Below are 230,686 nucleotides of genomic sequence, written 5' to 3' on the forward strand. Positions count from 1 at the left end.
CCCTGGCGGGCCACTCTCCGCTGGTCAATGACGGCGAAGGTCTGGTGCTGCCAGAGCTGAAAGACATTCACAAGGTGTCGCGCGCTATCGCATTCGCGGTAGGTAAAATGGCGCAGCAGCAGGGCGTGGCGGTGAAAACCTCTGCCGACGCGCTGCAGCAGGCCATCGACGACAACTTCTGGAAGCCTGAATACCGCAGCTATCGTCGTACTTCGATTTAAAATGTGAGTGGGCCACTGGCCCACTTATTTTTTGCTAGGTTGCCAGCTTTTATCTATCCGCGGTTCACCGTAATGCTCCTGCCGATGACAGTTAGGGCAAAGGGCAATAGCATTGTCTACGTTGTCTTCCCCATTTTCTGATAGCGGAATAATGTGATGAACTTCTAAATAATATCTCCCATCCTTCGTGCGCTGAAATGGCGCCGGGGCATCACAACATTCACAATTATTTTGAGCTCTGAGGAGTACTTCGGCCACAACATCGGGATTACGATCGTAACGCCAGACGGAAACCTGTTTTTTCGCCGGATGCACAGACGCATTTTGCAGCCGCTTTCGTCTTTCCTCAGATTGTAGTTTTAACGCCTTGCTTACTTTGTCGTAAAAGTCGTTTTCATCGCGGCCAGGAATATCTTCGCTGTCCACTCGCTGTTGGTTAAGTTGTTCCTTGAGGATGGCAATAACCGTCGCGTCCAGAGGCTTCTGGAATGTCCTTCCTGTTTGAGCGAAGTGATTCATGAAGCGATCCCAACGGGATTCTTTGCCCGCTGGAGGCAGAACTTTGCTTAATTTGTGGCAATCAAGCGTAATAAAATCATCTAGCTTAGACACATCGCTCAACTGCACGCGATGGGGGTAAACGTTTCCCTCCTCGAAATCGATCCCTTCAATACGGTAAAGTCCGCAAAGCTGGTATCCCAAAGATTTATGAACATTTTGGATGACAAAGACAAAGTCACCTGTTTTTACATTACTCAGCTTTTTCTCACTACTTGCACTAACACCATATCCCTTGATGTAATCAAAATTGCTGGAATTAGATGCACTGTGATAGGCGTAATAATAGGCCATACGCTCAACCTCCTTTTGGTTTCATAATGAAGGGTATCGGCATAATGACAAAATTCTTAACGTGCAATCGTGTGACATTCGATTATACTTTCGACACACATTAACCCACTGAATATATAAGGAGGCTAATTATGCTGTATCGTGAAATTTTCAATGTTTCACATACATTTGGTGATCGCACCAGCTCAAGCGTTATCGGTATCGTGCTGCGATAACTTCTGCTTGAGCGAAGACACCAACCCCTGAAATCCCTTCTCTCGGGCTTACTGAGTTATCGTCAGCGATGTTTGACGAGGCATAAACATGCCTGTAACTCTTGGGTAAGCAACAATGAGCACTTTACTCACTGCACAATCTTTACGCGTTGATACGGCGTTTGGCACGCTCTTCGACTCACTCTCCTTTACGCTGAAAAAAGGCGACCGCATTGGCCTGCTGGGCGACAACGGCTGCGGCAAAAGTACGCTGCTGAAGGTGCTGGACGGCACAGATTCCCCTGCTGCCGGAACGGTAGCGTTGGCCGGGCACTGCCTGATGGCGCGCGTTGAGCAACATCTCCCAGACGCCATTTTCCCGCTGACCATGCTGGATGCCGTACTCGCACAGCTGCCTTTTGCTGAGCGCGACAGCCTGCGCTGGAAAGCCGAAACGCTGCTGGCAAGCATGGGCTTCACGCCGCAGGATATGATGCTGCAATCCGCAACGCTCAGCGGCGGGCAGCATACGCGTCTGCTGCTGGCACGAGCGTTGATCCACGATCCGGATCTGCTCCTGCTGGACGAACCGAGCAACCACCTCGATTTACCGACCCTGCTGTGGCTGGAACAATTCCTGCAGAACTGGCCCGGGAGCTTCGTGCTGGTCTCGCACGACAGACAGCTGCTGGATGCCGTCACCAACGGCAGCTGGATCCTGCGCGATAAGATGCTGCACTACTTTGCCCTTCCCTGCACGGCGGCACGCAAGGCGCTTGAAGCAAAAGATGAAAGCGACGCGCAGCGCCACAAGGCGGAGCAAAAGGAGATCGACCGCGTCACCGCCAGCGCGAAGCGGCTGGCGACTTGGGGAAAGGTCTACGACAACGAAGACCTTGCCCGCAAAGCCAAACAGATGGAAAAACAGGTCGAACGACTGAAGGAGAGCCAGACGGCGCTTACGGCAGGCAGTCAGTGGACGTTAACCCTGCGCGGCGACGCGCTGCGGGCAGACCGTCTGCTGGAGATGGAAAACCTCAGCGTCCCGCCTGCGCCCGGGCTACCGCCGCTGTTTAACATCGACATGGCGCGGCTGAAAAGCGGCGATCGCGTGGCGATTGTCGGTCGTAACGGCTGCGGCAAATCGTCGCTGATGAGGCTTATCTGGCAACAGTTTGCCGATAAGCCCGCAGACAGCGGGTTGAAAATCCATCCGCGCGTGTCGCCAGGCTATTACGACCAGACGCTTAATCAACTGTCGGACTCTGCCACGCTGCTTGACGCGCTGGAGCCGTTCGCACCGGATCCGCAGAACCGCAAAATGGCGCTGATAAGCGCGGGTTTCCCGTGGGCGCGTCACGGACAAACCGTCAGCACGCTCAGCGGCGGCGAGCGCTCTCGCCTGCTGTTCGTTGGCCTGACGCTTGCCCGCTATAGCCTGCTGATGCTGGATGAGCCGACCAACCACCTTGATATGGAAGGCAAAGCGGCGCTGGCAGAAACCCTTCAAGAGTTCGAAGGCGGCGTGCTGCTGGTCAGCCATGACCGTCAGTTAATCAGCCAAAGCTGCAACCGTTTCTGGCTGATTGAAGAGGGAACGCTGAGCGAATGGCACGATGCCGAAGCGGTGTTTGAGCGGATGCGTGAAAGCGCGGGTCTGGTGACACCCACCGCGCCTGTCATCGCCGATGAGACAGTTCAACCCTCGCCGTATGACGATCTGCTTGAACGGCTGGTCGCGCTGGAAACGCTGCTGGAAGACGATCTGGCGCGTAAGCCGAAGCATCAAAAGCTGCAGCTGCAGGCGCAATGGCGTAAAGAGATTGAGGAGATAGAAGCACAGCTGTGAGTCTGCGCCCGGCGAGCACCTCGCCGGGCCAGCATTTCCCCCCTTAATTATTAGAGGATCGCCGTATTCTTAATCTGAAATCGAATCAAATGATGACATTATGTTGCGGCAGCCTTGCATTACCAGGCTAATGTATTAATCCTTAAGGGGTATTACACCTGCTATGCAGATTCTTATCATGAACAAGGAGATACACATGAAGGCTGCTGTTGTCACACAGGACCACCAGGTCAACGTTACCGAAAAAACCTTACGCCCGCTAAAGCACGGGGAAGCCCTGCTGAAGATGGAGTGCTGTGGCGTATGCCATACCGACCTCCACGTGAAGAACGGCGATTTCGGCGATAAAACCGGGGTGATCCTGGGCCATGAAGGGATTGGCATCGTGAAGGAAATCGGCCCCGGCGTGAAATCACTGAAAGTTGGCGATCGTGCCAGCGTGGCGTGGTTTTTCGAAGGCTGCGGCCACTGCGAATATTGTAATACCGGCAACGAAACCCTGTGCCGCGACGTGAAAAACGCCGGTTACTCCGTTGACGGCGGCATGGCGGAAGAGTGCATCGTCACCGCTGACTACGCCGTAAAAGTGCCGGATGGTCTGGGATCCGCTGAAGCCAGCAGCATCACCTGTGCAGGTGTCACCACCTACAAAGCGGTGAAAGTGTCTGGAATCAAACCGGGCCAGTGGATTGCAATTTATGGTCTGGGCGGGCTGGGCAACCTCGCGCTGCAGTACGCCAAAAACGTCTTTAACGCCAAAGTCATCGCCCTTGACGTTAACGACGAACAGCTGAAGCTTGCGGCCAGCATGGGTGCAGATTTAACCATCAACTCCCGCAGCGAAGATGCCGCGAAAATTGTGCAGGAAAAAACGGGCGGCGCACATGCCGCAGTCGTTACTGCCGTCGCAAAAGCCGCATTCAACTCAGCCGTTGATGCCGTGCGTGCCGGTGGCCGCGTGGTCGCGGTTGGCCTGCCGCCGGAAGCGATGAGCCTCGATATTCCGCGTCTGGTGCTGGACGGCATTCAGGTGGTCGGTTCGCTGGTCGGCACCCGTCAGGATCTGCAGGAAGCCTTCCAGTTCGCCGCAGAGGGTAAGGTCGTGCCGAAAGTGACGATGCGTCCGCTTGAGGACATCAACGCCATCTTTAAAGAGATGGAACAGGGCCAGATCCGCGGCCGTATGGTGATCGACCTGCGTTCATAACCGATCATCTTTCATCACCGCTCCTCTCCGGGGCGGTTTTTTTATAGCCATTTTCCGGCAATCCTTATCTTAATTCCTTTGTTCCCTTGTTTTCCCCCGCGCCCGATGATGAATCCGACGCTAACAAGAAGATAACAAAGGAATTCACCATGCAAACCCCATTTCGTCTGCCGCTGCTGACGGCGCTGATGCTGGCGACAACAACAGCCTGGGCAGCAGAAGCGCCCGTCAAAGGCGGCACGCTGATCTATCTGGAGCAACAGGCGCACACTAACCTCTACCCGCCCGCCGGTGGCTTCTACCCGAACGGCGGCATTCTGAATCAAATCACCGACAAGCTGACGTGGCAGAACCCGAAAACGCTGCAGGTGGAACCCTGGGTGGCAGAAAGCTGGACCACCAACGCCGATAAAACCGAATATACCTTTAAAATTCGGCCCGGCATCACCTTCTCCGACGGCACGCCGCTGGACGCCAGCGCCGTGGCGAAAAATTTTGATACCTACGGTTTAGGCAATAAGGCGCAGCGCCTGCCGGTGTCAGAAGTGATCAACAACTACGATCGTAGCGAAGTCATCGACCCGCTGACCGTGAAGTTCTACTTCAAAAAACCATCGCCGGGGTTCCTGCAGGGCACTGCCACCATTGGCTCAGGTCTGGTCTCGCTCAGCACGCTGAAGCGCAACTTCGAAGAGCTGGGGGATGCCCGCCATATCGTTGGCTCTGGGCCGTTTGTGGTTAAAGACGAAAAACTCGGACGCGAAGTGACGCTGGAAGCCCGCAAAGACTACCAGTGGGGACCGAAAAGCCTGGCGCAACAGGGGCCAGCGAATCTCGACGGCATCAAGTTTATCGTCACCCAAGAGGACAGCGTGCGCGTCGGCGCTCTGCTGGCGGGTCAGGCCGACTTTATTCGCCAGGTGCAGGCGTATGACGAAAAGCAGGCTACCGATCAGGGCTATAAAATCTACGCAGCGCCTACGCGCGGGGTAAACGACAGCATCAGCTTCCGCCCGGATAACCCACTGGTTTCCGATATCCGCGTACGCCAGGCGCTGCTGCATGCCACCAATGCCAAACAGGTGGTCGAGACCCTCTTTTCGCCTAACTATCCACAGGCCAAATCGGTCATTGCCGATTCCGCCGCTGGCTTTGTCGATCTCAGCGACAAATTGACCTTTGACCCGGCAAAAGCCAACCGGCTGCTGGACGACGCGGGCTGGAAAGCAGGCGGCGACGGGATCCGCGCCAAAGACGGTCAACGTCTGGCATTGACGGTATATGAATCCCTGCCTCAGCCGCAAAACAAAGAGGTGCTGCAGCTGGTTGCCCAGCAGTGGCGACAGGTGGGCGTGGCGCTGAGCGTCAAAGCCGGTGATGCGGGCAGCCGCACGCTGGATAACCTTGACCCGCTCAAAACCCCGCTGACCGTCTCCGAAGTGGGCCGCGCCGATCCGGACGTGGTGAAAAGCATGTTCTACCCCGCTAACCGCGACGCGCTGCTGCAAAAAGGCGGCTCCAGCGACAAGGTCAAAAACTTCCGTGACGACAAGCTGAATGAACTGCTGGTGAACATTTCGGCTGAGGTCAATCCACAAAAACGCCTGCAGCTGACGGGAGACGCCCAGCGCTATCTTCTGGACAACGCCTACGTCATTCCGATTTTCGAGGAGCCGCAGGTCTTTGCCGGTGCGCCGTGGTTAAAAGGTGTGAATTTTGAAGCGGTTGGCCGCCCGTCGTTCTACGGCGCGTGGATTGAGAAACACTGAGGAGCTGACGATGCGCCACGCACTTCTTCAACGTCTTGGGCACGGCCTGCTGGTATTGTGGGCTGCCTTTACCCTTTCGTTCGTGTTGCTCCAGGTGCTGCCGGGTGACGCGGTGCTGATCAAATTTCAGAACCCGGATCTGGGACTAAGCCCGGCACAAATCGAGGAAATGCGCGTGGCGTACGGCGCGGACAGCCCGCTGTGGCAGCAATATTTTCACACGCTGCTTGCTATGCTGCACGGTGATTTCGGCTACTCCTTGCAGGCTGGCGTACCGGTTAGCGAGCTGATTGCCAGCAACCTGCCGGACACCCTGAGCCTCGCTCTGCCCGCGTTTGTGCTCGCGGTCCTGCTGGCGTTTGCGCTGGCCTTTGCCTCCCGCCTGCCGGGTCTGCGCTGGCTGAGTAATACCCTTCAGTCTCTGCCGGTCCTGTTTATCTCCTTACCCACGTTCTGGCTGGGGATTGCCCTCATCCAGCTCTTTTCTTTTCAGCTGCGGCTGATCCCGGTGATTAACCCGACGCCGCTGCAGGGGCTGATCCTGCCGATCGTCACCGTCGCCATCCCGATCTCCGCCCCTCTGGCGCAGATTCTGATGCGCAGTCTCGACCAGGTGGCGGCGCAGCCGTTTGTCGCCGTCGCCCGGGCCAAAGGGCTGAGCGAAACCGCCGTCCTGTGGCGTCACGTCACCGGTAACGCCCTGCTGCCGGTCCTGAACATTGCCGGGTTGCTGCTGGGCGAGCTGATTGCCGGGGCGCTGATCACCGAAACGGTTTTTGGCCGCAGCGGGCTGGGACAGCTGACCCAGCAGGCGGTGAATAACCAGGATATCGCCGTGCTTCAGGCCGTGGTGATGATTTCTGCGCTCGGTTTTGTGCTGATTAACCTGATGGTGGATCTGCTGATGCCGCTCTTCGATCCACGCCTGCAAACCGTTACCGGAGGTGCCTCATGAGTCTGGTCGATTACGCTGCCGCCGCGCGCAAACGCGTCCCGACGTGGCAAGGGCTGCAGTGGCAGCCGGGACTCTGGCTGGCCTGGGCGGTCATTATCGCCGCCGCGCTCGCCGCCGTTGCGCCGGGTCTGTTTACCCACTACAGCCCGATTGAAGGGATTGCCGGGGCTCAGCGTCTGGCTCCGCAGGCCGATCACTGGCTGGGTACCGATCAGCTTGGCCGCGACGTGTACGCCCGCATTGTTTACGGCGCATCGCATTCGCTGAGCGCCGCGCTGGCCGCCGTCACCATGGGGCTGCTGGTCGGCACCGGGCTGGGCGTGGTGGCCGGGGCGTTCGCCGGGCGCGTCGAATCTCTGCTGATGCGTTTTGTTGACGTATTGCTGTCAATTCCGTCCCTGCTGCTTTCCCTGACCGTGATCATCCTGCTCGGTTTTGGCACCGTCAACGCCGCCATCGCCGTGGGCGTCGCCTCGATTGCCAGCTTTGCTCGCCTGGCGCGCGGTGAAGTCGTGCGCATCCGTCACACGGACTACGTCGAAGCGGCGTACGGCAGCGGCGGAACGTTCTTCGCCGTGCTGTGGCGACACATTCTGCCCAACTCGTTAACCGCCGTCCTCGCCTTCGCCACGCTTCAGTTTGGTCAGGCTATCCTGGCGCTGTCCACGCTGAGCTTCCTCGGTTATGGCACTCCGCCCCCCATTCCGGAATGGGGTTTACTGATTGCCGAAGGCCGTAACTATCTCTCAACCGCCTGGTGGTTAACCACCTTCCCCGGTGTGGTGGTCATTGCCGTGGTGCTAGCCACCAACCGTATCAGCCAGCAGTTTAGCGGAGGTCGCTCATGACCGTTCTCTCAGTGGAAAATTTGACGATTAGCTACCGTACCGCGCGCCAGTGGCAAGAGGTGGTGCATAACGTCAGCTTTACCCTCAAGCGGGGGGAAATGCTGGCGTTTGTAGGCGAGTCAGGATCCGGTAAAACGAGCACTGCACAGGCGATCATGGGGTTGCTGGCTGACAACGCCCGGCGTGATGCGGGCAAAATCATCCTCAACGGCGAGGAGATAAGCCAGTGGTCCGCTAAACGTCTCGATACCCTTCGTGGCGCGCGGATTAGCCTCGTCCCGCAGGATCCGGGTAATTCCCTCAACCCGGTGAAAACCATCGGTGCGCAGGTGGGTGAAATAATTGAACTACACCAAAAAGTGCCCCACGCACAGCGTGATGAACAGGTGCTCGCCCTGCTGACTAAAGTGGGGTTGAGCCACCCCGAACAACGCATGAAACAGTATCCTCATCAGCTTTCCGGCGGCATGAAACAGCGCGTGTTGATTGCCATCGCCATTGCCCTGCGACCGGACGTGATTGTTGCCGACGAGCCGACCAGCGCGCTGGATGTGACGGTGCAAAAGCGCATTCTGGATCTGCTGGACGCCCTTCGCCGGGAGTCCGGTACCGCCGTACTGTTTGTAACGCATGACCTGGCGCTGGCCGCACAGCGTGCCGACAGGCTACTGGTGTTCCGCCACGGTGAAGTGCAGGAGCACGGCGCGACCGATGATATCGTCCGCGCCCCGCAGCATGCCTATACCCGCCAGCTGTTAAGCGATTTACAGGGCCAGCGTCTGACTATCGCGCCGGTCTCGGGACGTCCGCTGGCCTCGCCTGCTATTCGCGCGCTGTCCATCAGCAAGCAGTTCTCGTTGGGTAAAGGGCATCAGCTGCAGGCGCTGGACGACGTCAGTTTTGACGTCACGCGCGGCAGTACACACGCGTTAGTCGGCGAATCGGGCTCGGGCAAAACCACCCTTGCCCGCATTTTGCTCGGGTTTGAGCAGGCGGACAGCGGGCGGGTGATTATCGATGATATTGATGCCACCACCCTCAGCAGGGAGGCACGTCGACAGCTGCGTCAGAAGATCCAGTTCGTCTACCAAAACCCGTTTGCCTCGCTCGACCCGCATCAGACGCTGTTTGAGATTATTGAAGAGCCGTTAAAAAATTTCGCCCGTCTCAGTAAAGCGGAACGCAGGACCCGCGTGGAGACGGTTGCGCAGCGGGTGGCTCTGCCGCTCGACGTGCTGGGGCGTACGGCGCGGGAACTCTCCGGTGGCCAGCGCCAGCGCGTGGCCATTGCCCGGGCGCTCATCCTGGAGCCGACCCTTATCGTTCTGGATGAAGCCACCTCCGCGCTGGACGTTACCGTGCAGGCGCAAATTCTGGCGCTTCTCCAGCAGCTGCAGCAACAGCTTGGGCTGACCTATCTCTTTATCACACACGATCTGGCAACGGTTCGCCGCATAGCCCACACCGTCACCGTGCTGCAGGGCGGTAAAGTCATCGAGCATGGCGCCGTTGAGACGTTGTTCAACGCCCCACAGAACGACTATACCCGCGAACTGATCGACGCTATTCCCCATTTTTCACCCGCTACGGAGGAGTTCGCATGACGCGAAAACGCCTGGGCTTTTTCACACGCCTGCTTGACGACGCCACGCCAAAGGAGCGCTATCGACTGGCAACCGAACAGATCCGCCACGCCGAACGCCATGGCTTTGACAGCGCCTGGATTGCGCAGCATCACTTTCATGAAAACGAAGGCGGGCTGCCGTCGCCGCTGCTGTTTTTGGCACACGTTGCCGCGCATACCGAAACCATCCGCCTGGGTACGGCCATCATTACCCTGCCGATGGAAAACCCGCTCCGCGTCGCAGAAGATGCCGCCGTGCTCGATTTACTCGCCAATGGACGTCTTGAAGTCGGTTTTGGTTCCGGCGGCACGCCGACCTCTTTTCTGCCCTTTGGCCTGACGTTTGAAGAACGCGGCGCGGTCTTCGCTGACCATTTGCACGCGATCCAAAGCGCGTGGCGCGGGGATTCGCTGACCCATCCGGATAACCACCTTTATCCGCCTGCGCCACAGCTGGCCGACCGTATCTGGATTGCCACGTTCTCCGTCGACGGTGCCGTGCGCGCCGCGCGGGCCGGTCATGGGCTGATGCTGTCTCGTACCCAGCCTCGCCCCGCTGAACAGTTAGATTTGACGCTCGACCAAATCCAAAACCCAATTGTTGACGCCTATCTTGACGCGCTACCCGCCGGAATCGCGCCACGGATCCTGGCCTCACGTACGGCGTTCGTTGCCGACAGCGATGACTATGCGCTGAAGGTGGCGACACCGGGCTTAACCCGACAGGCGCAACAGCATCGCGCGGCGGGGCATAGGGTAATAGGTGACACTGTCACGGATTATCGCAGACAGTTCGATGCGCATATCGGGTCGCCGGAAACGGTACTGAACTCGCTTAAAGCGGACGGCATCCTGGCGCGCGCCACGGATATCTCATTCCAGGTGCATTCGGTAGAACCTTCGCACCGGGACACCCTACGATCGATTGAATTGATTGCAGAACACATCGCCCCCCACATTGTTTGAGGAGACACGTATGGCTTTAAGTCAGGATATTCTCGCCGAACTGGCGGAAATCGTGCCCGGTTCGCCGCTGTCAGAGGCGCGGGCCACGCGGGACGCCGCCACGCGCCACGCTCAGGGCAGTTATGAGATTTTATTCAGCCAGCAGGATGCAGCATTTGCGCTGGATGAACGCTTTGCCGTGGCGGCAAAGGTCGCAAAATGGCACAACGCAGAGGCGCTGGCGGCGCACTATGCCGGATTTGGGCTGGCCGATCCGACCTCCGGGCGCCTGACCGCTGCGCTGAACTTTGCCCGTCTGCTCACCTTCTCTCCTGTCGACGCCACACCCGGCGCATTACAGGCGCTTGTAAAGGCGGGATGGAGCAAAGACGGCATTGTCACCCTTGCTCAGCTGATTGCCTTCGTCAGTTTCCAGAGCCGACTCATTGCCGGGCTGCGTTTACTGAATGATAAACCCATTGCGGCCAGCGATACGCCCGTCGTTGCGGGGGCATGGCACACCAACGCAGCCACTGCCACGGGTAAAGCGGCCCCCGTCGCGTTCACCCAGCAAGAGCTGGGCTGGGAGCCATGGATTGCCGCTAAACCTCTGGCAGAATTTAACGATGATGAAGTGACCATTCTCGCCAAATTTGGCCATACGGAATCTGACTATTTCCGCCTGCTGGGTCGCAACCTGCCGGTTCTGGAACAGCGCACGTTAACGGATAAAGGGATTTTTTACACGCCGGGAGGATTACCGCGTGCTGAACGCGAACTGGCCGCGACGGTAGCCAGTAAAATCAACGGCTGCATTTACTGCGCATCTGTCCATGCGCGCAAAGCGAGCCAGCTGTCAAAGGACGACGGCGCGGTGGAAACCCTTCTGGCCGTCAGGCCGGGACGCGCCCTGAGCGAGGGGCAGTCTGCGCGCTGGCAGGCGGAAATCAACTATGCGGCGGCGCTGTCGGTCACGCCACCGGCCGCCACGCCGGGCCATCTGGCTGAGCTGGAAAAACAGAAACTGGATACGCTTGAACAGCTCGATCTGCTGCAATCCGCCGCGTTCTTTGCCTGGGCCAACCGTCTGATGTTGACCCTGGGCGAGCCCTGGCTTCCCTGAAAAAATCAGGCCAGCGCCCGCGCGTTGGCCTGACGCTTTTTGGCGCAGAGATGGCCATACATCAACAGCGAGGTCATCGCAGCGAAGGACAACAACGCCGCCGGTAGCGTGACATAGCTCCAGCTAAAGCCGAGCGTAATCATCATCCCACCAAAGTATGCCCCTACAGCGCTACCCAGATTAAAGGCCATCTGTCCGCCCGCCGCCCCGAGCATTTCACCCCCTTTCGCATTCTGCAGCAGAAGAATTTGCAGCGGTGCGGAAAGTGCAAACAGGCCTGCACAGCAGACAAAGCCCATCAACAGCGAGGCCGTTTTCAGTTCGCCAAAGGCGAAAAGCAGCAACAGTGAGGCGACAATGACCATGTCGGTGGTGGCCGCAATGCGCAACGGGCTAAACCGCCCCGAGAGTTTACCGCTCAGCAGATTGCCCAACACCATGCCGAGCCCCATCAGCATCATTATGACGGTCATCATGCCTTCGGAGAAACCCGATACATTGACCATAAACGGCTTAACGAAGCTGAACCACGCGAAGACGCCGGCGTTGCCAAACATGGTGGCGGCGAAAATCAGCCAGGGCTCCGGTTTCTTCAGAAAGTGGAACTGCGCGGTCAATTTGATCTCTGATTTATCGTGCAGAGTTGGCACCCACAGCAACACGGAGAGGATCACCAGCACATCAAAGGCAGCAATCAGGAAAAAGGTATAGCGCCAGCTGTACTCATGCCCCAGCCACGTCCCGAGCGGTACGCCGACAAGATTGGCTACGGTCATTCCGGCGATCATACCGGCCACCGCGACCGTGACTTTTCCCGGCGGCGCAATTTTGGAGAGGATTATCGCCCCTACGCCGAAAATCGCGCCGTGAGGGAATCCGGAAATTAAGCGGCCTGTCGCCAGCCCGACGTAAGAATGTGAAAGGCTGAATAGGGCATTCCCAATGACGCACATCGCCACCAGGAACAATAATGTTGATTTCAGAGAGAACCGGCTGGAAAACAGCGCCACAATCGGTGCGCCTATCACCACGCCGAAGGCGTAAAAGGAGATCATGTTCCCGGCAGAGGGAATCGAAATCCCGGTGTCCTTCGCCAGTTCCGTCAACACGCCCATCACGCCGAATTCGGCCATTCCCAGACCAAACGTACCAAGTGCCAACGAAAAAATTGTTTTTTTCATACCACGACCACGGGTTAACTATTCGCGACGGGCATTATCAAACAATCTGGTATGGTGAGCCAGTTCAAATCAATTGGCTGACAGGTTAATCCATTCATTCAGGTGAGACTGTGAATACCGTTAGCCTAAAACAACGATGCCAAGTCGCTCCATCAACTGGGAAACCTGATAGCTGTCCAGTTTGACGCCCTGCAAATCAATACCCCGCACGTCCAGATCACCCAGTTCTGAATTGGTCAGATCGCAGTGGGTAAAATTGGCCGCTCGCCAGTCAAAGGATGAGAACTCGCCCCCAGACAGATCCGAGCCGCTAAAGGTAGCGCCAAGTATCTGCGCGCCGTTCCAGCGGTTTTCCCACAGCTCGCATTTTTCCAGAACCACCTTCGAAAAATTGGCATAGCTCAGGTTGCTTTTTGTGATGTAAGCACAGCAAAACCAGGTACGGGTGGTGATCATGTTCATAAAACTGGCCCCGCGGAAATCGGCCCCTTGCGCCCTGCATTCACGGATTTCGATGCCTAATGCATTTGAATGCCTGAAATCCGCCATCGATAAATCGCAGCTTTTGAAAATAGCATCTTTAAGTTGCGCCCGATTAAAGTTACCGCCCTGCTGGCTTTCCCGGTCATAGAACTGACAGCCGATAAACTCCGAGCTGGTTAAATCCGTACCGGAAAAGTCGCAGTTACGAAAAATTGCATTCTCTATTTTCTCTCCGGTAAAACGGTTACGACCTATTTTTTCGCCTTCAAAAATCAATGCCATGGCACCACCCTGTTTATTTATACAGTCCTTCTCACCATTCTAACCCGTTACCTGATGAAGGGAAACACGCTTATCAGACACGTATGTCAAAAATTCCCGCGAAGGTTGCCGGCCAGCATTACACTTCAAAGTGTTAGTTCCTTCCAGGCACATCACCCGATTCGGAGATGAGGATTATCATGGGAAACGCAAAACAGAATAAAACGAAAGCAGTGACCGTGACCAAAGCCAGCGTAGACAGGGAGGTTAAACCCGCGCTGAAGACCAAAGAGTATGAACAAGAGCTTCGTCGCCTTCACGTGGAACTGGTTAAACTCCAGCAGTGGGTCGTCGCCAAAGGATTAAAGGTCTGTATTGTGTTTGAAGGACGCGACGGCGCCGGTAAAGGCGGCACCATCAAAGCAATCACCGAGCGCGTCAGCCCGCGCGTCTTCCGCGTTGTCGCGTTGCCCGCCCCCACCGATAAAGAGAAAAGCCAGCTCTACTTCCAGCGTTACGTGCCGCATCTGCCCTCTGCCGGTGAAATCGCCATCTTTGACCGCAGCTGGTATAACCGCGCGGGCGTCGAGCGCGTGATGGGGTTCTGTACCGAGGAGCAGGTGGAGAAATTTTTGGACGGCGCGCCGGTCATGGAAAAAGCGATGGTGGATGCCGGAATTATCCTGCTGAAATACTGGCTGGAAGTCACACCAAAAGAGCAGGAGCGCCGTCTGCGCGATCGCATTAACGATGGTCGTAAGATCTGGAAGCTGTCCCCGATGGACATTAAATCTTTCAACCTTTGGGACGAATACACTCTCGCCCGCGACGCGATGTTTAAAGCCACCGACACCGCCTGGGCACCGTGGTTTGTGGCGCGTTCAGAAGATAAAAAGCGCGTGCGGCTAAATATTATTTCGCACCTGCTTAAACAGATCCCCTATAAAGACATTCACGTCGAAAAGGTCGACTTGCCGAAGCGTAAAATTGGCAAGATAAAACCCACGAAATACCCGTTCCGGTATGTTGAAGAGCGGTTCTGATATTACTGGAAGACGGCTCGCAGAATGGAGATTACCAGGTTAAACAGTATTGTTTTTTGTTGGCTGCGGTTGATAATGACCGCACCAACAAAGGAGATACCGATGAAACACACAGCAAACCGCGCCCACTCCCGAGGCATAAAACCAACAGCCCCGTCGCGCCACACCGCGCCAGACTTCGTTGCCCCGCGACAGCCATCAGAAGCAGATCGTTCATTTATTCGGTCAATGAATGAGTTTGTAGAAAAACAGGGAACCATTACTGATGATGAGTTTTTTAGGGTGCTTTAATGCTGAGACAATTCAATGTTTACCGTAATACATCTACGGCAACCCGTGAAAAGCTTCCCTACTATATGCTCATTCAGGATGATTGTTATGACGATCTTGCCACGCGCGTAATTGTACCGCTTGCGAAGAATAATAAGTTACCGTTATAGCGGAGCCATCTGGCTCCCCGCATTAATATCGATTTTGAAACGTTTCTTATTTATTCACCAATGATAACAAACCTTAACAACGACAAAATTAACCCTAAAGACTTTGTTTGTAATTTACGCAACGCACGTCATGATGTTATAGCAGCAATTGATCGTTTATTGACTAACACATGATGCCAGCCGGTCAGACAGTTGTGCTGTCTGCGCAAGCGCAGCGCCGCCGGACAAAGCCGACGGCGCAGAGCGACTTACTTCATCCCTTCCGTACTTTCCTGTTTCGCTTCCAGACGTTCAACATCACGATACCAGCGCGGGTGGTGCTTCTGCGCCCAGCGGCGGCTCACCTTCCCTTCAACCATCCCTTTAATCGATCCTTTCACCCAGAACGCCATATACATATGGATCAGGATGGCGTGGATCAGAATGATGGCCGACGTGGCGTGGATGAGCAGCGCATAGCGAATCACCTGAATCGGGAAATACTGCGCAAAATAAGGACGCCAGATAATCACCCCTGTCACCAGCAGCACAAAAATCATGCTCATGATGGTCCAGAACATCATCTTCTGCCCGGCGTTGTATTTGCCCACCTTTGCGACTTTATGCTCGTTGCCTTTTAGGACTTCAACAATCCCTTTCACCCATGGGATGTCCTGCTTGTCCGGGATGTTGTGATGCACGAAACGCACGAACATAAACATCAGCACCACGAAGATCAGCACGCCAAAGAATGGGTGCAGAATTCGCCCCATCTGCGGCGTACCGAAGGTTTCGGTCAGCCACTGCAGTGTCGGGAAGAAGAACGAGATCCCGGATACCGCCACCAGGAAGAAGCAGATCACCACCGTCCAGTGACAGGCGCGGTCGATAAACTTCGTGCGCACAATCATTTTCGACTTACTCATGGTGTTCCTCCTCTTCGTCATCATCCACCTCTTTGTTTGGCCCGATCCCAATGTAGTGATAAATCAGCCCGGCAAAAGTGGCGATAAAGCCCGCCGCCGAGAGCGGTTTGAGAGCCCCTTTCCACAGGTTGATCGAGGTATCGATCGCCGGATCTTTCGGCAGATTGTGGTACAGCTCCGGCTGGTCGTTATGGTGCAGCACATACATCACGTGCGTACCGCCCACGCCCTGCGGGTTATAAACGCCTGCATTCTCGTACCCGCGCGCTTTCAACTTGTCCACCCGCTCCTGCGCCACGTCCAGCATCTCTTTCTTGGTGCCGAAGTGGATAGCGCCGGTGGGACAGGTCTTGACGCAGGCAGGCTCCTGCCCGACGCTGACGCGATCCACGCACAGGGTGCATTTGTATACCCGGTTATCCTCTTTATTGAGGCGCGGGATATTAAACGGACAGCCCGCAATGCAATACCCGCAGCCGATGCAGTTGTCCTGCTGGAAGTCGACGATCCCGTTGGCGTACTGAATAATCGCACCGGCAGACGGGCACGCCTTCAGGCAGCCCGGATCTTCGCAGTGCATACAGCCGTCTTTGCGGATCAGCCATTCCAGCCTGCCGTTCTGGTCGGTTTCGCTAAAACGCATCACCGTCCATGATTTGGCGCTCAGATCCGCCGGATTGTCGTAGACGCCAACGCAGTGCCCGACCTCATCGCGGATATCGTTCCACTCCGAACAGGCCACCTGGCAGGCTTTACAGCCCACGCAGGAGGAGACATCGATAAGCTTTGCAACCTCTGCCTTATAATCCCGCGCACGAGGCGCGGGCGTTATCGGGTTGGTCGCGGAGCGTTTGATAATGTCTTGTGTTTCCATCGCCATTGAATCGCTCCTTACGCTTTCTCGATGTTGACCAGAAACGCCTTGTACTCCGGCGTTTGCGAGTTGGAATCGCCGACGTTAGGCGTCAGGGTGTTGGCGATGTAGCCTTTCTGCGCCACGCCCTCAAAGCCCCAGTGCAGCGGAATACCCACGGTTTCCACCTGCTGACCGTGCACGTTCAGCGACTGCAGGCGGCGAGTAACCACGGCAACGGCACGAATAAAGCCGCGCTTGCTGCTGACCGTGACGCGATCGCCGTTGGCAATGCCTTTCGCCTTCGCCAGCGTTTCGCTGATCTCTACAAACTGTTCCGGCTGCGCGATAGCGTTAAGCCGCGCGTGCTTGGTCCAGGTATGGAAATGCTCAGTCAGGCGGTAGGTCGTTCCGACGTATGGGAATTTGTCCTTTTTGCCCAAGCGCAGCACGTCCTCTTCGTAAATACGCACCACCGGGCTGGAGACCACGTTCGGGTGCAGCGGGTTAGTCCCCAGCGGCGTTTCCATCGGCTCGTAGTGTTCCGGGAACGGCCCTTCCGCCAGCTTGTCGAGGGCGAACAGGCGTCCCAGCCCTTCCGGCTGCATGATAAATGGCCCGGTGTTGCTGCCCGGCGCGGCGGTGTTGTAGTCCGGGATATCGTTCCCCGCCCACTTCGCCCCGTTCCACTGGATCAGCATGCGCTTCGGATCCCACGGCTTGCCGTTGATGTCCGCAGACGCGCGGTTGTACAGCACGCGACGGTTCAGCGGCCACGCCCATGCCCAGCCCAACGTATTGCCCAGCCCGGACGGGTCGGCGTTATCGCGGTTGGCCATCTGGTTACCCTGCTCCGTCCAGCTGCCGGTGTAGATCCAGCAGGACGACGCCGTCGTGCCGTCATCGCGCAGCAGCGCGAAGCTGTTCAGCAGTTGACCTTTCTTCGCCACCAGGTTGCCGCTCGCGTCATAGAGATCCGCCAGCGCCACGCCGTTGTTCTCTTTGGCGACTTCCTCTGACTCAGGATGGTCAGGCTGCTTGTAGTCCCAGCCCATCTTCAGCAGCGGCTCCGCGCCTTTGCCACCTTCAGTGCGGTACATTTCGCGCAGGCGATGGTAAATCCCGGCGAGGATCTCACCGTCATTACGCGCTTCTCCCGGCGCATCCTGACCTTTCCAGTGCCACTGCAGCCAGCGGCCGGAGTTGGCAATAGAACCATCCTCTTCTGCAAAGCAGGTAGACGGCAGGCGGAACACTTCGGTCTGAATCGACGCCGGATCGACATCGTTTGATTCCCCGTGGTTCTGCCAGAAGGTGGAGGTCTCGGTCACCAGCGGATCGATAACCACCATGTACTTCAGCTTGCTCAGGCTGCGAACGACTTTGTTTTTGTCCGGGAAGGAGGCCACCGGGTTGAAGCCCTGGCAGATATAGCCCGTGACGTTGCCCTTATCCATCATGTTGAAATACTTGATGACGTCGTAGGCCTGGTCCCACTTCGGCAGCCACTCAAAGCCCCAGTCGTTCTCCTTCTGCGCGGCATCGCCGTAGAAGGATTTCATCAGGCTGACGTAGAACTTCGGATAGTTGCTCCAGTAGTTCACCTGATCCGGCAGCGTCGCATTAGGCGTATTCGCCGCCAGATAGGTCTGCAGATCGGCCTGCTTCTCAGACGGTAGCGTCAGGTAGCCTGGCAGGCTGGTCGACAGCAGGCCGAGGTCGGTCAGGCCCTGGATGTTGGAGTGACCGCGCAGCGCGTTCACGCCGCCACCGGCCATACCCATGTTGCCGAGCAGGAGCTGGATCATCGCCATGGTGCGGATGTTCTGCGCGCCAACGGTATGTTGCGTCCAGCCCAGCGCGTACAGGAACGTGGTGGTTCTGTCGGCGGCGCTGGTTGAGGCCAGCACTTCACACACCTTCAGGAAATCCGCTTTTGGCGTGCCGCAGATGTTTTCCACCACGTCAGGCGTATAGCGGGATACATGCTCTTTCAGCAGATTCCACACGCAGCGCGGGTGCGTTAGCGTTTCATCACGCATCGCGTAGCCGTTTTCATCGAACTGATAGTTCCAGGACGATTTATCGTACTGGCGTTTTTCGGCGTCATAGCCGCTAAACAGCCCGTCATCAAAGGCAAAATCATCCCGCACCAGCAGGTTCGCGTTGGTGTAGTGCTTAACGTATTCCGCGTTAATTTTGTTATTTTCGATCAGGTACAACAGCACGCCGGACAGGAACGTGATGTCCGTACCGGAGCGGATCGGCGCATAGATATCGGCCACCGATGCCGTACGCGTAAAACGCGGATCGACGACGATCAGCGTCGCATCGTTGTTGTTTTTTGCTTCCATCGCCCAGCGGAAACCCACAGGGTGTGCTTCAGCGGCGTTACCACCCATCACCACCACGACGTTAGCGTTTTTGATATCAACCCAGTGGTTGGTCATCGCACCGCGACCAAATGTTGGAGCAAGACTTGCTACCGTTGGTCCGTGTCAAACGCGCGCCTGGTTGTCTACCGCCAGCATGCCGAGAGAACGCACAAATTTTTGCGTCAGCATGCCGGTTTCATTACTCGCCGCAGATGCGCACAGCATCCCGGTGGAAAGCCAGCGGTTAACCGTTACGCCCTGCTCGTTCTTTTCAATAAAGTTGGCATCGCGGTCGGCTTTCATTAATTTGGCGATTCGGGAGAAGGCCTCATCCCAGGATATTCGCTGCCACTTGTCGGAACCCGGCGCGCGGTATTCCGGGTAGCGCAGGCGGTTTTCACTGTGAACGTAGTCCAGCAGCCCCGCCCCTTTCGGGCAAAGTGCGCCCCGGCTCACCGGATGATCCGGATCCCCTTCAATATGATAAATCGCTTCTCTGGCGTTCTTCGCGCCATCGCCCAGGCTATACATTAAAAGCCCACAACCTACGGAGCAGTATGTGCAGGTGTTACGGATCTCTTTCGCGCGCAGCAGCTTATAGTTGCGTGCCTGAGCCAGCGCCATTTTGGGAGCAAATCCCAGCATCGCGGCTGTTGTTCCGGCCATACCGCCCGCGCAGATTTTGAAAAATTGTCTGCGGCTGACGTCCATTGTTGTCCTCGTTATCTGATAAGACTTCGTGGCGCAAACTAACAGCAATGCCCCTGTTTTTTTTGCGTCAAATCAAGGTCATCTCCCTTCCCCCCCTAAATAGTCACCTTCGGTACGGTCAAATACCCCTTTTTGATTAACGGCTTAAGAGAATAATTCGCGACAGCGTCAGGATGAATGCGCTACATTTTCCCTCTGATTTTTATTGCAATGGCAACGACATGGACAGAAAAAGAGCAACGCTTATTGGGCTGGCGGCGATACTGTTATGGAGCACCATGGTCGGCCTTATTCGCAGCGTGAGCGAAGGGCTGGGGCCGGTAGGCGGCGCGGCGATGATATACACCCTCAGCGGATTACTGTGTCTGGTAACAGTAGGATTTCCTGATATCAGACGGTTTTCGCCCCGGTATCTTATTGCTGGCAGCGTTTTATTTGTCAGCTACGAAATATGCCTGGCGCTGTCGTTAGGCTATGCCGCCACGCGATCTCAGGCTATAGAAGTAGGCATGGTCAATTATCTCTGGCCAAGCCTGACGATTGTATTTGCGATTTTGTTCAACGGGCAGAAATCTAACGTGTGGGTGATCCCCGGGCTCGCGATCTCATTGCTCGGCGTCTGCTGGGTATTAGGCGGTGAACAGGGGTTACACGTTGATGAAATCATCCGCAATATCGTCTCCAGCCCGCTGAGTTATGCTCTGGCATTTGCCGGTGCCTTTATCTGGGCAGCCTACTGCACCGTCACCGCCAAATTTGCCAGAGGACAAAACGGGATCACCCTTTTCGTTTTGCTAACGGCGCTGAGTCTGTGGGTGAAATATGCGCTCAGCGATCAGCCGGAGATGGTGTTCAGCATCCCTGTGGTGGTGAAGCTCGTCATGTGCGGCATCGCGCTGGGGTTTGGCTATGCCGCATGGAATATTGGCATTCTCCACGGCAACGTCACCGTCCTGGCGGCGGTCTCCTATTTCACCCCGGTATTATCCGCCGCCCTGGCGGCCGTGCTGTTAAGTTCCCCGCTGTCGTTCTCTTTCTGGCAAGGTGCGCTGATGGTCTGCGCCGGTTCGCTCCTTTGCTGGTATGCGACACGCAAATAATTCCCCCGCGCCGGGAATATTTTCATCCCGGCAACATAATTAACATTAATTTAAAATGTGAGCCTGCTCAGAATATTTATCAGAATTAGAGTGAGCGGTTTAAATTCTGTTTATATTAGGCTCGTGACGAAAGCCTACCTCTTCTCATATTGACATAAACTGACAACGCAATGTGATTAGTTCGCTGCGTATATTAACGAACTATATAGCACAGAATGCAATAATACATTTCTGGGTATGTCAGGCGTCCCTTTATAAATTCGATGCAATGAAACCTTCATGTAACTGTTTTCATTGAACTTAACATTATCACCTCACACTTAAAAGATCGTTAATCACGAATATTTCCATCCTGTACTACAACATATAAAAACTATTTACTGCGTAATATTCATGGTGCGTAAATAGTCACTTTATGCGTGAATATTAATCAAATTCGCGGGTTTCACGGCAATTATTCCGATCAGGATCACACTAATTGAAATTATCTTTAATATTTTGAAACTTATTATTGAAAGCAGGCTACAAGATTTTTAAAAATAGTCTGCCATTGACGAACCGCCTCGTTTAGAAATCGTTCAAATTGGCTCAGGAAATACCTAAGAAAATTATAAGGAATGTTTAAGATGAAACTTAAATTAGTTGCAGTGGCAGTCACTTCTATGCTGGCAGCAGGCGTTGTAAACGCGGCTGAAGTTTTTAACAAAGACGGTAACAAACTGGATCTGTACGGCAAAGTAACAGGTCTGCACTATTTCTCTGATGACGCTGACAACGACGGCGACAAAACTTACGTTCGTCTGGGTTTTAAAGGCGAAACGCAGATTAACGACCAGCTGGCCGGTTACGGTCAGTGGGAATATGAGTTCAAGGGCAACCGCTCTGAAGCACAGGGCTCTGACGGTAACAAAACCCGTCTGGCGTTTGCCGGTCTGAAATTCAACGAATTCGGCTCTTTCGACTATGGTCGTAACTACGGTGTTGCTTACGACATCGGCGCGTGGACTGACGTTCTGCCAGAATTCGGTGGCGATACCTGGACCCAGACCGACGGCTTTATGACTGGCCGTACCACTGGCGTTGCAACCTACCGTAACACCGACTTCTTCGGTCTGGTTGACGGCCTGAACTTTGCGGCACAGTACCAGGGTAAAAACGACCGTGACGATATCACCGAGTCCAACGGTGACGGCTGGGGTCTGTCTTCCAGCTATGAGTTCGACGGCTTCGCTGCGGGCGCAGCCTATGCGAAATCCGACCGTACTGACCGTCAGGTTCGCGCCGCAAGCGATCTGAACGCCGGTGGCGAAAACGCAGAAGTCTGGGCAGCGGGCCTGAAGTACGATGCGAACAACATCTACCTGGCAACCACCTACTCTGAAACCCGTAACATGACCGCGTTCGGTAACGGTCACGTGGCGAACAAAGCGCAGAACTTCGAAGTGGTTGCACAGTACCAGTTCGACTTCGGCCTGCGTCCATCCATCGCTTACCTGAAATCCAAAGGTAAGGACATCGGTTCTTATGGCGATCAGGATCTGGTTGAATACATTGATGTTGGCGCGAGCTACTACTTCAACAAAAACATGTCTACCTACGTTGATTACAAAATCAACCTGCTGGACGACAACACGTTCACCAAAGATGCCAAAGTGTCTACCGACAACATCGTGGCTGTGGGTCTGACCTACCAGTTCTAAGATGTGTCAGTACGAAAAGGCCAGCCATTGTCGCTGGCCTTTTTTATTCCAGGCTCTGTTCACTGCCCGCCGCCCGGCGTAGCCAGTTTTGCAGCAGTTTCCCGTCTTCGGTCATGTCCGAGTCAGTGCGTACGCAGAGGTAGTAATCCCGCCCGTCGTCGATCGGCAAATCAAAGATCTTTACCAGTTCCCCGCTCTCAAGATACGGAGCAATGAGCGGCTCGCGCATCAGGGCACATCCCAGCCCGGCCTGTACGCCAGCCAGCGTCAGCAAGCCATCCTCAAACATCGGTCCACTGCGGCGCACGGGACGCTTCACCCCCTGCTGCATAAACCATTGCGGCCAGGTCGAGCGCTCCTCGTCATGCAGCAGCGGCATTTGCAGCAGCTGGTCGGGCGTATCGATATGGCCGTGAATACGTAAAAACGCGCGGCTGCACACCGGCACCATCTGGCCGGAGATCAGTTTTTCACTCTGATAGCCAGCCCACTGACCGTTACCAAAGCGAATCGACATATCGGATGCGTCGCTCAGGTAGTTACGGTGGTTGGCGTAGACGACGTTGATCTCCGTCTGCGGGTTGGCGCGCATAAAGGTCGGCAGACGTGGAATAAACCACCCCATACCAAACAGCGGGATCAGGCTGATGGTCACCTGACGCGTTTGCGCCTGTTCCACCAGGTGCTCCGTCGCCTGCCGAAGCACGTTGAACGCGGCGCGAATCGAGCGGTAGTAATCCCGCCCCTGCTGGCTCAGGATCAGCCTTCGCCCCTGTCGCTCCGTGAGTGGCATCTGCAGATAGGCCTCCAGCACCTTAAGCTGATGGCTCACGGCGGAGGGGGAGATATCCAGCTCCTGCGCGGCCAGGGTTACGCTTCCCAGCCTGGCAATGGCCTCAAATGCCCGCACGGCCCGAAGCGGCGGATCGTTTGCCAGACGGCTTTCGGCATAGGCTGACACGGCGGTCAACTGTTCTGTTTTATTCATATATTGATTTCTTTAGGCTTTTCACCCTGCTAATGGGTTTTGATATTTTCATGTAAATCATAAAGATAAAGCAATATCGGTTTATCATAAGAAATAATATATGTGTATTTTACAATTTTATTCATTTATTGGATGGTAGCCGCTGAAAGAGCAACTTGTCGGGTACGCACGTTGGATACACTGATACAACAACTGATCAACGGCGTGATGCTGGGAAGCATATACGCGCTGATCGCGCTGGGCTATACCATGGTGTATGGCATCTTGCGCATTATTAACTTCGCCCACGGCGATATTCTGATGGTCGGCGCGTTAACCACGCTTTCCGCCATTAACGTTCTGAACAACACCTTCCCGCATCTGCCGCTGCTGCTGCAGTTGGGCTTTGCGCTGCTGGTTGCCATGGCGGTCTGTGCTCTGCTGGCGATGGCTGTGGAACGCTTTGCCTACCGACGCCTGCGCAACGCGCCGCGTCTGGCACCGCTGATCTCCGGGATTGGCGTCTCGGTGCTGCTGCAAACCGTGGCGATGATTATCTGGACGCGCAATCCGCTGATGTTCCCGCAGATCCTGCCGATGGACCCGATCGCCGTCACGTCCGGCAGCGAAGCCCATCCCCCTGCGATTGTTACCGTCACCGGCATCGTGACCGTGGCGCTGGCGCTGACCGTCATGGTCGGACTCTGGCTGTTGGTCGAATACAGCCGCCTGGGGCGCGGCATGCGCGCCGTGGCGGAAAATCCGCGCGTCGCCATGCTGATGGGCGTGAACCCGAACGCGATAATTACCCTCACGTTTGCCATCGGCGGCATCTTTGCCGCGCTGGCAGGCGTGATGATGGCGAGCAACTATGGTAACGCCAGCTTCTCCATGGGCTTTCTGCCAGGGATTAAAGCGTTCACCGCCGCCGTGCTGGGCGGGATCGGCAATATTCGCGGCGCAATGATTGGCGGGATCCTGCTTGGCATCATAGAAGCACTCGGCGCGGGCTACCTGGGTGAACTGACCCACGGCGTGTTCGGCAGCAATTATCAGGATGTCTTTGCCTTCATCGTGCTGATTCTGGTGCTGGTCTTCCGTCCGGCAGGCCTGCTCGGCGAACGCGTGGCAAACAGAGCGTAAGGAACACTATGACAACCGTACAACTCCAAACGCCGACCGCGACGCGCACGTTCTGGTCCGGCATAACGCTGTTCTGCCTCGCGCTGCTGATTGCGCCCGTGGTCGCCAGCCAGATTGGCGGCAACTACTGGGTGCGGGTTATCGACTTTGCCCTGCTTTACATCATGCTGGCGCTGGGGCTTAACATCGTGGTCGGCTACACGGGCCTGCTGGACATGGGCTTTATCGCTTTTTACGCGGTCGGTGCCTATCTGGCCGCCCTGCTTGCCTCCCCGCACCTGTCAGAGGTATTCCCGATCCTCACCGTCTGGTTCCCGGAGGGGCTGCACACCTCCTGGCTGCTGATTATTCCCATAGCGGCTCTGGTTGCCGCGGTGTGCGGCATTATGCTTGGCGCACCCACGCTGAAGCTGCGCGGGGATTACCTGGCGATAGTGACCCTCGGCTTTGGCGAAATCATCCGCATCCTGATGCGTAACCTCGACCGTCCGGTGAACATCACCAACGGCGCAAAGGGCATTACCGGCGTCGATACCCTGAACCTGTTCGGCCTGAAGTTCAGCGGCGTATATCACTGGTTTGGCTTCAAAGTGCCCGCCCTGTGGCTGTGGTACTACCTGCTGATGCTGGTGATTGTGGCGATTGTGTTTGTCTGCCTGCGCCTGCAGCATTCGCGCATTGGTCGCGCCTGGCACGCCATTCGTGAAGATGAAGACGTGGCCCTCGCGATGGGCATCAACGTGCGCAACTACAAGCTGCTGGCCTTTGCCATGGGCGCCTCGTTTGGCGGCGTGGCGGGTGCCCTGTTCGGCGCGTTTCAGGGCTTTGTCTCACCGGAGTCGTTTACCTTGCAGGAATCCATTGCCGTACTGGCGATGGTCGTGCTGGGCGGTATAGGGCATATCCCCGGCGTGATCCTCGGCGCGGTGCTCCTGACGGCCCTGCCGGAGCTGCTGCGCAGCCAGGCCGCGCCCGTTCAGCAGGCGCTGTTTGGCACGGTGCTGGTCGACCCGGAAATTTTACGCCAGCTGTTCTACGGTCTGGCGCTGGTGCTGGTGATGCTGGTTCGTCCTTCAGGCATCTGGCCGGTGCGCCACAAGGAGGTGAAAGCATGAGCCTGTTAACTGTACGCAATATGTCCAAGCGCTTCGGCGGGCTGACCGCCGTGGATGACGTTTCGCTCACCGTGAATAAAGGCGAAATCTACGGCCTGATTGGCCCTAACGGCGCGGGCAAAACCACCTGTTTCAACCTGATTACCGGGCTGTATCCGGCGGACAGCGGTGAGTTCACCATTGCCGATAAGCCCTATTACCCGAAACAGATTGAAAAAGTCACCGCCGCCGGGATCGCCCGCACGTTTCAGAACGTCAGGCTGTTTAACGAGATGTCGGTACTGGAAAACGTCATGGTGGGCCGCCACGTGCGCACCCGCAACGGTTTATGGGCGGCGCTGAGCCGCAACGGGCGCGCCCGTAAAGAAGAAGCTGAAACGCGCGAGCAGGCGTGGCACTGGCTGGAATACACCGGCATTGCAAAGTTTGCCCACTATCGCGCCTGCGACCTGGCCTACGGGCATCAGCGACGTCTCGAAATTGCCCGGGCGCTGGCAACGGATCCGCTCCTGCTGGCGCTGGACGAACCCGCCGCCGGGATGAACGCGGCGGAGAAAGTGGCGCTCGGTGAACTGCTGACGCGTATTCGTGATGACGGCAGAACCCTGCTGATGATTGAACACGACGTCAAGCTGGTGATGGGCATCTGCGATCGCCTGACGGTGCTTGATTACGGCAAAACGCTCGCCAGCGGCACGCCGGAAAGCGTACGTCGCGACCCGGCAGTGATCGCCGCCTGGCTTGGAGGCAACGCCCATGTCTGAATTACTGAAGGTTGAACGTCTGGACGTGCATTATGGCGGTATTCAGGCCGTACGCGATGTCTCTTTTACCCTGCGCGAGGGCGAACAGGCTACGCTCATCGGCGCGAACGGCGCAGGAAAAAGCTCCACCGTCCGCGCCATCACCGGGCTAGAAAACTTTAGCGGCAGTATTGAATTCAACGGTAAAACGGTACGTAAGCACAGGCCCGAAACCCTGCTCCGGGACGGGTTGGTCATGGTCCCGGAAGGACGTGGGATCTTCGCCCGAATGACGGTACTGGAAAACCTGCAGATGGGTGCCTGGCTCAGGCGTGACACTGTCACCGTCAGGCAAGAGATGAATGACATTTTCGAGCGCTTCCCGCGCCTGGGGGAGCGCCAGCATCAGCTCGCTGGCCTGCTTTCCGGCGGTGAGCAACAGCTGCTGGCGCTTAACCGCGCCCTGCTCAGCCGCCCGCGTCTGCTGATCCTCGACGAACCGTCGATGGGCCTTGCCCCGAAGATGGTGGAGAACATTTTTGCCGTTATCGGCGGCCTGCGCGAACGCGGCGTCGCCCTCCTTCTGATCGAGCAAAACGCCAGGCTCGCGCTTGAAGTGACCGACAGCGCGTGGGTGATGGACAGCGGCAGCATTGTCCATCATGGCGAGTCGAAAGCGCTGCTCAATGACGACCAGATTGCACAGATTTACCTGGGCGAAATGCCCGTTTAACCACACCAGCCAACATCAGGGAAATATAATGAAAACAGTAAAAATCAGTGCGCTCAGCGCCGCTATTCTCCTCAGCGGTTTTGCCTCGACGGCCGCGTGGGCCGCTGGCAGCGAAACCGTGACCATCGGCCTGGCGGGCCCGCTCACCGGCCCGTCTGCCCGTATCGGTAAAGATCTCGAAAACGGTGCGCAGCTGGCCATTGACGACATCAACAAGCAGCACCCGACCATCGGCGGCAAAGCGGTGACCTTCAAGCTGCAGTCCGAAGACGATCAGTCTGACCCGCGCACCGCCGTTGCCGTGGCGCAACGTCTGGTGGACAGCGGCGTGGCGGGCGTAGTTGGCCACTGGAATACCGGCACCAGCATTCCGGCCGCGCGCGTTTATCACGATGCGGGCATCGCACAGGTGGCCCCGGTAGCGACCGGGCACGCCTATACCAAACAGGGCTTTGACACCAGCTTCCGCGTAATGGGCCATGACGATGACGGCGGACAGTTTGCCGGTCAGTACGCGGTCAATACGCTGAAAGCCAAACGCATTGCGGTGATCGACGACCGTACCGCCTTTGGTCAGGGTCTGGCGGACGAATTTATCAAATCGCTGGACGCTCAGGGCGTGAAGATTGTCGACCGTCAGTACGCTGACGACAAAACCGTGGACTTCAGCGCCGTGCTGACCGCCATTCGCAGCAAAAACGCCGATCTGATCTTCTTTGGCGGCGTTGACAGCCAGGCTGCACCGCTGGCGCGCCGTATCAAACAGTTGGGCATGAACGCCACGCTGATGGGCGCAGGCGGCTTTGTCAGCCAGACGTTCCTTCAGCTGGCGCAGAAGGAAGGCGAAGGCGTTGTCGCCCTCGAACCGGGCCTTCCGGTTGAGCAAATGCCGGGCGGTAAGGCGTTTGAGCAGGCCTACCAGGCGCGCTACCACACGCATATTGAACTGCACGCCCCGTTCGCCTATGACGCCACCCGCGTGCTGGTTGCGGCCATGGAAAAAGCCGACTCCGTCGATCCGACCGAGTATCTGCCTGCCCTGCGCGCCATCAGCTATTCGGGCGTGACCGGACAGATCGCGTTTGATAAAGAAGGCAACCTGAAATCACCGTCGTTCACGGTCTACAAAGTCGTTGACGGCAAGTGGCAGCCGCAGACCGTGCTGGGCGGCGCGAAAGACAAGTAACCGCAGTGAGGCAATGTGATGAGTGATAATAATGAGCTGGGCATTCTCGCCCGCCGCAAAATTGAAGCAGAAATTATTAAGCCAATCTATGAAATCCTGGTGCGGGAGATAGGGAAAACCCGCGCGCAGGCGGTCATTGGCGAGGCCATTGAGCAGGCCGCGATTGACGCAGGCAAAGCGTTTGCCAGCAAAGAGCCCGACGGTGCGGACGTAAAGAGCTTTATCGCCCTGCAGTACCTGTGGGAGAAAGATAATGCCCTTGAGATTAAGGTGATCGACGCCGACGACCAGCAGTACAACTACAACGTGACCCGCTGCCGCTACGCCGAGATGTACCACGAGATGGGGCTGGGTGAAATCGGTCACCTGCTTTCCTGTGCGCGCGATGAGAAATTTATTGTGGGCTACGCGCCGGACGTGGAGCTGACGCGCACCACCACCATCATGCAGGGCGGCTCGTGCTGTGACTTCCGCTACCGCATTAAAAAGGACACGGCATGATTCGGGTCAACGCTAAGCGTCTGTGGACAACGCTGGAGATGATGGCGCAGATCGGCGGCACGCCCGCCGGTGGCGTTACCCGTCTGGCCCTGAGCGAGGAGGATCGCATCGCGCGTAACCTGCTGCGCGACTGGGCGCTGGGGGCGGGCCTCACCTGCGACATCGACAGCATGGGCAATATGTTTATTCGCCGCGCGGGTACAAACCCGGCGCTTGCGCCGGTGATGACCGGCTCGCACGTCGATTCGCAACCCCTCGGCGGCAACTACGATGGTATCTACGGCGTGCTGGCCGGGCTTGAGCTGCTGCGGACGCTGAACGATAACAACGTACAAACCGAGCGCGACATTGTGCTGGTGAACTGGACCAACGAGGAAGGCGCGCGCTTTGCCCCGGCGATGCTCGCATCAGGCGTTTGGGCAGGCCAGCTTTCCGAAGATTTTGCCTACGCCCGGATGGACAGCAAGCGAGTAACGGTACGCGAGGCGCTTGAGGCGATCGGTTATCGCGGCGAAATCCCGGCCCGCGCTTTTCCGGTCCACGCCTGCTATGAACTGCACATTGAGCAGGGACCGATTCTGGAAGATGAATCCATCGATATCGGTCTGGTGCGTGCGGCCATGGGCCAGCGCTGGTTTACGATCGCACTGGAGGGTTTCGCCGCGCATGCGGGCACCACGCCTATGCACAGCCGACGCGATGCGTTAACCGCGTTTGCCGAGCTGGCGCTGAAGGTGGAAGAGATTGGCTATCGGCATGCGCCGGACGGTCGTGCGACGATCGGCATGGCGGAGGTCACGCCGAACTCGCGCAACGTGGTGCCGTCTCGCGTCGTGTGTAGCGTGGAGTTCCGCCATCCGGAGCAGGATGCGCTGGAAGCGATGGAGGTGGCGCTGCATCAGGCTGCGGAAAGCCTGGCCGCCCGTGGCGTGATGGCTAACGTCGAGCGCATTTTTGACTACGCGCCGATTGCGTTTAACGCGGCGTGTCTGGCCCGCACGGAACGCGCCGTGGCGGCGCTGGGCTACTCGTCTAAACCGATGGTTTCGGGTGCCGGGCATGACACCTGTTATGTCAGCAAAATCGCCCCGGCCAGCATGATCTTTATCCCCTGCGAGAAAGGCATCAGCCATAACGAAGCGGAAAGGATCCTGCCGGAGTGGTCAGAGAAAGGGGCAAATGTGCTGTTGCACAGCGTGTTGGCCGCCGCGCAGGAAACCTAAGCCATTACCGCGGCCTGATGCCCTCACCCTCTCCCACAGGTCTGAGGACGGCTCCCTCTCCCTTGAGGGAGAGGGCTGGGGTGAGGGGGAACATACGGCTCTGGTGGACATTCCGTTCACTTTATGTTCCTTGCTACTCTGTAAGGGCACAACCTGTGAACGTGCCAGGGTGGCTCAGTCGCCACCACCCTGGCGACCCAGGCTCCCGGCGGTAAATCGCCGCTTCGCGGTGCCCTCGGCTTATTCCTTCCGGCTTATCGGGGACGGGCGGAGGTAACATCCCTGTAAAGCCCGCCCTCTCGGCGCATCCATGCGCCTCGCCCCGGCCTGCAGGAAACGCCTCAGCGATTTACAGCCGGACCAGGGCGTCGCTGTAAGTCATTAATTATCCTGAAACAACATTCATCGCTTCCGGTTAAAAAATTACTGGGGATTCCTCAGCCCACAGGGAGAGGGGACAAACATGGCGGGTTTTACGGCTTCGGCACCTTCGCCAGGCTAAACCAAATCCCTGTCGCCAGGATCAGCAGCATCGCTCCCGCGCTGCCGAGCGCTACGCTGTGTGAGGTGATAAACGCCGTTTTCGCCGCCTCAATCACCGACTCCGCCAGTGACGGTGCCAGATCCTGCGCCACCTTCACCGCTTCACCGATAGATGACGAGGCTTTATCTGCAAGCGACGGGTTCAGCCCCTGCGGCAGCTCAATCGACGCCGAGAAGCTGCGGGTTAACAGCAGGCCGAAAATCGCGATCCCCAGCCCCGCGCCCAGCTCGTAGGACATGGTTTCAATCGCCCCTGCGGCAGCCGCTTTCTCTTTTGGCGCAGCGGCCATAATCGCAGAGGTCGAGGCCAGCAGCGCGCTGGCCGCGCTAAAGCCGAGCAGAACCATCAGGGCAGACGCCAGAAGCTGCTGAGTGCTGAAATCCAGCATCGACAGGCCGATAAAACTGACCGCGCTCAGCCCCATCCCCCCTGCCGCCACAAGACGCAGACCGAGACGTCCCACCAGTACACCCGCTATCGGGCCGCTAAACCCGCTGGCCACCATCAGCGGCAGCATAAACATGCCCGCCTCAAACGGCGTAAAGCCATGAACAAACTGCAGCTCCTGCGCCATCAGCAGTTCAAACCCCACCAGCGCGATCATCGCCGTCATCGCCATCACCACGCCGCTTAAAATGATGCGGTGGCAAAACAGGCGCATGTCGATCATCGGCACGCGGGCGCGCAGCTGAATGCGCACGAAAATAAACAGCATCACCGCGCCAGTCAGCAGCGTACAGGCCACCAGCCACGGCGACAGCACGCCTTTCAACGCGGTTTTAGCGCTGTAGACCAGCAGTAAAATCGCCACGATCAGCATGATCGCATGGCTAATGTTCAACGGCTGCTCAGGCCGCCCCTGCTGCCGGGGAACAAAGCGCGCCGCAAGCGTGACAACAATAAGCACGATTGGCACGTTGATCAAAAACACTGAACCCCAGTAGAAGTGTTCCAGCAACATACCGCCAATCAGCGGACCAAACGCCGCCCCGCCGGATCCCACGGCCGCCCAGACGCCGAGCGCGATGTTGCGATCCTTCGCGTCGACAAACAGCGTGCGGATCCCGGCAAGCGTGGCCGGAATTATCATCGCTGCGCCTATTGCCAGCGAGGCGCGCGCCGCAATCAGCCAGCCCGCAGAAGGCGCAAACGCCGCCGCCAGCGACGACAGGCCAAACAGCGTGCTGCCAATCATGAGCAATCGTTTAAAACCAATGCGGTCACCCAGCGCCCCCATCGGCAGTACCATTCCCGCCATCACCAGCGAGTAAATGTCGATGATCCACAGCAATTCATTGCCGCTCGCGCCCAGCGTCATGCTCAATGTTGGCGCCGCCACGTGCAGCACCGTCGCGTCGATCGCCACCGGGATATACACCAGCACGATAATCACTAACGCTAACCACTGACGAAACATAAATTTCCTTTTCTTTTAAAACATGGACACATGTCCAGGATGCGATCCTACGTAAAGTTGAACGCATGTCCAGCTTTTTGTTACACTCGTTTCGCCCCCATTGAGAGTGAGAAAAACATGCGTTATCTAAGCAAGGACGAGCGGCGTGAAGCCATCCTACAGGCCGCCATGCGCGTGGCCCTCGCCGAAGGACTGGCGGCCATGACGGTGCGCCGTATTGCCGCTGAAGCCAGCGTGGCGACAGGACAGGTTCACCACCACTTCACCTCCGGTGGAGAACTAAAGTCGCTGGCCTTTGTTCGCCTGATCCGCGAGCTGCTGGATGCCGACGCGTTGGACGAAAACGCCAGCTGGCGCGAGCGGCTGCATGCCATGCTCGGCAGCGATGACGGCAGGTTTGAACCCTACATTCGTCTGTGGCGTGAAGCCCAAATTCTGGCCATTCGGGATGCCGAAATAAAAGGCGCTTACGTACTGACAATGGAGATGTGGCACCAGGAGACCGTTGCCATTATTCGTGCCGGGGCGGACGCCAGCGAATTTACGCTGACTGACCGTGCAGAAAATATTGCCTGGCGTTTGATAGGGCTGGTGTGCGGGCTGGACGGCATTTACATATTAAATATGCCGGAGATGGACGACGCGGCCTTTAATAAGCATCTCGATAAACTCATTACGCTGGAATTGTTTTAATACCCCTTCCGGAGTATTAATTCCCGTGCGTTTTACAATTAGTAACACATTAAGCGACCCCTTAATCCCATTCTAATCTCAGGGGTTCGCTTTTTTATCTATCCTTTCAGATGTATCCCAAAACATCCAATAAACCCTAGTCCCCACTCTCATTTATCTTTTTGTTTTCACTTCGTTTTTCTCTCCATTATGGCAAGCAAGAGGGCGATATGTCACCACAAAGTGAAAAGAGTAACCCGCATCTTTTAAGTAACTGGAAACCTGAAAACGCGCAATTTTGGGAGAATAAAGGCAAACATATCGCGCAAAGAAATCTGTGGATCTCGGTGGCATGTTTACTGCTGGCCTTTTGCGTATGGATGCTGTTTAGCGCAATCGCGGTCAATCTCAATAAAGTCGGATTTAATTTCACCACCGATCAACTTTTTATGCTAACGGCATTACCTTCTCTCTCCGGCGCGATATTGCGCGTCCCCTATTCGTTTATGGTACCCATATTTGGCGGACGATACTGGACGGTATTGAGTACCGTCATCCTGATTATTCCCTGCGTCTGGCTGGGAATTGCCATTCAGACCACCGCGACGCCTTACTGGGTCTTTATCGTGATTGCCCTGCTCTGCGGCTTTGCTGGTGCCAACTTTGCCTCCAGCATGGGCAACATCAGCTTCTTCTTCCCCAAGGCAAAACAGGGCAGCGCGCTCGGCATTAACGGCGGGCTCGGCAACCTGGGCGTCAGCGTGATGCAGCTGGTCGCACCCTTGGTGATATTTCTGCCGATGTTCACTTTCCTCGGCGTTCACGGCGTGCCGCAGGAAGATGGCTCGACGATATGGCTGGCCAATGCAGCATGGATCTGGGCGCCGCTGCTGCTGCTGGCAACCCTTGCGGCTTTTTTTGGCATGAACGATATTGCCAGCTCTAAGGCTTCTATTGCCAGCCAGCTCCCGGTGCTGAAGCGCTTTCACCTCTGGCTGCTGAGCCTGCTCTATCTGGCGACCTTCGGCTCGTTTATCGGCTTCTCGGCGGGTTTTGCCATGCTGTCAAAAACTCAGTTTCCGGACGTCAACATCCTGCACCTCGCCTTCTTTGGCCCACTTATCGGTGCGCTGGCCCGTTCAGCGGGCGGGATGATCTCTGACAAACTGGGCGGCGTGCGGGTCACGCTGATTAACTTCGTCTTTATGGCCGTCTTTAGCGCCCTGATCTTCCTGACGCTGCCCGGCTCCGGCTCCGGCAGCTTTGTCGCGTTCTATCTGGTCTTTATGGGACTGTTCCTCACCGCCGGACTGGGCAGCGGATCCACCTTCCAGATGATCGCGATTATTTTCCGCCAAATCACTCTCGACCGCGTCAAAAAGCAGGGCGGCACGGACGAGCAGGCGCAGCACGAAGCGGTGACGGAGACCGCCGCCGCGCTGGGCTTTATCTCCGCTATCGGCGCCGTTGGCGGGTTCTTCATTCCCAAAGCCTTTGGCACCTCGCTGGCGATGACCGGATCGCCGGTCGGCGCCATGAAGGTGTTCCTCGTGTTTTACATCGTCTGCGTGCTTGTTACCTGGCTGGTGTATGGCCGCAAATCCGCAAAAAAAGAATAACTACACGTCCGAAGCAGGAGAAATGTCATGAGCAAACTGTTGGATCGCTTTCGTTATTTCAAAACAAAGGGGGACAGCTTCGCCAACGGGCACGGGCAGGTATACCACACCAACCGCGACTGGGAGGACAGCTACCGTCAGCGCTGGCAGTTCGACAAGATTGTGCGCTCCACCCACGGCGTAAACTGTACCGGCTCCTGCAGCTGGAAGATTTACGTCAAAAACGGCCTGGTGACCTGGGAAACCCAGCAGACCGACTATCCCCGCACCCGCCCTGACCTGCCCAACCACGAGCCGCGCGGCTGTCCGCGCGGGGCAAGCTACTCCTGGTATCTCTACAGCGCCAACCGCCTCAAATACCCGCTGGTGCGCCGCACGTTAATTGAGCTCTGGCGCGAGGCGCTGGCGCAGCATACCGATCCGGTGCTGGCCTGGGACGCCATCCAGAGCGATCCGCAAAAGGCGCAGAGCTACCGGCAGGCGCGCGGACACGGCGGATTTATCCGCTCGAACTGGAAAGAGCTAAACCAGCTGATCGCCGCCGCCAACGTCTGGACCATCAAAAATTATGGCCCGGACCGGGTGGCGGGTTTCTCCCCTATCCCGGCAATGTCGATGGTCTCCTACGCCGCCGGCACGCGCTATCTTTCCCTGCTGGGCGGCACCTGCCTGAGCTTCTATGACTGGTACTGCGACCTGCCTCCGGCTTCGCCGATGACCTGGGGCGAGCAGACCGACGTGCCTGAGTCCGCCGACTGGTACAACTCCAGCTATATTATTGCCTGGGGCTCGAACGTGCCGCAGACCCGTACCCCGGACGCCCACTTCTTCACCGAGGTGCGCTACAAAGGCACCAAAACCGTCGCCATCACGCCGGACTTCTCGGAGGTCGCGAAGCTGAGCGACCAGTGGCTGGCCCCCAAACAGGGCACCGACAGCGCCCTCGCCATGGCGATGGGCCACGTGATCCTCAAAGAGTTCCACCTCGATAACCCCAGCGACTACTTCCTCAACTACTGTCGCCGCTATACCGACATGCCGATGCTGGTGCTGCTCGACGAGCAGGAAGACGGTCGCGTGGTGCCGGGACGCATGCTGCGCGCCTCGGACCTTGTCGACGGGCTGGGTGAAGCCAATAACCCTGAATGGAAGACCGTCGCCTTTGACATTGCCGGGAACCTGGTGGTGCCAAACGGATCGATTGGTTTTCGCTGGGGAGAAAAAGGCAAATGGAACCTGGAGCCGCAGGCTGCGGGCCACGAAACCGAACTGACGCTTTCTTTGCTCGTTACCCACGACAGCGTTGCCGACGTCGCCTTCCCCTACTTTGGCGGCAACGAAAACCCGCATTTCCGCAGCGTGAAGCAGGAGCCGGTGCTGACGCGCCGCGTGCCGAGCAAAACCCTGACGCTCGCCGACGGCAGCGAGAAACGGGTGGTCAGCGTTTACGATCTGGTGCTGGCTAACTACGGTCTCGATCGCGGTCTGGAAGACAACAACGCAGCAGCACACTACGGTGAAATCAAAGCCTACACCCCGGCCTGGGGCGAACAGATTACCGGCGTCCCCGCTTATCTGATAGAAAAAATCGCCCGCGAGTTTGCCGATACGGCGCACAAAACGCACGGTCGCTCAATGATCATTCTGGGTGCCGGGGTGAACCACTGGTACCACATGGACATGAACTACCGGGGGATGATCAACATGCTGGTCTTCTGCGGCTGCGTCGGGCAGAGCGGCGGCGGCTGGTCACACTATGTCGGCCAGGAGAAGCTGCGCCCACAAACCGGCTGGCTGCCGCTGGCCTTCGCGCTGGACTGGAACCGTCCGCCGCGCCAGATGAACAGTACTTCCTTCTTTTACAACCACGCCAGCCAGTGGCGCTATGAGAAGCTGACCGCGCAGGAGCTGCTCTCTCCGCTGGCAGACGCCTCGAAATTCACCGGCCACCTGATCGACTTCAACGTCCGCGCCGAACGCATGGGCTGGCTGCCGTCGGCCCCGCAGCTCAACCTTAACCCGCTGCACATTAAAGCCCGCGCGGAGGCGGCGGGCATGACGCCGCAGGAGTACACCGTACAGGGGCTCAAATCCGGTGACGTGCGTTTCGCCTGCGAGCAGCCCGACAACGGTAAGAACCATCCCCGCAACCTGTTCGTCTGGCGCTCTAACCTGCTCGGCTCGTCCGGGAAAGGCCACGAGTACATGCTGAAATACCTGCTCGGCACCGAGAGCGGCATTCAGGGCGAGGATCTCGGCTCTACCGATGACGTGAAGCCCGAAGAGGTGGAGTGGCAGACCGCCGCCATCGAGGGCAAGCTCGACCTGCTGGTCACGCTCGACTTCCGCATGTCCAGCACCTGCCTATTCTCGGATATCGTCCTGCCCACCGCCACCTGGTATGAAAAAGACGACATGAATACTTCGGATATGCATCCGTTTATTCATCCGCTCTCGGCCGCCGTCGACCCGGCGTGGGAGTCCCGCAGCGACTGGGAGATCTACAAAGGCATCGCCAAAGTCTTCTCAGAGGTCTGCGTCGGGCATCTGGGCACCGAAACCGACGTGGTGCTGCAGCCGTTACAGCACGACTCCCCGGCGGAGCTGTCGCAGCCGTTTGATATTCAGGACTGGCGCAAAGGCGAATGCGATCTGATCCCCGGCAAAACCGCGCCGAACATTGCGGTCGTCGAGCGTAACTACCCGGAAACCTACGAACGCTTCACTTCTCTCGGTCCGCTAATGGATAAGCTCGGCAACGGCGGAAAAGGCATATCGTGGAACACGCAGAACGAGGTCGATTTCCTCGGTAAGCTGAACTACGTCAAGCTCGACGGCCCGGCGAAAGGCCGGCCGCGCATTGAAACCGCTATTGACGCCTCCGAGGTGATCCTCGCTCTGGCACCGGAAACCAACGGTCAGGTGGCGGTGAAAGCCTGGGAAGCGCTCGGCGAACTGACCGGGCGCGATCACACCCATCTGGCGCTGAACAAAGAAGACGAGAAGATCCGCTTCCGCGATATCCAGGCGCAGCCGCGCAAAATCATCTCCAGCCCGACCTGGTCCGGACTTGAGAGCGAGCATGTCTCCTACAACGCGGGCTACACCAACGTGCACGAGCTGATCCCGTGGCGTACCCTTTCCGGTCGTCAGCAGCTTTATCAGGACCACGCGTGGATGCGCGCCTTCGGAGAGAGTCTGGTGGCCTACCGTCCGCCGATTGATACCCGAAGCGTTACCCATATGCGCGAGATCCCGCCGAACGGCTTCCCGGAAAAAGCGCTGAACTTCCTGACGCCGCACCAGAAATGGGGCATCCACTCCACCTACAGCGAAAACCTGCTGATGCAAACCCTGTCGCGCGGCGGGCCGATTGTCTGGATCAGCGAAACCGACGCCCGCGAGCTGGGCATTGAGGACAACGACTGGATCGAAGCCTTCAACGCCAATGGCGCCCTCACCGCCCGCGCGGTGGTCAGCCAGCGCGTGCCGCCGGGCATGACCATGATGTACCACGCCCAGGAGCGCATCCTGAACATTCCGGGTTCAGAGGTGACCGGACGGCGCGGCGGGATCCACAACTCGGTGACCCGCGTTTGCCCTAAACCGACGCACATGATCGGCGGTTACGCGCAGCTGGCGTACAGCTTCAACTATTACGGCACCGTCGGCTCCAACCGCGACGAGTTCATCATGATCCGCAAAATGAAAAACATTAACTGGCTGGATGGCGAAGGTCGGGATCAGGTACAGGAGGCGAAAAAATGAAAATACGCTCACAGGTTGGCATGGTTCTGAACCTCGATAAATGCATTGGCTGCCACACCTGCTCGGTCACCTGTAAGAACGTCTGGACCGGGCGTGAAGGTATGGAATATGCGTGGTTTAACAACGTCGAAACCAAACCGGGGATCGGCTACCCGAAAAACTGGGAAGATCAGGATGAGTGGCAAGGCGGCTGGATCCGCGGCATTACCGGCAAGCTAACGCCGCGCCTCGGCGGCAAAATGGGCGTATTGTCGAAGATTTTCGCCAACCCCGTCCTGCCGCAGATTGACGATTACTATGAGCCCTTTACCTTTGACTATCAGGATCTCCACCGCGCCCCGGAGGGCGATCACCTCCCTACCGCCCGTCCGCGCTCGCTGATTGACGGCAAGCGGATGGATAAAATCGTCTGGGGGCCCAACTGGGAAGAGCTGCTGGGCGGCGAGTTCGAAAAACGCGCCCGCGACCGCAACTTCCAGAAGATCCAGAAAGAGATGTACGGCCAGTTTGAAAACACCTTCATGATGTACCTGCCGCGCCTGTGCGAGCACTGCCTGAACCCCAGCTGTGCCGCCACCTGCCCGAGCGGCGCGATTTACAAGCGTGAAGAGGACGGCATCGTGCTGATCGACCAGGATAAATGCCGCGGCTGGCGTCTGTGCATCAGCGGCTGTCCGTACAAGAAAATCTACTTCAACTGGAAAAGCGGCAAATCAGAAAAATGCATCTTCTGCTATCCGCGCATTGAATCCGGCCAGCCGACCGTCTGCTCGGAAACCTGCGTCGGGCGCATCCGCTACCTCGGCGTGCTGCTGTATGACGCGGACCGCATTGAAGAGGCGGCCAGCACCGAGCATGAAACCGATCTGTACGAGCGCCAGTGCGACGTGTTCCTGAATCCAAACGACCCGGCCGTGATTGAAGAAGCACTGAAACAGGGTATTCCGCAGAACGTGATTGACGCCGCCCAGCGCTCGCCGGTCTATAAAATGGCGATGGACTGGAAGCTGGCCCTGCCGCTACATCCGGAGTACCGCACCCTGCCGATGGTCTGGTACGTGCCGCCGCTGTCACCGATTCAGTCCTACGCTGATGCGGGCGGCCTGCCGCAGAGCGACGGTGTCCTGCCTGCCGTGGAAAGCCTGCGCATTCCGGTGCAGTATCTGGCGAACATGCTCAGCGCGGGCGATACCGGCCCGGTGCTGCGCGCCCTGAAGCGCATGATGGCGATGCGCCATTACAAACGTTCCCAGACCGTGGAAGGCGTGACCGATACCCGCGCCATTGAAGAAGTGGGCCTGACCGAAGCGCAGGTTGAAGAGATGTATCGTTATCTGGCCATTGCCAATTACGAAGATCGCTTCGTGATCCCGACCAGCCACCGTGAAATGGCGCGCGACGCCTTCCCGGAGAAAAACGGCTGCGGCTTCACCTTTGGCGACGGCTGCCACGGCTCCGATACCAAATTCAACCTCTTCAACAGCAGCCGCATCGACGCGATTAACATCACCGAGGTGCGCGAACACGGGGAGGGAGAATAATGCAAATCCTCAAGATCATCGCGCTGCTGATCGAATATCCCGATGAAACCCTGTGGGATAGCCGTGATGAAGCGTTTTCGTTGATTGAGCAGGACGCGCCCGCGCTGCTGCCGTTTACCCGGCAGCATCTGAACGCCCCGCTGCTGGATAAACAGGCCGAGTGGTGCGAGGTTTTTGAGCGCGGTCGCGCAACTTCGCTGCTCCTGTTCGAGCACGTTCACGCGGAGTCCCGCGATCGCGGTCAGGCGATGGTCGACCTGATGAGCCAGTACGAGAAAGCCGGGCTGCAGCTGGACTGCCGCGAGTTACCGGACTATCTGCCGCTCTACCTGGAATACCTCAGCATCGTCACCGACGATGAAGCGCGCGAAGGATTACAAAACGTTGCGCCGATCCTGGCGCTGATTGGGGGACGTCTGAAGCAGCGTGGCGTGGCGCATTACCAGCTGTTTGATGCCCTGCTGGCGCTGGCGGGTACGCGGCTTTCCAGCGACAGCGTGGCGAAACAGGTGTCCAGTGAAAAACGGGATGATTCCCGCCAGGCGCTGGACGCCGTATGGGAAGAGGAACAGGTCAAGTTTATCGAAGACAACGCCACATCGTGCGACAGCTCGCCGATGCAGCAATATCAACGACGCTTTAGCCAGGACGTCGCGCCGCAGTACGTGGACGTCAGCGCCGGAGGCCCAAAATGACACACTACCTGAACGTGTTTTTCTATGACATTTACCCCTACATCTGCGCCACCGTCTTTTTCCTCGGCAGCTGGTTGCGCTACGACTACGGGCAGTACACCTGGCGCGCCTCGTCGAGCCAGATGCTCAGCAAACGCGGCATGAACTGGGGCTCGAACCTGTTTCATATCGGGATCCTGGGGATTTTCTTCGGACACCTGTTCGGCATGTTAACCCCGCACTGGATGTACGCCTGGTTTTTACCCGTCGCGGTTAAACAGCAGCTGGCCATGGTGGCGGGTGGGGTTTGTGGCGTATTGACGCTGATTGGCGGTTCTATGCTGCTTTACCGCCGCCTGTTCAATCAGCGCGTGCGCGCCACGTCCACCACGCCGGATATCATCATCATGAGCATTTTGCTCATCCAGTGCATCCTGGGGCTGACCACCATCCCCTTCTCCGCACAATATCCTGACGGGAGTGAGATGATGAAGCTGGTCGGCTGGGCGCAGGGGATCGTGACGTTTAAGGGAGGCTCATCAGAAATGCTGAGCGGCGTGGCGCCGATCTTCCGCGTTCATCTGGTGCTGGGGATGACGATCTTCCTGATCTTCCCGTTCACCCGTCTGGTGCACGTGTGGAGCGCGCCGTTTGAGTATTTTACCCGTCGGTATCAGGTGGTGAGATCGCGCCGTTGATTTTGTCGGGTGGCGGCTACGCCTTACCCGACCTACGTTCAGGTTCCTCCTGGCCCGGTAAGGTGTAGCCGCCACCGGGCTATTTTCCGGCCTGAGGATGCGTATCAAAACCCGCCATCACGGCCGACAGCTCAGCCAGTGAAAATCCGTGTTTTGCATCGTCAACGCCCAGTCCAAAGCGTTCCTGCATCAGTCGGTAAAGCGCTTCAGCGTCCGGCAAATGGATCTGCTCTTCTACATGGCCATTTTGCCAGTGGGTAAAGTTGAAGTTAGTTAGCGTCAGCTTGCCGCCATCCGGCAGATGACGACACATCAGCAGATGGTGACGGAAATGCGACTGCGGCCAGTGCGCCGACCAGAAATTCCCCATCACGTAATCACTGAAATACTGCGTCGTCAGGTCAAAATGATACATCGACTGCCAGTGCTCGTGGTGGCGGAACTGCAGCACCCAGTCGTTACCCTCACTCAGCAGACGATACAGCCCGTGCGGCGTCTCTTGTTCTTCATTGGCAATCAAACGAATCGGCGCCGTCAACGTCTGGCCGCCAAACCCTACGTCGGCAATCCAACGTTCACCGTTAAGCTCCACCAGCAGCAGGCGATGCGTGCGCGGGGGCATTTGCGGCGGACTCGCTAACACCACGCGTCCCAGCACGCTACGCACCGTAAACCCGACCTCACGCAATACGCGTTCGAACAGGCCGTTTTGCTCAAAGCAATAGCCTCCGCGGCGAGCGGAGACCAGCTTGTCGACCAGATTCTGATCCTCAAGGTGGATCTCTCGCGGCAGAACGACATCAATATTTTCAAAAGGGATCGCACAGTTGTGGTGTAAATGCAGCGCGCGCAGCGTGTCGATATCAACAGCGGTTGGTTGCGTCCAGCCGATGCGAGCGAAATAGGCGGTCAGAAATGGGGACATTAATCAGTTTCCTTTGATTGCGATGTTTTGTTTATAAACTAATTTTATGCGCCCACTTTGATTTACGTGCTTTTTCGTCATACTCATCAAAGTAAATAAGGAGCCTCTATGAATCACTTTCGCCCTGTTGAATTACGTCATGCCAGCCGTCTGCTGAACCACGGTCCGACTGTGCTTATCACCAGTCGGGATGAAAGCCTCGACAGACGCAACGTGATGGCCGCCGCATGGTCAATGCCCGTTGAGTTTGAACCGCCGCGCATCGCGATCGTCGTGGATAAAAGTACCTGGTCACGTGAGCTGATTGAGCGCAGCGGGAAATTTGGCATCGTCATCCCCGGCGTGGCAGCGGCCAACTGGACATACGCGGTCGGTAGCGTCAGCGGGCGCGATGAAGACAAATTCAACTGCTATGGGATCCCGGTCGTTAACGGTCCTGAACTTGGCCTGCCGGTTATTGAAGAGAAATGTCTGGCGTGGATGGAGTGCCGGTTATTACCTGTAACTTCTGCGGCAGAAAAATATGACACCCTGTTTGGTGAAGTGGTTTCAGCGGCAGCAGACGAACGCGCGTTTGTCGCCGGACGCTGGCAGTTTGACGGGGATAAGCTGAATACGCTGCATCATCTTGGGGCCGGGACGTTTGTGGCGAGTGGGAAGATTGTGAAGGCGCCGGATTGATTTCGTAAATCATATCCTACTGAAATATAAATATTTTCCATGGCATTTTATGTTTACCACGGCGAAGTCAAACGGAGGATATTTCTGCAGTTGTTGCATTAGCAATGCTCACACTAAGAACCTATCCCAGAAGGGATTGTCAGCATGTCGTAACTGATAATTTCTGAAGGTGAAAAGATGACAGGCAGCAAATGGCGGATCAGCGATGAACTCTGGGAAAAATGGCACTGCTTATCCCCGAGCACAAACCCTGCCATCCACTCGGTACGCACCGGAAACGCGTTGATAACCGCGCTGCCATGGACGCCATATTCTTCGTCCTCAGGACCGGTTGCCAGTGGAACGCCCTGAACGCAACCGGGATATGTTCATCGAGTTCTGCACACCTGCGCTTTAAGGAATGGCGCGATGCTGGCGTTTTCGAGCGCTTCTGGCAGAACGGTTGGCTTGCCTGCGTGCATCTGGACAGCATTGACTGGTCCTGGCTGTCAATGGACGACTGTATGACCAAATCGCCGCTGTCAGGAACCAAAAAACAGGCCGCAACCCCACGGACAGAGGGAAACAAGGCGTAAAGTGCAGCCTGCTGACGGACGCCAGCGGGCTTCCTCTGTCTCTGGTTGTCGCAGCAGCGAACGCGCACGACATCAAACTGGTTGCGGATACGCTCGATGCCCTTCAGACGGGTCATCCGGGGCAAAAACTCAGACTCTGCCTGGACAAAGGTTACGATGCAGGCTGGCTGAAAACATATCTACAGAGCCGCCGCTACGAACTGCATATCCAGTCCCGTAAAGAAGAGTCAGACGCGAGTAAAAACACGGGCTTCAGAGCCCATCGCTGGGTTGTCTGGAGGACTCATAGCTGGATGAATCGCTTTCGCCGTGTCCTGACCCTATGGGAATTGAAGGCTTAAAATGACGAGTCCATGCTCCCTGTGGTCTTCTCGTCTGGAAATATCGGGCCAGGTTCATGTTATCAATATATTAACATATCAACATGTCAATTGATCGCGATGCTGTATTTATGTACAGTGCCCGTGCTTACTCATAAAGCAATAGCTTTTGATATTTATCACAATTTTATAGGATACAAAAAATGTCAGAAAATTTAATCAGCAATGGTGAGTTTGATAATGGTAACTCCCAGTGGGGTTTCACAAGCAATGGTTCGGGTGTCGCTACTGAAAATGAAACTGTTACTGTCATCAATAACTACTGCCGTATCACATCGACAGAAGCAATCTATCAGCAGATTAACCTTGAACCGGGTAAAAAGTACCTAATCAAAATTTACAGCAGAAGCCCTTTTTTAACTGGTACACTTTCTGTAATGACAGAAAATACTAATGATGTGTGGGGGGTTCCTGTTATCATTAATAAAAACAGAAGCAACACATGGCACGAAGAGCAATTTATTGTAGAAGCACAGGCCTCATGGGTATCACCACTTATGATCCATATCCGAGCAGAACAAAATCCTGAGCCGAGCTTCTATCTGGATGTTGATAAAATTGATTTAACTGAAACGATTTGAAACAGCACTAAGAGCCTATCTCAATAGGACTTTATTCCAGACAATAAGACCACAGGCAAAATGCAACATGGCCTCGTAATTTTCAGTCTTCTTTTCCCATCGTGTCAGAACCCGGCGAAAGCGATTCATCCAGCTATGAGTTCTTTCGACAACCCAGCGATGGGCTTTGAAGTCCGTGTTTTTACTGGCATCTGACTCTTCTTTACGGGACTGGATATGCGGCTCGTAGCGGCGGCTCTGCAGATATGTTTTCAGCCAGCCTGCATCGTAACCTTTGTCCAGGCAGAGTCTGAGTTTTTGCCCCGGACGACCCGTCTGAAGGGCATCGAGCGTATCCGCAACCAGTTTGATGTCGTGCGTGTTCGCTGCTGAGACAACCAGCGACAGAGGAAGCCCGCAGGCGTCCGTCAAAAGGCTGCGCTTTACGCCTTGTTTCCCTCTGTCAGTGGGGTTACGGCCTGTTTTTTTGTTCCTGACAGCGGCGATTTGGTGATACAGCCGTCCATTGACAGCCAGGACCAGTCAATGCTGTCCAGATGCCCGCAGGCAAGCAAACCGTTCTGCCAGAAGCGCTCGAAGACTCCGGCATCGCGCCATTCCTGAAAGCGCCGGTGTGCAGAACTCGATGAACATATCCCGGTGGCGTTCAGGGCGTTCCACTGGCAACCGGTCCTGAGGACGAAGAATATGGCGTCCATGGCAGCGCGGTTATCAACGCGTTTCCGGTGCGTACCGAGTGGATGGCAGGTTTTGTGCTCAGGGATAAGCGGTGCCATTTTTTCCCAAAGTTCATCGCTGATCCGCCATTTGCTGCCTGTCATCTTTTCACCTTCAGAAATTATCAGTTACGACATTCTGACAATCCCTTCTGGGATAGGTTCTAAGGAAATATCTATGTCATGGAATAAAAGGGAAGCCAAAACAGCCTCTATCCTGGGCCAACATATCGAAAGCTCCAACCCAAAATAACTATTTACAGGCACAACTAATATGAAAAAAGCCTTATTTATTTTACTTCTGGGCTCCTGCTCAGCGTTGGCGCACCAGAACGATCCCGTTCAACAGGCTGTTAATTTTAATAAATGGTATGTTAATCAAATTAGCAAGGATGCCTTTCCAATAACTGACAGCCGCGAGATCGATAAATTTGTCACTGCATCCACAATGAAAAAACTGCGTCATGCTCAGGATCCTAACTACGCTGATGATGACTTTTATGACGCGGATATTTTTTTAAAAGCGCAGGATATTGGCGATGACTGGCCCAGCAATGTAGCCGCAATTGCAGGTGACACAGATCCTGTATGCGTAAATGTATATATCGCATTTGGAAAAAAGCAGGAGCACATCGTCATTGACTGCATAGTCAAAGAAAATGGAGCCTGGAAAGTACAATCAGTCGCCAGGGTAGAATTTTCAAGAAACGTTACTGCTACAAAATGACTCAATCGATGAAAAGCCAGAGTGCTGATATTTAGAGATCTCTTGGGTCGTAAAAGCACATGGTAGTCTGACGACTACCATGTGACATGACCTAACTACTTCGCACGCCTTGAAATAATCTCTTCCGCAACATTCCGCGGCGCTTCTGCGAAATGATGGAACTCCATCGTATAGGTCGCGCGACCCTGTGACATCGAGCGCAGTGTGGTGGCATAGCCAAACATCTCTGCGAGCGGCACGTCGGCACGAATAATCTGGCTGCCGTACTGCTCTGCCATCCCCTGCACCATGCCGCGTCGGGAAGAGAGATCGCCCATGATGTTACCGGCGTACTCTTCCGGTGTTTCCACCTCCACGTGCATCACGGGCTCCAGGATGACCGGATCCGCTTTACGCGCGCCCTCTTTGAAGCCCAGGATCGCCGCCATACGGAAGGCCATCTCCGAGGAGTCGACGTCGTGATACGAACCAAACGTCAGGGTGGCTTTCACATCCACAACCGGATATCCCGCCAGCACCCCAGAGTTCATGGCCTCACGCAGTCCTTTCTCAACGGAAGGAATATACTCGCGCGGCACCACGCCGCCCTTGGTGGCATCTTCAAACTTAAAGCCGCTGCCCGGCTCTAACGGTTCAAGGCTGAGCACCACATGGCCGTACTGCCCTTTACCGCCGGACTGACGGACAAATTTGCCTTCGATGTCCTTCACCGCTTTACGCAGGGTTTCACGGTACGTTACCTGAGGACGACCAATATTTGCCTCCACGCCAAACTCACGCTTCATGCGGTCGACGATGATTTCCAGATGAAGCTCGCCCATCCCGGAGATAATCGTCTGGCCAGACTCCTCGTCGGTGTGGAGACGGAAAGACGGATCTTCCGCCGCCAGACGCTGCAGCGCGATACCCATTTTCTCCTGGTCGGCCTTGGTTTTCGGCTCGATCGCCAGAGAAATTACCGGGTCCGGGAACTCCATGCGTTCAAGCGTAATGACCGCATTAGGGTCGGTCAGCGTGTCACCGGTCGTGACATCTTTCAGACCCACGCAGGCCGCGATATCGCCCGCGCGCAGTTCGTCCACCTCGTGGCGATCGTTGGCATGCATCAGCACGATACGCCCGATGCGCTCTTTCTTTCCTTTTACCGGGTTATACACCGCGTCGCCTTTGCGCAGCACGCCGGAGTAGACGCGGATAAAGGTCAACTGCCCAACGTACGGGTCGCTCATCAGTTTGAATGCCAGCGCCGAGAACGGTTCGTCATCACTCGGATGACGTTCCGCGTGCTGCCCTTTTTCATCCACGCCATCAATGGCGGGGACGTCCAGCGGCGATGGCATCAGTTCGATCACGGCATCCAGCATGCGCTGCACACCTTTGTTTTTGAAGGCGCTGCCGCACAGCATCGGCTGGATTTCACCGGCAATGGTGCGAATACGCAACCCCTTGATGATTTCAGCTTCATCAAGATTGCCCGTTTCCAGGTACTTATCCATCAGTTCATCGCTTGCTTCCGCCGCCGCAGAGACCATTTTTTCGCGCCACTCTTGCGCGGTGCCGAGCAGATCGTCAGGGACCGGCGCATAGCTAAACGCCATGCCCTGGGTGGCATCGTCCCACAAAATGGTGCGCATCTTGATGAGATCCACCACGCCGGTGAAATGTTCTTCTGCGCCCACCGGGATCACAATCGGTACCGGATTGGCCTTCAGGCGTTCCTGCATCATCCGCACGACGCGGAAGAAATCGGCGCCCGGACGATCCATTTTGTTGACGAACGCAATGCGTGGAACCTTGTATTTGTTCGCCTGACGCCAGACGGTTTCCGACTGCGGCTGCACGCCGCCCACGGAGTCATACACCATCACGGCACCGTCGAGTACGCGCATGGAACGTTCCACCTCTATGGTGAAATCCACGTGCCCCGGAGTGTCGATGATGTTGATCCGGTGCGGCTCAAACCCCCGGTCCATACCCGACCAGAAGCAGCTGACCGCCGCGGAGGTAATGGTGATACCGCGCTCTTGCTCCTGCGCCATCCAGTCGGTGGTTGCCGCGCCATCGTGTACTTCACCCAGCTTGTGGCTCATCCCGGTATAAAACAGGATGCGCTCAGTGGTGGTTGTTTTACCGGCATCGATATGCGCGGAGATACCGATGTTGCGATAACGTTCGAGGGGGATGGGTCGGGGCATGATATTTCCTTAAGTCTTCAAGACTGTAGTGTGACGACCGGGATGGTCGTATATTCGTTCGTTTGCTATAATAGTCCTATTGTACGAGTATTATCGAACTATTTTTTAACGATTGACCTATTGTTGATATAGCTCAATCTGACATTTCACGCAGGAAAACCATGATCCCAAACCACCCCGAACCTGAACAAATACTCCTGGAAAACGTGCTGTTCGCCCTCGGTAACCCGCTCCGCCTCTCGATAATTCGCAGGCTGGCCGACGGCAGTGAACTGAGTTGCAATGCGCTACGCCCGGAGGATGTAGTGAAATCCACCATGACGCACCACTGGCGCGTACTGCGCGACAGCGGCGTTATCTGGCAGCGCCCGCAGGGGCGGGAAAATATGATTTCATTGCGAAGAGAGGATCTGGACGCCCGCTTTCCGGGGCTGATGGAGATACTTTTACAGGCGAAATCATAAGAACATGTGGGGTTTCCCCTGAAAAATGCCCCGTATAGATTTAAGGGGCATCACGTCAGCTAAGGGATTTATCTCACGTGCATACGATACTCAATCATCCCGCTTTTTTTCGCAATCCAGTCGTACAATCGTTGCCCGCGATAATTGGCTTCATGCGTATGCCAGTAAAGATGGGCGGCATGATGTTTCCTTGCTTCTTTCTGAACATATTCTATTAACTGTTTGCCAACGTGTTTGCCTCTGATGGTCTCACAGACATATAAATCTTCGAGGTAGCAGTAATCGCTCTCAGCCCAGGTCGAACGGTGAAAAAGATAATGCGCAAAACCCACTACGTCTCCATCACATCGCGCCACCACGCAGAATAGCGGTTCTACGGGGCTGAAAAATCGTTGCCAGGTTCGTTGAGTGACGGTCCCTGAGAGGTCGACATTATAAAATTCCTGGTATTTACCCCACAGTGGCATCCAGCTTTCAAAATCACGTTCTTTAACTGCCTCAACCGTCACGCTCGTATTGTTCAAATTGCCTCTTTCCTTATCCGTTATTCGTTTCAGGAAGAGTGTATTTGCTGAATGGCACGTTTTTCCCCGCCAATTTTTGCCATAAAGGCAGACCAATTTTTCATCCTGCTGTCTGCAATATTGCTTTAGAATCAAGAGACACAGAGGAAAAGTGGACAACGTAATGTTTAAGCACGCGCAGCTTGAAACGGTTAAAGCATGGATCATCGATCCTGCAAACGGTTCGCTACCGCTTCACGAAAGGATCCAGAGAGCGATACGGACACTGATACTGGAAGGGATCTTATCTAACGGTAAGGCCCTTCCTGCTTCACGTGCGCTGGCTATCTCACTGAGTGTTTCCCGGGATACGATTGAAGCAGCCTATTCCAGCCTGCATGCGGAAGGTTTTATTGAGCGGCAAACAGGCCGAGGAAGCTTTGTCTCTTCCAGCGCGCGTTTTTTAAAACCTCGCTCTCGACTGCGCCAGCCAACCGCTGAAACACGAAAAGCAAAACTCAGCGCCCGTGGAAAAGTCATCTATGAAAGCGGCGGGATCCGCGAATTTTCCTCGCCCCGCCCGCTGGCACCCGGTATTCCTGAAACCCGCATGTTTCCCATTCCAACCTGGGAACGTCTTCAGCGGCAGGTCCTGAAGGAGTTTCAGCACCAGGCGTTAGAGCAAAGTCCACCACAGGGTATGGAGCGCCTGCGGCGAGCAATCGCGGAATATGTCAATCTTGAGCGCGGAACACGGGCGAGTGCAGAACAGGTCATCATTCTGACAAGTTCTCAGCAGGCGCTTGCGCTCTGTTCCCACGTGCTGATGGACACCGGGGACTGCATTGTCATTGAAGATCCCACCTATCAGGGAGCACACAAAGCGTTCAACGCTGCAGGACTTCGCTGTATTCCGGTTCCTCTTGATGAAAAAGGCATCTCGGTTGACGGTCTTAATTCGCTGACCGAGCCTGCCAGAGCTATCTACCTTACGCCATCTCATCAGTACCCTACCGGGGTGACGCTCTCTCTTGACCGACGGCTGGCTGTCATTGACTGGGCAAATCGTCACTCGGCGTGGATCATTGAGGATGACTATGACAGTGAGTTTCACTACGAAGGAAAGCCTATGGCCTGTCTTCAGGGGCTGGATGCTTACCATCGGACAATTTATATCGGCACGTTCACTAAGTCCCTGTTCCCTGGGTTACGTATTGCTTACATGATCGTTCCCTCAGAGCTGACAGAGCCTCTTACCATGGCCAGGACATTAATGGATGGCCATACAGCCTCAATAACCCAATTGACGCTGGCTAAATTTTTGGAAGGTGGGCATTTTGGTGCCTACATTCGCAAGATGCGGAGCGTTTATGTTACTCGTCGCGACAAACTGGCTAGCCTGATGGAAGAGTATCTTTCTGATTATGTTGCGTGCATAGCGCCAGCGGGTGGAATGCAGATGCCTTGTCTCCTGAACCACGGTATATCTGAGAAAGAGATTGCCGCCGCCGCTCGTCGTGCGGGCGTTGATATATTAGGGCTTACCGGTTTATATGCAGGCCCCCCCGGCTCCACCGGTTTTTTGATGGGGTTTGCTGCCTACACGGAGAGGGAAATAGAAGACGCTGTAAAAAAACTGGCCGTAATTTTCCGTCATGTTTGATGCCGTCGACCGGTCAGCGGCGAATACTCATTCCGGGCGAGCAAGGCTATAAACAGGGATCCGTCGGCTGGTCTTTGTCAGCGTATCGAACACCTCGGTCTCAGACGTCACAATTCTCACGCCCATTTTCCGTAACCTCTGCACATCCGCCGCGATGCGCTGAATGCCAAACCAGAAAAGCCCGTCGAGCGCCGTCACGGACAGCCCGTTTTCCAGCGCCAGCTTGAGTCGTTCGCGGGGCGCTTTCACCTGCTGGGCGATTTGCCGGTAAGGAACTTCATTGCATCCTGTCGCGTCACTGCGCTGGATCCGCGTTTTCAGCTGATAGGTAAACTCGTCAGGTATTCCGTTGAGATCCTTTTTAAGGCTATAGACGCAGCCAAAACGCTTGCCGTTAAACAGAACATTTTTCTGACTAAGCTGCAGCTCGTTTCTGACGCCGTCTATCAGCTGTGGCGCACGGGTGAGGAGAAGCCTGAAGGGAAGCTCGAAGCTGGTCACATAATCCACATTTAGCAGCGCGAGGCGCAAGCGCTCCTCAGCACCGGATTTTTGCTCACGACACTCTTCCAGCACCTCTGCCCACTGGCGCGTCAGGCGTTCCGGCTCGGCGGCTTCGGTAAGGAGATATTTTTCAATCTGGTAATCGACTCGGGTGGTCATAGTGGTGTATCCGGTCGCTGTAGATGGGGTAATTCTATCCAGCGCGGCGACTTTTATAAAGGACTGAACCGCAACGGCATTCACAAAATGCCGTTGCGATTCAGTCTCCTGATATTTCGAATCAGTGCGCCATTATCCAGCCCATCAGCAGCGTGGCGAAAATCACCGTCGATGCGCCGCCGATACGGGTAGCGATCTGTGCGAACGGCATCAACGACATGCGGTTAGAGGCGGATAAAATCGCCACGTCCCCTGTCCCACCCAGCCCGCTGTGGCAGCAGGTAACGATAGCCGCTTCCACGGGATACATATTTAGACGCGATGCAACAAAATAGCCGCTCAGCGCCATTGCAATCACGATCGAACCGCACACCACAACGTAGCCCACCGAGAAGACCGCCACCACGCTCTCCAGCGGCACGTACAGCATACCCAGACCAATCATTAGCGGCCAGACCAGCGCAGCCGAGACAAACTTATAGCAACTGTGCGCCCCCTGTTCCATGGAACCGGGGATCACCCTGAAATACTTACACAGCACGGCGATGAGGATCATCAGCACCGGACCAGGGATGTGCACAAGTTTTTCAAACAGGCCACCGACGATGAAAAATGCGCACACCATGAGCAACCCGCCCCCCATCAGATGGAAATCCGTCTGCTGAACGCTTTGCGCCCCCGCAAACAGATTCTGATCGTCCTTGCTGCGGGTTAGCATGCCGTTTCCCGAAAGGGCAGGACGTTTCGTTCCCAGACGCGCCAGCGTACCGGCACAGATGATGGCGAAGATATTACCGACGACGGCAGCAGGTGCCAGCTGTGCGACGTAAACGTCAGGCGCTTGTCCGAGTATGGCCGAATACGCCAGCGACAGTGGCAAAATCCCCTCACCAATCCCGCCGCCAATAATCGGCACGATGATGAAGAAAAAGGTGTGGTAAGGCGTATAGCCAAACAGCGAGCCGACGATTAACCCGCTCATTACCGCCATCAGCGTCCCGACAACCAGCGGTACAAACATGCGGATCATCCCCTGGATAAGCAGCACCCGGTTCATCCCCAGAATGCTTCCCACCACCAGACAGGCAATGACGAAATAGAGCAGATTCGCCTCTTTCATCAGCAGGTGTACGGTATCCAGCGTCTGTTTTTCGAACACGCCAAAATAGACCAGGATGGATGGCACCATCAGGCAGAGAATGGCCGGACCACCGATGTCCTTCAACAGCGGGATCTGACGACCGATTTTGGCAAAGGCGAAACCGAGCGTCATGATCACCGCCAGTCCACCGATCATATTTTTCGGCAGCAGCCCCGCCCATGCGGACGTCGCCACGATGGTCGCAATGCCCACAAACAACATCAGTGGGACAGCGCCCACTTCGGCATTACTCAACCCTAACGTAAAACGCGAGGAGACCGGAGAAGTCGATACAGGATTATCTTTCATATAATCACCTGATTAGTAGGTTCGGATATAAAACCAGGAGTAAAAACCGATAACTCCCGTGTTCAAAAATATTCTTTATATTTAATAATTTTAAATCGCCATTGATAAAATGGTTCAGCATGAAATTAGCACGGGCATTCAGCCAGAAATGTGAAGGCCGCAATGATTTCTTTTTAAAAACTTAATTCATCTTTTTGTAAGTAAAGTTATCAATCACCACCCGTATTTTGAAATTAATAAAACCAGAAAGAGTGTGACCCTTATCACCACCGCCCTGATGTTTAACCGCTAGATTAGCGCTAAATAAAACATAAACGCGCTTAAGAACAGACCTGCTTCGCAAATCTTATTTAATCCGTTTTAACTATTTCAGGAGTCAACCATGTCTCGCAAAGAAGTGCTGTACACGCCCTATAACGGCGCTGTACTGCTGGAAAACCCATTACTGAATAAAGGCCTCGCGTTCATTAAAGAGGAACGTGATAATTTTAATCTGCACGGCTTATTACCGCATAATGTTGAAACCATTGAAGAGCAGACCGAACGCGCATGGGTACAATTCTGTCATTTCAAAAGTGATATTTCCCGCCACGTTTATCTGCGTAATATTCAGGACACCAATGAGACCCTGTTTTACAATCTGTTGCGGAAACATATGAAGGAGACGCTGCCGATCATATATACCCCAACGGTCGGTGAAGCCTGCGAACATTTCTCTACCATCTATCGTCGGGCGCGCGGGCTTTTTATTTCATGGCCTAATCGCCATCGCATCGATGAAATGCTGCAAAGTTTCTCGCGTAATGATATTCGCGTGATCGTGGTGACTGACGGAGAGCGTATTTTGGGCCTTGGCGACCAGGGGATCGGCGGAATGGGCATTCCGATTGGTAAATTGTCATTGTATACCGCGTGCGGTGGTATTCATCCGGCCTCAACGTTACCGATTATGCTGGATGTCGGCACCAATAATCAGCAACATCTGGACGACCCGCTGTATATGGGCTGGCGTCATCCACGCATCAGCGACGAGCAATACGCTGAATTTATGGATATGTTTATCAGTACCGTCAAAGCCCGCTGGCCAACTGTTTTACTGCAGTTCGAAGATTTTGCGCAAAAAAATGCGACCCGATTACTCCAGCGTTACCGCGACCAGCTGTGCTGCTTCAATGACGATATTCAGGGAACCGCTGCCGTCACGGCCGGCACGCTGATTGCTGCCGCCCATGCAGCCGGAACCCACATCCGCGATCAGCGCGTGGTCTTCCTCGGCAGCGGCTCTGCCGGATGCGGTATAGCCGAAAAAATCGTGGCGCTGATGGTCGACGACGGGCTAACCGAGGCCGAGGCCCGCAGCCGGATCTTTATGGTCGATCGTTTTGGCTTACTGACCGACGATATGACCAACCTGCTCGATTTCCAGAAAAACCTGCTTACGGCGCGGGAAGCCATTCGCGACTGGCAGGTGGAATCGTGCAATATTTCGCTGATGGAGGTGGTCAGAAATGCCCATCCAACCGTGATGATTGGCGTATCCGGTCAGCCGGGGCTGTTCAGCGAAGCGATAGTTAAAGAGATGCATCGCCACTGCCCGCGCCCTATTATTATGCCGCTCTCTAATCCAACATCACGCGCAGAGGCGCAACCTCAGGATCTGATCGAATGGACGCAGGGTAGCGCTCTGGTTGCGACGGGTAGCCCCTTCTCGCCGGTATTCTGGCAGAACGAACAGTACGACATAGCCCAGTGTAACAATGCCTACATTTTCCCCGGTCTGGGGCTGGGGATATTGGCCAGCAACGCGCGGCGGGTTACCGAAGAGATGTTGATGGTGGCGAGCCGTAGCCTGGCGGCGCAATCGCCGCTGGTCACCACTGAAAAAGGTGGATTACTCCCTCCCGTCGACCGCATTGATACCGTGTCGCGCAATATCGCGTTTGCGGTCGCCCGGGCAGCGATTGAGCAAGGCGTTGCGGCGGCAATGGATGACGAGACCTTGCTGGCGCAAATCGAAAAAACCTGGTGGCAGGCGGACTATGCGCCGTACCGCAGGTCGGCGCTGTAGTTTCCACGCCGGGTAGCGTTCCCGCCTGCCCGGCAAACCTTACATCGAATACCCAGGCTTCTTGATCAGCTCGTCCAGCTTCGGTCCGATCTCGGTATCCCAGACCTGCGCTTTCCAGTCGGCTTCCTGAACTTCATTCAGCGCCACCGAAATGGAGCGGTCTTTGCTGTTCAGATGGCGCGTAATCACCTCGGCGATATCCGCTGCCAGAGCGGATTTTTGTTCGTCATTCAGATCGCGGGGAAAACATTTGATATCAACGTGTGGCATGTGCAGGCTTCCTGTTGTGGGTGAGCGTTCCACGTTATCAGATAATCTCGTTTGCCTTTAACACCTTGTGCAGTTCCGGCAGCGCACAAACGGAATCGGCAATTGACGTCATATTTGGCGTATTGGCTGCAAACCAGTCGTGCCGTGGCCCCCATGTGCGCGCGACCGTAATATAGACGTCGAGCAGAGTAAGCTGCTCCCCCAGCGCAAAAGGAGACGCGGTAAGTTGGCTATCGAACCACAGATAGAGTGATTTCCGGTACTCAATGCAGTTTTTTTTCAGCTGCTCCGGCGCGTCGGGCACCCAGCGTTCCGGATAATCGGCATAGGTAAAGGTGGGATAGACGTTCGCCACAAACCAGATGAGCAAACGCTGAAACTGCTGGCGCTCGGCCTTGCCGACGGGCGGGGCAAGATCCGGGCAACGGTCAAGCACCATCAGGGCAATCGCCGCGGTTTCGGTCATGATGGCCCCATTTTCCAGCGCCAGCGTGGGTACCTGACACAGCGGGTTGAGCTTTTGCAGCAGCTCACGCTGTGGACCGAGCTGGTCAAACCCGTCCACGTTGATAAACTGATAAGGGATATCAGCCAGGGTTAGCATCACTTCACCGATCGCCGAGCCCCAGCCGGGTACGCCATAGAGTTTAATCATGTTGCCCCCTCAGGAATGAAAACCTAAGTGTAGAGCACCATTAGTAGGTTATCCCAGGCGGGTTCACCTCCGACTGCGCCACCGCTTCGCCCTGCTCACCCCAGCGCGCCAGCACCTTCTGGTACTCTCCCCGCTTAATCGCACCGTCCAGCGCGGCCTGAAGCGCGTACACCAGATCATTGCCTTTTTTGGTGGTGGTCGCGACATAGGCTTTTTTCGGCCCTAACCCCACAACGCGGGTTTTACCGGTGAGCGCCGCTTTGTAGGCTGAAACCGACTGAGGACCAAAGAACACATCGGCCCTGCCGGACTGGATATACAAATTGCCGGAGGCATCGTCGGTCAGATAGACCGGCAGCGCAGGCGTCCGCCCGGCCTTTTTGTTCTCCTCGTTCCAGCCAAGCAGAATGCGCTCCTGATTGGTACCCGAGCCGACAATCACCTTTTTCCCTGCCAGATCTTCCGCGCTTTTGATTGACTGGATCTCGCTGGTGGATTTCACCGAAAACGCCAGCGAATCGACGCGATAGGTGGCGAAATCAAACTTCTCTTTACGCTGTTCGGTCACCGCAATGTTCACCAGCGCCACGTCGTAGCGCCCGGAGCTGATCCCGAGCGGCCAGTCTTCCCACGCCGTCGGCACCAGCTTCAGCTTTAGTCCCAGACTGCCCGCCAGCAGACGAGCGATATCCGGATCGCTGCCGATGCGCGTGCGGTTATCGCTGGCCAGCAGCGCCAGCGGCGGGGAATTGAGAGCCGAAATGGCCACTGTCAGCGTACCCGGCTCAACGAATTTGTAGTTCGCGGGGATCTTCGCCACCGCCTGCGGATCGCGCGTGACCGGCAGCGGCTGCTCGTTGGCTTTCACATCAATGCTGGCGTGGCTAACCGTCGTGAAGATCAGCCCAGCCAGAAGTCCATATTTCATCTGCGCTCCTTACAGCACTTTAGAGAGAAACTGGCGCGTTCGCGCATGCGACGGACGGTTCAACACCTCGTCGCTACTGCCCTGCTCAACGATTTTCCCGTCAACCATAAACACCACCTGATCCGCGACTTCACGGGCAAAGCCGATCTCATGGGTGACGACCACCAGCGTGGTGCCGGACCGGGCGAGCTTTTTGATCACGTCCAGCACTTCGCCAACCAGCTCGGGGTCGAGCGCCGAGGTGGGCTCATCAAACAGCATCACGCGGGGGCGCAGCGCCAGCGCGCGGGCAATGGCGATGCGCTGCTGCTGTCCGCCGGAAAGATGGCGCGACCAGGCATCGGCTTTATCCCGCAGCCCAACCACGTCCAGCAGGCTGTACGCCCTTTCCACCGCCTCTTTTTTGCTGAGCTTTTTGTGCGCGATGGGCGCTTCAATCAGGTTTTCCAGCACCGTCAGATGCGGGAAGAGATTGAAGTTCTGGAACACATAGCCCACGTTGACGCGCTGTTTGAGGATCTCCTTCTCCTTCAGTTCGTAGAGCTTATCGCCCTGACGGCGATAGCCGATGTAATCCCCGTCAATCTGGATAAAGCCTTCGTCAACGCGCTCCAGGTGGTTAATGGTGCGCAGCAGGGTTGATTTGCCGGAGCCGGACGGCCCGAGGATCACCGTTACGGACCCGGGCGGGATCTCAAGCGAAACGTTGTCGAGCGCCTTATGGCGGCCAAAAAACTTGCTGACGCCGGTGATCGAAATATGTCCTTCAGGAGAGGCTTGCATGAACGGGCTCCTGTGCTGGCGTGGAGGTAACAGAACGGACGCGGCGAGTGGTGCGGTTCTGATTGACGGCGGAGCGGCGTTCGCTGCGTGCCAGAGCGCGCTCAACAACGTACTGAATTGCGGACAAGACGGTGGTAATGACCAGATACCAGGCGGCACCGACCATCAGCAGCGGGATCACCTCCTGCGTGCGGTTGTAGATCATTTGAATGGTATAGAACAGTTCCGGCATCGCCAGGACGTACACCATCGCCGTACCTTTGGCGAGACTGATGATTTCATTGAATCCCGACGGCAAGATGGTGCGCAGCGCCTGAGGCAGAATGATCCGCACCGTACGGCGCCAGGCCGGGAGACCCAGCGCGGCGGCCGCTTCATACTGACCGTGATCGACCCCAAGGAAGCCCCCGCGAATGATTTCGGCGGTATAGGCGCTCTGCACCAGCGTCAGCCCCACCACGGCGGTAGAGAACTGCCCCAGCACGTTGATGGTGTCGAAGCTGCCCCAGGTGATACCGGTGAACGGCACGCCCAGAGAGAGCGTGTCGTAGAGATAGGAGAAGTTGTAGAGAATGATCAGCACCACAATCAGCGGCAGCGACCGAAACAGCCAGATATAGCCCCACGCCAGGCTGTTCAGCAGCCATGACGAGGACAGTCTCGCCAGCGCCAGCAGGCCGCCCAACACCACGCTCAGCGCGGTGCCGATCAGGGTCAGCAGCAGGGTCTGCCCTACGCCTTCGAGGATCACCGGGTCAAAGAACCAGCGGGCGAATACCGCCCACTCCCAGCGCGGGTTAAAGGCCACCGACTGAATCACGACGGCCAGGACAAACAGCGCCACCGCGGCGCCGACGGCCCGCAGCGGATATCGCGCCGGGACCACCTTAATGGTTTCAACGTTGCTCATCGTCGTTCCTCATGCGGTTTTACTGAACGCTTCGCGTACCAGCGTTTTAGTGAAGCGCAGCCGACCGTCAAACGGCGGCTGGCTGTACTCTTCCGGATCCCGGTTCAGATCGAACTGCGCCTGGTAGCCCTGGCTGAGATAGAGCCTGACCGCCTCCGGCTGGCGAAAACCGGTTGTCAGATAGATTTGGCTATACCCTGCCAGTACCGCCCGGCGCTCAAGCTCCTGCACCACGCGCCCGGCAAGCCCCTGCTGACGCAGGGTTTTGTCCGTCCAGATGCGTTTGATTTCCGCGGTGCGTTCATCGAAAGGTTTGTACGCGCCGGTGGCGATAATCTTTCCGTCTCGCTCCAGTACGATAAACAGCCCCTGCGGCGCTAAATACCACTCGGTGAGTTCTACTTCCGCGTCTTTAGAGAAGTAGTCCCCATAACGGGCGGCGTATTCTCCGAACAGCCCCTCGATGATGGGCTGGAGCTCGGCATCTTCCGGCGAAACGTCACGAAATTGTTCGCTCATGCAGCCTCCTTAATCGCCCAGGCCAGCAGGGTTCACTTCGGACTGAGGAATGCGCTCAACCCCTTCCCCCCAGCGGTTCAGCACTTTATCGTAATCGCCGTTTTTGATGACGCCGTTCAGCGCGGTTTGCACCGGCTCAACCAGCCCGCTGCCTTTTTTCAGCGTCACCGCAATGTGTGCCGCCTTCGGCCAGCCGCCGTCGACGCTGCCCACCAGTTTAGTTTTCCCGTTCAGCGCCGCTTTCCAGGCGCCAATCACGTTCGGACCAAAATAGGCATCCGCGCGCCCGGACTGCAGCGCCAGCGTTTGTGCCGCATCGTCTTTGGTGTAGATCGGGGTAAAGGGTTTGAGCCCCTTCTTCAGGTTTTCGGCATTCCATGCGAGCAGGATGGCCTCCTGATTGGTGCCGGAGCCGACGATAATCCGCAGCCCGGCGATGTCTTCCGCCTTCTCAAGCGACGCGATCGGGCTGGTTGATTTCACGTAGAACCCGAGGGAATCTTTTCGGTAGGTGGCAAAATCAAATTTCTCTTTGCGTTCTTTGGTCACGGTGATGTTGCTGATGGCCGCATCGTATTTCCCGGACGCCACGCCCAGCGGCCAGTCTTCCCAGGAGGTCGGCACCACGTTCAGCTCCAGTCCCAGGCTGTCAGCGACCAGACGGGCGACGTCCACTTCACTCCCCAGCAGCGTTTTGTTGTCATCGGAAAATACCGTCAGCGGCGGTTGATTGAGGCCCGCTACCGCAACGGTAAATTTCCCCGGCACGGCGAAGCGATAATCTTTCGGCAGCTGAGCCACCGCATCGTTGTTTTTGGCGGTATTAACCGGCGTTTTATTGGCCTCGATGCTCACGCCGGTGCCGTTAATCTTCACATTCTCTGCCCAGACGGCAGGGGTAAAAGCCAGCGCAAGCGCCAGAATAAGCGATGTTTTCTGCATAGCGGGGTTCTCTTTTATTGTTGTGTGAATTGGTTTTTAGGTTCGTCTAAGCCAAGACTTTCGCGCAGCGTGGTGCCGGGATAGTCGGTCCGAAACAGTCCGCGCGCCTGTAAAACGGGCACCACCTGGTCAACAAAGCGCGGGAAGGTGTCCGGCGTACCGCCCTGAATGATGAATCCGTCCGCCGCATGGCCTTCGAACCAGGCCTGAAGCCCGTCAGCTACCTCTTCCGGCGTGCCGGAAAAGCGCGGGCGCGGTGATGCAGCTTCAAGGGCCACCTGACGCAGGGTTAAGTTACGCTCTGCGGCATTACGCTTAATTTCATCTGTGGTGCTGCGGAAGCTGTTTTTGCCTAAGTCACCGATATCCGGGAACGGCTCGTCGAGCGGATACTGGCTGAAATCGTGATGCTCAAAATAACGCCCGAGGTAGTTAAGGGCATCGTTAATCGACACCAGCGCCGCCGTGGTTTGATACTGGTTTTCCACGTCATCGGCGTCTTTACCCACAATGACGCTGACGCCCTGAAATATATGTAAATCAGACGCGCGGCGTCCGTTAATTTCCAGCTGCTGCTTCACGTCGCGGTAAAAGGCTTTTGCCTCATCGAGCGTTTCGTGATGCGTAAAAATGGCGTCGGCATGTTTCGCCGCCAGTTTTTTCCCGTCGTCCGACGCGCCCGCCTGAAAGACAATCGGTCGCCCTTGTGGCGTTCGACCAATATTCAGCGGACCGGCGACCTGGAAGAAATCACCGTGGTGGTCCAGGGTATGCAATTTTGCCGAATCAAAGAATTGGCCACTCTCTTTATTGCGCACAAAGGCGTCGCCCTCCCAGGAATCCCACAGCCCTTTCACGACGTCGAGATACTCGTCCGCAATGCGATAGCGCAGCGCATGCTCGGGGTGCTTTTCACGGGAAAAATTCTTCGCTGAGCCTTCCAGCGGCGAGGTCACCACGTTCCAGCCCGCGCGTCCGTTACTCAGGTGATCGAGGCTGGCAAACTGACGTGCCACGGTAAAAGGCTCGCTGTAGGAGGTGGATAAGGTTCCCACCAGGCCAAGGCGTGAGGTAATACTCGCCAGCGCGGATAATACCGTTAGCGGTTCAAAGCGATTTAAAAAATGCGGGATCGATTTTTCGTTAATATAGAGACCGTCGGCCACGAATAAGAAATCGAGTTTGCCCGCCTCCGCTTTTAGCGCCGTCTCTTTAACAAAATCAAAATTGATGCTGGCATCCGCGATTGCCGCAGGATGACGCCAGGCTGACATATTTCCGGATGCACCATGCAAAATGGTCCCCAGCCGCAGTTGACGATGTACAGACATATTCACCTCAAATAAATTAAACGTGTTGCAGGGCTTTTTCCGCAAGCTGTGCAAAATAGCGGGCAGCGGGTTCAATGAGGGCCTCATCCGGATTAAAGGACGGGTGATGTAAACCAAACGGGCTGTTGCTGCCAATGCTGACAAACGCGCCAGGAATAGACTGCAGATAGACCGCAAAATCCTCCCCGCCCATGTGCAGCTCCGCGTGCTGGGTTTCGTACCCTGACTCTCTGGCAACAGAGGTGGCGAAATCTGCCCAACGTTCGTCGTTCACCAGCGCGGTCGGTCCGGCATACCAGGTGATGTCGATCTGCGCACTGAAGGCGCTGGCAAACCCGGCGGCGATTTCACCGACGCGGGCCTTCACGTTTTGCTGCACTTCCGTGCGATGGGTGCGCAACGTGCCTTCCAGCTCCACGCTTTCCGGCAGGACGTTCCAGGTGTTGCCTCCGGCAATGCGCGTTACGCTCAACACCACCGAATCCAGCGTGTTAACGTTGCGGCTGGCAACGCTTTGCAGCGCCGTCACCAGCTGGCTCGCCAGCACAATGGCATCATTGCCTTCGTGTGGACGTGCGGCGTGCGCGCCCTTGCCGGTAATGCGGATCACGAAGCGGTCAACGTTGGCATAAAACGGCCCGCCGCGAGTGGCAAACTCGCCTACCGGCAGCCCCGGCTCGTTATGCATACCGAAGATGGCGCTCACGTCACGCAGGGCACCGGCCCGCACCATGCTTTTTGCACCGCCAAAGTTCTCTTCCGCAGGCTGGAACAGGATCCGCACCCGCCCGTCGAGCGACGCTTCACGCTCTTTCAGCTTCAGCGCCGCGCCGAGGATCACGCTGGTGTGGATGTCGTGTCCGCAGGCATGCATCACCCCCGCACGCTGCGAGCTAAACGGCACGCCGCTGCGCTCCTCTATTGGCAGCGCATCAATGTCTGCGCGCAGCGCAATCAGCTTATTACCCGTCCCGATTTCCGCCACAAGCCCGGTTGTCAGGTCATACGGCAGCGGCGTAATGCCAGCATTCGTCAGCCACTGGCGCAGGCGTGCAGTCGTTTCGACCTCCTGTCCGGAGAGCTCCGGGTTCTGGTGCAATTCACGACGCCAGGCAATCAGTTGTTCGCCAAAACTCATACGGTGACCTCCTTGTTGAGACGCGCTTCGCCAAGCAGACGCAGCGACGCGACGCGCGTTGTCCCCTCCGCGACCGGCGTGTCGATGATAAATTCGTCAATGCCCCACTGCTCGTGCAGGGCGTTCAGTTGTTCAAGCACCGAGTCAGCCGTGCCCGCCAGCAGGGACTGCGCCCGGCGGGCAATACGTACCGGCTCGCTGCCGGCCTGACGCGCAAAGGCGTAGGCCTGTTCTTCGCTGGCGACGGTCACGCGCTGGCCGTTTGCCAGCTCAACGCCCCATACTTCGACCTTCTGCGCCAGCGCGTCGGCCTGCTCCTGCGACTCCGCCACAATGGCCTGCACTGCAACAATCACATCGCGGGTGCTGTTCTGACGCCAGGTTGACACCACCTCTCGCAGCAGTTCCGGATCACCGTTCAGATGAGCGGCAAAAACAAAGTACCAGTCAAGTGATGCGGCGAGCAGCGCGCTTTCGGTACTGGCTCCCAGCAGGAACCCCTGCGCAGGCACCTGCGGCAGCGGCGTGGCGCGAACGGCCTCCTCCGCCGACTGATTTTCAGGGCGGATCCAGCCGTCCAGCTGCGTCAGCTGTTCAGCAAAGCTGCCTTTTTCCTGCGGATGTAAACCGAGCTGCAGTGCGCGGGTAGAGAGCGGGAGACCGCCGGGGGCTTTCCCGACGCCCAGATCCACGCGGCCCGGTGCCAGCGCGGCCAGAAGATTAAAGTTTTCTGCGACCTTATAGGGGCTGTAGTGCTGAAGCATGACGCCGCCCGACCCCACGCGAATGCGCGTTGTTTGCCCGAGGATCCAGGCAATCAGCAGTTCCGGCGAGGGGCTGGCGAGCTGAGGGGTGTTGTGGTGTTCGGCAATCCAGAAGCGGTGATAACCCAGCGTTTCCGCCTGCTGCGCCAGTGTTAAGGTACGTGCCAGCGCATCGGCGGCGGTTTCGTGTTCTGCGACGGGGCTTTTATCCAGAATGCTGATTCGCCATGACATGTTGCGTTCTCGTTTGACTTAACATGTCGTCATTATTAAAGGCGCGATTAACCTCTGAGAAACAATTAATTTACATTTAGTTTGCCGAAAATCAGATATGTAAACCCTGCTAACGGTGTGATTTAAGCGATGAAATCAGCGCCTCCGCCTCCTGCCGACGGGTGATGCGGACAAAACGAATGTGGGCATATTGCGGATTTTGCATATCGGCTTCGTAGCGTTCGCGATTGCTGCGCCAGGTTTTGAGGGTCCATATGATGATGGACTCCCGACTAAAAAACGAGCGGCGGAAGCTTTCACGGTTTCCGGTGCCGGGCCACAGTTCCTGCTGGTGCCATGCACGTTTAAACGCACGCGTCACCGCCTGCCAGAGCGTGCGGAGGAACCCGCAGTCCACCCACACCACTAGATCTACCTCGCGCCACTTCACGGGACGAGTGCGGTTGTAGTTACCGTCGAGCACCCAGCCGGGCGTGGCGGCCAGCGTCTCCGCCAGCGTTTTCAGCAGCACCTCGTCGGGCGTTCCCTGCCAGTCAGGACGCCAGTACAGCCTGTCCATCTCGATATACGGGAGTGACAATTCCGTTGCGATGCGCCGGGCAAGCGTGCTTTTACCACTCCCGCTGGTGCCGATAATATTGATTTTCACCGTTCCGCCTGACTATGCTGAAAAAAAGGATCGCATCATATCCCTTTCTTTTTGTCACCGAAACGCTCAATGGCTAATCATTCGGGTACTGCAGGTCACTCACTTTCTCCAGCCACTCAACCGGACTGCCGTTTACCGCTTCGGCGATGGCAATATGAGTCATCGCCGTTTGCGCACACGCGCCGTGCCAGTGCTTGACGCCCGGCGGGATCCACGCGATGTCGCCCTGGTTAAGCGGCTCCGCCTCCTTACCCCACTCCTGCAGCCAGCCGCGCCCCTGGGTGACAATCAGCGTTTGCCCAAGCGGATGAGTGTGCCAGGCGGTACGCGCGCCCGGCTCAAAGGTCACCGTGGCCCCGCCTACTTTTGCCGGTTCTGTCGCCTGGAACGGTGCATCAATGCGCACGGTGCCGGTGAACCAGGCGTCTGGCCCCTTAACTGACGGTAATGAACCGCTGCGGATAATTTTCATCATGTACTCCCCGTTGACTGTTGCGTTAACAGTAGCGCAAAGCCATCCGCAGCATTAGAGTGCATAATCAGAACGGAAACATGAACTGAATTCATAAATGAGGGCTAGCCGCCATGTTAAAAGACAATTTCAACGATCTGCTCTCGTTTATGGTCGTCACCCGCGAGCGCAGCTTTACACGAGCCGCGGCACAGCTGGGCGTCTCGCAGTCGGCACTGAGCCATGCGATGCGCAATCTTGAAGCCCGACTCGGCGTTCGCCTGTTAACCCGAACCACCCGTAGCGTGGCTCCTACCGAGGCCGGCGAGCAGCTTTTTATCCGCTTACGTCCCCACCTGATGGAGATCGAACAGGAGCTAACGGCGCTGCGCGATACGCGCGACAGGCCTGCGGGGAATATCCGTATTACCGCGGGTGAACATGCCATGGAGAGCGTACTTTGGCCGGTGTTGAAACCCTTTATGGCGCAATACCCGGATATTAACGTTGAAGTGACGGTGGATAACGGCCTGACCGATATTGTTGATGGGCGTTTCGACGCGGGCGTGCGCCTGGGTGAACAGGTGGCGAAAGATATGGTGGCGGTGAGGATCGCGCCGGACATGCGCATGGCCGTCGTCGCGTCCGAAGATTATCTGGAGCGCTTTGGCGTGCCGGAAACCCCGGAGCAGCTTGCGACGCACCGCTGCATCAATATGCGCCTGCCCACTCTTGGGGGATTATATGCCTGGGAATTTGAACGCGACGGGCGCGGTTTTAGCGTGCGAGTTGAAGGACAGCTTACGTTGAACAGCCTGCCGCAGCGTATCGATGCCGCCGAGAATGGTCTCGGTTTGGCCTACGTGCCGGAAACGTCGGTCAGCAAGGCCGTGTCAGAAGGACGGTTAGTTCAGGTCCTCGATGCCTGGTGTCCGACCTTTGAAGGATATCACCTTTATTATCCCAGTCGTCGCCAGCATGCGCACGCTTTCAAGCTGCTGCTGGATGCCCTGCGTCAGCCGTCAGCGATACCCACAGGTAATTATTAAGCAAACCTGATGATTAAAGCACCGCTTCAACGCGCGTTTTGTCTAAAAACTCGCCACGTTTCAGCGCGTTGTGATCCCCGTCTGCTCTGACCACACGATTTCCTTCGACGTGCATCACTTTCGGCACGGTTATATTTTGCGTCGCTTATCAATTGCGGGTAGGATGCCACGCCATGTTTCGCCTTATCCATACACAGAATGACTGGAAAGGCAGCATGTGTTTGCGCAGAAGCAATCGTTTGTATTGCGTTCTGCCAGGCAGGACTATCACGATAATGGTTCAGACAGGCAAACAGGTAACTCAATGAAAACAAGCAATAAAAGCGCAGCCGATCATCACGCTGCGAAACGTCGCTGGTTGAACTCCCACGAAGAGGGCTACCACAAAGCGATGGGCAACCGTCAGGTTCAAATGATCGCCATCGGCGGCGCTATCGGTACAGGTCTGTTTTTAGGTGCTGGCGCACGTCTGCAAATGGCGGGCCCTGCACTTGCACTGGTCTATCTGGTGTGCGGGATCTTCTCGTTCTTCATCCTTCGTGCCCTGGGCGAACTGGTACTGCACCGCCCGTCCAGCGGCAGTTTTGTCTCCTACGCTCGCGAGTTCCTCGGTGAAAAAGCCGCCTACGTGGCAGGCTGGATGTACTTCGTCAACTGGGCGATGACCGGTATCGTCGACATCACCGCCGTTGCGCTGTACATGCACTACTGGGGCGCGTTTGGCGATGTGCCGCAGTGGGTCTTTGCGCTCGGCGCGCTGGCGATTGTCGGCACCATGAACATGATCGGCGTGAAGTGGTTCGCCGAGATGGAGTTCTGGTTTGCGCTGGTAAAAGTGCTGGCCATCGTGGTGTTCCTGGTGGTCGGTACGGTGTTCCTCGGCAGCGGTAAACCGCTGGACGGCAATGCCACCGGCTTCCATCTGATAACCGATAACGGCGGCTTCTTCCCCCACGGCCTGCTGCCTGCGCTGGTGCTGGTTCAGGGCGTAGTGTTTGCTTTTGCTTCCATTGAGCTCGTCGGTACCGCGGCGGGTGAATGTAAAGACCCGCAGACGATGGTGCCAAAAGCCATCAACAGCGTGATCTGGCGTATCGGCCTGTTCTACGTCGGCTCCGTGGTGCTGCTGGTTCTGCTGCTGCCGTGGAACGCCTATCAGGCAGGTCAGAGTCCGTTCGTGACCTTCTTCTCTAAGCTGGGCGTCCCTTATGTGGGCAGCATCATGAACATCGTGGTACTGACCGCCGCGCTCTCCAGCCTGAACTCTGGCCTGTATTCCACTGGCCGTATTCTGCGCTCCATGTCGATGGGCGGTTCCGCGCCGAAGTTCATGTCGAAGATGAGCAAGCAGCAGGTTCCTTATGCGGGGATTCTGGCGACGCTGGTGGTTTACGTCTTTGGCGTGTTCCTGAACTATCTGGTGCCGTCCCGCGTATTTGAGATCGTTCTGAACGTGGCCGCGCTGGGGATCATCGCCTCCTGGGCCTTTATTGTGGTCTGCCAGATGCGTCTGCGCAAAGCGATCAAAGAAGGCAAAGCGGCTGATGTGAGCTTCAAGATGCCGGGCGCACCGGTGACATCCTGGCTCACTCTGCTGTTCCTGTTCAGCGTGCTGGTGCTGATGGCGTTTGACTACCCGAACGGTACTTACACCATCGCGACGATCCCGCTGCTGGCGGTTCTGCTGATTGCTGGCTGGTTCGGCGTGCGTAAGCGCGTTCACGAGATCCACAGCACCGCGCCGGTTCATCATGACGATGAAAAGCACGACGCACCGCTGGTAGAAGAAACCTCGCGTTAATAAAAAAGCCGGGTGGCGGCTTCGCCTTACCCGGCCTACATATCAAGAATTTGTAGGCCCGGTAAGCGCAGCGCCACCGGGCAATTCCCCCATCAGAGTGCAATACGAATCACGTCGTCAGGCTGGGTTGCTTCCTGCTGACGGGTCGATTTCTGTTTCACCGTCACATACAGCGTTTTACCATCGGCAGAGAGTGCCAGGCTGTTCGGGTAAACCGGCGTATCGAACGTTTTGGTCACCTTGTAGGTTTTCGCGTCAATCACGCTCACCTTGCCCGCTTCGCGGTGCGTCACGTAGACTTCATTGCGCGTTGGGTTAAACAGGACGGCCAGTGATTCAGGCGCGGCGATCTTCTCCATTACGCTGCCGTCTTTCAGGCTCACCACCAGCACTTCCGGCTGTTTTGAATCGGTCAGGAACGCGCGCTGACCGGCGGTGTCCAGGCTCAGGTTAAGGTAGAAATGCTCTTTACCGTCGTCCTGCACTTTTTTACGGCTGATGATTTTGTGGGTGGCCGTGTCAATCGCCAGCAGTTCGCCGTCCGCATTCGTGGTGTAGAGACGTTTCGCCTGCGCATCCAGCGCCAGGCCGGTGCTGTAGGTGCCGGTATTAGCAATAGTGTCCTTCAGCTTCAGGGTTGCGCCGTCCACGACCCAAATCACGCTCTCTTTGCCTACCCCGGTGATGTAAACGGTGTTGCTCGCGTCGTCCGCCACCAGCTGGCGCGGCTGCAACGGTTTGACCGTCTCGCTGCGTTTACGATCGTCGAGTACCAGACGCCCTTTCACGTCCCCCGTTTTGGCATCAATGGCCGTCACCGCACCGTTGATGGTGTTACCCAACCACAGCGTCTGGGTGGCGTTATTGAAGGTTGCCCCGAACGGTTTGAGATCGCTATGGATCGCTTGCGTCACGTCCAGCGTGACCGGGTCAAGGCGATAAACGACGCCGCCTTTATCGGTCTTACGGCTTTGTGATGTCGCCACCCACAGCGCGTTCTCCTGCTGGCTCAACGCCATCTCATAAGCCCCTTTGCCGACCGCTTTACGCAGCATCTCTTCTGCAGCATGAACCTGGAACGTACCGGCGAATAATAATGAGCCTAACAGCAGAGAACCGCGCAGGCGCGGCGAGCACAGATGACGTAAAGACATAACAATTCCTTTTTTGAAGAATAAGTGTACTGCTGACATCGCTTCCAACCGGCAGCGTCATCGCGCCGCCTTTATGATAATGAGAATAGTAATCATTAATTCTATAAATGTGGAGTTTTTCTTCCCTTCTCTCCTTTCATTAACGCAATGTGCGGTTATAGTTTTCAAAACATTTACAAAAGATTTAACATGTATGCACATGTTCCATTTGGTTCGTTTCTTCACCTTAACTGGTTTACTTCATGAAAATCATCACCGCCCGTAAGGCAACTCTCCCGCTGCTGCTGGTTCCTGTTATCCTGGCGCCCCTTGAGGCGATAGGCGCGGACGAGCAGACCATGATCGTCAGCGCCACGCCGCAGACCGTCTCTGAACTGGATACGCCCGCCGCGGTCAGCGTGGTCAATGGCGACGATATGCGTCAGGCAGCGCCACGGATTAACTTGTCTGAATCTCTCGGTAGCGTGCCGGGGCTGCAAATTCAGAACCGCCAGAACTATGCGCAGGATCTGCAGATTTCAATGCGTGGCTTTGGCGCCCGCTCTACCTTCGGCGTGCGCGGTATTCGGATGTACGTGGACGGTATTCCCGCCACCATGCCGGACGGACAGGGCCAGACCTCGAACATCGACCTCACCAGCGTGGATAGCGTTGAAGTGCTGCGCGGCCCCTTCTCTGCTCTTTACGGCAACGCTTCTGGTGGCGTGATTAACATTAATACGCAGACCGGCCAGCAGCCGCCGACCATTGAGGCCAGCAGCTATTACGGCAGTTACGGCACCTGGCGCTACGGCATGAAAGCCACCGGCGCGATGGGCGACGGTACGCATGCGGGCGATGTGGATTACACCGTTTCTACCACCCGCTTCACCACCCATGGCTATCGCGACCACAGCGGCGCGCGTAAGAACCTCGCCAACGCGAAGCTGGGCGTGCGTATTGATGACGTAAGCAAGCTGACGCTGATTTTCAACAGCGTGGACATGAAAGCCAACGATCCGGGCGGTCTTGACTATCAGGAATGGCGTGACAACCCGCGTCAGTCACCGCGCGGCGACCAGTACAACACCCGCAAAACCATCAAGCAGACCCAGGCCGGGCTGCGCTATGACCGTCAGCTGAGCGAGCAGGACGATCTCAGCGTGATGATGTACGCCGGTGAGCGTGAAATGACGCAGTATCAGTCCATTCCGTATCAGCCACAGTTGAGACCAACCCATTCCGGCGGCGTGATTGATATGCAGCGACACTATCAGGGCGTCGATACCCGCTGGACGCACCGGGGCGAGGTGCTGGTTCCGGTCACCTTTACTACCGGGCTGAACTACGAAAATCTGAGTGAAGATCGTCGCGGGTACGAGAACTTTGTCATGAACAACGGCGTGCCGGATTACGGTGTAAAAGGCGATAAGCGTCGTGACGAACGTAACCTGATGTGGAACCTTGACCCTTACCTGCAAACCAGCTGGCAGTTAACGCAAAAACTCTCTGTCGATGCGGGTGTGCGTTACAGCTCCGTCTGGTTTGATTCCAACGACCACTACGTTACGTCCGCCAACGGTGATGATAGCGGCGAGGCGAGCTACCATAAATGGCTCCCGGCGGGCTCGGTGAAATACGCCGTGACCGACGCGTGGAATCTCTATGCCGCCGCAGGACGTGGATTTGAAACGCCGACCATTAATGAACTCTCCTATCGTCCTGATAACCAGGGTGGGCTGAACATTGGCCTGAAGCCGTCCACCAACAACACCTATGAAGTGGGCAGCAAAACCCGTATCGGCAATGGCCTGCTGACGGCAGCGCTGTTCCGCACCGATACGGATGACGAGATTGTGGTGGATTCCAGCTCCGGAGGCCGAACCAGCTATAAAAATGCCGGTAAAACCCGTCGTCAGGGGGTGGAAGTTTCCCTCGACCAGCAGTTTGCGGAAAACTGGAAGCTGAAAATGGCGTGGACCTACCTTGATGCCACCTACCGTACCAACGTATGCGGGGATGATAACTGCAACGGCAACCGTATGCCGGGTATCGCCCGCAACATGGGCTTTGCATCGTTTGGCTGGCAGCCAGAAGAAGGCTGGTATGCAGGGACAGACGTGCGCTACATGAGCGACATCATGGCCGACGACGAAAACACGGCCAAAGCGCCGTCTTATACGGTTGTCGGACTCAATACCGGGTATAAATTCAACTACGGCAACTGGGGAATGGATCTCTTTGGTCGCGTCGATAACCTGTTCGATAAAGAGTACGCGGGCTCGGTGATTGTCAACGAGTCCAACGGGCGTTATTACGAACCTGCTCCGGGCCGCAACTACGGCGTAGGACTGTCGGTCTCTTATCGCTTCGAGTAAGGATACGCGACAACCCTCTTCTCTTTCTTATATTTTAACTCCTGTTGGCTAATTGCCAGCAGGAGTTATTCATCAAAAAAATAAATGGATGCGGTAAATAGTCGCGCGCTAAAATAATCTCTCAGTTGAAATATTGTCGCTGTAGCAGATCGTTTGCTTCATCAATCAGCTTATCTATTGCTTTCTTACTCCCTTCAACATCCCTTCTTTCCAGGGCAGCAAGTAAATCTGCGTAATGATAGGTTGACGCCCTGATATCATTCAGCTCCCGGTGGAGATAGTTAATACAGGGACCAATGCGCACCCACAGCTGCTCGATGAGCGCGCTGAGCGTCGGCATCTCCGCGTACTGATACAGCGTAAAGCGGAAAACACGGTTTGCGTATAACGCCTGCTGGACGTTGCCGTTAGACATGGCGTCATGAAAGGCTCCAGACAGCTTGTGCAGCGTTTCCAGCTTGCTCTCGGTCATGTGCTGACAGGCTGCCGCTACCGCCATTGGCTCCAGCTGTTTTCTGATGGCATTTATCTCGTTATAGCGATCTAACGTTACCTCCGGCACCAGGAAGGCCTGCGCCGGCGTGGCGTGCAGCGCCCCCGCCGATACCAGACGTAAAAGCGCCTCGCGAACCGGGGTGATACTGGTGCCTAATTTATCGGCGATCTCTTTCGTAATCAGTCGAGCGCCAGGTTTAAGTGAGCCTGTAATTAACGCCCCTTTTAAACTGATCTCAACTTGCATGGTTAGACTGACTCTTTGCGCTTTTTCTAAATGATCCAAATCAAGCATGTTCAATTCCTGTAGCTAATACTTAACGCTATTTTTAAGCGTCGCTTTTTATAACGACGCTGGTTCGATATATCCTGTATCGTCATGCCTGGTGGTGGGAAGTGCGTATAAACGCAAAAAAAAATACATACAATCTGTTTTTATCGCGCTCTGGCCTTCTATGCTGATGACGCTGGCGCGGTGCCGATATAATTAAAGACAATATATCGTATCTTCACAAATAAATATGGCGGGTTTCCCGCCATATTTTCGTTTATTTATTGTCCGCCGCAACGCGAATCACGACTTTGCCGAAGTTTTTGCCTTCAAGCAGCCCAATCAACGCTTCGGGTGCGTTTTCGAGTCCGTCAGTAACCTGTTCGCGATAGTGGATTTTACCTTCCTGTACCCAACGCCCCATCTCGTCCTGAAACTCTTTAATACGGTGTCCGTAGTCCTGGCCGATGATAAAGCCCTGCATGCGAATGCGTTTCTTCAGCAGGGTTGCCATCAACAGCGGCAAACGATCCGGGCCGTCCGGCAGGCGGGTTGCGTTGTAGCCGCTGACCAGCCCACATACCGGCACGCGCGCGGCGGTATTCAGTAGCGGCAGTACGGCATCAAAGACTTTCCCGCCAACGTTTTCATAATAAACATCTATTCCCTGCGGGCAGGCGGTTGCCAGCTGCGCGTCAAAATCCGCAGCATGGTGATCCAGGCACTGGTCGAATCCCAATACCTCGACAGCATGGCGGCATTTTTCAGCACCACCTGCGATACCGATAACCCGGCAGCCTTTAATCTTGCCAATTTGCCCAACCGTTGCCCCAACCGGCCCGGTCGCCGCAGCCACCACCAGCGTTTCACCGGCTTTTGGCTGACCGATATCCAGCAGGCCCATATAGGCGGTAAAGCCCGGCATCCCGAGCACGCCAAGCGCCCATGAAGGGTGCGAAGGGTTTTCTCCCAGCTTGACCAGGCCGCTGCCGTCCGAGAGTTCATACTCCTGCCAGCCGCTATAGCCCAGCACCCATTCACCCGGTTTGAAATCCGGGTGGTTCGACTGCTCAACCCGGCTTACCGTACCGCCCACCATTACCGCGCCAATCTCAACGGGCGGCGAATAGGAAGGCGCATCGCTCATGCGACCGCGCATATACGGGTCCAGCGAGAGCCACACTGTGCGTAATAGCACCTGTCCCTCTGCCAGAGCGGGCAGCGGCTGTTCTTCTAAACGGAAGTTATTCGCCACTGGCGCGCCGTGTGGGCGCGAGGCCAAAAGCCAGCGACGGTTTCGCGTGGAAGATTGACTCATAAATCACTCCTTTCTCGTGCAAATGTCTCTTGAGACTAGTCCCTTATCTGGCATGATGCTTTGACATTACGAGCCAGACTGATTGAGGCGGACAACCAGATAAATGCAGGCTTCATCGGTCTGATTAATAAACCGACAGTCATTGGGCGGCCCCAGTTCGAGACAATCTCCGGCCTTCATTTCATGCCGGGTATCCCCTTCCTGAAACACCAGCTCGCCAGACTGCAGCCAGATCAGCTGACGTGCCAGCGCGTAAGACGATGCGGGCATCGGCACATCGCTGCCGGGGGGAAGTTCCACCTGCACGAGATCGATAGGCAAATCGGTGCGCGGCGACACATGACGCCGCACGTAATGCGTTTGCGGATCGCGCCAGACCGGTTGATTCGCCAGGCGCAGGAGTTTGCCCTCCTGCATTTCCGCACGCGCGATTAACGTAGACATGCTAATGCCAAAAGCACCCGATAACCGGGCGAGCAGCGTCGCCGTAGGGCTACTGTCCCCACGCTCTATCTTATGGATCATCGCGCGCGATACGCCTGCCCGTTCGGCCAGCTCGCTCAGGGACCAGCCTCGCGACTCGCGTTCGATACGAATACGCGCGCTAATCCGTTGATTCATATTGTCTGTCATAGTATTCATCACGTCATACTATAGTGTATGAACAGTATTTCAATGGCAGTTTTTATAACAAAAAAATAGGGGTTATACCGTAGCCGTAAGACGGCACTTTTGTGTACTATTGTGACATCATTGTACCACTATAGTGAACAGCTCAGCCTGAGGGTTAATCATGATCGTTCGTCATGCCAGTAAAGAAGATTGCGCCGCTATCGGTGAAATATACAACCACGCGGTCCTGCATACGGCCGCCATCTGGAACGATAAAACGGTGGATACCGATAACCGAATCGCGTGGTTTGAAGCGCGCACGCTGGTGGGTTATCCCGTACTGGTCAGCGAAGACGATGGCGTGGTAACGGGATATGCCTCCTTCGGCGACTGGCGGGCGTTCGACGGTTTTCGCCACACCGTTGAGCACTCCGTCTACGTTCACCCGGACCACCAGGGTAGAGGAATCGGGCGGTTGTTGATGAAGGCATTGATTATTGAAGCGCGAAAAATTGGCAAACACGTCATGGTGGCGGGGATCGAAGCGCAAAACCATACCTCCATTCATCTTCATGAGACGCTGGGGTTTGTCACCACGGGACAGATGCCGCAGGTGGGGACCAAGTTTGGCCGCTGGCTGGATTTAACCTTCATGCAGCTGCAGCTTGACGATCGCAGCGAACCGGATGCACTCCCATGAATCAATCGCTCACGCTGGCGTTCCTGGTTGCCGCGGGTATTGGGCTGGTGGTGCAGAACACGCTGATGGTGCGCATCACCCAAAGCTCGTCCACCATTCTCATCGCCATGCTGTTGAACTCGCTGGTTGGCATTGTGCTGTTTGTCAGCATTTTGTTGATTAAGCAGGGGTTCACCGGCTTTCATGAACTGGCGTCAACGGTTCGCTGGTGGACATTGATCCCGGGCCTGCTGGGCTCGTTTTTTGTCTTTGCCAGCATTAGCGGGTATCAGAATGTGGGGGCGGCAACCACTATTGCTGTGCTGGTGGCAAGCCAGCTGATTGGTGGGCTGGTGCTGGACGTGCTGAGAAGCCACGGCATTCCACTGCGCGCGCTGATCGGCCCGGTATGCGGCGCGGTGATGCTGGTGGTGGGCGCCTGGCTGGTGGCCCGACGCCAGTTTTGAACGTTACAGTATGGTGCCGCCTTTAGTTAGCTGTTCCTCACGCGCATCCATCTCTTCTTTGTGCTGCTTACCGTGGTGTGAAATCGCGGTGCGCAGGCGCTGCTGCTGGGTATAGCGGTCTTCCCGGCTCAGCTCTGCATCATCGCTTAATTCAATCAGCAATTCGTTCATGTGGGTAATCACGCTCTCTTTGATGGCGGCATCCACACGGGCTGTTACGTCGTTTAAATGTGACATTGTCACTCCTTGTTATGTGCCCGGTGGCGCTACGCTTACCGGGCCTACGGGTGCCAAATGTAGGCCGGGTAAGGCGTAGCCGCCACCCGGCGATAAAACGCTTAGTTCAGCTTCGCTTTGGAGAAATCGCTGCCCATCAGGCTCACGCTGTAACCCGTCACGTTGCTTCGGGTCGCGTAGAAGGTTTTGCCGTTCGCGAGGGCAATCCACGGCGCCTGCTGGTAGAAAATCTCCTGCGCCTGGCCGTAGAGTTTCGCACGTTCGGCCGGGTTGCTGGTCAGCTTCGCTTTATTCACCAGAGCGTCATAACCCTTGTCGCACCAGCGTGCAGCGTTGGATCCGGTTTTGATGCTGTCACAGCCCAGCAGCACGTCGGCGAAGTTATCCGGGTCGCCGTTGTCGGACATCCAGCCAAACAGCGCGGAGTCGTGCTCGCCCTTACGCATGCCGGAGAGATACTCGCCCCACTCGTAAGAGACAATTTTCGCCTTCACGCCCACTTTCGCCCAGTCGGCCTGAATCATCTCAGCGATACGACGCGAGTTCGGATTATACGGACGCTGAACCGGCATTGACCACAGGGTCACTTCTGCGCCCTTCTCCAGTCCGGCCTGTTTCAGCAATGCTTTCGCTTTTTCAGGATCGTAGCTGTAATCCTTCAGATCTTTGTTGAAGCCCAGCATATTTGGCGGGATCGGCGATTTTGCCACCGTACCCGAACCCATAAACACCGCGTTCACGATCGCCTTTTTGTCGGTCGCATAGTTCAGCGCCTGACGCACCAGCACGTTATCGAACGGTTTTTTCTCGGTGTTGAACGCCAGATAGCCGACGTTAAGCGCGTCGATTGAATGCAGCGTCAGGTCTTTGTTTTTCTTGATGACGTCAAACTGAACCGGCGACGGCGCAGGGATAATCTGGCATTCGTTGGTCTGCAGTTTCGCCAGACGGGTTTCTACGTTTGGCGTGATAGAGAAGATCAGGTGTTTGGTCGGGACCGCGCCCTCCCAGTAGTTCGGGTTTGCGACGTAGCGGATAAGCGAGTCCACCTTATACTGCTGAAGCACGTAAGGCCCGGTGCCAATTGGCCACGTATCGACATTCTCAGGCGTGCCCTTTTTCAGCATCGCATCGGCATATTCGGCGGACAGGATAGAGGCAAAATCCATCCCCCAGTCGGCCAGAAACGCGGCGTTCGGTTCGCTAAGCGTAAACTGGACGTGATAATCATCGACCTTTTTCACGTGCTGAATCAGCTTATCCAGCCCCACGTCGTTAAAATATTCGTAATTGCCCTGCGAGACGTTGTGATACGGGTGCTTAGGGTCTTTCTGACGCAAGACCGAGAAAATAACGTCATCCGCGTTAAAGTCACGAGTCGGCTTGAAGAATTTATTACTGTTAAACTTCACCCCTTTGCGCAGGGTGAACGTATAGGTTTTGCCGTCCGGCGAAATGGTCCATGACTCCGCCAGCGACGGAACCGGGGTGTTCTTCACCGGGTCAAAATTGATCAGGCGGTTATACAGTACCTGAGAGCTGGCGACAAAAGACGGACCCGAACTGGCGATTTGCGGGTTAAACGACTCGGGTGAAGCCTCGGAGCAGTAAATAATGGTATCGGTGTTTGCCGCCCATGCGGCCCCTGCCGGTAAAAGCGTGCTCAACGCGAGAGCAAGCAGTGTTTTCCCTGTAGACATGGTTATAACCCTTTCAGTTTTATTATTGTGAACAGTAATAACAGCACAGCTGTTTTGACCTGACAAATAACGAAACACTATCAGGTTATTCTAAAGCAGAGTTTATTGCTGCTTTTCCAGTCAAGAAAAAAGGCGATTTGCCTTAAGTGCCATTATTCGTCAAGCACAACCGTCGCGATCAATGCCGTAAGAAATCGGCCCTTTTGGCGTCTCCTCAGCCGTTTGTTTGCGTCCCGGTTTCGTTAAAGTAACGGTGTGAAGAAGTCTATGGGACCAAATCGTGGCAAAAACACTTTTACGCAGCGGTAATCTGGATGATTTTCAGGCCGTTGGCGGCGGCGGACAGGCCGTTTTTGAATCAGCGTTGCAAATCCGTGAAGCGCTTCGGCTGCGCAAACAGCAGGCTATTGTCGACTGCCTGGCTATTCCTCAGGTGAACGATGGCGGCGATCGCGTTGACTGGTATTCCCCCGTTGACGGAACGGTATCCAGCTGGAAAGCCGCAGAGGAAGATGAACGTTACCGCGCCCTGCGCTACCTGGAAAACACCCTGGCCAGCGTGGAATCGCTGAGTAAAAAGTGTCTTCAGTCACCGAAAACCGCGCAACAGCTGTTTGGTTCCCTGCTGTCAAAAACCTTCCAGTTCCCCGGCGAAAACTTCCTTTATCTGGTCGATGGCAAACCGGTGATCTGCTTCTGGGGCTTCGTGAACCTTAACGAGAACGCCCGTGACGACGTGCTTGATTGCCTGAGGGAATCGCTGATCCCGGAACCTGCGCCCGTAGTCATTGACGATCCCGAGCCAGAGCCCGAACCTACGCCGGTGATTACCTTTGAACAAGCCGATGAGCCACTCGTGACGCCCGCGACCAGCGTGCGCATCACCGAGGACTCGCTGTACGAACCAGAACCGCCTCGCGTGATTGTGCCGCCTGTAGCAGAAGAACCGGTCCCCGAAATTGTGCCGAAAAAGCGCCGCGTCCCCCTGTGGTCATTGCCCGTCGCAGCGGTGATTGTTGCGGCAATCGCGACCCCATTACTCTGGCCAAAACAGGCCCCCTCTGCTGAACCTGTCGCCGTACCGGCAGCGCCTGTTGCCATTGCGCCAACACCCATTAAGCCGGTAGAACAGCTTGCCATGAACCTGCCTCTGCACCAGGCCGAAGTGCTGGAGCCGAAGGTACAAGCGCCCGTCGCAAAACCAGAGCCTGTCGTAATTGCCGCGATCCCGAAAGATGCCATGGTGATGGAGGCCAATCAGGTCAAAGCAGGCTCGACACGGTTCCTGAACGGAACCTGGCGCGCCCTTCTCGACGTGAAAGATCCGGTCACCGGCAAGCCGCCGTCATTGCGCTACCAAATACAGAATAATAAAGGCACCGCGCGCGTGGTTCACGGCGACAACATCGTTTGCCGCGTCGAGGTGTTCTCCGGGCTGCACAGCAACGGTGAGTTACTGATTAAAACACGCGGCAACGCCCGCTGCACGGACGGCTCACGCTATCCCATGCCTGAAGTCGCCTGCAAAGCAGGCACCAGCGATGTGGCGGAATGTAGCGCACGTTATGATGCCAACACCGTCGTTCCACTGACGTTCAAGAAAGCAGGTGCGTGATCCTATGCTGGTAACTCTTTGCGACTATAAACAGAGCGTCACGCTCATTGCTAACAGCGGCGTACAGTTCCTTGATTTTGGCCTGACCCCGCAGGACACCGCCAGCAATGGTCGTTTCGTGCGTAAAACGGCAAATGGCCCGCTGCTGCGCCTTGATTTCGACCTGGTGAACGGCCGTTACACGCTCCCGGCGAGCGGCGGCAGCCAGCCGGAGGTGGTGAAGCCGGAAAGCACCATTCCACTGCATCAGTCTCTGACGGTACTGGACGGTGTCTGGCTCCCGCTACCGTTCCTGCGCTTTAATCCTCCGCGCACCTTCGTTGATGGCCCGGACAACTGGGCTCGCGTGCAGGTGCGTAAACTGGATACCCCGGATGCGGCAGGCAATACGCATCGCGTGACCCTCGCGCTCGACAGCCAGATTGCAGAACACGCCACTTCCGCGCTGTCGCCTGTCGAAAACGACATTCTGAACGGCACCCGTTTCGCCCTCGCCTGGCGCGATGAAGAAGTGGAAAACTTCCTCGATCAGACCTGGATTGACGGCTGGCTGCGCGAAGCCTTTACCCAGTTTGCGGACGGCGTTGAAAAACGCTCTGAGCGCGAGTTGTACCAGGCAATGCGCAGCTTTGAATATCAGGCGCACTGGCTCAATCTCCTGTCGATGCTCGGCGAGCAGTTGACCGTGCCTGAAGTGAAATTTGTCACCCACACGCTCAGCACCCCTGCCATTCCGGTCGACCTGATCCTCGACGTGGGCAACACCCACACCTGCGGCGTCATTATTGAAGATCATGGCGATGCGAACGATGGGCTACGCCAGACCGCCGAGTTGCAGGTCCGCTCGCTAAGCGAACCACAGTTCCTGAATGAGCCGCTCTTCACCAGCCGCCTGGAGTTCTCCGAAGCGCGTTTCGGCAAGCAGCACTTCTCCGTGGAAAGCGGCCGTGAAGATGCCTTCGTCTGGCCGTCAATCGTGCGCGTGGGAGACGAAGCGCGCAAACTGGCGATGCAGCGCCTGGGTACCGAAGGTAACAGCGGTATCTCCAGCCCGCGTCGCTACCTGTGGGACGAAACCCCGGTGGTTCAGGACTGGCGCTTCAGCCAGATGAACAGCAAAACCCAGCGTGAACCGCTGGCGACCGCGTTCCCGCTGATGAACCTGATGAACGATGACGGTGAGCCGCTCTTCACCCTGCCTCAGGATGAACGTCTGCCGGTATTTTCCCCGCAGTACAGCCGCAGCACGTTAATGACCCATATGCTCTGTGAGCTGCTGGCACAGGCGCTGGGGCAGATCAACAGCGTCGCCACGCGCTTGCGCCTGGGCTTCCCGGCGTCTCCGCGTCAGCTGCGCACGCTCATTCTTACCCTGCCCTCGGCCATGCCGAAACAGGAGCGTGAGATTTTCCGTCGCCGCATGTTTGAAGCCATTGCTATCGTCTGGAAAGCGATGGGCTGGCACCCGCAGGATGAAGATTTTGCCAGCCGCAAACAGCAGGAAAAAAGCGTGGTGCCGGTACCTGAAATTCAGATGGAATGGGACGAAGCCAGCTGCGGCCAGCTGGTCTGGCTGTATAACGAAGCCATCTCCCATTTCGGCGGCCAGACGGAAGCGTTCTTCGCTTCCCTCGCCCGTCCGGATCGTGAGCCTGAACCGGGCGTTCAACCCGGGCGTTCACTGCGCGTGGCCTCCATTGATATTGGCGGCGGTACGACAGATATGGCGATTACGCACTATCAGTTAGACGACGGTTCCGGTAACAACGTCAAAATTACCCCGCAGCTGCTGTTCCGCGAAGGGTTTAAGGTCGCCGGAGACGACACGCTGCTGGACGTGATCCAGCGCTATGTGCTGCCTGCGCTGCAAACCCAGCTGCAGAAATCCGGGATTGCGGACGCTTCCCTGCTGATGGCGTCGCTGTTTGGCGATTCCGGACGCATTGACACGCAGGCCGTGCTGCGCCAGCAAACGGCGCTTCAGCTGTTTATGCCGATTGGACATGCGATCCTCGCCGCGTGGGAATCCAGCGACATTGACGATCCGCTGGCCGGACTGCATGCCACCTTCGGCGATCTCCTTGCGCAAAAACCGACGCGCAACGTCCTGAACTATCTGCAGCAGGCGATCGACCATGCGCTGCCCGCGGGGTCAGAAGCGTTCGATCTCTTTGCCGTTCCGCTGCACGTTAATTTCCGCGAGATGCAGGATGCGATGCTGGCCGGACAGTTCACGCTGGCGTCTCCCCTTCATGCGGTGTGCGAGGCCATTTCCCATTACAGCTGCGATATTTTGCTGATCACAGGCCGCCCGGGCTGCCTGCCGGGTGTCCAGGCGCTCATTCGCCACCTGCAGCCGGTGCCGGTCAACCGCATCGTCTGGCTGGATAAGTATCAGGTGCATGAATGGTATCCATTCAGCCAGCAGGGGCGTATCGGCAATCCTAAATCTACTGCCGCCGTCGGCGCGATGCTGTGCAGCCTGGCGCTGGATCTTCGCCTGCCGCGTTTTAACTTCAAGGCAGCCGACATTGGCGCATACTCGACGGTTCGCTACCTGGGCGTGCTGGATAACACCATCAATACCCTGCGCGAAGAGAACGTCTGGTACCAGGATATCGATCTCGATAAGCCGGGCGCGAAGCTGGATGCCCGTCTCCATTTCCCGCTACGCGGGAACGTCACGCTCGGCTTCCGTCAGCTTGCAAACGCCCGCTGGCCAGCGACGCCGCTGTATACCCTGAGCATTAACTCTGCTGAACTGGCAAAAGCCATTGCAGGCGACGGCGTGCTGAACGTTCGCCTGAAGCTGCGCGGCGGCAGCAAGCACGAAGGGCCGGAGTCCTTCGAGCTCAGCGACGCCTGGCTACAGGACGGCACGCCGGTTCCCCCGGACGCACTGACCTTTAAACTGAATACCCTGGCCGATCGCCGACACAGCGGCAGCCACTACTGGATTGACAGCGGGAGCGTATACCTGAAATGACTGTGACGACTGCCACCACTCAGGCCTTAATCGGGTGGATTAACGACACGCGCCTGCACGCTCCCATGCTGGATAACGATGCTGATGCCCTGCTGTCACGGGTCACGTCCGCCCAGGCGCGTGAGCAGGCCATTGACCGTGCCCTGCTGAGCCAGAGCAGCATCGGGCTGTACGGCCATTCTCAGGCGGCGAAATCGCATTTACTCACGTCATTGTGCGGCAGCGGCAATGGTCGTCTGAATGTGTCACCCGGCCAGCGCACGTTCGACTATTTTTCACATATCAATCCCGGCCATGCGGCAACGAATATGGCCATTCGCTTCACCCGCGAACAGCGGGAGATTGCCGATGAGGCGTTTCCGCTGCGTCTGCGACTGGTAACCGAAGCCGAACTGGTCCAGCTCTTTATTGCGCGCACCACCCTGCACCCGCAGATCCGCCCGGTGGATAAATCCGTGATTGAAGCGCGGCTTGAGAAGTGGCGCGCCTTGCGTCAACCGCAGGGCGTTCCGGGGATCACCGCGCAGGAGGTGGGTGCAATCGCCCGTTTCTGGCAGAGCACTGTTCCCGGTGGGAAACAGCAGATGGACGATGCCCTGTGGCACCAGTTCGCACTGCTGATCCCCTCGCTCGATCTCAGCACGCGTGCCAGCGTCTGGTCACTGCTGTGGGGAGAACAGCAGGAGTTAACCCAACAGTGGCTTAAGCTCGCCCACGTTCTGCATCAAACCAGCCATGCCACGCTGCTTGCGGCCCCCCTTAGCCTGCTGGTGGATAATTTTGGTCTGCCGAGTGAAGGTTTTCTGACTCACGGGGCGCTAACCGCGCCGGAGACGCAGGAAGCGCTGCTGCACCCGATCAGCGACGGTGACGTGCTAAATGCCATCAGCATTCCCGTTGATATCCTCGCCTTCCTTACCCGTGAGCTGGTGCTGCCGGTAGAGGGATGCGTATTTGATAACGTTGATATTATTGATATTCCTGCGCTGTCTGACGACGGAGCTTCGTTGATGACGCAGGCCAAATGCCTGTGGCTGCTGGAACATTATCGTCAACAGCTACAGCCCGATGTACTGGTCATCTGTAACGCCACCGCACATCATCAACAGACGGCAAAAGCTGCGCGAACCCTTCAGAACTGGGTCAAAGAGACGCAGCCTGCGGAAGAATCCGCTCTCCCGGGTCTCGTGTGGGCAATAACGCCGCACGACGCGCGTTTTACGACGAAACAGAATCTGGATGAAGCCGTCCAGCACCTGCTGGGCCAGCCGGGTCTGCGCTGGGGTACGCTGCAGGCGCTGGACAGCCACAGCATGCAGCGCATGATTGAGTGGCTTTCTCAGGCCACGCTGCCGTCACAGCGTCACAAGCGGCTCCATAAGCTAAAAACGCTTTTACAGTTGGATCTGGCGGCACTCATGCAACCTTATCTTGCCCCGGTCACTCAGGATGCAGGGGAAAGACGTTCTCAGGCCGAAAATATGGTGAGAATGCTGCAAAGCAGCGCCGCACGCCATGGTGAACTGCTTGAAGGGCTTTTACCGCCGCTCAAAGCCTTTGAAACGCTGCTGGCAGTCCAGCAACCGCGCGAGGAGCAGGTCAACGGCTTGTTCACCGACGTGATTGACCTGTTCGCGGAAAATACGCAGGAAAGCACCGGTACCGTTCAGACCAAAGATAAAGCACGCCTCGCGCACAAGGTGTGGATTAACCATCTGCGTCAATGGAGCCGCAACGATGCCGCCGCCGCCCGGTTAGGCCTTGAACCGGCGGTTTTACAGCAGGTTGCCGATGTACTCGTCGTCGCCAGTTATCGTCTGGATTTACCTCAGCAACTGCAGCGGATCGTTGAGACGGATAAAAGTAGCGCCGCGCAACTGCATGCGGTGATGGGCAATTTCATTGGCTGGCTGGGTTACGATAAAATGCCGGTTACTGGGCGTCCTGCAAGCCGCATCCGTAAAGGCAAGGCAATCTTTGTTACGCCCATCGTGAGCAGTGCCACCCCGCGTCTCGCGCGTCTGGGCGAGCAACCCGTCCATGCCGCAACGGCATATGTGTACGACTGGCTGGTTGCACTTTATAGCCGCGCGATAGAGAACATTGATTACCAACATCCGCATGATGTCCAGCCTGATGCGCGTCAGGCCTTACAGGCATTATTGCGCTGAACGCTGATTAACAATGTAGCCGCCTTTCCAGCCGGGTGGCGCTGCGCTTACCTGGCCTACATTCTTCACCGTTGTAGGCCCGTGCAAGCGTAGCGCCGCGCTCATCACTCCGTCATACACCCGGCTAGCGTCTGCGCCAGCGCAGAGGGATTTTCCCACGACATTGAGTGCCCCGCCGCAGGGATGATTTTCACCTCAACGCCCTTCTGCTTCAGATTCTCCACGTCGTCATCAGGCAGCGACAGCTCGCCGAAAATCAACGTAACCGGACAGGCAAGCGACAGAAATTGTGTTGCCCAGTCAGGCTCAACACCGTGCACGAGGCTCGACGCGCCCCGCCAGACGGCATAAGGAGCATTGCTTTTCAGGCAACCCGCCCACGCCGTCGTTTCCGCGCTCAGCATGGCGTCATAACCCTGCGTCAGAAACTGTTGCTCGGTTTGTGCGACAATTGACCGGCTGAACATTCCCCCACCCGCATGAAAATTGGGTTCTGAGACCATCAGTCCCTTCACGCGCGTTGCCAGCAGCCCCGCCGTTTCGATAGCAATGCTGCCGCCCATACTGTGGCCGTATAACCAGAAGGCATCCAGTTTAAGGTGATCAATCAGTTCCGCCACAACGTACGCCTGGTCGGTAGTTTTATAGCTGTAGTGCTCAGGCTTATCGCTGTAGCCGCTGCCGGGCAAATCGATGAGAATCGCTCTGCGCGCGCCAAACAGCGGGTCATGAACGACACGGGGATATTCATAGGAAGAGGCGCAGCCCAGCCCGTGAATGAACACCACGGGATCGCCGGTACCGGGCAAGTCATGCCAGCGCACGGTGCAACCGGCCTGCTGCGAGTAAAAACTGTTCATAAGCACTCCTTTTACGATGCACTGTGTATTTATACAGTTATCGTATCTGGAATGCCATGTTCATCGTTTAAAAATGGAAGCGTGCTTCAGAAAAGCGAGATCAGCAGCGCAACGGGAAAGCTCATTGGCCACGTTGAGCCCACCAGAAAAGCGCTGAGCAGGCGGATACGTTTGCGGTCTTTGGAGAGGAACCAGGTAATTAATGCGCAGAGGGAAGCCATGATTGCGTAAAAAACCAACATCTTTTGATACAACGTCATTCTGTATTCCAGAGCCGAAAAATAACCGCACGCAATATGCGTCATATGTTGATACAGATCAAGTTTTTTCGTTACAGAATAACCACTTAAAATTTATGGATAATAACAACTGAGTATCTTGCGTAACAAACAGGGAGAGCAGGCAATACTCCTTACCTATAACACGCATCTTAAATGCACTTTTTGACAAATCCTCTGTTTTTGAAAGGCGTCTAATAAAGGCAGACATTCATGGGAGGCAAAATGCTACGCATTCCGCAGAGTTGTATTCATACCCGCTCCACCCCTTTCTGGAATCGAGACACAGCCCCTGCAGGGATCTTTCAGCGTCATCTCGACACGGGTACCCGTCCGGGCGTTTATCCGCGCCTTTCCGTTATGCAAGGCGCCGTACGCTACTTAGGCTACGCCGATGAACTGACGCCCGAGCCTGACAGCACATTGATTATCAAGGCTGGGCACTTCGGTGTTTTTCCGCCGGAGAAATGGCATCACATCGAAGTCATGTCCGATGACACGCTCTTCAACATCGACTTTTTCGTCGAACCCGAGGTACTGAGGTCGCTTTAAGCGGCTTTTAGTTAAGAGGAAATCATTATGCTACGTATTCCTGAGAATTTTGTGCATACCCGCTCCACGCCCTTCTGGGATAAAGACTCGGCACCAAAAGCCCTTTTTAATCATCATAATACTAAAGCCAGCGTCTACGGCCGTTTGTCCGTGATGCAGGGCGCGGTGCGCTATTTTGGCTTCCCGGATGCAGACGCAACAGAACCGGATTTGGAACAGGTGATCGAGGCTGGTTCGTTTGGCATCTCACCGCCGGAAAAATGGCATCGCATTGAGCTGTTGACCGACGATACCTATTTCAATATCGACTTTTTTGCCGATCCTGACGTTACGCTTCAGGGCGCAGGTATCGGGAAAGTTGTTAATACACATAAGGAGTAACGTCGTGAGTAAAGCAACGTACACCGTGACCGTGACCAACAACAGCAACGGCGTCTCGGTGGATTATGAAACTGACGCACCAATGGAGTTGCTCATCCCCGACGTCGCCGCAGACGTGGTGAAAGATTTGGTGAATACCGTCCGCGCTTACGATACGGAAAATGAGCACGAGGTATGTGGCTGGTAAATAAAACGCCCGGCGATACTGGCCGCCGGGCATGGTTTTTAGTGTTTTATCATCACATGCCGGACAACCGTATAATCCTCAAGCCCGTAGACCGACATATCTTTGCCGTAGCCGGATAATTTCATGCCGCCGTGCGGCATTTCACTCACCAGCATAAAATGGGTATTCACCCAGGTGCAGCCATACTGCAGGCGCGCACTCAGGCGATGGGCGCGGCCCACGTCTTTGGTCCAGACCGACGACGCCAGGCCATATTGCGAATCGTTGGCCCAGGCAAGTACCTGCGCTTCGTCGTCAAATTCCGTCACGCTGACCACCGGACCAAACACCTCGCGTTGAACAATTGCATCTTCTTGCTTCGCCCCGGCCAGCAGGGTTGGCTGGAAGTAGTAGCCCGCCCCTTCGTGTTTACTCCCGCCGGTCACCACGCGGATATGGCTCAGCGCTTTTGCCTCGTCAACCGCGTTGCACACGCGTGACAGGTGTGCGGCAGAGCTGAGCGGGCCAAGTTCTGTCGACTCGTCCTCCGGCGCCCCCATTTTCAGGCTGGCGACGGCGGCCCCCAGCTTCTCAACCAGCGCGGCGTAAATGCCCTTCTGAGCATAGATACGGCAGGCGGCGGTGCAGTCTTGTCCGGCGTTGTAGAAACCGAACGTGCGCACGCCTTCCACCACGGCGTCCAGATCGGCATCGTCAAAAACAATCACCGGTGCTTTGCCGCCCAGCTCCATATGGGTGCGCTTAATTGAGGAAGCCGTGTGGCTGATAATATGCTCGCCCGTGGCAATCGACCCGGTGAGTGAGACCATGCGGACTTTTTCATGCCCGGTGAGCGGGTCGCCGACGGTTTTACCGCGACCAAAGAGAACGTTAAGTACGCCTGCCGGGAAGATGTCTCTGGCCAGCTCGGCCAACTTTAAGGCCGTCAACGGGGTGATTTCAGAAGGTTTGATCACCACGCAGTTGCCTGCCGCCAGCGCGGGAGCCAGCTTCCAGGCAGCCATCATCAGCGGGTAGTTCCACGGCGCAATGGACGCGACGACGCCGACCGGATCGCGGCGGATCATTGACGTATGCCCTTCAAGATACTCGCCGGCGGCCAGTCCATTCAGGCAGCGCGCCGCGCCCGCAAAGAAGCGAAACACATCGACCACCGCCGGGATTTCGTCCCCCAGCGCGCAGTGCAGAGGCTTTCCACAATTAAGGGATTCGAGCCGGGCGAACGCTTCAGCATGCGCTTCAATGGCATCAGCCAGCTTCAGCAAACACTCGGCGCGGGTTTTAGGCGTCGTTTGCCCCCATTCCCCGAATGCGCGATCCGCAGCCTGAACGGCCGCATCGACCTGCGCCGCTGACGCTTCAGCAATATCCAGCAGTACGTCGCCGGTGGCAGGGTTATAGACCGGCTGCGTTTCCCCTTCACCGGCCACCAGTTCACCATTAATCAGCAGTAGTTTTTGCATAGCATTGTCCTGTTGAAATCAATGTTATTTCCCGCTTTCGGCACCGTTTTCGCCGTCGCGGGTTAGCCACCAGGCTCCCAGAATGGGGATGGTTGTCACCAGCATCACCAGCAGTGCAACAACGTTGGTGACCGGTACGTCACGCGGACGACCGAGCTGGTTGAGCAACCACAGCGGTAACGTGCGCTCGTGTCCCGCCGTAAATGTCGTCACGATAATTTCGTCAAACGACAGCGCAAACGCCAGCATCCCTCCGGCCAGCAGCGCCGAGCCAAGGTTAGGCAGCACCACATAGCGAAAGGTTTGCCAGCCGTCTGCACCTAAATCCATCGACGCTTCCACCAGACTCCAGGACGTGCGCCGGAACCGGGCAATCACGTTGTTGAAAACCACCACCACGCAGAAGGTGGCGTGTCCTACAACGATGGTGAAAAATCCCGGCTCAAGGTTGATGGTTTTGAATGCCGTCAGCAGCGCCAGGCCGGTGATGATCCCCGGCAGGGCAATCGGCAACAGCAGCAGCAGAGAGATCGCGTTTTTACCAAAGAACTCGCTGCGCCACAGTGCCGCTGCAGCAAGCGTGCCAAGCACGAGTGCAATGCCGGTTGATAAGCTGGCAATTTTAAGTGACAACGTCACAGATTCAAGAATATCCCCACGCCCTGCCGCAACGCTGAACCACTTGAGCGTTAGCCCCTGCGGCGGGAAGCTGAAAGCCGCGTCCTCGGTATTGAACGCATAGGTCGCGATAATCAGCAGCGGGAAGTGGAGGAAGATAACCCCGCCCCACGCGGCCACTTTCAGGAACAACGGTGCGCGATCAGAGTGCATCGAATGCTCCCAGGCGTTTCACGAACGCCAGATAAAGCGAGATCAGCACAATCGGAACCAGCGTGAATGCGGCAGCCATGGGCATATTCCCAATGGCCCCCTGCTGGGCGTAGACCATGTTTCCGATGAAATATCCCGGCGGCCCCACCAGCTGCGGCACGATAAAATCCCCGAGCGTCAGCGAGAAGGTAAATATTGATCCTGCCGCAATCCCCGGAATAGCCAGCGGCAGAACCACGTAGCGGAAGGTTTGGCGCGGACGCGCGCCCAGATCGGCAGACGCCTGTAGCAGAGAAGCGGGTAACCTCTCCAGCGCCGCCTGCACGGGTAGGATCATAAACGGCAGCCAGATATAGACGAAGACCAGAAAGCGGCCCAGCCCTGATGTCGACAATGTGTTACCGCCAATCGCCGGAAGCGTAAGCAGAGAAATCAGGAGCGGCTCAAGCCCCAAATGGCTGAGAAACCACTGTGCCACCCCATCTTTCGCCAGCAGCAGCGTCCAGGCGTAAGCCTTAACGATATAACTCGCCCACATGGGTAGCATCACCGCGATGTAGAAAAAGGCTTTCCACTTACCGCGGGTATAACGCGCCATATACCACGCCATCGGAAACGCGAGGATCGCGCTGGCGACAGTGACCGCAAGAGCCATCACCAGCGTGCGCAAGATGATGTCGTAGTTTGCCGGGTTGAAAAGTGCCTGAATATTCGCAAAGGTGAGATCGGGCGTCACCGACATGGTGAAGTCGTCGAACGTATAGAAACCCTGCCACAGCAGCGTCAGAAGCGAACCCAAATAGACGATGCCAAACCACATCAGCGGCGCGAGAAGGAGCAAGAACAGGCCGAGCGACGGTTTACGCCAGAACAAGGCGGTAATACGGCTTAACCTACCGTGCGGCGCGGGCGTGGGTGAAACGCTCATGTCCATTTCACCTCTCCTCATGAAGCAACACCATGGCCTCGCGTGACCACGAGGCCAGCACCTGCTGTCCGGGCGCAATCCCTGCCGGGAGCGCGCCTCCGGTAAGGTTCGCCTGGCTGACCAGCAGTTTCGCACCGTCTGCAAGACGCAGTTCAAAACGCGTGGCCGCGCCCTGATACTGTACCGCCTGTACCACGCCCTGCACCTGAACGTCACCGCCCTCATTAAGACGAATATGTTCCGGGCGCAGCGAATACATCCCCTCCATCCCACAGACCTGGCGGGCCAATGCGGTATCAAAAACGTTAGAGGTGCCAACAAAACTGGCGACAAACGGCGTGCGAGGACGCATGTATAGTTCGCGCGGGGTGTCAACCTGCTCGATACGCCCGTTGTTGAAGACGGCCACCCGATCCGACATGGACAGGGCTTCTCCCTGATCGTGGGTGACGAAAATAAAGGTAATGCCCAGCTCCTGCTGAAGCTTTTTCAGCTCGAACTGCATTTGTTCGCGCAGTTTAAGGTCGAGAGCGCCTAGCGGTTCGTCCAGCAGCAGCACGCGGGGTTCGTTCACCAGCGCGCGGGCAATCGCCACGCGCTGACGCTGGCCGCCGGAGAGCTGTGAAGGCTTACGCGCGACGGCAAAACTCAGGCCGACCTTCTCCAGCGCCTGACCGGCCAGCGCGTAGCGTTTTTTCTTGTCGATACCTTTAACCATCAGCCCGTACGCTACGTTGTCGAGGATCGACATGTGCGGAAACAGCGCGTAATCCTGAAATACGGTGTTGACGTCGCGCTCCCAGGGAGGCAATTCGCTGGCTTCTTTACCGAAGATTTTTATCGCGCCGCCGCTCAGCTGTTCAAAACCGGCAATCAGGCGCAGGCAGGTCGTTTTGCCGGAGCCCGAAGGCCCCAGCATGGAGAAAAACTCCCCGTCACGAATGCCAATAGTCACCCCATCCACCGCTCGTACGTCGCCGTACAGACGGGAAACGTCATTAAACTCTACTGCGTACGTCATGTTCTGCTCCCGGACGTTCAACGACCGCCCATGATGGCAATGTAATCCTGCGTCCAGCGGCTGTAAGGGACAAATTTCCCCCCTTCCGCAATCGGCGTTTTCCAGAACATGATTTTTTCGAACTCGTTATAACCGTTGGTTTCGCAGCCTTTATCACCGAGCAGCGTGCTGGCTTTACAGCCTTCCGCGACCACCGGCAGCGAGCCAAACCAGGCCGCCAGATCGCCCTGAACTTTTGGCGTCAGCGACCAGTTCATCCATTTGTAGGCGCACATTGGGTGTTTTGCCTGCGCGTGCAGCATGGTGGTGTCCGCCCAGCCGGTCACCCCTTCTTTCGGGAAGACGGTGGCAACGGGCTGGTTCTCTGCCTTCAGGGCATTCGCCTGATATGGCCAGGCGCTGGAGGCCACCACGCCTTCATTTTTAAAGTCGCTCATCTGAACGGTGGTGTCATGCCAGTAGCGGTGGATAAGCGCGTGCTGATCGCGTAGCACCTTGAGCACAGCGGCGTACTGCTCTTCGGTGAGCTGGTACGGGTCTTTAATACCTAACTGCGGTTGAGTGGCTTTGACGAACAGCGCGGCATCGGCGATATAAATCGGGCCGTCGTACGCCTGCACGCGTCCCTGGTTGGTTTTACCGTCAGGCAAATTCTGTTTGGTGAATACCACGCTCCAGCTGTCCGGCGGCGTCGGGAAAGTTTTGGTGTTGTACATCAGCAGGTTTGGCCCCCACTGATACGGCGTGCCGTAGACTTTGCCGTCAACGTTAAACCATTCCCCTTTCACAATCCGTGCGTCGAGGGTTTTCCAGTTGGGGATGAGATCGGGGTTAATCGGCTGAACGCGTTTCCCCATGATCAGGCGCAGCGAGGCGTCACCGGAGGCCGTGACCAGGTCATATCCCCCTTTCGCCATCAGGCTGACCATCTCGTCGGATGTGGCCGCCGTTTTGACGTTAACGGTACACCCGGTCTCTTTTTCAAACTGGGTCACCCAGTCATAATTTTTATCCGTCTGACCGCGTTCGATGTACCCCGGCCAGGCAATAATATCCAGTCGTCCTTCCCCGTTACCGATGGCCTTCGGCGGTTCGGCGGCTTGCGCGGTCATGATTGTCATGCCAAGCGCATACAGGCTGCTGCGGGCAAAATTTTTGCTCATTAGATATACTCCAGTCGCAATGAAATTTAGCGGCAGCCTTGCCGTAAAAATATCTCCTTAATTAAACGTAGACCGCGCAAATGCGCCGCACCTTTCGGCTAAAGGAAATTTCATCAAGGTGTGACCGAGGGCGCATTCCCCGTTAACTGGATTATAGACAAGGAGTTAGCAGAGGAAGGGAGTATGCAGATTTCCTATGATGCGGCGCTGAGGGATATTCGCAGCGCCGTCATAAAGATAAGGAAGGATTATTTAAAAGCCGACTACGCGATTTATTCCAGCATCTCGCTAATTAATTTTCCCAACTGAATAACAGCCTGTTCTTCCCGTTCACCCCACGCCCAGGAGGTATTAAACCGGAAAAACGGTGTCCAGCTGTCTGACGTTGAAAACATCTTACCTGGCGCGATGCTGATGTGGTGGACTAACGCTTTCTCGCTCAGCAGCCCGGCATCCAGCTGCGCCGGAAGCTCCAGCCATAAAAAATAGCCGCTGTCGTTGTGATGGATTTTGACGCCAGCAGGCATATGGCGCAAAAGCGACTGCCACCCCTGCTGTTTGCGCTCGGCCAGCGTGCGTCGCAGGCGGCGAAGATGGGCGTCATACCGTTTTGTCGCCAGATAATCCACCAGCGCCAGCTGCATGGGTGAGCTGGTTGATAAGGTGCTCATGAGCTGCAGTTGCTGAATGCGGCGCGCATGCTTTCCCGCCGCGACCCATCCGATGCGAAAACCGGCCACCAGACATTTTGAAAATGAGGAGCAGTGCAGCGTCATGTCCTGCCTGTCCCAGGCCTTGGCCGGAAGCGGTTTTTCACGGCCAAAATAGAGTTCGCTGTAGACGTCGTCCTCAATCAGGGTGACGTTATGCTTCGTTAGCAGCGCCACCAGCAGCGCCTTTTTCTCCGCACTCAGCGTGAAGCCAAGCGGGTTTTGACTGTTGGTCATTAGCCAGCAGGCTTTTACCGGATAATCATTCAGGGCCTGTTCAAGGGCATTCAGGTCGATCCCCTCGCGCACGTCGGTCGCTATCGATAGCGCCTTCAGCTTCAGGCGTTCAAGCGCCTGGAGAGCACCATAAAAACAGGGATTTTCAACGATCACCCAGTCACCGGGTTCGGTGACGGCCTGCAGGCTAAGGTTCAGCGCCTCAAGCGCGCCTGCGGTAATGACAATCTCTTCAGGTGAGATGTTCATCCCCTGCTGCGCGTAGCGGCGGGCAATGGCGTGGCGTAGATCGACGTTACCCGGCGGCAGGTTTTCAATCACGCTCATCGCGGTGGCGGTTTTACTGACGTTCGCCAGCGAGCGGTTAAGCTGCTGAAGCGGAAAGAGCCGCGGATCGGGAAATGCGGAAGCAAACGGGACGACGGAGGGATCGCGGCTGGCCTGCAGCACGTCGAAGATATAGGTGTTGATGTCGACCACTTCATCGCGCATCACCTGAGCCGGAGGAGCAGGCTGTTGCGCAGTCGGGCGCGAGGCAACGTAATAGCCCGATTGCGGTCTGGCGACAATGCGCCCCTGGCTTTCCAGCATCTGATACGCGTGGCCCACGGTCATAAAACTCATGCCGCTGCTCGCCACCTGCTCTCGCAGCGAAGGCAGCTTATCGCCCGGCAGCCATACGCCAAGCTCAATCTGCGAGATAATTTGTTGCGCCAGACGCTGGTATTTTTTCATCAGATTCTCCTTATTGCCGACAGTGTATATCAGCAGGAGAAAAAGAGAAGATTTTGCTAACTGTTATGGAAAGCGTTGTTAATTACTTGCGGTACTCAGTGATATGGCTCTGGGCAGAACGTGCTGCGGCCAGGTGATCGAGCGTAACCATCGACGATTTGCAAAAAATGCATTTCGCGCCGTGAGGATTTTTCTCAGACACATCAAAAACTGAAGTACGGTACTGCGAGCCATGACAGCATGGGCAGCGAAAATGGATATAAGAAGTCATAGGATTCTCCTGTAAACGTAAAAACGTAAATTACTCATGAGCCGATCAGGCAATAATGGTTTTAAACAAAACTAATCGGAAAGTAGATAAAGACCCAAGAGAGGCTGCGGAGAGGCACAACGTGATGAGAACTGCTTTATAAAACTACGTCAGATATTTATTTGGACTCAAAACCAGAAGACCATTAACGCACGACGCAGACGACAAGGCAAGCGGTTTAATGCGGAAAATTCATAAAAAAATGGTTTTTATTCCGTCTTTGCACATTACGGATTCAAATATTGGGGTGGGCACCTCCTACACACCACAGCATAACCACATGAAATATAGATATTTTATATAACATCTTTTGCCTACCTCTCTCCCAAGCCAGGGCGTATTAAAAATAGGGTAAAGAACCTGATAGGTATCCTCATCACGTAGGAATTTCGTTCTAACTTTGCATAAAGGAACTAAGAATGAGTTGGAATAAAGACGTTGCTCTTTCACATCTTCGGTCACGCGCTCTCGGCCACTCGCATCACGAATGTGCGACATTTACGCGGGAAGCTATAGAAGCTGGCGGTATACGGCTGGAGAGAACACGAAACGCAAAAGACTATGGACCCTCTTTACTTCGCGCGGGGTTTCGTGAAGTTCCCTCGGGTTCTGTGTTGCGAAGTGGTGATGTCGCAGTGATCCAGCCTTACCCGGGAGGAAGCGCCAGCGGCCACATGACTATGTATGATGGAACACAATGGATTTCCGATTTCCGCCAGAGCAGTATGTATCCGGGGCCGGGTTATCGTGCTTCTCACCCGGCTTACAAAATCTACAGGATGAACTGATGCGAATCGCAATTGTATTATGCGCATGCTGGCTTTCTGCTTGCTCTGTTAAGCACGATAGTGGCGTGACGACCCGGGTGCGTTCATTCTATTCACTCTATCTCATGTCTTTGACCAGCAGCGAAAGAGAATTCTCGAACGCTGATCTGCGGGAGTATGTCTCTGCCGATACGCTCTCGAGAATTGAGCAAATAGAATCAATACCCGAGCAAGATTTGCTGGAGTCTGATTACTTCGCTTACGCACAAGATTATGATCCAGCATGGGTACCTGCGCTAACCGTCGGCCCCGCTACGACTTTCATGGGGGGTGAAGTTTTGCCCGTGTGGATTGGCGTAGAAAATGGAGAAAAAATAGAACTTGAGGTATTCGCCCGCTGGGAATCGGGCACATGGAAAATATACAGAGTCCGTGATGTCACCGATAACTACGAGCATCCGATATTTAATGCTGGAGCAATTGCCCGGGCGAGGTTGGCTGCTGAAAGTGGGCTTTAAGCACATCAGGTTATACGCAAGGCAAACTGTTATGGGTAATTAAGCCAGGTCTGTTTCTGCAACCCAGCGCTGGCGCGGCTTAGAATGGCATCGACATAATTACATCGCGGAGTTTTGCATGTTTGGTTTGGATGCTTTTCACCTTGCGCGGATACAGTTTGCCTTTACCGTATCCTTTCACATTATTTTCCCGGCAATCACCATCGGCCTGGCAAGCTATCTTGCTGTACTCGAAGGGCTGTGGCTCAAAACAAAAAATCCCGTCTGGCGCTCGCTGTACCATTTCTGGTCGAAGATCTTCGCCGTTAACTTTGGTATGGGTGTGGTCTCCGGGCTGGTCATGGCCTACCAGTTTGGCACTAACTGGAGTGGATTTTCACAGTTTGCGGGCAGTATTACCGGCCCGCTGCTGACCTATGAAGTGCTCACCGCTTTCTTCCTTGAGGCCGGTTTCCTTGGCGTGATGCTGTTTGGCTGGAACAAAGTCGGTCCGGGTCTGCACTTCTTTGCAACCTGTATGGTGGCGCTGGGGACGATTATATCGACCTTCTGGATCCTCTCCTCCAACAGCTGGATGCAGACCCCGCAAGGCTATGAGATCGTCAACGGTCAGGTCGTACCGGTAGACTGGTTTGCCGTGGTATTTAACCCCTCTTTCCCGTACCGCCTGCTGCATATGTCGATAGCCGCCTTCCTCAGTAGCGCGCTGTTTGTTGGTGCATCTGCCGCCTGGCACCTGCTGCGCGGTAACAGGACGCCTGCCATTCGCGCCATGTTCTCCATGGCATTATGGATGACCCTGATTGTGGCCCCCATACAGGCGATGGTGGGTGATATGCACGGGCTGAACACCTTAAAATACCAGCCCGCCAAAATTGCCGCCATTGAAGGCCACTGGGAAAACCCGCCGGGTGAACCGACGCCGCTGCTGCTGTTCGGCTGGCCGGACATGGAGCAGGAGCGCACCCGCTTTGGGCTGGCGATCCCGGCGCTGGGCAGCCTGATCCTGACCCACAGTCTGGAAAAACAGGTTCCCGCGCTCAAGGAGTTTCCGAAAGAAGACCGGCCAAACTCCACCATCGTCTTCTGGTCGTTCCGCATCATGGCAGGCCTGGGCATGTTGATGCTGCTGCTGGGAGTGGCTGCGGTCTGGCTGCGCTACAAAAAACGGCTGTATACCTCTCGTCCCTTCCTGTGGTTTGCCCTGTTTATGGGGCCATCCGGATTGATTGCCATCCTTGCCGGATGGGTTACCACGGAAGTGGGCCGCCAGCCGTGGGTGGTCTATGGACTGCAGCGCACGAAAGATGCGGTTTCCGCGCACGGCGATCTGCATATGAGCGTCAGCCTGCTGGCCTTCTTCGTGGTTTATACCTCGGTGTTTGGCGTGGGTTATAGCTATATGGTACGCCTGATCAAAAAAGGTCCTCAGCCTCATGAGTCATTTGCCACTGAAGCTGATGGTCGACCCGCTCGTCCCCTTTCCGCCGTTATCACTGAACGTAAGGAGAAGCCATAATGGGAATCGATCTCTCCCTTATCTGGTTTGTGATCATCGTATTCGCCACGTTAATGTACATCGTGATGGATGGATTTGATCTGGGAATTGGCATCCTGTTCCCCGCGACGCAGAACGGCGACGATCGCGATGTGATGGTCAACAGTGTTGCGCCGGTGTGGGACGGGAACGAAACCTGGCTGGTGCTTGGCGGCGCGGCCTTGTTTGGTGCCTTTCCGTTGGCTTACGCGGTCATCATCGACGCGCTGACCATTCCGCTGACATTAATGCTGATCGGACTTATTTTCCGGGGCGTGGCGTTTGAGTTTCGCTTCAAAGCCACACCGGTACACCGTCCGTTCTGGGATAAAGCCTTTATTGGCGGCTCGATTCTGGCAACGTTCACCCAGGGCGTGACGGTCGGCGCTGTGATTAACGGTTTCTCCGTTACCGGACGCGCGTACAGCGGCGGACCCTTTGACTGGTTCACTGCCTTTAACCTGTTCTGTGGCGCAGGTCTGGTCATCGCCTATGCCCTGTTAGGCTCAACATGGCTGGTGATGAAAAGCGAAAATGCCCTGCAACAGCGGATGCGTGAGGTTTCAAAAACGCTGTTAATCGTCCTTCTGCTATTCATTGCGGCAATCAGTATCTGGACGCCTTTGGCGCAACCGGCTATCGCCGCGCGCTGGTTTACGCTGCCGAATCTGTTTTATCTGCTGCCCGTCCCGGTGCTGGTGGCGATCCTGAGCCTGTGGCAGTGGCGAAGCCTGAAGGATCCTGATAGCCATAATCTGCCGTTTGTGCTGACGCTGGGGTTGATTTTCCTCGGATTCAGCGGTCTTGGGATCAGCATCTGGCCGCACATCATCCCGCCGTCTATCACCTTATGGCAGGCCGCTGCACCACCGCAGAGTCAGGGCTTTATGTTAGTGGGCGCACTATTGATCATTCCCATCATTCTGGTCTACACCTTCTGGAGCTACTACGTATTTCGCGGAAAAGTACAGCATGGGGAGGGTTATCACTGATGCAACAACCTGTCTGGAAACGTCTGATGTGGCTGGTCATCATCTGGGGCGGTAGCGTCCTGGCGCTGGCCGCCGTAAGTATGTTCTTCCGCATGCTGATGGCGGCGGCGGGATTTAAATCTCACTAACACCCTGTGCCGGGCACCGCACTGTTGCCCGGCCTCTTCTCGCACTTTCAGATAAACCCCATTAACTCGCGCGGGCGTATGGTTACACTTGGAATAGATTCACAGCATTGATATTTAGAGAAGAAAAATGAAAAAGCTCGTTGCAGTAACTTTTCTGAGCCTGGCCCTGGCGGGCTGCGTTAACCCGGGTAAAGCGTCCGTTCAGCCGGAGCAGCTTCAAAACCACCGTTTTGTGCTGGAAAACGTCGATGGTAAAGCCATCACCAAAACGGCAACGCAGCCTGAAATAAGCTTTAGCGCGCTGTCAGATATCAGCCTGATTAAAAACATCAATGTCTCAGGCGTGATGTGTAACAGCTATAACGGACAGGGGAAATTGTCCGAAGGCGCGCTCACCGTCAAAACGCTGGCGATGACCCGGAAACTGTGCACTGACCCACAGCTTAACGAACTGGATCAGGCCATCGGCGACGTGCTGCGCAAGGGCGCACAGGTCGACCTGACTGAAGACCAGTTAACGCTGGCGACAGCCGAAAAAACGCTGATGTTTAAACGCGTTGAGTAATCAGTAGTTACCGCAAGATCCCGCGGCAAGCGACTGTTCACTGCAGCGCTTGCCATTTGGCAACGCGCACATACCAATCGCAGACCCATCGAGCTGGCGAGCAACCGATAACGAACCCCCAATCATCGCGCAGTTGGCCTGGCCGGAACTTGACATCGCAGCCCTCATACCTGGCGTAACGTGCGCCGCCGTTGCCTGCTGAACAGGTTCACTACTACATGCCGACAACAATAACGCGGCACACCCTACCCAAAACGCTGAACGCATGTTCTCTCCCCCATGAATAATGACAAACCTATGCATAATAGGCACGCGGCGCCGCATCGTCGAGAGTGGATGTGCGTATTTATGCGCTCCGGAAACAATTTCTCGCAATTTTTCCGGCAAAAGTTTGATCTACTCATTGATGCCGGGAATATCGAGGACACAAAAGCGAAAATCGCAAAACCTGAGCTTTGCTAAAATAAAAGAATAATTATCAGGGCTTGTTGCCGTTATACAGGCCCCTCTTTTTGCGCAATGTAAGGGTGTCGTCTTATGCAAACTATTGACGGTAATGGTGCAGTCGCGTCAGTTGCGTTCCGTACCAGCGAAGTTATCGCCATCTACCCGATTACGCCAAGTTCCACGATGGCTGAACAGGCGGATGCCTGGGCCGGAAACGGGGTAAAAAACGTCTGGGGGGATGTCCCACGCGTGGTTGAAATGCAGTCCGAAGCGGGCGCGATTGCCGCGGTGCACGGTGCGCTTCAGACAGGCGCCTTGTCCACGTCGTTTACCTCCTCTCAGGGATTGCTGCTGATGATCCCGACGTTATACAAATTAGCCGGACAGTTGACGCCATTTGTGCTGCATGTCGCTGCCCGTACGGTCGCCACTCACGCCCTCTCCATCTTTGGCGATCACTCAGACGTGATGGCGGTCCGTCAAACGGGCTGCGCCATGCTGTGCGCCAGCAGCGTCCAGGAGGCACAGGACTTCGCGCTGATTTCGCATATCGCGACGCTGAAAAGCCGCGTGCCGTTTATTCATTTCTTTGATGGGTTCCGCACATCTCACGAAATCAACAAAATCGTTCCGCTGGCTGACGATACGATCCTCAATCTTCTGCCACAGGCTGAGATCGATGCGCACCGTGCTCGCGCCCTCAATCCGGAACATCCTGTGATTCGCGGAACCTCTGCAAACCCGGATACCTATTTCCAGTCTCGCGAAGCGACCAACCCGTGGTACGACGCGGTTTACGACCATGTTGAACAGGCGATGAATGCGTTCGCCACCGCCACCGGACGGGAGTACAAACCGTTCGAATATTATGGCCATCCGCAGGCGGAACGCGTAATTGTACTGATGGGCTCAGCCATCGGCACCTGTGAAGAAGTGGTGGATGAACTGCTGACGCGCGGCGAAAAGGTCGGCGTGCTGAAAGTACGGCTTTATCGTCCGTTCTCAGCTAAACATTTGCTCTCAGCGCTTCCGGAAAGCGCGCGATCCGTTGCCGTTCTTGACCGTACCAAAGAACCGGGTGCGCACGCGGAACCGCTCTATCTGGACGTGATGACGGCCCTGGCGGAAGCGTTTAATAGCGGCGAACGCGAAATGCTGCCGCGCGTTATTGGCGGGCGCTATGGCTTGTCATCCAAAGAGTTTGGCCCGGACTGCGTGCTGGCAGTCTTTAACGAACTGAATGCAGCGAAGCCAAAACCGCGCTTTACGGTCGGCATTTATGATGATGTGACTAACCTGTCCCTGTCGTTGCCGGAAAACACCCTGCCCTCGACCGCCAAACTCGAGGCGCTGTTCTATGGTCTGGGCAGCGACGGTAGTGTCTCAGCAACCAAAAACAACATCAAAATCATCGGCAATTCGACGCCGTGGTATGCCCAGGGCTATTTCGTCTATGACTCCAAAAAAGCGGGCGGGCTGACCGTTTCCCACCTGCGCGTCAGCGAACACCCTATTCGCTCGGCTTACCTTATTTCTCAGGCAGATTTTGTAGGCTGCCACCAGCTGCAGTTTATCGACAAATACCAGATGGCGGAGCGCCTGAAACCTGGCGGTATTTTCCTGATTAACACTCCGTACAGCGTTGATGAAGTCTGGGCGCGGCTGCCGCAGGAAGTGCAGGCGGTGCTGAACCAGAAAAAAGCCCGCCTCTTTGTGATTAACGCCGCCAAAATTGCCCGCGAATGTGGCCTGGCGGCACGTATCAACACCGTGATGCAGATGGCCTTCTTCCATCTGACCAACATCCTGCCGGGCGACAGTGCGCTAATAGAGCTGCAGGGTGCGATAGCCAAAAGCTACAGCAGTAAAGGCCAGGAGCTCGTCGAGCGCAACTGGCAGGCGCTGGCGCTGGCTCGCGAATCGCTGTTTGAGGTACCGCTGCAGCAGGTGAACGGAGCCAGCCCGAATCGTCCTCCGGTGGTGTCCGACGCGGCGCCGGATTTCGTGAAAACCGTAACGGCGGCGATGCTGGCCGGTCTGGGCGATGCCCTGCCCGTCTCGGCGCTGCCGCCGGACGGTACCTGGCCAATGGGCACCACCCGTTGGGAAAAACGCAACATCGCCGAAGCGATCCCGATCTGGAAAGAAGAGCTGTGTACGCAGTGCAACCACTGCGTGGCGGCCTGCCCTCACTCGGCCATCCGAGCCAAGGTGGTTTCTCCTGAAGAGATGGAAACCGCACCGGCCAGCCTGCACTCGCTGGATGTGAAATCACGCGACATGCGCGGACAGAAATACGTTCTGCAGGTCGCCCCTGAAGACTGTACCGGCTGTAACCTGTGCGTCGAAGTGTGCCCGGCGAAAGATCGTCAAAATCCGGACATCAAAGCCATCAATATGATGTCGCGTCTGGAACATGTTGAAGAGGAGAAAGTGAATTATGACTTCTTCCTGAACCTGCCGGAAATCGATCGCAGCAAGCTGGAACGTATTGATATTCGCACCTCACAGCTGATTACTCCGCTGTTCGAATACTCGGGTGCCTGCTCTGGCTGCGGAGAAACACCGTATATCAAACTGCTTACGCAGCTTTACGGCGACAGAATGCTGATCGCTAATGCCACCGGCTGTTCGTCTATTTACGGTGGTAACCTCCCTTCCACGCCATACACTACCGACGCTAACGGTCGCGGCCCGGCATGGGCAAACTCGCTGTTTGAAGATAACGCCGAGTTTGGTCTTGGCTTCCGTCTGACCGTCGATCAGCACCGCGCGCGCGTGATGCGTCTGCTGGAGCAGTTTGCCGATAAAATCCCTGCAGAACTGAATGATGCACTTCACTCGGAAGCCACGCCTGACGTACGGCGCGAGCAGGTCGCTGAACTGCGCAACGCGCTGCAGGGCGTTGAGGGTACGGAACAATTGTTGACGGATGCTGATGCGCTGGTTGAGAAATCTATCTGGCTGATCGGCGGCGACGGCTGGGCCTACGACATTGGCTTCGGCGGGCTTGACCATGTACTGAGTCTGACTGAAAACGTTAATATTCTGGTGCTCGATACGCAGTGTTATTCCAACACGGGCGGTCAGGCGTCTAAAGCGACACCGTTAGGCGCCGTCACCAAATTTGGTGAGCACGGCAAACGCAAAGCTCGTAAAGATCTCGGCGTCAGCATGATGATGTACGGCCACGTTTATGTCGCGCAGATTTCACTGGGTGCACAGCTTAATCAGACCGTGAAAGCGATTCAGGAAGCGGAAGCCTACCCTGGCCCATCGCTGATCATTGCCTACAGCCCTTGCGAGGAGCACGGCTATGATCTGGCTCTCAGCCACGATCAGATGCGTCAGCTCACAGCAACCGGCTTCTGGCCGCTGTACCGGTTCGACCCACGCCGTGCGGATGAAGGCAAACTGCCGCTGGCGCTGGATTCACGTCCGCCATCTGACGCTCTTGCCGAGACGCTTATGCAGGAGCAGCGCTTCCGCCGCCTCAACGCGCAACAGCCTGAAGTAGCAGAACAGCTCTGGAAAGATGCCGCCGCGGATCTGCAAAAACGCTATGACTTCCTGGCACAGATGGCCGGGAAGGCGGATAAATCAACCAGCGAATAACTCTACCCGCCCGGCTCGTCCGGGCATTTATTTGTCATAAAAAAAGCCCGATGTATTCACACCGGGCTAATCCAGAGAATCAGAGAAGACTATTTAGTTAACTAAATAATATTCACATCAATTATGGATGAAGAAATCTTAAAGGCATATAACGACGGCGATCTTACCTTTTCTCACGCGCAATTAATAATTTTAGTTTTGTATATTTCCGGTTAATACATTCATGAAATCTATCAAGATTTCAACGGTATTATTTAGTTGAGTATTTACTTAAAATGTAACAGATATAATTACGACTCCTCATTGGGAGTGATTTAGCATGAGACATCTTTCCTGTGTGGAAAGTTCATCTGGTAATTAAATAAAAATGATTGCAAAGGAATATCACTATGCAAAGAAAAGTACTGGCCCTCATGATTCCTGCGCTGTTAATGGCAGGCGCAGCACATGCAGCAGAAATTTATAATAAAGACGGCAACAAATTAGATCTGTACGGAAAAGTAGATGGTCTCCACTACTTCTCTGACGATGCGTCAAAAGATGGCGATCAAACCTATATGCGTCTGGGCTTTAAAGGCGAAACCCAAATCAACAACCTGATGACCGGCTACGCGCAGTGGGAATACAACGTTCAGGCAAACAACACCGAAGGGTCTGATAACCAGTCCTGGACGCGTCTGGCGTTCGCGGGTGTGAAAGTGGGTGATTACGGTTCATTCGATTATGGCCGTAACTACGGTGTGCTGTACGACGTGGAAGGCTGGACAGATATGCTGCCAGAATTCGGTGGCGACTCATACACCTCCGCCGATAACTTTATGACCGGCCGTGCAAACGGCGTGGCAACCTACCGTAATACCGATTTTTACGGCCTGGTGCAGGGTCTGAACTTTGCGCTGCAATACCAGGGCAAAAACGAATCCGGCAATAACAATCAGGAAGGGACCAACAACGGTCGCGATACGCGTCATGAGAACGGCGACGGTTTCGGTATTTCTACCACCTATGATTTCGGCATGGGCATCAGTGCAGGTGCGGCTTACGCCTCTTCTGACCGTACCAACGATCAGGTGACACGTACGACCGCAGGCGGCGATAAAGCAGATGCATGGACTGCTGGCCTGAAATACGATGCCAACAATATCTATCTGGCGGCAATGTATTCCGAAACCCGCAATATGACACCATACGGTGATAAAGAAATTAACGTGGCAAACAAAACGCAGAACTTTGAAGTCACCGCGCAATATCAGTTCGACTTTGGTCTGCGTCCGGCGATTTCTTACCTGCAGTCCAAAGGTAAAGATCTGGGCAACGGTCAGGGCGATCAGGACCTGGTTAAATATGCTGACGTAGGTGCCACCTACTATTTCAACAAAAACATGTCCACCTATGTTGATTATAAAATCAACCTGCTGGACGAAGACGACAGCTTCTACAAAAATAACGGCATCAGCACTGACGATGTTGTTGCATTAGGCCTGGTTTACCAGTTCTGATCCTACGAGCCCGCAGCTTTCTGCGGGCTCAAAACATCGCTATAAGCCTTTTCTGACCAGCTCAGCGGCTTTGACGAACACCTCGTCTTCAACGCCATCGCCCTTCTGTCTGCCGAGTCTAACCAGTTCGTCAACGATACTTTCACGGTTGATCGGCTTCTGCGCCGAAACCAGCCCAATAACGGCGGCCCCAATCGCCAGCCCAACCAATCCTGTTTGTTCTTTTTTGTTCTTCATGATCGCGCTCCCTTGTACAACAGAAAAGCGTAGCAGGAATACAGTAAAAAGCGTGTTTGTTACGCCAACCGCCGCTCATAACGCAGAGAAGTGATAAACCGCCGCCATCGCTGCGATGCTCAGGATGACACTTAGCATAAAGTAGGTTTTGAAAGGCTGCTTTTGCGTTTTATGGCGAAAAAGTTGTTGACCCAGAATGGCGCCAGGCCAACCCCCTGTCACCCCAAACGCCAGCAAAGTGGCTTCCGGGACTCTGCGCATGCCCTTTCGCGCCGCCATTTTATCCGCGCCATATATCACCATCGTCAGCACATTGATGAGCACGAACCACATGACAAGAGGATTCGAAGTAAAAAAGCTGCCAGTCGCAGCGGAAAACAGAAGCAGATAACAAAAACGATTGAGCGTCATAGCAGTGACCACGGGAATGTTGAGCGTATTCAGATGCCGCATTATACGCGATAACGTGAATGTATCAGGTTGATGCTATGTCAATTTCTGCCAACATTCCAATCCCCACCATCAAATTGATTTTCTTAACTATTTTTGTAAAATGCATATATCCTGAGAGACGAGTTATCTCCATCTGTTTAGTTTTGTAGTCCTCTAAGGTAGCATTACACAAAGAAGAACGTGAAAAATGCTGGATAAATGCACCAACCTGGCGAAAAGATAAAGGAATTCCAAAATGATTTATGATTGTTTTTTATACTACGATGAAGATATGCTGCTTGAACTTCGCCTCAATACGTTAAACGAAGTCATTGATAAGTTTGTGATTGTAGAATCAACTCACTCATTTACTGGAATTCCGAAGCCTCTCAATTTTAATATCGACAAATTCCCTGAATTTAAAGATAAAATCATTTACGTTGTTTACGATTCACTTCCTAAGCTGAAAAATGGCGTCGAAGGGGAATATGATGCCTGGGCTAACGAAGCAGCGACCAGAAACGCAACAATGCGCGGACTTCGTGATGCTAAGGACGACGATATTATTATCATCTCCGATGTCGATGAGATCTTCACCCCTGAAGCCATTAAGCAAATTAACCCGAAGAAATTATGTACGACCTTTCACATGAATTTCTTCAACTATCAATTTAACCTGCAAGTCTTTAATAAAGATGGCTCTCCGCGCCTGTGCACACTTCCGCGCGCGACAACGTTACGTAATCTTAGAGACCGTTTTGGCGGAAACGCGTTTGACTTTAGAAACGTTAAGTCCACTAAAATTTACAAAGACTTTTTGTCAAGACTGACATTCAAATATAGAAACAAGATTGTAAAAAATGCGGGTTGGCACTTCTCATGGGTTATGTCGCCTGAACGCATCTCAAAGAAGATGTCTACGATCTCTCATACTGAACACGATACGCCAGAATTCAATAATCCTGAACACATCATGAAAGTGATTACGAATGCAGAGGACATCTGGGGTCGAGACAGAAAATTAGTTAAGCAGGATCTTAAAAACCCTGAGTTTCCGGCTTACTTAGTCGATAATAAAGAGAAGTTTAAAGAGTTCATTATTTAATCAGCGGTTTTGACCAGATAATACCGGGTGCTTTTACTGTTTCTGTCCTACTATAAAGCACTCTCTTTTTCCCATAATCGCAGGAATCGATCTCGCCCTCTCTGTTGCCATCGCGGGAAGCCTACTACTCTTTATCAATCCAACACCGCTTTAAAACATGCTGGTATTCGCCGCCGGAATCCGTAACATACGCGGCATACTTTTGCCTGCTGGCTTTTATCTGCCAGCGCTAACCCGTCTTTCGACCCTGCTGGTTCCGAAGGTAGTAATAGATGCAACAAAATCAAGAAGTTAACAAAAAAGAACAATACAACCTGAACAAGCTGCAAAAGCGTTTGCGCCGTAACGTGGGCGAAGCCATTGCGGACTTCAACATGATTGAAGAAGGCGACCGCATCATGGTTTGTCTGTCAGGGGGTAAAGACAGCTACACCATGCTGGAGATCTTGCGTAATCTTCAGCAAAGCGCACCGGTGAATTTTTCCCTGGTGGCGGTGAATCTCGACCAGAAACAGCCAGGCTTCCCTGAGCACATTTTGCCAGAGTATCTTGAAAATCTGGGTGTTGAGTACAAAATCGTCGAAGAAAACACCTACGGCATTGTTAAAGAGAAGATCCCGGAAGGGAAAACAACCTGCTCGCTGTGCTCTCGCTTACGCCGCGGGATCCTCTACCGTACCGCGACGGAGCTAGGCGCGACCAAAATTGCGCTCGGACATCACCGCGACGATATCCTGCAAACGCTGTTCCTGAACATGTTCTACGGCGGCAAGATGAAAGGCATGCCACCTAAGCTAATGAGCGATGACGGCAAACACATTGTCATCCGCCCCCTCGCCTACTGCCGTGAAAAAGACATTGAGCGTTTTTCTCAGGCTAAAGGTTTTCCGATCATTCCATGTAATCTCTGCGGATCGCAGCCGAACCTGCAGCGTCAGGTGATTGGTGACATGCTGCGCGACTGGGACAAGCGTTATCCGGGTCGGATCGAAACCATGTTCAGCGCGATGCAGAACGTTGTCCCTTCCCATCTCGCGGATGTAGAGTTATTCGACTTCAAAGGCATAAACCACGAATCAGAAGTGGTTAACGGTGGCGATCTGGCGTTTGACCGGGAAGAGATCCCAATGCAGCCTGCGGGCTGGCAGCCGGAAGAAGATGACAGTCAGTTAGAAGAACTGCGTTTGAATGTGCTGGAAGTGAAATAAAACGAAGCGTCTCAGAGAGATATCTGAGACGCTTTTTTCCGTTACTTCAGCAGACGAACGCGGCAGGCTTTGCCTTTAATTTTACCGTTTTGCAGCTGCTTCCAGGCTTTATGCGCCACCGACTGGCGAACTGCCACGTAAACGTGCGCCGGATGAACCGCAATCTTTCCGATATCCGCCCCGTCCAGACCGATATCTCCGGTCAGCGCCCCTAACACATCACCCGGACGCATCTTGGCTTTTTTGCCGCCGTCGATACACAGCGTCGCCATTTCAGCCTCCAGCGGGACAATGCTGATATTGCCCGGGGCATTCACCCAGTTCAGTTTAATCTGCAGCATTTCAGAAAGGATATTGGCGCGCTGCGCCTCTTCCGGCGCACAGAAGCTGATGGCGAGACCGCTGTTGCCCGCGCGCGCGGTACGACCAATACGATGGACGTGTACCTCGGGATCCCAGGCCAGTTCAAAGTTAACCACCAGCTCGAGCGATTTAATGTCCAGACCGCGGGCGGCAACGTCGGTCGCGACTAAAACGCGCGCACTGCCGTTAGCAAAACGCACCAGCGTCTGATCGCGGTCGCGCTGCTCCAAATCCCCATGCAGCGACAGTGCGCTTTGACCTGCGGCATTCAGGGCATCGCAGACCGACTGACAATCCTTTTTAGTGTTGCAAAACACCACGCAGGACAAAGGCTGATGCTGGCTCAGCAGCTTTTGCAGCAGCGAGATTTTGCCATGCTGCGACGTTTCAAAGAACTGCTGTTCGATGGCGGGCAGAGCGTCAACGCTATCAATTTCAATGGTCAACGGATTCTTCTGCACACGACCACTGATTGCCGCGATGGCTTCAGGCCAGGTCGCGGAGAACAACAGCGTCTGACGATCCTGCGGCGCAAAGCGGATCACCTCATCAATGGCATCGCTAAAGCCCATGTCGAGCATACGATCGGCTTCATCCATCACCAGCGTCTGCAGGGCATCAAGCGAAACCGTCCCTTTTTGCAGGTGATCGAGCAGGCGTCCTGGCGTGGCAACAATAATGTGCGGCGCATGCTGCAGCGAATCACGCTGTGCGCCAAAAGGTTGCCCGCCACAGAGGGTTAAAATTTTGGTGTTCGGCAGAAAACGTGCCAGACGGCGCAACTCTCCGGCGACCTGGTCCGCCAGCTCGCGGGTCGGACACAGAATCAGCGACTGCGTCTGGAATAACGCCACATCAATATGCTGCAACAGCCCGAGACCAAATGCAGCCGTTTTCCCACTGCCGGTTTTTGCCTGCACGCGTACGTCACGGCCTTCCAGGATGGCCGGCAGCGCAGCCGCCTGTACAGGGGTCATAGTGAGGTATCCCAACTCGTTAAGGTTATCGAGTTGGGCAGCAGGCAGAACGTTCAGGGTAGAAAAAGCGGTCACAGTATTCTCTCGTGGTCATCTTCGCAGTCAGATGGCGCGTATCCTCGCAGATATCAGGGTTGGATGCGACATTTTAATCGGTTCTTCATCAGGCGGCGGGTCCGGCATAGGCTGAGGACGCGGGATGGGATCGGGCATCGGCGTTGGGTCGGTGGGTACCGGATCGGACTGGCGTGTATTCATGAATTGCAGCGCAAGTAGCATGCTCATCTCTTCCTCCAGGTTTTTTTGTTGACCCTTTTAGGGTAGTCGCTGGGGAACGGCAGGCAAAAAAAAGCCGACTATTAAGTCGGCGTCGTACGAATCAATTGTGCTATGCAGTAATTCAAAAAAGGAAGTAAGACAATATGGAGCGCAACGCCCATCGCTTGACGTTGCATTCACCTGCGGAAGTAATATTGCACCTTGCCGGGTCGATGTTTATTGACTTCGCTCAATTAAAATGTCGTTTTGAAGCAATCTACTGACCGAAAAAGCGCAAATTTACAACCATTTACTGCGATGCAACCACCATGCAACACCGCCAATCAAAACCACTAACATGACGCAAAAGGTCGTAAAACCATAGTGGTATTCTCCGCCGGGTATTCCGCCAAGATTGACGCCAAACAGCCCCGTCAGAAAAGTGCTGGGCAAAAAGACCATCGCCATGAGCGACATCGTATAAGTTCGTCTCGAGAGTGACTCCTGCATCACCTGGGCTATTTAGTCCGCCATTACCGCCGTTCGGGCAATACAGGAGTCGATCTCGTCCAGCCCTCTTCCGAGCCTGTCAGCAATGTCCTGCATTCTTCGACGCTGATCATCGTTCATCCAGCTCAGCCGCTCGCTGGCCAGTCGCGCGTACACATCGCGCTGTGGCGTCATGTAGCGACGCATGACGATCAGCTGTTTGCGCAAAAGCGCCAGAAAACCGCGTGGGGGGATCTGCTGATCGAGCAGATTGTCCTCCAGATCGATAATTTTATCGTGCAGCTCTTCGATAAACTCGCTGGCATGATCGGTCAGGGCATCGCAGACGTCCACCAGCCAGCTGCCGCAATCCGTCGGGCCCGTGCCCTCTTTCAGATCGTTAACCACGTCATCCAGCGCCAGCACCTTACGCTGCCGGGTGGAGACAATCATCCGCTCATCCATATAGAGGCGCATGGCAACCAGTTGGTCGGGACGTTCATCCGTGCTGCCATTAATGCAGCGCAGCGTAATTAATGTCCCCTCGCCCATTCTGCTGACGCGTGGCCTGAGGCTCTCTCCTGCGAGCGCATCACGCACGTTATTGGGTAAGAGCGGCGTCGATGCCAGCCACTGGGCACTGTCTGGATGGGTGTAGTTCAAATGCAGCCAGCAGGGATGTTCACTATCAATATCATCACTGTCTTCCAGCGGCCTCGCGCCACCACGGCCATCGAACACCCACGCAAAAACTGCGTCAGGCACGTTAATTTCGGACCCTTTAATGCTCTCCACAGCGCCTCCCGCTTTTCATCTTCACGGTGTCAGTCTAGCTTTCGTCCAGGCTTAAGCAATAGATATGTTCAGCATCGCGCTGAATGCGCTCAGGAATTGTACTTTTCGCATCAAAGAAAAAGCCTGGCAAGCCAGGCTTTTTATCAGAGGGAGGGGATCGGGGATCGTTGACGTCGCGCTGAGGGCTCATCCTCGAGATGTCGCTGGTCAAGCCGGAAATTACGCGTGCGGGTTTGCAGTTCAATCACCTGGTTACGCAGCACATCGGAGGATCCGTTGAGCTCCTCCACCATGGCGACATTGCTCTGCGTCACGCGTTCCAGTTCAGACAGCGCCTGCGTTATCTGCGAAATCCCCTTTTCCTGTTCTGACGTAGAGGCAGAAATATTGTCCATTAACCGGCTGACGTTGTTCGAGCCCGCCACGATATCCTGCATATTTCTCTCCGCTTGCGAGACAACGTTAACGCCCTGCGTCACGTTATTGCTGGTCACGTCAATCAGCAACTTGATGTTTTTCGCCGCTTCGGCGCTTCGGTGTGCGAGATTACGAACTTCACCCGCCACCACGGAAAATCCTTTGCCATGATCGCCCGCGCGCGCAGCCTCTACCGCCGCGTTAAGCGCCAGAATATTGGTCTGGAAAGCGATACCATCGATAAGGGAAATAATTTCCGTCATTTGCAGGGCACATTCGGTTATAGACTGCATGTTGTTAGCAACCTGCCCCATTAATTGTCCACCTTTTTGTGCCTGTAACGTCGCGGCATTCGCTTGCTCACTGGCTAAACGGGTATTGTCTGCATTGTTTCGGGTACTCGCTGCCATTTGTTCCATGCTGGCCGCCGTCTGGATCAATGACGCTGACTGCTGTTCGGTCTTTACCGACAGCTCTGCACTGCGGGACGAGAGTTGCTCCGCAAGCGTCATGGCCGTTTGTGAAGAGGATCTGATCTCGCTGACCAGCGTTGCGATGTTACTGGACAAGCTATTAATCCCTGGAATCAAACGTCCGGCGCAGTTGTTGCCAAATTCAGGGATAGAGACGCCAAGTTTGCCCGACGTCACTTCTTCAATACTTTTTTTCACAGTATTGATCGGCGTCACAAGATATTTTGTCATGTACGCCCAAAGTAAAAGCAGTGCAATGAGTTGTGCAGTATTCACGGCAATAAAAAGTGACACGCCATTAGCAAACAATGCAATCACTCCGTTATTAACCAAAAAGAGACATAAAAGGAAATAGACAATAAAAGTTCTGACACTAATATTTCTTAGCATACATTTTCCTACGACTTTATATTTTTATCGGCATTAAAATTTATAGCATTGCACGATAGCTTTGTCCTCACGATCTGCGCGAGTTTGTTGTTTCGCAGTTTGATTAGCATAATTTCACTTAAGAGAGAACAAAAGCGGGTTTTAGAGGAAATGCAATGCTCGCCATGCTGCCACTCTGGTTTATGCCACCCGTACGCGATACTCTGTTCTTACGCCACGCGATAGATATTCATACGTATTTAAGAGGCATTGCATTAAAAACGGGATACTGTTTAGTCGCACTTAAAAGAGTAATTTGCTTAATATATTTTATATTCTTTATTAATTGATAACTCCGTAACTTTTGGCGTGGGATGACATAATGCTCAACGTATCGTGGGACCCTGTTTTAATAGCCATTTCTTATTTGGTGGCGTTCATCGCCTCATTTGTGGCTTTAGACAGCGCGGGTAAAATCCCTCTTGCCGCCCGTAAGGCTGCACTGTTCTGGCGTGTGGCCGGTGGCGTAACCTTAGGTATCGGGATCTGGTCCATGCATTTCATCGGCATGCTGTCGATGAAAATGCCGATGATCATGAGCTACCACCTCTGGCTCACCGTCGGCTCACTGGGTATTGCCGTCGTTGCTTCTACGCTTGCCATTAATATCGCCGTTTCCGCAAAATCGCTTTCCCCTTTTCGACTGATACTCGCCACGCTGATCCTCAGCGCGGGTGTCGTTTCCATGCACTATGTCGGCATGGCCGCATTAATGCTGAAGGGCAGCATTATCTGGGACCGACGCATTGTCCTCTTATCGGTGCTGATTGCCGTCATCGCGTCCGGCGCGGCACTGTGGCTAGCCTTCCATTTACGAGAAAAGCGTAAAGGCGTGTACATCAACCGCCTTGCGGCTGCGCTAGTGATGGCTGCAGCCATTTGCGCCATGCATTACACCGGAATGAACGCCGCGCATTTCCACGAAATGGAAAACACATTACCGGGCGGTATCAGTGAACTGGGATTATCAATTTGGGTATCCGTCACCACATTATGTTTGCTCGGTGTGATGTTGATTATCTCGCTGATGGATTCACACAGGCGGACTAACAGGCTGACGGATAATTTGCGCCAGCTCAACAGACAGCTGGAGTTGCAGGCACGTTTTGATGTGCTTACCGGACTTGCCAATCGTCACCAGATGGACGTGCGGATGCAGGACTGCCTGCACAGCGCACTGCTGAGCAAAAAGCCGTTTGCGGTGATATTTTTCGATATTGACCATTTCAAACGGATTAATGATATCTGGGGTCATCACGTTGGCGATGAACTGCTGATAAACGTGGCTCATCGCGTGACTGCACGGTTAACACGCGAAATGACGCTGGCACGCCTGGGTGGTGATGCTTTCATTTTGCTGGCCCCAGAATGCGATGACGACAAGCTGAACGCGCTGCTTTCACCCCTGCTGGACGATATCCGCCGTCCACTTTCCCTTTGCGGGCATACGTTAACCATCACGCTCAGCGCAGGAGTAAGCCTCTATCCTCAACACGGTGAAACCCTGCATGAGCTAAAGCTTAAGGCCGATGCGGCGATGCATAACGTGAAAAAGCAAGGTCGTAACGGCTGGGCCATTTATCGCGCAGAGATGTCGACGACGGTTCCGGCTGAACCTGCCTTTTTGCAGGAGTTATCCCTGGCGCTGGAACGCGATCAATTTGAAATGTGGTATCAGCCAACCTGGCTGGCAGAAGAGAACACCATTCACGGGTTTGAGGCACTGCTACGCTGGCGTCACCCGGAACAAGGTGTTTTACTGCCCAGTCTCTTTTTACCGTCGCTGGAACAAACCGGGTTGATTATTCCCGTTGGTAACTGGGCGATTGAAGCGGCCTGTAAACAGCTGAGTTTCTGGACTGAACAGGGATTCAGTCAATGGACATTGTCATTCAACCTGTCGCCGATGCAATTTGAGCAGCAGGATATCTTTCAGGTTATCTCGTCCATGCTGCAAAAATATAACCTGGCCCCCTCCCGGTTGATCCTTGAAGTGACGGAAAGCACGGCGCTAAAAAACCTCGATCGCAGCATTGAATTGCTCACCGCGTTCAACCAGGCAGGGATTACCGTTTCGATAGATGATTTTGGTACGGGTTATTCGAATCTTCTCATGCTCAGCGTCTTACCGGCGAAAGAGCTGAAAATCGACAAAAGTTTTGTCAGTTCAATGCTTGAAAATGAGAAAAGCAGAAAGCTTGTGGAAACGATCATTACCATCGCCCGGACTCTGGAGATGAATGTCGTTGCAGAAGGAATTGAAACCGAAGCGCAGCGGGCAATGCTGGTGAGTCTGGGGTGTGATTATCTCCAGGGTTTCCTGTACTCCCGACCTTTACCTGCAGAACAGGTTCCGGGGCTGCTGCTGCAAAAAACGTCTGAAAGACAGATTATACCAATCGGTAAAATTCAGGCGGAATCCCCTTTTATTTCACAAAAAAACCACGCCTGATGTGATGAAGTAAGGTATGTTTCAAAGGAGCCCACGCGAGTCAATTCCGGCGTGATCGTCAGGTATACCGTGCCGATGTACAGGAATTCCCTATGTCGCAATATTGCTTCGATGCGCTGAATGTTATTAAAAACCCGGTGTGGCTGATTTCACCCGTCGCGGAAAATATTCTATTTGCCAATACTGCGGCGACTAAACTTATGGGTGATAAAACGTTGACCGAGATGCGCACTGGGATCTATTCCGCTAATGCGCAAACCGCTCTCTCAATGTATGTTCCCGAACTTAAAAGCGAACTGGATATCATCGAAATACTCACCGTCTGGCGTGACAATCAAGAGAGTACGCTGAGCTGTCGTCTGACGCTTACGCATCTGGCACCTTATGGTGATGTGATCGTGTTTGAGGGGATTTCGCAGCAGGCGCCTTCCGGCCTGAAAGCCAGCCGTTCAGCAACCTATCAGCGAAAAAAACAGGGATTCTACGCGCGTTTTTTTCTTACTAACAGCGCACCAATGTTGTTAATCGATACGGCACGTGATGGTCACATTGTTGACGCCAACCTGGCTGCACTTAATTTTTATGGCTACACCCATGAGGAAATGTGCCGTAAACATACCTGGGAAATCAACACGCTTGGGCGCGACATCTTGCCAATTATGACGGAGATCGCCAGCCTGCCCGGAGGACATAAACCGCTAAATTTTGTCCACCGACTGGCGGATGGTTCGACCCGACACGTACAGACATACGCCGGACCCATTGAGATCTATGGCGATAAGCTGATGTTGTGCATTATTCACGATATCACTGAACAAAAGCGGCTCGAGCAGGAGCTGGAACATGCAGCCCTGCGAGATTCAATGACCGGCCTGCTTAATCGCCGACAGTTTTACAACATCACAGAGCAAACCACGCTTTCTCACCTCCCGGCACAGCAGCAGTTTAGCCTGATGCTGGTAGATACTGACCATTTCAAAAACATCAATGACCTCTTCGGACATCTTAAGGGTGACGAGGTACTCATTTCGCTTTCACGCACGCTGGAAGCCTGCAGCCGTCCCGATGACTACGTTTTCCGCTGGGGTGGCGAAGAGTTCGTGCTCCTGCTGCCGCGAACCACGCTTGAAACCGCGATGCAGATAGCGGAAACCATTCGCGCCGCGGTAGCGCATATTACGATCCCTGGATTGCCTCGCTTCACCGTCAGCATCGGCGTTGCACGACACAACCAGGGCGAAAGCATTGATGACCTCTTCAAACGTGTCGATGATGCGCTCTACCGCGCCAAGAATGACGGTCGCAACAAAGTGCTGGCCGCATGAAGCTGGAGTTGTGAAGCAAGCCCCGTTAGAATCCCAGCCAGGGCTGAAACAGACTTCAGGTGGGTAATTGCTTAGATGGGAAAAACAGAAATACTCCTCACCTTAATTATTCTCTGCCTTATTATATTGGGTTTGTGGTTTATTTTTAGTGGTGAGATTTGGGTGCTGGTCGCCTATTTTGAAAATAGCCTCTATCCGACCATTGAAGCGCCGTAAGGCTCGTTTAAAGCCTTGCGCCAGTGATGTCTTACATTACAGTGCTCAATGTGCCGGGTACCCGGCTGGAATATTCAGGCCAGACAGTCCACTGCCAGGAAAAAATGATTTTCCGTCATAATGGCATTCTCTTTTACGCCCTGCTGTTGACGCCGGATAAACCAGCCTTCCTCCGGTGCCATGCTCAGGCAAAACACCTGGTTGATGCCGGGCGCATCAACCCGCATTGTCACACAGCCCCTCTCCGCGCTACGACAGAGTTGCTCCGGCATAATACTCACGCTGCGATCTCCGTTCACCAGCCGGATGGTGGTGATGTCATACCGGCATATGCCGCTGCTAAGGCTGTAACCAAGAGTACTCAGGTCATGAATATGCTTTGTCGACACAATGACCTCAATTCCACTTCCCTCAAACCACACACAAATCTGCTGTGCCAGCGCATCCATCCGCTGACGGAATGCCCTGATTTCACCCTCAGCTGATTCGTGATCGGGCGGGATACTGTCATTTTTCTGCTGTACTCTTTTGAAAAACCGGTCTCTGGCTGACACGTTGTCGTCCCTGTTAACATTTCACACGCTGTTGAGCCAGATTCAGCGTGAGATACGCTGACCGGCCATTATCTTTTTTTCTCAACCGCTCCATCGCCTTCTCTGCCTATTCCACTGTTTTCTGTTTCAGCGCTGCATAGCGGGTAATTAGCTGTTGAAGATGCTGTTCCGTCTGGCTCTGCAGCGCTGCAGGCCAGGACTGTTCTTGCGGTAACGCAGACAGCTGACGCAGCTGCTCCTCGACCGGCACAGCGCTGTTGAACGACTGCGACATGGCAAACACGGCCGATTTCAGCTCGCTGACCGTCATGTACCTCCCCTTCTGTTCATCAAGGGCATTCAGCCGCTTCGCCAGCTGCTCTAGCTGCGCCATTCCCTGATGCCAACCATTAAGACTGTCCTCAGGAAGAGCCGCGATCGCGATCTGTCGCTGCCATTGCTGCACCAGCGCTTTCGCCTGTTCTGGCCAAAGCATCAGCGCCTGCTTCAGAAGTTCATCACCATAACTGATGGCCCAGTCCGGTTTTAACTGCACAAGCCGCGTGAGCTGCTGCTGTGTCTGCCTGATGCCCGTAGCTGGCGAAGGAGAGGATTGACGGAAAAATCGGATTTGTTCATCCGAAAGCGCTGCGGGTAGCGGGGCAAGCGTTGCCGCAAACTGCATCTGTGCTGGGTCAGGCTTATGCATTATCTGCCATCCCAGGACCGTCGAGCCAGACAGTACCAGCATGCTCAGCATTCCGGCAATAAACGGCTTCCAGGGTTTTACGGGCGCTGGAGATTCCGTCTCCATTTGCACATGCGGCTGAGGATCAGGTTCAATAACGTACACCCGCTTCACTCGATCTGCCTGCGCAGGGGACACGGCCTCACCCGGGAGGCTCACGCCAGCGTTTTCGCTGTTTTCCAGCCGGACCGCTGCGTTATGGATCAGTATGCGCAGGTCATCAAGCTGGCTGGTATGCTTTAATTCCAAACGCTGTAACACGTCACCCAGCGCATTCAAATAAGCCTCTGCCTGGTACAGTTGGCTGAGGTCGGCATAGCTCAGCGTCAGGGTACGCATCACCTGCTGTAGCCGCTTACTGAGGGAACTGATAATTTCCATCCGGGCATGCATCGGCTGAGGCCATATGTTCCCCCACTGACGTGAAAGAAGCGCATCCATAATCGCCAGTCCTTCATTCATGCCGTACAAACCGGAGAGATGCGTGCGCGCAAGCGTATACCAGGCGGCGGTCTGCAGCTCCACCCCGTTGTGTTCAAAGAGCGAAAGGCAGAGCGTTTCCGCTTGCAGCCAGTTTACGTCCGGACGTGCTGGATGTGTCAGCTTGCTCATTTCATCGCGCAGGGATACATAATTGGCAAGCGTGCGCGGGTCACCGCCGGGTTTAAGGTGACGCTCAGGGAATGTTGTCATGTTGGTTTCAGCCAGAATAAAAACTAGATTGCGGAGCGGGCATCCAGATACTGCTGCTGTTTGAGGTGGTGAATGAGCACGCGCCCTTCGGGCATAAACTCGGTGCCGTACCGTACCAGGCCGATGCCTTTGAGTTCGGCGTCAATGGCATAGCGCAGCTCGCCGGGGACGTTCTGCTCCAGGAGTACAACGTTTATCTTTTTCAGGCGTGGCTCATACTTGAGCAGGACGGCAGACAATGTGCCCATAAGCTCATGGGCTGTGCCCGGCATGCCCTGCAGGATTTTCGTCATATCGGGCAACCCGTAATCCGGCAGATGTGCCAGCGTGCCGGCACGACAGTTTAGGACGCGCTGCATGTTATCAAGTACTGAAAGGATGACCTGATTTTGCTCACTAACCTGATTAAGATCGTGGTCGCCCGCAAAGTTGCCATAGAGCATTTCATACAGTGAAGGACGGGATAACTCATTCATCATTCACCGCCTGCAGGGTCAACCGGTTATTGCCCGCTTCGATGACGCGTGCCTTATCCGGATCAAGGTCGTCACGGCTAAGCACCACGCGCCAGGTGTTGTTTGCTTGGTCCGGCGACATAAACATCCCAGCCACCGCCACATACTGCGCATCTTTCTCCATTGGCATATCGACCATCACCGTTCCCCCCGGCTGCAGGCGGATATCTTTCTCAGCCACCAGGTCTGATTTAATGGCCTGACTGTCAGCTTTAAACAGTGACGGATAGTCTGTACTGTCAAAGGTCTTGCGGTCCTTCAACTGGTAAATACGCACCACAGTGGACAACGCCACCCCACCGGCGTTGTGGTTCACCGCCTCGCGGGCGCGAATGTCGAGGTGCAGGGTTTTCACCTGTTTATAAAAGATTGATTTGGTGACGGCCACGGTGCCGTCTGTCACTTTTTGCGTCAGCCCGCAGCCCGCCAGTATCAATGTGATACCTGCAACCAGCGCAGCCAGAGGAAATTTACCAGCGGTACTCGCCATCTTCATCGGTCTCCCTGCGGTGAATATTTTCCTGTACCCGCTCATAGCGGCCAAGATTGATGGTTATGATTTTGGGGTGCGTGAAGGTGTTCGCCCTATTCAGCGGCCGCATTACAGCAGTGCGGCCCAGCTGCACTGCACCTGTTTTGGGTTTCGTGCTCATCGTCGCGTCCGGCAGCAGACTGCGTTTGACACATAACTGCAGGCGGACATCGATCCGTGCCCCAAGATACACATGCAGCAGCGCCATTAAATCCGTGTGCAGTTCCCCACCCGGCAACCAGCCCTGCACTTCTGCCGGGTCGGTAGTGGTCAGACGTATAAGTACCTGGCTGTTCACATCGGTGGCATAGTTACCCATCACCGGACGGTTTGTCAGGGTGACAGGCTGGCGCACGCTCATGGTCAGGGGCTTCTTCAGCGGAACCCGGCGTTTGTCATGGTGCCATATTTTTACCTGCGTGCCGGGTGCCAGCAGTCGCACCAGTGATGCCATTCCTTCTGCAGTCCTCCCTGGCAGCATCATGACCGGCAGCAGCGCCAGAAAACGTGAGGCCGGCGTTGCGATACTGTCCGAACAGCCGTCAATCCCGAGCCCGGCCAGCCCCAGCAGATACTGCGAGGTTTTGTCCTTACCGCCTTCCTCAAAGGCTGCCGGATACGAATATTTCCGCCAGATGCGGTAGTACTGAGCAATCAGCCGGTGGTTGAAGATATCGAGGAAATCCGCAGTGGCTTCGTACCCTTCCCGCCGCTGGGTGATGTCATCGATATAGTGCGTCGGCAGCGGAGACTCCACGCCATAGAGCCCCATAAAGGTGATACGCACCCTCGGCGGCAGATGCGGGTGCTCCGGTGGTTCAATCTCTTTGATTTCGGAGGCCGGGAAGCCCATCCCCGGGAATGGCCGAAAACGCACCGGTTCATGACGCACCTGCCAGGTGCTGCCCGTAACCGGTTTGTCCGGCTGGCTCTGCTCCAGTAACTGGCAGAAGCGGTAAAAATTGATATATGGCAGCCGGTCACCCAGCCGCTCCATCAGCCGGGCAGGCGCGGACTGTGATTCTCTTTCCACCGGATGCATTTTCCTTCTGGCTGAACGATGAGGGTGAGCTGGTTGAACTGGTTCATGTCGGCGTAGAGGGCAAAGAACCGGTTGAGCATTTCGCCGAACAGATGAATATCGCCCTCCCCCGTAAACCCGTTGCTGTTGAGTGTCAATTCGATATCCAGGCCGCGCAGCAGGAAGCCCTGCTCAAAACGCTGAAGACGGTGATGCGCCACATGCTGTATCGCCTCCAGACGCCGGGTGTTCAGTTCATCTTCCTGCCAGTTGTAGAGCGCAAGCGTTCCGCGCAGTACTTCGGCGGTACTCATCATGTTCAGGAATCCGGAGCCCAGGTGGCTCAGCACCCGCCAGTGGAAACGGTCTTCTGCAGGCGGGTAGACCGGTAGCGTCGGCTTGCAGAGGTTGCGTACCGAAAGCTGTGTGCTGACCACCTGCTCACAGCAGTCCAGCAGCGTGCTCTGCAATGCCCGGCGTGGTAACTGACCGTTGGTGCCGGTGATTTGCAGCGACACGGCTTCACGCTCAAACAGGCGGTCATCTTCCCACTGATGTCCTCCCAGTATTAACCAGGTATCATACAACCCGGTCACACTGCGCTTCACGCGGGTGTGGTAGTAACGCGGTGGTGCCTGGCGGCGCATCATCCCGCCTTTATGGCGGAAGGAGCTGAACGGCACGTACTCCGCGTCGTTCGTCCGGTTTGAGCCAGTGACCGAATCCACGGAGTAAATCTCGGTGTGTCCGTCCTGCAGCCGTTTGGGACGCAGCAGGTACTCACTTTCAAGGCCCGTAACGGTGAGCGGGTCTGCCTCCAGCGTGAACAGATTAATGACCGGCACGCAGTGCAGACGAATGGCGTCACCGGTGACCGGCAGGTCAGTCGGCCACAGCGCGCTGAACACCACTTCAATGTCGAAGTACTCTGCCCCGGCAGGCGGCGTAATGCCGTCCAGGCCGTTGAGGTGGACAAACATAAACTTGTCGCGGAAGGTGAAGTACTCCAGCAGCAGTTGGTAGCCACTGAAAGCGGTATCCCCTTTCGGCCACAGCCCGTCTTCCTCGGCAAATCCTCCCGGCGAGAAGTACCCGTCAAGACGGATGCGGTCGGTCTGCCCGTGCAGACGCATGTACAGTGCCGCCTGGCGCTTCGTCAGCATCAGGTGCAGCTGACTGCTGACGGGTGCGTCCGCCCCGAGATACAGGCTCAGACGGCTGAGGTCAGTGTGTGACCAGTCGGCCTGGCTGCTGCAGGCCAGGCGCATCCGCAACAGCGAACGACCGTCAGGCTCGGTGGTCATGGTAACCGCTGAGACACTCAGGGGATTGAGCATTACATCCTGGGTTGTACGGTAACGACAAACCGTGTTCTTCGGCCCCACCGGGCGGGAGTACACCTCCAGCCCCGCAGGGACGACTTCGGCCATTTTTACGGTATTCGGCGCCGGTGTCAGCGCCACCACCGAAAGCGACGGAATGGTACGCAGATAATGCGGCCAGAGCATACTGACCAGCCCTTCGGTGAGTTCTGGCAGGTCGTCGTCAATCTTTTCGCGCAGTCGCCCCATCGAGAAAGCAAAGCCTTCAAACAGACGCTCGACATACGGATCCGGTGTACCAGCTTTATCCAGGTCGAGCATAGCTGCGCGATCGGGATGGGTCTGCGCGAACTCTTTTGCGGCTTCACGCAGGTAGCGCATTTCTGCATCGAAATAGCGCAGGGTTAAATCTTCCATAAAACACCTGTTTGATTAATGTCCGAATGGTGAAGGGCCATTAATGAGCTGAAGCAGACTTAATGATATCGGGAAAAAAACAATATCAGCAGAGAGTGCTAACGGGGTAACGACAATATTGGTCGCCAGATTTACGGGGTGAAAATCGGTTCCAGACTCTAGCGAATAAAACTGAATGCTGTACGTTCTACCCAAAGATTCAGTCTTATCAAAAGTATAATTAAGGCTCGCTTTGGGAATAATTACTCCCGTGATATATACATCCCGGGCATACCGGACACCGTTGCTCCGGAAGCCTGCATGCTGAACAGTATTTAACTCTTCTGTTGAAAGCATCCTGGAGGATTTATTGACGTCGACAGGTAGTGCATCGCTGAACTGAAGCACGCTGTCGCTGCCTGACGGTTTGTTTATCCGAAACTTAAGGGTGTTCTCTTCCCGACCTGATATCAGAGGAATTTTGCTTGCAAGTTTATTCAGGAACAAAAGTTCATCTGCCCCCTGGGTCAGAATGTATATATTTTTTTCACCGACAAAGGCAACACCTTCAGAGGGAACTTTAATAGTCGTTTTTTTGCTTCCCTGAACAGCAGAAAGAGCAAGGTTTTTATACTGAAAAACACCGGTTACACTATCCTTAATCTGAATATGCCTTTCTGTTTTTGGCTCGGCGACCTTATTCCCTCCCCACAGTAGTGCAGTACAACCTGAAAGCAAGAACATCACACCTAAACAAGTAAATATTCTAAGACGTTTCATTTTTTAATTTCCCTTGATTCTGATTTTTTTCCTGAAGGTATGACTCATTATCATCCGCAAAGCACGGCGGCACGGGCTGGATCGACGGCAATCAGCCCGGCAAGTAACTGGTCCATTAACGGTGTAAGGCGGGCCTTATCAGCCTCACTGCGACTGGCTTTCAGCCGCAGGAGTTTCAGATGACGGGCCTGTACCTCAAACAACAGCTCAGGCTCCAAGTTCGTAAGGGTGAGCTCACCGGCCCGCTCGCCCAGTTCCGCAAACAGATGCACCGCCAGGTCATTTTTACCGTACTGCTCCGCGATACGCCCCATCAGCAGGCGCAGCAGCCACTGCTGCCGTACGGTGGTGTTGCCGGGACGGGTCTGCAACCAGCCCAGTGCCGCATCCGGGCCTTCACTGTCGGCCAGTGCCACCGCTTCCGGCTCCAGCGCCAGAATGTCATCTTTACCGGCAGTTACCGAAGCTGATGGCGTGTCGTTGTCCCAACCGCCGACCGTATCCAGCACGCTCTGCTGGATCCAGTCCAGCGTCACGTCATCCGCAAATGGCGTGCCGTCACTGAAGGCCAGTGTTTCGAGCCCGGACAGACGGGTCAGCAGCCCTTTCAGGTCAGCCGTGATAATACCGGCCAGCGTGTCCTGACCGGATTTCGTCAGCGCCTGATGGATATACCACTGCAAATCCAGCCACAGGTGATTGGCACCACGGGAAAACGTGCTGTCCGCCGTTTCCAGCATTTCAGCCCAGTTCTGCTGCAGGTACAGGCGTTTGAGCAGTGCCCGCTGGTCTGCCCGTGGCGGCTCAATGCGTGTACGCCCCTGCGCATCCGGGGCCGGAATAGCCCGCAGAGTGTCGTGACGCAGGCTTTTCATCAGATGATGCGCTGACAGCCAGCCATCCGGCTGCTCGCGCAGGTATTCGGTGAGGGTGCGGGCCTGGGCCAGCAAATCCTGGCCGGAGGTGATCCGCCCGATTGCCGGGGCGTCGCTGTGGCTGGTCATGGCAAGTGTGTCGCTGGTATCGGCGTTCTGCGGTACCACCGCATCCACGCCCCCCGCTTTCTGCAGACGGCTTTCCAGCGCACCGTACAGCGCGTTAAGTTCCGGACGGGTTTCATCCGGCTCATTTTCGGTCAGTTGTGCTATCAGCAGCAGCGCCCCTGTGGTACGCATCGCATCGTTCCTGACCACTTCCGGGTACAGGGAGAGAGAATCCGTCATACGCGAACACGCCAGCCATTCCAGCGCCGCCTTACGACTGCGGTCACGCTGCGGGTGCAGCTGTGGTCCAAAGCGCTCCAGCAGACCGGCCAGCAGTTCAAGTCCTTCATCCAGTCCCTGCTCGCCTTCGCGGTGCAGCTTCGCCCAGCAGTAGTACGTCGCGACGCGAATGTCTTTCGCGGTGGTGGTCAGCAGTTTCTCCGCCAGCCGGCAGATGAGTTCGGTATCCGCGCCGGAGAGTTTGTTGACCTCTTCGCGCATTTGCTGGAAGTCATCGTCATAGCCCGGGTCTTCGCCAGCGGGCGATGAAACGGACAGCGGCTGCAGCCAGTTGTCCCACTGCGCCACGCGCTCACGGGTTGCCGCAAGCAGAGGTGCCTGCTCAGTCTGGCAGGCGCTGATTAAGGCATTTAGCGTGTTCATCAATATACGTCCTCTGTATCATTACCTGCACTGGCAACCTGGTCTGGCGATGTTGCACCGGTGGTGCTGAAGATGGTTTCCGGCAGACGGAAATTACGCAGTTTCAGCAGCGCCAGCGGTCCCTCGCCCGCCTCGGTACGAAGGGTGTAATTGAGCGTACGTCCGTCCTGCGCTTTCCAGCTCAGACTGTAACTGCTGTCCACGCCCGGGTAAGCACTGACCACAGCTTTATCAAGCAGACGTATCCAGCCCCAGGCGCCAGGGATATCGGCGTACTGACGGGTTCCTGCCTGCGTGCTTATCCAGCTCAGGTTCGCACCGGGTGCTTCGGTATCCGCAGGCCAGGCGAAGCGCTTCCATGCCGGCAACTGGTTCACATAAATCAGCTTCTGGCTGTCGATAACCATATCCGTCTGCATCACGCCACCAGCGGTACCCGGGCGCAGTTCAAAGTTCATCCCGGCATTGCCTTCTGTAAAGGCGACATCCGAGATATGGCTCAGGGTGTTAATGGCATTGAGGAATGCCGGGTTAAAGGCCAGCCCCTGCGAGTTGATGCAGTCCGGCACCCAGTGGTTGCCCTCTTTGTGCAGCACACCTTTGAGGCGGGTCTGCAGGAACTGGGCAATACGCCCGGAATCTGCATTGAGGTATTTAGCCAGCAGCGGCAGGGAGACATCACTGCTGGAATTATTAAACGGCCAGCGTCCACCGAAGGCACTGTTCCACTCAGCCACCACCGCCTGTCGCCACTGGGCATTGAGGCTGTCGGCCGCCGGAGTCAGTACCTGCTGCCAGGCCTGCTCCATCGGCTGAACAAACACGGTACGGCCAAAACCGCTCCACTCCTGTCCCAGACCTGCTGCAATCAGACTACCGTAGTCACGAGTTTCGGTCAGGTCCACGGCTTTGCCCTGGAATACAGTCTGGGCAATAGTCTGGGTCATTGCCTGCGGGTCGGCAGCATTGGTCACCTGCTGCAGGCGCAGACGCACCTGCGTCACCCGGGTCAGGTAGGATTGCAGGCTCAGTTCCTGTGCACCCGTGCGATTTTTTTCCATCAGCGCCAGCACCGGACCAAAGGTCGCATCCAGCGGACCGTGAACGCCGGCACTCTGGTCAATGACATCCTGACTATCACCGCCCAGCAAATTTTTCGCTGATTTCACCAGCGAATCCGAAATGGCTTCACCGGTCTGCCCGGTGCGCCCCTGCACATTCAGGGTGTTCATCAGCGCCACCAGTGGTGACTGACGCACATCGGCCATCAGGGTCAGCTGGTCAATGGAGTCTGACAGCGTGACGGCCTGATTCCAGTGCAGGCTATTGAGGAACTCAAGCCATGCCCCGCCGAAGTCGGCAAAGTAACGCTCCGTCAGGCGCTTTTTCAGCGCTTCCGGAGAGGTTTGATCCTGTTTATTCACCTGCCGCTTGCTGTCAGTCAGTACCCAGTCAAGCTCGTCCCGGCGCGCCTTCACCACCTTTTCGATGGCGGGCTGTACCGCCTGCTCCCAGGCCTGGCGGGTAAACATCCCCGGCACGATTTCGGTGGTTCTGAACAGGCGGGCGGCGTCAGTATCGCCGGTCATGTCTTCAAGGCGCATATCGACATACAGGTGCGCCACCTGAGAGAGCATTTTCTGGTACAGGGTCGATTCGCTGTTACGTACCCCCATCAGGCGAACCAGCAGGGAACGCGCCTGGCTGACCATGTTTTCATCGGCTCGCAGTTTCCACTCAGGATGTGTGACCAGTTGTGCGCCATAGAACGACAGCAGCGACGGGGCCATACCCTGCCAGATGCCATTTTTTACACCGTCACGCATTGGCCAGTCATTCAGCAATGCAGAGCTGAACCAGGCCGTGTCCATATGTTCCGGACGCGCCAGCATCAGGTAGAGCCTGAGTTGGTCATATGTGGTTCTGGCCATCTGCTCACGCAGCGGGCTGCCCGGTGGCAACGCATTAAAGGCACTCAGTTGTCCCTGCAGATGGTCAGCGGCGGCATCCCGCAACAGCGGCAGCGCGCTGTCCTGGTAACGCGGCCAGAGTGCCGCCAGCAGCGCATTGTTCTGGCTCAGCCCGGCCTGCTCGTACCATGGCACACCGTGCTCAGCGCGGTACTGCAGGCGAGCCAGCGTTTTTTGCAGTTCAGACAGCGCATGCAGGCGCTGAGCCAGGGGCTGATTCTGCCGGGCGGCAAGTGCGGCCTGGGCATTCGCACCGGCAATCTGGCTGCGGTTGGTGACATACGCAAGCCCCATCCACGCAGCCCAGCCCACCATCGACAAAGCGACAACCGACGCAAACACTTTGCGCCATGGAATACCCGGTTTGCGTGGACGCAGTCCGGCAGGAAGTGTCCGGACCGACTCAGGCAAAACATCCCAGCGTTTATCCATGCCCCAGTGGTGTGTCACGGCACGTTCAGCGCCGGCAGAAGGCTGACTGAACACCACACCGGCCAGTGGCAGCGGGCGGTACGGATTGAGCATCACCGCCAGCGGTGCGGTCACGCTTTCCGGCTCACGAATGAGCTGGTCGGCAAGCGTCAGCAGGAAGTTATGTTTCACTTCACCGCAGGTCTGCTGAAGACCCTGTGAAGTCAAATCTGGCGTCAGGGCGGACAGTTGCTCTGCCAGCCCTTCGGGGCGGCAGCCGGCAGGTAACAGACAACCGATAGCCTGAGTAATGCGCCCTTCCGGTATACCGGCGCGCGGATGCAGGGACCAGACAAAGAGAGGAAGTTTCCAGCCAAGCGCTTCCATCCGATCGCTGATGGCGTGGGACAGGGAATCCATGGTGCTTTCAGACGGTACCGGCAACGGCTGTCCCAGCCCTGGTGCTGAGAGCTGGTCAAAAGCCGAGGTGACCCACACCAGCCCGTCCACCGGGCGACTGCGCAGTTTGCGCAGCGCTGTAAGCCAGGCACTGTCTGCTGGCGTATTGAGATCACCGCCCCACAGCAAAAGTGTGCCGCGGTCTTCCTGCCAGAGCGGGCCTGTCAGGCCAGGGGTCAGCAGTTCTACCTCAGAGACGGTGCCAGTGATCAGCAGGATGCGTGTTTTACGGGCCCAGCGACGACCGTAGAGGTTACGCATGGCGTCACGGATTGTATCAACGGTGACATTGCGTGGTGCTGTCTGCTTGACACGATCTTCATCGGCCGGCAGGACACTTTTACGCGTCCCCTGAAAACGCGACCACTGTTGTTTAATCGCGAGACTCATGATTTTGCCATGGCGGACAAGCAAAAGAAGGATTATAGCTGCCACAGATCCCAGCAACTTTAGTCCATTGCTTGTCAGTCCGAACGCATCACCCTTTTTCCAGATGACCAATCCTATCGCAACAGCAATTAGTGTGGTAATGCTGAGGCGCCCCCAGTTACCACGCCACACTGAACTATCCTTCGCCATTCATCAGATTCCCTGTAGTTACGGTATTTACAAATCGCTGCTCTTTGTCACCCGAAAGCATCAGGCAATCTTCTTTTGTGAGCAGAGCTATATCACTGACGACGGCGGCCATAATCCACGGTGAGAAGGGACCACTTAGTCCGGCATATTTTTCCAGCCAGTGGCACTGCTGAGGTTTCCAGCTGCCTTCATATTGTTTTGCACTGGTCAGAAGAGCGGAAAAATCATCGCCCCACTCCATGCTGTCACCCACAATTGCACGCGCAGCAATAGCCTGTGACTGGGTCGAGAAAAAGGTATCGAGCTCTTTACTCAGCATTTGGGTTGATTCAATCGACATAGGCCGAAGCAGGCGAGCGTGATGCTTTAGCTGATACTTCGTTGCTACATCATCAGAGGTCAACATTAAAGCCGAGAGCGAATCACTGTACTCATTCCCTCCCTGAGTCTGGTGAACCAACAAAAGCTCAACATCCAGAATCGGGGCTTTAAGGCGTTCGCCCACCCAATCGAAGACCCGGCCTTTAAGAATCGTCAGTAACGGTACGGGATAGGCCATTCCAACTAACTGGAGCCAGCATGCTGTAAATTCTCTCTGCAATGTCTCATCAGGATCGTGTGAATCAGTCAGTAAGGTTGCGTGGAAAGGGAGGTCTGATAAGCGCTGTAATTCTGATATGTCCAGGCCCCCAATCAATGCTGAAAAAGTATCTTCGCCAGCAGGTAACGTTATTCTCCGAGAAAGAGAGCTACTCTGCTCGAGATCTTTGGGAGCCAGCAGAAATGTTGATGGTGTCAATTCATCAGGCAGAATAACCCGGCTATACAGAACCGCCAGATAACGCCCGGCCCAGGAAACCCATTGCTGCTGTGCATAGTCTGCCTCATCGGATTCAAACTGGTGACGATCCATTGCGTGGTTATACATCCAGCCGCGAATACAAATCGTCACGAACCAGATAAAAAGAGGGCTTCCGGCAACAATCCAGAGGTTAAATTTTTGCAATTCACCCAGAAACTGATTGGCGTGGAGTACAAAGAGCAACACTCCAGCAATAACAGCAACAAGGCCTGCAATCAGCCAGATGACCAGTGAAGGCTCATCAGGTTCTGCATCAATTGTGGCTTTCTGACGCTCCCAGCTCATAACTTATCCTACTGAACAATCCGGCGCACTGGAGATAACATGGCAGCCACATTCACATTTGCAGCCATCCACAACAACAGGCTTCCCATCTGAGATCCATTCCGGTGATCCTTCGATAATGGCATTAATACCATGACCTACAACAGGGCAATTAATTTCATCCCCAACAAGAGCCACTTTATTTCCGTTAACAGTCATGGTTGAAGATGCAGATATAACCTCACCGCCGTGAGTAGTTTTATCTCCTAGCAATACAAATCCTTTGGACATATGAGCTCCCAACAAAGTAAAATTTGTTTTCACTGATTAATTTTCGACACAGCGGAAACCGTACCCAGGACCTTCAGTTTCAGGCTTATTGCTTCCTCGCGTGATATCATACAGACCAAACATTGAGCCTAAGTAACCTCTTACTACTTTTTCAGTCCCATTAGCTGGCCCCTGAGGATCCCTTTCAGGTGAATGCTGGTAATAATCCTCAGCATACCAGTCATTAACCCAATCATGACCATTACCCATCATATCGAAGAGGCCTAGAGAATTCGGGGCAAAACTACCTACAGGGGCGAAATCAAAAGTGAAATTCTGTTTTTCATCAGGCCAGCTCACATTGTAATAATTATCTCCGTTTGCAAATTGGTTAAATTTACCTCCACTTCGCGCGGCATATTCCCATTGTGCCTCAGTAGGCAGGGTTATTTTTTTATTAGATATAGTCCCTATCCATTGGCAAAAATCAGATGCGTCTTTCCAATTTGCAACAGCTGGAAAATCGTCTCCTGTTGTTTTTTTGAACCGTTCACTCCTATCCTTTTCGGTAGCCCACAAGTAGTACTTGCTTTTACCCCTGCCCGCAAGTTCTAACCATTCATTAAATTCTCGCCAAGTAATACGCTTTGTTGACATCTTGAAATCTGAAAGCTCAACCCAGTGCAATGGTTTATTGTTCTGTTCAGGGCTAAATGGCAATTTTTCTCCTACCAAAGGACCAAAATCCCCCATCTGAAAGCGCCCACCTTTAACCACGACCATTGAATTAACAATATTGTTAGCAAATTTATGGTTATTCGCATCGCTTTTTGCATTATCGCACCCAGCAAGGGTGAATGCTGACAAGGATACAAGTGTCAGTACTTTATATTTTTTCATTACATTCATAACTCTTGCCCACCAACGATTACTCTAGTGCAACTTTGCATGAGCACTGGAGAAATTTCTTTTAATTTATGCATTTCACCCCCCTTAATTTCCTCTGTATCTGGTAAGCTGCCCCAAATATCCATAAGGTTTTTGGCATAATGGCTTGGAAGTATCTTTATTTCGGATGCATTAGGCACGATACGTGAAGAACCATAAACGCGCTCCTGTTCCCCCAGAGCAAGAAAATCTGCAACTCTCTGCTGGTTTGCTTGCCACGAGCCAACAGCTTTAAAATCCCTGGATAGATGCTGCATTACATTTTCGTACTCACGTTTGGATTGAACCCAACGCAAGCACAACAAAACGGCACGTTTTCTGGCGCTAAACATAACTAAGCCTTCACAGTCTGTCTGTGCATTCGAAGCCGGGCTGGCAAATTCATCCCAGAAATTATGTTCTATCAGGGATGCTATCGCCCCCCCTTTACTTTCAGGTGGGGAATATTTCAAGCAATCACCATTGGAGTTTATAATTCCCTGCATTAAGGCAACCCTCTTCTCTTTATCACCCCAATCATTTTCTAACTTCATTAATAGAAGTCCTGTTTCATTCTCCAGGTTATTCAATAAAGCATCACCACCATACATCGTCATTAATAAAGGTAATGCGCAAAATGCATAAAAATCACCTTTACGAATTACATTCTCAGAAAGTTTTATGTAGTCAGCATTCCGAAGCATATAGGTCAGGCATGGCATGAAATCGGTAATTATCGCCACACCATCAATATCAAAAGCAACACTTCCTTTTCCCCCTCCTCCCCAACACATTCCGCCTCTCGCCAGAACCTTGACTCTTCCATTTTCGTAACTGAACCGGAAAGAACCACTCCAACCCACTCCCATTTGAGCAGTAGCCCCCAATGCCACTTTTGCCAGTTGCGTATATTTTAAATCTTTTTTGTCAGGGTTAAGCCATTTAATAGCACCTGAAAGGTTCGCTGAGGCCTGGGCTCCGGCAAAGACGGTTAATTCTCCCGTGACTTCTGGATCCTCAACAACTTTGCTTATATCTATTTTTCGCTCTCCGGGAGCACCTGTATTGTCTGAAGACCCGGGAACTCCTTTTGCCCAGTTAATTTTCATCGATACGCCGAGTTCAACACCTAAACTTGCACCAACACTACCGGCCAAAGCCAGTTCAAAGTCAAAACGCAGCGTACCCAAATTACCGGTTCCCCCACCCATTTCTGGCTTCAGCGGGTAGGTCATCGTAATACCATGTATGTCAGGAAGCGACAGGGTTAATTTGCTTTTAGACTCAGCGAGAGCAAGACTTGCATAGGCACTTGCTTTTCCGCTGGCGACAGCTTCTTTTATAAATTTTTTACCCTGATTACGAAAATCCACTTCAAATGGGTTAAGTTCCTCTGTCAGGCCCGCACCATAAGTCCAGCGCATAAGCTGTGACTGAGAATCAAAGCCAAATCTATCCCCCTGGTATGGAGAATGTTTAAGGCTGTCATTCATATCTCTGGCCCACTGACCAAGAATGCCTGTATGCTGTTCTAATAATTCCTGTTCAACCTTCAACATTTTTGGCTTTATCTTACTTATCTGGGATTTAAGTTTATCATAATCAATCTTTTCCCGTGTTTTTGTGTTGCCTTCACTATCAGTATATGACTCAGAGACAACAAAGCTTTTATTTCCAGACTTTTTATCTCCATCCTCAAGCGGATAACGTCGCCATTTGCTGTCAATTTGATCTGAGCGGGCATAGATATAACGAATGCCTTTCATATTTCCGCGAACTTCAATTAACTCCATTAGCCCGACAGCACTTTTGCTGCTGTTGTCAAGAAGAGTGGCCTTCGGAAGTTCTTCTGTCGCTGAAAGCGTCGCCAATTTTACTTTCAGTTTCTTATTAAGATCATCAAGTCTCTGGGCTTCTTGTTGTATCTGAGTTTGGAGAGTCGGCTTTTCCCCAACCTGTCCCCAGTTTAATTTTGTGCACTGAGTTGTTAGATCATCTATGCGCATTTGCGTATCAACCTGATCACCTAACAATCTATTTAGCTCATTGCTTTCCTGCTCCAGCTTATCACCGTCAACAGCAAGAAATGTTCCACTATCAGCATGAAATATAATCGGGTGCCAGTAGCATGATTGGCTTTGATGCCATTCGCTTGCATCCCTGTTTTACCACTACCATGAACGGTTTCTGTCGTATTACTCATGGAGGCAACTCCTGTTAAATTTGTTCTGATATATTCGGGCTAATTATCCGAGTTCAACTTTTATCTTGTCTGATAATGCTGTGAATATTTCAGCGGTTTTGCCCTCAGAATCTGTTACCCCTGAATATACAACACCCTTACCAGTCGTAATCCGATAGCGAGTGTTTGGTGTGATCTGCCCAGTTTTATCATCGTGCGCCACGAAATACTCACTATACCCACCAGGAAAATCAGGTACGGAGGATGTAGCGCTGGCTGCACTCATTTTCTGCGCATTGGCGCATTTCCACAGGATATTACCTTCGCAGCCCAGAATAATATTCTTACCCTGCAACTGGATGAACGACCCATCCAGATTTTTCAGCACAACATCTTTCGCCGCCGTGATCTCAATTCGCCCTTCTGTACTGGTTACGGTCACATCCTTTTTGGCTATTGCATCAAGCGCATCATCCTGAGCCTGAATTTCTACTTTTCCCTTAGCCGCAAAGAGTTTCATTCCGGCCTTACGGGCCAACATACTCACGGCTTCACCTGCTGCTACGGTAAATCGTTTAAGTGCGCTAATGTCTGTATTCTGTTGCGACATGATCCCAACGCTGGCACTACCCGATGCCATACGAACCGCCTGCGGGCTGGTGATGCTGACTCCTTCAGGCGCATTTAGCACCATTCCTGGCTGGGCAAGGTCTATAAGAGCATCAGTCAACTTCACCTGGCTCTGTATATCAGCAGGAAGTGCTTGTGCCGTTTCAGCAGCATCAGATAAACTTCTGACAATACTCAGTGCATTCTCAAGCTGGGCTATCGCCTCCTGCATGGAAAGCATCTTGTCCCCGGCAAACGGCTGTTTATCTGCTGTGATAAATACACCAGCTCCGCCGCGAACGGCCACCCATTTATCAGTACGTAACTCCGCACCTTCCCCTCTAAGTACCCTGTCAGCATCCACATTGTGACCCAAATTAAGCTGCGTCTTACCGCCGTACTCTGTACTGAGCTTAACGTGTTCTTCTCCCCGCTTATCTTCCATCCGCAGCTTGTTCAGGCCAGCTGTTCGAATGACATTGCGCGTGCTGTTGACTTCCGTGACGTGGTCAACATGACGGGAATCGTGAAGGGCATGTGCAATATACGGACGATCCGGATCGCCCTCATGGAACGCAATGGCGACTTCAGTACCCTGTATCAGCGGGAAGTGGAAGCCGTACTTGTCGCCACCGTAAGGTTTGGCAAAACGCACCGGCATACTTTCCTGGCCCTGACGCTTATCATCGCGGTCAGCATCAAACTTCACCCGGTACATGCCCGATGCATCCTGCCAGGCGTAGATATCGTTATCTTTGGCGCTGGTCACGCGCGCCATCAGGGTACCGCTGACGACAGGGCGTTTTTTTGCGGCAGGGCGCCAGCAACGGTTCTCGTAGTACGGCATCGCTACCCATGCCACTTTTAGGGCATTCTTACGGCTGGCGTAGTAGCCAGTGCGAATAATAACAACACCGTTCTCCGTTTCACGGGGCAGTGTTGGTGGGATAGCCGTCTCGGTAATAGTCAGTACCTGCGCCGGGCCGAGGGTGTGGTCGGTGCTGCTGCCGGCCACCGTGGTTTGGGTAGACAGGAAGCGTTCATGCTCCAGACGCGCCCAGAAGTTACCGGTTTCCGCTGCTGGGGTAATTTTGTCGCCCCGCTCAAGATGGCGCGGACGATGGTGGTACACCTCACCATAGGTGATACCATCACCGTCGCCCCGGGTCATGTCTGCCGGAACAGACGTCAGTATGTTCTGTGCTTCGCGGTGGTTATAGTCGCTAGCCGTAACCGAACGTTCCACCACGTTATGCCAGACGTGCACATCCCACACCGAGTCCGCCGCATTGTCATTCGCACCGGAAGGACTGTTCAGTGGCAACTTTTTGCCAAATGTCCATGCACTCTGCTTGTCTGCGAAATGCACGACTTCGGTCTGGGTGTCGGGCTGCAGGGTGAAGAAGTAGAAAATCCCCACTTCGGCCAACAGACGCTCAATGAACGCGAGGTCGTTTTCCTTGTACTGGTTAATCTGTTCACGCTTCGGATAGTCGGTTTTGAGGGTGAACTCATACTCCCAGCCTTTCAGGCCATGCTCCTGTAATACTTCGGCGACGACTCCCGGTACCGATTTGTTGACGAAAAAGCGATGGGTGCGGAACTGATTCCTCAGTTGGGCCAGGAACGGCTCCAACACAATACAGTACTGTGCTTCATCAGCTGAACCACCCGTTCGCTCGAAGTGAGTCACCACCCCGTGAACCACCTTACGCTCCGTCAGGGAGAGCAGTTTGCCCGCGCCCATGGTCATGGTTGCCGGCTTTCTCAACATCTGGCGGGAATCAATGTTCTTGTCGGCGCTAGTGAAGTTGATGGTGTACCTGTACAGTACACTCATCGCCTCTGAGCCGCTGAAACTTTCCACGTCAATATTTGACGTACACGACGGAATATCCAGTTGGTAACGGTTTAGCGGGGTTTGGATTAAACTGCCCAGTGTATCTGTCAGGCTCACGATCTTTACTCCGTGTAATATTTCAGCATCCTGAATGACCAGTGATGGAAAGAGAGACAACGATATAAGGTTTAAATTATTTTATTTAGTTATCCCACCATATAGCCACGTTGCCTTTATGCTTGTTGGTGGAACGTTTCAAATACCTTTCTGATTGATTGTCAGGAGATGAATAAATCGTAGGGTTATTCATCATAAATGTATCTATAAGCGAAACGATATATATGATAACCTACAAAAAATTCTGCTATCGAAAACGCACCCCAAATATATCTAGAGTCGCCTGAAGATAAGAAAAAAAACCAAATAGAAAATGTAATACCAGAGACACCCAGCCCCATCCCCGCCCCGCGAATTAGGCGGGAAAGGATTACTAAAAAAATCACTTTGATTTTCATAAGCCTCCAAAAAAGTACTCGCACACCTTATCAAATTCGGCAGGGTTTCTGTCTCCGGCCTCACAAGCTGTTTCGAAAGGCTTAACGATATCTTCAACAACAAAATAAAGAAGATCCAGGTCACCAAGGCGTTGGAGTTTATTGTGCAAAATAGGATTTCTGTCTTCGAGGTCTCTTGATATATAAATTGCTCTGGATGTTTCAGCACCAATAGATAACAATAAACCAGCCAAACTTCCAGCAAAAAAGGCTGATACACCTCTGGATACTATTGCTTCGCCTAACTTCATACCCGTTAATTCAGTAAACGCCATTTTCCCCATGAACGAACCGGAAACATTTTTCACGATAGAAGATATTTTTTCGACGTGAATGCGTGAAATAAAATCTTCGAGAGAGGTCTTAATGACTTGCTCAATAACCTGATGATTAAATACGCCCTTTTTAACTAATCGCGCCAGCCTGAATTTATCATCCAGATTATCCCTACTATGCTCAGTATCAATGAAATCATACCCCAGATAGGCAAGACTGACTGGAAACGAAATAAAACCTTTTCCTATTGCACCCCAAAAACCAGAGCCATCGATATTAATAGCCACAAGCATATCACTGGCAATCTTTTTTGCGCTGTCCATAATTGTCACCCTTTAGATAAGCTTGTTAATCAAACTCCAGCCCTATGCCCTCTTCCTCGCTCCATCCCAGAGTCAGGGAAGCTGATTTCTGTTTCGCGGCCATGTGGGTCAGCAGTTGCTGACTCAGCACCGGCAGAATTTGTTGATTGAGCAGGCTGTCAACGTTGCGCGCGCCGGTATCCGGCAGCAGGCAGGCGGCGGTGAGCGCGTCGTACAGACTTTCTTCAATATCCGTTTTCATCCCGTAGTGCCGCGCCAGACGCTGACTCACCTGGTTCAGCTTCATTCCCACAATGGTACGCATCGCATCCCGGGTAAGCGGGCGGTAAATCACCGTCTGGAAACGGGCGAGTAAGGCTGGCTGGAAGTGGTCACGCAGCACCGGGCGCAGCAGTTCGTGCAGGTCCGGCTCTGTCGCCTCCGACTGTTCATCCAGCATCTGCATGATAAGGTCGCTGCCGAGGTTCGAGGTCATCAGAATCACCGTGTTGCGGAAGTCAATTTCCCGCCCCTCGCCGTCGCGCATAAAACCGCGATCAAACACCTGATAGAACAGGTTCATCACGTCCCGGTGCGCCTTTTCCACTTCATCGAGCAGCACCACGCTGTACGGACGCTTGCGCACGGCTTCAGTCAGAATACCGCCCTGACCGTAACCCACGTAACCCGGCGGGGAACCCTTGAGCTGGGAGACCGTATGCGGCTCCTGGTATTCAGAGAGGTTGATGGTAATCAGGGATTTCTCGCCGCCGAAAAACTCATCAGCAAGCGCCAGCGCCGTTTCAGTCTTGCCGGTGCCGCTCGGACCGGTCAGCAGGAACACGCCCTGCGGCCCGGCGGGAACACGCCCTGCGGACCGTTCTCCGGCGCAAGCCCGGTTTTACTGGCGCGCAGGCGCTGCGCGATGGCATTCAGCGCCGCATCCTGGCCCACCACGCGTTTACCGAGACTGGTTTCCAGGCTCAGCAGCTCCGTCTGCTCGTCCTTCATTAATGACGAGAGCGGCACACCGGTCCAGTCGGCAATCACCGTGGCGACGGTGTGCACGTCCACGTCCAGCCCCAGCAGCGGGTTATTCTGCTGCACGGCGGCAAGCTCTGTCTGCAGGCCGGCAATCTCCGCCTGACGGGAGATGTCCGCGCGGCAGGCGAGCAGGGCTTCCGTGAGTTTCAGCTCCTGGCCGTACTGCGTTTCCAGTGCGTCGAGTTCCACGATGATGTGGACTTCGTCCTGCTCAATGGCCGCCAGACGTTCACTGTGGGTGATGTTGCCCACCGCAATATCTTCCATCAGCGCCTGTTTTTCCATCGCCAGGGCCGTGAGCTGCGCCTTCATCCGGGTCAGCGGCTCCGGCACGGTGTCAAGACTCATGCGCACGCGGGCGGAAGCCGTGTCCAGCAGGTCCACCGCCTTGTCCGGCAACTGGCGACCTGTCAGGTAACGTCTGGACAGGGTGACCGCCGCCCTGACCGCCTCATCGGTAATGTGTACACCGTGGTGCTGCGCGTAGCGGGATTTCAGCCCCCGCAGCATCAGGCAGGCGGTGTCGTCGTCCGGCTCATCCACCTTCACCATCTGGAAGCGCCGCTCCAGTGCGGCGTCGCGCTCGAAGTACTGTTTGTATTCGCTCCAGGTCGTCGCGGCGATGGTTCTGAGTTCGCCACGCGCGAGCGCGGGTTTCAGCAGGTTGGCCGCATCGGCGCCGCCCGCCTGGTTGCCTGCGCCGATAATAGTGTGTGCCTCGTCAATAAACAGCAGCACCGGTAGCGGCGACTGCTGCACTGCCTCAATGATGTTTTTCAGGCGCTGTTCAAATTCGCCCTTCACGCCCGCGCCCGCCTGCAGCAGGCCAAGGTCAAGGGTGCGTACCGAGACCGGCTTCAGCGCATCCGGGACGTTGCCCTCCGCGATGCGCAGCGCCAGACCTTCCACCAGGGCGGTTTTACCCACGCCCGGCTCCCCCACCAGAATCGGGTTGTTCTTGCGGCGCCGCGAGAGAATATCCACCATCTGGCGGATTTCATTATCACGACCAAACACCGGGTCGATTTTACCCTCGCGGGCACGGGCGGTGACATCGAGGGTGAATTTATCCAGGGCGTTCTGCAGGGCCGGATTCAGTTCCCCCTCTTTCACTCCGGCATCAACCGGGCGGCCGACAAACGTCACCTCGCCGTCCTGCGCCAGCTCTTCTTCCTGCTGCACCTCCGGACACTCGTCCGACTGTGCATCCAGCAACCCGCGCAGACGCTCCAGCTGGCTCTGCCCCAGCGTCAGCAGCGGCCACAGGCCGTCGCAGCGCACCCGCGACGGTTTCTCCGCCAGGGCCATCAGCAGATGAATGCTGCGGATGTGTTCTTCCCCGGCAAGCGAGGCGCAGAGCCAGGCGTCCTGCATCAGGCTCTGAATACCGTCGGAGAGCTGCGGACGGCTGCGCACTGAACGGGGCAGCGTGCCGAGAAATGCCAGCAAATCCTGCCAGATGGCGTCCATATCCCATTCGTAACGCCGTGCCAGCACTGTCAGGTCGCCCTCGCCCTGCTCCAGCAGCTTCAGCAGCCAGTGCTCGGGCAGGATTTCGGCGTGGGCGCGGGTCTGGCACAGGGAAGCCGCGCCCTCCATGGCACGGGCGCAGTAAGGGTTCAAACGACGTAACAGGACGGCGGGATTTTCCATGAGACTCTCTCTTTATCAGTTCCGGGCACGCTACCGCCCCTCGCTGTTCACCAAAGCGCATCAGGTCAGGCAGGCAGATTGTGTTTTTCTTTGCTCAACACCTGTTTCTCAGGCGCTCAGCAAAGAAAAAAGCGGACAGAGAAGCTCTGCCCGCTTGCGACTTACGCAGTGGCGCGTTCGTTCCAGCTGTCGGAATGGATGATGTTGCCGTCCTTATAGGTCCAGGTGATTTTTTCGTAGCGCAGCTCAATCTGCTCGAGGTGGTTGTGCTTCTCGAACGCCGGATCCTTGATGTCGTGCATCTTCGGATTCACTTTCACCAGCTTCACGTTTTCCAGTTTGGTGTTGAAGTACTCCACTTCCTGGCCCGCGTCGTTGATTTTGTACCACTTGAACTCCGCAGACTTCAGGGTCTGGCCGGTGGTCACCGCCTTGTACAGGTACGGGCTGGAGGAGTCGATTTCCTTGGTGAACAGGAACGGCGTGTGGATACGCGTACCGGTCAGTTTGCCGGTGTTGTTGTCGGTCGGGATGTACAGGTTATGCTCCTGCGCCACCACCTCGATGCTGCCTTCACGGTCCTTCACGTCCACGGAACCTTTAATGTCCGCGCCGCCGTCGTCCTTCAGCCACAGATAAACAGGAATTGCCATGTTAATTACTCCATTTCATTTTTTGACGCGCCATCATCCGATGACGCGGGTGTGTTGCCCGGCAGCCGGCAGGCATTTGCCTGCGGCACCAGGCTGATTTCGACACGGCGGTTGAGCGCACGGCCCTCCGGGGTGTCGTTGGTGGCGACAGGACGGCTTTCACCGTAGCCCTGCACCGCAAAACAGCTCTCCGGCACGTCGCCGGTATCGCGCATCCAGTCGCGCACGGACTCCGCACGCTTAAGCGACAGCACCTGGTTGGACTGGTCATCGCCCGTGCTGTCGGTATGGCCTGCCACCACAATCAGCCAGCCGGGCTTTGCCTTAATCCCTACCAGCGAGTTCACCAGCAGCTTCACCGAGCCGAGTTTCAGGGCCCATTTGCCGGTGTCGAACAACGACATGCTGTCGAGACGAAGGGTTTTCGGCCCCTGAATGATTTTCTTAATGACCGGAGGAGGCGGTGGCGGTGGTGCCCAGTCACTGACTGCGGCCTCAACGGGCGGAATCAATCGCAGTCCCTGATACAGACCCATGCGATAACGCAGTGGCTCCCCACGACGCGCCCAGTCGTCCAGCAGTGCACCATCGGCCCGCAGGCGCTGCTGCGCACGCAGTTTCGGGGCAACAGGCTGCCCCGTCAGCTGGTGATATAACGCAAGGTGATCGCCAACATTACGAATGAGGCGCTGGTTGTTCACCCAGGACGCTAGCATGGCCAGCGCCAGGAAAATCCCGCCCAGTAATCCGGCATAACGCCAGAACACCATCCTGCGGCTCACGCCACGTCGGCGCGGCAACGCCGGCAGCAGTAGTTCAGGCAGCGGCAGTGGCTCTGTGCTCACAACGGCATCCGGTGGCAGCGCCGTCACGGAAGTGATGTGCTGTTGCCAGAGATTGCCCACGATACCAGTCACCGGCACCATGCACATACCCTGCACGCAGGGCGTCATCACTGGTAACTCTCCCCGCCGTACCGACAGCAGGTCATTCACCGCGCTGTTTTGCCAGGCAAGCAGACTGTCCAGCCACAGGACATGACTCAGACGCGAAAGACGCCCGTCAGTTCCGGTTTCCAGGATCCACTCCGTCAGTGACACATTGCCCTGACCGGACTGATACACCTGAATACCGCTTCGCGGGTTTATCGTGGTAAACCTGACGGGCTCAGCCTGCGCACAGACCACAGGAGGGGATATCCAGGTCACGGTCCACAGCGGGGGGAGTGTGCCAAATGCCGCACGGCACCGGACGACAGCACGCTGCCAGCCCCGAAGATGCTGGGTAAAATCATCACCGGAGATGTGTTGCTCAGGTACCACCGCCAGCATGACGGAGATTTGCGACACCAGGGCCGGGCGCACAAGGCTCAGGTGCTGTGCCAGGAGTGGCAGTTGTTCCGCATCCTTTACCCACAGATACCAGCCCTGCCGGGTTTCCCGGTGACAGGAGCCGGACACAAACAGCGGGCTGTTGTCGCCGCAGACGAGGATCACCGCCCCCTGAAAATCTTCCGGCGGCAGGTTTTCATCTACAATCTCGCGGACAGCGGTCGCCCGTGCCTGAGAAGCCCGGCGCTGGCACCAGAACATCACCCCGGAGACCAGAGCGACCAGCAGGCTGAGTGCCACACGGCTGCCCGTAGACAGTGGCCAGAATCCCAGAATGAGCCACAGCGCCAGTACGGCACCCAGGACAGTTAACAGACTTCGGTACGCATCCCGCATCGCTTACTCCGGCCTGACCGTCTGGCTTACCAGCTCGGTAAGCGAAGACGAGAGGAAGAACCAGAGCGCCGCCAGGGCGACAACGGCCATGATCCAGGCCAGCCAGTACTCGCGTCGACCGCTGCGCAGACGTGATGCCCGGGCAACAATAGGGGCATCCTGTGCCAGCGTGAAGGCCGGAACCCGTTCTGCAAGCGCGCGAATTGTATCTTCCCGACGCTCGTCATCCTGGGCGCGATACTGACCCACGAACCCCAGCTGCAGTGTTCGGTACATACAGGTCAGGACGGCGGCGTCAGGGGCAGTTTCCTTCAGCAAATCTCGGATCCTTTCCCACAGCTCCTCACCGGCATTTAGGGTACCAAAGAAGTGTGCCTGTAGCGGGTCACGGTGCCAGGTCAGATAGCCATCATCGGTGGTACCCCGGTTCATCACGCTCTCATCAAGCAGTGCACACAGGGCATACACCATATGGTCACAGCTGATGTCGCTGTAACCTGCCTCCGTGAGCGCAGCCTTCGCCTCCTGCACCAGACGGCAGGCCCGGCGATAGAGCCCTTCGCCGTCACGGACCTCCTGTCCGCCCCGCAGCTGGCTGGCCATCAGCCAGCCCGGGTAGAAAATGCGCTCAATTTGACTCATTTCTAATGTATTCATGTACGCAGCACCGCAAAGAGTTCAAGTTTCACATCCCCCAGTGAGCGCGGGGTATAGAAGGTGCAGCTTCCCGCTTCCAGCATCGCCCGTGCCGCCTCACTACTCAGATCCAGCGAGAAATACTGGTTCTCAAGGCGTAACGGGATAGCGGTCGGCACATGGGTCAGCGGCCTGATAACCATCCCGCTCAGGGCCACATTCACCACATCCGAAACATCATCAAAGCTGCCCGCTTTACACAGCTGCGGGAATTTCGTCTGAAGTTCATGGTTCGGCATGGAAGAGCGTACGGAAAGGTAGAAATCCGCCCCTTCGCGCAGGCGGGCATCGTGCAGGGCACCTTTCCAGATCTGATCCTGATGCTCCAGGTGGATACTCACCACCCTCGACGGCAGGCTGGCTTCCAGCAGTTTATCGAGCAGTGCCAGCAACGGCGGGAATACCCGCTCTGGTGCATCATGCTTGTAAGCAGGAATGTCCCCGGCGTCGTGTTCAAGTGAGAAAGTCAGCAGGCTGCCGGCCAGCCGGGTCAGTTCGCGGTACAGCAGTTCCGGGTGCCTGCCCGGTGTCTGCAGCAGTTCCGTCAGCACCGGCTCGGCGCTGTTCAGGGCATTGAGCAGCCAGAACAGGGAGACATCCGCGACCGCAAAATCGGCCATCCGTTCATTGCTTTCACGACGCATGGCCATCAGGCGACGGCGGCGGGCCTGCAGACGAACCAGCAGGTCACCCAGCTCGGTGGCAAGCCACGGGCTAGCAGCAACAGAAAGCATCGGCGGGATAAAGGCCGGGTCACGGCACCACTGCCCCTGTGCATTACGTACCAGACGGGCGACCGGGCAGGTCAGGTATGCTGTGTTTTCCTGGCCGGACAGACGCAGTGTCAGGGCATGACGCAGGATCGCGAGTTCCCCGCTTTCATGCCCGGCCAGTTCCTGCACCACCACACGTTCGGCTTTCCAGCGACGCGGGCGTTCACTGTCCTGCCCGTTATCGAGGTTGCCACCACTGGCGCTCAACAGCGGCAGCGCAGCAACCACTTCAACGGCTTCAGAGCCGTTTGCAGCGGATAAATCGCAGACCGGCGGAAGATTATCCGCCAGATCCGTATCAACTATCGTGCCATCCTGGAAACGCACGACCAGTCGGGTGGCATTCAGGCGCGAGAGCACCAGTGCAGCATCATCAAACTCTGCCGCAACCACGCCCCAGGGATGAGAAATACCCATCCCGGCGACCATGTCGGCAACGTGTTCATTCCAGCGGGCCTGCTGCTGAAACTGTTGCGGGGCCAGGAAAGCCCCGTCACTCCATAACGGACGATAAATTTTCATCCCTGCTCCCGCCTTACGCTTTCGCTTTCGGCATCTGGCTCACCAGCGACAGGTTCACGTCCATGCCTTCCACCTGGAAGTGCGGCACCGCAAACAGCTTCACGCGGAAGAAGCCCGGGTTGTCTTCGATGTCTTCCACCACCACTTTCGCGTCGCGAAGCGGGTGGGATGCCTGCAGCTCGTCGCCCGGATCGGTCATTTCAGTCACCAGACCACGCACCCAAGTGTTGAGTTCCAGCTCCAGCAGACGGCGATCCTTGGTGGTACCGATGTTTTCGCGCCGAATCAGCTTCAGGTAATGCGCAATGCGCGACAGCAGGAAGATGTACGGCAGACGCGCGTTGATACGGCTGTTGGCGGTGGCATCTGCGGTATCGTACAGCGCCGGTTTCTGGGCAGAGTTAGCCGAGAAGAAGCAGGCATAATCGCGGTTTTTGTAGTACGACAGCGGGATAAAGCCCAGGTTGGCGAATTCAAACTCGCGGGTTTCTGGGATCATCACTTCAGATGGGATTTTCACCTGGTTACCGGTGCCAAGGTCATACAGGTGGATCGGCAGATCTTTCACCGCACCACCAGCCTGCGGGCCACGGATCTGCACGCACCAGCCATTATTGATGAAGCTCTTCACCATGTTCGAGGCGAAGGAGAATGACGCGCTGGTCCACAAATACTTATCGTGATCAGGGCCTTTTACCTGCTCGACATAGTTGAAGCTGCGCACCGGCACGGTGTCCGGACCGTATGGCAGACGCCCTAACACGCGCGGCATCACCAGGCCGATATAGCGTGAGTCGTCGGTGTCACGGAAGGATTTCCACTTAATGTACTCAGCGCGATCGAAGTAGTTGCCGATATCTTTAATCGCTGCAACTTCTTCCATGGAGTCTTTCAGGAAGAATTTCGGGCCGACGGCACCGATAAACGGCATGTGTGCCGCGGCAGACACTTTAGAGATGTTGCGCAGCAGCGCCACGTCCTGCGGACTGGCATCGAATTCATAGGAGGAGATCACAGAGCCAATCGGCTCTCCGCCAGGGGTGTCATATTCGGCGGTATAGGTGTGCCAGTAGAGTCCGCTCTGGATCAGTTCCGGCGCGTCTTCGAAGTCCTGACGCAGGTCGTCTTTCGAGACGTCCAGAATTTCAGTCTTCACGTTCTGGCGGTAGTCAGTGCTGTCCACCAGCTGCTTCAGACCGCGCCACAGCGATTCCACCTTCTGGAACTCTTGATGGTGCATTACTGCGTCCAACTGGCGACTGATCTGGAAATCCAGCTCAGCGATGTGGTGGTCAATCAGCGTTTTGTCGAGTTTCTCAACCTGCTGACCGGACTTGCGGATGCAATCCATAAATACCTGCATCGCCGCCGTCAGGCGCTCGCCTGCCGGAGCGTCAGACAACGCGGCATCGTCGAGGAAGTCGTTAATATCACCCAGGCTTGAGGCCGGGGTCAGGTTGATTTTTTCAAACAGGGAGGCGTAAACGCTCTCTTTTTCCAATACGGTGGTCTGCCCCTGCGCGGAGGCGGTTTCAGAATTTACAGACATCAGCATATTCCCAGTTAATCCATTAAAAAATGCACGCCGCTTATTTCGGGGCCAGTGCACTCATTTCGTCGCGTAATTCCTGAGACAGCGCCGGGTCTTTGAGAATTTTCTCGAGTTCTTTTCTGAAAGTAGCGTTATCAAGGAGATTAGATTTCAGATCGCGTAATAAATTACGCATCGCCAGCATGGCACGGAGTTGAGGGATCTGACGGGCCACCTGTTCCGGTTCGAAATCTTTAATATCGGAGAAACTCAGCTTCACGTTCTCTTCCGAACCATCCCCTGCCAGCGTATTCTGCACACTAAGATTCACTTCCGGGTTAAATTCCGAAAGTACGCTATTAAAGTTATTTTTATTGACGTTAATTTTTTCTCTTTCAGATAATGAACGACTTTCTTTGCCATTACTGAAATCACCGACGGTGAGGAGTTTAAGCGGCAGTTCGACTTTCTTCTGTGCGCCACCCGTGTGCAGTGCCAACTTTAAATTTATGCGTGCCTTCGGCACCTCGTTCTGGAACGTATCGGCCATAGCGGTCCCTTTCCTTAAGGAATGTTTGTTGAAAATAACAACGTTTCTTTACAAATCCATAGTAGAACAAAACACCATTCAAGATCAACTAAACAGATCATAGATCTGACATAAGACTTTTATTAAGAATTTTCATCCATTAATGATTGGTGCATGACGCCATGGAAACAAAAACCATACATGGCATTAATTGTTTATTTATGGAAACATGGAATTAAAACCCACTAGCGATGAAAGCATCCTTTTTATATCAAAGAACACGCATGTTATTGATACAAATCAATGAATGAATACAGCAGTAGATACCCTCACGCTTGAGAAATTTCTGAATCCGCAAATAACAGCACGATGATTTTCTTAAAAATATCAGCAATAAAAAAGTCCAATACTGGACAAGAAACAATTCCGAGAACGTAATAAAAATATGTTTATCATTCGCGTCATGAATGTATTTTGCAGACGAAGACTTTTCCAAATAGTCATCGTACCTCAGATGCCTGATAGTAATATCTCGCAGGAGTCATCGTAAGGTCTATTCCATTTGAGGCACGACTGTCAACATAATAAGATTTCCCAGTCTTAATTACCGGGTACCATTCGTCGGATGTCGTTGCGGCGGGAGAGGGTCAAATAAAGAGACTGGCGCTGTAAGCGCGCCAGCCCAGGTTTAGCGGTAGTAGCCTTAGGCTAACAGGCACTGATTAGTGCTTCTCGATATACATCGTCCGGCTATAGGCTACGTCTTCGGGGTTATTAATCGGATAACCTTTCACCCACGGCTTGATCAAACGTCCATTGGTATACTGATAAATCGGGGCTATAGGGGCTTTCTCGGTCAGGATTTTTTCCGCCATGTTGTAATCTTCGTTACGCGCTTTCTCGGTGGTTTCAAGCGTCGCCTGGTTGATAATCTTGTCGTAAGCCGGGTCCTTGAAACGGGAAATATTGCCGCTGTGGGTTGAGGTCAGCAGCGAAAGGAACGTCGACGGCTCGTTGTAATCCCCTACCCACGACGCGCGGATCACATCAAAATTACCGGTGTTGCGGCTGTCAATGTAGGTTTTCCACTCCTGGTTTTGCAATTTGACATCCACACCCAGGTTTTTCTTCCACATTGATGCTACAGCGATGGCAATTTTCTGGTGGTTTTCTGACGTGTTATACAGCAGAGTGAGCTTCAGCGGACGCTGCGGACCGTAACCTGCCGCCTGCAGCAGAGTCCTTGCTTGTGCGTTTAACTCCTGCTGCGACATCTGCTCAAAAGGCGATGTCTCCGGCGTAAAACCTGCCGTGACGTCAGGAGTGAAGTGCCAGGCTGGTTTTTCACCTGTACCCAGTACTTTTTCCGCCATAATACGCCTGTCGATTGTCATGCTCAGCGCCAGGCGCACGCGGGCATCAGCCGTTGGGCCTTTCTGCGTGTTGAACGCATAGTAATAGGTGCCGAGCTGCGGCGGCGTATACACCTGCCCCGGAATATCCTTCAGCAGCTTCTGATACATATTTTTTGGGAACGACTCAGTGATATCAATATCGCCCGCCAGATAACGTTTTGTGGCTGCAGACTCCTGGTTAATGGGCACAAAAGTGACTTTTTTCAGCACCGTTTTGGCGTTATCCCAGTAGTGTTCATTCGGCTCCACCACCAGCTTCTCGTTGACCACACGATCTTTCAGCACATACGCACCGTTCCCCACAAGGCTGCCCGGACGCGTCCACTCTTTACCACTCTCAACATTGGCTTTCTGAACGGGATAAAACGCAAAGTTAGCCGTCAGGTTGCTGAACCAGGGCAGCGGCTTATCCAGTTGTACGCGCAACGTTTTGGCATCGACGGCCGTAACGCCAAGCGTATCAGGCGCGGCTTTACCATCGATAATCGCCTGCGCGTTGTTGATACCCGCCAGCGCCGCAAACCACGCGAACGGTGAGGTGGTTTTTGGGTCAACCAGACGCTGCCAGCTGTAGACAAAATCCTGCGCCGTCACGGGCGTGCCGTCAGACCAACGGGCGTTATCTCGCAGCGTGAAGGTCCAGACGCGGTTATCGTTGCTCTGCCAGCGCGTTGCCACGCCGGGGGTCAGTTCCCCTTTTTCATTCTGATTCACCAGACCTTCATAAAGGTCACGGATCACCTGAATTTCAGGCAAACCTACGGCCTTAGCCGGATCGAGCGAAGCCGGTTCGTCTTTAATGTGTCTCACCAGTTCCTGTTTTTGCGCCAGGGCAGTGCCCTGCGGCACATCAGCAGCGTACGAAAGTGAAGAAAGTCCGCACAGCCAGAGTGCAGTACAGAGACGCGAAACAGGATGCTTCATAAGATCCCCTTGATTGAATTCAGATAACCAGCAGATGCGTAATTATTTGTTTCACAAATGAGAAATGCAAATACCTTCATCCGGAAAGTTGATATCTGGCAATTTTCCGCTAACACGGAAACTATTTGATAAACAGCAAGTTTTGCACAACACTGCCAGTAGAGACATTTTTATCAGGATTTCGTATGACAATCACCCGACCAAGAGCGCAACGTGGTGCTTTTCCGCCTGGCGCTGAGCAATATGGCCGTTCTTTTTTTGGTGCATCTTTGATCTGGTTTCCTGCCCCGGAGGCCGATCGTAACAGCGGTCTGATCATTGCCGGTACGCACGGCGATGAGAATTCATCCATTGTCACGCTGTCGTGCGCGCTGAGAACGCTGACTCCCGAACTGCGGCGTCATCACGTGATTTTGACCGTCAATCCGGATGGCTGTCAGCTTGGATTGCGTGCTAATGCGAGGGGGATTGACTTAAACCGCAATTTTCCGGCTGCAAACTGGCGCGCCGGAGAGACGGTATATCGCTGGAACAGCTCCGCCGAAGAGCGCGATGTGGTCCTGCTGACGGGAGATACCCCCGGCTCGGAGCCGGAGACGCAGGCGTTATGCCAGCTCATTCATAAGATCCACCCGGCCTGGGTTGTCTCGTTCCACGATCCGCTGGCCTGTATCGAAGATCCGCGCCATACGGCGCTGGGTCAGTGGCTGGCTGAGGCATTTGCCCTTCCGCTTGTAACCAGCGTGGGTTACGAAACACCAGGCTCGTTCGGCAGTTGGTGCGCTGACCTGGGGCTGCATTGTATCACCGCAGAATTCCCGCCTATCTCGTCTGATGAAGCCAGCGAAAAGTATCTCAAGGCGATGACAGAGCTTCTGCGGTGGGAACCTCAGAGGTGAAGCACGCCCGTGGTAAAATTCAGGGCGGGTGAGACGTCAACCGCCAGCCATGTCGGGCCATCGAGATCGGCAAAACGCACTTGATTTGCCAGCGGCAGCGCAGCGCCAATCGCCCGGGATGTGCATAACATGCATCCCAGCATGAGGGTAAATCCCTGCTCATGCGCCGCTTTTGCCAGCGCAAGCGCTTCGGTTAATCCGCCCGTTTTGTCGAGCTTAATATTAACCATCTCATAGCGGCCTTTAAGGCTGTCCAGACTGTCGCGGGTGTGACAACTTTCATCTGCACAGACAGGAAGTGGATGAATGAAATTCGCCAGGGCGGCATCCTCATGCGCCGGTAAAGGCTGTTCGAGCATGGCAACGTCAAGATCGGCCAGCAGCTGACAGCGTGCGGCCAGTCCCTCGCTATGCCAGGATTCATTCGCATCCACAATCAGCGTTGCCTGCGGCACTGCCGAACGAATGGCAACCATCCGTTCACTGATTAATCGATCGTCGAGCTTAATCTTTAATAACGTCGCGCCGGAGTCGTAGAGCGCTTTTGCGCTGGCCGCCATCTGTTCTGGTTCACCAATAACGACCGTCTGCGCGGTCACCACCGCCCCCGGCAACGTAATCCCCAAGTGTGAAGGCAAGGTTGTCTGCTGCTGCGCGGCCTCCAGGCTCCACAACGCGCAGTCAATCGCGTTGCGCGCTGCACCGGCGGACAGTCGCTGTTGCAACGATTCGCGGCTAAGACCCGTTTGCAGATCGGGCACCAGGGTCATGATCTGGGCCATCACCGAAGCAAGGCTCTCGCCGTAGCGAGGATAAGGCGTGCATTCACCGACCCCCTTAATGCCGTCCTCCTCTATTTCGACCACCACGACGCAGGCTTCACTGCGGCTGCCGCGGGAGATCACAAACGGGGTATGCAATGGCCAGGCTTCTTCATAGACCTTTACGCTTCTCATCACTGACTCCTTGTAGCCCGGTAAGGCATAAAAATTGGTTTGCCGTGTTATCCGCGGATGGCATACACTAGCCACGACGTTAACTATATGTAAACAGGAAGATATCTATGTCACAACTCGTTCATTTCCAGGGCAACCCGGTCTCTGTTGCAGGTGCCATTCCGCAGGTGGGTAACAAGGCGCAGGCTTTTACGCTGGTGGCTAAAGATCTGTCTGACGTCACGTTGAGCCAGTTTGCTGGCAAGCGCAAAGTCCTGAACATTTTCCCAAGCATCGATACCGGCGTTTGTGCCGCATCCGTGCGTAAATTCAACCAACTGGCAACAGAAATGGACAACACCGTCGTGCTGTGCATTTCCGCTGACCTGCCGTTTGCCCAGTCTCGCTTCTGCGGCGCTGAAGGTCTGAGCAACGTCATCACCCTTTCTACCCTGCGCAGCCCTGATTTCCTGGAGAAATACGGCGTTGGCATTTCTGAAGGTGCCCTGAAAGGCCTGGCGGCACGTGCGGTTCTCGTCATCGACGAAAACGACAACGTTGTTTTCAGCGAACTGGTCAACGAAATCACCACCGAGCCGGATTACACCGCTGCGCTGGACGCCCTGAAAGCATAATGATTGCTTAGCATTCTATAAAGCTTAGCATTGTCCTGAAACCTCGCGTCGGCGGGGGGTTTTTTATTGCCTCACAAGCTGAATCGTTAAGGCATAAATGCTTTTACTTCACATTTTTCATGTAAACATTGCTTAGTAGACAAACAAACAGGAGAGTCAACTCTCATTTATCAGGTTAAAAAACCGTTATTTCCTTACCAGTGAACCGCATCACATTTCCCCTCCCCTCTAAACATTAGATTTGCTGACGTATTCAAATAATCGTTTCAGCAAAAAGGGATAAATATGAAAATTAAACTGGCGTTGACGGTGGTTGCAGTACTGATTTCGGGTCATGTCTCGGCAAAAACATGGGTGCTGACAAGCGCTGAAAGCGGTGTAGAAAAAGGAAACTGGCGAATTTCGAGTGATGAGCTGAACGCTAAAGGGCTAAACTTCAGCATTGAACAAAAAGTTCTCCACGGCGGTAAGCAGGAAGGCAGTAAAATCATTGTTATTAGCAGTAAAAATGGCCTGACAATAACGTTGAGTCCAACCCGTGGTATGAATTTACTGCGCGTTGAGGGTTTTGGGTCAAAACTGGGCTGGGACTCTCCGGTTAAAGAGGTCGTTAACCCGGCATTTATCAATCTGGAAAGTCGAAATGGACTCGGCTGGCTGGAAGGTTTCAACGAAATGATGGTTCGCTGCGGCTATGAGTGGACAGGCCACCCGGTAACAGCGGACGGGCAGATTTACACGCTGCACGGTAAGGCGGGGAATACGCCGGTATCTCAGGTTGAAGTCGAGGTTGCTGATGCTGCACCGCATGAAATCCGCATTCGCGGTCTGATTAAAGAGAGCACCTTCAAAAAAGCCGATCTGCAAACGATGACCGAACTGCGTTATGTTCCTGGAAGCAACCAGTTCAGCCTGCATGATGTTCTGACCAACCATGCTGACTACCCGCACGACTATCAAATCATCTACCACAGCAACTTTGGCACGCCGATCCTTGAAGAAGGCGCTCGCTTCCTGGCTCCGGCCGCCAGCGTGAGTCCATTTAACGATTACGCCAAAGCGGGTCTGAACGGCTGGCAAACCTATGCCGGTCCGACAAAAGGGTTTGATGAGATGGTCTTTAATATCACGCCGCTGGCTGACAAAGATCGCCAGACGCTGGCTGCGGTGGTCAACAAAGCGGGTGATAAAGGGGCATCAATTCAGTTTGATACTCGCCAGTTGCCGGTTCTGACGTTGTGGAAGAATACCGACACGTTGAAGCAAGGCTATGTCACGGGTATTGAACCCGGTACCAGCTACGCCTACCCGGTCACGATTGAACGCGAGCAGAAACGCGTTAAGCAGCTGGAACCTGGCGCAAGTACGCAGTTCGATCTCACCTATACCCTGCTTCATAACCAGGCTCAGGTGAAAGAGGTGGAGAACAGGATCGCGGCGATTCAGGGTGAGACAAAACCAGACCTCGTTGCCACCCCAATCGCGAAGGAATAAGTGATATTCAAAAGCCTCCCTCCGGAGGCTTTTGCTTTTATTCGTCGCCTTTCTTATGGTTCAGCCCATACTCACGCAGCTTATTCGCAATCGCGGTATGTGACACCCCAAGCCGCTTGGCCAGCTTGCGTGTGCTTGGATAGCTACGATACAGCTGCGTCAGCACAGAGCGCTCAAAACGACTGGTGATATCGTCGAGCGAGCCTTCCATCGCCTCTTCACCCACCGACACCGTCCCGGCATCGTAATCCGGCAACAGGATATCCTGAGGCCGCAGCTCGTATCCTTCCAGTTGAGTCAACGCGCGATACACGGCGTTCTTCAACTGACGAATATTCCCCGGCCAGCCGTAGCGCGTCAGCACTGTGCCCAGATCGGCAGAAAGCTTCGGACGCGGCACCCCCTGCTCATCCGCAAAACGGGCCACAAACAGCTCCGTCAGCGGGATGATGTCTTGCGGACAATCGCGCAGCGGCGGGATGTTAAGTGTCAGCACGTTCAGACGATAATAGAGATCTTCCCTGAACACCCCTTTTTGCACCAGCTCCACCAGGTTTTTCTGGGTGGCGCAAATGACGCGAACGTCGACGTGGACTTCATGGTCCTCACCCACGCGACGGAAAGTACCGTCGTTCAGGAAGCGCAGCAGCTTAGCCTGCATGCGCGCAGACATCTCGCCGATTTCGTCCAGCAGGACCGAACCGCCGTTGGCCTGTTCGAAGAATCCTTTTTTCCCTTCCGGCGCGTGGCCAAACAGTTCACTTTCAACGGCATCTTCAGGGATCGACGCGCAGTTCAGTGCCAGGTAAGGTTTTGCCGCCCGCGGGCTGGCCATATGTACGGCATGCGCGAGTAAATCTTTCCCGGTTCCCGTATCTCCCGTTATCAGCAAGGGTGCAGTCAAATTGGCAAGCTTACGTGCCTGATCGACCACATGGCGCATTTTCGGGCTGACGGCAATAATCTGGCTGAATGCGCCGACATCCTGGCTGGAAATGTTCTGCAGTTGACGTCCCATCCGGACGGTGGAGCGCAGCATAATCACGGCTCCCGTCAGGACACGACTGTCGTTTTCCCCTTTCAGGTAGACCGGCGTGATCTCCATCAGGAAATTTTGCCCGTTAATAACGACATGTTCGCTATGGGTGTTTTGCGGGTTACTGTCCAGCCAGCGCTGGAAATTAAAGCCGGGGATCAGCTGCGTAGCGTGATGATTGCTGAGTTTCTCCTGACTCTGTGCAAAAAGCTGGCAGCTCGCCAGATTCACGCGCTCAACTTTACTTTTCAAGTCGAGGGACAAGAAAGGTTCAGGCATGGCTTCCAGCAGCGCGCTCAGCGCCAGGTGCTCTCGCTCTGACGGCATCCATGGGATGGTACGGACATCCGTAACGCCAGCGATACGGCGGATTTCCCCCATCAGGCTACTGAAGGTGTTGAATTCAATTTCGGCAAAATTGAGGTAAATTCGCCCGACAGGATCGATCTCAATGCCACGTAAATCAATGCTACGTAAAACAAGAAGATCGAGTAACTCGCGGGTCAGACCGAGACGGTCCTCACAAAAGACTTCCAGACGCATGGGAAATTCACCGTTCTTAGCCATTAACGCTAAAATGATAAGTCAGATCACGGTATTCTGGAAGGTGGCTGTCAACAAATATTGACAGCCAGCACGAATAGTAAGCAAGGCCTTTACGGGGTCGGTTTTTTATTGAGCGTTTCTTTCAGTTGCCCAATGAGCTCACGACGGAAATCGCCCAGACGAGGTTTGTCACCATCGATCCAGGGCAGCGGACGGCATACCTCCATCGCTTTGATACCCAAACGAGCAGTCAGCAAACCGGCACCAATCCCCTGAGCAGCCCGTGCGGACAGACGCGCCGCCAGATCTTGTGACATCCAGTCCATCCCCACTTCACGAACCAGCTCGCTGGCACCGGCAAACGCGATATTCAGCAGCACCAGCTTGAACAGGCGCAGACGGCTGTAATAGCCCAGTTCGATGCCGTACAGATTTGCGATGCGGTTAATCAGACGCAGGTTACGCCAGGCGATAAATGCCATATCCACCAGCGCCAGCGGGCTGACGGCAATCATCAGCGTGGACTCCGCCGCCGAACGGCTGATTTCACGTCGCGCCTGCGCATCCAGCACCGGCTGCACCAGGTGGGAATAAAGCGTCACCACTTCGCGATCGTTCTGAGTCTCATGAATGGCGGCATACCAGCGCTGAAGCGCCGGGTGCGACTTGTCTATACCGGCCTGTGCGGCCAGTTTCTCACAAAAGTCCCGGCCCTTTCCCGTGCCGTGGCTGTGAAGCAGATCCCGGGCGATATCTCGCTCGTGCGCGCGCTGTCGTAAACGCCACAGACGCCGCCACTCGGTAGCAACCGACCCGACACCCGCCCCCACAATCAGCGCACCCGCAGCACATCCACCCAGCGCAACCCAGTCCTGGGTTTGCCAGGCGTTGATCGTCCACTGAACGCCTTGACCCACCACGCTTACGCCAAATAACGCCAGCCCGGCAGTGACCATCTTCCGCCACAGGCTACGTTTCGGGCGTAAGGCCGCTTCAACCACCGCTTCAGCCGGGCCGTCCTCGACGCTGGGTTCTTCAGTCAGCACTGGAGCAAAGTTATCAGCCTGCGCGCCGTTAAAGGTTTGCGCCGTTTTAAACGCCTCCTGATGCTCTTTCTCAAGCGTCCCGGTAAAGTCAATGCGCGGTTTTAACGGTTCCGTCATCGCAATTTATCTCCAATCAAAAATTCCAGAGCCGCATCCAGACGAATGTGCGGTAACGGCCGATCGACGCTCATGGTTTGTGGCCGGAAGGCTTCGAACTGGAAGCCCTGATTCTGCCAAAATGCCTGCCCAGGCAGACGAGCCGGTACCTCCCCCGGATAGACGGTCAATGGTTCACCGTCGCTGAGACGGTTGCCCCGCAGTGCAGGGATCTTTTCGCCATTAACGTCTATCAACCCGCTCTGTGTCGCCTGTACCGAGGCCAGCCCGAGGCAGTCCATACCGATCCCTTCAAACGCAGCGTTCTGCCAGGCATCCTGCACCAGCTGCTGCAGCAGCGAGACTAAATTGGCATGCTGATCGACCGTCACGTGGTCGGCCTTGGTGGCGGCAAAGAGCAGCTTATCGATCACCGGCGAGAACAGACGGCGGAACAGCGTGCGCTGTCCATAATGAAAACTTTGCATCAGTTGCGTCAGCGCAAGGCGCATATCGTTAAACGCCTGCGGTCCGCTGTTGAGCGGCTGAAGGCAGTCCACCAGCACGATCTGGCGGTCGAAACGTAAAAAATGATTTTTGTAGAAACCTTTGACCACTTTTTCGCAGTAGTAATTGTAGCGCTCGCGCAGCATCCCGGCGTTGGTGTGCTTGTCCGCTTGCGCCAGCTTTGATTCCCCGTAGGCATCCACATCCGGCCAGGGGAAGAACTGCAGTGCGGGAGCCCCCGCTAAGTCTCCCGGCAGAACAAAACGACCTGGCTGTATGAAATGCAGCCCTTCCTGTTTGCACTGATGCAGATACGTCGTCCAGGCCTCAGCAATCGTTGCCAGCCGGTTTTCATCCGCAGGGGCCAGGGGATCTAACCCCTCGCACAGCTGTCGCCATTTTGCCGACCACCCGGCACGTTGCCCCTGCAATAATCCCGTCATCTGGCGGGACCACGTCAGATAATCCTGGGCCAGCATCGGCAAATCAAGCAGCCACTCGCCAGGATAATCCACAATTTCCAGATAGAGCGTCGACGTATCCTTGAAGTGGCGCATGAGCGATTCACTGGAGCGAAAACGGAGCGCAAGGCGAATTTCACTCACGCCGCGCGTCGGCGTCGGCCATGTCGGCGGGTCGCCATAAAGCTGTGCCAGCCCTTCATCATAGGTAAAACGAGGAATGCCGAAGTCGCGCTGAGGCACGCGCTTAACGCCCAGCAAACGCTCTTCGCGCACGGCGCTTAGCAGCGGCAGGCGTGCCCCGGCGTGCAGATTCAGCAGTTGGTTCACCATCGCCGTGATGAACGCCGTTTTGCCGCTGCGGCTGAGTCCCGTCACCGCCAGACGCAGATGGCGATCAACACCGCGGTTCACCAGAGAGTTGAGTTCGTTTTTAAGTCGCTTCATCGCCGTCCTTCATTGCGTGGAAACCTGAAATGCATGGCTTCAGAATACAATAAATGGGGGCAGATCGTTGATTATCAATTCTTATTTATTGCTATTGCCGTTTTCTCTCCAGTAAGATGAACGGCATTGCTGTTTGTCTGGAGTGAGAGGTGTATGTCACCCACTATCTATGATATCGCCCGGGTTGCTGGCGTTTCAAAATCAACCGTGTCGCGCGTTCTGAATAAACAAACGAATATTTCTCCTGAAGCGCGTGACAAAGTGTTGAAGGCGATTGACGAATTAAATTATCAGCCCAACAAACTTGCCCGCGCCCTGACCTCTTCTGGCTTCGACGCCATTATGGTAATTTCAACGCGTTCAACCAAAACGACTGCCGGTAACCCTTTCTTCTCTGATGTTCTTCATACCATTACGGCAAAAGCTGAAGAAGAAGGTTTTGACGTTATTTTGCAGACCTCTAAAAGCAGTGAAGACGACCTGCTAAAATGCGTGAGCAAAATAAAGCAGAAAATGATTAAAGGGATCATTATGCTGAGTTCACCGGCTGATGAATCTTTTTTTACTACCCTGGATGCGTACGGCGTACCGGTAGTTGTCATTGGTAAAGTGGAAGGCGATTTTACGAATATTTACTCCGTCGACACGGATAATTTTCATGACAGCGCCACGCTAACAGATAATTTTATTAAAAACGGACGGCATAAAATTGCCTGCCTGCATGCGCCGCTTGATTATCATGTTTCTATCGATCGTCTTTCAGGCTATAAAGCCAGTCTGGAAAAGAATAACATTGCTATTAATCCAGACTGGATCATCGATGGCGGATATACACACGAGAGTGCACTTACTGCGGCCATTCAATTATTGTCCTCGACCACGCCGCCTGACGCGGTATTTGCGACTGACAGCATGAAATTACTTGGCCTTTATCGCGCGGCGGATGAGTTAAACCTGATGATCCCAGAGCAGGTTGTGGTTGCGGGATACAGCGATCCGATGCTGTCCCTCATTCTCACGCCTGCACCTGGAGGCTTTGATATTCCTACCCGCAAGCTGGGCGAAGAGAGTTGCGATCTTCTGTTTAAGCGTATCGCCGGTCATCCTGCGCCACAAAAGGTACTCGTTGATACCCATTTTTCACTTGCAGCCTCCCTACGGTAATACCAGGGGCGGTTAGCCCCTGGTATTGTGTCGATCAAAATGCGTAATTCACGCCAACGCCCGCATAGTGGAAGCGGTCGCTTTCACCTTCATCATGGTTTTCCCACTCATAGGCGTATTCCAGCGTCATGGATAAACCATTGTTGAAATCGTAAGCGTAGAGGAGACCGAGTCGGTTGAAATCGTGTCCTTCACGTTCAGGATCGTCCTGCCAGTCCCAGTTCGACCAGCGATCAAGCCCAAGGCGGGTATAAGGTGTTAGCGTCGTCTGGCCTAACGAAATGGGCAGATACGCACGAATTTCCTGCGTCGAAAACTCGCCGTTATTACGGGAACTGTCCATATTGAAACCGCGCTCTAAATAGTAATTCACTTTAGCCGCGAAGGTTTCGTTGATGGTCCAGGTAAAGCCCGTTTCGGTTTCGACACGACTGTCCGAATATCCGGTCTTTTCCAGGTCATTGGCAAACTGATACATGGCAAACCAGCCGCCAAAACGCCAGTCATCGGTTAATTTAATATCCCAGTCAGGCTGAATTTTATAACGCTGCATATTAGCGCTGCCGTCTTTCGCGCCCTTTTCATCTTTGAAGTGATATCCATAATTACGGAAGCCACCCGTCAGGCCGAGTGTGAAATCATCCGTTCCAATAAAGCGATAGCGTAATTCAAATTCAGGACGATCGAAATAGGTTCCGCGTGTCATGCTGCTGTAATCAACCGGCCCTTCCTGATACATCGCCATCGAAATTGTCCACGCATCCCAGGTGGCGTTAAACCAGACGGAGGGTTCATATAAACCATCTTTATCGTCGCCCTGACCTTCTACGTTTTCAATTTCATACATTGCACCGATATTAAACGCCCAGTGTTTTGCTGTTTCTTCGGCTTGCGCGCAGCTAACCCCTGCGCACAGCACGAGCGCAGCACTTCGTAGTAGAGTACTCATTAAAATATTCCTTTATAATTAACAAACAAAAAAACCGGAAATTTGCATTTCCGGCAAACACCTTTCTTATCTAATAGCTGCTTCAGTATCAGCGTCGAAGAAATGGCACTTATTCATGTCGAACTGAATACCGATAGTATCCCCTGCGGCATAATCATTTGCTGCTCCCGCCCGAACAACCAGTTCATGCCCGCCAACGGTGGCATAAAGCATAAACTCCGCACCCGTCAGCTCGGCTACACTCACTTTCGCGGCAATGTCTTCCCCCTGGCGCTGAAGCGTCAGAATATCTTCCGGTCGGATCCCAAACACCACGGCTTTACGCTGGTAGCCCGCAGCGTTGAGTGCCGCAAGCTTCTCTTCCGGGATTTCCAGACGCAGCGTTTCCGTCACAAAATAACGGTCGTCTACTGCCCCGCGAATGAAGTTCATGGCGGGCGAACCAATAAACCCGGCGACAAACATATTCGCGGGCTCGTTATATACCTGCTTCGGTGCCCCCACCTGCTGAATAAAGCCGTCCTTCAAAATCACGATACGGGTAGCCATCGTCATCGCTTCCGTCTGATCGTGAGTCACGTAAATCATCGTGGTATTGAGTTTCTGGTGCAGCTTGCTGATTTCAGCGCGCATCTGCACGCGAAGCTTGGCGTCGAGGTTAGAGAGCGGTTCGTCCATCAGGAAGACACCGGCTTCACGCACGATCGCCCTGCCTAATGCCACACGCTGCCGCTGGCCGCCGGACAACGCGCCAGGTTTACGCTTGAGATACTCACGTAAACCCAGGATTTGAGCCGCCCAGTTAACGCGCTCTTCGATAACCGCAGGCGCAATTTTTTGCATCTTCAGGCCAAACGCCATGTTGTCGTAGACCGTCATATGGGGATAGAGCGCATAGTTCTGGAAAACCATCGCGATGTCGCGAGACTTGGCGGGGACATCGTTCATGCAGACACCGTCTATCACCAGTTCACCGGCGCTGATTTCTTCCAGTCCGGCGATCATGCGCAGCGTCGTCGATTTACCGCAGCCAGACGGCCCGACGAAGACAATAAACTCCTTGTCCTCAATTTCGAGGTTGAAATCCTTCACCACGTGGACCTGGTTATCGTAGATTTTCTGAATGTGTTTCAGAGACAGTTGAGCCATTATTAATTCCTTATCAATGCCGTCCGGGACGCCCAGAAATCCGTCAGGCATTTCCAGGTCAGTTCCCGCGTTGAATGAAGTTGTAATCCCGCATGGTTCAGGCCAGGTCCAATCCCAACCGACAACATCCCTGCCGCATTGATCGCTTCAACGCCCGCCGCCGCATCTTCGATACCGATGGCCTCTTCAGGGCGGACATTCAACCCCGCGCAGGCAGCGAGGAAGATCTCCGGGTCAGGTTTTGAGCAGGTAATACGAGAAGCATCTGCACAAAAATCAAAAGCCTTATGAATACCCAACGCCTGTAATATGCCGGGGGCGTTGAGGGAAACGGAGGCAAGCCCAATTTTGATTTTCGCCCCGCGAATATCCGCCAGGACTTCGCGGATACCTGGAAGCAGCGAATCTTGCGTCAACGACGCCAGGGACTGGACATAGAGATCGTTTTTCTTCGCGGCAAGCGCGAGGCATTGCTTGTCGTCAAACGCCCCCTCTTTTCCACCGTGTCGCAGGATCCGCTGCAGGGAATCCATGCGGCTAATTCCCTTTAGCTGCTCGTTAAACGCCTCGTCGATGGTGATGCCAATCTCCAGTGCCACGCTACGCCAGGCCAGGAAATGCAGATGTGCGGTATCGGTGATCACGCCATCCAGATCAAATACAACTGCATTAAGCGTCATAGCGCCCCTCCGTGGTAGCGGTCCCAATAATAGGCGCAAGAAAATCCTTACGTGCAAAGATCTGCAGCCCCGAGACGTTAAGGGTTTTACCCCATAGCGTTAGCGTGACAGGTGCAGAGGATTCAACGGTCCACGCATCATGTTCAAAACAGAAACGCATTTGCGCGTTTCGCCACCGCAGCGGGAAGCTCAGTTTTCGCCAGTGGGCAGGCAATTTCGGCGCGAGATGAAGTTCCCCTTCCACAATCTGCACCCCGGCAAAACCCTGAATAACGCCCGACCAGATGGCACCGGTCGCGGCGGCGTGAATACCGTTATCGCTGCTGTGCGGATCGTCACCCAGGTCGATGGCGACACCGTCACGCCACAAGACATATGCCCCTTCAGTGTCGCCGCAACGCGCAGTCACGATCCCGTGAATGGCCTTGCTCAGCGACGAGTCATGGATGGTGCGTGGCTCGTAGAAAGCCAGGTTGGCAGCACACTGTTGCGGTGTAAACCTTTCCGGCAGCAGGTAGTTGAGCATCACCACATCGGCCTGTTTGAGGATCTGCATCTCATTCACTTCAGCGCGAGAGTAATCAAGCAGAATAGTTTGTTTACCCGCTTTTGCTTTATAGCGACTCAGATCGATAGCCGGTTTCGTCATGAAGGTGTCATCCTGAGGAAGGACACCTTCGGCATTCGCCTCCGGGAGCCATAAACGCGTCAGAAAACGGGTGGCATTTGCCAGGAAAACGGCATCGTCACGACCAAACATCGACATAAACTGGCGGGCACAGGCGACGTTATGCCAGGCCAGATAGTTGGTGTAAGCGTTGTTGTTAACGTGTTCGGTGTATTCATCCGGCCCGATCACATCATGGATTTCCAGACGACCGTTGGCTTCGACGGCACGTCCCATCCAGAACGTCGCCGTCTCCGTCAGTAACGTCAAACCTTCATTGCGCATAAAAGCGTCATCCCGTGTCGCCTGCCAGTAAGCGACAACGGCCCACGCGATATCCGCCACAATGTGGTGTTCGGCCAGTGCAGAGGCCACTTTCTGACGTGTGCCCGTACGAATGTTGATTGCCGCAAATTCCGGCGTCTCTTCCTGACCGCTCGCGGCGCTTTCCCACGGGAACAATGCGCCAGGCCAACCGTGACGACGCGCCTTTTCGCGTGCGCCGGAGAGGTTAAGCCAGCGATAGCGCAGCAGGTTGCGGGCAATCTGTGGACGGGAGAACAGATGGAAAGGCAGGAGGAAAATTTCGGTATCCCAGAAGATGTGACCTTTGTACCCTTCCCCGGTCAAGCCTTTGGCGGCGATACTGCTTCGCTCGTCATGCGCTGGCGTCATGGTTGTCAGATGCCAGACAGCATAATCAAGCGCCATCTGATCCTGTTTGTCCGTGGATGTCACGTCAACCCGCGCGTCACGCCAGACGTTCTCCCAGGCACGCGCGGAGTTCTCCAGCAGCGATGCGTAACCTTTTGCCGCACACACTTTGAGATCGGCCAGCGCATTGCGCGCATAAGTTTCCTGCGAGAGCGTTTTGTCCTTGCGGTGAGTGATCCACACCAGTTTTTCAAGTGTGACAGTGTCACCGGCAGGAAGCGTCAGCGAATGATGTGCCATTACGCGACGATTTTTCGCGCTAAAGCAGCTATCGCTGCTGTCCGACGACAGACGGCAGCTTGTAGAGATTACCACCTCTGCAGCGCGATCCTGGGTTTCATAGACACCCTGCAGGTAATGCTGGTCAAAGACTCTGACAGAAACTTCATCCAGATGCTGTCTGCCGCTGTTGGTTTGGGTCGCATCAATACCTGTTTTCAACACCACCTGGGATGCAGCATCCAGCGGCGTGATCGACAGTTGCATTGCCGCCAAAGGTAGTTGATCGAGTGACACAAAGCGACGGCTATCCAGACGATAGCGATTCCCATCGGGCGCGCGCCAGAGAACCGTGCGACGCAGTTCGCCGTTGGCAAAATCCAGCTCGCGCTGCCAGCTCAGGATATCCCCTGACAGGAGGGTAAAATTCACACCGTCCAGTTCAACCTCGATGCCTGTAATATCCGGCAGGTTGATCAGTTCATTGGTCTCGTTCCGACCTGCGCGATGATACAGCCCCGCCAGATACATTCCTCTGGTTTGCTGGGTATAGTCTTCCTCATGCGCAGCGCGAATGCCCATATAGCCATTGCCGCAGGCCATAACAGAAGCGAATTTGTTCAGGCTGTGTGGACAAAAGCCCGGGTCGGTTAATACAGACACGTTCAGCATAACGTCACGCTTTCCCCTGTTTCTGCTGATTCATAAAGCGCGGCAACAAGCTGCTGGATAACCAGCCCCTGCTCCGCATCAGCAATCATGACCGGCTCTCCCTGCACGTGACGAACAAAGGCGTCCATACTGCGCAAATGCCGTTGGTCATCAGCGTCTTCACGCTGCGTGAGGGTCTGTAATACCCCGGCCTCGTCAGTGTAAATATGTGCCGGGAACAGCGTTGCCCCGGCCTTTTCACCGCAGAATGAGACATTCATGATCGACTGCTCGCGAATATTCAGGGCAAACGAGGTATCCAGACGCAGGATGCCCCCGTTGCAGAATTCAATCGTGCCGAACAGCGCATCTTCGACCGTAAACTGAGCCGGATCCCACTCACCAAACTGGCCACTGTTTTTCCTGTTTCCCAGTCGCTGGAAGCTGTGCGCCGTGACCCGTTTTACCGCTGGGAACCCCAGGACATACATGGCGGCATCCAGCATATGAATGCCGATATCGATCAACGGTCCGCCGCCCTGCAACGATTTGTTCGTAAAGACGCCCCAGCCCGGCACGCCACATCGACGCAGCGCCTGCGCCGTCGTGAAGTAGATCTCGCCCAGGACGCCATTCAACACGGCCTCACGCAGCAATTGCGTATCGCGTGCAAACCGGTGGTGAAAATCATACGCCAGCACTTTTCCCGCCTTACGGGCAGCGGTACGCATCTGTTCGGCCTGCTGTGGCGTCATGGCGGGCGGCTTTTCACACATGACATGGCATCCGGCGTCGAGCGCCGCCATAACATGTTCAAAGTGAAACCGGTTAGGCGAACAAACGCTCACCACATCCGGTCTGACCGTCTCCAGCATGGTTCGCGTGTCCTGCCATGAAGACGGGATCCCATGACGTTCCGCAAACGCCTGTGCCTGTTCAGGGCGGCTGTCCATGACAGCCACCATCTGAATATCACTGCGCGTGGCGTAATACGAGGCATGAACTTTGTCCGCGACCTGTCCGGCACCAATGATGGCGACGCGCAGAGGCGAAGGTGTTGAAGCACTCATCACGCATGTCATCCTTAGCATTCACGCAAATAGGTGAGCGAATCCTGATAAGCCTGCGCAGGATTGTCAGCACGAACACGACACTCATACACCACGTAACCCTGATAATTGTCAGCACGCAGCCGATCGAACAGGCTGGCAAAATCGAGGCTGCCGCTGCCCGGCTGGTAGCGGTGGTTATCTGCAATGTGCACATGACCCAGCAGATCGCGGTTGTGGTGCAGCGCATCCGTTAGCGAATCTTCTTCAATGTTCATATGATAGAAATCACCGATGATCTGCACGTGTTTGAGCGCATTCTCTTCGATGTAACGACGCGCATCCGCCAGGGTGTTGATCATATGGTCCTGATAGCGGTTCAGCGGCTCCAGGTATACCGTCGTCCCGGTGCGTGCTGCCACTTCATCCAGCCAGCGCAGGGAGGCGCTGACTGCTTTGCGGTCACCGTCCAGGCTGCGTGGAGAGGTCATTGGCGGCAGACGGAAGGTAAACATCCCCCAGGCCGCAGGGACGATAATCCCCTTGCCGCCCACCTCTGCCAACGCTTCCAGAATACGTTCAATCTGCTGTAGTCCGTTCAGACGGCGCTCTTCGATGAAATCACCGAGCCAGCAATCGTATCCGCCGCACGCGGTTGTTACCGGCAGGCCGGTAGCTTTGATAGCGGCTTTTACTTCATCGAGGTTTTCCACCAGCAGGCGGCCATCAATTTCGTAGCCATCAAAACCCATCGCTTTGATGTACTCGAATTTTTCCATGATGTTGGTCGGGAAAAAGGCCTGGTTTTGTGTTGCGATTTTCATGATTTGCTGTCCTTAGCTTAAAAAGTGACGCCCATTTTGATGCTCAGTTCAGGGTGCTGATCGACATATTTCATGTAGCTCTCAGCGCTGGTGGTAAAGGTGACAACCGGGTCGATCAGATCCTCGCAATTGAGATAACCGTTCATCAGCAATTCCCAGCAGGTCTCTTCAATACGCTTGCGGCTCCAGCGCGGGTAATCCGGGTTCGGTTCACTGCAGGCGCGGGAGAAAACAATTTTCGCGTTGTTGAAATGCGCTTCGCGACCGAGGTTGAATCCTGCCGCAAACGGCTTGGCGAACGCCACGTAGGAGAGGGTTCCGCCGTAAGCGAGACCGCGCAGTGCAGATTGCAGCGCATCGGCAAAGCCACTGGTTTCGATAATCACATCCGCGCCCTGCTTACCGGTCAGCTTTTTGATTTCAAGACCGACATCAGTACCGATTGGGTTCAGGCAGTGGTCTGCGCCATGACGGCGAGCAATCTCACAGCGATGTTCGATAGGATCGACACCGATGACCACTGACGCGCCAGCTTTCTTCGCCAGCTGAATCGCGATCTGACCAATCGCCCCCAGCCCGACAACAACCACAAAATCACCTACACGGACATTGGCATCACGCACGCCACTCATGGCGAATTGCGCCGGATCGTAGCAAACGGCATTTTTCCAGGACGACCCCTGCGGCATTTTGCGCAGCTTGTAGTTGTTCACCGCGTTAACGATCACCGTCTCCTGCAGCGGACCGTAGCAGCAGACGCGATCGCCGATCTGGTATTCCGTCACGTCAGCCCCGCATTCGATAATGTCGCCGACGATCATGTTCCCCAGCTGGAATTTACCGAACTCAATACCGCGAGCCGCGCCCTCTTCACGTGGCGTGAACATCTGCCACTCGGCGTTGAACTCTTCATCGATAAACGGGCTTGCCGCGCGGAAATCCACCACTTCAGTGCCGTGTTTCGGCGCGCCAAAGCGGGCACGAATTTTCACTTCGTGAACGGCAACAGGACGATCTTCATATTCCACCAGCGCCGCCACGCGGGGCGCTGTCGCAACTAACTTTTTCATGACTGACTCCTTGTTAAAATTGGCCGCCTCAGCCCTTCACGCCACCGGCGGTCAAACCACTTTTAATAAAACGTTCAGACAGCGCGTACATGATGACCACAGGCAGTGCCGTCACCAGCGATGCCGCCATCATGCGACCCCAGATGTAATCTGGCGTGCTAAACAGGGTGTTGAGTCCTACCGGCAGGGTGAAATTGCTGGCGCTGGACAGGAAAATGGAGGCAAACAGATAGTCGTTCCATGCCACCATGAAGCAGTAGACAAACACCGACACCAGACCGGAAATCGCCAGCGGCACGGTGATGCGGAAGATGATTTGCAGACGGTTAAGACCGTCCATCATCGCGGCTTCTTCTATTTCGTCCGGAATGGTGTCGAAGTAGCTGCGCAGCATGAATACCGCGGTCGGCAACGTCTGGGTCACCATGGTGATAATCAGCGCCAGTTCGGTATCGTAGATCCCGAGCGCGGTGATGATTTTGAACAGCGGCACCACCAATAAAATCCCGGAGAACATGTAGACGGTGTAAAAACTCGCATTGATCGTCGTGCGTCCTTTAAAACGCAGTTTGGACAAGGCGTAAGCACCCAATGTACCGAGAAACACCGCAATCACTGATGAAGTCAGCGAGACCACCATGCTGTTGCGGAAGTAATCCACAAACGGGAAAATCAGTGGGTTAAAGATGTCGACGTAATGCTGCAACGTCCACTCCTGCGGCAGAATCGTCGGATGCAGTGAGATCGCCTCTTTGGCGCTTTTAAACGACGTCATCAGCATAACGAAGAACGGGAACAGCGTGATGATGAGGAACACCGCCAGCCCCAGATAAAAACCGATACGGCCCAGCACGCGTTTATTTGTTGCCATTGAGGTTTACCCTTTTTCTGGTCAGCAGAATGACGGCGAAGATGATCACGAACAGCACCACGGAGATAGCGGCGGCTTTACCCAGATCGTTGAAGGCAAAGGCCGTTTTATAGAGATAGACGCCCAAAATATCGACCTTCGTTGTCAGCAGATAGACATCCGCAAACATGTAGAACATCCAGATGGTTCGCAGCGTAACCACCGTTGCCAGAACCGGCATGATCGCGGGCAATGTGACAATGCGAAAACGCTGCCAGGCATTCGCGCCATCCATTTCAGCCGCTTCATATAACGACTTATCAATGGTCTGCAAAATGGCCAGAAACGAGATGAACGCATAGGGGAAATAGCGCCAGATGGCAAACAGCACCACCAGCACAAAACTGCTGCCGGGGTTGTCAAACCACAGCGGTGCCTGGTCATACAGATGCAGCAGGTCAACGCCCAGATAGTTCACAATGCCGTAGCCGTTGTTGAACATGTACTTCCAGGCAAACACCAGCGAAATTGACGGCGTAACGTAGGATAAAATCACCAGTGAACGGGCCGTTTTGCGCAGGCGAAATTCACGGTTAAAGAAGATGGCGACGGCCAGCCCAAGGCCCGTACTGCCCAAAACGACCAGCGCGGTGTACCAGAACGTCATCCACAGCGAGTGCCAGAACGCAGCATCGCTCAGAATACGGATGTAGTTATCCAGCCCAACAAACACGGCATCGATGCGCGGGTTGAGCGGCAAGCGTAAGAAACTGATTTCAATGTTGGAAATCATCGGCCAGGCCACCAGGCCCCCCAGCAAAATCAGGCTGGGGGCCAACAGCAGCATGGCGAAAGGCATATCTGAACGACCAGAAAACAACGTCTTCATAATTCCCTTCGCAAAGCGCTCCTATCGTTGTGAAATCAGGTCAGTCAGTCGCTTCTGGCTGTTGCTTAACGTTGCACTGAGATCTTGTTGACCTACCGTGACGTTATGCACCATAGAACTGATAATGCCGGAACCCGTGACATCGCCCATGCGGGTGAAGTTTTTGTCACCCACGGCACCAAACACCTGCACGTTCGGGAATTGGGCGATCAGCTCGTAAGGCAGTTGCCCAAACGCTTTAATCACATCGTTGTTTTTCCAGGTTTCCGTGCCCACAACCCGTTTGTTCACGGGCAACGCTGCACCAGGCGACATCATGACCCAGTCTGTTGCGTTCTGAGCCTGCTCCATCCAGGTGACAAATTTCTCTGCCGCTTTGGTTTCCTCTTCGGTTTGGCCTGTGGTGATCGTCAGTGATGTGATCATGCCGTAGACCGCAGAGGATTTTTCAGTCGGGACCACAAAGCCCAGGTTCGCGGGATTGCCGTCTTTGAAGACCGCCGGCAGGATGTAGGTGGAGTAAACGGCCATCGGCGCGGAGCCGTTCATAAAGGCGTCTTTGATCTCCATGACATCGTTTGATCCAGGCATGGTGGTTGCCGCCAGCGCTTTATAAAAGGCCAGCGCTTTCGTCATCTCTGGCGTATCAATCTCCACGTCACCTTTCGCATCAAAGACGTTTGCGCCTCCCGAAAGGGCGAACTGGGAGAATGCCTGTTCCGTCATCACACTTTCTGCCGTTGGCAACGCAATGCCGTAGTGTTTCTTGCCCGGATCGTTGAGTTTCTGACTGGCTTGCAGCAACTGCTCCCAGTTATGCGGCTCTTCAATGTCCGCAGCCGCCAGGATGTCTTTGTGGTACCAGACGCCGGACAGCCAGGCACTGACAGGAACGCCGGTCCACGCCGTGCCGTCTTCAGTACGAACCACGCGAAGAATGCCGTCGTAGAAGGTGTCTTCACCTACGGCTTTAATCGCTTCACCGATCGCGTCCCGATCCAGCAACTGCTCTTTGTCCATCACCTTTGCGTAGTCATGGCTGACTTCGATCACTTCCGGCAATGCGCCGGTACGGGCCAGAGTGATGACCTTGGTGTTGTAGGCATCCTCTTCCACCGGTACCTGTTTCACCGTGATGGTTGGGTTTTCCTTCTCGAATTTCTCAATCAGTTTCGTAATGACGGCCTGACGTTCCTGCTCCACCGACGAATGCATAAATTCAATGGTGACGTTCGATGGCTTGTCGTCCTTACATCCTGATATCAAGGCGCACGAAGCCAGTGCTGACATCAGCACAATTTTGGTCATCTTCATTTTTGAGGTCCTTTTTAGTTTTCTTTAATCCACATCACCTGCCATGGATTAAGGGTCAGAGTCGTACCGCTAATATTCTGTTTCGTAATCAGCTCCGTACCGGATATCCCTTCAGAATTCACGGTCTGAATATGTTGGCTAAAGTTAAAAAATGCCGTTATTCGCTCACCCTTTTCTGCCACGCGAATAATTTTAAGAATATGTTTTCCGGATGTTTCGAAAAATGCGTGACTATCCGGATGGAAAACCTGTTCCGTTCTGCGTATCGCAATCAACTCGCTTAACTGTTTAAATATTTTATGGCGAATGCCTGTTGTGTTTGAAAGTTTTGAATCAATCTCACCGGCAATGTATTTTTTGCGATTGATTGCGCGGTTATATCCAAGTCGCTCAACGCCTTCATAATCATTACGTGAGCCCAGCACACTTTGAATATAAATGGCAGGCACGCCAGGGAAACTCAATAAGACCGCATGCGCCAGAATAAATCGTGCAATACGTTCGTTATCAGCTGCATTTTTTGGGCTTAATGCGTCCAGATAGGTAACATTAATTTCATAGGGACTTCGCGTTCCGTCAGGGTTATTTTTCCAGTTAACCAGAGCCCCTTCCTCCTGAAGTTTTTCCACCAGCGAAAGGATGTCGGACTCAGGTAAAATCCCGCGTAACGGATTCAGGCCGATACCATCATGCGAAGCTAAAAAGTTGAACCAGGTGGTTTTCGTGGAAGGGAGTTCCAGCGATGAGGCCCACTGGCTCAGGGTGCGGACATCCTGACGATGGATGGCATGCAACACCAGCGGCGGTAAAGAGAACTGATACACCATCTGCGCTTCATTTTCGCCGTTGCCGAAATAAGAGATGTTGTCTTTATGCGGAACGTTTGTTTCGGTGATGATGACCGTTCCCGGTGCCACAGCCTCGGTAATCGCGCGGAATAGCTGGATGAGCTGGTGGGTTTGTTCCAGATGGATGCAATGTGTTCCGGGGATTTTCCACATAAAACCCACGGCATCGAGACGGATGTAATTCGCCCCTTCCATCAGGTAATGAAGCAGTACATCCACCATGGCAATTAACACGTCCGGCGAAGCAAAGTTCAGATCGATCTGGTCTTCGCTAAAGGTGGTCCACAGGTGGCGGACGCTGCCGTCATGAAGCGTAAAAGGCGTCAGAAGCGGTAACGCTCGCGGGCGCGTCACGGCGGATAAGTCTGTTTTCGGATCGACGGAGATAAAGAAATCTTCATAGCCAGGCGTTTGCTGTAAATAGTTTGCAAACCATTGGCTTTTTGCCGACATATGATTGCATACGTAATCAAACATCAGGCTGGCGGACTGTTTTAATTCAGCAATATCACTCCAGGTTCCGGTTTCTGGTGCCACTTCATGATAATCGATAACAGAAAAACCATCGTCAGAGGACCACGGATAAAAAGGCAGAAGATGGACATGAGAAAAGGAATGAGAAAGCCACTTATTATAAAAACGGGTAAACACCGGCAGCGCGTTCTCCCCTGCTGCCGAAAACTGATCGGCATAGGTAATGAGGACGACATCTTTTTCATCCCAGCCGGATTTACGTTTTTCCGTAATAAGAGAAGCGGCATTACCGATTTTTTCCAATAACACCTTGCGATGTCTATCAGTAAAGGTTTCCCCGTAAATAAGATCAATGAGTTTATTAATTTTCGCGTTCACTTTGTTTTCCATGGTAGCGGTCCCACGGATCGCAATCTACTCCCATGGAAAATATCTGTCAACGGACCAGGAAGCATAAAATGGCCCTGACAAAGCAGCGCAGAGCAGTAATGTGAGCTACAGCAAAGAAAGAATAAAAAGACAGAGATGCCAGGCAGAAACGCCGCTAGCCCTTCTCTCGGGTGAGAAAGGGCTAACGCAATCAGGAAGGGTCAGGAAAAGTATCGACGAGAAACGCGTTTTGCCAGTTTCTGCAGCATCGGTTCCAGCGCCACGGCAAGCAGCATTCTGACCGGTTTACGGGCAACAGATTTTATCGCCCAGCCCGCCACACCGGCCGGACCGTAACGCAACGCTGTCAGCAGGACCAGTTTACCTGCGATTTTCAGGCCGGGTTTTACCTTCTGACCGGCCTGTTGCCAGTTTTGTTTCATTAATGTTCTCTCTTAAAGCTGACGAAAACGGCTTCTCAGCGTAAAGGTATCAGAGGTGATATAGCGTTCCATTTCCCGCAGCCGCTTCTCCCCTTCAGCCAGTTGATCATCAACGGCGTTGAGCAGATCGCTGCTGGTCGGTGCGCCTTCCGCCGCCAGTTCACCGTCAGGCATGGGATCGAGCACAAACGACAGCACGATATAGGCCACCAGAGTAATAAAAGCCAGACCAAAGAAAATGGATAATACCGTCACCACACGCACCAGTTTCACCGGTACATCGAGATAATGGGCCAATCCAGCACAAACGCCGCGTACCATGCCCTGCTGCGGGATGCGCCACAATTTTTTGTTCAGGTTCAGTCCAGACATTAACGCTCCCTCCAGTTCGGATGTTCTGCATCCAGGATAGCTTCCAGCGCCTGAATGCGATCGCGCATCTTATTCGCCTGATCGGTAAGCTGCACAAGACGTTGTTGCTCACTCTGAGAAAGCTCTCCACGCGAAGAGCGGTTACTGTAGTGCAGCCATAACCAAATCGGCAGAACGAACAGCACGAAAATGGTCAGGGGAATTGCCAGAAAAAGCGCGCTCATGTGTACTCCTTGTTTTATGATGCGGCACGCTCAGGTGCCGCACGAATTATTACTGGTTGTCTTGCTTCATTTTGGCTTTCAACGCCGCCAGCTGCTCGCTGATTTCGTCGTCGGCTTTCAAATCGGCAAACTGCTGATCCAGCGTTTTCTGCTTACCGATACTGTGACTTTCCGCTTCCGCTTCCATGTGGTCGATACGGCGTTCGAAAGATTCGAAACGGGCCATCGCTTCGTCCAGCTTACCGCTGTCCAGCTGACGGCGAACGTCACGGGAAGAGCTTGCCGCCTGGTGGCGAAGCGTCAGCGCCTGTTGACGCGCTCGGGTTTCGCTGAGTTTATTCTCAAGCTCGCCGATCTCTTTCTTCATACGAGAGAGCGTGTCATCAACCAGCGTCACTTCGTGTTCGAGCGCGGTGACAACATCTGACAACTTCTGTTTTTCAATCAGCGCGGCACGAGCGAGGTCTTCTTTATCTTTACGTAACGCCAGTTCGGCTTTTTCCTGCCATTCGTTGAGCTGGGTGGTCGCCTGCTCAATGCGACGCGTGAGCTGCTTTTTCTCAGCCAGCGCACGAGCGGAGGTGGAACGCACTTCAACCAGCGTGTCTTCCATTTCCTGAATCATCAGGCGCACCAGCTTCTGCGGATCTTCCGCTTTCTCAAGCAGTGAGTTGATGTTGGCGTTCACGATGTCGGCAAAACGAGAAAAAATACCCATAATCAAATCCTCATATTTGTGTTATCGGGCGATGCCCTGCTACAGAGATAATACAAATCCCATGCCAACTTTTTATCTCATTGATATTATTAGATTTGATTGATATTTACACATTATGGCACTATCCTCACCTGGTGAATATCACTAAGGAGTGGTTAATTTCATCATGACCGGATACAAAGACAACTTACTGGGTGAAGCGAACAGTTTTCTTGAAGTGCTTGAACAGGTTTCGCGCCTGGCACCTCTCAATAAACCGGTGCTCATTATCGGCGAGCGCGGTACGGGTAAGGAACTGATAGCCAACCGTCTCCACTATTTATCCGGGCGCTGGGATGGGCCATTTATTTCCCTTAACTGCGCGGCGTTGAATGAGAATCTGCTCGACACTGAACTCTTTGGTCATGAAGCGGGCGCGTTTACCGGTGCACAAAAACGCCATCCCGGACGGTTCGAGCGTGCAGATGGCGGCACACTGTTCCTCGATGAACTGGCGACAGCCCCAATGCTGGTTCAGGAAAAGCTGCTGCGCGTCATTGAATATGGCGAGCTGGAGCGCGTCGGCGGAAGCCAGCCGCTGCAGGTTAACGTGCGTCTGGTCTGCGCGACCAACGCCAATCTGCCGGAAATGGTGGCGGAAGATAAATTTCGCGCAGACCTGCTCGACAGGCTGGCGTTTGACGTCGTACAACTGCCGCCGCTGCGTGAAAGGCGCAGCGACATCATGCTGCTGGCAGAGCAGTTTGCCATCCAGATGTGCCGTGAGCTGGGTCTGCCTCTTTTCCCCGGCTTCAGCGATTACGCCACAGAAACCCTGCTCGGCTACCCGTGGCCGGGGAATATTCGTGAACTGAAAAACGTGGTAGAGCGTTCGGTTTATCGCCACGGCAGCAGCGAAACCGAACTGGACAACATTATTCTCGACCCGTTTAAGCGCAACGCTCGGCCCGCTGTTGTGCCTGTCGATAACACTGACGCGCCGTCTCTGCCGCTCGATTTGCGTCAATTTCAGCATAAGCAGGAACAGCAGTTACTGGAACAGAGCCTCCAGCAGGCGAAATATAACCAGAAACAGGCGGCTGATTTGCTGGGTCTGACCTACCATCAATTAAGGGCATTGCTCAAAAAGCATCAAATGCGCTGACATTATCAGCACTTATCTGCAGACATTTTTACGAAGCAGGTGTAAGTGCGATACACTTTGCAGATCGAACCTAAAAACCTTAAAAATTATGCGTCTGGTTTTATCGTCCTTGTTGGCACTCGGTCTGTTCAGCAACCTGGCTGTTGCTGCGCCTGAGCGATCTGAGCTCCCTGATATTCGCGATAGCGGATTTGTCTATTGCGTCAGCGGGCAAGTTGATACCTTTAACCCGCAAAAAGCGGGTAGCGGCCTGATTGTCGATACGCTGGCAGCACAGCTGTACGATCGTCTGCTTGATGTTGATCCGTATACCTACCGCCTGGTGCCAGAGCTTGCTGAGAGCTGGGAAGTGCTGGATAACGGCGCAACCTACCGTTTCCATCTCCGCGATGATGTCGACTTCCAGCGCACGCCATGGTTTACCCCCACCCGCAAACTGAACGCGGATGACGTGGTGTTTACCTTCCAGCGCATCTTTGACCGTCACCATCCGTGGCATAACGTTAATGGCGGAAACTTCCCCTATTTCGACAGTCTGCAGTTTGCCGATACCGTCAAAAGCGTGCGCAAGCTGGATAACCGGACGGTGGAGTTCCGGCTGGTTCGCCCGGATGCCTCTTTTCTCTGGCATCTGGCAACACACTATGCGTCAGTGATGTCGGCAGAATACGCGGCTACGTTGACGAAAAAAGATCGCCAGGAACTGCTCGACCGCCAGCCTGTCGGCACGGGCCCGTTCCAGCTTGCAGAGTATCGTGCCGGGCAGTTTATTCGCCTGCAGCGTCACGAACATTTCTGGCGCGGCACGCCGCTGATGCCCCAGGTGGTTGTTGATCTGGGCTCTGGCGGTACAGGACGTCTTTCGAAGCTGTTAACCGGTGAGTGCGATGTGCTTGCCTGGCCAGCAGCCAGCCAGCTGACCATTCTGCGTGACGATCCGCGTCTGCGCCTGACATTGCGTCCGGGGATGAACATTGCCTATCTGGCGTTCAACACCGACAAACCGCCGCTGAACAATCCTGCCGTTCGCCACGCGCTGGCGTTAGCGATCAATAACCAGCGTCTGATGCAGTCGATTTACTACGGTACCGCAGAAACGGCGGCTTCTATTTTACCGAGAGCCTCCTGGGCCTACGACGGCGAAGCTAAAATTACGGAATACAATCCGGCGAAAGCGCGCGAACAGCTCAAGGCTCTGGGAGCGGAAAACCTGACGCTGCAACTCTGGGTGCCGACCAGTTCACAGGCGTGGAACCCAAGCCCGCTGAAAACAGCGGAACTGTTGCAGGCCGATATGGCGCAGGTGGGCGTTAAAGTGATCATCGTCCCTGTCGAAGGTCGTTTCCAGGAGGCTCGCCTGATGGATATGAACCATGATTTGACGCTGGCGGGCTGGTCTACCGACAGTAACGACCCGGACAGCTTCTTCCGCCCCTTGCTCAGCTGCGCCGCGATTAACTCGCAGACCAACTACGCGCACTGGTGTCATCGGGAATTTGATGCCGTGTTACAAAAAGCGCTCGCCTCACAGCAGCTTGCGTCGCGTATAGAAGCGTACGATGAAGCTCAGGATATTCTGGCTCGGGAACTCCCGGTGCTCCCGCTGGCCTCATCCCTGCGTTTGCAGGCCTATCGGTACGATATTAAAGGGCTGGTACTGAGTCCGTTTGGCAACGCCTCCTTCGCAGGGGTCACTCGTGAAAAAGAGCAAGAGGTGAAGAAACCATGATCATATTTACCTTGCGCCGTCTGCTGTTGCTGCTGGTTACGCTGTTCTTTTTGACCTTCGTGGGCTTTAGCCTGAGCTATTTCACGCCCCACGCCCCGCTTCAGGGATCGTCACTGTGGGATGCGTGGCTGTTCTGGTTTAACGGCGTACTGCACTGGGACTTCGGGGTTTCCAGCATTAACGGACAGCTGATTTCAGAACAGTTGAAAGAGGTTTTCCCGGCGACCATGGAGCTGTGCATCCTGGCGTTTGGCTTTGCTTTGATGGTGGGCATTCCCGTGGGGATGCTGGCGGGCATTTATCGCAATAAATGGCAGGATAAATTTATCAGCGCCATTGCCCTGCTCGGCTTCTCAATCCCGGTATTTTGGCTGGCGCTGCTGCTCACCCTCTTCTTCTCTCTGACGCTGGGCTGGCTGCCGGTTTCCGGGCGATTCGATCTGCTTTATACGGTTAAAACGGTGAGCGGGTTTGCCATCATCGATGCATGGCTTTCGGATTCGGTCTGGCGCGATGAGATGATCATGAGTGCGCTGCGTCATATGGTGCTGCCGGTTCTGACTTTAGCCGTTGCGCCTACCACCGAAGTGATCCGCCTGATGCGCATCAGCACCATTGAGGTGTTCGATCAAAACTACGTCAAAGCTGCCGCCACGCGCGGGCTGTCGCGTCTGACTATTCTGCGTCGCCATGTGCTGCACAATGCGCTGCCGCCGGTTATTCCCCGCCTGGGATTACAATTCTCTACCATGCTCACGCTGGCGATGATCACGGAGATGGTCTTTAGCTGGCCGGGTCTGGGGCGCTGGATGATCAACGCCATTCGCCAGCAGGATTACGCAGCGATCTCCGCCGGTGTGATGGTGATTGGCTCACTGGTGATTATTGTGAACGTTCTTTCCGATATTTTGGGTGCCATGGCCAACCCTCTGAAGCATAAGGAATGGTATGCCTTACGATAGCGTATACAGTGAAAAGCGCACGCCCGGTGCGCTACGTACCGTGTGGCGTAAATTCTATGGTGACACCACGGCAATGATCGGCCTTTACGGCTGCGCTGGCCTGGCCTTGCTGTGCGTGTTGGGTTCGTGGTTTGCACCGTATGGCATCGATCAGCAGTTCCTCGGCTATCAACTTTTGCCGCCTTCGTGGTCCCGCTATGGTGAAGTCTCCTTCTTCCTCGGGACTGACGATCTTGGACGTGACGTGTTAAGCCGTCTTCTGAGCGGCGCGGCCCCGACGGTGGGCGGTGCGTTTGTGGTGACGCTGGCGGCCACGATCTGCGGCCTGGCGCTGGGCATTTTTGCAGGCTCTACTCACGGCCTGCGTTCGGCGGTGCTGAACCACATTCTGGATACCCTGCTCTCTATTCCGTCTTTGCTGCTTGCCATTATTGTCGTGGCGTTCGCTGGGCCACATCTGTCACACGCGATGTTTGCCGTCTGGCTGGCGATCCTGCCGCGCCTGGTTCGCTCGGTATACAGCCTGGTGCATGACGAACTGGAAAAAGAGTACGTTGTCGCGGCCCGTCTGGACGGCGCGACCACGTTTAATATTTTGTGGTTTGCCGTATTGCCGAACATTGCTGCCGGACTGGTCACAGAGATCACCCGCGCCCTGTCGATGGCTATCCTGGACATCGCCGCGCTGGGTTTCCTCGACCTGGGGGCGCAACTGCCCTCCCCTGAATGGGGTGCAATGCTCGGTGATGCCCTGGAGCTTATCTATGTCGCACCCTGGACGGTCATGCTGCCAGGGGCGGCCATTATGGTGAGCGTACTGCTGGTCAACCTGCTGGGCGACGGCATTCGCCGTGCGATTAATGCGGGGGTGGAATAATGCCGTTACTTGATATCCGCAACCTGACCATCGAATTCAAGACCGGTGAAGGCTGGGTGAAGGCCGTGGACCGCATCAGCATCACGCTTGCTGAAGGCGAAATCCGCGGGCTGGTGGGAGAATCTGGCTCCGGTAAGAGCTTGATCGCCAAAGCCATCTGCGGCGTGGCGAAGGACAACTGGCGCGTCACCGCTGACCGCATGCGCTTTGATGATATCGACCTGCTGCGCCTCTCCCCTCGGGAACGCCGCAAGCTGGTGGGTCATAACGTATCGATGATTTTCCAGGAGCCGCAATCCTGTCTTGACCCGTCCGAGCGCGTGGGTAAACAGCTGATGCAGAACATCCCCGGCTGGACCTATAAAGGACGCTGGTGGCAGCGTTTTGGCTGGCGCAAGCGCCGTGCCATTGAGCTACTGCACCGTGTGGGGATTAAAGATCACAAAGACGCGATGCGCAGCTTCCCTTACGAACTGACCGACGGCGAATGTCAAAAAGTGATGATTGCCATCGCGCTGGCAAACCAGCCGCGCCTGCTGATTGCCGATGAACCCACAAACGCGATGGAGCCCACCACGCAGGCGCAAATTTTCCGCCTGCTGACGCGTCTTAATCAGAACAATAACACCACCATTTTGCTGATCAGCCATGACCTGCAGATGCTGAGCAAATGGGCGGATAAAATTGACGTGATGTATTGCGGTCAGACGGTCGAAACTGCCGTCAGTGAAGATCTGGTGAATACACCGCATCATCCATACACCCAGGCTCTGATCCGCGCGATACCGGATTTCGGTAGCGCGATGCCGCATAAAAGCCGTCTGAATACCTTGCCGGGTGCCATTCCCCTGCTGGAGTCGTTGCCTATTGGCTGCCGTCTGGGGCCACGTTGTCCCTACGCTCAGCGTAAATGCATTGAGACGCCGCGTCTCACAGGGGCGAAAAGCCACCTGTACGCCTGTCATTTCCCGCTGAACATGGAGAGAGAGTGAAATGGTCGAAACCTTACTGGAAGTTCGTAACCTGAGTAAGACCTTTCGCTACCGCACAGGGCTCTTTCATCGCCAGACCGTAGAGGCGGTTAAGCCGCTGAGCTTCACACTGCGCGAGAAACAGACGCTGGCGATCATTGGCGAGAACGGGTCCGGAAAATCCACGCTGGCGAAAATGCTGGCGGGCATGGTTGAGCCAACCGATGGCGAAGTGCTGATTGACGATCACCCGCTAAAATTTGGTGACTACTCTTTCCGCAGCCAGCGCATCCGCATGATCTTTCAGGATCCGTCTACTTCCCTCAATCCGCGCCAGCGAATTTCGCAGATCCTGGATTTCCCGCTGCGGTTGAATACCGACCTGGAGCCTGAAGCCCGGCGTAAACGCATCGTCGAAACGCTGCGTTTAGTTGGACTGCTTCCCGATCATGTGAGCTACTACCCGCACATGCTTGCACCGGGTCAGAAACAACGTCTGGGGCTGGCACGCGCGTTGATTCTGCGTCCAAAGGTGATTATTGCCGATGAAGCCCTTGCCTCGCTGGATATGTCGATGCGTTCGCAGTTAATTAACCTGATGCTGGAATTACAGGAAAAACAGGGTATCTCTTATATCTACGTGACCCAGCATCTTGGCATGATGAAACACATCAGCGACCAGGTCATGGTGATGCACCAGGGTGAAGTTGTCGAACGAGGAAGTACGGCTGATGTGCTGGCCTCTCCGCTGCACGATTTGACGAAACGGCTCATCGCCGGGCATTTCGGTGAAGCATTGACCGCCGATGCGTGGAGAAAAGATCGATAAGCACGAGATAGACGCCCCTGAGGCGGCACTGAACTAAATTACTCAGCTGAATTAAGGATTAAATAGTTTGCATACGCTATTTAATCCTTTGCTTTTTCGTCTCCACTCCTGCTCCATATTTCACACAAAATAAATCAATAGTTCCCCTCCAGAATACCCATAAATTACGGAGGAGAAGAAATGAATAACGCCACTTACGTTCTCAAATACACTGAATATCTAATAAGAAAATGCCGCTCTTTTTTAATCACAGATCTGCATTTCCATACTACCAGGCTTAAAAAAGCCTCAGGGAGAATCCCAGACATTCAATCACCCACTACGTTGAGTGAAAAAATATGTCATCGTCTGGTCTATGATCATAATAACCTCTACACGATGCTCGCCGATAAACTCGCCGTTCGGGCATACGTTTCCTCCAGAACAAAACGAGTGAAAACGGTGCCATTAATTGGCGTTTATTCCCGAGCGTCGCAGATTGATTTTTCAGTACTCCCTGACAAATTCGTCCTTAAGTGCAACCATGACAGCGGCAGCACAATAATATGTACAAACAAAGCGCAATTTAACTATAAGGAAGCGTGTAAAAAACTGAGCCTCGCGTTAAAGAAAAACTTGTACTACACCACGCGCGAATGGCAATACAAAAACATTACGCCGAGTATACTTTGCGAGCCGTTTGTCGATCTCTTCGATGATGCTGACAGGAATACAACGCCCGAAATGCTGAGGATCCATTGCTTTCATGGCGTTGCCCACTATGTAGAAGCGGATTTCACGGATGATAACGGCAAAGGGTTTATCAACGTTTATGACAGGCACTGGAACTTACAACCCTTCCGGATGGAATATCCAAATACTTCAGCAGATCCTGGCGAACCGGTCTTGTTCCGACAGGCGTTGTTGGCCTCTCAGGAGCTGGCGGATGGAATTGACTACTGCCGCGTTGACCTTATGCTAAAAAAAGATGAAATCTATTTCAGTGAAATAACCTTAAGCCCGAGACGCGGTAAACTGACGATTACCCCGCAGGAATGGGATGCTAAGTTAGGAAAAATATGGCATTTATCGCCGGCAGGCGTATTTGACCTGCCGCTGAAACTCACGCGTCGGACCAGGTGAGTTTAAATATCGAGTGGTTTTGCGTCGATAAGGTATAGGTAACATCGCCACCATGCGCCAGCATGATGGCTTTTACCACCGACAGGCCCAAACCACAGCCTTCCGGGTTCAAATGTCTGGCGCCATTATCGCGCTGAAAGGGCTGAAACAGGAAATCATGAAACTCCCTGGGGATGCCCGGTCCGCCGTCCTGAATAAGGATATAATTGCCTTTATCCGAAACGCCATTTTTCACGATGAGCGTGCGCGAGGTTGAATAATGTAAGGCATTGTCAAATAAAACGGTCAGACACTGATTGATGCGTAACGGATCGAATACGCATTGCTGCTCCCTCAGGTCTGTATTAACGGTAAATGCCTTACGGTTAAACTCGGGCATGAATGTATCGAGTGCATCCTGTATTGTTCCTTTTAGATCCATTCTGGACTGGCATAACGTGTATCCCGCTCCGCCACCCGAACTGATCACCCGGAGATCCTCAATCAGACGGGTTAACCCTTCCGTCTGTTTGAGAAGATTATTAAACAGTACCGGGTCTGGGGTAAAAACACCGTCAACCAACCCCTGAAGCCGTCCGCGTAAGATCGTGACCGGCGTTCTCAGCTCATGCGCAATAGCGGCATTCCAGGATTTCCGCTGAATATCCAGCGTCTGTAATTTTTCCGCCATTTCATTGAAATCCGTCACCAGGTGATTGATCTCACCAAGCCGGGAACTGGTACAAAATGCCCGGGCGTCCAAATCGCCCTGAGAAATCTTTTTCAGGCTGGACGCTACTGCGTTAAGCGGGGTGAGTATTCGCGATGAAAGTTTGACCGTGAAAAAGAGTGCAATAATCAGACTGATCGTTGTCGCGGTCCCAATCCATACCCAGTCCCACATCGTCATCTGCTCGTCATCGCCCGCAGCAGCGCCACCCGGGAGATGATCCAGAATAAAGGAGTAAAAAAACCAGGAGCCCAGTATGGCGATGGCAATGATCGTAAACGTCAGCAACAGCATATACGTTAAGATCTGACGGCTCAGGACAGACTCTTTGTTCATTTCTTTTCCCCAAGCCGGTAGCCCATGCCTCTGATGCTCTCCGGAACACCATACAGACCGGCAAGCTCCAGTTTTTTTCGCAACTTGCTCATATGGCTGTCGACCGTTCTGTCGAGCGTATCCCCTTCCGGCAGACACGCGTTGAGTAACTCTTCGCGGGAACAAACCTTTCGTGGATATCTCACCAGCCAGGTGAGTAATTTAAATTCGGTCGTCGTTAAAACCGGGGAGATAACCTCTTCGCCCACGGTGACTTCCACGTAAAAGTCATCCGGATAGACCGTAATAAATGACGTTCTGAGCGGCAGGGAACCCGCATGCTGAAGTGTGGGTTTCGTCCTGCGCAGCACCGCCTCAACCCGTGCGACAATTTCTGAAGGATTGAAGGGTTTGATCACGTAATCATCCGCGCCCAGTCTCAGCCCCATGAGTTTATCGACATCCTGATCGAGTGCGGAAACCATAATAACGGGGACAGAACTTTCCTGACGAAGCGTGGTAAGTACGCTCCAGCCGTCACATAGGGGCAGATGAATGTCCAGCAAGATGAGATCCGGCTTATGGAGGCGATTAAGCGTTATTGCCTGCTCGCCCTGGCTGGCTCTGAGCGTTTTCATTCCTGAACGCTCTAAGTAGCTCATCAGTATATCGGCGATTTCGTCTTCATCTTCAACAACAAGGATCAGCGTATTTTTGTGCATTTTATCTCCGCGGGTGAAATCCCTTTGAGCACGCTTACAGACATCTTTAGCACAATAAGACACAGTCTTCGGGAAAAAGTGCCGTGGTCACAAAATTTTCCGGGGTGGATTTCAATTCCCGGTTATTTCTCCACACAGCATACACATTCTGACAATAAAAACTCGACAATGCCTGTTCAAAATAGCTGTTCAGGCATATGCCGTCTTTTCATCGAACGTAACTAATTAATCCTGTCTCTTAAAGACATTCTGAAGTTGGCTGAGATAATGAACATGGAACTCTCTAAATATTTCCACCCTAAAAAAATCGGCATATATTCCCTGTTCCTGATGCTGTCCTGGGGATTATTATATATTTGGCTGGTGCTGATACACAGACTGGACGAAAAAGTCGCCTCGACGCTACCCTCCACCCCCATTATGTATGGCTGCATCGCACTGTCAGTGGTCTTTTTATCAATCCAAAACAAAGCTGGCGCGCTGACTGAACTTCTTGTCATCGCCTTCTGGTTAATGGTGATTTTTGTTTATCTCATTATTACGTTCACCGTGCTGTTAAATGCGATGCCCGACATCGAAGATCTGATCTTTTATTACGAGTGTTATTTGATTATTTTTTTTGGCGGAACTCCTCTGTACCTTATTATGAGAATGATTTGAATCTGAGCTCCACACATCCTCCACAAACCACCCATTTCCGCTAAACAGGCGCGCGGTAGACTCTCCACCTCATTTTTTTGCACAAAAATAATACACTCAAAAAGTCTGACACGACTTACCCATAATGATGAATCCTAATAATAATCTCCGTTCTTCGGAATCTGCCGGTGTGATGCACTCGCTTAAAAAACTCGCGATACGGCACCGGAAAAAACTGGTTGTCACTTTCTTGCTGGTGGTGGCCGAAAACGTGACGTTTTTACTTTATCCCGTTCTGGCAGGTATCGCGATAAATGCCATCCTCGCAGGTGAGACGCTTAACGCCGCGCTGTATGGCCTGATGGTACTTTGTATGTGGTTCATCGGCGCGGCCAGACGGAGCGTAGACACCCGCACGTTTGCACGCATTTATGCCGGACTTGCGGTATCCGTCGTCCTGGCACAGCGCAAATACCAGCTAAACCATTCGGCAATCGCCGCCAGAGTCACGCTCTCGCGCGAATATGTGGATTTCTTTGAAATGCACCTTCCCCTGCTGATTACATCGCTGAGTTCCCTTTTGGGTGCTGCAATCATGTTGCTATTTATTGAATGTTGGGCCGGCGTCATGTGCTTTGCGATTGTACTTATCCTGCTCGGATTTGTCTCCGGATATGCCCGTAAAAATGAATGGCTATTCATGCGCCTGAATAATCGGCTGGAAAAAGAAGTGGATTATGTTCATAAGGCGGGTACGTCCACCCTTCACCGACATTACTCCACGCTTGCGCGTTTACGTATCGCATTATCTGACCGCGAGGCGTGGGGTTATTTGTGGGTTGGCGTACTTGTTGCCGTGCTTTTTACGCTGACCATCGTCTGGATGACGCGCTCAACCGGCATCACCGCCGGACATATCTATTCCGTGATGACCTACATGTGGATGTTCGCGACGAGTCTGGATGACGCACCACAGCTTCTTGAGAAGTTTTCGCAGCTCAGGGACATCGGTAAACGCGTTTCCACTGATGATGAAATTCACGTAACGGGACGTTAATTTAATGCCTCATTTTTTTATTGAACGCCCCGTTTTTGCCTGGGTAGTGGCGCTTTTTATCGTTCTGGCGGGACTTCTGTCTATTCCCCGTTTACCGATTTCGCAGTATCCGGCGGTGGCACCGCCGGGAATCATTATTTCCGTCAGTTACCCGGGGGCCAGCCCCGATATCATGAATACGTCGGTGGTTTCGTTAATAGAACGCGAAATCTCTGGAGTCGATAACTTGCTCTATTTCGAATCATCCAGTGACACAACCGGTTCAGCATCAATTACCGTCACGTTTAAACCAGGCACGGACATCAAGCTGGCGCAGATGGACCTGCAGAATCAGATTAAGATCGTCGAGCCTCGTCTACCTCAGGCGGTAAGACAAAACGGCATTAACGTCGAGGCCGCTAATTCTGGCTTTTTAATGATGGTGGGGCTGAAATCCACGACAGGTCAATTTGAAGAAGCCGATTTAAGCGACTATTTTGCCAGAAACGTCAGTGACGAGCTTCGTCGCGTGCCCGGCGTAGGGAAAGTTCAGCTGTTTGGCGGCGAAAAAGCGCTGCGTATCTGGTTGGATCCCATGAAGCTCCACAGCTATGGGCTCTCGGTAAGTGATGTTCTTACCGCTGTTGGCCAGCAAAATGCCCTGGTTTCGCCCGGTAAAACGGGAGACGAGCCCGCATCTGAAGGGCAAGGGGTAACGTATCCCATCACCATAAAGGGACAGCTCTCCTCGGTCGAGGCGTTCAGGAATATCACCCTGAAAGCTGACGCATCCGGCGCCCGCCTGAAACTGTCCGACATTGCGCGGATTGAATCTGGCCTGCAAAGCTACGCCTTTGGTATCCGCGAAAATGGCGTGCCCGCAACGGCGGCGGCAATCCAGCTGTCGCCTGGCGCGAATGCAATGAGTACGGCTTCAGGCGTACGGGCGCGCATCGACGAGCTTTCCCGGGTGTTACCCGATGGAATGACGTTTACGATCCCTTTCGATACCGCGCCGTTTGTAAAACTTTCTATCATGAAAGTTGTTCAGACATTTGTGGAAGCGATGGTCCTCGTCTTCCTGGTTATGCTGCTGTTTCTGCACAAGATACGCTGTACGCTTATCCCGGCGATTGTTGCTCCCGTCGCACTTCTTGGCACCTTCACGGTGATGCTATTGAGCGGCTACTCCATCAATATTCTGACGATGTTCGGCATGGTGCTGGCGATAGGGATTATCGTGGATGATGCCATTGTGGTTGTAGAAAACGTTGAACGACTGATGGAGGAAAAAAGCCTGTCCCCGCGTGACGCCACGCGGCAAGCCATGCAGGAAATCACCCCGGCGATTATAGGCATCACGCTGGTGCTAACCGCGGTCTTTATCCCCATGGGGTTTGCTGAAGGATCCGTCGGGATTATCTACCGACAATTTTGTATTTCCATGGCGGTCTCCATACTGCTATCCGCGTTTCTTGCCCTGACGCTGACGCCTGCCCTGTGCGCAACGTTACTCAAGCCGCATAAGGCAGGAAAGAGCGGAGGTGGAAGATTCGCGGCCAAGTTTAACGCGCGCTTCCGTTCGCTCACGGCCTGTTACGAAGTCGGGCTGGGTGCTGTTCTGAAGCGAAGCGGACGTATGCTGTTCCTGTACGTTGCGCTTTGCGCTGCGCTGTTTTTGGGAATGTCTTCGTTACCGTCATCCTTTCTGCCGGACGAAGATCAAGGCTACTTTATGTCCTCAATCCAGCTGCCTTCTGATGCCACGATGCAGCGCACCCTCAACGTGGTTAAAAAGTTTGAAGAGGAAATTGCGGCCCGGCCGGATATTGAAAGCAACATAATGATCCTGGGGTTTGGGTTTTCAGGTTCGGGACCGAATTCGGCTATGGCCTTTACCACGCTGAAGGACTGGAAAAATCGGCAGGGCTCGACGGCTCAGGATGAAGCCGACCATATCCAGGCCAGCATGGCGAACGTGTCGGATGCCGTCACGATGAGCCTGCTCCCGCCGGCCATTTCGGATATGGGCACCTCCTCGGGGTTCACCTGGTACGTGCAGGACAGAGCAGGACTGGGCTACGAGGAGTTAAAGCGTGCTGCCGACGCGCTGGTCCTGCACGCTAATCAGCGCCCTGAACTGAGTGACGTCTACATAGACGGTCTGCCGGAAGGAACAAGCCTCGCGCTCCAGGTTGACAGAGAAAAGGCGGAAGCGATGGGCGTCTCATTTGATGAAATCAACCAGACGCTCTCCGTCACCCTGGGCTCAAATTACGTCAATGACTATACGAACAACGGCCGCGTTCAGCAGGTGATTATTCAGGCCGATGCGGCCTACCGAATGCAACCTGAGCAGATACTGACATTATCAGTGAAAAACCGGATGGGTCAGATGGTGCCGGTATCGACGTTTGCCACGCTTTCCTGGAACGTTGCGCCGCAGCAGTTGACGCGTTACCAGGGATATTCTGCTATTCGCATTACCGGAAATGCGGCCTCGGGAGAGTCCAGCGGCACCGCAATGAAGATTATGGAGAGTTTGTCCAGGGATTTACCTCAAGGCATGGCGGGCGAGTGGGCCGGGAGTTCATTACAGGAGCGAAAATCGGAGTCTCAGCTTCCGGGCCTTATCGTCCTGTCGATACTGGTCGTATTTATGGTACTCGCCGCCCTCTATGAGAGCTGGTCTATTCCTTTTGCGGTCATGCTGGTCGTTCCGCTGGGTCTCATCGGCGCGGTGATAGCGGTGTCTGTTGCCGGCATGACGAATGACGTTTTCTTCAAGGTCGGCCTGATTACGCTTATCGGCCTGTCAGCCAAGAACGCCATTCTGATTGTTGAATTTGCCAGGCAGCTCCATCGCCAGGGGCAGCCCCTGCTGGCGGCAACCATTCATGCCGCCAGCCAGCGCCTGCGCCCCATTCTGATGACCTCGTTAGCCTTTACTTTAGGGGTTGTTCCCTTGATGCTGGCCAGGGGGGCGAGCGACAGTACGCAGCATGCCATCGGTACCGGCGTATTTGGCGGCATGATCAGCGGTACGCTTCTCGCGATCTTCTTCGTACCCGTTTTCTTTATCGTCATTGCGCGTTTCGTCGACAACATCAGGAACGCGTGAATACCCTGGTGGGATCACGCTTCCTCTCTGGTTGGATGAGGCGAAGCTGTTGCCGGGTGATATACTGGACGAATGCTGAAATTTTGAGCCCCCGCGAGTCCGCGGTGCATTCTTCGGGGCAGGCGTCTTCGGAGAAGTGCGAGAAATATCGTGACACAAGGGGCTGTGAGTGGGCTATAATTTCGAGCTAATTTCGAATGATTTTGAAATACTGCCTGTAACGCTATGAATTACAAGGCAAAATTAGCAATGAATATAAGGATTAAAGCTATGGGTTTTCTTTCCGGTAAGCGCATTCTGGTGACTGGCGTTGCCAGCAAACTGTCCATCGCATACGGCATCGCACAGGCAATGCATCGCGAAGGCGCTGAGCTGGCGTTCACCTACCAGAACGACAAGCTGAAAGGCCGTGTTGAAGAGTTTGCCGCGCAGCTGGGTTCCAGCATCGTTCTGGAATGTGACGTTGCACAAGATGAAAGCATCGATGGCATGTTTGCTGAACTGGCAAAAACGTGGGACAAATTCGACGGTTTCGTTCACTCCATCGGCTTCGCACCTGGCGACCAGCTGGACGGCGACTACGTTAACGCGGTAACCCGTGATGGCTTCAAAATCGCGCACGACATCAGCTCCTACAGCTTCGTTGCGATGGCGAAATCTTGCCGTGCCATGCTGAACCCGGGCTCCGCCCTGCTGACGCTGTCCTACCTGGGCGCAGAGCGTGCTATCCCTAACTACAACGTGATGGGTCTGGCTAAAGCTTCTCTGGAAGCCAACGTACGCTACATGGCGAACGCAATGGGTCCTGAAGGCGTGCGCGTTAACGCCATCTCTGCAGGTCCTATCCGCACCCTGGCCGCTTCCGGTATTAAAGATTTCCGTAAAATGCTGGCACACTGCGAAGCGGTTACCCCGATTCGTCGTACTGTTACCATTGAAGATGTGGGTAACTCTGCAGCCTTCCTGTGCTCTGACCTTTCTGCGGGTATCTCCGGCGAAGTGGTTCACGTTGACGGCGGTTTCAACATCGCTGCAATGAACGAGCTGGAAATTAAATAAGTTTGTGACTCTCTTCCCGCCCGGGAAGAGAGTTTCTCTCCCCACTGCGGTGCTCTTCGTTATTCCCTTCTGTTATTTGTTATCACCTAACAATATTTTTCCCCTCATTCACCTTACGCCAGGATATTGATCGCCATTTTGAGATCAAGGAACGCCCATGGAACAACGCCGCTTTTCCGGCAAAGGCCACTGGTATCATGAAACCCAGTCCAACCACTCGCAAACGGATGTCCTGCCTTTGGTGCCCGAAGCCGCTAACGTCGACGATCGTTTTTTGCTCGATTTAGAACTCCCTGAAAAGATTGTCACCGCCTGCCATGGCTGGCTCGCTCCCGCCAGGGCCTTGTGCCACCTTCTGTTCCCGCTCAATATTGAGGTTAACCGACTACACACGCTTAGTGCGTACGACAGGCTCAGCACGGCGTTGACGGTCGCTCAGGCGTGTGGTGTTCAGCGACTCTGTAACCACTACGCTGCCCTGCTCGCCCCCCTCCCTGGTCCTGACTCCTCACGCGAAAGCAATCGCCGCCTGGCACAAATCACGCAATATGCCCGCCAACTTGCCAGCTCACCAGACGTCATTGACCACAAAGCGCAGCTACAGCTCGATGAAGTGGGCCTGACAACCTATGACATTGTGCTGATCAACCAGATTATCGGCTTTATTGGCTTTCAGGCGCGTGTTGTGGCGGTGTTTCAGGCGTTACTGGGGCATCCTGTACGCTGGTTGCCCGGACACCATATTCCGCCGCATTCCTTACCGGTGACTATTCGTGTCTGGCCCCCTGTACTGCCCGTCGTCGAACTGCGCTACGCGACCCCATTCCAGCTTGAGTCGCTTTCACGCTGGCAAGCAGAGCCGGAACTTCAGGCGCTCACGCCAGTGCTGAGCCACGAGCCTGCGCTACTCAACCTGACGGGCGAGATTCTGATCAATCACCGTCAAAGCGAGCCACAAACGCACGGGGCGCTAACTGCGGCAGTAGAGCTACTGACCCGTTCACCGGATCGTTTTAGCGCGGCACAATTCACGCCGCTGATTGATGCTGGGATCCCTGATATCCGCGCCATCAATCTGCTTACTCAAAGTGCATTTACCGGCTGGCTCGACCGCCTGCGAGTGGCGCTTGGCAAAGCGGAATAACCGTACTTTTTACCCAAAGAGCGCTTGCTGAAGCAGTAAGATTCGCGTAAAACTGTCAGCCGCTCAATGGCTACGAAAATAGAACATTATGTTTCAGGACAACCCGCTGCTAGCGCAGCTTAAACAGCAACTGCATTCCCAGACGCCGCGTGCAGAAGGGGTCGTAAAAGCCACGGAAAAGGGCTTTGGCTTCCTTGAAGTTGACGGGCAAAAGAGCTATTTCATCCCGCCTCCGCAGATGAAAAAAGTGATGCACGGCGATCGCGTCACAGCGGTTATTCATACGGAAAAGGAACGCGAATCCGCCGAGCCAGAAGAACTGATTGAACCCTTCCTGACTCGCTTCGTGGGCAAGATACACAGAAAAGATGACCGTCTTTCCATCGTGCCGGACCATCCCCTGCTGAAAGATGCTATTCAGTGCCGTGCGGCGCGTGGCGTTGAGCATGATTTTAAAGAGGGTGACTGGGCCGTTGCTGAAATGCGCCGCCACCCTCTCAAAGGCGACCGTGGTTTCTATGCTGAGCTGACGCAATTTATCACCTTCGGCGACGATCACTTCGTCCCGTGGTGGGTAACGCTGGCGCGTCACAATCTTGAAAAAGAGGCGCCAGACGGCGTCGCGACAGAAATGCAGGACGAAGGTCTGTCACGCCGTGACCTGACCGGTCTGGACTTTGTCACCATCGACAGTGCCAGCACCGAAGACATGGACGATGCGCTGTTTGCAGAAGAGACTGCGGATGGCAAAGTGCATCTGACCGTCGCGATTGCCGATCCTACCGCCTGGATTGTCGAAGGCAGCAAACTGGACGATATGGCAAAAGTGCGTTCGTTCACCAACTACCTGCCGGGCTTCAATATCCCGATGTTGCCGCGTGAACTCTCTGACGATCTCTGCTCGCTGCGACCGAATGAAGTGCGCCCGGTACTCGCCTGCCGCATGACTATCGCCGCCGACGGCACGATTGAAGACGATATCGAATTCTTTGCTGCGACCATCGAATCCAAAGCCAAGCTGGCCTATGACGACGTGTCCGACTGGCTGGAAAATACGGGCACCTGGCAACCTGAAAACGACGCCATTGCTGCGCAAATTCGACTGTTGCATCGCGTGTGTCTGAACCGCAGTGAATGGCGTAAAACCCATGCGCTGGTCTTCAAGGACCGTCCGGACTACCGTTTCGTGTTGGGTGAAAAAGGCGAAGTGCTGGATATCGTTGCTGAACCACGCCGCATCGCTAACCGTATTGTTGAAGAAGCCATGATCTCGGCCAACATTTGTGCCGCCCGCGTATTACGCGACAAGTTAGGCTTCGGCATCTATAACGTGCATACCGGGTTCGATCCGGCTAACACCGAGGCGCTGGCTGCCCTGCTGAAAACGCATGACGTGCATGTCGATCCTGAAGAAGTGCTGACGCTGCAAGGCTTCTGCAAACTTCGTCGCGAACTCGATGCGCAACCATCCGGTTTCCTCGACAGCCGTATTCGCCGCTTCCAGTCCTTTGCCGAAATCAGCATCGAACCGGGCCCACATTTCGGTCTGGGGCTTGAAGCCTATGCCACCTGGACCTCTCCGATTCGTAAGTACGGCGACATGGTAAACCATCGCCTGCTGAAAGCGATTATCAAAGGGGAATCGGTCGCGCGTCCTCAGGATGATTCCACCGTGCAAATGGCCGAGCGCCGCCGCCTGAACCGTATGGCTGAACGCGATGTCGGTGACTGGCTGTACGCGCGTTTCCTGAATGAGAAAGCAGGAACGGATGCCCGCTTCCCGGCGGAAATCATTGATATCAGCCGCGGCGGTATGCGCGTACGTCTGGTGGACAACGGTGCCGTTGCTTTCATTCCTGCGCCGTTCCTGCATGCTGTACGCGACGAGCTGGTCTGTAGCCAGGAAAACGGAACCGTGCAAATCAAAGGCGAAACGGTTTACAAAGTCACTGACGTGATTGATGTGAATATCGCTGAAGTTCGCATGGAAACACGCAGCATTATTGCGCGCCCGGTCGCCTGATAAGCTGCTAAATTGTCGACCCTTTCCTTCATGGATGGGTCGACAAACTCTTCTCTCATCACAAACCACAAAATCACTGACTATTTTCCGTCTCCTCCCGCCCAAAATCGCCATAATTATCTACATTAAAAGAATCCCTTCATATTCGGTTACGTGAATTTTTATACGCTGAGTATCCTTTTTAACCTGACTCGTTTTATTATTAGAAATCAGGGAAAAAACAATAAGTTCACTTCGGTTTTGCCGCTTTATCACAACGGAAAGTCGACAACAAATGAATGATTTGTGCGCTAATGAGCAGCTGCGGGAGAAAACAGGATGGACGATTTGGAGCAGAATTTGCTGTTTCGTTACATGGGAACCCACAGCCCCTGGTGGCGACTGACCGCTGACAGCAATGCTCTGCATCTCTCCACCAGTGAAAATGCCGATGTGACGCAAGTGATCGCGCTGAATGATGAACAGGCCGCGCTCATCCGCCAGTTAACCGTCATCACCTCCAGTATCTCGATGACCCTCTCTTTGTACGGTGAAGATGTTCCTGTCCATCTGGTCGGGCGCAAAATTACCCGAAACGAGTGGGGCCGGTACAGCCTCTGCCTGGCACGATACCCCTTCCGTTGCGCGCGATCTGGCGCAGGGCCTCTCTTTTGCCGAACAGGTTGTCTCAGAAGCCAATTCAGTAATCGTTATCCTGGACCAGAACGGCAATATCCAGCGCTTTAACCGCCTGAGTGAGGAGTACACCGGGCTGAAAGAGCACGAGGTGATCGGGCAAAACGTCTTCAAACTGTTTATGACCCGCAGCGAAGCCGCTGCCTCAAGACGTAATATCGCCGGTTTTTTTCGTAACGGCAGTTCCTATGAAGTTGAACGCTGGGTCAAGACCCGCAAAGGGCAGCGATTGTTTCTGTTCAGAAACAAATTTGTTCACAGCGGCAGCGGTAAAAATGAAATTTATCTCATCTGTTCCGGTACCGATATCACGGAGGAGCGGCGTGCTCAGGAACGCCTGCGCGTGCTGGCCAATACGGATACCATCACCGGACTGCCAAACCGAAACGCGATCCACGAGCTGATTTCCGATGCCATCGCCACCCGAGGAGACACTCAGATCGGCGTGGTCTATCTCGACCTGGATAATTTTAAAAAGGTTAACGATGCCTATGGGCACATGTTTGGCGACCAGTTATTGCAGGCCGTCGCCCTTGCCATTCTGAGTTGCCTGGATGAAGGTCAGGTGCTGGCGAGACTCGGCGGTGATGAGTTTATTGTGATGGCAACCGATACCTCGCAAGGCTCCCTTGAAGCCATGGCATCGCGTATTTTGAGCCGGTTACGGCAACCCTTCCGCATCGGCTTAATTGAAATTTACACCGGCTGCTCTCTGGGCATCGCCCTCGCCCCACAGCATGGTAACGACCGCGAGAGCGTCATTCGCAACGCGGATACCGCCATGTACACCGCGAAAGAGAACGGACGAGGCAAGTTCTGCGTTTTCTCTCCAGAGATGAACCAGCGCGTGTTCGAATATCTTTGGCTGGATACCAACCTGCGCAAAGCGCTGGATAATGACCAGCTCTTGATCCACTATCAGCCGAAAATGACCTGGCGCGGCGAAGTCAGAAGCTTGGAAGCGCTGGTGCGCTGGCAATCGCCAGAGCGCGGACTTATTCCTCCGCTGGAATTTATCTCTTACGCTGAGGAGTCCGGCTTGATTGTGCCGCTCGGTCGCTGGGTTATGCTGGACGTGGTGCGTCAGGTGGCTAAATGGCGCGATAAAGGCATTAACCTGCGGGTGGCGGTCAACGTATCAGCGCGTCAACTGGCAGACCAGACCATATTCAGTGACCTGAAACAGGCGCTGAAGGATCTGAATTTTGAATATTGCCCTATCGATGTTGAACTGACCGAGAGCTGTCTTATCGAAAACGAAGAGCTGGCCCTTTCGGTCATCCAGCAGTTCAGCCAGCTTGGAGCGCAAATTCATCTGGACGATTTCGGTACAGGCTATTCATCCCTGTCACAGCTGGCGCGTTTTCCTATCGATGCCATCAAGCTCGATCAGTCGTTTGTGCGGGATATCCATAAACAATCCATTTCGCAGTCGTTGGTCCGTGCTATTGTGGCCGTCGCTCAGGCACTGAATCTGCAGGTCATTGCGGAAGGCGTGGAGAGCGCAAAAGAAGACGCCTTTCTGACTAAGAACGGCGTCAACGAACGGCAAGGTTTTCTGTTTGCTAAGCCGATGCCCGCTGCCGTTTTCGAGCGATGGCTAAAGCGCTATCAGTCACGAAAGATGCGTTAACTGGCCTGGCGTAACCCCGCCGCCTGATGGCGGTTTTGCAGCATAACCAGACGTTCCATATAAGCGATATCTTTCGGTTCAAGGTAAAACGCGGCATCGACCCAGTCTTCTGTAATATCCATCAGTTCACTGCGTGGCAGCTGCAACACGCGGGTACGGGCGCGCAGCATTGCCCTTACGCCGTTCAGCTTCGGCTGCAGCGTGTCGATAAATGTTCGGACGGTGACGTAGCTTTGTCCCGGTTCAAACAGCACATCCACCAATCCGTGCTGTTCGTACCACTCAGCCGTATGGGATTCCCCTTTGTAAATGAGCTCCTCTGCCAGCTTCATGCCTGAGCGGCGTGCAACGAGCGAATAGCCCCCCATCCCGGGGAAAAGATTAAAGGCGATCTCCGGGAACCCTAACCGGGCATCGCGCTGAGCCAGGAGAAAATGGTGCGCCAGCGCAGCCTCGAAGCCGCCTCCTAAGGCGCTCCCTTCGACCATCGCCAGCGTAATTGCCCCGGTATCAAAACCCCGTGATGCGGCGTGTACGCAATCAACACAGGCACGCGCATATGCGCGTAATGCTTCCCGGCGCCCGTTTTGAATACAGTCTACGAAGAACTGCAAGTCCCCACCGGCGTTATACATATCGGGTACCAGCGATCCGGTAACCCAAAAATCGACCGCAAAACCGGACTGGCGAACCAGCCAGGAAAGATTCATGATCTCCTCTATTAATGCGTGGTTGAAGCAAGGGCGCGGTTGCGACCGCAACATCATCCAGACAGTGCGACGCTCCGCCTCATAATAGCCCGCCAGCTGAGTGAAACGTTCAGTATCGGTAAACAGTGTGCAGGTTGCTTGATTGATAACGGTCATAGTCTAATTCCTCTTAAAAAAAAGCGCCTTGCGCGCAGTTTTAGACTAATCCACTCATTAACCCCGCTGCATGAGAGGGAATAAAATTATCACTTTCATTTATGTACTTTAGTTATTGCATTTTTTCCCTTCTCTTTTGTTCCCATTTTCTGCATCATTGAAAATATTAACTTTTCGCTCCTGGGGTGAGATTATGTCTGACATTGATGCACTGGCTGTGGCACGACGTATTGATACGGTGCTGGATATCCTGGTAGCGGGTGATTATCACTCTGCGATCCGTAATCTTGAGATCCTGAAATCAGAGTTACTGGCTCACAAAGATTCCGATTCCGCGCCAGAAAGCGCTCAGCCAAAAGCCCCGTGGGAAGTTTGACTCCACCGTTTCCGACCTCGTTTTGCTTTTTAAATGGATGCTATGAATTCCCGACAACAAATCATTTTGCAGATGGTCATCGATCAGGGGCGCGTAAGCGTGGTCGATCTCGCGAAAACGACCGGCGTTTCTGAAGTCACAATCCGTCAGGATCTTAACCTTCTGGAAAAACAGAGCTACCTGCGTCGTGCGCATGGTTATGCCGTCCCGCTGGACAGTGAAGACGTTGAAACCCGCATGATGAACAATTATGCCCTCAAGCGAGAACTGGCAGAATTTGCTGCGTCCTTAGTGAACAATGGTGAAACGGTCTTTATTGAGAATGGCAGCAGTAACGCCCTTCTGGCACGTACCCTGGCCGATCAAAAAGACGTCACCATTATTACCGTCAGCAGCTATATTGCGCATCTGCTGAAAGAGACGCGCTGTGAGGTCATTCTGCTGGGCGGTATTTACCAGAAGAAAAGTGAAAGCATGGTGGGACCACTCACTCGCCAGTATGTCCAGCAGGTTCATTTCAGCAAAGCGTTCATTGGCATTGATGGCTGGCAACCTGACACCGGGTTCACCGGTCGGGATATGATGCGTTCTGACGTGGTTAATGCCGTGCTGGAAAAAGAGTGTGAAGCAATTGTCCTTACCGACAGTTCTAAATTCGGTTCTGTACATCCCTATATGATGGGCCCGATAAACCGATTTAGCCGCGTGATCACCGATGAACGGCTGAGTGATGAACATCGCCAGCAGCTTGAGCAGGACGGCCTGACCGTCGATATTGTGAGAAAACCTGCCTGACTCTCCTCTGCGCCTGAATAACGGGCGCAAATCCCCCCCCTCTCTCTGAGATGATTCCGAAGCCTGCTTTAAGAGTTTTTACCTGTTTAACCTGGGCTAAAGGGGTAAAATTATTATTAGCGATATAACAGGAAGTGACTATCACTTGCGTGATTACGTAACACCTGCGCGACTAGCTTTCATGGAAAACAGAATTTAAGTATGACTATTGTCTATACTTAAAGTGCACTTCTTTCCGTGAATCGATAATTCAGGAGAAAGTATTATGACCTTTACCAGCAAAAAAATCGCTGCCGCTGTTCTGGCAATTACAGTAGCTATGTCCCTGAGCGCCTGCTCTAACTGGTCTAAACGTGACCGTAACACCGCAATTGGTGCGGGTGCCGGTGCTCTTGGTGGTGCGGTATTAACGGATGGTAGTACGCTGGGTACATTAGGTGGTGCTGCTGTCGGCGGTATTATCGGTCACCAGGTGGGCAAATAATCACCATAACGGCTCTCACCGGTCTAATAATATATTCAGTATTTTTCAGGTCTGACTTACACACGTATAAAGAGCCACGGTTAACGCCGTGGCTCTTTTAATTTAGCCGCCCGCCAGTTTAACTTTCATTCCTTTGGCTTCGAGCAGCGTTTTAATTAAATCGCGTTTGTCGCCCTGAATTTCGATCACGCCATCTTTCACGGCACCGCCGCAACCGCATTTCTTTTTTAATTCTGCGGCCAGGTTAGCCAGCTCCGCATCATCCAGATCGATACCGGTAATCAGACACACGCCCTTGCCCTTGCGACCACTGGTCTGACGCTGGATGCGCACGATGCCATCACCTTTAGGACGTTCAGCTTTCTCTTTTGGCTCATCGATACGCCCGGTGCCGGTGGAGTAGACCAGGCGGCTGTTGGAATCGCTCATCAGGCACCCTTTTTCAATGACGCGTTGATCGCTTTTAGCGTCTGCGCCGGATCCGCAGATTGCGTAACGGGACGGCCGATCACCATATAATCCACACCTGCAGCCAATGCTTGCTCTGGCGTCATAATACGGCGCTGATCGCCAACCTCACTGCCCGCGGGACGAATACCCGGCGTGATAAGCTTAAATTGTTGGCCCAGTTCGGATTTGAAGCGCACCGCCTCCTGGGCTGAACAGACTACCCCATCGAGACCACAGTTTTGCGTTAGACGAGCCAGACGTTCAGCTTGCTCAGCGGGTGACAACGTCACGCCAAGATCGCGCAGGTCAGATTCATCCATGCTGGTCAGCACGGTGACCGCAATCAGGAGCGGTGCATCTTTGCCGAAGGGCACCAGCGCCTCGCGCGCGGCGGTCATCATACGCGCCCCACCCGATGCATGGACGTTGACCATCCACACACCAAGCTCGGCTGCAGCAGCGACGGCATGCGCAGTGGTGTTGGGAATATCATGGAATTTCAGGTCCAGGAAAACGTCAAACCCACGCTGCTGAAGATCGCGGACAATTTGCGGACCAAATAGCGTAAACATCTCTTTACCAACTTTCAGACGGCAATCTCGCGGATCGATACCATCAACAAAGGCCAGCGCGTTGTCGCGGTTATTGTAATCAAGCGCAACAACAACAGGAGAATCAGTGATTACGCGGGAAGCGGAGGAAGTAACAGACGTCATGACCAGCCCTTTTCGTCTATGGGCGCGCAGCGGCGCGGAACAGATAAACGGCCTGCATTCTACCTGCCAGCGGTGGAAAATGACAGAATCGATTTCCTTTCCTGCCTGACCGAAAAATTGCACGGTGCTGACTCAGTGACAAAAACTTTACAGTATGTTGTAACTAAAATGGGACGTTTTAAAAAATTACTGCCCGTCAAGACCACGAATCGGCTTGATGGTTGACCAAGCCCGGCACGAAGGACAGTGCCAGTACAGCGTGTAAGCGGTAAAACCGCACTTCTGGCAGCGGTAGCGCGGCTTACTGCGTACCTGCTCGCCGACCATATCGCGCAGCACCATCAGACTCTCTTTCGCACGCCCTTCTTCTGCGTCGTTCAGGTGGTAGTCCATCAGTTTATGGAATACCCGCATCGTCGGGTGGCGCTGCAGTTGGCGCGTAATATAAACCTGCGCGGTGTCGCTTCCCTCATACTGCTCAACAACGTCTGAGAGCATCAGTTCAGCGGTGGCGCCAGTATTTTCTTCCACGCAACGACGCAGGAATGCTACCCACTCATCCTGCTTGTCGAGCTGTTGATAGCAGGTTTGCAGCATTTCCAGCGTTTCACTGACCAACTCTTTATCCTGGTCGATAACCCGCAACAGGCTTTCAACGGCTTTGGCGTAGTCGCCATTCGCCATAAAGACGCGCCCCATCATGATGGAGATTCGCGCGCTGTTGCGATCCGCAGCGGCGCCTTTCTTCAGCAGTGCCATGGCTTTATCCATGTCGTCGTTGCCCATCTGCTGAAGCGCCAGTTCGCAATAGAAGTGAGCAATTTCTACGCGTTGCTTATCTTTGCCAAGCTTCACCAGACGTTCGGCTGTATCTATGGCTTTTTGCCATTCGCTGGTCGCCTGGTAAATCTGCAGTAACTGCTGGAGCGCACTGATACGGAAGTCGGTCTCATCAACCAGTTGGGTGAACATATCTTCGGCACGGTCGTACAGCCCCGCAGCCATGTAATCACGTCCCAGCTGTTGAACGGCCAGCAAGCGTTGATCGTAGGTTAACGACGCGCTTTCCATCAGCGTCTGGTGAATACGAATAGCGCGATCAACCTCACCGCGCGAGCGGAACAGGTTGCCCAGGGTGAGATGCGCTTCTACGGTGCCCGTATCCTCTTTCAACATATCAAGGAACAGATCAACCGCTTTATCCTGTTGATTGCTCAGGAGGAAGTTCACCCCCGCAACATAGTCGCGGGAGAGTCGGTTGGCCTCATCCTGTTTTGTTTGTTGCGCACTTCTGCGGCCCATATACCAGCCATAGGCTGCGGCTACAGGCAAAAGCAGAAACAACAACTCCAGCATATTCGATTATTCCTTGGCTACCGGCACACCAGAACTCTCCGGAATGTCAGTCGCGGGCGCAATTTGATGTTCAAGGCGTTTGATTTTACGTTCAGCGCGCACAAGCGAAACACGAACTTTAAGCCAGAAGAGACCGCACACCAGCCAGCCGATAATAAAACCGGCGGCAAACAGGACCGCAAGCAGGCTCGATACCCGGTACTCGCCCTGTGCAAGCAGATAGTTAAAGGTCACCTGCTGATCGTTTTGCGCACCTAAGGTGACGGAAATAACAAAAATCGCCAACACCAGTAAGAAAATGAGTAAATATTTCACATGACTTCCCGTTATGTGGTTCAAGCGAATAAAGTCTGTTCAACTCACCGCAATCAGCCTTATAAACTACCATTTTAGTGACGGGGGCGAAACGGAAAAAGTTGCGCGCCCGTCATGGATTTATGGGCAAAATACGGAAAATCAACCTTCAGACACCGCTTTGCTCGCGCTCGGCGATTTCTTCCTTCTCTTCCGGTGGCGGCGTCAGTGGCCCACAGAATCGTTCGGCAAGCCAGGTGGCTAACGTTACCAGCAGCCAGGAAATCAGCGTGGCCACCACTAAATCACGCGGCCAGTGCATCCCCAGCAGTAAACGGCTCCCCATCACGCCGGTTGCCCAGACTAACAGAATCGCAATAGTGACCGTCCGGCGTCGCGGCCACAATAACCCGACGCCGAGTAACGCCCAGCTTGCGGCAAACATCGTGTGCCCGGAAGGAAACGCGAAACCGGTCTCTTTTTGCCAGTGTTTACGCAAAAATGCCGGAATATCCTGTTGTTCTGCAAGCTGCTCTTTTACCAGCGCACCGCGATCTTTACGTTTTAAAGTGTAGAACTCATCCACCGGCACATGGTGCGTTTTTTCCATCCAGATGACGAAAGGACGCGGCTCCTGTACACGATCTTTAACCCAGGATTTTACGCCCTGACCCACCAGAATGGCCCCGCCGAGGATAGCAAATAACACCAGCGCTGCGCGCAGACGAAAACGCAGGCACCACAGGAACCAGGCGCAGAGAAGAACATGCGTGATGATCCCCCACGGCTGTGTCACCGTTTCCGTGATCCAGTATAACGTTTTCAGCCACATGGCGTTCTGGCCCGGCTGCCACATCCAGCCGGAGCACCATACAACCAAAGGCATCACAAGTAGTACGGCCGCACCCGCTGCCGTTCGTCTGGCAATTGAAAGCATGTCTTCTCCTTTTATGCTAAGCACCACAATCATAACTGAAATTCATCCATATGGTGGATATGTCGGATCGTGCGTTTAACGCGCGTATAGCATGGTGGTGATTAGGCGAACTTGAGGAGCTTGTGGCAAAATGAACAGATAGAGAAAGCCAAACAGGCAGACGGCACGAAACGTGTCAGCCGATTCTGGAGAATCACATGCAGCTTAAACGTGTGGCAGAAGCCAAACTGCCAACCCCATGGGGCGATTTCCTGATGGTGGGTTTTGAAGAACTGGCAACCGGACAAGATCACGTCGCGCTGGTCTATGGCGACATTTCAGGGCAGACGCCGGTGCTGTCCCGCGTACATTCAGAGTGTCTGACCGGCGATGCGCTGTTCAGCTTGCGCTGTGACTGCGGTTTCCAGCTCGAAGCCGCCCTCTCGCACATTGCAGAAGAAGGCCGCGGCGTGCTGCTGTATCACCGTCAGGAGGGGCGTAATATTGGCCTGCTGAATAAAATCCGCGCCTATGCGCTGCAGGATCAGGGTTACGATACGGTAGAAGCCAACCACCAGCTGGGCTTTGCCGCTGACGAACGTGATTTCACCCTGTGTGCAGATATGTTCAAACTGCTGGGCGTGGACGAAGTGCGTCTGTTGACCAACAACCCTAAAAAGGTCGAAATACTGACCGAGGCGGGGATCAACATTGTCGAACGCGTGCCGCTGATTGTCGGACGTAACCCGAAAAACGCGCACTACCTTGACACCAAAGCCGCGAAGATGGGCCATCTGCTCAGCGAGTAATCCTGAAAGCCCGGCTGTAAAGCCGGGCGTTTTCCATCAATCCAGCATCTTACGAATCACATAGTGCAAAATGCCGTCGTTCTGGTAATAGGTCAGCTCTGTTGCCGTATCGATGCGGCAACGGCATTCCAGCACCTCAATCTTCCCATCTGCCCGCGTTAACTTCACCGGAACCGTTTTACCCGGCTGCAGGTTTTGCAGACCGCTAATGTCAATCTGCTCCTCCCCGGTCAGGCCCAGCGTTTTACGGGTGACGCCCTGTGGAAATTCGAGAGGCAGGATCCCCATCCCGATCAGATTCGAGCGGTGAATACGTTCGAACGATTCGGCGATGACCACCCGAACCCCGAGCAGGCGCGGACCTTTCGCTGCCCAGTCGCGGCTTGAGCCAGAGCCGTACTCTTTCCCGGCAATGACCGCCAGCGGCGTGCCTTCCTGCTGGTATTTGACGGCCGCATCATAAATGGAAACGACCTCCGTACCCGGTAGATGACGCGTCATGCCGCCTTCCACACCCGGCACCATTTCATTACGGATACGAATATTGGCAAACGTCCCGCGCATCATCACTTCGTGGTTGCCCCGGCGAGAACCATAGGAGTTAAAGTCGCGGCGTTCTACACCCCGGCTTTGCAGATAGCGTCCAGCCGGGCTGTCGGCTTTGATGCTGCCCGCCGGTGAGATGTGGTCCGTAGTGACAGAATCCCCCAGCATCGCGAGAATACGCGCGCCGTGGATATCCTGAAGCGGCGCAGGCTCTGCCAGCATTTCATCGAAGAATGGCGACAGGCGGATATAGGTTGAATCATCCTGCCAGTCATAGGTATCCGAGCCGACGATGTTGATGGCTTTCCATTCCGGCGTCCCTTCAAACACCTCCGCATACTCTTTGCGGAACATTTCGGTCGACACTTTTTCTACCGCACGCGCAATTTCTCGCGACGACGGCCAGATATCTTTCAGATAGACCGGCTCGTTCCTGCGATCGTGACCAATCGGATCGGTAACCAGGTTGATGTTCATATTCCCGGCCAGCGCGTAAGCCACGACCAGCGGCGGTGATGCCAGCCAGTTGGTTTTGACCAGCGGATGAATACGACCTTCAAAGTTTCGGTTGCCCGAAAGCACTGCGCCAACGGTTAAATCGCCCTGCTTGATCGCCACTTCAATCGGTTCCGGTAGCGGACCGGAGTTACCGATACAGGTGGTACAGCCATAGCCAACCAGGTTAAAACCCAGTTCATCCAGATACGGGGTCAACCTGGCCTGCGCAAGATAATCGGAAACCACTTTGGAGCCCGGCGCGAGAGAGGCTTTCACCCATGGCTGAGGCTTGAGGCCCAGCTCCACCGCTTTTTTCGCCAGCAGCCCGGCGGCCATCAGTACGCTTGGGTTAGAGGTATTGGTGCAGGATGTAATTGCGGCGATGACCACAGCACCATCAGGGAGCTGATACTGATGCCCGTTCATGACATAGTCGACCGGACGGTGATCCTTTTGTGCCGTATTCACTTCCAGCTCATTGCTGGCCGCAAACGCCTTTGGCACATCGTTCAGGGCAACGCGATCCTGAGGCCGTTTTGGCCCCGCCAGACTCGCTTCAACCGCGCCCATATCCAGCGCCAGCGTGCTGGTAAAGACCGGTTCATCCCCGGGATTGCGCCACATGCCCTGCGCTTTGGTGTAGGCCTCGACCAGCGCCACCTGTTCTTCACTGCGACCACTCAGACGCATATATTCCAGCGTGACATTATCGATTGGGAAAAAGCCGCAGGTTGCACCATATTCCGGCGCCATATTGGCGATAGTGGCGCGATCCGCCAGCGGCAATGAATCAAGTCCGTCGCCGTAGAATTCAACAAACTTGCCAACCACGCCATGTTTACGCAGCATCTGGGTAACCGTCAACACCAGGTCCGTGGCGGTAATCCCTTCTGAGAGCTTACCTGTTAGTTTGAAACCGACGACATCAGGAATGAGCATGGAGACAGGTTGCCCAAGCATCGCCGCTTCCGCTTCGATGCCGCCGACACCCCAGCCCAAAACGCCCAGGCCGTTGATCATGGTGGTATGGGAATCCGTACCAACCAGCGTATCCGGGTAAGCAACCCACTCCTTATCCTGTAATTCGCTCCAGACGGCTTTGCCAAGATATTCGAGGTTCACCTGGTGACAGATGCCGGTGCCCGGTGGAACAACGCTGAAGCGGCTGAAAGCCTGCTGTCCCCACTTCAGGAAAACATAGCGTTCATGATTACGCTCCATCTCCAGACGCACGTTCTCACCAAACGCATCATCATCGCCAAAATGGTCAACGGTCACCGAGTGGTCAATAACGAGATCGACGGGGGAAAGTGGATTCACTTTTGCCGTATCGCCCCCCAGGCGTTTTACCGCTTCACGCATGGCGGCTAAATCAACGACGGCAGGTACACCGGTGAAATCCTGCATCAGGACCCTTGCCGGGCGATAGGCTATTTCTCTGTCAGCATGGGCATCCTTGAGCCATCCTGCCAGAGCGTGAATGTCCTCGGCGGTGACAGACTCTTCATCCTGCCAGCGCAGGAGGTTTTCCAGTAAAACTTTCAACGACTTGGGTAACCGCGAAATGTCTCCAAGCGTGTTGGCTGCCAGCGGCAAGCTATAGTAGTGCCAGGTTTTATTTTCTGCCTGCAACGTATCCTTACTGGCTTCGCGTAGGGTTAACGACATAAGCTCCTCCTTAATCACAGGGAAACCCTGACAATCATCAGGGCCGTAATTAAAGATAACACAAAGATGTCGTAACGTTTTGATAACAACCCAAATTGATAAATCCAGGAAGGTTCTGGTGAAGCATAAAAACAAAAAACCCCGCCGCAGCGAGGTTTTAGCATTTAGTGGATAGCCAGCCAGATAAGCTGACACCAGAAGAGAATCGACACGGAAAAAACGCCGATCCATGACCAGTATTTGAGAGTTGTCATGTTATTCATCATAGGGACACCAGGCTTTAATTATTAAAGATTCCGAGGTCAGCCCTCAGGTCTATATTGCTGATGTGTATTTATTAAAGAGTACAAAAGCACAGAGTCTTTATTCAGACTATTTGCATCATTACGCAAAAAAACTAAATTATTGTTTTTTGGGTTCGTCTTCCGCGAACACATCAATAAATGCTTGCTGCTGTGCTGTCAGTTTCCAGGACGCAGGTACGGTAGTCGCAGGTGCTTTGCGAGCTTTGTGCCCGTTGTCACGGTGTTGACACACTGGTTTTAGCGTTTCAGAACGTACCGTCACTGCCATATTCAACCCCAATATTTCCAGGCCAGGAGAGCAACCACCACCCAAAACAGGGTAGAGACGAGAAAGACCGCCAGCCAGGCTTTACGCTTGAGCGCAGGATCCCTTTGCGGTTCTTCACTTCCTGAAGGCATTGCTAACCTCATACAATCGACATCGCTTATCATTTTAGGACCAAACAATTGGTACAATTAATCATCTGATGAGATAAATCCTAAAGAAACTTTAGCCGAAAAGCCAGTGAATTTACGTATCTATTCCCGCGAATATTCAATCTTTTGACCAGAAATAAATAATTGAAAAGAAATATTTGCGTAGGCGTAAAATACTTTCTACTTTTGTCGCCAATTCGCGACATCAAAACCCTACAATCTTAATGGATACTGACATTATATGGCGCTAAAGTGCAGATGATGATAATTCTGATTTAGGTTTGAGAGGTTATTTCGGTATCTCTCCGCAGGGGAAAGATACCGGGAGTGATTATTTGGCAGGAAGTTTGATGTCTTTAAACATCTCTTCGATATCTTCGTTTGAACGCAATGCAACGGCGGTATCAACCACGTCGCGGGTTAAATGCGGGGCGAAGCGTTGAATAAAATCATACATATAGCTGCGCAGGAAAGTACTCCGACGGAAGCCAATCTTGGTCGTGCTATGGCTGAAAACATCATGCGCATCAAGGCGTACCAGATCCGGGTCGGAAACCGGGTCAACCGCCATACTGGCAATCACCCCTACTCCCAGCCCAAGCCGCACATAGGTTTTAATCACATCGGCGTCGGTTGCGGTAAAGACGATACGCGGCGTTAAGCCCGCGCGGTTGAATGCCGTATCAAGCTCAGAACGCCCGGTAAAGCCGAACGTGTATGTCACGAGCGGATATTGCGCCAGCTCTTCAATCGTCACCGAACCTTTACCCGCCAGCGGGTGGTCGGGCGTCACGACAATGGAGCGGTTCCAGTGGTAGCACGGCAACATCACCAGATCGTCATAAAGATGAAGAGCTTCCGTCGCGATGGCAAAGTCCGCATTGCCCTTGGAGACCGCTTCAGCAATTTGCGTCGGAGAGCCCTGGTGCATATGCAAAGAGACACGGGGATAACGCTCGATAAAGCCTTTAATGACGCCTGGCAGCGCATAACGCGCCTGCGTGTGGGTGGTTGCGATATAGAGCGAGCCTTTGTCTGGCCAGGTATGCTCCCCCGCCACGGATTTAATCGCATCGACTTTGGAAAGCACTTCCCGCGCAATCCGAATAATTTCCTGCCCGGCTGGCGTCACCTGTGTGAGGTGCTTACCGCTACGGGCGAAAATCTGGATGCCTAACTCATCCTCCAGCATGCGAACCTGTTTGCTGATGCCTGGCTGCGAGGTATAAAGCCCCTCAGCGGTAGAAGAGACATTAAGGTTGTGATTCACCACCTCAACAATATAACGAAGCTGCTGTAATTTCATGCCAGACCATCCGATTTAGCGCACGCGGGTCAATCGCTTAAGACGATTTGATAATAAGAAAAGGGTTAACTATAACCACTATATCATTTATAGCCTGACTGTATAGTACGTAACAAAAAATAATAACAACGTAATAAAAAAGGGCCGGAAGTCCGGCCCTTTCACAGGTAAGTTACGGTAAGTGAAGATTATTTCTTGCCTTCAACCCACTTGCCGTCAACAAAGAACGCCGACCAGCCGGTCGCTTTACCCTCTTTCTCCGCAGCCACATACTGCTGCTTCGTTTTACGGCTAAAACGCACAACGGTCTTGTTGCCTTCTGGATCCTGCTGTGGCGCGTCGGCCAGATAGCGCAGTTTTTCCGGCAGGCGATCGCGGAAGCGATGCAGTTCTTCCACCAGCGGCGCACGCGTTTCACGTGATTTCGGGAAGGTGTTGGCCGCCAGGAACACACCGGCAGCACCGTCACGCAGCACGAAGTAAGCGTCTGATTTCTCACACGGCAGCTCTGGCAGCGGAACCGGATCTTCCTTCGGAGGAGCCACTTCACCGTTACGCAGAATTTTACGCGTGTTTTTACAGTCGTCGTTGGTGCACGCCATGTACTTACCGAAGCGCCCCATTTTCAGGTGCATTTCAGAACCGCACTTCTCGCACTCAACGATCGGGCCGTCATAGCCCTTAATGCGGAACTCACCTTCTTCGATCTCATATCCGTCGCAGGTCGGGTTATTACCGCAGACGTGCAGTTTGCGTTTAGGATCGATCAGGTAGCTGTCCATCGCCGTGCCGCATTTCTGACAGCGACGCTTGGCGCGCAGCGCGTTGGTTTCTGCATCGTCACCTTCCAGCACGTTGAGTACTTCATTCTCAGGTACCAGGTTGATAGTGGTTTTGCAGCGCTCTTTCGGCGACAGCGCGTAACCAGAGCAGCCCAGGAACACGCCCGTGGTTGCGGTACGGATACCCATCTTGCGGCCACAGGTTGGACAGTCAATGCTGGTCAGGACCATCTGGTTAGGCAGCATACCGCCCTCTTCAGGGTCTTTCTCGGCTTTCTCAAGCTGGTCGGTAAAGTCGCTGAAGAAGCTGTCGAGAACCTTCTTCCACTCCGCCTTGTGGCTGGCAACCTCATCGAGGCTGTCTTCCATCTGCGCGGTGAAGTCGTAGTTCATCAACTCGCGGAAGTTGGCTTCCAGACGGTCAGTGACAATCTCACCCATTTTTTCAGCGTAGAAGCGACGGTTTTCAACACGGACGTAGCCACGATCCTGAATGGTCGAAATGATCGACGCATAGGTCGACGGACGACCGATCCCGCGTTTTTCCAGCTCTTTAACCAGCGAGGCCTCACTGAAACGTGCAGGCGGCTTGGTGAAGTGCTGTGCCGGAACCAGATCGACAAGCGACAACTCGTCACCTTTATTAACCGCAGGCAGCGTTCTGTCTTCATCGCCTTTACGCAGCGCAGGCATCACTTTAGTCCAGCCATCGAAGCGCAGAATACGACCGCGCGCCTTCAGGCGGAAATCACCCGCGCCGACGGTCAGCGTTGTGGAGTCGTATTTCGCAGGCGTCATCTGACAGGCGACAAACTGGCGCCAGATCAGCTGATACAGCTTCTGCGCATCCGCTTCCATATCTTTTAACGATTCCGCGAGGACGGAGACGTCAGAAGGACGAATTGCTTCGTGCGCTTCCTGGGAATTCTCTTTGCTGGCGTACTGATTCGCACTTTCCGGCAAGTATTTTTTGCCGAAATTGTCGCTGATATAGCCGCGAACCATATTAACAGCGTCCTGGCTCAGGTTGGTGGAGTCAGTACGCATGTAAGTGATGTAACCCGCTTCATACAAGCGCTGCGCCATCATCATGGTTTTCTTCACGCCATAACCCAGACGCGTGCTCGCCGCCTGCTGCAGCGTTGAGGTGATAAACGGCGCACCAGGCTTGCTGCTGGTCGGTTTATCTTCGCGATCCAGCACCTGATAACGTGATTTTTCCAGCAGCGCCACCGCAGCCATAGTCTGGTCACGGTTTTCAGGACGGAAAGGTTTGTCGTTGTGATGACTGACCTGCAGCGACAGAGCGTCACCGCCCGGCGTGGTCACATTGGCGTCAACTTCCCAGTACTCTTCCGGCACGAAGGCTTTAATTTCGCGTTCGCGCTCGACGACAAGACGTACGGCTACGGACTGCACACGACCGGCGGACAGACCACGCGCAACCTTTTTCCACAGCAGTGGCGAAACCATGTAGCCCACGACACGGTCCATAAAGCGACGTGCCTGCTGCGCGTTTACACGGTCAATGTTCAGTTCGCCCGGCTTCTCAAACGCCTGACGAATCGCATTCTTAGTAATTTCGTTAAACACTACACGGCTGTAGCGTTTGTCGTCACCCCCGATCACTTCCCGCAGGTGCCAGGCAATGGCTTCCCCTTCGCGGTCAAGGTCGGTTGCGAGATAGATGTGGTCTGCTTTTTCAGCAAGCTGCTTCAGCTCGTTAACGACTTTTTCTTTACCTGGCAGCACTTCATATTGTGCATCCCAGTTATGCCATGGGTTAACACCCATGCGGTTGACAAGCGCGCTACGTTCATCCTTTTTAGGCTTTTTAGCCCCTTTGGTGGAGGTAGAGTCTGCGCTCTTTTTGCTGGCTGAGCCACTGGTCGGCAAATCGCGGATATGACCGACGCTGGACTTAACCACGTAGTCATTACCCAGATACTTATTGATCGTTTTGGCTTTTGCCGGGGACTCAACGATGACGAGAGCTTTACCCATATTCACCTTTACCTAATTTAATTCTTCCAGGAATACGCCGCACGTTGATTTCCCTTCCGCTGACGACGAGCCATTGATATTGCGACTGCGCCAGGGGATATCAACCCCTTTGTCTTACCGGACGTCAGAAAGATAACATCCAGGTCATTGACTTATCGGGTATTTTTCTCGCACTCAATATAATTCGTGACGAATTCCCGGTCGAATGTCAAGCAATTCTGTTGCCAGAATGACGAAAGCGCACACTGTACCTGATAAAATTCGTTACGCAACTTTATTAGCATGCAAAAGCAAATCATGCCAGCCAGACCCCTTCGCCTTACCCTCTCAGATTACAGGGAAAATTTGCCCCCAACGCGCCCCGGGCGTAAACTACGGTCATTGTTTAAGGAGTGGATTATGCACAGTACGACCCAACCTATTGACCGAGCGTCTCTGCTTATTGAAGCAAATAAACTCATTCGCGATCATGAAGACACCCTGGCGGGCATTGAAGCCACTGGCGTGGAACAGCGTAACGGTGTGCTTGTTTTCAGCGGTGAATATTTCCTTGATGAACAGGGTTTACCCACCCCGAAAAGCACCGCGGTATTCAACATGTTTAAATACCTGGCGCATACGCTCTCAGAGAAATATCACCTGATCGATTAATGCAAAACGCGAGGCAATTGCCTCGCGTTTTTGTTTACAGCAGCGGTTTTTGACCGCGCTGTAGCCAGCGTAGCAGCAAGCGATCTGCACTTTCTGCGGCGCTATTGGTAAATCGGTCCAGCAGACGCTTACGCTGGGTGAAGCGCACGCCAACCAGTTCGCGCCCTTCCATCAGGTTCAGGAGCAGATCGTCACTGGTCCCCACCTCGTCCACCAGCCCTTTCTCCTGGGCCTGCGTGCCGTACCAGTGTTCACCGGTTGCGACCTGTTCGATATCAAGCGAGGGGCGCATACGGTGCACAAAATCTTTAAACAAGTGGTGGGTTTCGTTCAGGTCTTCGCGGAATTTTTGACGCCCTTCTTCCGTGTTCTCTCCCAGCAGCGTCAGGGTGCGTTTATACTGCCCCGCGGTGTGAAGTTCGATATCAATTTCTTTATTTTTCAGGAAGCGGTTAAAGTTCGGGATCTGCGCGACCACGCCAATTGAGCCAATGATAGAGAACGGCGCCGCGACAATTTTGTCCGCCACGCAGGCCATCATATATCCTCCGCTCGCGGCCACTTTGTCCACGGCTACGGTCAGCGGGATCTGTTTTTCACGCAGGCGCTGCAGCTGCGAAGCCGCCAGTCCGTAACCGTGGACCACCCCGCCAGGACTCTCAAGACGGACCACCACCTGATCCTGCGGTTTCGCTACCGCTAATACCGCCGTCACTTCTTCACGCAGGGAGGAGACTTCATGTGCATCCATGCTGCCTTTAAAATCGAGCACATAGACGCGAGGTTTTGCCTCATCCTGCGGCGCGGCAAGCTTCGCTTTTGCCTTAGCCGCTTTGGCTTCCTGTTTATGCTTTTTCTTCTGCGCTTTAAGCCAGAGTTTCTGTTGATGGCTATCAAGCAGCGCCAGAGACATCTCTTCCTGCATTTCTTTATACTGCTCGCTCAGGCGGGTGATGCGTAACTCCCCACGCTGACGCTTGCGCTGCGTCAGGTTGACAATCAGAACGGCAACCACCGCAATGGCAATCACCACCGTCGCGATTTTGGCCAAAAACAACCCATATTGAGAAAGTAATTCCACGCGTTCCACCTTGATTTAACCACGAATCTTTCACGGCAGTGTACAACAGCCCTGCCCATGCGTCTCGCTCGTGACATTACCTCTGCGAGCCGCCTTCCGGAATCCCCGGTCTGGCGTTTAAATATTTGCAAATTGTTAATTTTACAGTAATGCGTCCTGTAGACTGATTGAATTATTAGGCTAATTCGGGCATAAAGCCGAAAAGTCATAAAAGAAGGCGCCATCAAGCTCCAGTGCGCCAGAGGAGTCACCGTGCATTATCAACCGCAAAAAAATCTGCTCCAGAACCGGATCATACTTGTCACAGGTGCCAGCGACGGCATTGGTCGTGAAGCCGCCCTGACGTACGCTGAATATGGTGCCAGCGTCATCCTGACGGGTCGTAATGAAGAAAAACTCCGGGGAGTCGCTCAGGAGATTGAATCTGCTGGCGGCATCGCTGCGTCCTGGTACACCCTCGATTTACTTACCTGCACGCCCGCTAGCTGTCAGGAACTTGCCCAGCGCATCAGCACGCATTATCCCCGTCTGGACGGCGTGTTGCACAACGCTGGCTTATTGGGCGAAGTACGCCCGATGGATGAACAAGATCCTGAGATTTGGCAGCAGGTAATGCAGGTAAACATTAATGGAACCTTTTTCCTCACCCAGGCGTTGCTTCCTTTATTGCTCAATTCTGAGTCTGGTTCGCTGGTCTTCACCTCTTCCAGCGTAGGCCGTGAGGGACGCGCCAACTGGGGGGCTTATGCCGTCTCGAAATTTGCGACCGAAGGCATGATGCAGGTGCTGGCGGAGGAGTATCAAAACCGTCATCTGCGCGTAAACTGCATTAACCCTGGCGGAACGCGGACAAAAATGCGCGCCAGCGCTTTCCCGACGGAAGATCCGCAAAAGCTGAAAACGCCGGCAGACATTATGCCGCTCTATCTCTGGCTGATGGGTGATGACAGTCGCCGTAAAACCGGGATGACTTTTGATGCCCAACCCAACCGCAAACCGGGGATTTCGCAATGAGTGATGAACGCCATCAGCAGCGCCAGCAGCGTCTGAAAGAACAGGTTGATGCACGCGTTGCCGCAGCCCAGGACGAGCGTGGGATCCTCATCGTATTTACCGGCAACGGTAAAGGGAAAACCACCGCCGCGTTTGGCACGGCGACGCGCGCCGTCGGACACGGGCAGAAAGTGGGCGTGATCCAGTTTATCAAAGGCGAATGGCCCAATGGCGAGCGCAATTTACTTGAAACTCACGGCGTTGAATTTCAGGTGATGGCCACCGGATTTACCTGGGACACGCAGAACCGGGAAACCGATACAGCCGCCTGCCTCGCCGTCTGGGAGCATGCAATGCGAATGCTGGCCGATCCCTCGCTGAATATGGTTCTGCTGGATGAGATAACCTACATGGTCGCCTACGACTATCTGCCGCTGGACGTCCTGTTGGATGCACTGAACAACCGCCCTGCACACCAGACGGTTATCATCACGGGACGCGGGTGTCATCGGGATATTATTGAGCTGGCAGATACCGTCAGCGAGCTGCGTCCGGTCAAGCATGCGTTTGATGCAGGTATCAAAGCGCAAATTGGGATTGATTACTAAAGAAAAAAGCCCGGTGCGTTCACCGGGCTTTTAGATTAACCGTTGTTGTTCCGGCTGCCAGAGCGACGATTGCTGCTGACCTGGCTGTGACGCTTCACCGCACGGCGGATCTGATTCGCCTTCATGCGACGACGATCTTTTTCAACCGCCACTTTCGAGGTGGTTTCCGGGGTCAGGCCGACCAGCTCGCGCAGGTAGTTGGTTTGAGTCAGATCCAGTTCGGTATAACCACCGCGCGGCAGTCCTTTAGGCAGCAGAATGTCACCGTAACGGACACGGATCAGACGGCTCACCTGGACGCCTACCGCTTCCCAGAGACGACGCACCTCGCGGTTACGGCCTTCGGTCAGGGTCACGTTGTACCACTGGTTAATGCCTTCCCCACCGGTAAACTTGATAGTTTTGAACGCCGCAGGGCCGTCTTCCAGCTGAACGCCACGCGACAGGTCGCGCAGTTTATTTTCGTCAACCTGGCCGAAGACACGTACGGCGTATTCACGTTCCACTTCGCGGCTTGGGTGCATCAAACGGTTTGCCAGTTCACCATCGGTGGTAAACAGCAGCAGGCCGCAGGTGTTCACGTCCAGACGGCCTACGGCGATCCAGCGAGCGCCACGCAGCTTAGGCAGACGGTCGAACACCGTCGGGCGACCTTCCGGGTCGTTGCGGGTACACAGCTCGCCTTCCGGCTTGTAGTAAGCCAGCACGCGGCAGATCTGTTCGGCGGACTCTTTCACGGAGATAAGATGACCGTCGATGCGGATCTTCAGCCCCGGGACGATTTCTACGCGGTCACCCAGCGTGGCGATTTTACCGTCCACACTCACGCGACCCGCTTCAATAATGGCTTCGATTTCACGGCGCGAACCGTGGCCAGCACGCGCCAGCACTTTCTGTAACTTCTCGCTCATTGAGCTTCCTCAGGTGTCGCCTTCACAGGCGTCTGGTGTACTTTCAAAAACAACGAGTTAGCGTAAAAACAACTTAACTCACTGATATATCACCATTTCATGGTGCACAGCATGGCAAACAATATGCCATACAGAATGATTCGTGGGCGCACATACTACACTAACTTTAGACTAAAAGATTCAACAAGTTTTATGCGTCTGAGTCCCGGCATTGATAGCTAAAACACGCTAACCCGTCGAAACCACGTCGTATTGAAACAAACCAGTCTTTTTCGCCAGATGTAAATGGAATTCTCCGCGAGGCAATCAAAAATGAAACGCGTGCTTATATTGATGCTGGCACCCCCATCAGCATAAAAAACACCTTTTTATGCATAATAATTCAATGTTAGCATAGGTGTTAAATGTAGAGTTTTCGGAGATGACTATGCTGGACATAACAAACTTTGGGCTTTTTGCCCTGTCTGTTTTTCTTCTTTCCATCACCCCAGGGCCTGACATGGCCTACGTGATAGGTCAAAGTGTGGCTAACGGAAGACGAGCGGGGATCATCTCTGCTGCAGGCGTGGCTTTAGGTAGCTGTACCCATGCTGTTGCAAGCGCCGTGGGATTAACTGCATTGATTACAGCTTCTCCAATGATGTTCACCATCATTAAGTATCTTGGTGCGGCTTATCTGATGTATCTCGGCAGTAAAATGGTTTTGGGAACATTTGCAAAACAAACCGTCAATCACCATGAAGCTGAACCCGTGAAGACAAAATCTACTCTTACGAATCTGCTTTCTAAAGGCTTTATTACAACCTTGACCAATCCGAAGGTGCTCTTATTCTTCATCTCCTTCTTCCCCCAGTTTGTTTCACCAGGGGGTGAACATCACACTACTTCTTTCCTGGTTCTGGGTATGGTTTACGCGCTGATAGCATTTTTGACAGATATGGGTTTTGCTGTTCTTGCAGGTAGCGCCGCCGGTGCTGTTTCTCAGAATAGAAGATTGCAGAAAATGCTGGATCGCATTGTTGGCGTAACATTTATAGGGTTAGGTCTACGCCTGGCATTGACTCGCCGTTGAGAATAAGGGGGCGTTGTGCCCCCTTATTCCTTAGGTTTACAAGAAAGGCTTAACATCACCCACGCCTTCACGGATCACTTCCGGCGCATCTTCGGTTAAGTCGACCACGGTGGTCGGCTGTTGGCCAAGATAGCCGCCGTGAATAATCAGCTCAACCACCTTCTCCAGACGATCTTTGATCTCTTCCGGGTCGGACTCGGTAAACTCACTTCCCGGCAGCATCAGCGAGGTGGAGAGCATCGGTTCGCCGAGGGTTTCCAGCAGCGCCTGCGCAATCGGATTAGATGGCACGCGCATGCCGATGGTTTTGCGTTTTTCCTGCAGCAGACGACGCGGTACTTCCTTCGTGCCCTTCAGGATGAAGGTGTAGTTGCCCGGCGTGTTGTTCTTAATCAGGCGAAACGCCACGTTATCAACATACGCGTAGGTCGACAGCTCAGAGAGATCGCGGCACATCAGGGTAAAATTATGACCGTCCGGCAACTGGCGAATACGGCAAATACGCTCCATCGCCCCTTTATCTTCAATTTTGCAGCCCAGCGCGTAGCCTGAATCGGTCGGGTAGACAATGACGCCGCCTTTGCGGACGATCTCCACGGCCTGGTTAATCAGACGTGGCTGCGGGTTATCAGGATGGATATAGAAAAACTGACTCATACTTCCCTCTCTTCAATTTGCTGCGGCTGTTCCCAGAGCTGCCAGACCGGCTCAACGCCAGCAGGCAACCAGAGCTTGCGACCCAGTTCGATCCAGGCGCAGGGCTGATGGAAATCAGACCCTTGTGACCCAAGCAGGCCGAACTGACGAGCATAGGTGGCAAGCTGTGCACGCTCATTGGGCGCCTGCTGACACTGGGCAACTTCCATTGCCTCACCACCGCATTCGGCAAAGTGCGCCAGCAGCCTTTTCAGCCATTTAGCAGAAAGATTATACCGTCCCGGATGGGCCAGCACCGCCTTACCGCCAGAATGATGAATCACATCAATAGCTTGTTTTATTGTACACCACTGTGGCGGAACGTATCCGGTTTTCCCGCGCGCCAGATACCGTTTAAAGACGTCCGCCATGGTCGTCGCTTTACCTGCCTCAACCAGAAAACGGGCGAAATGACCGCGCGTCACGGCCCCACCGTTCGCCAGCTTTTGCGCCCCTTCGAGTGCGCCAGGAATGTGGGCCTTCTCCAGACGTTCGCCAATCATCTCTGCACGCTGGTTGCGGCGTGTTTTTTGTTCTTGCAAAAACGCACACATTGCCGGATGGTCTATATCAATGTTGAGGCCAACAATATGAATTTCATGGTTTTCCCAGACGGTCGAGATCTCAACGCCGGCGATCAGATTCAGCGCCAGCCCGCTGCGGGCGATCTCAGCGCGCGCCGCCGGAATGGCATCTGTCGTATCGTGATCGGTTATCGCCAGCGTGCCGACACGCATTTCAACGGCACGATGAACCAAGGCTTCGGGCGTCAGAAGGCCATCAGAGGCCTGAGTATGGCTGTGTAAATCGTAAATAATGGCGTAGGTGGTATCGCTCAAAGCACTTCCCATAACAGGTTGGAGACATCCGAAAACACCATGATACCGACATAACGCGAAATTCTGAAATCAAGGGTTGACAACACGCCACCGAACTAGTTAACTAGTACGCAAGTTCACACGAGAAAGGTATCTGAAAATGACAGCACATTTCACTCTGCACGGTTGGTGGCGCACTTCCTGATCTTCGGGCAGTGTCACGCGTCTGCGAAATGCAAACAGATACCCAGCGGGCTTTTTTTTGAACAGAAAATGAGAACAATATAATGCAAACAGCCAAACCACACCTCGAACTGCTGACCTGCGAGGCGGCCTATCGTCACAACCCCACCGCACTGTTTCATCAGGTTTGCGGAGCGCGTCCGGCTACCCTACTGCTGGAATCTGCGGATATCGACAGTAAAGACGATCTCAAGAGCCTGCTGCTGGTCGACAGCGCGCTGCGCATTACCGCTTTAGGTGACACTGTCACTATCAAGGCGTTATCAGAGAATGGTGCATCGCTGCTGCCACTGCTGGACGCCGCACTGCCTTCTGGCATAGAAAACGAGCGCCACCCGGACATGCGCATTCTGCATTTCCCGGCGGTCAGCCAGCTGCTGGACGAAGACGCGCGGCTCTGCTCTCTTTCCGTTTTCGATGCCTTCCGCCTGCTGCAGAATCTTGTCACCGTGCCGGCAGAGGAACGCGAAGCGATGTTCTTTGGCGGGCTGTTTGCTTACGACCTGGTTGCCGGTTTCGAAGATTTGCCGGAAACGGAACAGGGTAACCGCTGCCCGGATTACTGCTTCTATCTGGCTGAAACCCTGCTGGTGATCGACCATCAGAAAAAATACACCCGCGTTCAGGCCAGCCTGTTCACTCCATCGACCGCTGAGAAAAACCGTCTTGAGCACCGCATCGCTCAGCTGCAGCAGCAGATGATGGAAGAGCCGCCGGCGCTGCCTGTGCAGCGGGTAGAGAAAATGACGTGCGACGTTAACCAGACCGACGATCAGTACGGCGCCGTGGTTCGCCAGATGCAAAAAGCGATTCGCGCTGGGGAAATTTTCCAGGTGGTGCCTTCACGCCGCTTCTCGCTGCCCTGCCCGTCGCCGCTCGCAGCCTACGACGTGCTGAAAAAGAGCAATCCAAGCCCGTACATGTTCTTCATGCAGGACAATGATTTCACGCTGTTCGGCGCATCCCCGGAAAGCTCGCTGAAGTACGACGCCACCAGCCGTCAGATTGAGATCTACCCGATTGCCGGTACTCGTCCACGTGGACGCCGCGCAGACGGCTCGCTGGATCGCGATTTGGACAGCCGTATCGAACTCGAAATGCGGACTGACCATAAAGAGTTGTCAGAGCACCTGATGCTGGTTGACCTGGCGCGTAACGATCTGGCTCGCATTTGTACCCCTGGCAGCCGCTACGTTGCGGATCTGACCAAAGTTGACCGCTATTCATTCGTGATGCACCTGGTCTCCCGCGTGGTGGGTGAGTTGCGCCACGACCTTGACGTTCTGCACGCCTACCGCGCCTGCATGAACATGGGCACCCTGAGCGGTGCGCCGAAAGTGCGCGCCATGCAGCTGATTGCCGCCGCCGAAGGACGCCGACGCGGCAGCTACGGTGGCGCGGTGGGCTACTTCACGGCTCACGGTGACCTCGACACCTGCATTGTTATCCGCTCCGCTTATGTTGAAGACGGTATTGCCACCGTCCAGGCGGGTGCCGGGATTGTTCTTGATTCTGTTCCGCAGTCTGAAGCTGACGAAACGCGCAGTAAAGCACGTGCAGTCCTTCGCGCCATTGCGACTGCACACCACGCACAGGAGATTTTCTGATGGCTGACATTCTGCTGCTCGATAATATCGACTCTTTTACCTATAACCTGGCAGATCAGCTGCGTGCGAATGGTCACAACGTCGTTATCTACCGCAACCACGTACCGGCGCAGACCCTGATTGACCGTCTGGCAACCATGCAAAACCCGGTGCTGATGCTCTCTCCGGGGCCAGGAGCACCGAGCGAAGCGGGCTGTATGCCGGAGCTGCTGACCCGTATGCGCGGCAAACTGCCGATCGTCGGCATCTGTCTGGGACATCAGGCGATTGTTGAAGCCTATGGCGGCTACGTTGGCCAGGCGGGTGAGATCCTGCACGGCAAAGCCTCCAGTATTGAACATGACGGCCAGGCAATGTTTGCCGGGCTGCCGAATCCGCTCCCGGTTGCGCGCTACCACTCGCTGGTGGGCAGCAATATTCCTGCGGGGCTGACCATTAATGCCTCGTTTGAAGGCATGGTGATGGCGGTACGTCATGATGCGGATCGCGTCTGCGGTATGCAGTTCCACCCGGAATCGATCCTGACCTCCAATGGCGCGCGCCTGCTGGAACAGACGCTCGACTGGGCGTTACAGAAGCTGGAGCAGACCAACACCCTGCAGCCGATTCTGGAAAAACTGTATCAGGCGCAGACCCTGAGCCAGCAGGAAAGCCACCAGCTCTTTTCCGCCGTGGTTCGCGGCGAGCTGAAGCCTGAACAGCTGGCGGCTGCGCTGGTGAGCATGAAAGTGCGTGGTGAAAGCCCGCAGGAGATCGCCGGTGCCGCCACGGCCCTGCTGGAAAATGCCGCCCCGTTCCCGCGCCCGGACTATCAGTTTGCCGATATCGTTGGGACCGGCGGTGACGGCAGCAACAGCATCAACATCTCTACAGCCAGCGCCTTTGTCGCCGCAGCGTGTGGGCTGAAAGTGGCGAAGCACGGTAATCGCAGCGTCTCCAGCCGGTCAGGCTCTTCCGATCTGCTCGCCGCGTTTGGCATTAACCTTGATATGAAAGCAGAGCGTTCCCGTGAAGCGCTGGATGACCTGGGCGTCTGCTTCCTGTTTGCACCGAAGTATCACACCGGTTTCCGCCACGCGATGCCAGTGCGACAGCAGCTTAAAACCCGCACGCTGTTTAACGTGCTAGGCCCGCTGATCAACCCGGCCCATCCACCGCTGGCGCTGATTGGCGTTTATAGCCCGGAACTGGTTCTGCCGATTGCTGAGACACTGCGCGTGCTGGGCTACAAACGTGCCGCCGTGGTACACAGCGGCGGTATGGATGAAGTATCGCTGCATGCACCGACGCTTGTTGCCGAACTGAACAACGGTGAAATTATGAGTTACCAGCTTGAGGCTGCTGACTTCGGCTTAGCGCCGTATCGCCAGGAAGCGCTGGCAGGCGGTACGCCGGAAGAAAACCGTGACATTCTCACGCGCTTATTACAAGGTAAAGGAGAGGTTGCCCACGAGGCCGCCGTGGCTGCCAACGTCGCTATGCTGATGCGTTTGCACGGTGAGGAAGACCTGAAGGCCAACGTTCAAAAAGTTCTGGACGTACTGCGCTCCGGTGCAGCTTACGATCGCGTTACCGCACTTGCGGCAAGAGGGTAAAGAATGCAAACCGTTTTAGCGAAAATCGTTGCCGATAAGGCCAGCTGGGTAGAAGCCCGCAAGCAACAGCAGCCGCTTGCCAGCTTCCAGAATGACGTCGTACCAAGCCAACGTCGTTTCTATGATGCCCTGCAGGGTGCGCGCACCGCGTTTATTCTTGAGTGCAAAAAAGCGTCCCCGTCGAAAGGCGTTATTCGTGACGATTTTGACCCGGCGCGTATTGCCGGTATTTATAAGCATCATGCGTCCGCCATCTCCGTGCTGACGGATGAGAAATATTTCCAGGGCAGCTTCGATTTTCTGCCGATCGTCAGCGGCATCGCGCCGCAGCCGATCCTGTGCAAAGACTTTATTATCGATCCGTATCAGATCTGGCTGGCGCGTTTCTACCAGGCCGATGCCTGCCTGCTGATGCTCTCGGTGCTTGACGACGAGCAGTATCGCCAGCTCTCCGCCGTCGCGCACAGCCTGAACATGGGCGTGCTGACCGAAGTGAGCAACGAAGAAGAGCTTGAGCGCGCCATCGCGCTGGAAGCCAAAGTGGTCGGCATTAACAACCGCGATCTGCGCGACTTGTCCATTGACCTGAACCGCACGCGCCAGCTGGCACCGCGTCTCGGGTCTGGCGTTACGGTCATCAGCGAATCCGGCATTAACAGCTACGCCCAGGTGCGCGAGCTGAGCCACTTCGCCAACGGTTTCCTGATTGGCTCCGCCATGATGGAGCATGACGATCTCAACGCAGCGGTACGGCGCGTGCTACTGGGTGAAAACAAAGTCTGCGGCTTAACCCGCGAACAGGATGCCCAGGCCGCGTACGAAGCCGGGGCGATTTATGGCGGGCTGATCTTTGTCGATTCGTCCCCTCGCGCGGTCAGCGAAGAGCAGGCGCGCAAGGTCATCTCAGCGGCTCCGCTCAGCTACGTGGGCGTTTTCCGCAATGCAGATATTGAAGACGTTGCGGCAAAAGCCGAGGCGTTATCCCTGAGCGCGGTGCAGCTTCACGGCAGCGAAGATCAGGCGTATATCGATGCCCTGCGCGCCGCGCTGGCGCCTCAGGTTCAGATTTGGAAAGCGCAAAGCGTCGGCGAGACCCTGCCCGCACGTAACCTGAACCAGGTGGATAAATATGTGCTCGATAACGGCCAGGGCGGCACCGGCCAGCGTTTTGACTGGTCACTGCTGAGCGGCGAAAAGCTGGACAACGTTCTACTGGCGGGCGGATTAAGCCCGGATAACTGCGTAGAAGCCGCGAAAACCGGCTGCGCAGGCCTCGATTTCAATTCAGGCGTAGAGTCCCAACCGGGTATTAAAGATGCCAACAAACTGGCCTCGGTTTTTAAAACTCTGCGTGCATATTAAGGAAGAGAAGATGACGACATTACTAAACCCGTATTTTGGTGAGTTCGGCGGGATGTACGTCCCGCAAATCCTGATGCCCGCGCTGCGCCAGCTGGAAGAGGCCTTTGTCAGCGCGCAGAAGGATCCGGCGTTTCAGGCGGAATTTACCGACCTGTTGAAGAATTACGCCGGTCGTCCGACCGCGCTGACCAAATGCCGCAACCTGACGGAAGGCACCAAAACCACGCTTTATCTGAAGCGTGAAGACCTGCTGCACGGCGGTGCGCATAAAACTAACCAGGTGCTGGGCCAGGCGCTGCTCGCGAAGCGTATGGGTAAAACCGAAATCATCGCTGAAACCGGCGCAGGTCAGCACGGCGTAGCCTCTGCGCTTGCCAGCGCCCTGCTCGGCCTGAAATGCCGAATCTATATGGGGGCGAAAGACGTTGAGCGTCAGTCTCCGAACGTCTTCCGTATGCGCCTGATGGGGGCAGAAGTGATCCCGGTACACAGCGGTTCCGCCACGCTGAAAGATGCCTGTAACGAAGCGCTGCGCGACTGGTCTGGCAGCTACGACACCGCGCACTACATGCTCGGCACAGCCGCAGGTCCGCACCCGTTCCCGACTATCGTACGCGAATTCCAGCGTATGATCGGTGAAGAGACCAAAGCGCAAATCCTCGAGAAAGAGGGTCGCCTGCCGGATGCGGTGATCGCCTGCGTTGGCGGCGGGTCTAACGCCATCGGCATGTTTGCTGATTTCATTGACGACACCAGCGTTGGTCTGATTGGCGTCGAGCCTGCCGGCCACGGGATTGAATCCGGTGAGCACGGCGCGCCGCTGAAGCATGGTCGTGTAGGGATCTACTTCGGGATGAAATCCCCGATGATGCAAACCGATGAGGGCCAGATTGAAGAGTCATACTCTATTTCTGCCGGCCTCGACTTCCCGTCCGTTGGCCCACAGCATGCGCATCTGAACAGCACAGGCCGCGCGGACTATGTCTCCATTACTGATGACGAAGCGCTGGAAGCCTTTAAGACGCTGTGCCGGAGCGAAGGGATCATCCCGGCGCTGGAGTCTTCACATGCCCTGGCGCATGCGCTGAAAATGATTAAAGAGAACCCGGAAAAAGAACAGCTGCTGGTGGTGAACCTTTCCGGTCGCGGTGACAAAGACATCTTCACCGTTCACGATATTCTGAAAGCACGAGGGGAAATCTGATGGAACGCTACGATAACGTATTTGCAGAGCTGAAGTCCCGCCAGGAAGGCGCGTTCGTTCCCTTCGTCACCCTGGGCGACCCGGGTCCTGAGCAGTCGCTGAAGATTATCGATACCCTGATTGAAGCCGGTGCCGACGCGCTGGAGCTGGGTATTCCGTTCTCTGACCCGCTGGCAGATGGCCCGACCATCCAGAATGCGACGCTGCGCGCATTTGCATCCGGCGTGACGCCAACCCAGTGTTTCGAGATGCTGGCGGCGATCCGTCAGAAGCACCCAACCATTCCGATCGGCCTGCTGATGTACGCCAACCTGGTCTTTAACCGCGGTATTGATGAGTTCTATGCCGAGTGTGCGCGCGTGGGCGTCGACTCCGTGCTGGTAGCAGACGTGCCGGTTGAGGAGTCTGCCCCATTCCGCCAGGCGGCAATGCGCCATAACGTTGCGCCGATTTTCATCTGCCCGCCGAACGCAGACGACGAACTGCTGCGCCAGATTGCTTCTTACGGACGCGGGTATACCTACCTGCTCTCCCGCGCGGGCGTGACCGGTGCCGAGAATAAAGCGGCGTTGCCGCTGCATCATCTGGTGGAGAAGCTGGCTGAATACCATGCCGCGCCTCCGCTGCAGGGCTTTGGTATTTCATCCCCGGATCAGGTTGCTGCCGCAATCGATGCGAAGGCCGCCGGGGCGATTTCCGGTTCCGCCATCGTAAAAATCATCGAGAAGAACGTAGATAAGCTAGAGCAGATGCTGGCCGAGCTCAAAACCTTCGTGACCGAGATGAAAGCGGCAACGCGTAAAGCATGATGCACTCCCCGTCTGGCGCAACTGCCAGACGGTTCCCTTTTTTACCCCTGTCGAGTTACGTCAAAATTGATCGCGTCGATATTCTCGGTGCGAATGACTTTTCAAACCCTGCCGTAAGCGTATGATTCGGTTTCTTCTGTTTATACCTTCTGAGTTCAGAGGCTTACACATGTCATGGCAACATTTCAAACAGGCTTACCTGGTTAAGTTCTGGTCACCTGTACCGGCCGTTATCGCGGCAGGTATTCTCTCTACTTATTATTTTGGCATTACCGGCACCTTCTGGGCCGTTACCGGGGAATTTACCCGCTGGGGCGGACAGCTGCTGCAGCTGGCGGGCATCCACGCTGAAGAGTGGGGCTACTTTAAGCTCATTCACCTGGACGGTACCCCGCTCACCCGCATAGATGGGATGATGATTATCGGGATGTTCGGCGGCTGCTTCGCGGCGGCGCTGTGGGCTAACAACGTGAAGTTGCGCATGCCGAAAAGCCGTATCCGCATCCTGCAGGCGGTAGCCGGTGGGATTATCGCAGGGTTTGGCGCGCGTCTGGCGATGGGCTGTAATCTGGCGGCGTTCTTCACCGGGATCCCACAGTTTTCGCTGCACGCCTGGTTTTTTGCCGTCGCAACCGCAATTGGCTCTTACTTTGGCGCAAAATTCACGCTTCTGCCGTTTTTCCGCATTCCGGTAAAAATGACCAAAGTTAGCGCCGCATCGCCATTAACGCAAAAACCCACTCAGGCCCGCCGCCGTTTTCGTCTGGGTATGCTGGTCTTTTTCGCCATGATCGCCTGGGCACTGTGTACTGCGCTGAATCAGCCAAAACTGGGGCTGGCAATGCTGTTCGGCGTTGGCTTTGGTTTGCTGATTGAGCGCGCGCAAATCTGCTTTACCTCGGCGTTTCGCGACATGTGGATCACCGGACGCACCATGATGGCCAAAGCCATTATTGCCGGGATGGCCGTGAGCGCGATCGGCATCTTCAGCTATGTTCAGCTTGGCGTCGAACCGAAAATCATGTGGGCTGGCCCTAACGCGGTCATCGGCGGGCTGCTGTTTGGCTTTGGCATTGTGCTGGCGGGCGGCTGTGAGACCGGCTGGATGTATCGCGCCGTCGAAGGTCAGGTGCATTACTGGTGGGTGGGACTCGGGAATGTGATTGGCTCCACCCTCCTGGCCTACTACTGGGATGACGTGTCACCCGTACTAGCGACGAACTGGGACAAGGTTAATCTGCTGAACACCTTTGGCCCACTCGGTGGGCTCGTGGTGACCTATGCCCTGCTGCTGCTCGCCTTTTTACTGGTTATTGCACAGGAGAAACGCTTCTTCCGTCGTGCCACCGTCAAAACTGCAACGCAGGAGAATGCCTCATGAAAGAGATCGTGCCTGACTATCGCCTCGATATGGTGGGTGAACCTTGCCCTTACCCGGCTGTCGCCACGCTTGAGGCACTGCCGCAGCTTAAGAAAGGTGAAATTCTGGAAGTGGTGAGCGATTGCCCGCAGTCGATCAATAACATTCCGCTGGATGCCAAAAACCACGGCTATACCGTGCTGGATATTCAGCAGGATGGACCAACGATTCGTTATTTGATTCAGAAATAATCGATGACATGCGCCCTGAACAGGGCGCATTGAAGAGCACGCGTTAGAAACGATAGCCTGCTGAGAACATAAATACCCACGGATCCAGACGGGTATTGATGCTTTGCTGCTGGCCACCGGCTTTGAAACGAACGTCAGTATCAATGTCCATGTACCAGACTGAGGCGTTGATTAACCAGTCACGGTTAATCAGATAATCAAGACCTACCTGCCCCGCCATACCCCATGAGTCTTTCAGGCTAAGGTCAGTCAGACCAGCTTCTTTACCGGTATCGTTAAACTTCTCATCAAAGAAGGTCGTGTAGTTCACACCCGCGCCAATGTACGGGCGCACCTTGCTACTGGCATCACCAAAGTACCACTGCGCCATCAACGTCGGCGGCAGATGGTGCACCGTGGCGATATCGCCGGTCGGCCCAAGGCCAACGCGATGGCGGAACGGCGTTGCGGCCAAAAGCTCAACGCCGATGTTTTCTGTCGCCATATAGGTAAAGGTCAAACCTAACTGGGTGTTATTGCTGACATTAAAGCCGCCCATTCCCAGTACGCTATCGGAACCTTCAGTTGGGCGAACCGTTGCCGAACCGGCTCGAATAAAAAATTCGCCTGCTTCATGCGCATACGCGCCACCAGAGAGACTGCTTAAGATAAGGGCTGCCACCGCTAATTTTTTCATATCCGCTCCATCGTTGTGGTTTTAAGTGCGGATGAGAATATACTCACAAAAGAGTATTAAGTGATCTATCACAGATCACATTAAAACCAGTAAGTTAACATTCATTGATCTGGGTTAATTTTTGATAATCAAACTTAACCCGCCAGGTGGGTTCTACATCAAATTTTAGTGATGAGCGAAAAATTACTGCCGCTTTACAAAGATATGCTTTTCCATACAAGCCTTGATGCTGCCACGGCACTCTTATCCGGTGTACAATTGCCGGCTAATTAACACCTGCAATACTCAAGGAGAGTGCATGTCTATCACGGCGAAGTCCGTCTACCGTGACACGGGAAATTTTTTCCGCAATCAGTTCATTACCTTTTTACTGATCGCGCTGCTATGCGCCTTTATCACGGTGGTGCTTGGTCATGCGTTCTCACCGAGTGAAGAACAGATTGCCAGTCTGAGCCAGGGCGACCATCTTGCCGGTAGCGTAGGGTTATTTGAGCTGGTGCAAAACATGACGCCGGAGCAACAGCAAATCCTGCTGCGGGCGTCCGCGGCATCGACATTTTCAGGTTTGATCGGTAATGCTGTTCTGGCGGGCGGCGTGCTGCTAATGATTCAGCTCGTTTCGGCGGGTCATCGCGTCAGTGCCTTACGCGCCATTGGCGCCAGCGCGCCAGTGCTTCCTAAGCTGTTCATCGTCATCTTTTTAACCACGCTGCTGGTACAAATGGGGATTATGCTGGTCGTGGTACCGGGTGTATTACTGGCTATCGTGCTCTCTTTCGCGCCGGTAATGATTGTGCAGGATAAGATGGGTATCTTTACTGCGATGCGCAGCAGCATCAGACTGGCGTGGGCGAACATGCGTTTGGTGGCACCGGCTGTGATCGGCTGGCTCCTTGCCAAAACGCTACTGTTATTATTTGCACCAAATTTTGCCGTGTTAACGCCGAACGTTGGCGCGGTCGTTGCTAATACGCTGAGCAACCTGATATCAGCAGTTCTGCTGGTCTACTTGTTCCGCCTGTATATGTTAATTCGTCAGTAATTGGGATCGTAGAATGAAGCAGTTTCTTGATTTTTTACCGCTGGTCGTCTTTTTTGCGTTTTACAAGCTGTACGACATTTATGCCGGAACGACGGCGCTGATTATTGCTACCGCTATCGTGCTGATTTACAGCTGGGTGCGTTACCGCAAAGTTGAAAAAATGGCGCTGATCACCTTCATTATGGTGGCTGTATTTGGTGGCCTGACGTTGTTCTTCCACAATGATGAATTCATCAAATGGAAGGTCACGGTGATTTACGCGCTGTTTGCAGGTGCGTTGTTGATCAGCCAGTGGGTAATGAAAAAGCCGTTGATCCAGCGCATGCTGGGCAAAGAGCTTACGCTGCCGCAAGAGGTGTGGTCCCGTCTGAATGTCGCCTGGGCGGTGTTCTTTATTCTCTGCGGCCTCGCCAATATCTACATTGCTTTCTGGCTACCGCAGAACATCTGGGTCAACTTTAAGGTCTTCGGGCTGACCGCGTTGACGCTTATCTTCACGCTGTTGAGCGGTGTTTATATCTATCGACACATGCCTCAGGACGATAAGCACTGATCCTCACGCCCGGAACATGCGCGTTCCGGGCTATTTTCTCCCGCTAAAAATCATAGTAGCATCCCGCCTGAAGTCTTCAGTTACGAGTTTAAAACAATGACAACAAATGACGCCCCTCAGGGCGAACTGGTTTTACGCACACTGGCAATGCCCGCGGACACGAATGCCAATGGCGATATTTTCGGCGGCTGGCTAATGTCGCAGATGGATATGGGTGGGGCAATTTTAGCAAAAGAGATTGCGCACGGGCGGGTGGTGACTGTCCGGGTGGACGGCATGACCTTCCTGCGCCCGGTCGCGGTGGGGGATGTGGTGTGCTGTTACGCGCGCTGCCTGAAACGCGGCAACACGTCAATTTCCATCAACATTGAAGTATGGGTGAAAAAGGTCTCTTCCGAACCGATTGGACAGCGTTACAAAGCCACGGAAGCGCTGTTTATTTATGTGGCGGTCGATAACGCGGGTAAACCGCGTCAGCTCCCTCAAACCTGATTGTCAGACAAAAAAGCCTCCTTGCGGAGGCTTTTTTCATTCCATCTGCGCCCCGCCGTTCAGGCGGAAAACAATATTCACTATCAATCCACTGCCCGGCTTACCGGCTTCATAGCGCCATTTACGCATCGCTGCCTTTACATCACGCTCAAACATATTTGAGGGCTGCGCAGAGAGGATTTGCACATTGTCAACGCGGCCATCTGAGGTCACGTCAAACTTCACCCGCACGCGCCCTTCAATACGGAGCGCCTGAGCACGCGCCGGATAGGTAGGCTGGTTGCGGCTGAGCGCCCTTGGCCCCGCAGGCGCTGTAACGGTCGGCTTCGTGGTCGTTGCGGTGTTGTTCATCACCGGACGCGAAGGCGCAGTATTCTCTACCGGCTGCGCTGGACGCGTCTCGACCGGGCGTACTTCGCGTTTCGGACGCTCTTCGACTTTCTTCACCGGTTTTGGCTTCGGCTTAGGTTTCGGCTTAGGCTCCGGTTTGTGGATCACCACCGGCGCTTCCTTCGGAGGTTCCGGGACAGGCTCGGGTTCAGGTTCCACAACCGGCTGTGGCGGCGGAGGCGCAACCTGCGGCGGCTCAAGATCCGCTGGCGAAACCATGGTCACGGAAATTGGCTGCGCGGGCGCTGGCATTTCAATAACCTGATGAACCGAGGTATAGAGTAAACCCGCCACAACGGCACCGTGAATCACGACAGAAAGCAGCGTCGGCCAGGGAAAGCGGCGAGGTAAATCAAGGGTCATCGAAGTCATAATCATCAACGTTAAAAAACCGAACCCTGATTTTAAATGCAAATAGCAATCATATTCAATAAGACACTTTGTCTAAGCGCAATTAAAGCGCCAGAGCGGCGAAAAAAGGGGCATTTAGATCAGGGTTTTAACATTGTTTTTATCTTTACATTGCAGTCATTTGCCCTTTCACATAACGTAACTGGCACTTTTAATGGTTAAGGAGCTTCGCCGTGCTTTATGTGATTTACTCTGAAGATGTCGCTGAATCCCTGGAAAAACGCCAGTCTGTTCGCCCTGCCCACCTGGCACGCCTACAGCTGCTGCAGGATGAAGGCCGCTTATTGACCGCGGGGCCTATGCCTGCGGTAGACAGCAACGATCCTGGCGCCGCGGGTTTTTCTGGCTCAACGGTCATTGCCGAGTTTGAAACTCTGGAAGCGGCAACCGCTTGGGCTGACGCCGATCCGTATGTGGCTGCCGGTGTGTACGAAAAAGTCACGGTGCGCCCGTACAAAAAAGTCTTTTGATGCCTCAAGGCTCCGCAAGGAGCCTTTTTTATCGCACCGCTAAACCTGTTTGAACCGGGTGAACTGCTGCTCAATGATACGACTGCCCCACTGATCGCCCTCCCACTCTTTCGCTAGCGTAAAGCCAAAGGATTCGTACAGGCGTCGGGCAGCGGTCAATTTATTGAACGTCCAGAGATGCACGGCGGAAAAGCCCTCGCTGTCGCAAAACGTCATGGCCTCGCTCAACAGTTTTTTGCCAACCCCATGACCCCGGCAGCCATCGTCCAGAATAAACCAGCGCAGATGCGCCTCACCCGGCTCTAAATCTTCGCCATCAATGGCGACAGATCCTACAATTCTGCCGTTCATCACGGCCAGCCAAACCTGATTGCACGGCTTCGCGAGGCGTCCGCTAAATTCAGCAAGCCCCGCAGCAACTTTGGCTTCGAAGAAGCTGCCAAAGTTATGCTCGCGTGCGTAATAGCTGCCGTGCATTTCCGCGATGCGGCCAATCATGCCGGGACGGTAGCCTGCGACAATCACCGGTACCGTAGGCTGGTGCTCAGCGCCGCTCTCCCGGCAGGCCAGCAGCGCGTTGGCGTAGAGCGACAGTCCCTGAGAGATGGTTTCCTGCTGTATGGGATCCAGTGATTGTATCGCTGAAATGACCCGTTCACTCCCGTAGGCATTAATCTGCTCAACGGTCTTGCGCCCCTTTGCAGTCAGCCTGAGACTTTTGGTCCTGGCATCTTGCGCAGAAACACCCTCCTCCAGTTCGCCTGCAGAAATAAGGCGCGACAGCATCCGGCTGACGCTGGATTTTTCCAGACCCAACAGCTGCACCAGCTGACCTGCTGTCATCTCCTTATGCAGCTCAATTTCCACGAGGGTGTGTACGGCCGAGGGCGAGTAATGTGTAGAGGCCAGCGTGGAGGCCATAAAGCCCAGCTCTCTGACCATCAGACGTGACGCAACGCGAATGTCGCTAACTACAGGGGGTTCAGTATGCATTATTTTCTCCGTCATTTAGTTGTACTATACAACTAAATGACGGAGCATTGTCAACGATATTAAAAAGGCTCCCTCAGGAGCCTTTCTTCTGTCAATGTAGCGACGCTAATCTCGCCGCAAAGCCGACAAATAATAGTCCTATCAGCCCATTTCCCAGCTTCGCCAGTTTCTTTTTGGTTTTCAGGTAGCGGGTGACAAACGCGCCAGAGAAGATCAGGAAGCTCATGTACATAAAGCTAATCAACTCAAGCGTGGTGGCGAGGATCAGGAAAGAGGTTCCGGTGTTTTGCGCATTCACGTCAATAAACTGTACGAAGAATGACACGTAAAACAGAATCGCTTTCGGATTCGTCAGGCTCAATACCAGGGAGCGTTTCATGATCGCGCGGGCAGGCTCGGTTCCACCTTCGTGGGCGCTATTATGGCGAGTCATAACGGACCACAGCATTTTGCCGCCGAGCCACAGCAGATAAAACGCCCCCATATAGCGGACGATATTGAACAGCACCGGCGTGGTCTGGATTAAGGCCGCGACCCCTGCCCATGCCAGAAACATCAAAACCGCATCGCCGATAAACACACCGGTCGCGGCGAGATAGCCTTTTTTGACGCCGTGACCAATACCCGTTTTCAATACAAACAGCGTATTCGGACCGGGTACCAACACAATGAAAAATGCGCCGACCACGTACGTCCAGAAATTCAGTACACCAAACTCCGCAAACACCTCTCCCTCCTTTTGCTGAAAAACAACGGGAATATCGCTGCAAAAACGATATTCCCGAAAACTGTCGCGTTATTGTACGCCGTTATAGCCGTCAAGATAAGTCGTGGCCAGTTCGTTGCCGTATAAAATGGCATCCTTCGGCTCCATTTCCGAGGTCCATTTGCTTTCACTATTCCCCGTGAAGGCGTGCTCCGTTTTGGCCTCTTCCTTCAACCGATCGCGAATAGCCTGTGCATACTGCTGAGCGTAAGACGGCGGTTGGCCCGCGGCGCGGTCAGCTTTCCCCTGCTTATACAGCTCACGAAACTGCGGCACATTGAGACGGTAATTTTGCGAAATACTGGAGGTATAATTCCCGCCCGTAAAATTGGATTGATGCGAGACGAAATAATAGGCATGTCTTTCAGGTGAGGGTTTATTGCTGTTGCAGGCGCTGAGTACAGCGATCCCCATAAGTACCGCGACCACTTTTCCATTCATCCTCTGTTCCTTTTAAATTCATGAGGTTAAGCAAGAGGAGTATATCGCGGAATGAGGTCGGGAAGAGACTGCGAAAAATGATAGTCTTATAAAATCAGCGGGCACCTTGACGGTGCCCTCATGGTTCTCAGATATCCTGGACGGCGAACAGCAACGCGTTGCGGTGTCTGTTTAGTCCACATTTTCTGATAGCGTGGATACGCATATTGCGGCGGGATTGTGCTTCCAGCCAACGAGCCTTACGACGACTCACCTGTCGCAACATACGCCAGCGCCCTACTTCTGTTCTACTGCGCTTCATATCGACAACTCTTTCACTCACAGAGACGCCATTATAAGCTCAACCCCGTCGCAAACCAGCGCTTTTATCTGCCGTTTTTATTTGCCAGATGAATCCTGATGCGTACACTCATAACAATACGCTTTCAAAAGGATTTTTTACTTATGACAACCTTCTACACCGTGGTGAGTTGGCTGGTCATTCTGGGATACTGGCTGTTAATCGCGGGGGTGACGTTACGCATCCTGATGAAGCGCAGAGCCGTACCTTCTGCCATGGCCTGGCTTCTGATTATTTACATTCTGCCGCTGGTGGGCATTATCGCGTATCTCTCTTTCGGTGAGCTCCATCTGGGTAAACGCCGCGCCGAGCGCGCCCGCGCGATGTGGCCCTCGACGGCGAAATGGCTGAGCGATCTTAAAGCCTGCAAACATATCTTTGCCGAGGAGAACAGCAGCGTCGCCTCTTCATTATTCAAGCTGTGCGAACGCCGCCAGGGCATCGCGGGCGTTAAGGGTAATCAGCTGCAATTAATGACTTCGTCCGACGATGTGATGCAGGCACTGATCCGCGATATTCAGCTGGCGCGTCATAACATCGAGATGGTTTTTTATATCTGGCAGCCGGGGGGCATGGCGGATCAGGTTGCTGAATCACTGATGGCCGCCGCTCGCCGCGGTATTCACTGCCGCCTTATGCTGGATTCCGCTGGCAGCGTCGCGTTTTTCCGCAGCCCGTGGGCGGGAATGATGCGCAATGCCGGTATAGAAGTGGTTGAGGCGCTGAAGGTCAATCTGCTGCGTGTTTTCCTGCGGCGCATGGATCTTCGCCAGCACCGCAAAATGATTCTGATTGATAACTATATTGCCTACACCGGCAGTATGAACCTGGTCGACCCGCGCTTCTTCAAGCAGGATTCCGGTGTCGGTCAATGGATCGATCTGATGGCGCGAATGGAAGGCCCGGTCGCCACCTCGATGGGGATCGTCTACTCGTGCGACTGGGAAATAGAAACCGGTAAGCGTATTTTACCGCCGCCCCCGGACGGCAACATTATGCCGTTTGAAGAGGCCAGCGGACATACCATTCATACCATTGCCTCCGGGCCGGGTTTCCCGGAAGACCTCATCCACCAGGCATTACTCACGGCGACCTATTCTGCGCGTGAGTATCTGATTATGACGACGCCTTACTTCGTCCCCAGCGACGATCTGCTGCACGCTATTTGTACAGCCGCGCAGCGTGGTGTAGACGTCAGTATTATTATGCCGCGCAAAAACGATTCTCTGCTGGTCGGTTGGGCAAGCCGCGCATTCTTTAGCGAACTCCTTGCCGCAGGGGTGAAAATTTATCAGTTTGAAGGCGGACTGTTGCATACCAAGAGCGTGCTGGTGGACGGTGAGCTGAGCCTGGTGGGTACAGTTAACCTTGATATGCGCAGCCTGTGGCTTAACTTTGAAATCACCCTCGTGATTGACGATGCCGGATTTGGTGGCGATCTGGCGGCGGTCCAGGATGATTATATCTCCCGCTCGCGCCTGCTGGATGCCAGACTGTGGGTGAAACGCCCTCTCTGGCAGAGAATTGCTGAACGACTGTTTTACTTCTTTAGTCCGTTGCTGTAAAACGTGCCCAACGATGTTTAACAGGTAGTCATCATGGAAATGGATCTGAACAATCGCCTGACCGAAGACGAAACGCTCGAGCAGGCCTATGACATTTTTCTCGAACTGGCGGTTGATAACCTCGATCCCGCAGATGTGATCCTCTTTAATCTGCAGTTTGAAGAACGCGGCGGTGCCGAGCTGTTCGACCCTTCAGAAGACTGGGCTGAGCATGTTGATTTTGATCTCAATCCGGACTTCTTTGCTGAAGTGGTGATTGGGCTGGCCGATGAAGATGGCGGTGAAATTAACGACATTTTCGCCCGCGTTCTGCTGTGTCGCGAGAAAGACCACAAGCTGTGCCATATTCTCTGGCGCGAATAATAAAAAAGGCTGCGATGGCAGCCTTTTTTATTTAATCCGATAATTCACTACCACAGCGGTTACAGAAACGCGCGCTGTGTTCATGCTCACCCTGACGGCAGTTCGAACATTTACGCTGCTGCTTGCGGTTCTGAAATGCACTGCTCATGTGGGTGGTAATCAGTCCCGTCGGGATCGCGATCACCGAATAGCCAATCAAAATCAGGACTGATGCCACAATACGCCCAAGCGGCGTATGCGGTGTGATATCGCCGTAGCCAACGGTTGTAACGGTCACAATGGCCCAGTAGACGGACGCGTTGAGCGTCGTAAAGCCGTATTTGGGCCCTTCTATTAAATACATCAGCGCGCCAAAAACAATCATGACGATGGCAATAAACGAGTAGAACAAAATAAGCTGATGCCGCGCACTCACGATCGCACTCCAGAACACGCGTAATGACGGCATAAAACGCAGTAATTTCAGAATACGTAATACCCGAATCACGCGCATCGCTCGCCAGGCGAAGACATAGCTCAGGCTGATCTCCGGCCAAAGCCACATGACATAGAGCGGCAGGATGGTGGCTAAATCGATAAATCCCCAGAAGCTGAAAACATATCTAGCCGGGTTGGGCCAGGCTATCACTCTGAGGAGATATTCGGCGGTAAAGACCAGGGTAATCGCCAGTTCAAGCCAGACAAAGATATGCCATTCGTCAAACGTCAGGTGGTATTGCGTCCCGGCACCCGATTCAATAAAGATGACAACCACGCTGAGCAGCGCAAATAAACCGCAAAGACCTTCGAAGCGTCGCCCGGATACCGTTTCAGGATCGAATAAAAAATGATAAAGCCGCCGACGGGCTGACGTGAATAAACGCGACACAGTAACCTCGCAAAAAATAAGGGCTGACGTCATGTCAGCCCTTGCGATTATAACGGGTCTACTTTCAGGCAGGAAACCGCATGTCGGAAACTGCCTTCGAGAACCGGTCGTGTTTTTGCACATTCCGGGCCGGCCATTGGACAGCGCGTGCGGAATACGCAGCCGGACGGCGGATTAATCGGCGAAGGCAGTTCCCCTTCCAGCAGCTGAATAGTTTTATTTTTTTCCAGATCCGGGTCGGGGATCGGCACTGCCGACATCAGCGCTTTGGTATAAGGATGCAGCGGGTTGTGGTATACCTCGTCATAGGTGCCCAGTTCCACCGCATGCCCCAGATACATCACCAGTACACGGTCTGAAATGTGCTTCACCACGGCCAGATCGTGCGCGATGAAGATCAGCGAGAGCCCCATCTCACGCTGCAACTTCTGCAGCAGGTTAACCACCTGTGCCTGAATGGACACGTCCAGCGCGGAGACCGGCTCATCACAGATGATCAGCTTCGGTTCCAGAATGAGTGCACGCGCAATGCCAATACGCTGACACTGGCCGCCGGAGAATTCGTGCGGATAGCGGTTGATGAGGTTTGGCAGCAGGCCCACTTTCATCATCATCGCTTTCACACGATCGCGCACTTCCTGACGCGACATCTTCGGATGATAGGTGCGCAGCGGCTCGGCAATAATTTCGCCGATGGTCATACGCGGGTTCAGTGACGCCAGCGGATCCTGGAAAATCATCTGAATATCGCTGCGCACGTCGCGCCACTCGTCCGGTTTCATACCCAGCAGGTCTTTGCCCAGCCAGGCCACTTTGCCGTCGGTGGCTTTCACCAGACCGATAATGGCACGGGCAAAAGTGGACTTCCCGCAGCCAGACTCACCCACCACGCCCAGCGTTTCGCCCTCGTACAAGCGAAGCGTTACGCCATCAACGGCTTTGAGGGTTTTAGACGGCTGCCAGAACCACTGTTTGCCGTCTTTGATATCGAAATGGACTTTAAGATCGGCAATTTCGAGCAGCACATTTCTTTTTTCATCTAATGCGTTCATACCAGTTCCTCATGCGGCTTAAAGCAGGCGCGCAGGCGGCCTGGTGCAAACTCTTCCAGCGGCGGAGCGCTATTACAAATCTCCATCGCATGCGGACAACGTGGCTGGAATGGACAACCTTTTGGCAAACGCAGCAGGTTTGGCGGGTTACCCGGGATCGTCAGCAGGGATTCACCTTCCGCATCCAGACGCGGTACCGCATTCAGCAGGCCGATAGAATACGGATGTGCAGGCTGATAGAAGACATCACGCGCCTGACCATACTCCATGGTACGACCGGCATACATCACCAGCACTTTGTCGCAGATACCTGCAACCACGCCCAGGTCATGGGTGATCATGATAATTGCCGTGTTGAATTCCCGCTTAAGCTCGTTCAACAGGGTCATGATCTGTGCCTGAACGGTTACATCCAGCGCAGTGGTCGGCTCATCAGCAATCAGCAGTTTTGGCCGGCAAAGCAGCGCCATCGCAATCATCACGCGCTGACGCATACCGCCAGAGAATTCGTGCGGGAACATGCGCATGCGCTTGCGCGCTTCCGGCATTTTTACCGCATCCAGCATTTTTACCGACTCTTCAAAGGCTTCCGCTTTACCCATACCTTTGTGCAGCATCAGCACTTCCATCAGCTGTTCGCCGACGCGC

General features: G+C 54.5%; 209 protein-coding genes, 8 pseudogenes and 1 other annotated feature (2 of these 218 running past the window's edge). Of the genes and pseudogenes, 100 read left to right on the top strand and 117 right to left on the bottom strand.

The genetic code is table 11. From position 1 onward, the window contains the following. Positions 1–221: the end of an NAD-dependent malic enzyme gene (locus EXW94_RS04425; protein ID WP_089598514.1), read on the top strand. Its footprint begins 1,477 nt before the window's first position; only the last 221 of its 1,698 coding nucleotides appear in the window; its start codon lies off the left edge, out of view; it ends in the stop codon at positions 219–221. Positions 222–245: 24 nt separating this feature from the next. Here EXW94_RS04425 and EXW94_RS28160 read toward each other — a convergent pair whose 3' ends face one another. Further along, positions 246–1,073 (bottom strand): HNH endonuclease signature motif containing protein, encoded by an 828-nt coding sequence (locus EXW94_RS28160; RefSeq protein ID WP_148400733.1) that lies wholly within the window; start codon positions 1,071–1,073, stop codon positions 246–248. A gap of 330 nt (positions 1,074–1,403) precedes the next feature. Here EXW94_RS28160 and EXW94_RS04435 point away from each other — a divergent pair, with 330 nt between their 5' ends. The 8 genes from EXW94_RS04435 to EXW94_RS04470 all read left to right on the top strand — a co-directional run bounded on the left by EXW94_RS04435 (position 1,404) and on the right by EXW94_RS04470 (position 11,587). After that, positions 1,404–3,116 (top strand): ABC-F family ATP-binding cassette domain-containing protein, encoded by a 1,713-nt coding sequence (locus EXW94_RS04435; protein ID WP_174339590.1) that lies wholly within the window; start codon positions 1,404–1,406, stop codon positions 3,114–3,116. Positions 3,117–3,312: 196 nt separating this feature from the next. Continuing rightward, the gene (gene adhP / locus EXW94_RS04440) at positions 3,313–4,323 is read left to right on the top strand and encodes an alcohol dehydrogenase AdhP (RefSeq protein ID WP_108417411.1); all 1,011 of its coding nucleotides are present in this window, start codon (positions 3,313–3,315) and stop codon (positions 4,321–4,323) included. A gap of 149 nt (positions 4,324–4,472) precedes the next feature. Next, positions 4,473–6,092: a TIGR04028 family ABC transporter substrate-binding protein gene (locus EXW94_RS04445; protein WP_174339591.1), complete on the top strand. Its 1,620-nt coding sequence runs from the start codon at positions 4,473–4,475 to the stop codon at positions 6,090–6,092. Positions 6,093–6,102: 10 nt separating this feature from the next. After that, entirely contained in the window at positions 6,103–7,047 is a 945-nt protein-coding gene (locus tag EXW94_RS04450) for an ABC transporter permease (protein ID WP_126817019.1), read from the top strand. Beyond that, entirely contained in the window at positions 7,044–7,895 is an 852-nt protein-coding gene (locus EXW94_RS04455; RefSeq protein ID WP_089598521.1) for an ABC transporter permease, read from the top strand. Before EXW94_RS04450 ends, EXW94_RS04455 begins: the two co-directional genes overlap by 4 nt. Next, a complete protein-coding gene (locus EXW94_RS04460) occupies positions 7,892–9,499 on the top strand; it encodes an ABC transporter ATP-binding protein (RefSeq protein ID WP_120158198.1) in 1,608 nt (535 codons plus the stop codon). The genes EXW94_RS04455 and EXW94_RS04460 overlap by 4 nt, the downstream gene beginning before the upstream one ends. Then, positions 9,496–10,485 carry a putative FMN-dependent luciferase-like monooxygenase gene (locus EXW94_RS04465; RefSeq protein WP_174339592.1) on the top strand — a complete coding sequence of 330 codons (990 nt, stop codon included), beginning with the start codon at positions 9,496–9,498 and terminating at the stop codon, positions 10,483–10,485. The genes EXW94_RS04460 and EXW94_RS04465 overlap by 4 nt, the downstream gene beginning before the upstream one ends. Before the next feature lie 10 nt (positions 10,486–10,495). After that, positions 10,496–11,587, top strand: coding sequence for an alkylhydroperoxidase domain protein (locus EXW94_RS04470; RefSeq protein WP_108417406.1), 1,092 nt, complete (start codon positions 10,496–10,498; stop codon positions 11,585–11,587). A 5-nt stretch (positions 11,588–11,592) separates the two neighbouring features. Here EXW94_RS04470 and araJ read toward each other — a convergent pair whose 3' ends face one another. Together araJ and EXW94_RS04480 are read right to left on the bottom strand one after the other, a co-directional pair. Beyond that, the gene (araJ, locus tag EXW94_RS04475) at positions 11,593–12,768 is read right to left on the bottom strand and encodes an MFS transporter AraJ (protein ID WP_108417405.1); all 1,176 of its coding nucleotides are present in this window, start codon (positions 12,766–12,768) and stop codon (positions 11,593–11,595) included. A gap of 120 nt (positions 12,769–12,888) precedes the next feature. Beyond that, positions 12,889–13,533, bottom strand: a complete 645-nt coding sequence (locus tag EXW94_RS04480) for a quinolone resistance pentapeptide repeat protein QnrE3 (protein ID WP_010431379.1) — start codon at positions 13,531–13,533, stop codon at positions 12,889–12,891. A gap of 179 nt (positions 13,534–13,712) precedes the next feature. Between EXW94_RS04480 and ppk2 the strand changes: the two genes are divergently transcribed. The 3 genes and pseudogenes from ppk2 to EXW94_RS04495 all read left to right on the top strand — a co-directional run bounded on the left by ppk2 (position 13,713) and on the right by EXW94_RS04495 (position 15,169). After that, a complete protein-coding gene (ppk2, locus tag EXW94_RS04485) occupies positions 13,713–14,555 on the top strand; it encodes a polyphosphate kinase 2 (protein WP_254797801.1) in 843 nt (280 codons plus the stop codon). Positions 14,556–14,657: 102 nt separating this feature from the next. Then, the gene (locus EXW94_RS04490) at positions 14,658–14,846 is read left to right on the top strand and encodes a hypothetical protein (protein ID WP_148400743.1); all 189 of its coding nucleotides are present in this window, start codon (positions 14,658–14,660) and stop codon (positions 14,844–14,846) included. Then, positions 14,846–15,169, top strand: a pseudogene (locus tag EXW94_RS04495) (CcdB family protein). The gene EXW94_RS04490 and the pseudogene EXW94_RS04495 overlap by 1 nt, the downstream one beginning before the upstream one ends. Positions 15,170–15,243: 74 nt before the next feature. Here EXW94_RS04495 and fdnI read toward each other — a convergent pair. The 3 genes from fdnI to fdnG are packed head-to-tail and all read right to left on the bottom strand — an operon-like array spanning position 15,244 to position 19,839. Then, positions 15,244–15,900, bottom strand: a complete 657-nt coding sequence (gene fdnI / locus EXW94_RS04500; RefSeq protein WP_120158204.1) for a formate dehydrogenase-N subunit gamma — start codon at positions 15,898–15,900, stop codon at positions 15,244–15,246. After that, a complete protein-coding gene (fdxH, locus tag EXW94_RS04505) occupies positions 15,893–16,780 on the bottom strand; it encodes a formate dehydrogenase subunit beta (RefSeq protein ID WP_119936597.1) in 888 nt (295 codons plus the stop codon). Before fdxH ends, fdnI begins: the two co-directional genes overlap by 8 nt. Positions 16,781–16,791: 11 nt before the next feature. Further along, positions 16,792–19,839: a formate dehydrogenase-N subunit alpha gene (gene fdnG / locus EXW94_RS04510; RefSeq protein ID WP_174339593.1), complete on the bottom strand. Its 3,048-nt coding sequence runs from the start codon at positions 19,837–19,839 to the stop codon at positions 16,792–16,794. Positions 19,840–20,060: 221 nt separating this feature from the next. On the opposite strand from fdnG, the gene yddG reads away from it, so the two are divergent. Both yddG and ompC (EXW94_RS04520) read left to right on the top strand, forming a co-directional pair. Next, entirely contained in the window at positions 20,061–20,939 is an 879-nt protein-coding gene (gene yddG / locus EXW94_RS04515; RefSeq protein WP_089598532.1) for an aromatic amino acid DMT transporter YddG, read from the top strand. Positions 20,940–21,565: 626 nt separating this feature from the next. Continuing rightward, positions 21,566–22,639, top strand: coding sequence for a porin OmpC (ompC, locus tag EXW94_RS04520; protein ID WP_010431398.1), 1,074 nt, complete (start codon positions 21,566–21,568; stop codon positions 22,637–22,639). A gap of 43 nt (positions 22,640–22,682) precedes the next feature. On the opposite strand, the gene EXW94_RS04525 is transcribed toward ompC (EXW94_RS04520), so the two are convergent. Then, positions 22,683–23,627, bottom strand: a complete 945-nt coding sequence (locus EXW94_RS04525) for a LysR substrate-binding domain-containing protein (RefSeq protein ID WP_120158207.1) — start codon at positions 23,625–23,627, stop codon at positions 22,683–22,685. A gap of 171 nt (positions 23,628–23,798) precedes the next feature. Between EXW94_RS04525 and EXW94_RS04530 the strand changes: the two genes are divergently transcribed. Genes EXW94_RS04530 through EXW94_RS04560 form a run of 7 tightly spaced genes read left to right on the top strand, consistent with a single transcriptional unit; the run spans position 23,799 to position 30,250 of the window. Then, entirely contained in the window at positions 23,799–24,749 is a 951-nt protein-coding gene (locus tag EXW94_RS04530) for a branched-chain amino acid ABC transporter permease (RefSeq protein WP_100166595.1), read from the top strand. 8 nt (positions 24,750–24,757) lie between these two features. After that, complete coding sequence (locus EXW94_RS04535) at positions 24,758–25,864, top strand: branched-chain amino acid ABC transporter permease (RefSeq protein ID WP_174339594.1); 1,107 nt, start codon at positions 24,758–24,760, stop codon at positions 25,862–25,864. Then, entirely contained in the window at positions 25,861–26,628 is a 768-nt protein-coding gene (locus tag EXW94_RS04540) for an ABC transporter ATP-binding protein (protein WP_046889616.1), read from the top strand. Before EXW94_RS04535 ends, EXW94_RS04540 begins: the two co-directional genes overlap by 4 nt. Continuing rightward, a complete protein-coding gene (locus EXW94_RS04545) occupies positions 26,621–27,340 on the top strand; it encodes an ABC transporter ATP-binding protein (protein WP_148400746.1) in 720 nt (239 codons plus the stop codon). The genes EXW94_RS04540 and EXW94_RS04545 overlap by 8 nt, the downstream gene beginning before the upstream one ends. Positions 27,341–27,368: 28 nt before the next feature. Continuing rightward, a complete protein-coding gene (locus EXW94_RS04550) occupies positions 27,369–28,526 on the top strand; it encodes a branched-chain amino acid ABC transporter substrate-binding protein (protein WP_174339595.1) in 1,158 nt (385 codons plus the stop codon). Between the two features lie 18 nt (positions 28,527–28,544). After that, positions 28,545–29,027 (top strand): L-2-amino-thiazoline-4-carboxylic acid hydrolase, encoded by a 483-nt coding sequence (locus EXW94_RS04555; RefSeq protein ID WP_174339596.1) that lies wholly within the window; start codon positions 28,545–28,547, stop codon positions 29,025–29,027. Beyond that, positions 29,024–30,250, top strand: coding sequence for a Zn-dependent hydrolase (locus EXW94_RS04560; RefSeq protein ID WP_174339597.1), 1,227 nt, complete (start codon positions 29,024–29,026; stop codon positions 30,248–30,250). Before EXW94_RS04555 ends, EXW94_RS04560 begins: the two co-directional genes overlap by 4 nt. 473 nt (positions 30,251–30,723) lie before the next feature. Here EXW94_RS04560 and EXW94_RS04565 read toward each other — a convergent pair whose 3' ends face one another. After that, entirely contained in the window at positions 30,724–32,211 is a 1,488-nt protein-coding gene (locus EXW94_RS04565) for an MFS transporter (RefSeq protein WP_174339598.1), read from the bottom strand. Between the two features lie 117 nt (positions 32,212–32,328). Here EXW94_RS04565 and EXW94_RS04570 point away from each other — a divergent pair, with 117 nt between their 5' ends. The 6 genes from EXW94_RS04570 to narI all read left to right on the top strand — a co-directional run bounded on the left by EXW94_RS04570 (position 32,329) and on the right by narI (position 41,183). Further along, complete coding sequence (locus EXW94_RS04570; RefSeq protein WP_089600051.1) at positions 32,329–32,904, top strand: TetR family transcriptional regulator; 576 nt, start codon at positions 32,329–32,331, stop codon at positions 32,902–32,904. 209 nt (positions 32,905–33,113) lie between these two features. Further along, positions 33,114–34,502, top strand: coding sequence for a NarK family nitrate/nitrite MFS transporter (locus EXW94_RS04575; protein WP_010431432.1), 1,389 nt, complete (start codon positions 33,114–33,116; stop codon positions 34,500–34,502). A gap of 27 nt (positions 34,503–34,529) precedes the next feature. Beyond that, complete coding sequence (locus EXW94_RS04580; RefSeq protein ID WP_174339599.1) at positions 34,530–38,270, top strand: nitrate reductase subunit alpha; 3,741 nt, start codon at positions 34,530–34,532, stop codon at positions 38,268–38,270. Beyond that, positions 38,267–39,811 (top strand): nitrate reductase subunit beta, encoded by a 1,545-nt coding sequence (narH, locus tag EXW94_RS04585; protein WP_174339600.1) that lies wholly within the window; start codon positions 38,267–38,269, stop codon positions 39,809–39,811. Before EXW94_RS04580 ends, narH begins: the two co-directional genes overlap by 4 nt. Continuing rightward, positions 39,811–40,506 carry a nitrate reductase molybdenum cofactor assembly chaperone gene (narW, locus tag EXW94_RS04590; RefSeq protein WP_174339601.1) on the top strand — a complete coding sequence of 232 codons (696 nt, stop codon included), beginning with the start codon at positions 39,811–39,813 and terminating at the stop codon, positions 40,504–40,506. The genes narH and narW overlap by 1 nt, the downstream gene beginning before the upstream one ends. Further along, positions 40,503–41,183 carry a respiratory nitrate reductase subunit gamma gene (gene narI, locus EXW94_RS04595; protein WP_174339602.1) on the top strand — a complete coding sequence of 227 codons (681 nt, stop codon included), beginning with the start codon at positions 40,503–40,505 and terminating at the stop codon, positions 41,181–41,183. Before narW ends, narI begins: the two co-directional genes overlap by 4 nt. A gap of 79 nt (positions 41,184–41,262) precedes the next feature. Here narI and nhoA read toward each other — a convergent pair whose 3' ends face one another. Further along, a complete protein-coding gene (gene nhoA, locus EXW94_RS04600; protein ID WP_174339603.1) occupies positions 41,263–42,108 on the bottom strand; it encodes an N-hydroxyarylamine O-acetyltransferase in 846 nt (281 codons plus the stop codon). A 108-nt stretch (positions 42,109–42,216) separates the two neighbouring features. Here nhoA and EXW94_RS04605 point away from each other — a divergent pair, with 108 nt between their 5' ends. From EXW94_RS04605 to EXW94_RS04615, 3 genes and pseudogenes are all read left to right on the top strand, one after another. Next, positions 42,217–42,789, top strand: coding sequence for a flavin reductase family protein (locus EXW94_RS04605; protein WP_108417386.1), 573 nt, complete (start codon positions 42,217–42,219; stop codon positions 42,787–42,789). Positions 42,790–42,966: 177 nt separating this feature from the next. Further along, positions 42,967–43,693: pseudogene (locus EXW94_RS04610) on the top strand (IS5 family transposase); the annotation flags it as partial. Positions 43,694–43,887: 194 nt separating this feature from the next. Further along, the gene (locus EXW94_RS04615; protein WP_174339604.1) at positions 43,888–44,325 is read left to right on the top strand and encodes a hypothetical protein; all 438 of its coding nucleotides are present in this window, start codon (positions 43,888–43,890) and stop codon (positions 44,323–44,325) included. A gap of 15 nt (positions 44,326–44,340) precedes the next feature. Here EXW94_RS04615 and EXW94_RS04620 read toward each other — a convergent pair. Continuing rightward, positions 44,341–45,146, bottom strand: a protein-coding gene (locus EXW94_RS04620; protein ID WP_174339605.1) for an IS5 family transposase whose coding sequence is annotated in 2 segments (ribosomal slippage) — positions 44,341–44,793 and positions 44,796–45,146 — 804 coding nt in all. Because the reading frame shifts where the segments join, the coding sequence is not laid out codon by codon here. A 169-nt stretch (positions 45,147–45,315) separates the two neighbouring features. On the opposite strand from EXW94_RS04620, the gene EXW94_RS04625 reads away from it, so the two are divergent. Further along, positions 45,316–45,768 carry a DUF3828 domain-containing protein gene (locus EXW94_RS04625; protein ID WP_174339606.1) on the top strand — a complete coding sequence of 151 codons (453 nt, stop codon included), beginning with the start codon at positions 45,316–45,318 and terminating at the stop codon, positions 45,766–45,768. 95 nt (positions 45,769–45,863) lie between these two features. Here EXW94_RS04625 and fusA read toward each other — a convergent pair whose 3' ends face one another. After that, on the bottom strand, positions 45,864–47,963 hold the full coding sequence (gene fusA / locus EXW94_RS04630; RefSeq protein WP_174339607.1) for an elongation factor G: 2,100 nt from the start codon (positions 47,961–47,963) through the stop codon (positions 45,864–45,866). A gap of 161 nt (positions 47,964–48,124) precedes the next feature. On the opposite strand from fusA, the gene EXW94_RS04635 reads away from it, so the two are divergent. Further along, positions 48,125–48,427: a helix-turn-helix transcriptional regulator gene (locus tag EXW94_RS04635; RefSeq protein WP_010426140.1), complete on the top strand. Its 303-nt coding sequence runs from the start codon at positions 48,125–48,127 to the stop codon at positions 48,425–48,427. A gap of 68 nt (positions 48,428–48,495) precedes the next feature. Here the strand turns inward: EXW94_RS04635 and EXW94_RS04640 are convergent, their stop codons facing one another. After that, positions 48,496–48,894, bottom strand: a complete 399-nt coding sequence (locus tag EXW94_RS04640; RefSeq protein ID WP_254797815.1) for a GNAT family N-acetyltransferase — start codon at positions 48,892–48,894, stop codon at positions 48,496–48,498. Between the two features lie 220 nt (positions 48,895–49,114). On the opposite strand from EXW94_RS04640, the gene EXW94_RS04645 reads away from it, so the two are divergent. After that, positions 49,115–50,593: a PLP-dependent aminotransferase family protein gene (locus EXW94_RS04645; protein ID WP_174339609.1), complete on the top strand. Its 1,479-nt coding sequence runs from the start codon at positions 49,115–49,117 to the stop codon at positions 50,591–50,593. A gap of 27 nt (positions 50,594–50,620) precedes the next feature. Here the strand turns inward: EXW94_RS04645 and EXW94_RS04650 are convergent, their stop codons facing one another. Further along, entirely contained in the window at positions 50,621–51,256 is a 636-nt protein-coding gene (locus tag EXW94_RS04650; RefSeq protein ID WP_108417384.1) for a helix-turn-helix domain-containing protein, read from the bottom strand. A gap of 121 nt (positions 51,257–51,377) precedes the next feature. Continuing rightward, the gene (locus EXW94_RS04655; protein ID WP_174339610.1) at positions 51,378–52,706 is read right to left on the bottom strand and encodes a 2-hydroxycarboxylate transporter family protein; all 1,329 of its coding nucleotides are present in this window, start codon (positions 52,704–52,706) and stop codon (positions 51,378–51,380) included. Positions 52,707–53,088: 382 nt separating this feature from the next. On the opposite strand from EXW94_RS04655, the gene EXW94_RS04660 reads away from it, so the two are divergent. Next, positions 53,089–54,774, top strand: coding sequence for an NAD-dependent malic enzyme (locus EXW94_RS04660; protein WP_174339611.1), 1,686 nt, complete (start codon positions 53,089–53,091; stop codon positions 54,772–54,774). Positions 54,775–54,813: 39 nt separating this feature from the next. Here the strand turns inward: EXW94_RS04660 and pptA are convergent, their stop codons facing one another. From pptA to EXW94_RS04720, 11 genes and pseudogenes are all read right to left on the bottom strand, one after another. Next, on the bottom strand, positions 54,814–55,044 hold the full coding sequence (gene pptA, locus EXW94_RS04665; RefSeq protein WP_138369011.1) for a tautomerase PptA: 231 nt from the start codon (positions 55,042–55,044) through the stop codon (positions 54,814–54,816). 37 nt (positions 55,045–55,081) lie between these two features. After that, entirely contained in the window at positions 55,082–55,699 is a 618-nt protein-coding gene (locus tag EXW94_RS04670; protein ID WP_174339612.1) for a glutathione S-transferase family protein, read from the bottom strand. A 40-nt stretch (positions 55,700–55,739) separates the two neighbouring features. After that, positions 55,740–56,627, bottom strand: a complete 888-nt coding sequence (locus EXW94_RS04675) for an ABC transporter substrate-binding protein (protein ID WP_174339613.1) — start codon at positions 56,625–56,627, stop codon at positions 55,740–55,742. 9 nt (positions 56,628–56,636) lie between these two features. Then, positions 56,637–57,410: an amino acid ABC transporter ATP-binding protein gene (locus tag EXW94_RS04680; RefSeq protein ID WP_023335851.1), complete on the bottom strand. Its 774-nt coding sequence runs from the start codon at positions 57,408–57,410 to the stop codon at positions 56,637–56,639. Next, a complete protein-coding gene (locus EXW94_RS04685) occupies positions 57,394–58,320 on the bottom strand; it encodes an amino acid ABC transporter permease (RefSeq protein ID WP_108417381.1) in 927 nt (308 codons plus the stop codon). The genes EXW94_RS04680 and EXW94_RS04685 overlap by 17 nt, the downstream gene beginning before the upstream one ends. Before the next feature lie 9 nt (positions 58,321–58,329). Next, positions 58,330–58,839, bottom strand: coding sequence for a GNAT family N-acetyltransferase (locus EXW94_RS04690; protein ID WP_010431475.1), 510 nt, complete (start codon positions 58,837–58,839; stop codon positions 58,330–58,332). A 9-nt stretch (positions 58,840–58,848) separates the two neighbouring features. Beyond that, a pseudogene (locus EXW94_RS28165) lies at positions 58,849–61,112 on the bottom strand (NtaA/DmoA family FMN-dependent monooxygenase). 16 nt (positions 61,113–61,128) lie between these two features. Then, positions 61,129–62,250 (bottom strand): amidohydrolase, encoded by a 1,122-nt coding sequence (locus EXW94_RS04705; protein ID WP_010431480.1) that lies wholly within the window; start codon positions 62,248–62,250, stop codon positions 61,129–61,131. Next, positions 62,247–63,248 carry an LLM class flavin-dependent oxidoreductase gene (locus tag EXW94_RS04710; protein WP_174339615.1) on the bottom strand — a complete coding sequence of 334 codons (1,002 nt, stop codon included), beginning with the start codon at positions 63,246–63,248 and terminating at the stop codon, positions 62,247–62,249. Before EXW94_RS04710 ends, EXW94_RS04705 begins: the two co-directional genes overlap by 4 nt. 109 nt (positions 63,249–63,357) lie before the next feature. Continuing rightward, positions 63,358–63,897 carry an AAA family ATPase gene (locus EXW94_RS04715; protein WP_042719525.1) on the bottom strand — a complete coding sequence of 180 codons (540 nt, stop codon included), beginning with the start codon at positions 63,895–63,897 and terminating at the stop codon, positions 63,358–63,360. A gap of 73 nt (positions 63,898–63,970) precedes the next feature. Next, a complete protein-coding gene (locus EXW94_RS04720) occupies positions 63,971–64,369 on the bottom strand; it encodes a cupin domain-containing protein (RefSeq protein WP_126544786.1) in 399 nt (132 codons plus the stop codon). Positions 64,370–64,482: 113 nt separating this feature from the next. Between EXW94_RS04720 and EXW94_RS04725 the strand changes: the two genes are divergently transcribed. Beyond that, a complete protein-coding gene (locus EXW94_RS04725; RefSeq protein ID WP_109082083.1) occupies positions 64,483–65,397 on the top strand; it encodes a LysR family transcriptional regulator in 915 nt (304 codons plus the stop codon). Between the two features lie 304 nt (positions 65,398–65,701). Next, positions 65,702–67,198 (top strand): L-asparagine permease, encoded by a 1,497-nt coding sequence (ansP, locus tag EXW94_RS04730; protein ID WP_010431489.1) that lies wholly within the window; start codon positions 65,702–65,704, stop codon positions 67,196–67,198. A 92-nt stretch (positions 67,199–67,290) separates the two neighbouring features. Here the strand turns inward: ansP and EXW94_RS04735 are convergent, their stop codons facing one another. Next, positions 67,291–68,352 carry a YncE family protein gene (locus EXW94_RS04735; protein ID WP_174339616.1) on the bottom strand — a complete coding sequence of 354 codons (1,062 nt, stop codon included), beginning with the start codon at positions 68,350–68,352 and terminating at the stop codon, positions 67,291–67,293. A 242-nt stretch (positions 68,353–68,594) separates the two neighbouring features. Here EXW94_RS04735 and pqqU point away from each other — a divergent pair, with 242 nt between their 5' ends. Further along, positions 68,595–70,709, top strand: a complete 2,115-nt coding sequence (pqqU, locus tag EXW94_RS04740; protein WP_174339617.1) for a TonB-dependent receptor PqqU — start codon at positions 68,595–68,597, stop codon at positions 70,707–70,709. Positions 70,710–70,830: 121 nt separating this feature from the next. Here the strand turns inward: pqqU and EXW94_RS04745 are convergent, their stop codons facing one another. The 3 genes from EXW94_RS04745 to EXW94_RS04755 form a co-directional block, all read right to left on the bottom strand. Then, positions 70,831–71,499 (bottom strand): GntR family transcriptional regulator, encoded by a 669-nt coding sequence (locus EXW94_RS04745; RefSeq protein ID WP_108417373.1) that lies wholly within the window; start codon positions 71,497–71,499, stop codon positions 70,831–70,833. A 253-nt stretch (positions 71,500–71,752) separates the two neighbouring features. Continuing rightward, a complete protein-coding gene (locus tag EXW94_RS04750) occupies positions 71,753–72,793 on the bottom strand; it encodes an NADP-dependent oxidoreductase (protein ID WP_120158235.1) in 1,041 nt (346 codons plus the stop codon). 66 nt (positions 72,794–72,859) lie between these two features. Next, a complete protein-coding gene (locus tag EXW94_RS04755; protein ID WP_126816261.1) occupies positions 72,860–73,435 on the bottom strand; it encodes an XRE family transcriptional regulator in 576 nt (191 codons plus the stop codon). A 151-nt stretch (positions 73,436–73,586) separates the two neighbouring features. Here EXW94_RS04755 and EXW94_RS04760 point away from each other — a divergent pair, with 151 nt between their 5' ends. Together EXW94_RS04760 and EXW94_RS04765 are read left to right on the top strand one after the other, a co-directional pair. Further along, positions 73,587–74,105 carry a GNAT family N-acetyltransferase gene (locus EXW94_RS04760; protein ID WP_174339618.1) on the top strand — a complete coding sequence of 173 codons (519 nt, stop codon included), beginning with the start codon at positions 73,587–73,589 and terminating at the stop codon, positions 74,103–74,105. After that, on the top strand, positions 74,102–74,551 hold the full coding sequence (locus EXW94_RS04765) for a DMT family transporter (RefSeq protein WP_010431505.1): 450 nt from the start codon (positions 74,102–74,104) through the stop codon (positions 74,549–74,551). Before EXW94_RS04760 ends, EXW94_RS04765 begins: the two co-directional genes overlap by 4 nt. Before the next feature lie 3 nt (positions 74,552–74,554). Here the strand turns inward: EXW94_RS04765 and EXW94_RS04770 are convergent, their stop codons facing one another. Both EXW94_RS04770 and EXW94_RS04775 read right to left on the bottom strand, forming a co-directional pair. Beyond that, on the bottom strand, positions 74,555–74,788 hold the full coding sequence (locus tag EXW94_RS04770; protein ID WP_010431507.1) for a YdcY family protein: 234 nt from the start codon (positions 74,786–74,788) through the stop codon (positions 74,555–74,557). A 101-nt stretch (positions 74,789–74,889) separates the two neighbouring features. After that, a complete protein-coding gene (locus tag EXW94_RS04775; RefSeq protein WP_174339619.1) occupies positions 74,890–76,488 on the bottom strand; it encodes an ABC transporter substrate-binding protein in 1,599 nt (532 codons plus the stop codon). 280 nt (positions 76,489–76,768) lie between these two features. On the opposite strand from EXW94_RS04775, the gene EXW94_RS04780 reads away from it, so the two are divergent. From EXW94_RS04780 to EXW94_RS04790, 3 genes are read left to right on the top strand one after another with little or no spacing between them, the layout of a single operon-like run. Continuing rightward, on the top strand, positions 76,769–78,103 hold the full coding sequence (locus tag EXW94_RS04780; RefSeq protein WP_108417369.1) for an SrfA family protein: 1,335 nt from the start codon (positions 76,769–76,771) through the stop codon (positions 78,101–78,103). Between the two features lie 4 nt (positions 78,104–78,107). Beyond that, on the top strand, positions 78,108–81,089 hold the full coding sequence (locus tag EXW94_RS04785) for a virulence factor SrfB (RefSeq protein WP_089600105.1): 2,982 nt from the start codon (positions 78,108–78,110) through the stop codon (positions 81,087–81,089). Further along, entirely contained in the window at positions 81,086–83,260 is a 2,175-nt protein-coding gene (locus EXW94_RS04790; RefSeq protein ID WP_174339620.1) for a virulence factor SrfC family protein, read from the top strand. The genes EXW94_RS04785 and EXW94_RS04790 overlap by 4 nt, the downstream gene beginning before the upstream one ends. Positions 83,261–83,364: 104 nt before the next feature. Here EXW94_RS04790 and EXW94_RS04795 read toward each other — a convergent pair whose 3' ends face one another. Both EXW94_RS04795 and EXW94_RS04800 read right to left on the bottom strand, forming a co-directional pair. Beyond that, positions 83,365–84,120, bottom strand: coding sequence for an alpha/beta fold hydrolase (locus EXW94_RS04795; RefSeq protein ID WP_174339621.1), 756 nt, complete (start codon positions 84,118–84,120; stop codon positions 83,365–83,367). 86 nt (positions 84,121–84,206) lie between these two features. Further along, on the bottom strand, positions 84,207–84,380 hold the full coding sequence (locus EXW94_RS04800) for a GhoT/OrtT family toxin (RefSeq protein WP_042716204.1): 174 nt from the start codon (positions 84,378–84,380) through the stop codon (positions 84,207–84,209). A gap of 243 nt (positions 84,381–84,623) precedes the next feature. Between EXW94_RS04800 and EXW94_RS04805 the strand changes: the two genes are divergently transcribed. The 3 genes from EXW94_RS04805 to EXW94_RS04815 are packed head-to-tail and all read left to right on the top strand — an operon-like array spanning position 84,624 to position 85,518. Then, complete coding sequence (locus EXW94_RS04805; RefSeq protein WP_108417515.1) at positions 84,624–84,950, top strand: DUF1971 domain-containing protein; 327 nt, start codon at positions 84,624–84,626, stop codon at positions 84,948–84,950. A gap of 27 nt (positions 84,951–84,977) precedes the next feature. Then, complete coding sequence (locus EXW94_RS04810; RefSeq protein WP_089600111.1) at positions 84,978–85,331, top strand: DUF1971 domain-containing protein; 354 nt, start codon at positions 84,978–84,980, stop codon at positions 85,329–85,331. A gap of 4 nt (positions 85,332–85,335) precedes the next feature. After that, the gene (locus EXW94_RS04815) at positions 85,336–85,518 is read left to right on the top strand and encodes a DUF1869 domain-containing protein (protein ID WP_010431529.1); all 183 of its coding nucleotides are present in this window, start codon (positions 85,336–85,338) and stop codon (positions 85,516–85,518) included. Positions 85,519–85,556: 38 nt separating this feature from the next. On the opposite strand, the gene patD is transcribed toward EXW94_RS04815, so the two are convergent. The 7 genes from patD to EXW94_RS04850 form a co-directional block, all read right to left on the bottom strand. Then, entirely contained in the window at positions 85,557–86,981 is a 1,425-nt protein-coding gene (gene patD / locus EXW94_RS04820) for an aminobutyraldehyde dehydrogenase (RefSeq protein ID WP_174339622.1), read from the bottom strand. Between the two features lie 24 nt (positions 86,982–87,005). Then, on the bottom strand, positions 87,006–87,812 hold the full coding sequence (locus EXW94_RS04825) for an ABC transporter permease (protein WP_120158241.1): 807 nt from the start codon (positions 87,810–87,812) through the stop codon (positions 87,006–87,008). Continuing rightward, a complete protein-coding gene (locus EXW94_RS04830) occupies positions 87,802–88,740 on the bottom strand; it encodes an ABC transporter permease (protein ID WP_374040842.1) in 939 nt (312 codons plus the stop codon). The genes EXW94_RS04825 and EXW94_RS04830 overlap by 11 nt, the downstream gene beginning before the upstream one ends. A gap of 7 nt (positions 88,741–88,747) precedes the next feature. Next, positions 88,748–89,761, bottom strand: a complete 1,014-nt coding sequence (locus tag EXW94_RS04835) for an ABC transporter ATP-binding protein (protein WP_174339623.1) — start codon at positions 89,759–89,761, stop codon at positions 88,748–88,750. A gap of 17 nt (positions 89,762–89,778) precedes the next feature. Next, a complete protein-coding gene (gene ydcS, locus EXW94_RS04840; RefSeq protein WP_089600118.1) occupies positions 89,779–90,924 on the bottom strand; it encodes a putative ABC transporter substrate-binding protein YdcS in 1,146 nt (381 codons plus the stop codon). Positions 90,925–91,196: 272 nt separating this feature from the next. Beyond that, a complete protein-coding gene (locus EXW94_RS04845; RefSeq protein ID WP_010431538.1) occupies positions 91,197–92,606 on the bottom strand; it encodes a PLP-dependent aminotransferase family protein in 1,410 nt (469 codons plus the stop codon). An 82-nt stretch (positions 92,607–92,688) separates the two neighbouring features. Further along, the gene (locus tag EXW94_RS04850; protein WP_052302284.1) at positions 92,689–92,877 is read right to left on the bottom strand and encodes a hypothetical protein; all 189 of its coding nucleotides are present in this window, start codon (positions 92,875–92,877) and stop codon (positions 92,689–92,691) included. A 458-nt stretch (positions 92,878–93,335) separates the two neighbouring features. Between EXW94_RS04850 and EXW94_RS04855 the strand changes: the two genes are divergently transcribed. From EXW94_RS04855 to hslJ, 6 genes are all read left to right on the top strand, one after another. After that, a complete protein-coding gene (locus EXW94_RS04855; protein WP_108417362.1) occupies positions 93,336–93,704 on the top strand; it encodes an NlpC/P60 family protein in 369 nt (122 codons plus the stop codon). Next, a complete protein-coding gene (locus EXW94_RS04860; protein ID WP_174339624.1) occupies positions 93,704–94,201 on the top strand; it encodes a YbjP/YqhG family protein in 498 nt (165 codons plus the stop codon). The genes EXW94_RS04855 and EXW94_RS04860 overlap by 1 nt, the downstream gene beginning before the upstream one ends. Before the next feature lie 118 nt (positions 94,202–94,319). Further along, positions 94,320–95,720, top strand: a complete 1,401-nt coding sequence (locus tag EXW94_RS04865; RefSeq protein ID WP_174339625.1) for a cytochrome ubiquinol oxidase subunit I — start codon at positions 94,320–94,322, stop codon at positions 95,718–95,720. Continuing rightward, entirely contained in the window at positions 95,720–96,730 is a 1,011-nt protein-coding gene (gene cydB / locus EXW94_RS04870) for a cytochrome d ubiquinol oxidase subunit II (protein WP_174339626.1), read from the top strand. The genes EXW94_RS04865 and cydB overlap by 1 nt, the downstream gene beginning before the upstream one ends. Beyond that, positions 96,730–96,858 carry a DUF2474 domain-containing protein gene (locus EXW94_RS04875; protein ID WP_010431546.1) on the top strand — a complete coding sequence of 43 codons (129 nt, stop codon included), beginning with the start codon at positions 96,730–96,732 and terminating at the stop codon, positions 96,856–96,858. The genes cydB and EXW94_RS04875 overlap by 1 nt, the downstream gene beginning before the upstream one ends. 127 nt (positions 96,859–96,985) lie before the next feature. Next, on the top strand, positions 96,986–97,423 hold the full coding sequence (gene hslJ / locus EXW94_RS04880; protein ID WP_174339627.1) for a heat shock protein HslJ: 438 nt from the start codon (positions 96,986–96,988) through the stop codon (positions 97,421–97,423). Here the strand turns inward: hslJ and EXW94_RS04885 are convergent, their stop codons facing one another. After that, positions 97,424–97,690 (bottom strand): DUF333 domain-containing protein, encoded by a 267-nt coding sequence (locus EXW94_RS04885; RefSeq protein WP_174339628.1) that lies wholly within the window; start codon positions 97,688–97,690, stop codon positions 97,424–97,426. It abuts the gene before it with no gap. Between the two features lie 270 nt (positions 97,691–97,960). Here EXW94_RS04885 and nifJ point away from each other — a divergent pair, with 270 nt between their 5' ends. Together nifJ and ompC (EXW94_RS04895) are read left to right on the top strand one after the other, a co-directional pair. Then, positions 97,961–101,485, top strand: coding sequence for a pyruvate:ferredoxin (flavodoxin) oxidoreductase (gene nifJ, locus EXW94_RS04890; protein ID WP_174339629.1), 3,525 nt, complete (start codon positions 97,961–97,963; stop codon positions 101,483–101,485). 389 nt (positions 101,486–101,874) lie between these two features. Beyond that, positions 101,875–102,984: a porin OmpC gene (gene ompC / locus EXW94_RS04895; RefSeq protein WP_174339630.1), complete on the top strand. Its 1,110-nt coding sequence runs from the start codon at positions 101,875–101,877 to the stop codon at positions 102,982–102,984. Between the two features lie 39 nt (positions 102,985–103,023). On the opposite strand, the gene EXW94_RS04900 is transcribed toward ompC (EXW94_RS04895), so the two are convergent. Next, complete coding sequence (locus EXW94_RS04900; protein ID WP_174339631.1) at positions 103,024–103,221, bottom strand: hypothetical protein; 198 nt, start codon at positions 103,219–103,221, stop codon at positions 103,024–103,026. A gap of 75 nt (positions 103,222–103,296) precedes the next feature. Further along, positions 103,297–103,632 carry a DUF1294 domain-containing protein gene (locus EXW94_RS04905; protein WP_174339632.1) on the bottom strand — a complete coding sequence of 112 codons (336 nt, stop codon included), beginning with the start codon at positions 103,630–103,632 and terminating at the stop codon, positions 103,297–103,299. Positions 103,633–103,909: 277 nt separating this feature from the next. Here EXW94_RS04905 and EXW94_RS04910 point away from each other — a divergent pair, with 277 nt between their 5' ends. From EXW94_RS04910 to ttcA, 3 genes and pseudogenes are all read left to right on the top strand, one after another. After that, a complete protein-coding gene (locus EXW94_RS04910; RefSeq protein WP_174339633.1) occupies positions 103,910–104,758 on the top strand; it encodes a benzoate transporter in 849 nt (282 codons plus the stop codon). Between the two features lie 141 nt (positions 104,759–104,899). Next, positions 104,900–105,001: pseudogene (locus EXW94_RS04915) on the top strand (site-specific integrase); the annotation flags it as partial. Positions 105,002–105,030: 29 nt separating this feature from the next. Next, positions 105,031–105,966 carry a tRNA 2-thiocytidine(32) synthetase TtcA gene (gene ttcA, locus EXW94_RS04920; RefSeq protein ID WP_010431562.1) on the top strand — a complete coding sequence of 312 codons (936 nt, stop codon included), beginning with the start codon at positions 105,031–105,033 and terminating at the stop codon, positions 105,964–105,966. A gap of 41 nt (positions 105,967–106,007) precedes the next feature. Here ttcA and dbpA read toward each other — a convergent pair whose 3' ends face one another. The 4 genes and pseudogenes from dbpA to EXW94_RS04940 all read right to left on the bottom strand — a co-directional run bounded on the left by dbpA (position 106,008) and on the right by EXW94_RS04940 (position 109,969). Continuing rightward, the gene (gene dbpA / locus EXW94_RS04925) at positions 106,008–107,381 is read right to left on the bottom strand and encodes an ATP-dependent RNA helicase DbpA (protein ID WP_174339634.1); all 1,374 of its coding nucleotides are present in this window, start codon (positions 107,379–107,381) and stop codon (positions 106,008–106,010) included. A gap of 27 nt (positions 107,382–107,408) precedes the next feature. After that, complete coding sequence (locus EXW94_RS04930) at positions 107,409–107,564, bottom strand: hypothetical protein (RefSeq protein WP_269475491.1); 156 nt, start codon at positions 107,562–107,564, stop codon at positions 107,409–107,411. 300 nt (positions 107,565–107,864) lie between these two features. After that, positions 107,865–108,848 (bottom strand): annotated as a pseudogene (gene zntB, locus EXW94_RS04935) (zinc transporter ZntB). A gap of 143 nt (positions 108,849–108,991) precedes the next feature. Beyond that, positions 108,992–109,969 carry a methyl-accepting chemotaxis protein gene (locus tag EXW94_RS04940; protein ID WP_375336636.1) on the bottom strand — a complete coding sequence of 326 codons (978 nt, stop codon included), beginning with the start codon at positions 109,967–109,969 and terminating at the stop codon, positions 108,992–108,994. 520 nt (positions 109,970–110,489) lie between these two features. On the opposite strand from EXW94_RS04940, the gene EXW94_RS04945 reads away from it, so the two are divergent. The 3 genes from EXW94_RS04945 (at position 110,490) to EXW94_RS04955 (ending at position 114,160) form a co-directional block, all read left to right on the top strand. Beyond that, positions 110,490–112,619 (top strand): bifunctional diguanylate cyclase/phosphodiesterase, encoded by a 2,130-nt coding sequence (locus tag EXW94_RS04945; RefSeq protein ID WP_174339636.1) that lies wholly within the window; start codon positions 110,490–110,492, stop codon positions 112,617–112,619. A 92-nt stretch (positions 112,620–112,711) separates the two neighbouring features. Beyond that, positions 112,712–113,944 carry a sensor domain-containing diguanylate cyclase gene (locus tag EXW94_RS04950; protein ID WP_174339637.1) on the top strand — a complete coding sequence of 411 codons (1,233 nt, stop codon included), beginning with the start codon at positions 112,712–112,714 and terminating at the stop codon, positions 113,942–113,944. 75 nt (positions 113,945–114,019) lie between these two features. Continuing rightward, entirely contained in the window at positions 114,020–114,160 is a 141-nt protein-coding gene (locus tag EXW94_RS04955; RefSeq protein ID WP_010431575.1) for an Ecr family regulatory small membrane protein, read from the top strand. Between the two features lie 74 nt (positions 114,161–114,234). Here EXW94_RS04955 and EXW94_RS04960 read toward each other — a convergent pair whose 3' ends face one another. The 25 genes and pseudogenes from EXW94_RS04960 to EXW94_RS05075 form a co-directional block, all read right to left on the bottom strand. Continuing rightward, on the bottom strand, positions 114,235–114,714 hold the full coding sequence (locus EXW94_RS04960) for a hypothetical protein (RefSeq protein WP_174339638.1): 480 nt from the start codon (positions 114,712–114,714) through the stop codon (positions 114,235–114,237). Between the two features lie 106 nt (positions 114,715–114,820). Continuing rightward, complete coding sequence (locus EXW94_RS04965) at positions 114,821–116,134, bottom strand: VasL domain-containing protein (protein WP_174339639.1); 1,314 nt, start codon at positions 116,132–116,134, stop codon at positions 114,821–114,823. Positions 116,135–116,157: 23 nt separating this feature from the next. Next, positions 116,158–116,610: a type VI secretion system baseplate subunit TssE gene (tssE, locus tag EXW94_RS04970; RefSeq protein ID WP_174339936.1), complete on the bottom strand. Its 453-nt coding sequence runs from the start codon at positions 116,608–116,610 to the stop codon at positions 116,158–116,160. Further along, complete coding sequence (gene tssJ / locus EXW94_RS04975; protein ID WP_174339640.1) at positions 116,603–117,139, bottom strand: type VI secretion system lipoprotein TssJ; 537 nt, start codon at positions 117,137–117,139, stop codon at positions 116,603–116,605. Before tssJ ends, tssE begins: the two co-directional genes overlap by 8 nt. Continuing rightward, the gene (tssG, locus tag EXW94_RS04980; protein ID WP_174339641.1) at positions 117,120–118,223 is read right to left on the bottom strand and encodes a type VI secretion system baseplate subunit TssG; all 1,104 of its coding nucleotides are present in this window, start codon (positions 118,221–118,223) and stop codon (positions 117,120–117,122) included. Before tssG ends, tssJ begins: the two co-directional genes overlap by 20 nt. Then, positions 118,178–119,941: a type VI secretion system baseplate subunit TssF gene (gene tssF, locus EXW94_RS04985; protein ID WP_174339642.1), complete on the bottom strand. Its 1,764-nt coding sequence runs from the start codon at positions 119,939–119,941 to the stop codon at positions 118,178–118,180. Before tssF ends, tssG begins: the two co-directional genes overlap by 46 nt. 15 nt (positions 119,942–119,956) lie before the next feature. Continuing rightward, positions 119,957–120,700, bottom strand: coding sequence for a hypothetical protein (locus EXW94_RS04990; RefSeq protein ID WP_174339643.1), 744 nt, complete (start codon positions 120,698–120,700; stop codon positions 119,957–119,959). 50 nt (positions 120,701–120,750) lie between these two features. After that, complete coding sequence (tssA, locus tag EXW94_RS04995) at positions 120,751–122,346, bottom strand: type VI secretion system protein TssA (protein WP_174339644.1); 1,596 nt, start codon at positions 122,344–122,346, stop codon at positions 120,751–120,753. After that, positions 122,346–125,765, bottom strand: a complete 3,420-nt coding sequence (locus EXW94_RS05000) for an ImcF-related family protein (RefSeq protein ID WP_174339645.1) — start codon at positions 125,763–125,765, stop codon at positions 122,346–122,348. Before EXW94_RS05000 ends, tssA begins: the two co-directional genes overlap by 1 nt. After that, positions 125,752–126,912 carry a hypothetical protein gene (locus tag EXW94_RS05005; RefSeq protein WP_174339646.1) on the bottom strand — a complete coding sequence of 387 codons (1,161 nt, stop codon included), beginning with the start codon at positions 126,910–126,912 and terminating at the stop codon, positions 125,752–125,754. Before EXW94_RS05005 ends, EXW94_RS05000 begins: the two co-directional genes overlap by 14 nt. Before the next feature lie 3 nt (positions 126,913–126,915). Then, positions 126,916–127,182: a PAAR domain-containing protein gene (locus tag EXW94_RS05010; RefSeq protein ID WP_174339647.1), complete on the bottom strand. Its 267-nt coding sequence runs from the start codon at positions 127,180–127,182 to the stop codon at positions 126,916–126,918. 36 nt (positions 127,183–127,218) lie between these two features. Beyond that, positions 127,219–128,070, bottom strand: coding sequence for an SUMF1/EgtB/PvdO family nonheme iron enzyme (locus EXW94_RS05015; RefSeq protein WP_254797802.1), 852 nt, complete (start codon positions 128,068–128,070; stop codon positions 127,219–127,221). After that, entirely contained in the window at positions 128,067–130,094 is a 2,028-nt protein-coding gene (locus EXW94_RS05020; protein WP_254797803.1) for a hypothetical protein, read from the bottom strand. The genes EXW94_RS05015 and EXW94_RS05020 overlap by 4 nt, the downstream gene beginning before the upstream one ends. A gap of 32 nt (positions 130,095–130,126) precedes the next feature. After that, positions 130,127–130,291: a hypothetical protein gene (locus EXW94_RS28170; protein ID WP_254797804.1), complete on the bottom strand. Its 165-nt coding sequence runs from the start codon at positions 130,289–130,291 to the stop codon at positions 130,127–130,129. A gap of 43 nt (positions 130,292–130,334) precedes the next feature. After that, positions 130,335–132,836 (bottom strand): type VI secretion system Vgr family protein, encoded by a 2,502-nt coding sequence (locus EXW94_RS05025; RefSeq protein ID WP_174339648.1) that lies wholly within the window; start codon positions 132,834–132,836, stop codon positions 130,335–130,337. A gap of 185 nt (positions 132,837–133,021) precedes the next feature. Beyond that, positions 133,022–133,234 (bottom strand): hypothetical protein, encoded by a 213-nt coding sequence (locus EXW94_RS05030; protein WP_174339649.1) that lies wholly within the window; start codon positions 133,232–133,234, stop codon positions 133,022–133,024. Then, positions 133,231–133,872, bottom strand: coding sequence for a hypothetical protein (locus EXW94_RS05035; RefSeq protein WP_174339650.1), 642 nt, complete (start codon positions 133,870–133,872; stop codon positions 133,231–133,233). The genes EXW94_RS05030 and EXW94_RS05035 overlap by 4 nt, the downstream gene beginning before the upstream one ends. Before the next feature lie 25 nt (positions 133,873–133,897). Next, positions 133,898–136,548: pseudogene (gene tssH, locus EXW94_RS05040) on the bottom strand (type VI secretion system ATPase TssH). A gap of 161 nt (positions 136,549–136,709) precedes the next feature. After that, positions 136,710–137,201, bottom strand: coding sequence for a type VI secretion system effector Hcp (hcp, locus tag EXW94_RS05045; protein ID WP_042716788.1), 492 nt, complete (start codon positions 137,199–137,201; stop codon positions 136,710–136,712). Between the two features lie 5 nt (positions 137,202–137,206). After that, entirely contained in the window at positions 137,207–138,928 is a 1,722-nt protein-coding gene (locus EXW94_RS05050; protein ID WP_174339651.1) for an OmpA family protein, read from the bottom strand. Between the two features lie 3 nt (positions 138,929–138,931). Beyond that, positions 138,932–139,585 (bottom strand): type VI secretion system protein TssL, short form, encoded by a 654-nt coding sequence (gene tssL, locus EXW94_RS05055; RefSeq protein ID WP_174339652.1) that lies wholly within the window; start codon positions 139,583–139,585, stop codon positions 138,932–138,934. After that, entirely contained in the window at positions 139,582–140,919 is a 1,338-nt protein-coding gene (gene tssK / locus EXW94_RS05060) for a type VI secretion system baseplate subunit TssK (RefSeq protein ID WP_174339653.1), read from the bottom strand. The genes tssL and tssK overlap by 4 nt, the downstream gene beginning before the upstream one ends. 13 nt (positions 140,920–140,932) lie before the next feature. Beyond that, positions 140,933–142,474: a type VI secretion system contractile sheath large subunit gene (gene tssC / locus EXW94_RS05065; RefSeq protein ID WP_375336637.1), complete on the bottom strand. Its 1,542-nt coding sequence runs from the start codon at positions 142,472–142,474 to the stop codon at positions 140,933–140,935. Positions 142,475–142,508: 34 nt separating this feature from the next. Then, positions 142,509–143,000 carry a type VI secretion system contractile sheath small subunit gene (gene tssB, locus EXW94_RS05070; RefSeq protein ID WP_174339655.1) on the bottom strand — a complete coding sequence of 164 codons (492 nt, stop codon included), beginning with the start codon at positions 142,998–143,000 and terminating at the stop codon, positions 142,509–142,511. 701 nt (positions 143,001–143,701) lie between these two features. Then, positions 143,702–145,318 carry an ABC transporter substrate-binding protein gene (locus EXW94_RS05075; protein ID WP_174339656.1) on the bottom strand — a complete coding sequence of 539 codons (1,617 nt, stop codon included), beginning with the start codon at positions 145,316–145,318 and terminating at the stop codon, positions 143,702–143,704. A 185-nt stretch (positions 145,319–145,503) separates the two neighbouring features. Here EXW94_RS05075 and mpaA point away from each other — a divergent pair, with 185 nt between their 5' ends. Next, positions 145,504–146,217: a murein tripeptide amidase MpaA gene (mpaA, locus tag EXW94_RS05080; protein WP_100166174.1), complete on the top strand. Its 714-nt coding sequence runs from the start codon at positions 145,504–145,506 to the stop codon at positions 146,215–146,217. On the opposite strand, the gene ycjG is transcribed toward mpaA, so the two are convergent. Next, on the bottom strand, positions 146,208–147,173 hold the full coding sequence (gene ycjG / locus EXW94_RS05085; RefSeq protein WP_174339657.1) for an L-Ala-D/L-Glu epimerase: 966 nt from the start codon (positions 147,171–147,173) through the stop codon (positions 146,208–146,210). The two genes, mpaA and ycjG, sit on opposite strands and share 10 nt — an antisense overlap. Before the next feature lie 107 nt (positions 147,174–147,280). Here ycjG and tpx point away from each other — a divergent pair, with 107 nt between their 5' ends. Next, positions 147,281–147,787, top strand: a complete 507-nt coding sequence (tpx, locus tag EXW94_RS05090) for a thiol peroxidase (RefSeq protein ID WP_109081325.1) — start codon at positions 147,281–147,283, stop codon at positions 147,785–147,787. 285 nt (positions 147,788–148,072) lie between these two features. Next, positions 148,073–149,281: an aldose 1-epimerase family protein gene (locus tag EXW94_RS05095; RefSeq protein ID WP_174339658.1), complete on the top strand. Its 1,209-nt coding sequence runs from the start codon at positions 148,073–148,075 to the stop codon at positions 149,279–149,281. A gap of 37 nt (positions 149,282–149,318) precedes the next feature. Here the strand turns inward: EXW94_RS05095 and tyrR are convergent, their stop codons facing one another. From tyrR to EXW94_RS05110, 3 genes are all read right to left on the bottom strand, one after another. Then, a complete protein-coding gene (tyrR, locus tag EXW94_RS05100) occupies positions 149,319–150,860 on the bottom strand; it encodes a transcriptional regulator TyrR (protein WP_174339659.1) in 1,542 nt (513 codons plus the stop codon). Between the two features lie 113 nt (positions 150,861–150,973). Next, the gene (locus EXW94_RS05105; protein WP_100166171.1) at positions 150,974–152,026 is read right to left on the bottom strand and encodes a YcjF family protein; all 1,053 of its coding nucleotides are present in this window, start codon (positions 152,024–152,026) and stop codon (positions 150,974–150,976) included. Continuing rightward, the gene (locus tag EXW94_RS05110; RefSeq protein ID WP_174339660.1) at positions 152,023–153,420 is read right to left on the bottom strand and encodes a YcjX family protein; all 1,398 of its coding nucleotides are present in this window, start codon (positions 153,418–153,420) and stop codon (positions 152,023–152,025) included. The genes EXW94_RS05105 and EXW94_RS05110 overlap by 4 nt, the downstream gene beginning before the upstream one ends. Before the next feature lie 153 nt (positions 153,421–153,573). On the opposite strand from EXW94_RS05110, the gene EXW94_RS05115 reads away from it, so the two are divergent. Continuing rightward, positions 153,574–154,584 carry a LacI family DNA-binding transcriptional regulator gene (locus EXW94_RS05115; protein ID WP_174339661.1) on the top strand — a complete coding sequence of 337 codons (1,011 nt, stop codon included), beginning with the start codon at positions 153,574–153,576 and terminating at the stop codon, positions 154,582–154,584. Between the two features lie 34 nt (positions 154,585–154,618). Here the strand turns inward: EXW94_RS05115 and EXW94_RS05120 are convergent, their stop codons facing one another. The 15 genes from EXW94_RS05120 to pspA all read right to left on the bottom strand — a co-directional run bounded on the left by EXW94_RS05120 (position 154,619) and on the right by pspA (position 169,057). Continuing rightward, entirely contained in the window at positions 154,619–155,533 is a 915-nt protein-coding gene (locus EXW94_RS05120; RefSeq protein ID WP_120158280.1) for an OmpG family monomeric porin, read from the bottom strand. A gap of 66 nt (positions 155,534–155,599) precedes the next feature. Next, a complete protein-coding gene (locus EXW94_RS05125; RefSeq protein WP_174339662.1) occupies positions 155,600–156,682 on the bottom strand; it encodes an ABC transporter ATP-binding protein in 1,083 nt (360 codons plus the stop codon). Positions 156,683–156,684: 2 nt separating this feature from the next. Next, complete coding sequence (pgmB, locus tag EXW94_RS05130) at positions 156,685–157,362, bottom strand: beta-phosphoglucomutase (protein ID WP_126816222.1); 678 nt, start codon at positions 157,360–157,362, stop codon at positions 156,685–156,687. Continuing rightward, the gene (locus EXW94_RS05135) at positions 157,352–159,634 is read right to left on the bottom strand and encodes a glycoside hydrolase family 65 protein (RefSeq protein ID WP_174339663.1); all 2,283 of its coding nucleotides are present in this window, start codon (positions 159,632–159,634) and stop codon (positions 157,352–157,354) included. Before EXW94_RS05135 ends, pgmB begins: the two co-directional genes overlap by 11 nt. Further along, positions 159,628–160,686: a Gfo/Idh/MocA family protein gene (locus EXW94_RS05140; protein WP_108417833.1), complete on the bottom strand. Its 1,059-nt coding sequence runs from the start codon at positions 160,684–160,686 to the stop codon at positions 159,628–159,630. Before EXW94_RS05140 ends, EXW94_RS05135 begins: the two co-directional genes overlap by 7 nt. Positions 160,687–160,697: 11 nt before the next feature. Further along, on the bottom strand, positions 160,698–161,486 hold the full coding sequence (locus EXW94_RS05145) for a sugar phosphate isomerase/epimerase (RefSeq protein WP_174339664.1): 789 nt from the start codon (positions 161,484–161,486) through the stop codon (positions 160,698–160,700). A gap of 17 nt (positions 161,487–161,503) precedes the next feature. Next, positions 161,504–162,556: a zinc-binding alcohol dehydrogenase gene (locus EXW94_RS05150; protein ID WP_120158285.1), complete on the bottom strand. Its 1,053-nt coding sequence runs from the start codon at positions 162,554–162,556 to the stop codon at positions 161,504–161,506. A 28-nt stretch (positions 162,557–162,584) separates the two neighbouring features. After that, on the bottom strand, positions 162,585–163,427 hold the full coding sequence (locus EXW94_RS05155; protein ID WP_120158286.1) for a carbohydrate ABC transporter permease: 843 nt from the start codon (positions 163,425–163,427) through the stop codon (positions 162,585–162,587). Continuing rightward, entirely contained in the window at positions 163,414–164,295 is an 882-nt protein-coding gene (locus EXW94_RS05160) for a carbohydrate ABC transporter permease (RefSeq protein ID WP_100166161.1), read from the bottom strand. The genes EXW94_RS05155 and EXW94_RS05160 overlap by 14 nt, the downstream gene beginning before the upstream one ends. A 21-nt stretch (positions 164,296–164,316) precedes the next feature. After that, positions 164,317–165,609 carry an ABC transporter substrate-binding protein gene (locus EXW94_RS05165; RefSeq protein ID WP_174339665.1) on the bottom strand — a complete coding sequence of 431 codons (1,293 nt, stop codon included), beginning with the start codon at positions 165,607–165,609 and terminating at the stop codon, positions 164,317–164,319. Positions 165,610–165,623: 14 nt separating this feature from the next. Then, a complete protein-coding gene (locus EXW94_RS05170) occupies positions 165,624–167,321 on the bottom strand; it encodes a sugar phosphorylase (RefSeq protein WP_174339666.1) in 1,698 nt (565 codons plus the stop codon). A gap of 200 nt (positions 167,322–167,521) precedes the next feature. Next, on the bottom strand, positions 167,522–167,743 hold the full coding sequence (gene pspD, locus EXW94_RS05175; protein ID WP_010431696.1) for a phage shock protein PspD: 222 nt from the start codon (positions 167,741–167,743) through the stop codon (positions 167,522–167,524). A gap of 12 nt (positions 167,744–167,755) precedes the next feature. Further along, positions 167,756–168,115, bottom strand: a complete 360-nt coding sequence (pspC, locus tag EXW94_RS05180) for an envelope stress response membrane protein PspC (protein ID WP_089600645.1) — start codon at positions 168,113–168,115, stop codon at positions 167,756–167,758. Next, positions 168,115–168,339, bottom strand: coding sequence for an envelope stress response membrane protein PspB (gene pspB / locus EXW94_RS05185; protein WP_010431698.1), 225 nt, complete (start codon positions 168,337–168,339; stop codon positions 168,115–168,117). Before pspB ends, pspC begins: the two co-directional genes overlap by 1 nt. Before the next feature lie 49 nt (positions 168,340–168,388). Then, positions 168,389–169,057 carry a phage shock protein PspA gene (gene pspA, locus EXW94_RS05190; protein WP_010431699.1) on the bottom strand — a complete coding sequence of 223 codons (669 nt, stop codon included), beginning with the start codon at positions 169,055–169,057 and terminating at the stop codon, positions 168,389–168,391. A 166-nt stretch (positions 169,058–169,223) separates the two neighbouring features. Between pspA and pspF the strand changes: the two genes are divergently transcribed. From pspF to EXW94_RS05225, 7 genes are all read left to right on the top strand, one after another. Next, positions 169,224–170,201 (top strand): phage shock protein operon transcriptional activator, encoded by a 978-nt coding sequence (gene pspF, locus EXW94_RS05195; protein ID WP_174339667.1) that lies wholly within the window; start codon positions 169,224–169,226, stop codon positions 170,199–170,201. Positions 170,202–170,289: 88 nt separating this feature from the next. Then, a complete protein-coding gene (gene sapA / locus EXW94_RS05200; RefSeq protein WP_174339668.1) occupies positions 170,290–171,930 on the top strand; it encodes an ABC transporter substrate-binding protein SapA in 1,641 nt (546 codons plus the stop codon). Then, positions 171,927–172,892 carry a putrescine export ABC transporter permease SapB gene (gene sapB / locus EXW94_RS05205; RefSeq protein ID WP_010431704.1) on the top strand — a complete coding sequence of 322 codons (966 nt, stop codon included), beginning with the start codon at positions 171,927–171,929 and terminating at the stop codon, positions 172,890–172,892. Before sapA ends, sapB begins: the two co-directional genes overlap by 4 nt. Further along, entirely contained in the window at positions 172,879–173,769 is an 891-nt protein-coding gene (gene sapC / locus EXW94_RS05210; RefSeq protein WP_089600639.1) for a putrescine export ABC transporter permease SapC, read from the top strand. The genes sapB and sapC overlap by 14 nt, the downstream gene beginning before the upstream one ends. After that, positions 173,769–174,761: a putrescine export ABC transporter ATP-binding protein SapD gene (gene sapD / locus EXW94_RS05215; protein WP_089600637.1), complete on the top strand. Its 993-nt coding sequence runs from the start codon at positions 173,769–173,771 to the stop codon at positions 174,759–174,761. Before sapC ends, sapD begins: the two co-directional genes overlap by 1 nt. 1 nt (position 174,762) lies before the next feature. Continuing rightward, positions 174,763–175,569 (top strand): putrescine export ABC transporter ATP-binding protein SapF, encoded by an 807-nt coding sequence (gene sapF / locus EXW94_RS05220; protein WP_089600634.1) that lies wholly within the window; start codon positions 174,763–174,765, stop codon positions 175,567–175,569. 180 nt (positions 175,570–175,749) lie between these two features. Continuing rightward, the gene (locus EXW94_RS05225; protein ID WP_174339669.1) at positions 175,750–176,691 is read left to right on the top strand and encodes an ATP-grasp fold amidoligase family protein; all 942 of its coding nucleotides are present in this window, start codon (positions 175,750–175,752) and stop codon (positions 176,689–176,691) included. Here EXW94_RS05225 and EXW94_RS05230 read toward each other — a convergent pair. Together EXW94_RS05230 and EXW94_RS05235 are read right to left on the bottom strand one after the other, a co-directional pair. Then, positions 176,672–177,736, bottom strand: coding sequence for an ATP-binding protein (locus tag EXW94_RS05230; RefSeq protein WP_174339670.1), 1,065 nt, complete (start codon positions 177,734–177,736; stop codon positions 176,672–176,674). The genes EXW94_RS05225 and EXW94_RS05230 overlap by 20 nt on opposite strands. After that, the gene (locus EXW94_RS05235; RefSeq protein ID WP_174339671.1) at positions 177,733–178,437 is read right to left on the bottom strand and encodes a response regulator; all 705 of its coding nucleotides are present in this window, start codon (positions 178,435–178,437) and stop codon (positions 177,733–177,735) included. The genes EXW94_RS05230 and EXW94_RS05235 overlap by 4 nt, the downstream gene beginning before the upstream one ends. 273 nt (positions 178,438–178,710) lie before the next feature. Here EXW94_RS05235 and EXW94_RS05240 point away from each other — a divergent pair, with 273 nt between their 5' ends. The 7 genes and pseudogenes from EXW94_RS05240 (at position 178,711) to pdeR (ending at position 189,767) form a co-directional block, all read left to right on the top strand. Further along, the gene (locus EXW94_RS05240) at positions 178,711–179,097 is read left to right on the top strand and encodes a transporter (RefSeq protein ID WP_174339672.1); all 387 of its coding nucleotides are present in this window, start codon (positions 178,711–178,713) and stop codon (positions 179,095–179,097) included. A gap of 124 nt (positions 179,098–179,221) precedes the next feature. After that, the gene (locus EXW94_RS05245) at positions 179,222–180,133 is read left to right on the top strand and encodes an ABC transporter six-transmembrane domain-containing protein (protein WP_375336638.1); all 912 of its coding nucleotides are present in this window, start codon (positions 179,222–179,224) and stop codon (positions 180,131–180,133) included. Positions 180,134–180,137: 4 nt separating this feature from the next. Beyond that, entirely contained in the window at positions 180,138–183,233 is a 3,096-nt protein-coding gene (locus EXW94_RS05250) for a multidrug efflux RND transporter permease subunit (RefSeq protein ID WP_174339673.1), read from the top strand. 270 nt (positions 183,234–183,503) lie between these two features. Continuing rightward, a complete protein-coding gene (fabI, locus tag EXW94_RS05255) occupies positions 183,504–184,292 on the top strand; it encodes an enoyl-ACP reductase FabI (protein ID WP_014832208.1) in 789 nt (262 codons plus the stop codon). A gap of 157 nt (positions 184,293–184,449) precedes the next feature. After that, the gene (locus EXW94_RS05260) at positions 184,450–185,436 is read left to right on the top strand and encodes a CMD domain-containing protein (RefSeq protein WP_174339674.1); all 987 of its coding nucleotides are present in this window, start codon (positions 184,450–184,452) and stop codon (positions 185,434–185,436) included. Positions 185,437–185,524: 88 nt separating this feature from the next. Further along, positions 185,525–187,459, top strand: coding sequence for an exoribonuclease II (locus EXW94_RS05265; protein WP_174339675.1), 1,935 nt, complete (start codon positions 185,525–185,527; stop codon positions 187,457–187,459). 318 nt (positions 187,460–187,777) lie between these two features. Continuing rightward, a pseudogene (gene pdeR / locus EXW94_RS05270) lies at positions 187,778–189,767 on the top strand (cyclic di-GMP phosphodiesterase). Here the strand turns inward: pdeR and EXW94_RS05275 are convergent. Beyond that, on the bottom strand, positions 189,764–190,633 hold the full coding sequence (locus EXW94_RS05275) for a crotonase/enoyl-CoA hydratase family protein (RefSeq protein WP_174339676.1): 870 nt from the start codon (positions 190,631–190,633) through the stop codon (positions 189,764–189,766). The pseudogene pdeR and the gene EXW94_RS05275 overlap by 4 nt on opposite strands. A gap of 193 nt (positions 190,634–190,826) precedes the next feature. Here EXW94_RS05275 and EXW94_RS05280 point away from each other — a divergent pair, with 193 nt between their 5' ends. From EXW94_RS05280 to osmB, 3 genes are all read left to right on the top strand, one after another. Next, entirely contained in the window at positions 190,827–191,009 is a 183-nt protein-coding gene (locus EXW94_RS05280; protein ID WP_010431733.1) for a hypothetical protein, read from the top strand. A gap of 42 nt (positions 191,010–191,051) precedes the next feature. Beyond that, positions 191,052–191,804: a DNA-binding transcriptional regulator YciT gene (locus tag EXW94_RS05285; RefSeq protein ID WP_108417786.1), complete on the top strand. Its 753-nt coding sequence runs from the start codon at positions 191,052–191,054 to the stop codon at positions 191,802–191,804. A gap of 265 nt (positions 191,805–192,069) precedes the next feature. Then, complete coding sequence (osmB, locus tag EXW94_RS05290) at positions 192,070–192,288, top strand: osmotically-inducible lipoprotein OsmB (RefSeq protein ID WP_010431738.1); 219 nt, start codon at positions 192,070–192,072, stop codon at positions 192,286–192,288. Positions 192,289–192,390: 102 nt separating this feature from the next. Here the strand turns inward: osmB and yciH are convergent, their stop codons facing one another. From yciH to pgpB, 5 genes are all read right to left on the bottom strand, one after another. Continuing rightward, positions 192,391–192,717, bottom strand: coding sequence for a stress response translation initiation inhibitor YciH (yciH, locus tag EXW94_RS05295; protein WP_108417787.1), 327 nt, complete (start codon positions 192,715–192,717; stop codon positions 192,391–192,393). Then, on the bottom strand, positions 192,717–193,454 hold the full coding sequence (pyrF, locus tag EXW94_RS05300) for an orotidine-5'-phosphate decarboxylase (protein WP_100166147.1): 738 nt from the start codon (positions 193,452–193,454) through the stop codon (positions 192,717–192,719). The genes yciH and pyrF overlap by 1 nt, the downstream gene beginning before the upstream one ends. Before the next feature lie 186 nt (positions 193,455–193,640). After that, positions 193,641–194,810, bottom strand: coding sequence for a lipopolysaccharide assembly protein LapB (lapB, locus tag EXW94_RS05305; RefSeq protein ID WP_120158299.1), 1,170 nt, complete (start codon positions 194,808–194,810; stop codon positions 193,641–193,643). Positions 194,811–194,816: 6 nt separating this feature from the next. Continuing rightward, positions 194,817–195,125 carry a LapA family protein gene (locus EXW94_RS05310; RefSeq protein WP_010431755.1) on the bottom strand — a complete coding sequence of 103 codons (309 nt, stop codon included), beginning with the start codon at positions 195,123–195,125 and terminating at the stop codon, positions 194,817–194,819. Positions 195,126–195,273: 148 nt separating this feature from the next. Beyond that, positions 195,274–196,041 carry a phosphatidylglycerophosphatase B gene (gene pgpB, locus EXW94_RS05315; RefSeq protein WP_100166145.1) on the bottom strand — a complete coding sequence of 256 codons (768 nt, stop codon included), beginning with the start codon at positions 196,039–196,041 and terminating at the stop codon, positions 195,274–195,276. Positions 196,042–196,238: 197 nt separating this feature from the next. Here pgpB and ribA point away from each other — a divergent pair, with 197 nt between their 5' ends. Continuing rightward, complete coding sequence (gene ribA / locus EXW94_RS05320) at positions 196,239–196,829, top strand: GTP cyclohydrolase II (RefSeq protein WP_013096372.1); 591 nt, start codon at positions 196,239–196,241, stop codon at positions 196,827–196,829. A gap of 36 nt (positions 196,830–196,865) precedes the next feature. Here the strand turns inward: ribA and acnA are convergent, their stop codons facing one another. The 5 genes from acnA to topA form a co-directional block, all read right to left on the bottom strand. Further along, positions 196,866–199,541, bottom strand: coding sequence for an aconitate hydratase AcnA (gene acnA, locus EXW94_RS05325; RefSeq protein ID WP_089600610.1), 2,676 nt, complete (start codon positions 199,539–199,541; stop codon positions 196,866–196,868). 164 nt (positions 199,542–199,705) lie between these two features. After that, the gene (gene ymiC / locus EXW94_RS28175; protein ID WP_042713577.1) at positions 199,706–199,804 is read right to left on the bottom strand and encodes a small membrane protein YmiC; all 99 of its coding nucleotides are present in this window, start codon (positions 199,802–199,804) and stop codon (positions 199,706–199,708) included. Positions 199,805–200,116: 312 nt separating this feature from the next. Continuing rightward, on the bottom strand, positions 200,117–200,257 hold the full coding sequence (locus EXW94_RS05330) for a YmiA family putative membrane protein (protein ID WP_213327741.1): 141 nt from the start codon (positions 200,255–200,257) through the stop codon (positions 200,117–200,119). 337 nt (positions 200,258–200,594) lie between these two features. Beyond that, on the bottom strand, positions 200,595–201,569 hold the full coding sequence (cysB, locus tag EXW94_RS05335) for an HTH-type transcriptional regulator CysB (RefSeq protein ID WP_010431770.1): 975 nt from the start codon (positions 201,567–201,569) through the stop codon (positions 200,595–200,597). Positions 201,570–201,757: 188 nt separating this feature from the next. Next, positions 201,758–204,355 (bottom strand): type I DNA topoisomerase, encoded by a 2,598-nt coding sequence (gene topA / locus EXW94_RS05340; RefSeq protein ID WP_174339677.1) that lies wholly within the window; start codon positions 204,353–204,355, stop codon positions 201,758–201,760. A gap of 399 nt (positions 204,356–204,754) precedes the next feature. On the opposite strand from topA, the gene EXW94_RS05345 reads away from it, so the two are divergent. After that, on the top strand, positions 204,755–205,006 hold the full coding sequence (locus tag EXW94_RS05345; protein ID WP_010431772.1) for a YciN family protein: 252 nt from the start codon (positions 204,755–204,757) through the stop codon (positions 205,004–205,006). A gap of 34 nt (positions 205,007–205,040) precedes the next feature. On the opposite strand, the gene sohB is transcribed toward EXW94_RS05345, so the two are convergent. Next, complete coding sequence (sohB, locus tag EXW94_RS05350) at positions 205,041–206,087, bottom strand: protease SohB (RefSeq protein ID WP_089600607.1); 1,047 nt, start codon at positions 206,085–206,087, stop codon at positions 205,041–205,043. Between the two features lie 252 nt (positions 206,088–206,339). Here sohB and EXW94_RS05355 point away from each other — a divergent pair, with 252 nt between their 5' ends. Beyond that, positions 206,340–207,101: a YciK family oxidoreductase gene (locus EXW94_RS05355; RefSeq protein WP_126546007.1), complete on the top strand. Its 762-nt coding sequence runs from the start codon at positions 206,340–206,342 to the stop codon at positions 207,099–207,101. Next, positions 207,098–207,688: a cob(I)yrinic acid a,c-diamide adenosyltransferase gene (cobO, locus tag EXW94_RS05360; protein WP_174339678.1), complete on the top strand. Its 591-nt coding sequence runs from the start codon at positions 207,098–207,100 to the stop codon at positions 207,686–207,688. The genes EXW94_RS05355 and cobO overlap by 4 nt, the downstream gene beginning before the upstream one ends. Positions 207,689–207,723: 35 nt before the next feature. Here cobO and rluB read toward each other — a convergent pair whose 3' ends face one another. After that, positions 207,724–208,599, bottom strand: a complete 876-nt coding sequence (gene rluB, locus EXW94_RS05365; RefSeq protein WP_008502809.1) for a 23S rRNA pseudouridine(2605) synthase RluB — start codon at positions 208,597–208,599, stop codon at positions 207,724–207,726. Positions 208,600–209,026: 427 nt separating this feature from the next. Between rluB and EXW94_RS05370 the strand changes: the two genes are divergently transcribed. Further along, on the top strand, positions 209,027–209,671 hold the full coding sequence (locus EXW94_RS05370; RefSeq protein WP_174339679.1) for a LysE family translocator: 645 nt from the start codon (positions 209,027–209,029) through the stop codon (positions 209,669–209,671). 36 nt (positions 209,672–209,707) lie between these two features. Here EXW94_RS05370 and EXW94_RS05375 read toward each other — a convergent pair whose 3' ends face one another. After that, positions 209,708–210,328: an L-threonylcarbamoyladenylate synthase gene (locus EXW94_RS05375; RefSeq protein ID WP_003856793.1), complete on the bottom strand. Its 621-nt coding sequence runs from the start codon at positions 210,326–210,328 to the stop codon at positions 209,708–209,710. Then, positions 210,325–211,206: an RNase AM gene (rnm, locus tag EXW94_RS05380; protein WP_174339680.1), complete on the bottom strand. Its 882-nt coding sequence runs from the start codon at positions 211,204–211,206 to the stop codon at positions 210,325–210,327. Before rnm ends, EXW94_RS05375 begins: the two co-directional genes overlap by 4 nt. A gap of 139 nt (positions 211,207–211,345) precedes the next feature. Between rnm and trpL the strand changes: the two genes are divergently transcribed. From trpL to yedF, 8 genes are all read left to right on the top strand, one after another. After that, positions 211,346–211,390 carry a trp operon leader peptide gene (gene trpL / locus EXW94_RS28555; RefSeq protein WP_106993556.1) on the top strand — a complete coding sequence of 15 codons (45 nt, stop codon included), beginning with the start codon at positions 211,346–211,348 and terminating at the stop codon, positions 211,388–211,390. Beyond that, positions 211,367–211,449, top strand: a sequence feature (Trp leader region). Its footprint overlaps the gene before it by 24 nt. Before the next feature lie 23 nt (positions 211,450–211,472). After that, a complete protein-coding gene (locus EXW94_RS05390; protein ID WP_174339681.1) occupies positions 211,473–213,035 on the top strand; it encodes an anthranilate synthase component 1 in 1,563 nt (520 codons plus the stop codon). Continuing rightward, on the top strand, positions 213,035–214,630 hold the full coding sequence (trpD, locus tag EXW94_RS05395) for a bifunctional anthranilate synthase glutamate amidotransferase component TrpG/anthranilate phosphoribosyltransferase TrpD (protein ID WP_089600596.1): 1,596 nt from the start codon (positions 213,035–213,037) through the stop codon (positions 214,628–214,630). The genes EXW94_RS05390 and trpD overlap by 1 nt, the downstream gene beginning before the upstream one ends. 3 nt (positions 214,631–214,633) lie before the next feature. Beyond that, positions 214,634–215,992: a bifunctional indole-3-glycerol-phosphate synthase TrpC/phosphoribosylanthranilate isomerase TrpF gene (gene trpCF, locus EXW94_RS05400; RefSeq protein ID WP_174339682.1), complete on the top strand. Its 1,359-nt coding sequence runs from the start codon at positions 214,634–214,636 to the stop codon at positions 215,990–215,992. Positions 215,993–216,002: 10 nt separating this feature from the next. Beyond that, on the top strand, positions 216,003–217,196 hold the full coding sequence (gene trpB / locus EXW94_RS05405) for a tryptophan synthase subunit beta (RefSeq protein WP_100166134.1): 1,194 nt from the start codon (positions 216,003–216,005) through the stop codon (positions 217,194–217,196). Beyond that, positions 217,196–218,005 (top strand): tryptophan synthase subunit alpha, encoded by an 810-nt coding sequence (gene trpA, locus EXW94_RS05410; protein WP_174339683.1) that lies wholly within the window; start codon positions 217,196–217,198, stop codon positions 218,003–218,005. The genes trpB and trpA overlap by 1 nt, the downstream gene beginning before the upstream one ends. A 169-nt stretch (positions 218,006–218,174) precedes the next feature. Then, positions 218,175–219,386 (top strand): selenium metabolism membrane protein YedE/FdhT, encoded by a 1,212-nt coding sequence (yedE, locus tag EXW94_RS05415; RefSeq protein WP_174339684.1) that lies wholly within the window; start codon positions 218,175–218,177, stop codon positions 219,384–219,386. Further along, entirely contained in the window at positions 219,383–219,616 is a 234-nt protein-coding gene (gene yedF / locus EXW94_RS05420; RefSeq protein ID WP_003856774.1) for a sulfurtransferase-like selenium metabolism protein YedF, read from the top strand. The genes yedE and yedF overlap by 4 nt, the downstream gene beginning before the upstream one ends. Positions 219,617–219,659: 43 nt before the next feature. On the opposite strand, the gene ompW is transcribed toward yedF, so the two are convergent. Continuing rightward, entirely contained in the window at positions 219,660–220,292 is a 633-nt protein-coding gene (gene ompW, locus EXW94_RS05425; protein ID WP_010433029.1) for an outer membrane protein OmpW, read from the bottom strand. A gap of 183 nt (positions 220,293–220,475) precedes the next feature. On the opposite strand from ompW, the pseudogene EXW94_RS05430 reads away from it, so the two are divergent. The 4 genes and pseudogenes from EXW94_RS05430 to yciA form a co-directional block, all read left to right on the top strand. Then, positions 220,476–220,565: pseudogene (locus EXW94_RS05430) on the top strand (YkgJ family cysteine cluster protein); the annotation flags it as partial. 25 nt (positions 220,566–220,590) lie between these two features. After that, complete coding sequence (locus tag EXW94_RS05435; RefSeq protein ID WP_042719117.1) at positions 220,591–221,334, top strand: YciC family protein; 744 nt, start codon at positions 220,591–220,593, stop codon at positions 221,332–221,334. A 13-nt stretch (positions 221,335–221,347) separates the two neighbouring features. After that, positions 221,348–221,887: a septation protein A gene (locus tag EXW94_RS05440; RefSeq protein WP_010433024.1), complete on the top strand. Its 540-nt coding sequence runs from the start codon at positions 221,348–221,350 to the stop codon at positions 221,885–221,887. Between the two features lie 96 nt (positions 221,888–221,983). Further along, positions 221,984–222,379: an acyl-CoA thioester hydrolase YciA gene (gene yciA, locus EXW94_RS05445; RefSeq protein ID WP_174339685.1), complete on the top strand. Its 396-nt coding sequence runs from the start codon at positions 221,984–221,986 to the stop codon at positions 222,377–222,379. 36 nt (positions 222,380–222,415) lie between these two features. Here yciA and tonB read toward each other — a convergent pair whose 3' ends face one another. Continuing rightward, complete coding sequence (tonB, locus tag EXW94_RS05450; RefSeq protein WP_174339938.1) at positions 222,416–223,132, bottom strand: TonB system transport protein TonB; 717 nt, start codon at positions 223,130–223,132, stop codon at positions 222,416–222,418. Between the two features lie 221 nt (positions 223,133–223,353). Here tonB and EXW94_RS05455 point away from each other — a divergent pair, with 221 nt between their 5' ends. Continuing rightward, a complete protein-coding gene (locus EXW94_RS05455; protein ID WP_126816958.1) occupies positions 223,354–223,650 on the top strand; it encodes a YciI family protein in 297 nt (98 codons plus the stop codon). Positions 223,651–223,689: 39 nt separating this feature from the next. On the opposite strand, the gene EXW94_RS05460 is transcribed toward EXW94_RS05455, so the two are convergent. The 4 genes from EXW94_RS05460 to EXW94_RS05475 form a co-directional block, all read right to left on the bottom strand. Next, positions 223,690–224,643 carry a helix-turn-helix domain-containing GNAT family N-acetyltransferase gene (locus EXW94_RS05460; protein WP_126816959.1) on the bottom strand — a complete coding sequence of 318 codons (954 nt, stop codon included), beginning with the start codon at positions 224,641–224,643 and terminating at the stop codon, positions 223,690–223,692. Positions 224,644–224,734: 91 nt separating this feature from the next. Next, positions 224,735–225,370: a leucine efflux protein LeuE gene (leuE, locus tag EXW94_RS05465; RefSeq protein ID WP_174339686.1), complete on the bottom strand. Its 636-nt coding sequence runs from the start codon at positions 225,368–225,370 to the stop codon at positions 224,735–224,737. Between the two features lie 69 nt (positions 225,371–225,439). Then, the gene (locus tag EXW94_RS05470; RefSeq protein WP_126816961.1) at positions 225,440–225,850 is read right to left on the bottom strand and encodes an Exc2 family lipoprotein; all 411 of its coding nucleotides are present in this window, start codon (positions 225,848–225,850) and stop codon (positions 225,440–225,442) included. 127 nt (positions 225,851–225,977) lie between these two features. Next, on the bottom strand, positions 225,978–226,151 hold the full coding sequence (locus EXW94_RS05475) for a YciY family protein (protein ID WP_017384232.1): 174 nt from the start codon (positions 226,149–226,151) through the stop codon (positions 225,978–225,980). A 143-nt stretch (positions 226,152–226,294) separates the two neighbouring features. Between EXW94_RS05475 and cls the strand changes: the two genes are divergently transcribed. Together cls and EXW94_RS05485 are read left to right on the top strand one after the other, a co-directional pair. Then, positions 226,295–227,755: a cardiolipin synthase gene (cls, locus tag EXW94_RS05480; protein WP_089599052.1), complete on the top strand. Its 1,461-nt coding sequence runs from the start codon at positions 226,295–226,297 to the stop codon at positions 227,753–227,755. Positions 227,756–227,788: 33 nt separating this feature from the next. Beyond that, complete coding sequence (locus EXW94_RS05485; protein ID WP_006810881.1) at positions 227,789–228,118, top strand: HI1450 family dsDNA-mimic protein; 330 nt, start codon at positions 227,789–227,791, stop codon at positions 228,116–228,118. 31 nt (positions 228,119–228,149) lie between these two features. On the opposite strand, the gene EXW94_RS05490 is transcribed toward EXW94_RS05485, so the two are convergent. The 3 genes in view from EXW94_RS05490 to EXW94_RS05500 are tightly spaced (at most 14 nt apart) and all read right to left on the bottom strand, a layout consistent with a single transcriptional unit that may run on beyond the window. After that, on the bottom strand, positions 228,150–229,019 hold the full coding sequence (locus EXW94_RS05490; protein WP_174339687.1) for an ion transporter: 870 nt from the start codon (positions 229,017–229,019) through the stop codon (positions 228,150–228,152). Between the two features lie 14 nt (positions 229,020–229,033). Further along, positions 229,034–230,038: a murein tripeptide/oligopeptide ABC transporter ATP-binding protein OppF gene (oppF, locus tag EXW94_RS05495; RefSeq protein ID WP_174339688.1), complete on the bottom strand. Its 1,005-nt coding sequence runs from the start codon at positions 230,036–230,038 to the stop codon at positions 229,034–229,036. Continuing rightward, on the bottom strand, positions 230,035–230,686 hold the 3' portion of the coding sequence (locus EXW94_RS05500) for an ABC transporter ATP-binding protein (RefSeq protein WP_174339689.1). 362 nt of this gene lie beyond the right edge of the window; the window shows 652 of its 1,014 coding nt (coding positions 363–1,014); its start codon lies off the right edge, out of view; the stop codon is at positions 230,035–230,037. The genes oppF and EXW94_RS05500 overlap by 4 nt, the downstream gene beginning before the upstream one ends.

The organism is Enterobacter sp. JMULE2 (genome assembly GCF_013337145.1).
GTDB classification, from domain to species: domain Bacteria; phylum Pseudomonadota; class Gammaproteobacteria; order Enterobacterales; family Enterobacteriaceae; genus Enterobacter; species Enterobacter mori.

Coding starts and splice junctions, on each gene's coding strand:
- EXW94_RS28160 (WP_148400733.1), bottom strand. CDS start 1,073: ATGGCCTATTATTACGCCTATCACAGTGCATCTAATTCCAGCAATTTT.
- EXW94_RS04435 (WP_174339590.1), top strand. CDS start 1,404: ATGAGCACTTTACTCACTGCACAATCTTTACGCGTTGATACGGCGTTT.
- adhP (WP_108417411.1), top strand. CDS start 3,313: ATGAAGGCTGCTGTTGTCACACAGGACCACCAGGTCAACGTTACCGAA.
- EXW94_RS04445 (WP_174339591.1), top strand. CDS start 4,473: ATGCAAACCCCATTTCGTCTGCCGCTGCTGACGGCGCTGATGCTGGCG.
- EXW94_RS04450 (WP_126817019.1), top strand. CDS start 6,103: ATGCGCCACGCACTTCTTCAACGTCTTGGGCACGGCCTGCTGGTATTG.
- EXW94_RS04455 (WP_089598521.1), top strand. CDS start 7,044: ATGAGTCTGGTCGATTACGCTGCCGCCGCGCGCAAACGCGTCCCGACG.
- EXW94_RS04460 (WP_120158198.1), top strand. CDS start 7,892: ATGACCGTTCTCTCAGTGGAAAATTTGACGATTAGCTACCGTACCGCG.
- EXW94_RS04465 (WP_174339592.1), top strand. CDS start 9,496: ATGACGCGAAAACGCCTGGGCTTTTTCACACGCCTGCTTGACGACGCC.
- EXW94_RS04470 (WP_108417406.1), top strand. CDS start 10,496: ATGGCTTTAAGTCAGGATATTCTCGCCGAACTGGCGGAAATCGTGCCC.
- araJ (WP_108417405.1), bottom strand. CDS start 12,768: ATGAAAAAAACAATTTTTTCGTTGGCACTTGGTACGTTTGGTCTGGGA.
- EXW94_RS04480 (WP_010431379.1), bottom strand. CDS start 13,533: ATGGCATTGATTTTTGAAGGCGAAAAAATAGGTCGTAACCGTTTTACC.
- ppk2 (WP_254797801.1), top strand. CDS start 13,713: ATGGGAAACGCAAAACAGAATAAAACGAAAGCAGTGACCGTGACCAAA.
- EXW94_RS04490 (WP_148400743.1), top strand. CDS start 14,658: ATGAAACACACAGCAAACCGCGCCCACTCCCGAGGCATAAAACCAACA.
- fdnI (WP_120158204.1), bottom strand. CDS start 15,900: ATGAGTAAGTCGAAAATGATTGTGCGCACGAAGTTTATCGACCGCGCC.
- fdxH (WP_119936597.1), bottom strand. CDS start 16,780: ATGGCGATGGAAACACAAGACATTATCAAACGCTCCGCGACCAACCCG.
- yddG (WP_089598532.1), top strand. CDS start 20,061: ATGGACAGAAAAAGAGCAACGCTTATTGGGCTGGCGGCGATACTGTTA.
- ompC (WP_010431398.1), top strand. CDS start 21,566: ATGAAACTTAAATTAGTTGCAGTGGCAGTCACTTCTATGCTGGCAGCA.
- EXW94_RS04525 (WP_120158207.1), bottom strand. CDS start 23,627: ATGAATAAAACAGAACAGTTGACCGCCGTGTCAGCCTATGCCGAAAGC.
- EXW94_RS04535 (WP_174339594.1), top strand. CDS start 24,758: ATGACAACCGTACAACTCCAAACGCCGACCGCGACGCGCACGTTCTGG.
- EXW94_RS04540 (WP_046889616.1), top strand. CDS start 25,861: ATGAGCCTGTTAACTGTACGCAATATGTCCAAGCGCTTCGGCGGGCTG.
- EXW94_RS04545 (WP_148400746.1), top strand. CDS start 26,621: ATGTCTGAATTACTGAAGGTTGAACGTCTGGACGTGCATTATGGCGGT.
- EXW94_RS04550 (WP_174339595.1), top strand. CDS start 27,369: ATGAAAACAGTAAAAATCAGTGCGCTCAGCGCCGCTATTCTCCTCAGC.
- EXW94_RS04555 (WP_174339596.1), top strand. CDS start 28,545: ATGAGTGATAATAATGAGCTGGGCATTCTCGCCCGCCGCAAAATTGAA.
- EXW94_RS04560 (WP_174339597.1), top strand. CDS start 29,024: ATGATTCGGGTCAACGCTAAGCGTCTGTGGACAACGCTGGAGATGATG.
- EXW94_RS04565 (WP_174339598.1), bottom strand. CDS start 32,211: ATGTTTCGTCAGTGGTTAGCGTTAGTGATTATCGTGCTGGTGTATATC.
- EXW94_RS04570 (WP_089600051.1), top strand. CDS start 32,329: ATGCGTTATCTAAGCAAGGACGAGCGGCGTGAAGCCATCCTACAGGCC.
- EXW94_RS04575 (WP_010431432.1), top strand. CDS start 33,114: ATGTCACCACAAAGTGAAAAGAGTAACCCGCATCTTTTAAGTAACTGG.
- EXW94_RS04580 (WP_174339599.1), top strand. CDS start 34,530: ATGAGCAAACTGTTGGATCGCTTTCGTTATTTCAAAACAAAGGGGGAC.
- narH (WP_174339600.1), top strand. CDS start 38,267: ATGAAAATACGCTCACAGGTTGGCATGGTTCTGAACCTCGATAAATGC.
- narW (WP_174339601.1), top strand. CDS start 39,811: ATGCAAATCCTCAAGATCATCGCGCTGCTGATCGAATATCCCGATGAA.
- narI (WP_174339602.1), top strand. CDS start 40,503: ATGACACACTACCTGAACGTGTTTTTCTATGACATTTACCCCTACATC.
- nhoA (WP_174339603.1), bottom strand. CDS start 42,108: ATGTCCCCATTTCTGACCGCCTATTTCGCTCGCATCGGCTGGACGCAA.
- EXW94_RS04605 (WP_108417386.1), top strand. CDS start 42,217: ATGAATCACTTTCGCCCTGTTGAATTACGTCATGCCAGCCGTCTGCTG.
- EXW94_RS04615 (WP_174339604.1), top strand. CDS start 43,888: ATGTCAGAAAATTTAATCAGCAATGGTGAGTTTGATAATGGTAACTCC.
- EXW94_RS04625 (WP_174339606.1), top strand. CDS start 45,316: ATGAAAAAAGCCTTATTTATTTTACTTCTGGGCTCCTGCTCAGCGTTG.
- fusA (WP_174339607.1), bottom strand. CDS start 47,963: ATGCCCCGACCCATCCCCCTCGAACGTTATCGCAACATCGGTATCTCC.
- EXW94_RS04635 (WP_010426140.1), top strand. CDS start 48,125: ATGATCCCAAACCACCCCGAACCTGAACAAATACTCCTGGAAAACGTG.
- EXW94_RS04640 (WP_254797815.1), bottom strand. CDS start 48,894: ATGCCACTGTGGGGTAAATACCAGGAATTTTATAATGTCGACCTCTCA.
- EXW94_RS04645 (WP_174339609.1), top strand. CDS start 49,115: ATGTTTAAGCACGCGCAGCTTGAAACGGTTAAAGCATGGATCATCGAT.
- EXW94_RS04650 (WP_108417384.1), bottom strand. CDS start 51,256: ATGACCACCCGAGTCGATTACCAGATTGAAAAATATCTCCTTACCGAA.
- EXW94_RS04655 (WP_174339610.1), bottom strand. CDS start 52,706: ATGAAAGATAATCCTGTATCGACTTCTCCGGTCTCCTCGCGTTTTACG.
- EXW94_RS04660 (WP_174339611.1), top strand. CDS start 53,089: ATGTCTCGCAAAGAAGTGCTGTACACGCCCTATAACGGCGCTGTACTG.
- pptA (WP_138369011.1), bottom strand. CDS start 55,044: ATGCCACACGTTGATATCAAATGTTTTCCCCGCGATCTGAATGACGAA.
- EXW94_RS04670 (WP_174339612.1), bottom strand. CDS start 55,699: ATGATTAAACTCTATGGCGTACCCGGCTGGGGCTCGGCGATCGGTGAA.
- EXW94_RS04675 (WP_174339613.1), bottom strand. CDS start 56,627: ATGAAATATGGACTTCTGGCTGGGCTGATCTTCACGACGGTTAGCCAC.
- EXW94_RS04680 (WP_023335851.1), bottom strand. CDS start 57,410: ATGCAAGCCTCTCCTGAAGGACATATTTCGATCACCGGCGTCAGCAAG.
- EXW94_RS04685 (WP_108417381.1), bottom strand. CDS start 58,320: ATGAGCAACGTTGAAACCATTAAGGTGGTCCCGGCGCGATATCCGCTG.
- EXW94_RS04690 (WP_010431475.1), bottom strand. CDS start 58,839: ATGAGCGAACAATTTCGTGACGTTTCGCCGGAAGATGCCGAGCTCCAG.
- EXW94_RS04705 (WP_010431480.1), bottom strand. CDS start 62,250: ATGAGTTTTGGCGAACAACTGATTGCCTGGCGTCGTGAATTGCACCAG.
- EXW94_RS04710 (WP_174339615.1), bottom strand. CDS start 63,248: ATGTCATGGCGAATCAGCATTCTGGATAAAAGCCCCGTCGCAGAACAC.
- EXW94_RS04720 (WP_126544786.1), bottom strand. CDS start 64,369: ATGAAAATTATCCGCAGCGGTTCATTACCGTCAGTTAAGGGGCCAGAC.
- EXW94_RS04725 (WP_109082083.1), top strand. CDS start 64,483: ATGTTAAAAGACAATTTCAACGATCTGCTCTCGTTTATGGTCGTCACC.
- ansP (WP_010431489.1), top strand. CDS start 65,702: ATGAAAACAAGCAATAAAAGCGCAGCCGATCATCACGCTGCGAAACGT.
- EXW94_RS04735 (WP_174339616.1), bottom strand. CDS start 68,352: ATGTCTTTACGTCATCTGTGCTCGCCGCGCCTGCGCGGTTCTCTGCTG.
- pqqU (WP_174339617.1), top strand. CDS start 68,595: ATGAAAATCATCACCGCCCGTAAGGCAACTCTCCCGCTGCTGCTGGTT.
- EXW94_RS04745 (WP_108417373.1), bottom strand. CDS start 71,499: ATGCTTGATTTGGATCATTTAGAAAAAGCGCAAAGAGTCAGTCTAACC.
- EXW94_RS04750 (WP_120158235.1), bottom strand. CDS start 72,793: ATGAGTCAATCTTCCACGCGAAACCGTCGCTGGCTTTTGGCCTCGCGC.
- EXW94_RS04755 (WP_126816261.1), bottom strand. CDS start 73,435: ATGAATACTATGACAGACAATATGAATCAACGGATTAGCGCGCGTATT.
- EXW94_RS04760 (WP_174339618.1), top strand. CDS start 73,587: ATGATCGTTCGTCATGCCAGTAAAGAAGATTGCGCCGCTATCGGTGAA.
- EXW94_RS04765 (WP_010431505.1), top strand. CDS start 74,102: ATGAATCAATCGCTCACGCTGGCGTTCCTGGTTGCCGCGGGTATTGGG.
- EXW94_RS04770 (WP_010431507.1), bottom strand. CDS start 74,788: ATGTCACATTTAAACGACGTAACAGCCCGTGTGGATGCCGCCATCAAA.
- EXW94_RS04775 (WP_174339619.1), bottom strand. CDS start 76,488: ATGTCTACAGGGAAAACACTGCTTGCTCTCGCGTTGAGCACGCTTTTA.
- EXW94_RS04785 (WP_089600105.1), top strand. CDS start 78,108: ATGCTGGTAACTCTTTGCGACTATAAACAGAGCGTCACGCTCATTGCT.
- EXW94_RS04790 (WP_174339620.1), top strand. CDS start 81,086: ATGACTGTGACGACTGCCACCACTCAGGCCTTAATCGGGTGGATTAAC.
- EXW94_RS04795 (WP_174339621.1), bottom strand. CDS start 84,120: ATGAACAGTTTTTACTCGCAGCAGGCCGGTTGCACCGTGCGCTGGCAT.
- EXW94_RS04800 (WP_042716204.1), bottom strand. CDS start 84,380: ATGACGTTGTATCAAAAGATGTTGGTTTTTTACGCAATCATGGCTTCC.
- EXW94_RS04805 (WP_108417515.1), top strand. CDS start 84,624: ATGCTACGCATTCCGCAGAGTTGTATTCATACCCGCTCCACCCCTTTC.
- EXW94_RS04810 (WP_089600111.1), top strand. CDS start 84,978: ATGCTACGTATTCCTGAGAATTTTGTGCATACCCGCTCCACGCCCTTC.
- patD (WP_174339622.1), bottom strand. CDS start 86,981: ATGCAAAAACTACTGCTGATTAATGGTGAACTGGTGGCCGGTGAAGGG.
- EXW94_RS04825 (WP_120158241.1), bottom strand. CDS start 87,812: ATGCACTCTGATCGCGCACCGTTGTTCCTGAAAGTGGCCGCGTGGGGC.
- EXW94_RS04830 (WP_374040842.1), bottom strand. CDS start 88,740: ATGAGCGTTTCACCCACGCCCGCGCCGCACGGTAGGTTAAGCCGTATT.
- EXW94_RS04835 (WP_174339623.1), bottom strand. CDS start 89,761: ATGACGTACGCAGTAGAGTTTAATGACGTTTCCCGTCTGTACGGCGAC.
- ydcS (WP_089600118.1), bottom strand. CDS start 90,924: ATGAGCAAAAATTTTGCCCGCAGCAGCCTGTATGCGCTTGGCATGACA.
- EXW94_RS04845 (WP_010431538.1), bottom strand. CDS start 92,606: ATGAAAAAATACCAGCGTCTGGCGCAACAAATTATCTCGCAGATTGAG.
- EXW94_RS04850 (WP_052302284.1), bottom strand. CDS start 92,877: ATGACTTCTTATATCCATTTTCGCTGCCCATGCTGTCATGGCTCGCAG.
- EXW94_RS04855 (WP_108417362.1), top strand. CDS start 93,336: ATGAGTTGGAATAAAGACGTTGCTCTTTCACATCTTCGGTCACGCGCT.
- EXW94_RS04860 (WP_174339624.1), top strand. CDS start 93,704: ATGCGAATCGCAATTGTATTATGCGCATGCTGGCTTTCTGCTTGCTCT.
- EXW94_RS04865 (WP_174339625.1), top strand. CDS start 94,320: ATGTTTGGTTTGGATGCTTTTCACCTTGCGCGGATACAGTTTGCCTTT.
- cydB (WP_174339626.1), top strand. CDS start 95,720: ATGGGAATCGATCTCTCCCTTATCTGGTTTGTGATCATCGTATTCGCC.
- EXW94_RS04875 (WP_010431546.1), top strand. CDS start 96,730: ATGCAACAACCTGTCTGGAAACGTCTGATGTGGCTGGTCATCATCTGG.
- hslJ (WP_174339627.1), top strand. CDS start 96,986: ATGAAAAAGCTCGTTGCAGTAACTTTTCTGAGCCTGGCCCTGGCGGGC.
- EXW94_RS04885 (WP_174339628.1), bottom strand. CDS start 97,690: ATGCGTTCAGCGTTTTGGGTAGGGTGTGCCGCGTTATTGTTGTCGGCA.
- nifJ (WP_174339629.1), top strand. CDS start 97,961: ATGCAAACTATTGACGGTAATGGTGCAGTCGCGTCAGTTGCGTTCCGT.
- ompC (WP_174339630.1), top strand. CDS start 101,875: ATGCAAAGAAAAGTACTGGCCCTCATGATTCCTGCGCTGTTAATGGCA.
- EXW94_RS04900 (WP_174339631.1), bottom strand. CDS start 103,221: ATGAAGAACAAAAAAGAACAAACAGGATTGGTTGGGCTGGCGATTGGG.
- EXW94_RS04905 (WP_174339632.1), bottom strand. CDS start 103,632: ATGACGCTCAATCGTTTTTGTTATCTGCTTCTGTTTTCCGCTGCGACT.
- EXW94_RS04910 (WP_174339633.1), top strand. CDS start 103,910: ATGATTTATGATTGTTTTTTATACTACGATGAAGATATGCTGCTTGAA.
- ttcA (WP_010431562.1), top strand. CDS start 105,031: ATGCAACAAAATCAAGAAGTTAACAAAAAAGAACAATACAACCTGAAC.
- EXW94_RS04930 (WP_269475491.1), bottom strand. CDS start 107,564: ATGAATACACGCCAGTCCGATCCGGTACCCACCGACCCAACGCCGATG.
- EXW94_RS04940 (WP_375336636.1), bottom strand. CDS start 109,969: ATGACAAAATATCTTGTGACGCCGATCAATACTGTGAAAAAAAGTATT.
- EXW94_RS04945 (WP_174339636.1), top strand. CDS start 110,490: ATGCTCAACGTATCGTGGGACCCTGTTTTAATAGCCATTTCTTATTTG.
- EXW94_RS04950 (WP_174339637.1), top strand. CDS start 112,712: ATGTCGCAATATTGCTTCGATGCGCTGAATGTTATTAAAAACCCGGTG.
- EXW94_RS04955 (WP_010431575.1), top strand. CDS start 114,020: ATGGGAAAAACAGAAATACTCCTCACCTTAATTATTCTCTGCCTTATT.
- EXW94_RS04965 (WP_174339639.1), bottom strand. CDS start 116,134: ATGACAACATTCCCTGAGCGTCACCTTAAACCCGGCGGTGACCCGCGC.
- tssE (WP_174339936.1), bottom strand. CDS start 116,610: ATGAATGAGTTATCCCGTCCTTCACTGTATGAAATGCTCTATGGCAAC.
- tssJ (WP_174339640.1), bottom strand. CDS start 117,139: ATGGCGAGTACCGCTGGTAAATTTCCTCTGGCTGCGCTGGTTGCAGGT.
- tssG (WP_174339641.1), bottom strand. CDS start 118,223: ATGCATCCGGTGGAAAGAGAATCACAGTCCGCGCCTGCCCGGCTGATG.
- tssF (WP_174339642.1), bottom strand. CDS start 119,941: ATGGAAGATTTAACCCTGCGCTATTTCGATGCAGAAATGCGCTACCTG.
- EXW94_RS04990 (WP_174339643.1), bottom strand. CDS start 120,700: ATGAAACGTCTTAGAATATTTACTTGTTTAGGTGTGATGTTCTTGCTT.
- tssA (WP_174339644.1), bottom strand. CDS start 122,346: ATGAACACGCTAAATGCCTTAATCAGCGCCTGCCAGACTGAGCAGGCA.
- EXW94_RS05000 (WP_174339645.1), bottom strand. CDS start 125,765: ATGGCGAAGGATAGTTCAGTGTGGCGTGGTAACTGGGGGCGCCTCAGC.
- EXW94_RS05005 (WP_174339646.1), bottom strand. CDS start 126,912: ATGAGCTGGGAGCGTCAGAAAGCCACAATTGATGCAGAACCTGATGAG.
- EXW94_RS05010 (WP_174339647.1), bottom strand. CDS start 127,182: ATGTCCAAAGGATTTGTATTGCTAGGAGATAAAACTACTCACGGCGGT.
- EXW94_RS05015 (WP_254797802.1), bottom strand. CDS start 128,070: ATGAATGTAATGAAAAAATATAAAGTACTGACACTTGTATCCTTGTCA.
- EXW94_RS05020 (WP_254797803.1), bottom strand. CDS start 130,094: ATGCGCATAGATGATCTAACAACTCAGTGCACAAAATTAAACTGGGGA.
- EXW94_RS28170 (WP_254797804.1), bottom strand. CDS start 130,291: ATGAGTAATACGACAGAAACCGTTCATGGTAGTGGTAAAACAGGGATG.
- EXW94_RS05030 (WP_174339649.1), bottom strand. CDS start 133,234: ATGAAAATCAAAGTGATTTTTTTAGTAATCCTTTCCCGCCTAATTCGC.
- EXW94_RS05035 (WP_174339650.1), bottom strand. CDS start 133,872: ATGGACAGCGCAAAAAAGATTGCCAGTGATATGCTTGTGGCTATTAAT.
- hcp (WP_042716788.1), bottom strand. CDS start 137,201: ATGGCAATTCCTGTTTATCTGTGGCTGAAGGACGACGGCGGCGCGGAC.
- EXW94_RS05050 (WP_174339651.1), bottom strand. CDS start 138,928: ATGCGGGATGCGTACCGAAGTCTGTTAACTGTCCTGGGTGCCGTACTG.
- tssL (WP_174339652.1), bottom strand. CDS start 139,585: ATGAATACATTAGAAATGAGTCAAATTGAGCGCATTTTCTACCCGGGC.
- tssK (WP_174339653.1), bottom strand. CDS start 140,919: ATGAAAATTTATCGTCCGTTATGGAGTGACGGGGCTTTCCTGGCCCCG.
- tssC (WP_375336637.1), bottom strand. CDS start 142,474: ATGCTGATGTCTGTAAATTCTGAAACCGCCTCCGCGCAGGGGCAGACC.
- tssB (WP_174339655.1), bottom strand. CDS start 143,000: ATGGCCGATACGTTCCAGAACGAGGTGCCGAAGGCACGCATAAATTTA.
- EXW94_RS05075 (WP_174339656.1), bottom strand. CDS start 145,318: ATGAAGCATCCTGTTTCGCGTCTCTGTACTGCACTCTGGCTGTGCGGA.
- mpaA (WP_100166174.1), top strand. CDS start 145,504: ATGACAATCACCCGACCAAGAGCGCAACGTGGTGCTTTTCCGCCTGGC.
- ycjG (WP_174339657.1), bottom strand. CDS start 147,173: ATGAGAAGCGTAAAGGTCTATGAAGAAGCCTGGCCATTGCATACCCCG.
- tpx (WP_109081325.1), top strand. CDS start 147,281: ATGTCACAACTCGTTCATTTCCAGGGCAACCCGGTCTCTGTTGCAGGT.
- EXW94_RS05095 (WP_174339658.1), top strand. CDS start 148,073: ATGAAAATTAAACTGGCGTTGACGGTGGTTGCAGTACTGATTTCGGGT.
- tyrR (WP_174339659.1), bottom strand. CDS start 150,860: ATGCGTCTGGAAGTCTTTTGTGAGGACCGTCTCGGTCTGACCCGCGAG.
- EXW94_RS05105 (WP_100166171.1), bottom strand. CDS start 152,026: ATGACGGAACCGTTAAAACCGCGCATTGACTTTACCGGGACGCTTGAG.
- EXW94_RS05110 (WP_174339660.1), bottom strand. CDS start 153,420: ATGAAGCGACTTAAAAACGAACTCAACTCTCTGGTGAACCGCGGTGTT.
- EXW94_RS05115 (WP_174339661.1), top strand. CDS start 153,574: ATGTCACCCACTATCTATGATATCGCCCGGGTTGCTGGCGTTTCAAAA.
- EXW94_RS05120 (WP_120158280.1), bottom strand. CDS start 155,533: ATGAGTACTCTACTACGAAGTGCTGCGCTCGTGCTGTGCGCAGGGGTT.
- EXW94_RS05125 (WP_174339662.1), bottom strand. CDS start 156,682: ATGGCTCAACTGTCTCTGAAACACATTCAGAAAATCTACGATAACCAG.
- pgmB (WP_126816222.1), bottom strand. CDS start 157,362: ATGACGCTTAATGCAGTTGTATTTGATCTGGATGGCGTGATCACCGAT.
- EXW94_RS05135 (WP_174339663.1), bottom strand. CDS start 159,634: ATGCTGAACGTGTCTGTATTAACCGACCCGGGCTTTTGTCCACACAGC.
- EXW94_RS05145 (WP_174339664.1), bottom strand. CDS start 161,486: ATGAAAATCGCAACACAAAACCAGGCCTTTTTCCCGACCAACATCATG.
- EXW94_RS05150 (WP_120158285.1), bottom strand. CDS start 162,556: ATGAAAAAGTTAGTTGCGACAGCGCCCCGCGTGGCGGCGCTGGTGGAA.
- EXW94_RS05155 (WP_120158286.1), bottom strand. CDS start 163,427: ATGGCAACAAATAAACGCGTGCTGGGCCGTATCGGTTTTTATCTGGGG.
- EXW94_RS05160 (WP_100166161.1), bottom strand. CDS start 164,295: ATGAAGACGTTGTTTTCTGGTCGTTCAGATATGCCTTTCGCCATGCTG.
- EXW94_RS05165 (WP_174339665.1), bottom strand. CDS start 165,609: ATGAAGATGACCAAAATTGTGCTGATGTCAGCACTGGCTTCGTGCGCC.
- EXW94_RS05170 (WP_174339666.1), bottom strand. CDS start 167,321: ATGGAAAACAAAGTGAACGCGAAAATTAATAAACTCATTGATCTTATT.
- pspD (WP_010431696.1), bottom strand. CDS start 167,743: ATGAAACAAAACTGGCAACAGGCCGGTCAGAAGGTAAAACCCGGCCTG.
- pspC (WP_089600645.1), bottom strand. CDS start 168,115: ATGTCTGGACTGAACCTGAACAAAAAATTGTGGCGCATCCCGCAGCAG.
- pspB (WP_010431698.1), bottom strand. CDS start 168,339: ATGAGCGCGCTTTTTCTGGCAATTCCCCTGACCATTTTCGTGCTGTTC.
- pspA (WP_010431699.1), bottom strand. CDS start 169,057: ATGGGTATTTTTTCTCGTTTTGCCGACATCGTGAACGCCAACATCAAC.
- pspF (WP_174339667.1), top strand. CDS start 169,224: ATGACCGGATACAAAGACAACTTACTGGGTGAAGCGAACAGTTTTCTT.
- sapA (WP_174339668.1), top strand. CDS start 170,290: ATGCGTCTGGTTTTATCGTCCTTGTTGGCACTCGGTCTGTTCAGCAAC.
- sapB (WP_010431704.1), top strand. CDS start 171,927: ATGATCATATTTACCTTGCGCCGTCTGCTGTTGCTGCTGGTTACGCTG.
- sapC (WP_089600639.1), top strand. CDS start 172,879: ATGCCTTACGATAGCGTATACAGTGAAAAGCGCACGCCCGGTGCGCTA.
- sapD (WP_089600637.1), top strand. CDS start 173,769: ATGCCGTTACTTGATATCCGCAACCTGACCATCGAATTCAAGACCGGT.
- sapF (WP_089600634.1), top strand. CDS start 174,763: ATGGTCGAAACCTTACTGGAAGTTCGTAACCTGAGTAAGACCTTTCGC.
- EXW94_RS05225 (WP_174339669.1), top strand. CDS start 175,750: ATGAATAACGCCACTTACGTTCTCAAATACACTGAATATCTAATAAGA.
- EXW94_RS05230 (WP_174339670.1), bottom strand. CDS start 177,736: ATGAACAAAGAGTCTGTCCTGAGCCGTCAGATCTTAACGTATATGCTG.
- EXW94_RS05235 (WP_174339671.1), bottom strand. CDS start 178,437: ATGCACAAAAATACGCTGATCCTTGTTGTTGAAGATGAAGACGAAATC.
- EXW94_RS05240 (WP_174339672.1), top strand. CDS start 178,711: ATGGAACTCTCTAAATATTTCCACCCTAAAAAAATCGGCATATATTCC.
- EXW94_RS05245 (WP_375336638.1), top strand. CDS start 179,222: ATGATGAATCCTAATAATAATCTCCGTTCTTCGGAATCTGCCGGTGTG.
- EXW94_RS05250 (WP_174339673.1), top strand. CDS start 180,138: ATGCCTCATTTTTTTATTGAACGCCCCGTTTTTGCCTGGGTAGTGGCG.
- fabI (WP_014832208.1), top strand. CDS start 183,504: ATGGGTTTTCTTTCCGGTAAGCGCATTCTGGTGACTGGCGTTGCCAGC.
- EXW94_RS05260 (WP_174339674.1), top strand. CDS start 184,450: ATGGAACAACGCCGCTTTTCCGGCAAAGGCCACTGGTATCATGAAACC.
- EXW94_RS05265 (WP_174339675.1), top strand. CDS start 185,525: ATGTTTCAGGACAACCCGCTGCTAGCGCAGCTTAAACAGCAACTGCAT.
- EXW94_RS05275 (WP_174339676.1), bottom strand. CDS start 190,633: ATGACCGTTATCAATCAAGCAACCTGCACACTGTTTACCGATACTGAA.
- EXW94_RS05280 (WP_010431733.1), top strand. CDS start 190,827: ATGTCTGACATTGATGCACTGGCTGTGGCACGACGTATTGATACGGTG.
- EXW94_RS05285 (WP_108417786.1), top strand. CDS start 191,052: ATGAATTCCCGACAACAAATCATTTTGCAGATGGTCATCGATCAGGGG.
- osmB (WP_010431738.1), top strand. CDS start 192,070: ATGACCTTTACCAGCAAAAAAATCGCTGCCGCTGTTCTGGCAATTACA.
- yciH (WP_108417787.1), bottom strand. CDS start 192,717: ATGAGCGATTCCAACAGCCGCCTGGTCTACTCCACCGGCACCGGGCGT.
- pyrF (WP_100166147.1), bottom strand. CDS start 193,454: ATGACGTCTGTTACTTCCTCCGCTTCCCGCGTAATCACTGATTCTCCT.
- lapB (WP_120158299.1), bottom strand. CDS start 194,810: ATGCTGGAGTTGTTGTTTCTGCTTTTGCCTGTAGCCGCAGCCTATGGC.
- pgpB (WP_100166145.1), bottom strand. CDS start 196,041: ATGCTTTCAATTGCCAGACGAACGGCAGCGGGTGCGGCCGTACTACTT.
- ribA (WP_013096372.1), top strand. CDS start 196,239: ATGCAGCTTAAACGTGTGGCAGAAGCCAAACTGCCAACCCCATGGGGC.
- acnA (WP_089600610.1), bottom strand. CDS start 199,541: ATGTCGTTAACCCTACGCGAAGCCAGTAAGGATACGTTGCAGGCAGAA.
- ymiC (WP_042713577.1), bottom strand. CDS start 199,804: ATGAATAACATGACAACTCTCAAATACTGGTCATGGATCGGCGTTTTT.
- EXW94_RS05330 (WP_213327741.1), bottom strand. CDS start 200,257: ATGAGGTTAGCAATGCCTTCAGGAAGTGAAGAACCGCAAAGGGATCCT.
- cysB (WP_010431770.1), bottom strand. CDS start 201,569: ATGAAATTACAGCAGCTTCGTTATATTGTTGAGGTGGTGAATCACAAC.
- topA (WP_174339677.1), bottom strand. CDS start 204,355: ATGGGTAAAGCTCTCGTCATCGTTGAGTCCCCGGCAAAAGCCAAAACG.
- EXW94_RS05345 (WP_010431772.1), top strand. CDS start 204,755: ATGCACAGTACGACCCAACCTATTGACCGAGCGTCTCTGCTTATTGAA.
- cobO (WP_174339678.1), top strand. CDS start 207,098: ATGAGTGATGAACGCCATCAGCAGCGCCAGCAGCGTCTGAAAGAACAG.
- rluB (WP_008502809.1), bottom strand. CDS start 208,599: ATGAGCGAGAAGTTACAGAAAGTGCTGGCGCGTGCTGGCCACGGTTCG.
- EXW94_RS05370 (WP_174339679.1), top strand. CDS start 209,027: ATGCTGGACATAACAAACTTTGGGCTTTTTGCCCTGTCTGTTTTTCTT.
- EXW94_RS05375 (WP_003856793.1), bottom strand. CDS start 210,328: ATGAGTCAGTTTTTCTATATCCATCCTGATAACCCGCAGCCACGTCTG.
- EXW94_RS05390 (WP_174339681.1), top strand. CDS start 211,473: ATGCAAACAGCCAAACCACACCTCGAACTGCTGACCTGCGAGGCGGCC.
- trpD (WP_089600596.1), top strand. CDS start 213,035: ATGGCTGACATTCTGCTGCTCGATAATATCGACTCTTTTACCTATAAC.
- trpCF (WP_174339682.1), top strand. CDS start 214,634: ATGCAAACCGTTTTAGCGAAAATCGTTGCCGATAAGGCCAGCTGGGTA.
- trpB (WP_100166134.1), top strand. CDS start 216,003: ATGACGACATTACTAAACCCGTATTTTGGTGAGTTCGGCGGGATGTAC.
- trpA (WP_174339683.1), top strand. CDS start 217,196: ATGGAACGCTACGATAACGTATTTGCAGAGCTGAAGTCCCGCCAGGAA.
- yedE (WP_174339684.1), top strand. CDS start 218,175: ATGTCATGGCAACATTTCAAACAGGCTTACCTGGTTAAGTTCTGGTCA.
- yedF (WP_003856774.1), top strand. CDS start 219,383: ATGAAAGAGATCGTGCCTGACTATCGCCTCGATATGGTGGGTGAACCT.
- ompW (WP_010433029.1), bottom strand. CDS start 220,292: ATGAAAAAATTAGCGGTGGCAGCCCTTATCTTAAGCAGTCTCTCTGGT.
- EXW94_RS05435 (WP_042719117.1), top strand. CDS start 220,591: ATGTCTATCACGGCGAAGTCCGTCTACCGTGACACGGGAAATTTTTTC.
- EXW94_RS05440 (WP_010433024.1), top strand. CDS start 221,348: ATGAAGCAGTTTCTTGATTTTTTACCGCTGGTCGTCTTTTTTGCGTTT.
- yciA (WP_174339685.1), top strand. CDS start 221,984: ATGACAACAAATGACGCCCCTCAGGGCGAACTGGTTTTACGCACACTG.
- tonB (WP_174339938.1), bottom strand. CDS start 223,132: ATGACCCTTGATTTACCTCGCCGCTTTCCCTGGCCGACGCTGCTTTCT.
- EXW94_RS05460 (WP_126816959.1), bottom strand. CDS start 224,643: ATGCATACTGAACCCCCTGTAGTTAGCGACATTCGCGTTGCGTCACGT.
- EXW94_RS05470 (WP_126816961.1), bottom strand. CDS start 225,850: ATGAATGGAAAAGTGGTCGCGGTACTTATGGGGATCGCTGTACTCAGC.
- EXW94_RS05475 (WP_017384232.1), bottom strand. CDS start 226,151: ATGAAGCGCAGTAGAACAGAAGTAGGGCGCTGGCGTATGTTGCGACAG.
- cls (WP_089599052.1), top strand. CDS start 226,295: ATGACAACCTTCTACACCGTGGTGAGTTGGCTGGTCATTCTGGGATAC.
- EXW94_RS05485 (WP_006810881.1), top strand. CDS start 227,789: ATGGAAATGGATCTGAACAATCGCCTGACCGAAGACGAAACGCTCGAG.
- EXW94_RS05490 (WP_174339687.1), bottom strand. CDS start 229,019: ATGACGTCAGCCCTTATTTTTTGCGAGGTTACTGTGTCGCGTTTATTC.
- oppF (WP_174339688.1), bottom strand. CDS start 230,038: ATGAACGCATTAGATGAAAAAAGAAATGTGCTGCTCGAAATTGCCGAT.